Here is a 199006-nt window from a genome sequence, read left to right as displayed (position 1 = left end):
TGCTCATGCCAACGGCCTGCTTGCGGGCCGGCCTGTCGCTCACCCGGTTCAGCGAAGCTGAACCCAATTCCCTCCGCTTCGCTGCGGGAATTGAAAACGTGTCAGCCCTCGCTCCGCTCGGACTGGAGGCCTCACTTCGCTCGAGCCTCGGGACTTGACGCTACGTCACTCCGTCGGCGGAGCAGCTCGATTGAACTCCTCCGCTCCGCTCCGGAGTCAACTAGCAGACTGTGAGGAGCGCCCAGTCAGGCACGAGAGGTCCACGGCGACATGGGCGAGAGATTGCGGGCGATGCTTCAAAAGGAGTAAGAGATAGATACTGGAATGAAATTAGCTCAGTGCTTTAGGGGTAAATGGCACGTGTCCCGTCTCCGTCGATCTGGTCCCAGTCTCAAATGGTCTGGTCCGATTCGCTCGGCGTCTCAGATGATCTGGTCCGCCAGGGCTGCCAGCAGGTGTCAGAATCCGGGCAGTTCCATGGGGTGCGGGTCGCGGGAGTCTCCACGCATGGAGCGTGCAAGCTCGGAGACGTGTCGTGCCTGGGCGGCGGACAGACGCCGCCCCTCCCACAGCAGTGCTGCGGCATCCACGGCCGCCGGGGGCGGAGGCGGTGGCGGCTCACGCAGAATGACGCCCGTCAGCGCGGCCAGGTCGCGGGCGTCGATCGCCAGCAGGGCAGCGAAGTCCGTCACCAAGCGCGGGGTCAGCTCCTTGCGATCAGAGCCGATCACACCGTAAGTGGCTGCCGACAGGTATGTGGGCGTCACGACCGCAAGCGTCATCGCCATTCCCGTCCAGTTCAGGTTGCGGTACTGGAGCATGCGGATGACCCAAGCGCCGGGACCGCCGGCGAGGGGCATGAGCGGCTTCGGGGCGAAGCTGGAACGCCGCATCTCCTGCGGCAGTGAACGGATCAGCTGCAGGAGCTCACGGCGTCCCGCTGCGGGGAGACGCACCGCATCCGTCACCGTGCTCTTCACCCACATCGCGGCCGTGGCGTCCAACGGCGCCATGTCGTCCGGGACCGGCAGCCTCGCGAGGATGAACAGATCGACGGCGTGGAAACCTAGTGCGGGCGCAAGTCGTCGGAGCAGTTCCTCGCCGGGGGTGTCCCCTGCGATCACTGCGCGGACCTCGTCTGCGTTCAGCCCAGCGCGGTCGGCCAACTCCTGCGCGCCGAGCTCTCTGTGCTCTAGCAGCCATGCCAGCATCGCGCCGAACCCGGGGTGCTCTGTCATGCCCGCAGATTAGCCAGAAGCGCGAGTTCGGCGTCGGGGTCGACCGGGATTTGTGCAGGAACGTGCGGACGGGACACCCGTCGGCGGGGGACGGCGTCAAGTCCCTGCTGGCCTGCGTCGACCAGACTGTTTGAGACGGGTTGTCACCTTTTCGAGTGACGGAAACCGGCTCTCTGTCATGGGCGTCCTTGGGGTGCATCACCCTCGCGATGAAGGGGAGATAGCGGCTGGGGTGTCGGTGGACGGTTCGGCGTTGAGGGTCTCTGCCGGGGAGTATGCCTCGGGCGTCGAGGTCGGGTTCGTCGACGCCGACGGTGTCGAGCGTTCCGGGCCGTTGGCGTGCTGGTGGGGGGGAGCCCTTCGAGTTGGCGTCGCCGGTGCGGTCGTTCGGCTCGTTCAAGGGGCAGAAGAACTTCACTGGTGAGTACTGGGCGGCGACCTCGCGGACCCAGGTGGGCTACGAGTCCTGGGTGGAGCGGGACGCGGCGATGGCGCTGGATTTCGATCCCGCTGTCGTACCCAGGCACCTCGCAGAGGACATCGGCCTAGCCTGCCGGACGGTGGAAAACGTCAGGTGGACCGCGGGGGCGATTCTCATCGATCTGTCCACATGGATTCTTATCAGCGTGTCCAGTCCTCGACTGAGAACGGGACAGCTCCCTGAGATTCGAAGGCTGTCCTGTACTAGGTTCGGGCTGAGCACGCTGGGGAGCGTGACAACGATGGGGGTATCGGTGGACTTGCGCAGGTCGTGGTCGCAGATGCCGTCGGCAAGCCGCAAGGTCTGCGCAGCGATGTTCCCGTTGGGCCTGCTGCTGGTCATGGTGGGCGTTCTAGGCGATCTTGCGGGCTGGTGGGGTGATTTCGCCTTCGCCACGAACGTACTGTCGAGTTTGGCCGGTGTATTGCTGGGTGTCCCTTTCGCGCTCTTGTTTATTGACCAGTTGACGGTTGCCCGCACCGAGCTCACCGAGCAGCGGGCAGCGAGCCAACGCGCTGCTCTCGCGGCAGACGGCCTTGGGGAAGCTGTGGCTCTCGCTCTCCGCGAGGAGCACCAGCAATCCGCTTCCGAACATCTGCAGCGTCTTGTGGCCACCACCATGGCAGCCCATCAGGTCCTGAAGACACAGCGCAGGCGGCTTGGCGACGAACTGTGCCAGTTCGTGGAAGACCCAGACCCGTTCATGGTCCTTAGTTTTGAGGCTGGCCTTGTGAGCAGGGGGGTCGTCGAGCGGGCGGAGGAGCGATATCTTGCGAGCGAGCCGGATTTGAGCAGCATCATTAATGCTGTCGTGACAGAATTCGACAAATGCGACAACGAGCTTCGAAGTGCGATTTTTCCTGCGAGCGAGGAAGTCTGGCGGCGCTGGCACGAGCATGTCGAATTCGAGTGGCAGGCTCTTGAGCGGGATAACCGTCCACGCCTGCAAGCGGCGGGCCTCCAATGGCTTCCACTTGGACGGGTTGCCTCTGTGCGTGCTGCGCTGAAGGGCATTGGGGATACAAGATTTATCGTGGCGATCGATTCCACTGACTGGAGCGATGGGGCCGTTTGGGAGGAGCGTCTGGTGGCTGGCCAGGTGTATCGAACCTTTGATCAACTGCTTGCCATCGTAGCCGATGCACGGGATTGGGCGGAGAATGTTGCCAGCCTGGTGGAGAACGCCGAGTGGGCAGCAGGATTCTTCAGGCAACAGACACCAGAAAACGTCTGAGGTGGCCCTTATGTTGCCCGATGCCTCAGGTGATGCGCCGTATTAGCTGCGTCCGTTGAAGTCGCCGCCATAGCCGTAATCTGCACCGGCCGAGCGGAAGAACACCGTTTCCGCTGGCATCACTAGCGAAAGCGGACGCGGTTCTCAATCTTTCTATCCGGGCATGTTTCCTTGGGGTGGAAGTCCGGGTTGGCTTCTCGGTGATTTCTTCGTGATCTTCCTCATTAGCCTCGATCGTTCATGAGTCCTCGTCGGTGTTCTGACGCGGGCTGTGTGCGTGTGGGCTGCCGTTTTGTTGGGGCGGGGCAGGCTGATGGCCCGGTTGTCGCGTCGGGTGTGCGCCGGGTTCCACTTTCCCGGTGTGGTGGTGCGGATCGTTGGGGCGGTTGACGTGGCTGGTCAGCCGGGGCTCGGCAAGGCCTTGAGCTGGTCGATTGCCCGGGTGATCTCGTCGGTCCAGGGCCATCGGGCGGTGAAGCGGAGCCAGCGGCGGCGGCCGGTGTTCACGAGCTGGGCGGCAGCGGAGAACAGCCGCAGGCGGAGCTTCTTGGGCTCCCAACGGCGGGTCTTGCCGGTCAGGGCGAGCATCGGCAGCCAGGCAAGGATGTCGAGCGCGAGGGAGACGATCTCCAGCCAGATCCGGTTCTGGGCGGTGTCGTGCAGGGGCAGGTTGCGCAGGCCGGTGTCGCGGGCGTTTCGGATGCGGTCCTCGCAGCGGGCCCGCCGTCGGTGACGCAGTTCCAGATCGGCGAGCTGGCGGCCTGTTGTGTTGGTCGCGAAGCAGGTCAGCCGCAGTCCGTCGAGGTCGGTGAAGCGCAGCTGGGCGCCGGGGTGCGGGCGTTCCTTGCGGACGATCAGCCGCATTCCCTTCGGCCAGGTGGTCAGGTCGGGCATGTCGGTGATCTCCGCGACCCAGGCGCCGGGCCGCTCGGTGCCGCCTGCGTCGTAGGCCGGCGTCCATGCCTTCTTCGGGATCTTCAGCACGGCCTGGTGGATGGTGTCGGTGATGGTCATTCCGACGGAATACGACAGCCACCGGCCCGGCTTGGAGAGCCAGTCGAGGAAGGCATGGGTGCCGTCGGCGGAGTCGGTGCGGATCAGTGTCCGCCGTCCCCGCCGCAGGTGCTTTGGCAGTTGGGCCAGGGCGAGTTGGGCGGTGGTGATGTGGTCGGCGGCGGTGTTGGAGCCTGCGTTGCCGGGCCGCAGCAGGGCGGCCACCGGCTCCCCGGACCCGGCCGAGCCGTGGTCGACGAACGCGACGAGCGGGTGGTGGCCGAAGGTCTTCTTCCAGGTCGCGGTGGCGTCCTGCTTCTCGGAGTGCGCGAGGACCAGCACCCCGTCGATGTCCACGATCACGCTCGTCGGCGGCCGGACTGTTCGCGCCGGCCATCTCCCAGACCCGTGTCCGCACTTGGGAACGTGCGCCCCGGATCGCCGCAAGGGCCTTCGGTCCGGACGCGGCGAGAGCGTCGATCAGACGGGAGACCGTCGGATCGGAGGCCACCGGGCCGAACACGTCGGGTTCGGCCCGCAGTATGCCGACGTCAGCCAGGCAGTCCCCGCCCAGAGCCGTCGCGAGCGCGATATCCAGCAGGATCTTGCCCGGATCGTGCACCGCCCGCGGCCTGCGCCACGACGTGAGTGCCGCCGATATCGCAGTGTCCAGGCCGGACTTGCGGACCGTCTCGACCAGCAGCACCGCCCCAGCCTGCGAGACCACCCCAACGCCGCCGCCCTCGACACGGACACGTGGATACGACCCGCTACGCTTCTTCACCTGGAGAGTGCTTCTTTCCTTGCAGCTGACAGGACCCTCGACAAGTCCCATCGTTGCAGGTCAGCAGCACTCTCCACTTATTTGATCAAGACCCGGACAGGCCCACTCGCGAAAGCCCGAGGCTAGTGTTGCGGGTCCACTGCGGCCCGGTGGCGCAGAAGCTCTTCCTTGAGGTGCGATGCCAGCCGCTGAGGAGTGTCCTGTTCGAACAGGAGCGCCGCAGGGAGGCGTAGCCCCGTGGTCTCCCGCAGCCGGTTGCGCAGGGCGAAGGCAGTCAGCGAGTTGAGCCCGATCTCCCTGAACGCCCGTGTCATCTCCACCGCGTCGGACGACGGGTACTCCAGTACGGTCGCCACGTCCGCCCGTACGAGGTCCATCAGCAGGGAGTCCCGCTCGGGGTCGGGCAGACCCGCCAGACGTCGCTTGAGGAGGCTGAGAACTCCCGACGGACTGCCCGGCTGCCCCGCGGAGCGCCGGGTCGGCGTCCGCAGCAGACCGCGGAGCAGAGCGGAACCCTCCCCGGTGACCTCCTCCGGGTCGAGGACCGCGAGGTCGAACCGCACGGGCGCGACGGCTGCCGTGTCGAGACGGCAGGCTGTGTCGAACAGGTCCAGGCCCTCCGCCCAGGACAGCTCGGCCAGGCCTGCCTGACGCGCCCTGCGCGGTTCTACGCCCGTCGGCTCCGCTCCGTCCCCCGCGTCCCACGGACCCCAGCCCAGCGAAAGCCCGGCGCGGCCGCCCGCCCGCCGGTGCTGCGCCAGTGCGTCCAGGAAGGCGCTGAGTGCCGCGTGGCCGCCCCGGCCGAGAGCCCCCAGCGTCGCACCCGGGATCTCATCCACGACGCCGGAGTCCTTACGGCACTCCACACCCCGCGTCTGCTCCTCCAGATCCTTCGTCGAGAACCGCCGCTTCGCCGCATTCCGGCTCATCTTCCGACCCGCCCCGTGCGAAGCCGAGTTGAACGACTTCGGGTTACCCAGACCACGGACGATGTACGAGCCAGTGCCCATCGAGCCCGGGATGATCCCCCACTCACCCGACCCCGCACTGATCGCCCCCTTACGCGTGACCAGCAGATCCATCCCCTCGTACCGCTCTTCACTGACATAGTTGTTCCCGCGCGCACGCGAGGGCCAGCTTGCCTGGGCGTACCAATCGGACGTAGTCACGGCCGGTGGCGACGCAGGTGCTTGGCAGCTCTCCGCTGCTGGCCCTTGTCCACGTCCGGGTCAGTCGCAAGGCTCTCCACGATGTCGAGTGCGCGGGGATCGTCGAGGCTGAGGAGGAGTTTCGCTGCGTCAACCCGCGCTTTGCTCCAGTGCCTCGATTCGGTTGCGATGTCCACCAGCGCATCGATGCACAGCGAGTCGGGGTTGACCAGGAGTCGGCAGCAATCACGCGATGCTCGGCAAGGAGGTCGATGTCGGCACCAGTGACGAGGGCGCTCAGCAAGGCAGCGGCGCGAGAGTCACCCAGCATGCCAAGGGTCGCAGCTGCCTCCACCCTCTGCAGGCCGCACACCTGTGATCCGTAGTAGGTAGCGGCCATGCTGTGCCGCTGCGGGTGATCAAAGAAGTACGTAGCCATCATGTGTGCTGTTTTCGTGCGCCGCCTGTCCAGTTTGCCCGTGCTCAGGTTGGCTCGACCCGAGGCGAGCTCGGCCAGGATGTCCAGGCCTCGTGGATCACCCAGGACCGCGAGTCTGCGGGCTGCGTCCACACGGAGGGGGCCCGTAAGCCCGAGACCTGCGGCGAAGTCGGCGAGGTGGTCCCTGCCGCGTGGATCTCCGAGAACCGAGAGCATCTGGGCTGCGTCTACTCGCCGGCGTCGATCCCTCCGTGCCCGGGATGGCTCTGGATCCCAGCGCTCCCAGCTTCGTATCGCTGGTTCCACCGAGCGAAGATCTGCCACTGTTGCCGCTCCAGCGCAAACAGGGCCTCGCTCACGGGCCACACACAGTACTCGTCAGGCGCTCGGGTGATGTCGACGTCGTAACACTGGAAGTAGTGAGCCACTCCATCGATGTCGACGAGTCCGACGCGGGGGCCGTCGTACCAATCCAACTCGACACAAACATGCGCAAATCCATCTGCGATCAGCTGCTGTTCGTCCCAGGTCTCAGCCACGCGGGCAGGCTACTGGCGATACTTACCTCCGAGTAAATGACCACGATCTACAGCTGGGGTACGTACGACCGGCAGGGCAGGCAGACGTAGAAGGTCTTCGCGTGGGCCATGCGGTCATAGGTAGGCTCCCGCACCCGGTCAAGGCCGCGTATCACGCCTGATGCGGGTGTAGCGTCCCAGCATGCCGTGGTTTTCGACCGGTGCGGCCGCTGCACTTCTGGCAGCAGCGCTGGTGTTCTTCATTGCTGCCGGGCTCCTGATGCTGCGCACCGTCGGCAAGCGGCAGTTCCTCGGCACGGCCCAGGAGCAGGCGACGTACGAGACACTGCACACCGCCTCGCTCGCGGCACCCCCGCTGCGGGCCACGCTGAACGCGGACAGCGCGCGACGGGCCGGGCGGCATCTGCGGGCGCTGCTCGATGTACCCGCGCTGGCCATGACGGACGCCTCCGGCACCGTGCTGGCCTGGGACGGGTCCGCGCCGGAGCCGGGGCACGACCACAGGGCAGCCGTGCCCGAGCACGCGGGGCGGGCCCTCGCCGCCGGACGCACCGAGGTCATCGGCCCCGGCGATCCACCCTGCAACAGGGCCGACTGTCCGCTGCGGCAGGGCGTGGTCGTGCCGCTGATCGTGGCCGGCCGACCGGAGGGTGCGCTCGCGGTATACGCGACCAATGCCTCCACCGGCCTGGTCCGAGCCACCACGGAAGTCGCGCGCTGGGTGTCGACCCAGCTGGAGCTGGCCGAGCTCGACCGCTCGCGCGCGGCCGTCGCGGAGGCGGAGGTGCGCGCACTGCGGGCCCAGATCTCGCCTCACTTCATCTACAACTCGCTGTCGGCCATCGCCTCCTTCGTCCGAACCGATCCGGCACGGGCCAGGGAGCTGCTGGTGGAGTTCGCGGAGTTCACCCGGTACTCGTTCCGCCAGCACGGTGACTTCACCTCCCTTGCCGAGGAACTGCGCTGCATCGACCGTTACCTGCTGCTGGAGCGCGCTCGGTTCGGCGGCCGCCTTCAGGTCTCACTGCGCGTGGCACCCGAGGTGCTCTCCGTGGTGGTGCCCTTCCTTTGCCTGCAGCCCCTCGTCGAGAACGCGGTCCGCCACGGCCTGGAGCGCCGCGCTGGCACCGGTCACCTGGTGATCACGGCGGAGGACGTCGGCAGCGAGGCGTGGATCAGCGTGGAGGACGACGGCACGGGGATGGATCCCGAGCAGTTGGCCGAGACCCTGAAGGGCGAGACGCGGGACTCCGCGACGGAGCCGCCCGGCTCCGAGCCTCGGCGTGAGCCGGGGATCGGGCTGCGCAACATCGACGCGCGATTGCGTCAGATCTATGGGGACGCGTACGGGTTGATCGTGGAGACCGCGCCCGGTGCTGGAACAAAGGTGCGGGTGCGGGTGCCGAAGTTTCACCCGCAGGCGGTCCAGAGCGGGCCCGGTCAGGACTGACAGCGATCGTGCACATCCGGTGCGTGTCGGGCGGGAGGAAGGCTCCACCGCATGTTGGGGAGCGTTAGCCTGGCCATATGCTCCACGTTCTCGCGGTGGACGACGAGGTACCGGCTCTGGAGGAGTTGGCGTACTTGCTTCGCCGCGACCCTCGCGTGGGCGAGGTGCGGACCGCAACTGACGGCGCACAGGCGCTTCTCGACATCGACCGGGCGCTGGAGGGGGGACGACCGCTCGACGCCGTCTTCCTCGACATCGGCATGCCCGGCCTGGACGGGGTGGCCCTCGCCCGCGTGGTCTCCCGTTTCGCCCGCCCGCCGGCGGTGGTGTTCGTGACTGCGCACGACGACTACGCGGTGGACGCATTCTCGCTGCATGCCGCCGACTACGTGCTCAAGCCGGTGCATCCGGAGCGGCTGGCTGAGGCGGTGCGCCGCGTCGCCGCCGCGTCGCACGGTGCAGGAGACACGGCGGAGCGGGCCACCGCGAGCCCGCCCGAGGAAGCGTCGCAGGCCGCTTCCGGCCCTCCTGACGAGGTCATCTGCGTGGAGTTGGCGGGGGTGACGCGCTTCGTCCGGCGAAGTGAGGTCCTCTACGCCGAGGCACACGGCGACTACGCGCGCCTGCACACCCTTTCGGCCACCCACCTGGTGCGGACATCCCTGGCCGCTTTGGAGGAGCGCTGGGGCGATGCCGGATTCGTCCGCATCCATCGCACCTATCTCGTCGCCCTGCGCCAGGTCCAGGAGCTGCGTATGGGGGCCGGACAGGCGTGTGTGCGCATTGGGGATGAGCTGCTGCCGATCAGTCGGCGCCACTTCCGTCAGGTCCGGGACCTTCTGGTACGGCACGCCGGGACCCGCCAGTCCGAGGGGCAGCGCCCCGGCGCGGTGCCCGCCACCGCGGCCCCGTCGCTTCCTCGCACCTCCCCCGACCGCCGAGGTGCGAAGTGACCGACGGCCCGGAACAGTCGCGCGGAGATCTGGGTGCGGACAGTGCTCCCATCCGCCGCGTCATCGTGGCCCACCCCCGGACGCTGGCCGCCCTCGGTGGCAGGCAGCTTCCGGCAGGCGGACGCGAACCGGTCACCGACGACCTCGGCCGGCAGACACCACTCGGCGACATCTATCTCCGCTCTCTCATGCGGGCCCAGCTCCGGCTCGGGCTCGCTGTCGTAGGGGTCCTCGTCGCCGTGCTCGGCGGCCTGCCTTTCCTGTTCCTGGCCGCGCCCGCCCTGCGGAACGCGATTGTGGCGGGAGTTCCCGCCCCATGGCTGATCATCGGCGTGGCCGTGCACCCGGTGATCCTCACACTCGCCTTCGTCTGCCTGCGCCACGCCGGGCGGAACGAGCACGACTTCACGGACCTTGTCGAGCGCTCATGAGGGGCATCTGCCGAAAGCGCGTCGTGGAGGCTGGAACCCCGTGAGCACCGCACCGCCCGTGGCAGCCGTGGCCGTGGTGTGCGTCGCTACCGCCCTGTTCAGCGTCTACGGCCTGCGCCCGGGCCGTGCCACATCGGACTTCTACGTCGCCTCGCGTGCCGTCTCGCCGCTGCGCAACGCTTCCGCGATCGGCGGCGAGTACCTTTCCGCGGCCTCGTTCCTGGGTATCGCGGGGCTCGTGCTGGCCTTCGGCGCCGACATGCTGTGGTACGGCGTCGGCTACACCGCCGGGTACCTGGTGCTCCTGGCGTTCGTCGCGGCCCCACTGCGCCGCTCCGGGGCGTACACCGTGCCGGACTTCGCCGAGGCGCGCCTCGAGTCCACCCGGGTGCGCCGCCTGACCGCCCTGCTGGTGGTGTTCACCGGCTGGCTGTATCTGCTGCCGCAACTGCAGGGCGCGGGCCTGACGCTGCGTACCGTGACCGCGGCCCCCCTGTGGGTGGGGCCGGTTGTCGTCACCGCCGTCGTGATGGTCACGGTTGCCTCCGGCGGAATGCGCAGCGTCACCTTCGTCCAGGCGTTCCAGTACTGGCTGAAGTTGACGGCACTCGCCGTGCCTGTGATCTTCCTGCTGTTGGCCTGGCGCGCGGACGGTGCGCCCTGGCCGGGTGGCGACACCCCGCCGCGGTTTCGCGAGGCGACGACCGTCTCCGTGCAGCAGAGCATGCGGGTACAGGTCGAGGAGCCCGTGACCGTCGCGGTGAGCGGCAGTCTCGACGCGCATCGCGTGGACGGCACACGGGTACGCCTCGAGCCGGGCGAGCACCGGATCGGCGAGGGCACACGCGTGGTGTTCCCGGCCGGGGCCGACGTTCCGCACCCGCAGGGGCAGCCCCCGCTCGACGGCCGGGACTGGTCACGCCCGCTGTCGGGCACCGACCACCCGGTGTACGGGACGTACTCGCTGCTCGTCGCCACCCTGCTGGGCACCATGGGGCTGCCTCATGTGATCGTGCGCTTCTACACCAACCCCGATGGAGTGGCCGCCCGCCGCACCACGTGGGCCGTGCTGTGGCTCCTCGCCGCGTTCTACATGCTACCCCCGGTGTACGGGGCGCTCAGCCGCCTGTACACCCCCGAACTGCTCATGACCGGCCGTACCGATGCGGCCGTACTGCTGCTACCCGACCGGCTGGTGGGCGGAACGGGCGGAGTACTGCTGGGCACGCTGCTGACCGCGGGCGCGTTCGCGGCGTTCCTGTCGACGGCATGCGGACTGACCGTCTCGGTGGCTGGAGTGCTCGGGCAGGAACTGGAGCGCATGTGGTCGGCTGCCAGGGCACGAGTGATACGGCGGCGCGGGCTGGTGAGCAGGCCGCGCCGCGCCGGGTCCGAGCGGCGGATCGAGGCCCGCGACGTGCTGCGCCTGCGTCTCGCGGGCGTGGCTGCGGCCATCGTGCCCTGCGTGCTGTCTCTCGTCGTCGTGCACCGGGCAGCGGCGGACGTCGTCGGGCTGGCGTTCGCGGTTGCCGCGTCATCGTTCTCCCCGTTGCTGCTCCTGGGCATCTGGTGGCGGCGACTCACCCCGCAGGGCGCGATGGCGGGCCTGCTGGTCGGCGGGGGAACGACCATCGGCGCGGTGGTCGTGACCATCGCCGGAGACCCGCCGGGAGGGTGGACCGGGACGTTGCTGAGCCGACCGGCGGCCTGGAGCGTGCCCCTGGCGTTCGCGGTGATGATCGGGACATCTTGGCTGACCCGTCGCAGCATCCCTCCCGGAACCGCACGTGCGCTGGCCCGGCTTCATGCCCCTGAGTCACTGGCCCCGTCGCGCCGACCGCGCTGAGTGGCCGTGCACCGTCGCCTACGGACGCCAGGCAGCTCCGGGCGTCAGCAGCTAAGGGCGTCAGGCAAGGGCCGGTGCCCATTGCGAGCCGGCGCAGCACGGTGATGGTGACAGCTCGGTTTCGTGCCCGTGATCAGGGGTTTTGACGGCGAGGGTGGCCCAGACGAGTTTCCCGCCGCGAGGCTTGGCCACGACACCCCAGCAGCTGGCCACGCACTGGAGGATGAGCAGGCCGCGGCCGTGTTCTTCCGCAGCTGCCGGGGAACAGGGGGCGGGCACGGCGGCAGGGGACTGGTCGGTGACGGCGATCAGCAGCTGCGGCTCCGCCAACGTGCCGCACTTGGCCAGGTGCACCGTGACGGTCTCGGTACGGCCGTAGAGCACCGCGTTGGTCACCAGCTCGGAGGTGATCAGGGCTGCGTCCGCTGCCAAGTGGCCCAGGTTCCAGCACCGCAGATGGGCGGTGACCTCCCGGCGTGCGGTGGCGATGTGCGCCGGGTCGGCGGCCAGGGCCAGGTCGACGCGGTTGCGGTGGGGGTTGGACGGCTCGCAACTGGAACTCGGAGCCCTGGCGGCCAGGCCCGATACCGGTGCGCGGGCGACGGTGGTAATCATGACCGGGTGCTTCCCTTCGGGCGCCACTGGACCGGGAGAAGTCCGTCGCGCCTCTGTTGGTGTCGCGGCCCTGCAAGGTCGGAGCCGCTGTCGCCCGTGTGGACGACGGTTCCTGCTGGTAGCGGCAGTCCCTGCATTTCCTGTCTACGCCGTCCGAGGCATGCCGTGTGCCCATCCGGACTCCAGACATGCCGAGCGGGCGGCCCGTTGCGACGGACGGATCGGTGAGCGCGGTGAGCGGCCGTGATGGCACGACGAACGGCACAAGGCACAGCCGCACGGGCCCGTTCGCGCTGATCAGCGGCCCGTGACACTGCCGTCTGCGCACTAGGACCTCTCGTGGGCCGTCGGGGGAGAAGCCAGGCCGGGCCATTGGGCGAGACCATCCAGCTCGGTACGGACCGTCTCCGACGCATCGACGGGTCGGCCGCGCTCGGCGGCCAGCGGTCGGAAGTTGGCGCAGTTGCGCATCCCGAGCAGACAGCCGAACGCGTCATAGTTCCGGGTGATGTTGAGGAAGAACCGGGCGATTGCAGCGCGCCAGACTGCGTCTTCCTCTTCCTCATGGAGGTGCCACGCTCGGCACTCGACGAATTGATATCGGTACCCGCGCGAAAACTCCCTGCCGGACAGTCGGTTCAGCGAGGAGGGGCCGCAGACCTCGCACAATGTGCGGAGTCCACGGCCCCTCGACGGTAGACGCCCTCAGCCCTTGACGCAGATGACCTGCTTGAGCTTGGCCACGACCTGCACCAGGTCCCGCTGCTGCTCCATCACCTTCTCGATCGGCTTGTACGCACCCGGGATCTCATCCACGACGCCGGAGTCCTTACGGCACTCCACACCCCGCGTCTGCTCCTCCAGGTCCTTCGTCGTGAACCGCGCGGGCGCGGACCTCGTGAGCGGCTGCGGGTGCTGGCTCACGCGCATCGACGCGATGGGCAAGCTGCTCTATCTGGCAGCGGCGGTCCCTCGCAACCCCGTTCAGCTCAAACTCCAGTCTGTTGGCTCGGTTGACCCCGGACTCCGGGCAGCATGTCGGACGGAGGATCGCGTGGAGCTGCGCCACGCGCCTGTCGATCTCCCCTTCGCCGGCGTCCCAGTCGGGGAGCGGGCCGTCCGCGATGACGGCTTGCCCTTCGGGTTCCATCCTCACGGGCTCAGTGCCTCGCCGCGTAGCGGCCGTACCGGTGCAGGCGCCGATCGAGTATCGCCCGCAGCCGGTCGATTCCGACTGGCGCGGACAGTGCCCGCTTCGGCAGGTAGAGCACCACCAGGCTGTGCGGGGCCGGGGCTAGCAGCACGAACCCTGCCGCCGTCTCCACGTAGCCGCCGAGGCTGCCCCAGCCCCGGCGGACTTCCATGTCGGTGCCCGCGAACCGTATCCCGTCGCCGGAGTCGGCGACGGTCGCTGTCCACGGCCCGAGCGGGGCGCCCGCCCTGGCCTGCCGAGCGGCCACAATGCCTCGCCTGAGCGGCAGGCCCAGCAACAGGCCGCAGAACGTGGCACCTGCGACCAGGCCGTTGCCGCTGAGGATGAACACCGCCGCCACGAGGAGCAGCGGGCCCAGGAGCCCGAGCAGCCGGGCCTTCGCTCCCTGCGGCACCTGAGCCCGGCCGCGGAACGCGTCCTGCCAGTCCGGCTGCCGCAGCTCAAATCTCAGCTCGACGACGCCGTTGGCATCCAAATCGTGCACCACGCCCGAACTCTCGGTCATGGCCCCTCCCAGTCCTCGGTGACGAACCGTGATCGTAACGCTGAGGTCAGACAGCAGGGCCGGTGGTGTCTCGGTGAGCACCGGAAGGATGGTGATCATCGGCGTTGGCGACTGAACCTAGAACCATTGCCCGCTTCGAGGGAGCAGCCGTCTTGGAGCCGACGCCTGGGGCCTGCCGGTGCGGCAGGCCCCAGGGCGCGCGGTGGGTCAGTGCTGTGTGACGGCGTCGAGCGCGTTGACGATGCCGTAACCGTAGAAGCCGTTGACCCGCTTGGAGCCCTTGCATGTGGAGTCTTCGATGCCGTTGCCGTCGGGGTCGTACAGGCCCGTCGGGCAACCCGGGTTGTCCGCCTGGGCCTTGAGCAGTGCCTGCAGGGCCAGCGGGCCGGCCCACGGGTGGGTGCTCTTGAGAAGCGCCGCGACACCGGCCACGTGCGGGCTTGCCATCGAGGTGCCCTGAAGGAAGGCGTACCCGTTGTTGGGCATGGTTGCAAGGATCCGCCCGTTCTTCGACGGGGTGTCCGGAATCTGGTACTTGTCGCCGCCCGGGGCCGCGACATCAACGACGCCGACTCCGTAGCTGGAGTAGTACGACTTCAGGTTCTGCACGCCGGTCGCGGAGACCGTGACGACACCCGGCAGCTGGGTCGGGATGTCGAAGCACTCGTGCGGGTCGATGGTCCGCGGGACCGGGGTGGTGTCGTCGGGGCTGGAGTCGTCGACGATCGCGTCGGAGTCCAGGTCGTCGTTGGAGTTGCCCGCGGACGCGACGTGCAGCGTGCCCTTGCTCTGCGCATACAGGGAGGCCCGGTTGACCGCGTCGACGATGGCCTTCTGGTCCGGGTCGTCCATGCAGTTGTAGAGCCACGGGTCGATGTAGTAGCTGTTGTTGGTTATCTCGACACCGTGGTCGGCGGCGAAGACGAACGCACAGACCACGCTCTCCGGGAAGAAGAGGCTGGTCGTCGGGTCGCTCACCTTGATCGAGGCGACCTTCACGCCCGGGGCGACACCGGCGACGCCGATGCCGTTACGGGCGGCGGCTATCTCACCCGCGACGTGCGTGCCGTGGTAGTCGTTCGCGGGGTCGTACGGACGCCAGGCGCCCTCGCTCGTGTCCGCGACGCCGCCCACACAGTTGGCGGACTGGCTCTTGGAGAAGTTCGCGGCGAGGTCGGGGTGGGTGTCGTCGACGCCGGTGTCGATCACGGCGACGGTGACCTTCCCGCTGCCCGGGTTGATCTTGGCGGCCTTGTCCGCGCCGATGGCGCGCAGGTCCCACTGGTCGGCCTCGAGCGGCTCGGCACCATCAGTGGAGGCCGTACCGGCCTGCGCCTTGGCGCTGTCCACGTACTCCGGGGCGCCGATCTCGGTGGTGCTCGCAGGGGCGAGTGCGGCGGTACGCGTGGCACCCGCGCTCTGTACGCCCTTGACCGTGCGCATCTGCTTGGCGAAGTCGGGGTTCGTCGAGTGGACGACGATGACGCCGATCTTCTCGTGGGTGATGACAATGGTGCCGCCGGCCGCGGCTATGGCCTTCTCAACGGCCTTGATGGTGCCGAGGTTCGCCCTGGTGTTGACCACGTACGAGAGCTTGGGACCCTCCGTGGCAGCCGTGGCAGGGGTGTCCTGAACGGCGGCCTGGGCGGTGCCCGGCAGAAAGCCGAGCGACGCGGTCAGCGCCAGACCGGCCGGCACCGCGAGGGCGGCGCGCAGGCGTCTGGAGCGCAGCTGAGCCATGAAGTACTCCACATCATGAGTGGGACCGCCCGAAGCGTGTACGCAGGGGCGGGGGTACGTGACGAAGAAAGCTAGCGTCGATCAACTGTGCGTATCAATGGCCAGCGACAACAGGCTTCTTCGTTTACTCCCGTCTCACCCGTAGACATTGCGCCCACGGTCTGGTGCGGAGCCGTCCATCTCTCGTCGGCCCGTCGCGCGGTCAGAGCTGTTCCGGCTCTGCCGCGGCCGGCCCCGGTGGTGTCCCGAGTTCGCGCAACAGTGTGCGGACCTGGTCCACGTCCTCTTCGGGAGGGTCGATTTCGAGGTAGATGGCGAGGGCCTGGTGCAGGGCCCTGTTGGCCTGTTCGAGAGATCCCGTCGCCCTTGGGTCTGGCTCAGGTGGACTGGGGTCTCGGCCTCGTTGTAGCGGTGGCCCAGCGCGCGGTTGAGGTTCAGGCCGCGCTCGTAGCAGTCAACGTCGGCCTGGGCGGCCGGGTCCCCGAGGCGGACCGCGGCGGCGAGGGCCGTGGTGTGGAAGGCGGCGACGTCGGCCCAACGTCCGTGCCGGGCAAGGAAGGTGGTGATCGCCCAGGCCAACTGCCATGCGTGGGAGTCCCGTCCGGTGCCTACGGCATGGTCGACGGTCGCGGCGAGCACCGTGTCCACAACGGCGAGTCGGTCAGCGCGCTTTTCGATGCCCCGTGACCGGCTGGAGGCCAGTGCCGTCGGACGGGCGGTGCCTCTGCGTGCTGCGTTCGTCGGCGGCGGAACCACACCGCGCTTGTCAACGTCCGTCCCAGCGTACGCAAGATCATGAACGCTGACGGAGGACTCGCCCATGACGGGAACAGCTGCCCGCTACCTCTACCTCGCTCGGCACGGTGAGGCCTCACCGGATGAGAGCAGGCTGACGGACAACGGCCGCCGACAAGCCGTACTGCTTGGGGAGCGGCTCCAGCGCAGCCCTCTCAAGGCTGTCCACCACGGCCCGCTCCCACGAGCGGAGCAGACTGCCCAGCTGGTCTGCGACCAGCTCGACGGCGTTCCCTTGCAGGTGTCGGAACCGGCCGGGGACTACATCCCCTACCTGCCTCAGCGAGGAGAGCTGCCTTCGGAATCGGCCGACGCCATGCTTGCCCGCCTGTCCCAGTTCCCGGCCGAAGAGCGCGAGCGGGGCCCGGAGTTGGCTCAGGCAGCTCTCGCGCAGTTCACCGGACCGGTCGACGGTGACGAGCCTCGCCACGAACTGATCGTCACCCACAACTTCCTCATTGGCTGGCTCGTCCGAGCGGCCCTCGACGCTCCGAAGTGGCGCTGGATGGGCCTCAGCCACGCAAACGCCGCGCTGACCGTCATCCGATACGCACCCGGCCGGCCCGCTTCGGTGCTCTTCTACAACGACACGGGGCACCTTCCCGCAGAGCTTCGCTGGACCGGCTTCCCGCCCGACCTCTGCATCTGAGGGCAGTGATCTACCAACGCGATTCGGGGATGCACAAGGCGATCGAAGTGGGCTCTTCGGCCTTGTGCAGTCGTACAGCCAATGGCTCCCCCATCTCAGACACAGGGACGAGCACACGCGCGGACCACGCCTCTAGCGTTCTCACCACCTGAGAGGCGAGGGAGTGCATACACGATGCCCGAGAACGCAGCGCCACAGCAGTACTACGTGGTCATCGGCAGCGACATGGCGCGCAGAGTCTGCGGTCTGCTGCAGTCGGCCGGGCACCTCGTGCGCCACCTCGACCGTCCCACGGACGAGGATCTGCGCCGGGCGCTGCGTCGGGAGGTGGCGGGCGTCGCGGTGCTGCTCGACGACGACGTCGAGTCGTTGCGTTACGCGCTCGCCGTCGAGCACATCCGCCCCAGCCTCAAGCTGGTCGTGACCGTCTTCGACCGGACGGTCGGCGAGCAACTCCTGCGCGTACTCCCGAACTGCCAGGTCACCTCGCCGGCCGATGTCGCCGCACCCGTGCTCCTGGCCGCCTGCCTCCAGCCGGGTCTGCTGAGCCTCAACCGGACACCCGCGGGCCACATAGGCGCCCGCTGGCAGGACGACGCCGTGCACGAGGAGCCGTGGCAGCCGCCTCGCTCGCTGCGGTGCCGGGCCAGGCTGGGCAGGATCCGCGGGCAGCTGCGACCGCACGACGGCAGTTCGCGGATCATGCTGACGGGTCTGGCCGGGCTGCTCACGGTGCTGCTGGCCGACTGGGCCTGGGCCGTGGCTTTCCTCCACCGCCCGCCGGTCCAGGCGCTGTTCGAGGCGGCGCGCACCGTGTCCGCCGTCGGCCCGGCAGCCGCCCATGGCTCGGACGGCTATCTGGCGTTCTCCGCCGTCGCGATGCTTGTCACCATTGTCTTCACCGCGGTCTTCACAGCGGGCATGGTCGATCGTCTGCTGGGACCGCGCGCGGTCGGCATCGTAGGGTCCCGGGCCCTGCCGCGGGCGGGGCATGTGGTGGTCGTCGGGCTCGGACAGGTCGGCCTGCGTCTGTGCACCCAGCTGCAGGCTCTGGGCATCGGCGTGATCGCGGTCGAGCGGAATCCGGCGGCGCCGAACCTGCGGCTGGCCAGGGCACTTGGTGTGCCCGTGGTCGTAGCCGATGCGACCGACCGGTTCGTGCTGAGCACGCTCGGTCTGCGGCAGGCGCAGGCGCTGGCCGCCGTGGCCTCCGACGACCTGGACAACATCGCCGTATCGGTGACGGCCCTGGCAGTCGCGCCCGAGTTGCGTGTGATCATGCGCGCGGGCGAGCACGAGGCCATCGCCGAGACCCGCTCCCTGTTCCGGATCGGTGACGTCCACGATCTCAACAGCCTGACCGCCGCGTATACGACCGCGAGTCTGAGCGGGCTGCGACCGCGGGGCGTCGTGGCACACGGCAAGCAGCTGCTGGTGCAGTGCGGGGACGGGGCCTTCGTACCGTGGCCCGTGGCGGACCGCTGCGATCACCCGCAGGAAGGCGACGCCCGCACGGAGATCGCCGCCGCGCATCTCCCGGGCTGACTCCGCTGCACACCTACGACCGCGTTTGAGCATTTGTACGAACCGGGCTCCGGCGCGCGTGACATCTGTCCATGGTGGCGCGGTCGCGTTCGCTCCTACCTTCTGCGTACCCCGATTCCGCGCGCCGGGTCACCCCTGGCGTTCCATACGGTCACGTGTCCTCGCCCCCGGCGGCTCGAAGTACGCGAGCCCGATGCGCCGGGCGGCCGTCCTCACCCGACCCGTGGGCACCGGCAACGGCGAGCAGGCCGCGAACAGGCAGCCCTGCTCCAGCGAATCGGCATTCCGGCCTCCCCCTGTGGTCGTACACACCGTTGTCCCACCCCTGCTCGGCATGTGGACGACCCACAGGCCGGTCCCCCGTTCCCCCCTGTAAGGACTGAGCATGAGCGCGCAACCCTCGAACACCGACGTGGCTTCGCCACCCCGTGAGAGCGGGCAGACGCCTTCCGCGGACGGCCTCCAGGCCGGGCTCAAGAACCGTCATCTGTCGATGATCGCGATCGGCGGTGTGATCGGCGCGGGCCTGTTCGTCGGTTCCGCCTCCGGCATCGCGGCCGCCGGACCCGGCATCCTGCTCTCGTACGCCCTGGTCGGCGCGATGGTCGTCTTTGTCATGCGGATGCTCGGCGAGATGGCCGCGGCCCACCCCACCTCCGGCTCCTTCTCCGCCTACGCCGACCGGGCACTCGGCCGCTGGGCCGGCTTCTCCATCGGCTGGCTGTACTGGTTCTTCTGGGTCGTGGTCCTGGCCGTCGAGGCCACCGCCGGCGGGAAGATCCTCGAGGGATGGATCCCGGCGGTCCCGCAGTGGGGCTGGGCCCTCATCGTCATGGTGGTCCTCACGGCGACCAACCTGGTCTCGGTCGGCTCCTACGGCGAGTTCGAGTTCTGGTTCGCCGGGATCAAGGTCGTCGCCATCGCCGCGTTCATCGTGATCGGCGGGCTCGCGGTGTTCGGCGTACTGCCCGGCTCCGGCCACGAAGCCGTGGGCCTGGCCAATCTGACCGGCCACGGTGGGTTCCTGCCCAACGGGCCCGGAGCGATCCTCACCGGCATCCTGATGGTCGTCTTCTCCTTCATGGGAAGCGAGATCGTCACCCTCGCCGCCGGCGAGTCCGAGGACCCGCGACGTGCTGTCACCAAGGCCACCAACAGCGTGATCTGGCGGATCGGCGTCTTCTACCTCGGCTCGATCCTGGTCGTGGTGTCCCTGCTCCGGTGGGACGATCCTGCGATCAAGGAGAACGGCTCGTACGTAGCGGCGCTGGAGACGATCGGCATCCCGCACGCCGGCCAGATCATGAACGTCATCGTCCTCACCGCAGTGCTCTCCTGCCTCAACTCCGGCCTGTACACCGCCTCCCGTATGGCTTTCTCGCTCGGCGAGCGCGGCGACGCGCCCAAGCCGTTCGCCCGCACGAACAGCCGCGGCGTGCCTCAGGCTGCCATTCTGGGGTCGGTCGTCTTCGGCTTCGTCGCGGTGTTCTTCAACTACCAGTGGCCCGACACGGTGTTCCTCTTCCTGCTGAACTCCTCAGGTGCGGTTGCCCTGCTCGTCTGGCTGGTCATCTGCTTCACCCAGCTGAAGATGCGCGCCATCCTGCTGCGCGAGTCGCCGGACAAGCTCGTCGTACGGATGTGGCTCTTCCCGTACCTGACGTGGGCGACGATCGCGATGATCTCGTTCGTCCTGGTCTACATGCTGACCGACGACGCCGGACGGGATCAGGTGATCCTCTCCGTACTGGTGGCGGCGCTGGTCGTGGCGATCTCGGTGGTCCGGGACCGACTGCGCGCGGACACCGGGGACGCGCTCACGAGGCGGTAGTTCGCCCACTGCACCGCTCGGGCTGGTGCGGACCGGACCTGCCCGGGCGGTATGCGGACTGCGGTCGCCCGCCGGTAAGTTGATCAGATGCAGTTCGCCGCCGAGGGCGCGCACGATGAAGCACTATGGCGGTTCCCTGCGAGGCGGATCAGGGAGGCTCAGCCGTCCACCGGCAGACCGTGAGGCTCCTTGATCCGCTTCATGATGATCTGCGAGTTGACCTCAGTAACGCCGGACAGCGAGGTCAGCTTCTCGATCCACAGCCGCTCGTACGCACGCAGGTCCTCGACCGCGATACGCAGCAGGCATCCCGGGCTGCCGAAGAGCCGGTACGACGTTGCTGTCTTGTCTCTCACCGGGTGACCGCAGGCAGTGCACACGCGTGAGCAGGTGATGCACCGGCCGGTGTCCGCCTGGAGGACGCGCTGCTGGCCGCAGCGGGGGCAAGCGGCCCTGGCCGCTGCTTCCTTCTGCCGGGCCGTGCAGCGACAGCAGTACTGCCGGTCGATGAAGCCGACCGGGGCCCCGCAGCCGATGCAGTCGCTCTGTTTGACGCCCACGATGCCACCCGGGTCAGAGCGGCGGCATCGAACGGCCGCGGGCGGAGGCCGTCTTGGGCAGGTCAGCGACGGGCCGCGGTGGGGCGGCAGGACGCCCGACGGGGGTGGTGTCGACCTCGAACAGGTCGTTGGGAGTGCATTCCAGCGCGGTGCACAACGCGATCAGGGTGGACATCTTCACCTGGGAGGGCTCTTTGGTGAACAGCGCGGACACCGACGCGGAGGACATCTGCAAGCCGGCGCGTTCGGCCAGAAGGCGCTGCAGCTGGGTGCCAGTCCAGACCTCACGCTGGGCGGCGGCCATCCGCAGGCGCCATCGGATCTTCATGCGGGACCGCCTTCCTCGGCGGTGAGTTCGCCCAGCGTGGTGGTCACCGCGCGGCGATACGCGTCCTCGATGAACGTCGCGGACGGCCGGACGTATCTCATGGTCGAGCTGACCGTCCAGTGACCGAGGAGCTGCTGGATCGCCACGAGGTCCACGCCGCGTTCGTAGTTGTGGGTCGCGCAGGCCCGCCGCAGGGCATGCGGGCTGAACCTGTCGGTGGCCGGGCGTCCTTCGAGTTCCATGAGATAGCGCAGGCGGTTGCGGATCGTCCCGCGGTGCAGGCTGCCGCCGGATTCGTCCGCGAACAGCGCCGGTGAGTTGGGGAACTTGCCCCGCACGTCGTCGAGGAACCAGTGGAGGACGAGGTCGAGGCCGTCCAGCATGGGCACCCAGCGCGGCCTGGGGCCGGAAGTGCGGGCGCCTTTGCCGAATCGCACGTGGAGTTTTCCGAACGGGCCGCGCGAGAAGTGGGCGTCGGGACGGTCCAGCAGGGAGGCCTCTTCCGAGCGCAGGCCAGCGTGATAGAGGGTCCGGAACATTGCATAGTCCCTGGCGGCGGGTCCGTACTTGCGAGCGGTGGCGATCCGGGCCTTGAGGAAGTCGAAGAACTCCGCGACTCGTTCCGGGGTCGGTGGCGGCAGCTGGGCCGGAGAGTCGTCCCCGACATGCCGTGAGGAGTTGAACTCGTCCACCGGGCAGACCAGACGGACACCGAACCCCGCTTCAATCTCAACAGCCTTGCGGACCTGCAGGAACCGGTGGAAGCCCTTGAAGATCTGCACATACTCGCGCCGGGTCGATGCCGCCCGCCCGGCGAGGGCCAGGTCGCCGACGACTCGGTCGATGTCCTCCGGGGTGACGTCCCATGCAGGTCGGCCCAGCGCAGTGAGCGTTCGTTCCAGCAGGCCAATGTCGTTCTCGACCGTCACCGGGCTGAACCCGCGGGCCCGCCACGAGGCGACGAACGCCTCGACACACTCGGCCTGGAACTCCCACGGATCGGCGGTCACCGGCTCCAGCGGGACGGCACCACCCTCGATCACCCGCAACTGGGATGTCACCGGCACACCTTCCTCGCACCTGACCGATCAAGGCAGCACCTGGAGAATCCGAGTGCCACCGTGAAGACCAACGAGGACCGCGGGAGATAGATACGGGCCGGTGGTGGCAGCGATCCTCGAAAAGGAACATGTGCCAGCCCCAGATGATTGGGCAGGCGCCTTCGGCGACGCGACCGTCGCCGCCGCGATGCTCGACCGGCTCCTTCACCGAGCCGCCGTAGTCGGCATCGACGGACCGTCCTACCGCCTCCGCTCGCACCAGTCCCACTCCGACAACCTCCGCAAAGGGGTGACCGGACGTGCTGGTTGAACTCCGGGCCTGCCCCATCTGCTGGACCCAGTTCCAGGTCAACCCCCAGGCAACCCGCCATACCTACTGCACCCCCCGCTGCAAAGCCGAAGCAGCCAGGCGACGACGCCGTGAACGCGACGAAGCCATCAACACAGCGGAAACCGACGTGGTCACGCGGCAGTCGCCGGCACCCACACCCCTGACGCCCACAGCTATCCGCAACTGCCCGCACTGCGACAAACCCGTCACCATCGTCGCGCTTCTCGCCACCCCCGAGGCCGCGCGGCCCACCATCCCCGCAGCAAGTCCGACGTCATCCCAATGCGCCGCAGCTGAGCGACCGCACGTCACTGACCTTGTCGGCCCCAGGCGGCGGCAGGGTCAGCCGGCGTTTCCGAACGAGGCGCCGTTGTTGTTCCACATGAAGGCGTCCTTCCAATCCGGGCGCCCGTTGGCCCAGCCGCTCAGGGCGACGATCACCTTTTCCTGGGAGATCGTCCGGGTCTGGTAGTGCTCTGCCGCCGTCCCGTCACGGAACTCCAGCTGATAGGTGTTGTCGTCCCTCAGCCACACCTGCACATACCAATCACCGGCCGCCTCATCGTCGACTCGCTCGACGATCACGAAGGCGTTGCCCCGGCCGAGGTTCGCCACCATCCGACTCAAGGCCGTGGGCCCCGGATTCCTCACCTGACGACCGTGCTCGTCTCTCGCTTGAAGCATGGCCCGATCATCCCCCACAGCTCTGACACCCGTCGAAGAGTAGCCACGTCACGCCCGCGCTCGCTCCCCACGTTCCCCAGTTGGTTCACTCCGTGAACCAACTGGGGCGAAGAGTAGCTCTGAGGAAAATTCGGGATCGGCATCACTCCCAGGTGACCGAGCTGGACTGTACGGCCATCGGCACGGAAGACTGCTGCATCAGGGCCTCCTGCTGCTCGGTGATTCGACACCAACGAGCTGTTCAGGAGGCCCTGTCCGTATGCACCAAGCGCCCCACGATCACCCAATCGGGACTCCCGTTCGACGCGCATCTCTCAAGATCGGAAAGACAACAACTACTCACAGTCCCCTACTTGCCGTAGACCTGGAGTTCGTAGAGGGAGATTCCATAGGGGGTGGCGCGGGTCTGGCCGAGGATTCGGACGTAGCGGCCCTGGCCGTTGACGTCGAGGGTCTGGGTGCCCCCGGTGCCGTTGGAGGTGGTGTAGAGGTCCTTCCAGGTTCCGAAGTCGGGGTCGTCGGAGACCTGGACCTTGAAGCCCTTGGCGTAGGCCCCTTCCCACTTCAGGACCACCTTGGAAAGGGTCTTGGAGGAGCCGAGGTCGACGTTGATCCACTGGTTGTCCTGGAAGGCACTGCTCCAGCGGGTGTCGCCCTTGCCGTCGACCGCGAGCTCAGGACCTGAGCCGCCGTTCTCCGTGGAGGAGGCCCAGGCGCGCTTGCCCTGCGAGAGCGGGGTCTCTCCGGGGTTGCCGGTCTCGGTGGTGGCCGAGACGGGTGCGGAAGCGGCCGAGATGTTCCCGGCCACGTCACGGGCCTTCACCGTGTAGGTGTAGGTGGTGCCCGCGCTCAGGCCTGTGTCGGTGTACGTCGTGCCGGTCGGGGTGGCGACCTGCACTCCATTTCGGAAGACCTGGTAGCCCGCGATTCCGCTGCCGCCGGTGTTGTCGCTGGAGGCGGTCCAGGACAGCGTGACCGAGGAGGTGGTCTTGCCGGTCGTGTTCAGCCCGCCCGGTACCGAGGGCGCGGTGGTGTCCGATCCGCCGCCGGTCTCGGTGGTCGCCGAGAGCGGTGCGGAGCCTGCGGAGATGTTGCCGGCGGCGTCTCGGGCCTTGACGGTGTAGGTGTAGGTGGTGCCCGCGCTCAGCCCGGTATCGGTGAAGGAGGCGGAGACCGAGGTGCCAGCCTTCACACCGCCACGGTAGATGTCGTACCCCGTCACAGCGGTGTCGTCCGACGAAGCCGTCCAGCTCAGAGCGACAGTGGTCGACGTCTTCGCGGACACCTTCACACCCGACGGCGCACTCGGAGCCTGCGTGTCCTGGCCCGGTCCCTCGCCGCCGTACAGGTCGGCGAGGCTGAGCCCGGTGGTGCTGGCGGCTCCGCCGAGCTTGACCTGGTGGTCGAGGCTGACGAACTTGCCGCCGCTCTGCCACAGGGCCGGCTTCAGGAGGGAGTACTTGGCCTCGTCCCAGGTCTTCCAGTCGTTGTTGAGAAGGCCGCCGGTGTCGCCGGAGTTAGGGTTGATGCACCAGAAGGTCTGGTGGATCTTGTTCTCCACGATGAGGTCGCGCAGCGCCGTCATCCACTTCTGGTTGGGGCCGTTGTCGAGCATGCCGCCCCATTCACCGATGAGCAGCGGTGCGGTGTTCGACTTGTGGAGGTAGAGCCAGTTGGGGTCCCAGACGTCCCGCTCCAGCGTGGTGCGGTTCCAGTCGCCCTCGAACCAGGGCTGCTGGTAGACCAGCGGTCCGTAGTCGTGCGGGGAGTACACGAGCTGGTCCTGCTGGTCACCGAGGTCGACCGGGTGGTCCTTGGCGCCGCGGAGGTTTCCGCCCCACCAGTTGAAGTCGTAGTCGGCCTCAGTCGTCGAGGTCCAGTTGATTCCGTCCTTGGGGTAGATCTCGATTCCCTCGCACATGACGAGGACGTTGGGGTTGATGGCGAGGATCCGCCGGCCCGCCGTCTGGCAGGCGTACTTGAAGTTGTCCTGGTCGGTGGAACCGTCCCACTTCGCCCGGGGACTTTCGGTCTGCTTGCCGTGGGGCTCGTTCTTGACGTCCATCGCCACGATCGTGTCGTTGGTCTTGTAGCGGTCGGTGACCCATTCCCAGGCCGAGTAGAACTGCTCGCTGGTGATGGAACCCTTCCACCAGACGGGGTAGATGTGACCGGAGTTGTCGGCCTCGGCGCTGTGGACGTCGAGCATGACCTTCATGCCGTACTTCTCCGCCATGGCGAGGAAGGCGTCGAAGATCTGCAGGCTCGTCTTGTCCTTCAGCTCGGGGTTCTCGTAGTAGTTGACCCCGTTGGGGACCGCGGCCCTGCCCTCCTTCCACTCCAGCAGCAGCTGGGTGGATATCGGCACGCGCAGGGTGTTGATGCCCCGCTGGGACATCTCCTTGGTGATGGTCTCCATGTTGGCCGACCACAGACCGTGGAAGACCCGCTCGCTGGCGTTGAAGCCGAACCAGTTGGCCCCGGTCAGCCAGACCTTGTTGCCGTTCTCGTCCACGATCTGGTTGCCCGCGGTGTGGAGCCAGTCCTTGCCCGAGCCGGATGCGACCGGCTTCGTCCGGGCGGTGATCTGCGTCGAGGCGCCGGAGACGTTGCCCGCGGCGTCACGTGCCTTGACCGTATAGGTGTAGTCCTTGTCGGCCTGCAGCCCGGTGTCGGTGTATCCCGTCGTCGTCACCGGAGCGGCGTTGACCTTCGTGGCACCGCGGTAGACGTCGTATCCGGTCACGCCGGTATCGTCGCTGGAGGCCGTCCACGCCAGGGATGCCGTGCTGGTCGTCGTGGCTGTGGACGTCACACCCGTCGGCACGGTGGGTGCCTGGGTGTCCTGGCCACCGCCGCCGGCGTCCGTGGTGACGGCGAGACCCGATGACGCGGCGGAGGAATTGCCCGCCTTGTCGCGTGCTTTGACGGTGTAGGTGTACGCCGTGGAGGCCTTCAGACCGCTGTCGGTGTACACCGTGCCGGTGACCGCCGCCGAGTTGACCTTCGTACCGTTGCGGTAGACGTCGTATCCGGTCACGCCGATGTTGTCCGTGGCAGCGGCCCATGAGAGGGACACGCTGGTGGCCGTCTTGCCCGTGGAGGTCACTCCCGCGGGCGCCGAGGGAGCCTCGCTGTCGCCCGCGCCCGCCTCGGGGATGGCCGGGTAGGCGTTCTTCACGAGCATCTCGAACTGGTCGTGGAACCAGTGCCCCGCGAGCGGGGCGTTCGGCAGCGCGCCCGTCTTGTTGTTGCCGCCCGCCGGCGCCGAGAACGTCGGATCACACATCGGGTCCTGGCGCTTGCCCTCGTCGTTCTCGATGTCCTCGCTAGCCCCGTCCGACTCGCCCGGCGGCTTCACCCACAGGAAGGCGTCAATGTACGAGTCGGGGTTGCCCACAGGACTCGACTGCGGGGGCGCACCGATCCCCGCACCGCTGACGTTGCACCACAAGCCGCGGTGCGCACGCCGGTCGACCTTGGACTCACTGACCCAGGTGTCGAGCGTGGTACTGGTACTCGCGACCGACGGGCGCGCCGCTCCTCCCCATCCGTTGCGCGAGGTGTCGATTACCATGCCCGTCGAGGTGGGCCACCCCTGCGTCACCAGCTCCTTGTGAACGTTCTTCGTGAAGTCCGCCTCGTCGAAGTTCGGGTTCCACTCGTAATATTTGCTGCCCTTGACCTGCGCCCCTCCGATCATCTTGTCCGGATCGGTGACGAACGGTTCCGTCAGCGGCGTGTAGTTCGCGACATTGGTGATCAGACCGTCAACGCTGGCCAGACCCGCCGGGGTGCCCTTGGCCACGTCGGTGTAGAGCTGGACCGTCTGCTTGAGGTTGTTGTCCCAGCCGAGCCAGCCCGAGTGAGCGAAGTCCATGTAGGTGTAGACGTTCGCAATACCGTGCAGCTTCTCCAGGGCGTACTGCACCGCCTTGACCTGTATGCCACTGGACTTGGCCTGCTGGCACTCGGGGTCACTGGCGGCGTTCGTCACCAGGTTCGGGAGGCCGTCGGGCTCAATCACCGTCGTGATGCGGATGTCCGCGTACTTCGCGTCCTTGAAGACGTCCGAGATCGCGTCGATGTACTCGGACTTGTACCGGTTAAGGCCGGCCTGCGTCAGGGGCAGCTCTCCGTTGGACGCCAGCGCCGCGCAGTCCCGGCCGGGGAGGTCGTAGACGACGAACGTCGCGGTGAGGGGCTGTCCCTGCTTCTTCTGGGCCAAGGCCAGGTCCAGATGATCGCGCAGGCTCTTGCGCCCAGCGTTGGCGTCACCCCCGTGGACGGCCGCTATCCGGTCCAGCCACACCGCGGTGGGGTAGGTCTGGACCGTCTCCATCTTCGCCTTTACGGACGCGTCGTCCGTCTGACTGATCGAGTCGTCGACGAGTTCGGCGTAATCCGGATTCACGTACGCCGAAGCGCGGGCGAACGGATTGTCCACATGCGCTTCGGCCGCTACCGCTGCTGCCGGCGCCGAAGGCACCGCCGCCGAAATCGCAGCCAATAAACCCGTCGCAGCTACGGCAGCGACTGCTGCCGTAGCTGCACGAGCCCTTCTGACGTACTGCATGAACCTTCTCCTTCCGATACATGGGAGCGCTCCCACGTTGCGCAAAGCGCCGGCATGTCAGTGATCCGGAGATGGGAGCGCTCCCAAATTGCACACGAGTGGGACCGAAGGGACAACCCTCCGACCCGATGTGTGACGTCGGAGCGTGAAAGCCACTTCTGCCAACGTGGCGCCGCGACCAATGAAGCGGCGATCGGGCCATGTCGTCAAGAGCCACGGCAAGAGTTTCCTTAAACCCCCTCGTCACCCAGAGGAAACGTGTAGACAACACTTTCCAGGCGCGGGTTGCCTTGGCCGATGGAAAGCAACGTCTGGGATCTGCACGGCACTTGACGGGTGCGCTCGTCCGTGGTCCGCTCGTTGCCACGCGGCCTGCGGGGTCGAAGCCGCACGTCTGAGCCGAGCTCCCCCGTCGGCCTACGAGTGCTGGCGGGTGCGTTCATCCTGTCTGTAAACGGGTCGAACCGTCGCGTGGCCGCGTCAAAGTTCGCCGGCCTTCATGGCCAGTCGTTGAGGAACGGGCGAAACCAGTACCGGCGTCCACCCACCGACCTCGGACAGACACGCGGGGCTCACGGAACCAAGGGGTTCCGTGAGGCCCCGGGCCGAGCGGGCGGTTCAGGAGGAACCGCGCGCGATCAGCTCGGTCGGGAGGATCCGGCGCACCTCCTGAGCCGGCGCGGGACCGGCTTCGGACGGTCCCATCACCCTCTGGAGCAGCAGCCGGGTCATGGTGCGGCCCATCTCCTCGATCGGCTGACGCACACTCGTCAGAGGAGGGTCCATCAGGTGGGCCACCGCCGAGTCGTCGACCCCCACGAGAGCCACGTCATCGGGGACCCGCCGCCCGGCCTCACGCAGCACACCGCGCGCACCGGCGGCCATCACGTCGGAGGCCGCGAAGACCGCGTCCAGGTCCGGGCTGCGCTCCAGGATCTCCAGCATGGCCCGTCGGCCTCCGCCCTCGGTGAAGTCCCCGGTCGCCACCAGCGAGTCGTCTAGGGCCTGTGTGGAGTTGTGATCTCGTGGGCCCCCGGCCCGGGAGGGTCGGGGGCCTTGGAGTACAACGGTGGGGTGTCTCGACCTCAACTTTCGGATGCCGAGTGGGAGTTCGTCTCCCCATTTCTGCCGGTCGGTGAGTACGGGCCGTACCCGGAGAACCTGCGGGCGCACTTCGAGGGCGTCGTGTGGCGGTTCAGGAACGGGGCGAAATGGCGGGAGTTGCCCGAACGATTCGGGCACTGGTCCACCATTTACGGCCGGTTTCGGCAGTGGCGGGATGCTGGGGTGTTCACCGCGGTGTTCCAGGGTGCGATCGCCGAGGCGGCGAAGCGGGGCCTGGTGGACTTGTCGCTGGTCAGCGTGGACTCGACCACAGTCCGGGCCCGTCATGATGCTGCCGGGATGATCGTGGAGCCCGAGACCCTGGACGCGTTGGAGAAGGCCGCCGCAGAAGAAGGGGCGCCAGCCAGGAACAAGACGGGCAACTGGACCCGGAGCGGGAAGAACGACGACGCGTGAGGCGTCGCCGCAAGGCCCGACTCGCCGCCGCCGGCCTGGGACGTTCCCGCGGCGGACTGACCACCAAGACGCACCTGTCCTGTGTGCCGCAATGCCTGCCCCTCTCGCTCAAGATCACTGCGGGGCAAGCCGGGGACAGTCCGCAGTTCATCCCCGTCCTGAACAAGATCCGCGTCCCCGGCCCGGTCGGCCGGCCCCGCACCCGGCCCGACGCAGTCACGGGCGATAAGGCGTACTCGTCCCGCCAGAACCGGTCCCACCTGCGCAAACGTGGGATCAAGGCGGTCATCCCCGAGAAGAAGGATCAGGCCGCCCACCGCAAGAACCGCGGCTCACGCGGCGGACGGCCCGTCACCTGGGACAAGCAGCTGTACAAGCTCCGCAACAGTGTCGAACGCACCATCAACAAGATCAAGGACTGGCGCGGCCTCGCCGTCCGCTACGACAAAAAGCCTGAGAGCTACCAGGCCGGACTCGAATTATGCGCCGGCCTCCTCTGGATCCAACACCTCGGATCACAGCCTTGATCACAACTCCACACAGGCCCTTACTCCAGCAGGATTTCGCTGCCTGGCCTGGAGTTTCGCCGGGCGGCTGGAGTGTAGCGGGACACGGAACGGTCAGGGGCGGTCTCACGGAGACCGCCCCTCGAACGTGCGACTACGCCGCAGGTAATGGCAGCGACGGGGAAGTCTCCCCAAGTGATCACCGAGCATGCTGCCGAGCAGTGGGACCTGGAACTTGACGACCTCTTCGTGACCATCGGGCACCGTTTCGGCCGTGTGGAACTTCGCCGCCGCATGCGTGACTACGTACGCGGGCTGCTCGCCCCGGTGGCCCGCAAGAACAGCTGGCAGCTGGCCGAGCAAGCCGGCCACGCCACCCCCGACGGTCTGCAGCACCTGCTCGCCGGCGCAAAGTGGCAGCCCGACGACATCCGCGACGACCTGCAGGAATACGTCGCCGACAAGCTCGGCATGGACGGCGGGGTCCTTATCCTCGACGACACCGGCTTCATCAAGAAGGGCACCACTTCGGCCGGGGTCCAGCGCCAGTACTCGGGGACCGCCGGCCGCACCGAGAACTGCCAGATCGGTGTCTTCGCCGCCTACGCCACCGCCCGTGGCCGCGCCCTGGTCGACCGCGAGCTGTATCTCCCCAAGTCCTGGACCGAGGACCGTGAACGCTGCCGCGCGGCCAAAGTCCCCGACGATCGGGAGTTCGCCACCAAGGGCGAACTGGCCCGGCGCATGGTGCTGCGGGCCCTCGCCTCGCCACTGCCTATCGCCTGGGTCACCGCGGATTCCGCCTACGGACAGGACAGCCGCTTTCGCCGGCTGCTGGAGCAGTCGGGCGTCGGCTACGTGCTCGCCGTGCCCAAGTCCCAGTTCAGCGTGGGGTGTTCCCGCATCGAGGGCCTGTTCGCACAGGCCCCGGACGAGGCGTGGGAGAAGATTTCATGCGGCGAAGGCGCGAAGGGACCACGCGTCTACCACTGGGCGGCGGTGCGACTGCCCGCCGTCGCCGAGTTCGACTACCAGGGCGAGGTCCCCCACCGGATGCGGTGGGCGCTGGCCCGGCGCAGCATCCGCAGGCCCGACGAGATCGCCTACTACCTCGCCTACGCCCCCTTGGAGACCACCGCCCAGGAGCTGGTGCGGATCGCCGGGACGCGCTGGGCGATCGAGGAGTGCTTCCAGGCCGCGAAGAACGAGTGCGGCCTGGACCAGTACGAAGTCCGCCGCTACGTGGGCTGGTACCGGCACATCACCCTCGCCATGCTCGCGCACGCCTTCCTGGCCGCCACGGCACACCAGGCCAGGGAAAGGGGGGCGGAACCGTTGAGGCAGCCGGGGCCATCGAGGTCACAGTGGCGGAGGTTCGGCGACTCCTGGCAGCTTGTCGTCCCCGGCCCCCGCACCTGCGCGGACGCCGGGGCCGACACCACGCGATGAGCTGGTCGAACTGGCGACGCCGACGCCAGGCAGTTGCCCGTCGCTGCCATTACCTGCGGCGTAGTCGCACGTTCGAGGGGCGGTCTCCGTGAGACCGCCCCTGACCGTTCCGTGTCCCGCTACACTCCAGCCGCCCGGCGAAACCCCAGGCCAGGCAGCGAAATCCTGCTGGAGTACTAGCACGGCCCGACGGGTGAACAGCGACGTCTGGAAGGCAACGACGATCGCACCGAAGGTCACCACAGCGGCACTTCTGCGAGCACTCAATGCAACAACGCTAAGCTGCCGAGGAGTTGACCATGAACGGGGAAAGATTTCCATGCGAGTCGCGTACCGATCTGTCATGTGCCTGACGTTCGCAGTCGTCTTGAGCGGCCTCGCCGGGTGCTCCGACGGCAATTCCGGGGCAGGCGGCAAGGCACCGGATGCAGGCCCTAAGGCCAAGCCCGAATCCAGTGCGAAGGCGTTCGACCCTCCGCTGAAGTTCGGCAAGGCCGTGAAGCTGGCGCATGACGAGGACGTCAAGACCTGGGGATTCGCACCGCTGGGCCCCAAGGTCTTCGTGCGGACGGACAAGGGCCTCGACGCCTACGACACCACGTCCGGGCGCAAGCTCTGGTCGTCGGCACTGGACCGGAAGGACCGGTACACCGGTACAGAGGGAGTCCCGAATGACGACCGGAGTATCCCCCCGGTGTTCGCGCAGCAGGGAGAGCGTACGGAAGCGCTCTTCGCGTACACCGATTACGCGAAGGGCTCCGGCACAGGCGGCGACCGGACCGATGTCTATCTGCGTGCTGTGGACGCGGGCAGCGGCAAGGTGTCCTGGACGACCCGGTTGCCGGCGCCGGCCGGGATGGGAATCAGCGACATGGAGCCGGCCGTCGTCGGGGCGGAGAACGGAACAGCGGTCGTCACAGCCCTTGCCAGCACCAACGACTCAAGCGAGGACAGCGAAAGTGCCGTCACCTACGCCGTTGACCTGAGCACTCATCAGGTGACGTGGAAGCAGGAGCGCTTCGCGGCCGCCGCGGTCGACAGCGGCACCGTTGCCGGTGCGCAGGTGCCTGACCGGGCGACATTCGGGCAACTGGGTGCCTGGCACGCCGAGGAGGGTGACCTCGCTCTCACAGGCCGGGCAATCGCCGATGGGACGGTGCGCTGGAAGGACGAGGGCCACTCGTCGTTGGAGGTCAATCGCGTGGGAGGCGGCTTGTTCGCTACGGAATCCCGTTTGCATGACATCCGAACGGGCAAGGCCGTGGCTGGGGTCGACGGCGCCTACATCACGTGCTACTACGACCAGCAGTCGGTGGTCGTGTGCGGCAGCGACGAGACAGTGCGGGGAGTGGACACCCGCAGCCGCAAGGTGCTGTGGACCATCTCCAAGGAAGACCCCTCTCGTAAGATGCCGACAATTCAGGCCGCTTGGCACGGTGCCGTCTACGCCAATGCTGCCCCCGACTACGTCGTCCTCGATGCCAAGACAGGGAAGGACCGCACGACCTTCAGCGGCCCGCATCTGTTCCTGGTCAACGAGTACGCCGGAATGGACCTTGACATGGTCGCCTATCCAGCCACCGGCTGATCAGTCGGAATCAAGAACCGCCTGAATATTGATTGGAAGCGGAATACCAGGTCAGCGGGCCGGATGTCCGGCCCCAGTCGGCCGCATCGGGGAGGGTGTCTCGAGCCCCCTGGCCGCCCATGCGCGTGGGCGGCACCCGAGGACACCCGCCTCGGGGCGGAACAGATCAGACCGTCACGGAACGGCCACACACCCTTCATAGTCGCCCGGATGGGCCCATCATGGCCCCCTCTCATCACCGCGGAAGGGGCCGATCATGTTCAAGCGCGACCCGGAGAAAGCCGCCGCACGACAGGCTGAGCGCGAGGAGAAGCGCAAAGGGCGCGCGGAGGCAGCCGCCCAGCGCCAGGCCGAGAAGGACGCCCTTAAAGGGTGGCGGCGCACCCACCCCGCCGAGACGACCATGAACTTCGCAGCCATGCTGCACCTGTGGCCGACATCAAAGTACGGCGAGACTGGCATCGGCTCCGTGCTCGGCGGTCAGGCAGAGTTCGTGAACGCGGGTGCGCACAAATCGTGGACGGCCACGCGCCTCGTAGGTGGCGTCGCCACCCTCGGCACGTCGGCGGTCCTCGCTGGCCGTAAGAACAAAGGCGCCGCCGTTATCAACCTGACCTTTGGTAACGGTGCCGCGCAGACCTACAGCGTCACTCCGGAGTCGGGCACCCTGCGTGCTGCCAATCAGTACGTGACCGCGTTCAACGCCCTGGCGGCGCAGCTGGCAGCTGAGGCTGGGCAGCAGTAGCCCAGCGCACAGGAGGTGAGCGCCCGTGGCCGGCAACCCGCCCAGCGGGCGCCCTTTTCGTGCGAATTACACCAAACCCAAGAGGACGACGGGGGGGCGGCCGCGTAAACGGGCGTGAGCTTTCATCATGGTGCGTGCACCGCCCCGATCACAGCCGACTGTCGTCTACGTTGTGTCAGCTGGCGGTGGGCCAGGATCGCAGCACCGCAGCGATCTTCGCGGCCGTGCAGGTGGGTTCGAGAAGCAGGTCTCGCAACGCCATGGCGTCGTCGCGGGTGGGTTTGAGCGGGATGCTGGCGGCTTCCAGGTACATGACGCCGGTCGCCGCCGCGACGGCCATGTTGGAGCGCTCGAGCCAACGGCACCGCCCCAGAGTGTGCACCAGTGCAGCCGCCTTGGCGTACGGGCCGTTGTAGACCGGCTGCTCGAAGAGCTCGGCCCGGTGGCGCGCGCAGGCGGCGACAGGGACTCCGTAATCGTCCGGGGCTGGATCGCCTGCCCCAGCCACCTCTGCGACCTGCAGGATCCAGGGAACGTCGATGTGCAGTTCCATCAGGCGGCGCGCACTCCCGCAGGGGCCTGCTGCGCGTCCTCGGCCTCGTCGAAGACCACCTGGTGCTCGGCAAGGAACCGGGCAGCCGCATCCACCCCACGTGCGCGCAGGCCGCTGGCATCGTCCTGCACGAGGCGGGCCAGGTAGTCCCCGACACTCAGGCCCAGGTCCGCGGCACGCTGTTTCGCGAGGTCCGCGACGTCCTGATCCACGCGTGCACCGAGCTGTGTCTTCGCCATCCCCACATGGTAACAGTTGTTACCAAGCAGGCAGATGCCTTCCTGAAGCGCGTCGGGGGTCAGCTAGCCGTACCGCCGCCGCGAGTCCGACTCTCCACCGCAGCGGAGAGTCTCGTGTCGCGTGAAGCTGCACAGAGCTTCCATATGACTACGTTGAGTACATGCCGCCTGCTCAGGAGCAAATCAGGAGACGTCAGGATCCATGGCTGGCCCCGTGGCTGTGCTGGGGCGGGCTGATCATCGGCCTAGCACTAGTGCTGTCGTACCTGATCAACCCGCCGTTCAATCCGTCGTTCCTGGACCGAAAGCGGCCCGGTGGGCGGGACGAGCTGCGGCTGCAGTTCGCGGGGTACGGGGCGTTCGCCCGCGGGATCGTGGGCGACCGCATCGAGTTGTTCAGAGACGGGCTGTTGCTCGACTTCATGTTCATCGCTGGCTACACGCTGGTGCTGCTTGCGGTGTTCGGGTTCGGCGCCCTCTACTTCTACCGCTCCGTGTCGCGGAGGTTCGCTGTCCGTGCCCTGTATGTCACCGGGGTGATGGCTGTAGCGGACATCTGCGAGAACAGATTCCTCCTCTGGGCTCTCAACGGGCTCGATGACTCGCCTGACCGGCACCTCGAGTGGGCGGCGCACTGCGCCCTCATCAAGTGGGCGCTGGCCGGGCCGGTCGCTGCCAGCGCCGTGTGGGTCACCGCCACACTCCTCTCCCGTGGGCTCCTGTTCTGGCGCGCGGCAGAGGTGAAGGGTGCGCTGCCGCCGCATCCGCGTGCCCTCGTTCGAAGCGCCTACAGACTCGCCAAAGGAACCGAAAGCCCTTGGGACGACCCGGACATCATCGCTCCGCCCGCCGCGCCGCACGCCTCCAAACCCGTGCCCGACTGGTCCGCACCACCCACGCCACAGAGACCGAAGGACAGCGCCCGGGCCCGCTGGCGTACCAGGGCGCTCCAACTGCCGGGCCGGGACCCGGCGGAGGTCGGCATCTGCGTCTCCGGCGGCGGAATCCGCTCCGCCTCGGTCACCCTCGGTGCCCTTCAGGCGCTGCGCGAAGCGAAACTGCTGGCCCAAGCGCGGTATCTGGTCTCCGTATCGGGCGGCGGCTACATGGCGGGGGCCTTCCAGCTGGCGCTCACCCACGAACAGCCCAAGGACAAAAAGGGACAGCCCCTCGCGCAGGCCGATCTCGCAAAGCCCGAGGACGCGTTCGCCCCCGGTAGCCCCGAAGAGGACCACATCCGCAGGCATGCGAAATACCTCGCGGACAGCCCGAGGGAAATGCTGCTCGCCCTGGGCACCGTGCTGCGTGGGGTGCTCATCTCCCTAGGTGTGCTGGCGCTGGCGTTCGCCGTGACCGGCATGTACCTGGGCCTCTTCTACAGGACCTTCCCCGTGATCGACCTCGGGCGGTTCCGGCCGGTCGTGGAAGTTTTCAAGCAGTCGTGCGGCCACCTGGAACGTCCAGCGCCGCTGTGCGAGGAAAAGATCATTCCGAGTCTGCAGCTGTATGCGCATGCGTGGAATCCCATCCTCGGCCTCCTCGGCCTTGCCGCCGCGGTGTCCTTGGTGGCCTCCTTCGTCAGAATGCGCAACGGAAAGTCACGCCCAGCCTGGGTGCGGAGCACGGTGAAGGGAATCGTGGGCCTGGCGCTGGCGATCACGGCGTACACGGTTGTCTTTCCGGCCGTGATCTGGTTCTTCGCCTGGCTGGCCCAAGTACAGCAGGTCATCCCCGGTACCGAGGATGACTCTGGGGTGCCTGGTGTGTCCCTGCTCGGTGCCATCACTGCGGCGGCGACCTGGGTGGCAGCGCTGTTCACCGCAGCCTACAAGTCGGTGAAGAAGCTGAAACCGGACGGCGAGAAGGCGGGCCTGTTCGGCGGGGGCGACAAGTCGATCGCCACACAGGTCGGCACCAGTTGGGTGAAGGTAGTCGTCTGCTGGCTCGTGCTGCTCCTGGTCGCCTTCTTCGGTCTCGCCGTCCTGTCCTGGGCCGCCGTCTACGTCAACGACTGGGACTGGGGGTGGTGGTTGGCACTCCCGATCGCCCTGCTCATCCTGCCGTTCGCGATCGACCAAACCACGTTCAGCCTGCACCCCTTCTACCGGCAGCGGCTGGCCGGCGCCTTCGCCGTACGCCGCGCGGTCATGAAAGACGGCTCGGTAGGCGCGCTTCCGTACGACTACAACGCCGAGCCAACCAGCCTGAGCACCCATGCCCAGAAGGTGGACGGCTTCCCGCAGGTCATCTTCGCCGCCTCCGCAGCCGTCTCGCTGCGCAACCGCACCGCGCCGGGCCGGCCCGCAGTCCCCTTTTCCTTCGCCTCCGACTACATCGGCGGCCCCGACACCGGCTGGGTGCGGACCACCACGATGGAGCAGACCGCGCGCCCGCTGATCCGCCGCGACCTCACCGTGCAGTCCGCCGTCGCGGTGTCCGGAGCTGCCTTCGCCTCCGCGATGGGCACGCAGACGTTGTACCTCGAGCGGCTGCTCGCGCTGTCCAACCTCCGCCTGGGTACCTGGGTGCCCAACCCCTCGTATCTTGCTGAGATCGCGACGTACGGACCCGACTGGACCATGCCCCGGCTGCCGAGGGTGCGGCGGCTGCGGTACCAACTGCAGGAATTGGTGGGCCGGTACTCGGATACGAGTCCCTTGCTGCTGTGCACCGACGGCGGGCACTTCGACAATCTGGGGCTGGTTGAAATGCTCCGGCTTCGCTGCCGGACCATCTACGTCATCGACTCCAGCGGAGACTCGCCTCCGCTGGCCACCACCTTGGCCCAAGCGGTGACCCTGGCGTACGAAGACCTCGGCGTAGTGATCAAGTTCAAGCAGGAGGAGATCCTGAAGCTGGTGCCGGGCAGCGCCGAACCGATCGAACCGAAGGAGCCGATGGCGGCCCTCAACGCCCGGTTCTCCGCCAGCTGTGTAGTTGTCGGGGACATCATCTACCCGGAGCCCGTCATGTTCCCAGGCGGCAAGCTTTCCACCCACGGGACGATCATCTTCGTCAAGGCGAGCCTGACCCCGGACATGCCTTATGAGCTGCTGAGCTACGCCCTGAAGGAAAAGGTCTTCCCCCGGCAGAGCACCTTCGACCAGTGGTTCGACCACGCCCAATTCAACGCCTACCGGGCTCTCGGCCACCACCTCGGTGAGGCAGCGGTAAAGGCGGAGGCGGCAGACGTGGCCGCTTCGGCGAGGAAGTGCTTTAGGCGGCGGAAGGATGCCCCCTAGTAGCCCGTCGCCTGCTCTCGTCCGTATGCCCCCAGGGGGCTCCCACAATCCGGGTGAATTGCCGGTTGAGATGCGGCTGATCATTGAAGCCGACCGCGGCCGCTTCGACGGGCGGCGTGCCCGCGTCCAGCGGCAACCGGGCGCGCCTGGCCGGGCGACCGGGCGGGTAAGGTCTGTTCGGTTTCGAACTTCGAGATGAGGCCATCCGAGTTCGTCGCCGGCTTCCTTCGCTGCCAGCGAGATGGCCGGCCAGTCGGCGGGGTATCGGTCCTTGTTCTCCGGCCGGATCGGCATCGGTCATTCCTCCTTCGCGGCAACGGCGACCAGGTGGCCGATGCGGGCGGCGGTGTGGCCGGCGTATCCGGTCGGCCACTTCCTGCTGACGAGCTCGATGTGGTGCTCGGTGGTCATCTCCCAGGCGGCGAGCGGGAGATCGACCGCACGGGGCGGCGGGTTGATCCGCGTGTTGTGGCCGATGCGGACCAGGTCGACGGCCAGGCGCACGCGGTAATCGGCCGCGGCATCGGCCTTGAGCTGCTCGTCCAGGGCGGCGGCCCACCGCATTAGCGGCCGGGTGTCACTGGCCTGCGGCCCCGTACGGCCGGGGGTGTTGGAGTCTCCAGGCCAGGTCGGTGTCCTCGGGGCGGGCGGCGGCGATGATCGCCTCCACTCCCCCGCCGGGCACCAGTCGGGTGGTGTAGAGAGCAGCGCGTACGCGCCGAAGCCGGCGCCGCCGCCGGTACGGGACAGGGTGACCCGTACCGTACCGGCGAACAGCTGGCCGCGGTCCTTACCGGTAAGACGGCCATCGCACTACCCGGCCCGCTGAGCGGGAACGGCCGCCTTGCTGTCCCGGTTGTTCCAGGCGTCCATGACCTTCGCGGAGATGGAGCCGACCGGGGAGACGACCATTCCCTGGGCGCGGGCCCAGGCCCAGGCCCGGATCTCGTCGCGCTGGCGCCTGTCGTCCAGCGTCGGGGCGCCGGCGGGGGCGGCCCTCGTAGTCTTGCCGCCGTTCTTGAGCCGACGCAGCTTGGCCTGACTAGGTATTTTTGTCAGATGATCTGGGGCATGAGGGTTGGCGCGCGCGGTGACCGCTGCCGCCGACAATGGCGGGGTGGCGGAATTCTGCTCGGGGTCGGTGCAGGACCGTGGTGAAGGCGTCAGCGGACCCGGCAACGGTCATCGCCATGCAGCAGGGCGAGCACGCTGAGCGCTCGTCATGCCGAACGCGTGGTAGGAGGATGGGCGCACCGCCCGGGACAACGCTTGCGTTGCCTTGCAGGGAGCCATCGTCAGACAGGATGGTGTCATGATGGCTAATGTCGCTCGTCTTCCCGAACCTCCGGCCCATGAGCCCGATTTCGAGGATGATTTCACCGCTCCGCGGCTCAGGGAAGATTGCTGGATCGATCACTATCTGCCGCACTGGACGTCGCCCGAGCGGTCTCAGGCACGCTACGACATTGACGATTCCGGGCTGCGGTTGCGTATCGACGCTGACCAGCTGGATTGGCGAGAGGAAGACGCCCCACTCCGCGTGTCCAACCTGCAGACCGGGGTCTTTTCCGGCCCAGCGGGCTCTCGGCGAGGAACACACCGGCATCGTTCGGATGGGCTCGTCGTCCGCACGGAGACACCAGAACGTTTGCTGTGGGCGCCCACCGCTGGACGTGTGGATGTGACCGTGAGCGCGAGCGTGAATGAGGGGTGCATGCTCGCGGCGTGGTTTGTGGGGACGGAGCATCTGTCCGAGAAAGACAGCGGCGAGGTCTGCATCTTCGAGATTGACGCTGACGCTGTCGGCGAGCGGATGAGCCACGCCCGATGCGGGGTGAAAGCGCATTCAGACGGGCGGTTGACAACCGACATGACGGAAGTCGGCCTTCCCCTGGACGCGTCGAAGCCGCACACCTGGACGGCTATCTGGGGACCGTCGGGCACGATCATCGGTTGCGAGGGCGTTATCGTGAAACGGATGCCTCAGTCTCCCAGCTACCCGCTTTTCTTGATGATCGACCTCTTTGAGATCGGTCCTCGCTCGGGGACCGACACCTCCTACCCGAAGACTGCTCACATCCACTGCGTGCGTGGGTGGGATGCCGTCTCAGCGTCTGATAGGCAGTAGGTCGGCGAGGAGGAAGGCTCGGAGCCCACCGAGTAGGAGTTCCGCAGGTCAGCGGGTGGGTTGGGCCTTCTTCGTCCAGCGGTCGGTGCGGGGGCTCCTGCGGGTGAGGCGGCGGGTCATCATGGTGATGAGTGCCCAGTTCAGGTGGGCTTCGGAGTGCTGGGGCAGGCGTTCGTAGTCGCGTGCGTTGCGGCGGGCGTTCATGCACCAGCCGATCGTTCGCTCGACTTTCCAGCGGCGGGTTCTGTGGAATCTGATTTGTCAAGTAGTTCAGCCTTTGCCCTGGTTGACGGCGACGATGGGCAGGAGCGTCGCGGTCGCCGGAACACCGACCTGGCGAGGTGTCGCGCCAGCTGGCGTAGGAACGTCGACCAGCCGCTCCAGAAGTTGGTCGAGTGCGGCCTGCCCGTCGTCGACGGCGGCGCGTTCTTCGTCGTTGAGCGGAACGCTCGCCAACATGCGCTGGAGGTTGTCCTTGGCCTCCAGGAGCTGGCCCTTGCTGGAAGCCTTGGGCGTGCAGAAGTCGCAGCGAGCGCAGGCCATGCGGTGTGGGCACTGCTCGAAGAACGTGTAGGTGCAGAATCCGTGACCGAGGTCGTAGTACTGCCACGGCTCGCCCGACGCGGCAGCTCCGGAGGTGACCGCGTCCCGGTCGACCAAGACCTCGATGGTGCGGACGTTGCGCTCGAAGTACCCGGCGTCGTTGTAGGCCCTGGCCAGCGTGTTCGGTGTGATCTTGGCGTAATGCTGAGTGGACTCCGGGCTCCGGTGACCGAGCCAGGCTTGGAGCTCGAACAGCGTCATCGGCTCCTTGGCGTTGTAGAGCTGGCTGGCGATCGTGGACCGGGCCCGATGGCTGGTGATGTTGCCCCGGACATCGACGGTCGGGACGCCCGCCTTCCGGCAGAGCGCCGGGATGATCGTCTTGTTGACGTAGGTCTTGGCGACCCGGCGGGCCCTCATCGCGAAGAGGAGATCGACGTGCTCGCCGGTCTTGCGGTCCAGCATCTTCGGCTGCTGCGGCCGGAGGTCCTGCCATGCCTCGATCGCCTTGCCCAACAGAGGATCGACGGGCTTGGTGAACGCGGTGCCGGTCTTGTGGGTGGGGACGTCCAGCAGACAGACGGCGTCTCGTGCCAGTACCTCGTCGGAGTCGCCGGGGATCGGGAAGCCGTCGTGCTGCCAGCGGATGCAGCCGACGCGGAGGCGGGCGATCTCATCGCTGCGCAGACCGCTGAACAGCCAGGTCAGCGATAGCGCCCGCAGGAGTTCGAGCGGATAGCGCAGGCTGTTGAGGGCTGTTGGCAGGTCTTCGGGCGCAATGTTGAGTCCGGCCCACAGCAGCTTCGCCCAGATGTCGTCGGCTATGACCCGCGGGTCGGGTCCGAGCATCGCCTGGACTGTTCTGGGCGTGGCCAGGGCGCGGACGGGGTCGAACCGTCTGGGGATCCACTCCCATTCCTGCAGGTCGCGGAAGAACGCCCGGGTCGTGGTGAGGTAGCCCGACTTGGTGTGCGGTGTGACCGGCTGGCCTGTCCGTTTCTCGTGACTGGCGAGTCTCTGGGCGTAGTCCCCGACGCGGAGCTTGTCCACTGCTGCGACCCAGGCCGCGCAGGTCTGACGGGTCCACTGGTCCGGCTCCGTGATCTCCGGGTGTTCAGCGGCGAGCCAGCGTCCGATCTTCGACAGCAGGGAGCGGTTGTTGTCGCGGACCTTGCGCGACAACGTGGAGGTGGAGTGCCAGCGTTCGACCCATTCGGCCCACTGACACGAGGTCCCCTCGATCTCGGGCATCCGCCCGCGATACGGAGTTGGCGGCAAGGAACAATGCCCGAGAGCGGCCACTGCCCGCTGGATCCCGTAGAGGGCGCCGATGTAGCGATCCGGCAGGTCAGGATGCTGACGGATCCGGTCGAACGCTTCTGTCGTCAGGTCTTCGAGGATCGGGCTGCGGTTGAGCAGGAGCGCCTGACACAGGACCGGGGAGATCCGGGAGTCGACGCCGGCCTCAATCTGATAGCCCCAGCCGCGAAGCACCTGCGCGATCTGCTGCTGTGCTTCATCGACGTCACGCTTGCCGAACACGCGCCAGGCCAGCGGCAGGCGCTGAAAGCCTCCCAGCCGGTCGAACTCGGTGAAGCCGCTGAGCAGGTAGGCGTATGCGGCCAGATACGGACGCGCGGTCCCCTCGGCCTATCCTGGGGCGTTCGCTGTGAACTGCCTGGCGCTGGTGCCGATCAGCGCGATCCAGTCCTTGACCGACGAGGACCAGACCTGTTCGCCGTCATTCAATCGAGGCGTTTGACAGCGAATCCAGTCGTTCAGGCTTCCTTGTCAGCGAACCTGGTCGCTCTTCGGCCCGATGCCTTTGATCCTGGTCGGAGTTCCCTCCGGGGCGAACGAGTGGTGGAAGGTGAAGGCGTGCGGCGCGGAGCCGTGGTCGTGGAGGTGTTCCAGCCTGGAAACCCCGTCCTGCCAGGTGGGTATCACGCCGTCGGAGACCCACCAGAACACGTAATTTGGGTGTCCTGTCCTCTCGAACCAGTCGTAACGCCTGTTCAGCGCCTCACGGTGCAGACCGGTGTAGATGGCGTCGAAGGCGGGGCGCAGGTCGGTCCAGAGTGAGAGGGTCGCGGCCAGGGCGGTGGTTTCCACCGTATGACCCTTGCCGTACCAGGTCGGTACGGCGAACTCTCCCCATGCACCCCAGTCCGCCTCGAAGAGCGCACCCCGGTCACCGTCTGCCGCTTCAGCACGCGCGAGGTATCCGGGGTGCTGACTGATCTTCCGGTAGACGGCCTCACCAATGTCGTAGAACTCGCGCGTGAGAGGTGCGGGATCGGCGAGAGGTGACTTCAGGACGCCGAATGTGTACAGAGCAAGATGGGGCATGCGTCTCTCCCTGGTTGGGGCTGCCTGGCGTGGACCCGGTTCGGTGGCTTACGCATGGGGCGAGGATTCGTGGGGCGTGACCAACTCATCCCGTCGCGGCTGGCCCAGCCTGAAGGAACTCCTGTGCGACCGTGGGCGATCGCCGAAGACCAGGTGAAGGTAGCTGCCTCTGCGAGCCATGTCGAAGTTGCGTTTTCCCTGTCCAAGTGGCCTCTTGCACCGGTCATTGCGGGAACTGGGGCGGTGACGGGCGGGGCAGGCTGCGGGGTCCCAGTGATCCACTTCGGCCGATCGGTTCGCCCGCCATGCCCGTCCGCACCCCCTGTCCGATAGCCCCGAGTGCCGCCGAACGCGTGCGGTTGAAGAAGATGGCCTACGGCCACAAGACCGAGCACCGGCTGCGGGTGCGTGCACAGGTGGTGCTGCACGCCGCGCATGGACGCTCCAACGCATGCATCGCCCGGGAGACGGGGCTGCATTTGAACACCGTGCGCCGCTGGCGTGGCCGGTTCGCCCAGGCGGGCCTGCCCGGGCTCAAAGACCGTCAACGCTGCGGCCGTCCCGCCTCGTTCACACCGCTGCAGGCCGCCGAGGTCAAGGCGCTGGCCTGCCGGCTGCCTGCCGAGAGTGAAGTACCGCTCTCACGCTGGTCGTGCCCGGAACTGGCCCGCGAGGCCGCCCGGCGGGGCATCGCCCCGTTCATGTCGGCGTCGACCGTGCGTCGCTGGCTGGCCCAGGACGCGCTCAAGCCCTGGCAGCACCGCTCCTGGATCTTCACCACCAGCCCCGGCTTCCGGCTGAAGGCCGCCTGGGTGCTGGACCTGTACGCCCGCACCTGGCAGGGCGAACAGCTCGGCGATGACGAGTACGTGATCAGCGCGGACGAGAAGACCTCCATCCAGGCCCGGTGCCGCTGCCACCCCACCCTCGCCCCCGGCAAGGCCAGGGCGATGCGCGTCAATCACACCTACGGACGCGGCGGTGCCCTGGCCTACCTCGCCGCCTACGACGTCCACGACGCGTGGGTGTTCGGCCGCACCGAAGAACGCACCGGCATCGTCCCGTTCATGAACCTGGCTACCCAGGTCATGAGCCAGGAACCCTACGCAAGCGCCAAGCGCGTGTTCTGGATCGTCGGCAACGGCTCCTCCCATCGCGGTCAGAAGGCGGCCGACCGGCTCACCGCGGCGTTCCCGAACACGGTCATGGTCCACACCCCGTGCACGCCTCCTGGCTCAACCAAGTCGTGCGACACGAAGTCGCTTGAGAAGAGTGGGAATCACCAAGGAGGTTCGACTGATGATGTCGAAGGTGTAGGACCCGAGCCAGTGCGCAGGGCTCGTTCCCGCCTCAGCGTGCGTCGTGAGCAATCGCGGGGTGCGAAGCCTGGGGAATTGCCCAAGGATCCTCGTTCCATCCGGGGGTTACAGGCTGGGAAATGCCGGACGGGTGAATGTGAATGAACCCTTGATGATGCCTCGTCATGAGCACTCTCGCCGATGGGTTGTTTCAGCGGGAGATAGGGACTGGCCGTTGGAAAGCGGCAGGCGCCGACTGGAGAAATCTGGCCGGTCGGGAGTGCACCGCCGTCCCCGGGGTGCAGAGGGCGCCCTCCCCGGCAGCATCTCTCTCATGCGGAACGTGACAACCCCGATGGAGTCCAGGCAATGCAATCCTGGCCTGGTAAGCCAACCGCGAGGAAGGCCCAACTCTCCAGCGGGCGCAGGAAGACCCAGCAAGCGAATGCCGGTCGCCGAAAGGCAGCAGGAAACCGGGAACCGTGCGCCGACACCTCCGTCGGTGGTTCCCGCATAACTGGCCGGATAAGGGACGATGCCCCGGCCTGAAAGGGTGCTGACGTGGGTCTGGTGAGCCTGTGAAGAATCGATGACCGAAGACACCGGAACCGAAGGGCAAGTTGGGCGCCATGACGACACATCCGGCTGAGGCGGCGCACGCCGCAGCAACCGCCGCCGGCATGGCGAACGGACCGGAGGACGAGATCACCGACTGGCCGTCGATCGACTGGCGGAAGGTCGAAGACGACGTACGGCGGCTTCGGCAGCGCATCTTCACGGCATCGCAGGCAGGAGACCTGGCCAAGGTCAGGAATCTGCAGAAGTTGATGCTCCGCTCCCGCGCGAACACACTCGCGAGTGTGCGGCGGGTCACGGAGCTCAACGCTGGCCGCAAGACGGCGGGGATCGACGGGAAAGTTGCCCTGCTGCCCCAGGAAAAGGCCGAGTTGGCCGACTGGATGCAGCATCGCGCGGCTCCGTGGAAGCCCAGGCCCGTCAAGCGGGTGTATATAGCCAAAGCGAACGGTAAACGGCGCCCACTCGGAATTCCCGTGATCGCCGACAGATGCCTTCAGGCTCTGACGCTGAATGCACTGGAGCCCGAGTGGGAGGCACGGCTGGAACCGAAGGTCTACGGCTTTCGTCCCGGTCGTGGCTGCCATGACGCGATCGTAGCCATCCACACGACGGCGAGCGGCAAGAACGCCAAACGCCTGTGGGTGCTCGACGCCGACTTGAAAGCGGCATTCGACCGAATCGACCACGATCACCTGCTCGCGTCATTGGGTACCTTCCCCGGGAGGGGAATGATTGCCGGATGGTTGAAGGCGGGTGTGGTCGAGAAAGGTTGGTTCACCCCCACGGTGGAGGGAACTCCCCAGGGCGGGGTGATCAGTCCCGCGTTGTTGAACATCGCCTTGCACGGAATGGGAAAGGCCGCTGGAGTCCGGCACCAGACTCTCGGCAGTGATGCCACGATTCTGGCGCGCGATTCCCCGGTTCTGGTCGTCTACGCCGATGACCTGCTCGCCCTGTGTCATTCTCGGGACCAGGCCGAAGAGGTCAAGGCACAGCTGGCTGCGTGGCTCGCGCCCCGGGGACTGGCTTTCAACGAGGACAAGACGCGCATTGTCCACTTCGATGAGGGCTGCGACTTTCTGGGGTTCAACATCCGACGCTATCGCGGCAAGTTGCTGACCAAGCCGAGCAACGCGGCCCTGCGGCGGATCCGGGAACGGCTCGCCACCGAGGTGCTGGCCCTGCGAGGGACCAACGCCGACGCGGTGATCGCCAAGCTCAACCCGATCATCAAGGGCTGGGCCGCCTACTACCGGATCGGGGTGTCCAAGCGGGCGTTCAACTCGCTGGACGCCTATGTGTGGAGACTGGTCTACAAGTGGGCCAAGTTCTCCCACCCGAACAAGCCGATGCGCTGGTTGACCGCCCGGTACTTCGGCATGTTCAACCCGTTCAGGAAGGACACGTGGGTGTTCGGGGACCGCGCCAGCGGTTTCTACCTCTACAAGTTCGCCTGGACGCCGATCGTCCGGCACCGGATGGTGCCAGGGAGGGCGTCAACCGACGATCCCGCCCTGGCCGACTTCTGGGCCAAGCGGCGCCGCCGCGGCAAACCCCCGCTGGGCAAAGGCACCTTGCATCTGTTGCAGATGCAAGACGGCCGATGTCCTCTCTGCGGAGGGCTGCTGCTGCACGCCGACCACGAGCCGCAAACCCCCAACCAGTGGGAGCAGTGGCTCAAGGTCACCCGCACCGCGATCCGCAAACACGCGGTCACCGCCGACGCGGGCAACGGCAAGCCGGACAAAACCGCCGCCCCACGCCTGATACACACCCACTGCCACCGTCGGCTGGTCTCCGGCCCCGGCCAGAGACCAGCACTTCTGTCCGCCTGCGAGCCCAAGGGGCTTGCTTGAGCCGGTTGCTCGGAAAGCGGGCACGGCCGGTTCTGAGGGGGGACCGCTGCAGCAATGCAGCGGTCCTACCCGACGAGATCTACATTCTCTGCCGTCCAGCGCAAGGCCCTCTCGCCCAACGACTTCACCGACCTCACCGAGGTCAGGGACCGGCTCCGAGCCTTCGAAGACCGCTACAACGCCACGGCACAGCCGTTCCAGTGGAGGTTCACCACCTCCGACCTGGACGATCTGCTGGCCAGGCTCGACCGGCACACCGCCGATCACCACGAAGAATCCTCTGTCGCACCGGCAGCGTGAACAACCCCCGAAGGATTTACGGCGCCGACCACTAAGGCGAGCGTTGATACCGCGATGAAGGTGGCACCGGCGGATCCGACAGCCCCGAGCGGCGGCGCATGCAGGTGTCCCGCGATGATGTAGGCGCTCTGTGCGCCGATCACCCCGAACATCAGCGCCATGCCAATCGACAGTCGGCGGATTGTGGCTGTGGCCTGCTCAAGGCGGGCTTCGAGCCGCTGTCGGACCTCTCCTGTACGGTCGATCTCAGTCAAGGGTCTCCTTCTCCCCTAGCAGTGGATGGGCGTACCCGACGACGGGCAAGGGGAGACCTAGGGCGCGGCGAGCCTGCCAGCAAAGTCCGCAGCCCAAGGTCTCCCTTCGTCATGCCGAAGAGCGACGAGCGCAACGCTACGACATGGCGTTTGCACGAGTGCTCGAGCACAGGACAGTGCCGCGCCGACAACCGACCGAACAGTGCTCCCGCCTGGCGTGACTCACGACTCGCCCTTGTCAGGCACGGATCAGCACAGAAGGCGTCGTCCGGCGCCACTGGTCGGAGAAGAACTCTGTTGATCTCGCTGGCGAGTCGCCCCTCTGAATCGTCCGTCCCTACTAGGAGTTAGGGCTCTGGCGGTCCTCCAGGAACTGCGCGGGCCGACGTCACCAGCGGCCAGCTCGCGTGCGGGTTGATTGAGGTCGGGACATGGCGGCCGGAACTCCAGTGTGTACCTCGGCGAAGTCGCCGAACTTCCCCTGCACGTAGGTGTGCAGGGGGTCTGCCTCCAGGTGCCAGTCGCCGATCTGTACCCGGTCTCTTCTAGATCGGCGTACCCGGGCTCACCCGCCGACGTTCTTGTTCATCTCATTGATGATGACCTCGCGGTTGTCGCACATCCACGTCGCGGGCGAGTCCTGACAGTGCGCGCACGGCCGTACAGGTGGCAGGCGCCCCAGCCCCGGTGATTGACCGAGTCTTCTCAACGCTCATCGACCTCTGCCGAGCAGCCAATTCGTCAGCGCTGTAGGGACCGCAGCTTCGTGAGCACGGACTCCTGCGGAAACGTCGAAATCCGCGCGTGATGAGCACTGCTTGTGGTGACGGATCATGAGCAGAACGTCCCGCCGGGACTTCCTCGGCGTTCACTCCGGGTAGCGCCTGCCGTCCTTGGCCTTCCGGATGTGGGGCAACAGGGTGTCGTGGATGGTGCGTTGTGGATGGGGCCTCCGTGGGTGTCGTGGGGCGGGGTGGTGCATCAATGGTCGCGACGGATGTCAACGGATCCCCGGTTTCGGTAACGGGGGATCCGCGGCTATAGATAGCCATGCGTACGTCAGGGGCGGCCCAGGGGGCTCGCGCGGATTACCTCCCCATGGGCGCATGGGGCATGGGCCTGCCCGGGACGGTGTCCCGTTGTCAGAGGCAGGGGCTTGAATGAAGGATGACGGACGTAGCGCGGTCGTTAAGGCATGACCGATGAAGATCGATGAAGCGTGGCCGCTGCGCACGCGAGAGCGTGACAGGCAGAATGAGGTGGAGCAGCCATGGGGCTTGTGACCCTGGATCTTCCCAGACCGGCGCAGTTGCGCGGGCGCTGGGCGGCATACGCGGCGATCTGCGCGTCCCGGCGCCGGGGTGGCACTGCTGGGCTGACGGGCCTGTATGGCACTTTGACGACAGCGGCGGCAACCGGGCGGAGTTGCACCACCTCGCCGCGGGCCGTGCGGTACTGATCGGCCACGACCACGAATACTCGGAAACCTACTACAGCCCAGCCGCCGAGGAGTTCGGTGAGGACGAGACCGATGTGCTCGCCGAGTCACCCGACTGGTGGCGACCTGTGGTGGAGCGGATCCTGGCCGCGAAGGATTACGTGGGCTTTGTGTACGGCTTCGACGGCAGCGCATGGAAGCGCGCCGACTACAGCACCGAAGACGGATTCCACAGCGTGGGCCTGCCCGCTCTGAGCTTCGAGAAGAGCCGGGAGAGCATCATCTCGTTCGCCCAGGATGCGCCGGGACTCGGCGGGTCGGCGCCAAGCCCGGCCGCGGTCGAAGCGCTCATCGCCGCCGACGGTGACGTCACGGAGGCACACGTGAGCGCGGTCATCGGAACAAGTGGCTGGGATCCCGCGGCGGGCGCTGCCGCGGCCAGGAAATTCCTGGCCGTCTGACCGCGCGCGGAGACGACCGTGCCGGCGAGTGCTGGGCGCCGGAATCGCCTTGATCGTCAGTGCCAGTTTTCGGCGGCGTACATGTACACCACCAGAGCGCGGCCTTCGGTTCGCGAAGCGGTGCGGGCCAGGGCGATTGAGGCGGCGTAGTCGTAGGCATCCTCCGGAGCGGTCATCGCGGTCGGAGAGGTCAGGACGTGATACCCGCAAACGCTGCGCCGCCAGCTGTTCACGGACTGCGCGACGCTGGCAGGCAGGAACTCCGATTCGAAGTGAGCGATGCGGTGCAGCACCGGCCATTCCCGTACGACGTCGCCGTTCCGGAGGATGGCCACCTTCTGGGCTCGCCTGAGGATCTTGTAGCCCATCGGGATCCACTGGTGCAGATCGCGGTGGTCGAACAGGGTGGGATCGGTGAACGCGGAGGTGGGTCGGTGGCCACCGAAGAGTATGTACTGCGTCTCGGTGCGCTCGCTGTCAAAGGGGTCGACACGGTCCGCTTCCGCCGGCGGGTACGGCCAGTAGTCCATGTTCCCGATCCTGCCAGGCCCCTCTGACAGCGTCCGGGTACAAGAACCTCGCCACCTGGTGGGCACCACGCCTGTAACGAGATGCTTGCGGCCTTGGGCGCATGAACCCTCTGGGCGCCGCGCCATGTCTGGCAGGAACGATGCGAAGGGGATGCCCAGCCCAAACCGGAAGATCGCTAACACACGACAAGTGACAACTACTGAACGTTACCGCTGCCCATGATCACGCGGAAATGCTCGAACGGTGCTCATGATCACGCGGAAGTGCTCGCGAAACCGCGGAACCTAGAAGCGGGCGCGGATGATCGGACGGGGCAACAGATTCCGGAGGAGCTCGGCGGTCTCGGCTTCCATGTCGACTCCGCCGAGAAGCTGTTCGTTGACTCGTGCGAGTCGGGCGGCGGCTTCGCGTAGAGCTTCGATGTCGCCAGCGGCATGGTGGGCAAGGAAGATCTGTCGGTGCAGCATTTCGCTTTCCTCTGCGGCGAGCAAGCCTCGCTGGGCTGCCCACAGCGCGCCGGGGATGTCGTCAGACTCGCGGCGGCGCGTGGACAGTTCATACGCTGCGTCCACGACCGACGAGACCATTTCCTGGATCGCCGGTTCGGCCCACGCGTAGCGCTGGGGGTCGATGCCGGTGAAGGGGCGGCCCCGGACGAGGGCGAGAGCGCGGCGCAAGGCGAGGTCGCCGTCTTCGTCGTGGCGGGCCATGCCGATGCGGGCGAGGCGCTGGAAGCGGGGCCAGTCGCAGGTGACGTCCGGACCGAGGCGGTACCGGCTGTCGCCGGTGTCCTGGACGCGGGGGAAGTGGGCGTTGCCGTCGGCGTCCTTGCCCAGCCAGGAACGGGTGCGCGAGATGACGGCGTTGCGCATGGTCTTGTTGACGACGCGCCCAGGCCACAGGGCGTCGTCGATCGCGTGGTGGTCGACACCGGGATTGAGGGCGAGATAGGCGACCAGCTCGATGGCGATGCTCAGGCGGTTGGAGTCGATCCTGCCGGTGGCGCCCTCAATGCTGATGGGACCAAGGAGCAAAGCGGATGGAGCGGCCGGGTCTGAGTCCGCGGCCGGGTCCGGGGCCTCGGGAGCGGCCGGCACTGCCGCGGACGCCCGCTCTGTTGCAACGACTGGCCCTGATTCGGCGGCCGGTGCGGGCGCGGGAATGGTGACGTGGACGGCCGGGCGGGTGGGGGTTGCCAGGGCGAGCACAACGTCCCCCGGGCCTGCTGCCGGGGCATGCTCTTCCTCGTGCTCTGCCTCCTCGCTGTGGCTGACGCCGGGGGGCTGCGGGTCGGGCTCGGAGTCGCCCCCGGCGGCGAGCACGTCGGCGAGCGACGGCCCGGCCGCAGGCGCTTCGTCCCTTGTTACGGCGTCGTCATGAGCGTCCGTCTTGGCGAAGTCGATGACCCAGGCGGGGATTTCGGCGCCAGCCTCCGGAGCTTCAGCAGCCTCGGTTTCGCCGGCGTCCATGTCCTTGTCTGCCAGGGCGTCCTCCTCGAGCTGAGCGTATTCGGCAGGCAAACCGTCCTCGCCCAGGTCTTGGTCGCCACCACGCTCGTCCTGGCCAGGGCCGAATTCCTCGGCGAGCTCGGCGTCCTCTTCGTCGGCCGGGTCGGTACGGTTCCAGTCAGGGGCGGGTACGTCGGTGTCGCTCGCGGCGAGGGTGAGCAGTTCGATGGCGTCGGCGAAGTGGGCATCGCTCAGGCCCTGCAGATGGATGGGCAGATGGGAGCCGGGCAGCACGATCGTGGTGTCCGGGCTCTGGCACTCCAGCGTCCATGCCTCGGCCGGTGCCTGGGTGGTCGCGCTGGATGTGATGACGGCGCCGGCGGCGCGGGGTTTCTCGGCGAGTTGGTCGAAGAGCTCGGTGACGGTGTCATCGTCGGGTAGTTCCTGAGCCAGGAGGATGTGCGGCGTCCATGCGCCGCCGGCGTCATCCATGAGCCGGGCGGCCCGCAGACTGCTCGCGCCGACGGCGGCCAGGGCTCGGCGCTGATCGGCGGTGTGGCTGGCGAGCTCGGCGGTCGCCTCGGTGATGTCTTCGATGCGGGCGACCCGTTCGGGGGCTGCGTCGTCCAGTCCGGGCGCGGTGTCTGCGAGGGCGGTGACTTCGAGGTGGCCGGGCAGCGGCGTGCTGGCGAGCTCCACGGCGATGGCTTGCAGGACGTGACGGGCGAAGTCGGCGTCTCCGGCCAGGTGCAGGACGCCAACGTGCTCGAGGTCGACCAGGACCAGGCGGCCCGATGCGTCCCAGCCGATGGAGACCAGCGCCGGGTACGGCGTGTCCGCTTCCTTCAGTGCTTCCTCGTCCGCCAGGTCCGGGCTGCTCGCGGCACAGGTCCACAGATCCTGTCGGCCGGCTGCCGCGGTGAACGGCTTCATCGGCGCGGTGTCCTGGTCCAGGTGCAGTTCGACCTTCGAATCGTGCAGGACGACCGCCTCCAGGACAGGCAACTCCCGGCCGGCGGCGGTGAGGTTGAGGGCCAGGGAGCGCAGCGCGGCGCCCAGTAGGTCGAAGCCTGTCGGGTGCTGGGCGGCCCGCAGACCCTGCTCGGTGGCGGCCGCGCGTCCCTCCGGCATGGGGATGCGTCGGCCCGGGCGGCGCCGGCGCTGCTGCAGGATCCGGCGAGTGGAGAGCGTGCCCACCAGCGCAGCCGCCAGTACGCCGGCCCCCGTCCATACCGCGGCCGGCGCGAGTGCCTGCTCTGCCTCCTCCCTCTGTTGCGCGGCGAGCGCCTGGTCGCGGCCGGTGTCCTGGGTGCTTGGCGTGGGGGGCGGGCGTCGCGCACGGATCGTGCGGCCCGCCCGCGCCCGCCAGCTAGGGAGGCGACTGCAAGCCCGCCGCGTTGTCCCGCGAACCGAGTGGGGGCGATTTCGCGAACAGGAAGAAACCCGGCGGAGTTACCTGTCCCACTTTTCAGCCGCAGATTGAACAACTGACACGCCGCGACCCGTAGACCTCGACAACAGGTGCCCAACCTGCAGTCCGGCGAGTGAATGAGGTTCGCACATGCCAAGGATCCTGCTACACAATGCCCAGCGCCGCCTTGCGACTCAGGACTGTTGCCCGGCCGGGTCGGGGAACCGGGCTTCCTTCCGGCGACTGTCCCACTGAGCGGTCGATCCCATGGACTACTGCGTACCTTGCCGCCGCACCCTCAACGGCGCGGTGACGTGCCCGGAATGCGGGGCCTACGACAACGGCATGGCACCGCTCGGCGACTGGGGCGGCGGCGCTGCGGAGGTCGACACGGCGGCGATGGAGGTCCTCTTCAGCGAGGGGTGGGACTCTGCCGAGCCCCGCGGTGTTCCCTCCTCCCACACCCCCTCGGTCCCCGGCGCCTCAGTCACCGCCGACGTGCCCGAGGACCGGCGCCACGGCTCGCCGCGCTGGAAGAAGCACGGCGTTCGCACTCTTGCCGCGGCCACCTTCGCCGTGCTCGGCGGCCTGGCCTCCGCATCGCTGCTGCCCCACCACTCCGCAGGGCTCCCACAAGCGGCACCGAACCCGAAGCTGGCATCCCCGGACGAGCCCCAGGGGCACGACACCAGCAAACCGCCGACTGCCACGCCTACACCGGAACGTCCGGCCACACACCCGGGCAGAGGAACGGCCCGCAACCGGAACGGCGGTGTCACTCGGCGCCCCGACGCGACGCCCACGCAGCGGGAATCACCCGCCCCACAGGCGTCCCCGGCCCCGCCAGTCCGCCCCGTCAAGGCCAGGCCGACCCCCAGCCCGTCCTCCGGCCGCCCGAGCCAGGCGCCCTTGCCGCCGCCGACGCCAGCCCCGAGTCCTACGACAAGTGCCAGCGCCTCGCCGACAGGCGGCCCCACACCCATCACCCCTGGTGAGCCAGCGGGATGAGCGAAAAGAACCACTCGTGTTCCATGTGTTGTGCGACGCGTGCGTGGGGGTGTCGGTTGCGAGTGGGGCGGCTGTCGCAGCCTGCCTGCCACTACTGTTCCGCGCGCTCGGCGACACATTCCGCTCTCGCTATCGTGGAGAGCAGCCGTGCGTCGAAGCGGCTCCGAGTGCGGCTCAGCTTGACTCTGTCGGGGATCTTGGAGTTTCGCGATGCGGCAGCATGGTCAACGGGCATGCTCGGGTAGTTCCGATGACCGATGCAGCTGTCGAGGTGCCCGTTGTCTCTCCGCCCACGTTCCGGTGAGCAAGTCCCGCCTCTGACTGCGCAGGTCACGCGGTCGAGCAACCCGGGCGGCACGACGGCGATATGGGTGAGAGACCGCCTCGACGGGCTGTGGCACGACGAGGACTTCGCCGACTGGTACCCGCGGGACGGTCGTCCAGGTCTCTCGCCTGCTCAACTGGCCACCGTCTGTGTGCTGCAGTTCCTGCTCGGTCTGTCGGACCGGCAGGCAGCCGAGGCGGTCCGCTGCCGCATCGACTTCAAGTACGCGATGGCCATGCAGCTGGATGACCCCGGGTTCCACCACAGCGTGCTGGCCGATTTCCGCGACCGTCTCGCCGAAGGCGACCGTGCTGACCGCCTCCTCGACCTAGCGCTGGCCCGCCTCAAGGAGGCCGGCCTGGTGCACGAGCGCACCACGCAGCGCACCGACTCCACCCATGTTCTGGCCGCGGTGCGCGACCTGACCCGCCTGGAGCTGATCACCGAGGCGGTCCGCGCCGCACTGGAAGAAGTCGCCAGCACCGCCCCTCACCTGCTGGACGAGCTGGTCGATGAGGACTGGGGGCGCCGCTACGGCCGACCGGTCCGCCTGGGCAAGAACCCCACCAAGCCCAAGACCAGGATCCTTGCCACCGGAAACGACGCCGTCCGGCTCCTGGAACACCTCTACCGGTACGGAGCAGACTGCACATCCGGCCCTCGTATCCAGGCCCTGCGCCAGATCATGGTGCAGAACTACCACCGTGACGCCGCAGGACACCTGCGCTGGCGCACCGCCGAGAACGAAGGCGGGCCCGGGCTGCCGCCCTCGTCCCGGGCGGTCGTCTCTCCCTACGACACCTCGGCCCGCTACGCGCGGCACGGACACATCATCAGCTGGAAGGGGTTCTCCGCTCACCTGACCGAGACCTGTGCTCCCGACGGCCCCAACGTGATCACGGACGTGGCGACCACCGCGGCCACCACCCACGACAGCAAGGTCCTGCCCGGCATCCACACCCGCCTCTCCCGCCGCGGACTCCTGCCCGCCGAGCACCTGGTCGACGCCGGCTACACCTCCCTGCCCCACCTGGAACAAGCCACCCGTGAACACCAGGTCACCGTCTCCGGACCACTCCGGAGCAACCCCACCCGGCAACACCGCCGGGACGAGGGCTTCGCCCGGGACGACTTCCACATCGACTACGACCGCCAGCAGGTCACCTGTCCCCAGGGCCAGGTCAGCAAGGGCTGGCACGGCCCCTACCCGACCTCCTCACCCACCGCGGCCCCGCTGATCGTGGCCAGGTTCACCAAAAGCCAGTGCCAGCCCTGCCCGGCCCGCACCCAGTGCACCACCTCCCGTGAAAGCACCCGCACCGTGGGCTTTCCCCCACGAGAACTCCGCGACCTGCAACTTCGCGTCCGCACCGAGCAACAGACGCCCGAGTGGAAGACCCGCTACGCGGTCCGCTCCGGAGTGGAGGGCACGGTTAATGAGTTCGTCCACGGATACGGCATGCGGCGCTGCCGCTACCGAGGGCAGGGAAAGGCCCACATCCAGCACGTCCTGACGGCCATCGCCGTCAACATTGAGCGCCTCAGCGGACTGCCTCCAACCGAGGAAGCCCCCACGCCCCGCCGACCGACTGCCTTCCAGAACTACCTCGACCAGCGCGAGATACCCCGGCCGAAGTCCTGGCGAACCCTGGGCAGCTGACCTCGGCGGCTCCAAGATCCCCGACAGAGTCAAGCTGAGACATCTTCCAAGGACACCGCAAAAGCGGGATGGCCAGGCGTCCGCCAGGACGGCTGGCCATCGAGGAACGTAGGCTGCGGTCAGCCGGCCTTTGCAGGATCCTCGGCTCGGGCTCGGGTGCTGGCGAGGCGGAAGTAGCCGATCATCCCTTCGACGCCGCCCTTCTCGTGGGCGCCTTCGATGCCGGGTCGGCAGTAGAAGCTCTCGATGCCGATCTTCCGTGGGTTCAGGAAATCTGAAGGCTCCAAATCGCGAACTCAGGGGCACGAAGGCCGCTCTGTCGCGTGAGAAAGGTCGGTTGAGACGGCGGAGAACGGGTTGTGGAGGCGGATCCGCACGGTGCTCAGGCGGTGGGTTTCCGTGGTAGCTGCCACAGTGCCACCGTGTCACCGTCACTTGCCGTGGTCAGCGTGGTGCCGTCCGGACTGTACGCGACATGCGTGACGTCGCCGTCGTGCTGGAGGGGTTCACCGATCTGCTTACCGGTCTTCGGGTTCCACAGCCGCACCGTGTCATCCACGCTCGCGGTGGCCAGCATGTCGCCGTCCGGACTGAAGGCCAGGTCGGACACGGAATTGCTGTGGGCGGTGACGGGGTCACCGATCTCCCCTTTGGTTTTCGAATCCCAAAGCCGCACGGTGCCATCCGCGCTCGCGGTGGCCAGCGTGGTGCCGTCCCGGCTGAACTCCACGTCAGTGATGTCATCGTCGTGCTGGAGGGGTTCACCGATCTGCTCACCGGTGTTCGGGTTCCACAGCCGCACAGCACCTTCGTCATCCCCGGTGGCCAGCGTGGTGCCGTCCGGACTGAACGCCAGGGACGAAACGTCGTCGCCTTCTTCGGTGGTGTCGCCTTCGCTGATGACTCTGATCTGGTCTCCGGTCTTCGGATCCCACAGGGTCACCTTTTCAGTGGCCTGGTTCACGGTGGCCAGCATGGTGCTCTTCGGGTGGAACGCCACCGCGACGACTTCGGCGTCGTAGCACTCGCTGATCAGCTCACCGGTCTTCGGGTTCCACAGCCGCACGGTGCCGTTGTACTGCAGCGTCGAGGCCGCCAGCAGGGTGCCGTCGGGGCTGAACGCCACGTTGTACACGTTGCCGACCTGCCTGAGAGGTCCGCCGATGCGCTCGCCGGTCTCTGGGTCCCACCGGAGGATCGGGGCACTGCCGCCACCGGCGGCCAGCATGCTGCCGTCGGGACTGAACGCCACCTCCAAGGCGCCATCGGTGCGAACACTCCAGTCAGGGGGTTTCGGGTCGGAGTCATTGCGTAGGACTGCGATGCCCAGGACTAGGACAATCGCGCTGAGTACTGGGGTTCCGATCAGGAAAGTGCGGGTGCGCGTCCAGCGGGCGGGCAGTAGCCCGCTGTTCTGCCGGGGGGCCTCGTCGTCGCCGCCGTCGGCTGACAGAGGCAGGGTCAGTCTTGCGGTCTGCCGGGGTTCCCGCTCCCCGGATTCTTCCGAACGTGTCGTGGAGTCGGCCGTGAGGTCGGCCAGGGCACGGGCCAAGGCGGTCGCGTCGGGCCGGTCGTTGGGGTCCTTGGCCAACATTTGCGCCACCAGTTCCGCCAGTTCCTGGGGGATGTCCGGCCGTATCGCGCCCAGGAGGGGAGGGGAGTCCTCGACGTGCTGGCGTATGAGGGCGTAGGGCGATTGGTCAGCGGGGAACGGGGTGTGCCCGGTGAGGAGTTGGAATAGGACGGCGCCGAGGGCGTAGATGTCGGAGGGCGCTTCCACAGGCCGTCCCTGGCACTGCTCGGGCGACATATAGAGCGGGGTGCCCAGGACCACGCCGCTGGTGGTCAGTGCGTCGGAGGCGTCGGGGCTGCGGGCGATACCGAAGTCGCAGATCTTGATCCGGTCGCCCGGTTGCACAAACAGGTTGGCCGGCTTCAGATCGCGGTGCACGACACCATCGCGGTGAGCCGTGGCGAGGGCGTCGGCGATCTGGTGGAAGAAGTCCAGCACACGCTCGACGGGTAAGCCATCGGGATGGTCGGCCATGACCCGGGCCAGGTCCTGGCCTTGGAGGAGTTCCATGACGATGTAGAGGTAGCCGTCGTGGCGGCCGGCGTCGTGCACCACGGTGATCCCCGGATGCTGGAGCCTGGCAAGCATCGCCGCTTCCCTGTCGAAGCGCCGTACTGACGTCGTGCCGGAGACGGCGGGCAGGACCTTGACCGCGACCTCGCGTTGCAAGACGGATATGTCCTCGCCGTGCCAGACCTCCCCCATACCGCCGCGGCCGATCAACCGCCGCAACTCGTACCGGCCACCGAGCACCACTCCGGCCAGATCCATCCCGCCCATACCCCGTATTTCTCCCGCATGACTGCTACTCAGTCGTCAAATCCGCTCCGTAGTCTGCCAGTTGACCATTGGTGACGCGACAACCTCAGCGGGCGGACGGCCCCCGACACGCCTCTCACCGCCGCTGCGGTGGAGAACGGCTGGGCGTCAGCCCACTCCCAAAATGCGCCGGCCTCTGTGACCTCGCGTTCCATGACCTCGAATAGCTTCCAGGGGTTCTCACCTGGGAGTGTTTGGTGCCTGCTCTGCATCCGAAGGGCTCACTGCGCTGGTGTAGCGGAGGCTGGCCTTGGCGCCGAGGGAGAAGACGTGTGCGAGGTGGAGGGGGTCGGCGCCGCTGGCGAGGGCTTCTTCGAGGATGCGGTCCTGTCGTAGTCGGTCGACGCCCACAGGGAGGTCCTTGACCAGCCTGTCCATCCAGAACGTGCCCACCGCTGTTGTGGTGGTGGCTGTGTTCCGGCTGATCAGCAGGTGTGGGTTGGTGCTGTTCGGCCAGCGGCGGTGGCGATAGGCGACGTAGTCGGCGATCGCCTCTGCGGTGTAGTCGTCCAGCGGACGGTTCAGGCCCTCGGGATCAAGTCGGTGTCCGGCTAGGTCCGCCTGCTCCAGCAGCATCGCGCGGATCTGGCGGGCGGGCAGTGCATGGAAGCTCCGCCATCTTGAAGTGGCTGGTCAGCGGGGTGGCGTGACCTCGTTTCGGGGTGCTCGTGCTGGTCGTGGGCGGCAGTCTGTGTTGTAGATCGTCCGGCGGGGTGGTTTTGCCGATGAGTTCACCGTCCTCAAACGGTCTACCCAGCGACACGACCGTTCTCGACAGGAGTGCCATGTCCACCATCCAGCCAGTGATCGTGACTGCCGACCACGACGTTCTGCTCGGCTTCTATACGAAATTGTTCGGCGCTGAGGAGATCTTCCGGGTACCGGCGGAAGGCCCGGCCTTCTACCTCGGCCTGCGCATCGGCGACACCGACCTCGGGCTGGTGGCCAAGGCGAACCCAGGGACTGGGGCGGCGTCGCGGATCCTGCTCAGCATCGGTGTCGACAACGTCGACGAGACGCTCGGCCGGGTGACGGCGCTGGGCGGCTCGGTCCGCAGCGGCCCCAACGACATGCCGTGGGGACAGCGCGTCGCCCACATCCAGGACCCCGACGGCAACCCGGTGAACCTCACTCAGCCGATCCCGGCCCGGTGACGCTGTTCCGGGGGCATGTGCTGATCGTGGGCTACCTGCGGTAGAGATCAATTGTCGGTAGTGGCCTCGATGTTCGTCAGGACGAGCAGCGCGCGAAACAGGTGGGTGACGCGGGCGGGGTCAGTACGGAGCTTGGTGAGGATCCGCCAGTTCTTCAGGTGGGCAAAGCCGCGTTCGACGGGGACGCGTCCGGCGGCCAGGACCCGGTTGGCCTCCTTCTCGGCGGATGCGAGCCTGCGGGCGCGGGTGGCCTTGAAGCCGGTGACGACCACGGGATCGTCCCCGTCGTCGTCCAGGCCGAGGAATCCCAGGTCGGCCAGGGCGCCGAGGCCGGCAGCACGCAGGTGGGCCAGGATGCGGTCGCGTCGGGCGGCGGTGATGTCGTGGGTGCGGCCGGGCCGGGCGGCCGATATCCACACCAGACGGCCCCGCTCGTCGGTCAGCGCGAGGACGTGCAGGCCGTGGCGGCGATGCTTGCCGGAGTAATTCGGGCGGTTCGCCTCTCCGGTACGGCGCTGGGTGGGGATGAGGGTGCCGTCGATCAGGACGACCTCGCAGCCCCGCCGGGCGATCTTCTTCAGGGCGCGGTCCAGACGAGGGGCCTTCGCGGCCAGCAGGTGGATCAGCTCGTCGCGCCAGCGCCGGATGGTGGTGGCGGAGATATCGTTGCCGCCGGCCACGTCGGCCAGGCGCTGATCGTGCCGCAGCACAGCCAAGACGATCACCGCGATCCTCCCGGGCGGCAGCGCCCGCCACCTCGACCGTATCGCTTTCAGATGCCGTCGCAGCAGGTCGGAGAGGTAGTTCAGGGTGTGCGTGGACAGCGGCAGGCGGCACTGGTAGACCAGGGACACGGTGTCCCCGGCGTGCTCTTTGGTTTTCGTCACACAATTCCAACAGCCGCCGGGGGCACCTTGGTTACGCCCCGATCGCCGCGCGGACCGGTCACGGGCGGGTGGTGAACTTCCCGTCGGGTCGTTTGTGCAGCCAGCCGCGGTCGGCCAGCTTCGTGAGCTTCCCGCGCAACGGCTCCAGCTTGCCCCGTACCCCGGTGTCCAAGCCCAGCACCTCGCCGATCTGCCGGGTGGAGACCGGGCCGGCGGCCTGCCGCACCGCGGTCAGGATGCGCTGGTACTCCGCCGGCAGTGCGGACTCAGCCACCCCCGGCCCACGGTCCGGGACCAGCCGCACCGCCCGACCTGCCACCTGGACCACCGGCGACCCGGCCTCCGTGCGCTCGTCGGCGAGCTGCTCGCTCATCCGCTGCCACACCCGCTCGGCCACGGCCAGCTCATCGCGCTCAGCTCGTACCTCCGACAGCTGCTTGACCAGCTGCTCTTCGAGTCCGTCCAGCTCCGCACGCCGCGCGGCGATCCGCTCCAACACCTCGGGATCCATCATGGGCCGGAGCGTAGGAGCGGCACCCGCGACGACGGACGGGAATCCACAAACCCACTCCTGCCAGACGATCTACACCCCAGACTGCCGCCCACGACCAGCACGAGCACCCGGAAACGACATCACACCAGCACCCTGACCAGCCACTTCAAGATGGCGCAGCTTCATAGAAGCCGAGCAGAACGTCCTGGTCGGCAGTCACGATCACTGGCTGGATGGTGGACATGGCACTCCTGTCGAGAACGGTCGTGTCGCTGGGTAGACCGTTTGAGGACGGTGAACTCATCGGCAAAACCACCCCGCCGGACGATCTACAACACAGACTGCCGCCCACGACCAGCACGAGCACCCCGAAACGAGGTCACGCCACCCCGCTGACCAGCCACTTCAAGATGGCGGAGCTTCACTGACCAGCCTCACCCGCAAGCCCCCTTGTCCGCAGCCTGTTCGTCCCGCTTGCAACTCGTGGTCAAAGGAGAATCGCCAAGACTGCCCGCAGCCGGACAAGGGGCCGCCAGCCGACCCAAGCACGGAGGAGGAGTAGGAGAGGTCTCCGTCCCCAATTCCTGAGCGACCGCGCGGTGCGGTGCGCACCGCCTGCCGCCTGGATGCGCACCCAGTGCGGTCGGTGCGCAACGTATGCGCACTCCGGCCAGGCAATGCGCACCGATTGCCAGCGCTGACGGGTGCCCGGCTGGTGTCCGGTATGCGGGCTAGTTGGGCTGGTCACCGTACTCCCGCCGTCACGAATGCAGGCGCGTGAGGAGACCGGTCTGCCCATCCGCGGCTGGCGGGAGCAGCTGCTGCCGCGATGTGGCCTGGGCCGATGGGACGCTCCGCTCAGCGCACGCATCGTCGTGGCCGACCATCCGGCTCTCGGCCGGTCGTGTGCTGTTCTCGGCACCGTGCAACCGAACTTCCCAAGCGTGCGCCCCCGGATGACTCCGCCTACCGACCAAAGTCGTAGTTCGCCGGAGTCCTGCGCGTAATGCTGGACTCCGACCCGGTCCCATCAGGCCGTGAGGTCTTCCAGCCCTGCGCCCGGCCCTGGTTCCGTGCGCACAAAAAACAGGAGCCGCGATGCCCGACAGAGACCGCACCGCCGTTGCCACCGCCGCACTCGGTGCGGTTCTCGCCGGCCTGGTGGCGTACGCGCACCCGGTACTCATCCCGGCCCTCACGATCGCCTTCGCGGCGTGGGTGGCCCTGTACGCCTACCTGAAGCTCTGACCATCGCCCATCGCGGCAAGCGCGTCACTCTGCAGGCTTGTCCTTCTGCAGTGGCCGCCCTGGAGCAGAGCGTGAAGTCCGCGATGAAGAAGAGGCTGCGCAGGGGTGATCCTTCGGGAGGGTGACGGGCGCGCCTTCGGTGAACCGGCCTGGTACCGGGCGCGTCGTGTGGGTCATGGACCGTATCGACGAACAGCATGTGTGCGAGCCGGGTTTGGTGGTCCTGGACATCACCTCCCACGATGAGGCGACCGCGCTCGCCGTGATGAGCGAGCTGGAGAAGTGATGGGCCACCTCCGGCATCGGCACCCTGCGGCGGGTGCCCGCGGAGCCCGGGGTGAAGGCCCGCGTCTATGCGGACATCCGACGCCCCGGCAGCCAGGCGTAGCGCGGCGGCCGACGGCGTCCTGAACCGGTCGCGCCGCCGGGCTCGTGCTGGGAGAGCGCTGCAGGGAAGCAGTTGGCGGCTTCAGTCTTGCTCGCCGCAGTGCGTGTACGTGTATGTGGCGGTGTAGTCCTCCACGGGCATGGCGCTGTCCGCGGCGTAGTCGGCGCGCGGAGTACGAGGCTCTGTGTCGCACGCTGCCGTGGTCGGTAACGCCGGAGCCGGGCTGGACGAGCGAGAAGTACGTGCTCAACTACCGGGTGGTGTCCTTTCCGGACAGTCCCGGCTACACCGCTGAGCAGCTGGCGGAGGAGAAGCGGTTGCGACAGCGCCTGCTCGCCCTGTCGATCGCAGTGAGCACGCATCCCTACTGGGAGACGTCGACGCTGCAGGGGAAGGTGGTCGATGCCCGAATGGCGTTGAAGCACGTCCACGAGCGGGCCGAGGACGAGGCGGCATAACCTGTCATGGACAAGGGTCAGCCGCTCGCGGACGGGGAGGTGCCGTCTCGCTTTGTCGTCGCTGAGGTCGAAGGTGAGCTGCCAGGCGGCGTGTTCGGCGTTCTGGAGGTCTCCGGCGCGTAACGAGATGCCGCGGACGCGGGCCCGCTGGAGGCCGAGGACGGTGTAGATGGAAGCGCGCGGGTTCGTAGATTCTGGGGTGCGTTCGAGCCGGAACTTGGCGCGCCGTCCCGAACAGGCTGGGATCGGCTGCGGGTTCGGTCTTGCTTGGCCAAACGCAGGCCAGCAGGGATCGACGACCTCTGCCAACCTCGTGCCGACGCGTCGCCGACAGCGGGTCAAGGCCCGCACCCGCAAGAGCCCGACCAGCAAGTACAGCAAGAACTCAACCCAGCACCCCAGCACGGCACAGCGCTACACCCTCGGAGTCGAAATCATGGTGATGGAGCAAGGCTGGAAAGCCAGGTCAAAGCGCTAACTCAACAGTGTTGCGGCTGGAGTATTAGGCGCTACCAGTCGGCCGGAAAGGATACATGGATATCGATGTGAGCACCGGCCGAGAACGTCCCAGGACTCGGGCACCACATAGAGCATTCCCGAACCATCCGACCATCGCATGGTGCGACATGAGCTTTCACCGGATCGGGCGATGCCTCGCGCGGGGCACACGTCTGCGCCTCGCCGCCGCCCCTCTTGCGGAGGCGCTCACCCGCCACTCGCCACCGCCGAAACGGAAATGGGGAGATATCCCGATGCGTGGCGGAGCAGACCTGCGCACGATCGAGGCTACCGTGGTCATTACAGGCCCCTGCCAAGAAACCTGACGGCCGGCGACGGAAACGAGGGTGAGAATGAAGTACATGATCAGCTGGTTCGAGCGGGCGCAAGGTTCACCGGCAGAGTATGAGAATGCCCAAAAGCGGATCCTTGAAGTGTTCGGCCAGTGGAAGGAACCTGAGGGCTTCAACGTCGAATCATTTGTGATCCGGGTGGGTGAATGGGGTGGACACATGCTGGTGGAGTGCGATGATCCACTCAGTGTGCACAAGTTCTGCTCGACCTTCCCCGCCTTCGAGTTTCAGGCTCGACCGGTCATTGCGGTGCAAGATGCTGTCCGAGCCGAGCTCGAGGTAATCGCATGGCGCGACGGACTCGACTGATTTGACTGCGGACCTCGGGTCGGACGGCCGAGAGCTGCCCGACCCGAGGGCCCGTGAAATCTGTATCCCCGCTGATCCAGTTTCAGATTTTCGTCTCGACCTGCCACCTCTCGTGGTAAAGATCAACCAGCTCACGGGCGGGATACCGGGTATGGTCCGTCAGGCTGGTCGCCAGGCGCCACTGCTCCCGGCATACGGTGCCGTCCTGGTACGTCACAGTGATCCACGCCTCGATAATCCGTACTGGCAGCTTCTCCATGCCGAATGTCGACAGGTATGAGCCGTCCGGTAGACGCTTGATGATCAGCGGGATGTGTCGGGCACCGGACCGGCACAGGAACTCAGCCCCTCCGGCTACCGCGATCTCGCGGGTGATGACAGACTTCTCCTGCAACGGAACCCCTTGGTCAACTCTCTTGGTCGAAAGTTGATCTACCGGGGTTCCGTTATGTTCGACCCCCTTGACTTGCCGCCTTCAGCGCAAACTCAACGGTGTTGCAGCTGGAGTACTAGTTAGCGCGGTACTGAGTCAGGGGTGAACGCGTCCGGTCTTCTCGGGGTGCGCCGCGTGCACATATTTCATGGCGGTGGAGTCGGAGATTGCGAACAGGCGCATGAGATGGACGGGGTCGGCGCTGTGGCGGGCTTCGTTGAGGACGCGGTCCTGCCACAGGGCTCGGGCGGTGAGGCCAGTGCGGTCGAACGGCGTACTGAGCAGCATCTTGCTGACGGGTGGGCCGGAAGGGTCGAGGGCCGTCTGGCTGCTGACGAGCAGGTGGGGGTTGCTGCAGGCGGGCCATGTCTGCTGCCGCATGCGGAGCCACTGGGTGAGCAGCTCCGTGGTGAGGGTTTCGAGGTAGATGGTGCGCCTGGGCAGCCGTAGGGCGCCGTGAGCGAGGTCGAGTTCATCGAGCTGGATCTCAGCAGCTTGGGAGGGCAGCAGGGCGTGGACAGCGACGAGGGCGACAAGGAGGCGGGCAAGCGGAGTGTGGGCTTGCTGGAGCAGGCCAGTCAGACGGTCGCTGGGAACGGGACTGGGCAGGCGGACCTGGGCGGGAAGGGTGATGCCGCGGGTCGGATCGTGGAAGACGAGCCGTTCCTGCTTCAGGGCGCGGAAGATGCTCCGCAGATACTGCTGGGCGGTGCGGGCCGGGCGGCCGGGGGCCAGGTCCAGGACGTCCCTGATGTCCTGGCGGGTGATCGCGGCCAGGGTGGTGGTGTGCTCGGTCCACATCCGCAGTGTGGGAGCGGCGCACTGGAGGTAGCTGCGGATCGTCGCGGTTGGCAGGGCGGGATGCCTGCGCCGGCCCTGGCCTTGAAGGACCGTGACCCAGCGGCGCAGTTCACTGTCCATGGGGGCGGGGAAGCTGGCGATCAGACGGTCGACGGCGGCGAGATGGCGGTCCGCCGTGCGGGCGGGATCGGGGATGAGCATTCCACGCTGGGCGAGGAAGCCGATGACGCGCGGGGCATTGATGTTGCGGTCCAGCACGGCCAGGGCCCGCAGGTCACGTTCATGGACAGGCGCGGCGGCACCCAGGTGGGCCAGCACGATGCGCAGGGCGCGCAGGGCTCCGGCATGGCCGTGCGGGTCGGGGTTGACCCGCCGCATCTGCGCGCGGCAGAACTGGGTGAACTCCTCCAGCAGCTGCTGGGCGTTGGTGGTCATGGCGGGCAGCTCGTCCACGTTGCGTGCCGCGACGCGGCTCCAGTCACGGTCCAGGGTGAACAGCGCGGGCTGGTGGGGGTCGGTCAGGTGCGCGGAGACGGTACGCGGCACAGGCCGGCGCCGCGCCCGCGCGGTGTGCCGCTTTCCCCACGAGCGGTCGGTGGTGTCGTAGCCGAGCCGGTCGGCGCGGTGCTTCAGCTGGCGGACGGGATGCTTGCCGAGGGCGAGCTGGAGCTGGGTGAAGGGCGCCCGGTCGTGTTCACCGTGCTCGCGTACGTGGATCAGACAGCCCCGGCACAGCCTCTCCTGCGCGGACAGTGGCAGCTCCCTTCGGCACCGCCCGCAGGATCCGGTCGGGTAGCGGCCGGTGTCGTGCTTCCAGCACTCGCAGCCCCGGCACAGTCTCTGGGTGACGCCCCAGCAGCCGCAGTGCCCGCAGCTGCCCGTCGGCCACCTGACGGGCCGGGGGCGTTTGCGGGGCAGCAGCAGCCCGGCTCGGCGCAGGACCTCAAGGACGCCCGCGGTCGCAGAACCGGGGACCTGGTCGAGGTATTCCGGTGCCACGCTCAGCTCGCCGTCGGCATCGCGCATCGACAGCACGGCTCGTAGCCGCCGTGCGGCCAGGCGCTGCCAGGTTTCGCTGACGCCGCGCTCGGTGGCAACCTCTGCCACCAGGCTGGCGAGGAGGTCCCCTTCGGGCCAGCGCCGGTCACTGATGCCGCTGAGGTGGTCGCTGGTGATGGTGCGGTGGGCGGGGAAGAGCACGCACTGGCCCGGGACAGCGGGCGGGATGACCTGCGGATCGTCGAGCCGGGCCTTGGGCCGGCGGCGGGCCACGGTGTTGCGCGGATACTTCCGCGAGCCCTTGGCTGTCCGTGACAGGGGGTGGGCCATGCCACCGCGTGACCGGACGAGTTGGAGCATGAGCTGTGTGTCCTGCGGCATCAGATCCTCGTCGCGTCCGGGGCGAGCCCTTGGCGGCGCAGGGAGATCAGGCAGTTGCGGCAGAGCCCGTCAATGCTCAGGCATTGTTGATGTCGGCACAGCCGGCAGGTGTCCCGCCCGGGGCGGGCGTTTTCCCAGTGCTGGCACCCGGGACACACCCGGTCGCGCAACAACCCCCAGGCCAGACACTCCTCACACCGCTGTGCCCTCTTCATCCGCGCTGCCTCAGTTCGGGGGCATCAGCCTGCGTGGACCGTCCCGGCGCGGGAGTGGCCGCACCGGCCCCGACCGCGGCGAAGGCACCTCGCCCGCGGCCTGGGCCACCTCGCCCTCGCTCGACTCCACATGCGTGGCGACGGGTTCGGCCCGCATCAGGTCCTCCACGGTGCATTCCAAGGCCGCGCAGATCATGTCGAGATCATCGAGCCGGACCGTCACCGGGTTCCCGCCCCACAGAGCCGAGGTCTTGCTGAGCGACGGCGAGAAGCCCACCGCCCGGAAAGCGGCCAGAAGCTCGGTGGGCCGCCAGATGTCCCGCTGGGCCGCGACCATGCGCAGGTTCCACTTCACCGCAGATTCCCCTGGTCCAGGAGCAACCGCTGCGCGGCCCGCTCCGACGATTGTCTCATCGCGTGTTCAGGATCGGCATGCACGGACGCCACGTACCGGACCGTCGTGGTCGCCCAGATGTGCCCCAACAATTTCTGGACCTCCCACAAGGACATGCCGCTCTCATAGTTGTGTGCCGCGCACGCGTGACGCAGCAGGTGCGGGAACAAATTGGTGACCGGCCCGCTGAGATAGTTCGCCCCGGCCGCCTTCAGCGCCCGGCGGAACGTGGAGGGCACCACCGCCGGGGCCACCGGCATGTTCAGCAGCGCCACTTGGTGCGGAACGCGTTCCGACGGCCACAGGGGCGCTGCCGGATGTTCCGGATCGTCGCGGAACATTCCGCGGACCTCTTCGACGAACCACCACAGGAGTTCCCGGCCTTCTTCGAACAGGTATGCCTCACGTTGCCGCGGTCCCGAACCTCGAGCCCCTTTGCCGTCGACCAGGAACCGGCCCCACTGTCCGGCTTCCCAGTGCACATCGGTGATCTTCGTGGTGCACAGCTCGGCGGCCCGCACCCCTGAGAGGTAGGCGTTCTTCGCCATCACGTAGTTCCGGCACGCCACCGCCTCCTTGCGCGCGGACGGCAAATCTGTGCGCCACCGGCGGAAGAACTCCTTCATCGCCGCCCGGGACGGCGGGAGCCGCAGCCCGAAGTCCCCGCGGTGACGCGGACGGTTGAACAGATCGACCGGCGACTCCACCAGCACCCCGAACCGGCGGCCGATCTCGCCCGCGTAGCGCTGCTCCAGGAAGGCGAAGTAGCCGTCGATCTGGTTCATCTTGGTGCGGATCGTGGAGCGGGCTCGTTTACCGGGGCCGGAGAAGTAGTGGTCCACATGGCGGGGCTGGAGTTGCCAGGGCACAAGCTGGAAGTACTCGCAGACCTCGATGACAGGCTTGATCAGCTGGTCGATTGTCCCCGGCATCAGTCCCGCAGCATCACGGGCCCACTGATACTCCGCCAGGGTGTCCACGAAGAAACCCTGCGGATCATCCGCGTCTATCTCGGCGGCACGTCGGTTTTGCAGCGCGACCACATCCGCGAGTCCCGGCTCCCCGCCGGACAGTCCTCGCGTTCCTTCGTGCTCCGTCGTGGACACCACGGTCAGGTGACGGGTACCGAAATCTGCCACGAGAACGCAGATTAGGGAACTTGCGCGTGGATTCTGCGAGTTACTGCGGGAATCCCACACAGACGAGGGAAGGCTCGAACAACTATCTCCTGCCTGCTGAAATGCATAGACACTGACTCAAGCGACCGCGCGGGAACCCGTTCCTACTCCATTTTCGTAGGCGGTGCGGGCCAGGGCTGCGGTGTGGCTGGTGGGTTCGGGCAGGCGGCGGGTGCGCACGGTGGTGGAACGGTCCGCGTACCGCACGGTCATGCTCAGCCTGCCGGACACCTGACGTTCCTTGCGCAGGCGCGCGCCGAGCTGTTCGGCGAGGGCGAGCACGGCCTGGCGGTGGCGGGCGGGGTCGAGTTCGTCGCGTGGAAGGCATGGTCGGCGCTGCAGGAGCGGGCAGGCGCCTGCGGGACAACGGGGCGATCATCCCGGCCGCGTGTTCCGTCGCTCGTTCGGAGGTGTTGCATTGACAACACCGCCGCCGACGGCGCCGTCGTCAGGTCGGGCGGTCCTTGGTGGTCCTGCGGGGTCGGCGGCCTTGACGGTGGTGTTGAGCTCACCGAGGTCGCCGACGAGTGCTCGGCGGCGTAGCCGATGTTGCGCCAGCACCACCAGGTGCCGAGCGCGTTGGCGGGCGTAGTGGCAACAGCGGGGCAGACCATGACAGTGTCCGCTCACAGGCGGGGGTGCGTTTCGTACATGCGGACCGCTACCACGAGGCCTGATGCGGCTGTGAGGGCGGCGATGGCCCAGATTGCGGTGGTCAGGCTGAAGGCGTCGGCGAGGACTCCGGCAAGGAGGGCGCCGACGGCGAATCCGCCGTCGCGCCACAGGCGGTAGACACCGACAGCGCGGGCGCGCCATGCGGGGTGGGCGACGTCGCCGATGACGGCGAGCAGGGTGGGGTAGACCAGGGCGGTGCCGACGCCGAGGAGGACTTGGGCGGTGGCCCACACGCCGAACGTTGTCCCGGCGGCGACGAGGGCGATGGCTGCGGCCTGCAGCAGCATCCCGGCGGTGATCAGGTGTTTGCGTCCGATGTGGTCGGACCACCAGCCGGTGAGCATCTGCCCGGCGCCCCAGACAGCGGGGTAGAGGGCGGCGAGGATGCCGATCTCGGCGATGGACAGGCCGTGGGCTGCGAAGAGCAGGGGGAAGATGCCCCAGGCGAGGGCATCGTTCAGGTTGTTGACCATACCGGCCTGGCTGGCGGCGGACAGGGCCTTGTCGCTCAGGCTGGTGAGGCGCGTGATCTGGCCGGTGGTCAGTTCCCCGTCGTGCTCGCTGCCGACAGGGGTGACGTGACGGGCGGCTTCGAAGCGGGCGTGGTCGCGGGTCTCGCGCACCGCCAGGGTGGACAGACCCAGGGCCAGGACGACGTAAGCGGCACCGAGCAGGAACGGCTCGGGGCGCAGTCCGGCGTGATCGGCGATGGCGCCGGTGGCCATGGCGGTTGCGGCGACGGCGACATAGCCGGCGGCCTCGTTGAAGCCCATGGCCAGGCCGCGTCGTTCGGGGCCGACGAGGTCGATTTTCATGATGACGGTGGTGGACCAGGTCAGGCCCTGGTTGATGCCGAGCAGGATGTTGGCGGCGATGATCCAGCCCCAGGTCGGCCCCCAGGCGAGCATGGCGGGTATTGGCAGGGCAATCAGCCAGCCGGCGATCAGAACCGGCTTGCGGCCGAAACGGTCCGACCAGGTGCCGGCGAAGAAGTTGGTGACGGCCTTGGTGGCGCCGAAGGCCAGGATGTAGGTCAGCGCGGAGGTGTAGGCGGACAAGTGGAAGACGTCGTCGGCGAGCAGCGGCAGGACGGTGCGCTCCTGGCCGAGCATGCCGCCGACCAGGGCGTTGACGGCGACGAGCAGGCTGAACTGGGCCAGATTGGCACGCAGTCCGAGACGTATGCCGGAGCTGGTCTCGTCGGTGGCGCGGGTGGTCACGTGGTCTCCTCCAGAGGACGGCCGGTGACCTTGGACCAGTCGCCCGGTCCGCCGTCGAGGACAGCGAGATCCCGGTGCCCGGCACGCTGCAGGAGGCTGGCAGCGGTCATGGCGCGTTCGCCGTGCCCGCAGTGGACCACCGCGCCGTCCGGCGCTTCATCGGTGCGTGCGACGAGTTCTCCGAGTTCGATGTGGACCGCGTCGGCGATGTGGCCGGTGGTGTGCTCGGCCCGCTGGCGTACGTCGAGGACCGGGCGACCGACAATCCGTTCGGCGGTGACCAGCGCGATGGTCTGCTGCGGTCCGCCGTCGGCGGTCCAGGCGGCCATGCCGCCGTCGAGGTGCCCGGCCAGCCGCTCGTATCCGATCTTCAGGGACTGCCAGGTGAGTTCGGCGAGGTCCTGTCCTGGGGCGGTGACGAAGACGAGCGGGACGTCGTCGGGGAGCAACCAGCCCAGCCAGGTGGCGAACTGGTCGCGCAACGGGATGGAGATGGCGCCGGGGATGTGGCCGGCGGCGAAGTCCGCGACGGGGCGTACGTCGACGAGCTGTGCGCCCTGGTCCAGCAGTTGGCGTGTCTCGGCCGTTGTGAGCGCGGCGAGCGTGGGAGCGGAGCCGATCACCGCGGGCCCGCGCCGGTTGATCTCGCCCAGGCGGTCGAAGTACGCCGGATAGGAGCCGAGGCTGCCGAGCAACTCCCGTACGAAGGCGTCCTCGTCGGGCGCGGCCAGCAGCAGGTTGGCCTGCTTCTGCGCGGCAATGGTGGTGGTGCGTTCCGCGCCTGGTGGGGCGGAGCAGAAGGATCCGGCGCCGTGCGTGGGCCACACCGCGGTCGCATCCGGCAGCTTGGCCAGGCGCTGCAGCGAGCGGTACTGGGCACGGGCCAGCTCCTCCGCTCGGTCTGCGCCGAGCAAGTCGGTGCGAGCGGCCGAGCCGACGATCAGCGAGCCGCCGGTGAAGACTCCGAGCTCGCGTGCTCCGTCCAGGAGCAGGAAGGACAGGTGCTCGTCGGTGTGGCCGGGGGTGGCCAGCGCGCGCAGGGTCAGTCCGCCGAGGTCGGTCTCGTCGCCGTCGCCGAGCGGGGTGTGCGGGAAGGCCCGGTTCCCGGCGGCGGAGGCGAGTACGGCCGCGCCGTCGTCAGCGGCCAGCTGCACCGCACCGGACAGGAAGTCGGCGTGCAGATGGGTGTCGGCGGCGAAGGCGACCGTGAGCCCGCGCCGCGCGGCAGCCGCGCGCAGGGCGCGCAGATCTCGGCTCGCGTCCACGGCCAGGGCCCGTCCGTCGCCGAGGTCGACGAGGTAGGCGCTGTTGCCCAGACCCTCATCGACCAGCGGTGTCAAGTGATCGTCGGCGAAGCCCATCGGATCCTCCAGGTGTCACGGCAGGTACAGGTCGCTTCAGCACCCACCCTTAGCTACAATATTCCATGGAACGATGGAGGATGCCATGGGAGACCCCGCACGCAAAGCCGCGCTGTACGACGCATTCGCGCGCACCGGCAAGGCGCTGAGCAGTGGAAAGCGCCTGGAACTGCTCGATCTGCTGGCCCAGGGCGAACGCACCGTCGATGCGCTCGCCAAGACCGCGGGGCTGAACCTGACCACCGCCTCGGCGCACCTGCAGACCCTCAAGCAGGCCGGACTCGTGGCCACCCGCCGCGAAGGCGTACGCATTCACTATCGGCTGGCCGGAGACGATGTCGCCGCCCTCTACGCGCTGCTGCGCCAGGTCGCCCAAGCCCACCAGACCGCCGTCGAACCCGCCCGCAGCGCCTACCTCGGCACGGACGACGCGGCCGAGGTCGACCGGGAAGACCTGCTCGCCCGCACGGCGGCAGGCGAGGTCGTCATCCTCGATGTGCGTCCGGCCGAGGAGTACGCGGCCGGGCACATCCCCGGCGCGCGCTCCATCCCGGTCGAGGAACTCGCCGAGCGCATCGCCGAGTTGCCGGAGGAGACCGAGGTGGTGACCTACTGCCGGGGCGCCTACTGCGTGCTGGCCTACGACGCGGTACGTCTGCTCCGTGAGAGCGGACGCGGGGCGGTGCGGCTCACCGACGGGATGCTGGAGTGGCGGCTGGCCGAGCTGCCCGTGGAGAGGGAGAGTGCCGCGTGATCCCCGCTCACCCGGGCCTGGCCGGCGGGGCGGTATACCTCGACTACAACTCCACCACCCCTGTCGACCCGCGGGTGGTCGAAGCGATGCGGCCGTACCTGGCGGACTGGTTCGGCAACCCCTCCAGCGACCATGCCTATGCGGCAGAGCCGAAGGCGGCCCTCCACCGCGCCCGGACCCGGGTGGCCGAGCTCATCGGCGTGGAGACGGGCGAGATCGTGTTCACCGGCCCCGGCTCGGAAGGGAACAACCTCGCCCTGCGCGGTGCCGTCCTGGCGGCGAAGGTTAAGCGCCCGCATGTGATCACGCAGGTCACCGAGCACCCGGCCGTCCGGGAGACCTGTCACGCCCTCGAACGACTGCATGGCACCGAGGTGACGTACCTGCCCGTCGACGGGGAGGGCCTGCTCGACCCGGCGGCGCTGGCCGCCGCACTCACTGAGCGAACCGTCCTGGTCTCGGTGATGGCCGCCAACAACGAGACCGGCGCCCTCCAGCCCATCGCCGACCTGGCCCGCATCACCCGCGCCCACGGGGCGCTCTTCCACTGCGACGCAGCCCAGGCCGCCGGAAAGATCCCGCTGGAAGTACGGGACTTGGGCGTCGACCTCATGACGATCGTCGGGCACAAGATGTACGCGCCCAAAGGCGTCAGCGCCCTGTACGTACGGCACGGCGTCACGCTCGAACCGCTGCTCTACGGCGGGGGCCAAGAGCACGGCCTGCGCGCGGGCACCGAGAACGTGGCGCTCGCCGTCGCGCTAGGCACCGCCGCACAGCTCGCCGCCACGGACCTGGCAAGCGGCGGCCCCGAACGCGTCGCCGGGCTGCGAGACCGCCTCCACGCCAGCCTGGTCGAGGCGCTGCCGGGCCGGGTGCACCTCAACGGCCCCGTGGAACCGCGTCTGCCCAACACCCTTAACATCAGCATCGACGGCGTCCGAGGCCACGAACTCCTCGCCGCTGTACCGGAGATCGCCGCCTCCACCGGCTCAGCCTGTCACAGCGGCACCCACACCCCCTCACCCGTCCTGCACGCGATGGGCCTGGACGACGCCCGCAGCCTGGGCGCTCTACGGCTGTCGATCGGCCGCTGGACCACGGCGCACGACATCGACCGCGCCGCCGAAGCTCTGATCACCGCCGCCCGCGAAGGTCTCGCATGACCGCCTCCGTCCGTCCAGGTCCGCCTCTGGTCGTCGACGGCTCGGGCCTGCTCTGCGTCACCCTGCTCCTGCGGCTCCGCAGCGAGATCGACGGCGCACTGCCGGGCACCGTCGTGCATGTGAAGGCCACCGATCCGGCCGCCCCGTTGGACCTGGCCGCCTGGTCCCACCTGACCGGCCACACCTACCTCGGCCCCGTTCCCGGGGACGGGATCGCCGCGACGTACGCGTTTGTCGTCGCCGAGTCCGCGCAGCGCACGGATCCAGGATCGCCATGGCGCCTGGACACCGTTGCGGGCGCAGGCGGGGACGGTGCAGGTCCGGCCATCGAGCAGACGCCAGTCCCCTGACCTGGCTTGGCCTGGCCTCCCGTCGTGGTGCAGAGGACGGTGGAGTCAGGACGGCATGTCGGGCAGGAGCCCCAGTTGCCCGAGGAATTCCATCTGGTCGAAGTAGAGCCGATAGCTGACGATCAATCCGCCCTCGACCGTGGCGAAGTCGCAGCCGCGCAACCTGACCTGTTTCTGGGTGGCAGGCAGTTTCTCTCCGGAGGGCAAGGCCAGCGGACCGGTGTTGCGACCGCTGAAGAATCCCTCGTCGATGGCCGTGTTGCCGACCTCCCAGGCGTAGACCGGCTCGTATCTGCCGTCCGGTATGGCCTCGGTGAACTGACGGAAGTACTCGCCGATGTTGTCCCGGCCGCGGATCTCGCCCTCGTCGGGCACGACAACAACCGCGTCGGCCGCGAAGAGCGCTGCGACCGCTGCGGGATCCTGGCCTGTGGTGAGTGCCTCGGTGAACCTATCCATGACCTCGCGCGCTTCTCCCATGAGCCACCTCCAGCATGGACACCGACATCTCCATCGTTGCCCCGTACTGGGAAGAGTGCGACCGCGAGAAGGCCGTCCCCCTGCCACGCTGGTGTCCCGCCCCACAAATCCGGGTATGCACGGCGATGACCGTCGCCACCGCTGGCTTGCTCAACCGTGATGGCCACAGATCCGGCTGCCCCGTGGGACCTGCCCGCCTGGCCCTTGACCGGCCACACCTACCTCGGCCCGTACCGGGCCACGACCAACCGGTGTTCGCACTGCGGCTCACCGCCGGCGCCCGCCTCACCCGGGGCAGACGCGCCGCGGCACCCGGTCACTGCGCATGACGGGCTGGCCAGTGTGTTCGTTGTGCCAGATCCTGGCCGTGAGTGCGAGGACGCGCTGCAGGACGCCGACCATGACACCGCCGGGGGTGCCGCCCTGGTGGCGTTCGAGCCGGTCTGAGCTGCGTGGCCAGGAATGACCATCCCAGTCCACAATGGATTTGGTGAACATGCGCGACGCGGCGTCCACCTCCGCACGCCCAGCGTCGAATCGTCGAACGACACGACACCAAACGAGGAGGGTCCCATGACTGCTCGGGTAAGAGGTCGCCGTCGCCCGTGCGGGTGTCGCCGCGATCGGGGGCGCCGGTGCCGGCGACGTCCTGTGACTTGACGGCCTGCACCTGGCGGTCCGGGACGACGTAGGCCACGTCCGGATCGGCCCGGAATCGGTCCATGAGAACGGCGACGTCCTTGGCCGGCTGTACTCCGCCGAGGTCCACCAGCGCCGCTCCCGTGCCCAGACGGCGGTCGTACGACAGCTTCTCGCCGGCCTGTGCGGCAATGGCCTGGGTGTCCTCGCGCACCGCCTTGTCCGAATGCGCTTGGGGCGCCTTCGGCTTGTAGCCGACGATCAGGCCGCCGGTCTGCTGAGCCGCCGTCGCCGCGGACTTCGGCGAAGCGAGGGCGGCGCCGGCCCGGGACTCGGAGGATTCCTCCCCGGCCATGGCGGTGGCCACGGCGCCGATGCCGAGGAGCGTGCTGCCCAGTGCAGCGGCGACGAGTATTCGTGCCCGCCTGGGTTTTCGGTGTTGGTTCACTGCGTGCCTCTCGCGTGGACCGGATTCGGGCAGGCCGAACGCCGGGTCGTGTGAAGGTGATGTCCGCCTGAGCCGGCTGCCGGCCGCCCGGTGCGGTCGGGCCTCCGCCGTTACCGACGGACAGGGGATGGCCGCGACCGCACTGGGTGGGTGTGTCCCGCCCTGCGTCGACAGGGGCCGTGAACACACGCGCCGCGCCCTGTCTTCCGTGGCGCACACTGCCCGCTGGATCCTGCAGGCACCGTGCGGCCCCCGGGGACAGCGAGTCCGGCGGTGCTTCGAACTTAGTGCCTGCGCACGGGAGTTACCTATGCGCAGCGGCAAAACACGGGTACGTACTTAACTGCGCGGACTGCGGGGCGGAGAGCTCTCCGGGGCAGGTCGCGTGCGCCCTGGCAGGGCGTCGACCCGTCGCCCGACCAGGATCTTTGAGGGGCCACCTGCGGGAGATCCTTCTTCGCCGGAGCACCCACCGTGAAGGCGATCCGCCACGGATCGCTGTCGCGGCCCCGGTGGTACAGGCTCCAGCGCATACTCACCTGGTTGGTGAACTCGCCCCCGATGTTGTGGCTGGAGGTCTGCTGGGCTCCCAAGATCCAGTCGCCTGAACTCCCAGCAGGCTTGGTCCAGGCGTGCACGGCCGGATCGACGTCCGGACGGTTCGTCGGGTCTTGACTCGGATCGTCCTTGCCGCGCTCCTTGATGTTGTCGATCGTTGCGAGTGTCCGGTCCAGCCATGGGCCTTCATGGACCTTCCGCCAGTAGGCCGGGCTGAGACTGTCGCTGTCGTCCTTCGCGTCCAGGTCCTTCAGGACCCTGCGTGCCTCGTCGGTCGACATCGGTGGCTTCGCTTTCGCGGATGGGGTGCTGTTCGCGTTCTTCCTGTCGCCTGAGTTGGCGTCGCATGCGACGGCCCCGAGCAGCAGGGTCGCTATGACCAGCGCAGAACGCTTCATCCCAAACCTCTGTCAGCCGTCAGCAGGTACGTCCTTGATCCTGCCGCAGAGGCCAAGCCCAGGGTGGGGGGTTTCCGAAAGTCAATTCCGTTGCTCGGCAGCAGGGGACCCAACCCGGCGAGTCGCCTCCGGCGAGACGACCCATGGGGTCGGCTGTGCCGGCACGCTGCAATCGCCCAGCTGCGGGCCGAGGGCCACGAGATCAGCGATGAGGATGTCGCCCGCCTGTCCCCGCTGAAGTTCAAGAACCTCAACGTCCTGGGCCGCTATAGCTTCACGCCCTCCACCCCGCCCCAGGGCCTGCGCCCGCTGCGCGACCCGGACGCCCCCGAGCTCGACGAGGACGACGACGGCAGCGGGGACGAGTGGACAGCCCCGGAAGCCGGATCGGCCCCGGTGCCGTCCCACGGGGGGAGGGCGGCACCGGGGCCGACGGTTCAATCACCCTAGCTGGATTGCTCACCGGTCCTGGGAGAGTTTGTACAGCTCGGCGAAGATTCCGCCCGCGTCCAGGAGCGCCTCGAAGGTGTCGGACTCGGCGACTTCCGCCGACTGCGTATCCGGTGGGAAATCCGCGCCGCCATCCACCAGGCCTTCCTCACCCTCGGCTGCGCAATCATCTGCTGGCGAGGCCTCAAAGAATCAGTGCTGATCTGAGCCCTCAGCCCGAACCGGCGACCAGTGCCTCGCCGAGCGGGGTGCGCCGGTAGAGCACCGACCGTCCGGACCGGGCGCGGACGAGCAGCCCCGCGCCTCGCAGGATGGCGAGGTGGTCGCCTACCGCGCCGGGTGCCATGGCGAGGCTTCGGGCGAGGTGGCTGGTACTGGCCGGGGCGTCCAGCGCCAACAGCAGCCGGGCTCGGGCCCGGCCGACCAGAGCGGTCAGCGCGTCCGGTTGGGGGACGGTCTCCTGTTCGCCCCACAGGGCGGCGGTGCCGCGGGCTGGATAGACCAAGGTCCTGGGCCAGGGGTCTTCCAGGTGGGCGGCGATATGCCCGACGAAGACCGAAGGGATCAGCAGGAGCCCGTCGCCGGCGAGGCGGACTGTTCCGCCTCGGAAGAAGCCGATCTCGATACCGCCGGCGCGCCAGGCGACGCCCGGGTGCAGGCTCTCGATGGTCGTGGCCCATCCGTGTTCGCCGATCACCCCCACCCGGTGCACGACATCGCGCTCACAGATCGCGCGCAGTTGCGGCCAGTCCGCGGCGAGCAGCTCGTGCCACGCCTGGTCCATCGCCTCGGCGATCCTGGAGACGGCGTCCGTCGAGTCCAGCACTGCGCGTACGCGGGGATCACGGGCGGACGGGCCGGTCGCAGTGGTGGCGAATTCGTGGCGGGCCGCTTCCAGCGGTGTGGCCCGGATCATGGCCAGGTCGTCAGCCCAGGTCTGGTTGAGGCCGCGCGGGGGCGGGGCGACGAAGTTCGGTCCGCCTTGCGGGGTCTGCAGGGCGAGGACGGCGTTCAGTTCGGTCTCGCGGCGAAGCCGTTCAAAGGCCGGCATGAGCCGGGTGGCCCAGGCTCGCGGCAGCGGCTGGCCTTGGCCGGCGAGCGAGCGCAGCAGTAGGCAGAGGTCCAGCGCGGGCGACAGCGCGAAGCGGCTGCGCAGCAGGTCCTCGACGGAGACTTCGAAGCGCAGCACCCTGCCATGCTACCGCGCGACGTCTGTTCCGATTCGTCCAGCGACGAATCATTGGTGAGTGGCGTGGGCACACGGCGAGGCTGGGCGTCATGACCCCACCCGCCGAACCCGCGCAGGTCAACCACCGTGCCACCTACCGGGAGGTGCTGGCCGAGCCGCGATTCCGGCTGCTCTTCTCAACCCGCACCGTCGCGATCACTGCGGACGCGATGCGGATCACCACGTTCTCGGTGCTGGTCTTCTCGGCTACCGGCTCCGCGCTGCTGAGCGCACTGGCCTTCGGCATCGGCTTCATCCCGCAGCTGTTCGGCTCGCTGCTGCTGGGCTCACTGGCCGACCAACTGCCGCCCCGCGCGCTCATCACCGGCGGCTACGCCTTGACGTGCGCCGCCGCCCTGCTGATCGCCCTGGTGCGGATGCCGGTCGCGGCAAGCCTCGGTGTCGTGGCGCTGGTCGCCCTCGCCACACCGGTGTTCAGCGGCGCGTCGAGTCGGCTGGTCGCGCAGTGCCTGGAGGGCGATGCCTATGTACTGGGCCGTTCACTGAACAACATCGCCTCCTCCGGCGCGCAATTGTTCGGTCTGGCGCTGGGAGGTGCGGTCGTCGCGGTACTCGGCCCGCACCGGGCGCTCGCGGTAAGCGCCGCCCTTTACCTCGGCTGCGCGCTCGCTATCCGCATCCGGCTACCCCGGCTGCAGCTGGAAGAGTCCGGCGGCACACCCGGCGGCGCTCGGGGCGATGGCGGGGCCGTCCGGGCAAGCCTGCACGGTGCCGGCCTGCTGCTGCGCGGACGCACGGTGCGACGACTGATGCTGGCCCAGTGGCTCCCGCCAGCGTTCATAGCGGGCGCGGAAGGCCTGGTCGTCGCCTACGCCGGAGGACGCCACTTCGCGCCCGGCTGGTACGCGGTGCTGATGGGCTGCCTGCCGGTCGGCATGCTCGTCGGTGACCTGCTGGTGGGCCGACTCCTCCAGCCACCCACCCGGGAGCGACTGGTAGTCCCGTTGATCGCGCTGATGGGACTGCCGCTGCTCGGCTTCGCCGCCGAACCCGGAGTGGGCGTCTCGTCCTGTCTGCTGCTGCTCTGCGGCTTCGGATTCGCCTACGGTCTCGGCCTGCAACGGCCGTTCCTGGACGCCCTGCCGCAGGATGGCCAGGGCCAGGCCTTCGGTCTGCTCGGCTCCGGCGGCATGACGCTGCAAGGCGTCGGGCCGGCCTGCTTCGGCTCGGTGGCCGCAGGCATCGGAACAGGCGGCGCAATCGCCCTGGCAGGCGGCGCGGCGGCACTTACCGCCGGCTGGCTTCTCACCTGGCACCAGCCCACCTCCCCGGTCCCCGTCCCGAACTACTCAACTGCATCAGAGAACCGCACCGAACAGCATGCGTGTAGCTCTCCTGCGCAGTAACCGTCGCAGCTCAGGTCGGCCGCGAGCCGTCACGCACCCCACCCCCACCACCATGCCTCTCTGACTGACAGTCATTCCACCAATCGGAATCAGCCGGAGAGCCGGCCCGGGGAATCGGTTCTCACAAACGGTCGTTTATGAGAATGACTCAATGCCTCATCCCCGGCGTAGATCGCGCTGGATCTGGTGAGCGATGGAGCGTGTACCGATGCTGACGCGGTGGTGGTCTTCGCGCGGGAAGGGCGGGGCCGCGGCTGATCTCGTCGTACGCCGATTGTCAGAGGCTGCTGGCAGTATCGCCGCCGTGAACGTCATCCGTACCACCCCACCACGGCCGTTCGACGTGGCCGCGGTCTTCCCTCAACTGGCCCCGCTGGCACGCACGACGACCCGGCTGCATCCCCGCCCCGGTTCTCCGTCGCCGTACGACAGTTCGGTCGGCGGGCCGCTGCTGTGGCCCGCCAGGCAGCCATGGCTGTACTGCGACAAGTGGCACGAGGGTCCGGTCTCCCCCCTTCTGCCAGTGGCCCAGCTGTACGCGCGCGACGTGCCCCTGCTGCGGCCGCCCGGACGGACCGATCTGCTCCAGGTGCTGTGGTGTCCCTCTGAGCACCCGCCGGAGCACAAGCCTACGACCGAGCTGTTCTGGCGAACCGCCGCCGACGTCACCCACGTCCTCGCCTCGCCGCCCAAACCGACCGAGGCGCAGTACGGCTACACGCCGGAGCCGTGCGTGCTCGCACCGGAGCAAGTCACCGAGTACCCCAACTTTCTGGAGTTGGGCAAGGAGTTGCAGCAGCAGCTGAGTGACTGGAGCGCGTGGCAGGCGGCCGGCGTCGAGATAGATGATTCCTATGAGGCCGCTCCGGAGGAGTTCTACTCCGACGAGCTGTCCGTCGCCCCCGGATGGAAGGTCGGTGGCTGGCCGCCGTGGGGCCTCACCGATCCCATCGCCCGGTTCTGCATCAACTGTGGCGCCGCGATGAGCCCGTTGCTGACCATCGCCTCGGATGAATGTCGTGACTACAGAAGGGGTTGGGTCCCGTACGAGGACCAGGCCATCGCCGTGATCGACAACGACAACGTGTCGAACCCGCCCGGTATCCAGGTCTCCGACGCGAATAATCTGCAGCTCTACTCCTGCCCGAAGTGCTATACGCATACCGACCTGATCCAATAGGCCATTGCTGGAGTCCCCGCGACGGCTGGGGCGTGCGGCTCTTCCAATAGCCCGGCCACTCAGCATGTTGCCCGGGACGCTGAAGCGTCCCGGCAACATCGTCTTGACCACGGCTCCGGCCAGGATCGGTAGTCCGGGTGTCACGCTGGGGTCGCGGCTGCCTCATCGTGCGGGGTGCGTGGGCCGGGCACCGTCGCCCGGATGGACAGGTCCAGGTCGAGGCGGCTGTTCATGTCCAGCTCGAACCGGCCGTAGATCTCCTTATCTGGACACCTTCGAGTGACGCCTGAACCGGCGCCGTGGCCGTGGAGGTACAGGTCTCGTTGGGCCATCCGAGTGCAGGCTGGGGGAGGCCGGAGTGCGGGTGGTCAAGGAACGCGATGGCGGTGTCGTACGGCGAGTCCGGTTGGTCGACGTCGACGGCGAACACGTCACGGCGGCCTGCCGGTTCCTGGATCACCTGGTTGACCGGGGCTTCTCGCCGCACACGATCTGCGCGTACGCGTACGACCTGCGGCGCCTGTTCACCTTCTTCGCCGCCGAGGGCATGGACTGGCGCGAGTTCCGGGGTCCGGATGCCTTGCGGCTGCTGGCGTTCCTGCGGCGGGCGCCCTCGCGCCGACCGGCCCAGCGGCTCGGCCTGACGGTCGTGGTCGGCGGTCCGGAGGCGCCGGGCAGTCTGCTCGCGCCGGCGACGGTGAACCGGATCTTGGCGGCAGTTGCCAGCTTCTACGACTGGGCGGTGGTCGCCGAGGAGTACAACGGCGACTCCCCGATGCAGAAGCGCCTTGACCCGGCACTTGCCCGCGTGCCGGACCGGCATCAGCCGTTCATGGGCCGCGCGAGTCGTCAGCAGCCGATGCGCCGCACGGCGACGGTCAAGCAGCCGCGGCGGCTGCCGCGCCCCGTGGACGAAGCGGTGCTGGAGCAGTTCATCGGCAGCTTGAAGCGGTTGCGGGACCTGGCGGTGTTTTTGCTGATGTTGGATGGCGGGCTGCGGCCGGGCGAGGTGCTGTCACTGCACGTGGACGACATCTCTTATGGCCGACGTCGGGTGACGGTCCGCAAGCGCGACGACCATCCGCGCGGGGTCCGCGGCAAGTCCCGCACCGAGCGGGTCGTGGACCTGCACGAGCCTCGCACCCTGGACGCGGTCAGCCGCTACGTGATGCACGAGCGCCCGCTCGACGCGACCAGCCCGTTCGTGTTCCTCGTTGGAGGGAAGGGCACCCGCCGCCTGGAGCCGCTGGGCTACGACGCGGTGGTGCGGCTGTTCGCACGGCGGCTGGACAAGCTCGGCCTGCGCACGCCGGAGACCACTCCCCACGCGCTGCGGCACACCCACGCCACTGCGATGTGGGAGGGCGGGATGCGGGAGCTGTCGCTGCAGAAGCGATTGGGGCACGCATCGCCGGAGTCGACGAAGGTTTACACCCGTGTCTCCGACGAGGCCGTACTGGCCGACTACACCCGCGCCCTGGAGGGCAACCGGTGACCGCGCTGGCCCTGGCGCCGGCCTCGGAACCGGACCGCCGCCGGTGCCATGCGTCGAGGGAGGAGTACTTCGCCTGGGTCCGGGCGACGTTCGCGGATGCTCCGGCGTCGATCAAGTCGCGTCGCTACTTCTATAACCGCTTCCTCAAGCACTGGCCGGACTTGGAGGACTGGTTCGCCGAGCCCCTGCTGGTCCGCCTGGACCTGCACGGACGCCTCGCGCATGAGCCCGGCAAACGCACCGGGCCGTCCCACGACGCAGGCCCCTACCTCGCCTACCTCTCGCTGGTGCACGGCCTCCGACTGGACGCCGACTACGTCCTCAGCCGGAACTTCGACAGCCTGTTCGTCCCCAAAGTCGCCGTCGGTCTCGGGCTGGACCTGGATCTGCTCGATTCGCTCTCTGCCCGCATGCTCCAGCTCGGCTATGCGCCTGTCAGCGGCCGGTCCGTCCTCACCTGGACCTTCACCCGCCTTGTCCTGATGCGAGGAGACCCCAATCTGCGCGCGATCCGGCTCGACGACCTCACCGCGCTTGCCGAAGAGATCAAGCGCTACTGCGCCCGGCCGGAGGCCGGGTTCGTGCGAGCCAGCCACGTCTCCAACGCACGCCGCCGCATGCCCATGGACCAGCTCGCCACGATTTACCAGAAGGCGTGCCTAACCAGGCTGCACGGCGTCCATGTGCTGCTGTTCAACATCGGGCAGGTCCCCGAGCCGCCGTTCCACGGCCTTAAGACCGCCGAACTCTGGCGAACCGAACTCACCCCTCCCGAGACGCCGTCGGCGCTCGCCGTCCCGGTGACGCGCTGGCTGTCGGGACGGTTGCAAACCAGCGACCGCGCGGAGTCGGTCCGCCACTCACGCGACGCCTTCCGCTACTTCCTGCGCTGGCTCGCCCAGAGCCACCCCGACATCGATGCGATGACCGAGCTGGAGCGCCGGCACGTCGAGGGCTTCATGGCCCATCTGCACGAGCACGTCAACGCCCGGACCGGACGGCCGCTGACCGCGCGGTCCCGCTACACCTACCTCAGCCCGCTGCTTCAGTTCTTCCGTGAGACCAGCCAATGGGGCTGGAGCGACGTCCCGGGCCGGCCCCTGCTTGGCCGCTCGGACATGCCTAAACTCCCGTCCGCGCTGCCGCGGTTCATCCCCCGGGCCGAGCTGGACCGCCTCATGCAGGCGGTTGAGGGACTCGAAGACCCGCACCAACGAGCTGCTCTGCTTCTGCTGCGCTGGAGCGGTGCCCGGCGCGGGGAGATCGCACGGCTGACTCTGGACTGCCTGGACGCCTACCCCGACGGCTACCCGCGGCTGCGAGTCCCGGTCGGCAAGACCTACACCGAGCGCATGGTCCCGCTGCATCCCCAGGCGGCGGACGCGCTGCGCGAACTGATCGACGCGGCCAAGGCCGCGAACGCCGCAGCCCGCCACGACGCATGGGCCCAGCGGTCGGTCCGCTACGTGTTCATGCGGCGGGGCAAGCCCATGGGCCGTCACTTCCTTTACGAGGACGCCCTGGAGATCGCCTGTCACAAGGCCGGTCTCGTCGACGGCGACGGCAATCCCACCGTGACCGCCCACCGGTTTCGCCACACGGTCGGCACCCAGCTCGCCGAGGGCGGAGCCCAGATTCAGACGATCATGGCGATCCTCGGGCACCGCAACGCGCAGATGTCGGCGACGTACTCCCACATCAGCGACCCCGTCCTGAAGGAGCAGTACGAGAAGGTCATCGCCGCTGGCGGACGGATCGCGGGCCCGGCCGCGGAGGAACTGCTGACCAGCAGGATCGGTGAGGACACCCTGAACTGGCTCAAGACCAACTTCTTCAAGACCGAGCTCGAACTCGGCCACTGCCTGCGGGCACCCGCCGAAGGGCCATGCGTTTGCGACCTCTACCTCCGCTGTTCGAAGTTCCTCACCACGAGCGAGTACGCACCGCGCCTGCGAGCCCGGCTCGCGCGTGAACAGCAGCTCGCCCAGGACGCCGTCGGACGCGGCTGGCCCCGCGAGGTCGAACGGCACAACGCCATCGCCGAACGGATCCGAAGCCTCCCCCGCCGATCTCGGAGAGAGCGCCGAGTCCGGCCCTGACGATCACTGCTGAGCGGTTGATTTCGGCAGCCTGAACGAGATCCCCGACGGATACTTGTCGGATGGATGGATCAAGGGCTTCTTGGGTCAACACCACGCATGATTGGGCCGGCATCGTGGACGCGGACCATCTCGGTCAGATCCGCCAGGAGTCTGCAGAGAGTTCGCTCCGGGCGGGCCGGGACACCTTGTTCTTGAGATCGTTGCTTATGCCGCTGACGAGGCAGCGAGCCGGGGCGGCGGACGGTGTGTGGTCACGCTGCATACCGACGGCTCCGTGTCGGTGAAGGATGACGGACGGGGCACCGACACTCGGGCCGACGAACATGGCCGGGTGGTGAAGAAGCCGGTCATGGCCACGAAGGACCTTCGGTTCTTCGACCTCCCGGAGGCGGAACGGCTTCCGGATGGACATCCGCGTCGCGGCATGTCCGTCGTCGCAGCGCTCAGCGAGTGGCTGATTCATACCAACCGCCGTCTCAACGGATCCTGGAGCCAGCGCTATGAGCACGGCGTCCCGGTGACCGACCTGGAGCCCGTCGAGGCCGACGGGACCACGGGGACCTGCGTCCGCTTCCTGCCGGACGAAGCCCTGCGTTCGCGGTGGTCGTTGACCGCGGGTCATCTGGCGCGGTGGTCCGAGCACTGGCCCGACCTGACTGTCCGCCTCAAGGATCAGCGCGACGGCGGGGACCGGTCAGGTCGGTGACCACGGGGCGTCACGACCGAGCTGCACCGGGGAGAGCGGCCCGGTCGGCTCCCGACCCGCGGTCCTGGTGCTCGGCCTCGGCGGCCTGGAGGCGGTAGGAGTCGGAGCCAGTCTCGATCAGGGTGCATCTGAAGTTGAGCCGGTCCCGCGCACGGAAATTCGTCCAGATAAGGGTTCAGGTGGGACCAGAACAGCGCGGTGAGCCCGCGCCGGTCCTCGTCCGAGAGCTTCTTCGCCCAGGCCGGTTCGGCGAGGACCTGCTGAAGCAGCAGCGTGTTTACGTGCACGAGCGCGGACTGGAGCAGGTGCAGGGCGAGCATCGAGGTCTCGGTGTGCTCCTTGTCCGGGCCGGTGAGCGCGCCGTCCTTGCCGTAGTGGAGCACGATGTTCGCGCTGTTCCAGTTCTCCACGACCTGGAGCCCGCCGTGGATCTCCCGGCGCAGGCCGGGGGTGGCGAGGTAGTCGCAGGCGAAGACCGTACGGACCGCGCGGCCGAGTTCTTCGAGCGCGGCGTAGGTGGGGTGCTTGGGCCCGCCGCGGGTGAAGCGCCGCAGCACCTGCTCCGCCTCCGCCGTCCCCAGGCGGAGCGCGGTGGCGTACTTGACCATCTGGTCGTACTGCTGCTCGATCAGGTCCCACTTGATGGCCCTGGTCAGCGAACCACCGAGCGCCGGCCAGCCGGGCGGGGAGTCGTCAGGCCGGTACAGGCGGATGCTGCCGATGTTCTTCAACCGGGGCAGCAGACGGAAGTTGAGTAGCTCGGTGAAGGCGAACCCGACGACGGACGCGCCGTGGGTGTCGACGTAGTTCGACTCGATCTCGGCGTCCGTGCAGTGCCGCAGCAGGCCCTCGATCATCGCCGCGACCTCGGACGACGAACAGGACTTCAGCTGCGAGTAGATGCAGACGTTCTTCCGCTCCACGTGCCAGTAGATCATCACGCCGTTGCCGCCATAGCGGGCGTGGTACTCGGTCATGAAGTTCGAGGACCAGGACCCGAACTTCTTCGAGTCCGAGGCACACGCGTTTCCCTGCCCCCACCAGTCGGTGTCGCGGGCGGAGAAGGTGGCGTTGACCAGCCGGGTGACGGCGGCGCGGAGGTTGTCGACGGTGATGAAGTGCCGACGGATATGGCGCAGAGCGGCCTCACTCTCGCCGTGCTCGCCGGTCGCGACGATCGCGCGGATGCCCATGTTGGTGCCCTCGCTTATCTTGAGTTCTGACACGCCTCGACCGGATGACCTGCGACGATGCGATGAGGCCAGCGTCCGAGAGGCAGCTGACAAGGCTGTCCTGCGGCCGTGTCAGCACGGGCCGATCGTTGCCGAACCGCGATCTCGGCGGCCGGCTGCCGGGACGTGGCGGGCTCTGGTATCTCGGGTTGGACGGAGGTGGGAGGCATGTGTGGCAACGTGCAGGAATCACGCATGTGCCTCACAGGTATCTGAGGGTTCGTCAGGCAAAATTGGGGGGGCCATGGTCATTGCGAGTGGTTGCCGATGGCATTGGGCGAGCACGTGTCGGTGCCAGCCGTTCTGGGTAGACCGGGCACATGCGTGGGGGGCAGATCCGAATAAGACAGTTTCTGTTGGCCGTCGGCGTCCTTATCGCGGTGGCATTCCTATGGTGGGTGGCGCTCGGACCTCTGACATGGCTGATTGCTGGCGATACCGTACGGGAGATCACCAACACCAAGGATCGGGCCGCAGCGGTAAGCGACGTTCGGCAGTCCATCATCCAGTCAGCCGCAGGCATTGGGGCTGTGGGGGCACTGGTGTTCGCCGCCCGTAATTTTCTTTTGGCGCGTGAGGGACAGGTCACCGACCGCTACACGAAAGCGATCGGGCAACTGGCCTCGGAAAAAGGAGACGAACGCATAGGCGGCATCTATGCGCTAGAAAGGATCATGACTGACTCTGCTCGCGATCATTATACGATCGTGGAAGTCCTCGCTGCGTTTGTGCGAGAACACGCGCAACCACCCACCGGCGCAGACGAAGCCGACCCACGTGTGCCAGCGGACGTGCAGGCGGCATTGACGGTGCTGGGCAGGCGGCCGAGGCGGCCAGAGCTGGAATTGAGACCGATCAACCTCATCGGTACCTGGCTTCGTAAGGCGGACCTTCGTGGCGCGGATCTTGAGGGAAGTGTTCTCTGCCGGGCCAATCTCCATGGAGCAGACCTGATCAGGACAAGATTGCAAGGAGCGCATCTCGATGGCGCTGATCTCAGAGATGTGAAAGGTCTAACAAGGGGGCAGTTGACGAATGTGAGGGGCCTCGAAGACCCTCGCACATTCTTGCCCTCCTATCTGTAGTACTGATCTCAGCCAGCATGGGTTCATGATCCAGCGGAGCCTCTTTTTCAACACTGCGTGAGATCAGATAGTTTCGTTTGGATCACGGTCGATGCTGGTACGTAGTGCGCCAGTTTCGGCAGGGGGCTCGAACGGGAGTCCAGGAAGTGGTTGGGTTGAACCGTTCCTGGACTGCCGATTCGATCGGCGTGCCTCACATATCTGCACCTTGGTCAACGCTCTAACTTGCTGGAAGTCCCACCAACTGCAGATAACCTCTGCAGCCGGGCGGCTCGCAGGTCGCCGAGTGCGCGGGCGAGTTGCCGCCGGAGCTGGCGGTTCTCCTCAGCGAGGCGGCGGTTGCGCTCGTTGGCAGCCTCCAGCCGTCGAAGGAGTGAGGCGTCGGAGGCCCGCGGTTGGACCGGAACCGGGGCGGCGGAAGCGCATCGCTGCTCGGTCCGCAGCCGTTCGATCTCGGCCCGCAGGTCGGGCTGGGTGTAGAGCCAGGACCGCGAGACGCCGGCCGCACGGGCGACGGCGTCGAAGGTGACGGCCATGCCCGCGGCCTCGATCTCGCGCAGGGCCTGGATCGCTCTGGCCCGGGTGTGCTCGTGGCGGTTGCGAGCCGCGGCGACGATGTGGCGGGAGTTGTCAGCCCGCATCGGCCACCTCCGTGCCGCCGGGTGCCTCGTCGGCCTCCAGCGCGGTGATGATCCGGTCGAGGTTGCCCAGGACCTGCTGGTTCATTTCGACGACGCGGAGCTGGCCGCGGGCCTCGGCCGCCGAGACGATCTGCAGCAACTGTCCGCGCTGCTGCCGGTGCTGAGGCAGGAACTCCGGGGTCGTCACGAACATCGGACAAGTCAGACAGGCTTCTCTGAACTACTTCAGACCCCGCCCCTACTACCTCTCCTGATGGCTTTGACAGTGTGGGTCAGCCGAGCAAGGTGAAGAGCACCTCGTCGACTTCCTCGCCTCGCCCGTTCGCGTAATCCCGCTCGCTGCCGGTGACCACGAATCCGTACTTCTTCAGGACCTGGATGGAGCCGACGTTGTCCGCAGCCACGCGGGCGTGCAGTGGACGCTCCGGTGCGACGCCGAGCAGCTCTCGCAGCGCGGCGGTAGCAGCTCCTCGGCCCCAGTATTGCCGCCCGATCCAGTACGTGACCTCGCGTTCCTCGGGCGGGCCGAACACGGCAGCGTGACCGACGACTTCACCGCTATCGCCGACGATGGTGCGCGCTATGACCGCTGGATCTTGGCGGATCCGTGCCCAGTGGGCCTGGAAGTGGGCGCGATCTGATGGGTCCTTGGCGGTGAACGCCGCCATCCGGATCCCCTCCGGATCGTTCATCTGAGCGAAGAAGACGGGCAGGTCAGAGTCGCTTACTTCCCGCAGCATGACCTTCATTGGAGCCTCCTGACTACCAAGTTTGGACGATTCAGCGTTCATGGGGCGGTCATCCTGCCAGGCGCCAGTGACAGAGCACCGTCAGAGATCAGGTCGGTTGGGTGGGCGGACGGATGCTCCACGGTGCGACCGGCGATCTCGCGGAATTCCGGCATGCCAAGGTGGATGACCCGGTTGCGGGACGCTTCCGCGTCGAGCTGGGCCGGCTACATGGAGCTGGACCGCAGGGGCGCTGAGCTGCTGTTCCAGGTTCTGACCGAGCGGGAGGAGAAGAACAGCGTCGCGATCGCCTCCAACGAATCGTTCGGTAAAGCGCACATGTTCCGGCGAACCTGTGCCAGGCCGCACCGAACCATCCAGGTTCGGTCAGGCTCAGGTGTTCTCCAGGCGGCGGCTCTTGTGCCATGCCTCTGTGAGGGGTCTGACCGAGATACGGGTCGGAGGGGCGCTGAGTTGATCTTGAAGCTCTGAGAGCCCCCGTCCCGTCACCCGTTCGGCTCAGTGTCGTTGGTCGTGATGTTGTTGTCGTCTGGGCACTGGGCGGGATTGTGACCTCGATCGAGCGGGCATCACGCATTCAAGTTCAGCAGGGACTTAATTCTCCGTTTCGTATTATTGATCAGAAACTCATTGGGTTCACTCGTCGAGGACGTAGCGGACATGTCGACCGCCGAAGTATCCGCTCTCCGGCGCCTCCCGCCTCAGCGGCAAGGAACTCCCCGAGGTCGGCAGCTGGACGTTCTTCGCCCTGGGCCTTGGAGGCCGTCGTCGTCCACGAGTGAGACGGCCCCCCTCCCCGAGTCTGGGCGAGAGGCTCGCTCAGCGCGTGAGTGCGCCCCACGTCTGAGGGCCGACGATGCCGTCGACGGTGATGGCGAGGCGGGTTTGGAACTTGCGGACGTGCTGCTCCGTGACGGGGCCGAACCTCCCGTCGACCGCGAGGGCCTGGAGGTCCGGCACGTGGGCGTTCAGGAGGCGTTGGAGCTTGCGGACCGCGGGGCCGCGCGAGCCGTTGCTCAGGGTCGGTGTCCCGGACGCGTCCTCCTCCGCTCGCTCACCGCCCGTCAGCATGCCCCAGGTCTCAGGACCACGACACCGTCGATCTCGATGTCGACACGACGCTGGTACTCGCGGACGCGTTCGTCCGTGACGGGGCCGAAGTCGCCGTCGACGTCCAGGGGTCCGAGGTCCGGCACGTGGGCGTTCAGGAGGCGCTGGAGCTTCTCCACCGCCACTCCTGCGAGCCCGTGCTCAGTGTGGGCGTGCCGATGCCGTCGCCCGCGGGCGTGACGCCGCCTCCGCCCGGGGCGCCAGACGGCTGTACGTCCAGGTACAGCGCGTACACCCCCAGGTCTCCGTCACCGTCCGTACCGCTGCAGATGACCATGTCCGTGAACTGCAGTGTGTGCGGATCGTTGGGGCGCTGCCGTATCTGGCGCCGGCTGTTCGCATCCAGCAGCTTGTCCTTCGGGATGAAGACAGCCGCCGGGTTGAACGGGTCGTCGGCGAGGCCGAGGAGGTCGCTCGCGATATCGACCAGGCCTACGACCAGGAAGTCGATGAAGGGTTTGGCGAGGGCGGCGCCCGCCGGACTCGTGGCGGCGGCGACGGCCGCCGTCGCCGCGGTGGAGATGGCCTGGGCGACGGCCTGCTTCCCCTGCTCGATGTCACCGGAGTCGTGCTGCACGAGCGCGAGGGACACGCTGAGGTCCTGTGCCGGTCCGGAGTACAGCAGGCGCTGGGCGCTGAAGATCCTCAGCTCTGGAGGCCCGAACGTCAGCGTGCCAGCGTCGGGGAACTTCACCGCCGGCTGCGGCGTCATTCCGGCGATCAGCTGAACGCTGCCGAAGATGTCGTCTTTCTTCTCTTGCCTGACACGGCATTCAAGCCCTGTCCACACGACCTTCACGTCAGCCATGGCTCATCAGGTCCCTGAACTCGGGGCCGGACGGCGAGGCTGTCCCCGTGGGCCGCGGCCGGCCGGCCGGGCGAAGTCCCGCACCCCGCGCCCTGCCCGGGTCCGATGAGTGGGGTGGAACGCCTCTTACTCACGACTGTAAGCCTGCGCACGCGAGGTGTCCTGCGTTGGCGGGGCTGTCCGGACGTGGGGCCGTTCGGATCAGCCCGGGGCCGCGGGGTGTGGCACGAAGCCTCGTTGACCAAGGTCTCGAAGTCCGAGTGGCCGCAGTAGGTGGCTGCCCGGTGATCCGCGTGGGGGTCGCTGCCGACCGCCGTCACAGTGACGTCGCCTATTGATCCAAAACGCTTTGGGTTCGTGCTCGTTGACGGTGTGTGAGTGATCTGGTGGGGAATGCGAGGACCTGGTCGCCGGCCGCGCAGGAGGCTGTGCGGTTGCTGGCGGTGTCCGCGCTGGTGGAGGGGCGGGACCGGGCTGAGGTCGCGGCTCTGTTCAAGGTGTCGGTCAGGGCCGTAGACAACTGGTGGACGAGGTGGCAGACCGGTGGCCGGGACGCGCTGCTGTCGCGTGCGCGGGGCCGCCGGGTGGGCGAGCATCAGGTTCTGTCCGAGGCCGAGCAGGCCGCCATCCGACAGGCCGTCCTCGATCACACCCCCTCCGTCCTGGGGCTTTCCGGTCAGCTGTGGACACGGGCCCCGATAGGCGAGCTGATCTTCAAGCTCTACCGGGTCCGCTTCACCGAGCCCGGTGTGGGCAAGTACCTCAAACGCTGGGGACTGACGTTCCAGCGTCCGGACAAGCGGGCCGTCGAGCAGGACGCGGAAGCGGTCCGCGTCTGGCACGAGGAGACCTGGCCGGCGATCCGGGCTCGGGCGAAGGCGGAGAGGAGTGAAGTCCTCTTCGCCGACCAGGTCGGGATCCGCTCGGACCAGGGCACCGGCCGCACCTGGGGCGCCAGAGGAAGCACTCCGATCGTCCGTCGCACCGGGAACCGGTTCTCCGTGAACGCGATGTCCGCGATCAGCACGAAGGGCCGGATACACTTCATGGTCTTCACCGAGTCGTTCGACGCGAAGGTCATGTGCCGCTTCCTGGACCGGCTCGTCGGTCACTTCGACCGCAAGGTCCATCTGATCGTCGACCGGCACTCGGCCCACCGCTCGAAGACCGTCCGGACCTGGCTCGCCGACCACGAGGCCCAGATCGAGCTGCACTTCCTGCCGTCGTACTCACCGGAGCTGAACCCCGACGAGCTCGTCAACGCCGACCTCAAACGCAGCCTGCCCCACACCCACCGGCCAGGAACCAGGCCGACCTCGCCACCGAAACCCGCAGGTTCTTCCACCGCCGACAACGCCAGCCCCACATCTTGCGCGGATACTTCGGCGGTCGACATGTCCGCTACGTCCTCGACGAGTGAACCCAATGAGTTTCTGATCAATACAGTGCGCGATACCGTCCGGCGGATACCGTGTGCCGATACGCAGGTGGTGATACCACAAGTGGCGATCTTCCTTCACCCGGATCTACCCTTGATTCATCGCCTCTCGTGAAGTGAAAGCCGAGAGCGGGGCACCCATCCAGAGCCTTCCAGGAGGCTGTCGTGCCAAGAATCAGTCAGCCTCCACCTGATGATTTCGCGCAATCCGGCGAGAACGTGGAGATCAGACAACCCGAGGTGACGTCCGATCACATCGGATTCGACCCCGACCAGTTCCCCACGGAGCTGGTCGACGCGCGAGCCGCGATCGAAGGGATCCTCAGCGGTCAGGGGGAGCAGCGCAGCGGACTCCGATCCGTGGACGATCTGACCGAACTGACCAACGTGCAGGGCGTCGGCATCGGCAGGGCCACACCATCCGAATATGGGCCCCGCAGCAGCGCCATCGAGCCGGGGCAACCCACCTTGAACGTCTATCTGGCCCAGCCGAGAAACGCCGACGACGTGGAGGCGTTGATCGTCGAGCAGATGGACGTGCGCGTCGCCGCATCGTCAAGGGTTCCGATCATTCCGGTGGTCACCGGCGAGATAGAGGCGCAGGGGTTCACCTTCCACAGCAGGCCGGCACCGGGTGGCATATCGATCAGCAGCCCCGTCAGCCCGGCGAGCAGCGGCACGCTGGGATGCCTATCCACGGGCCGATCGTTCCCGCGCGACCAGAGAACGCTCCTCATCAGCTGTAACCACGTCATCGCGGACGCCAATGCCGGACAGCTGGGGAATTGCATCGCCCAGCCCGGCCGCGCCGACGCGGGGGTCTGTCCGCAACATCTCATCGCGGTGCTCGAGCGTTTCACCAAAATAGAGTTCGGCGGCGTCATCAACAGCGTCGACTGCGCGACAGCATGGGCGGATCCGGCGCAAGTCAACCCCAACATCCTGATCAACGGAGTCCTGGGGCCGGTAGAGGTGCCCATCAGCACCACGACAGGGGCGGCCACCATAGGGATGCTCGTCTTCAAGAGTGGCCGGACGACCGAGGTGACAGCGGGAACCGTCAAGGAGGTCGGTGCCTCTCACTGGGTCGGCTACGGAGGACAGAACGCCTATTTCTCAGGCTCCCTTGCGATCGAGGGGACCGGAACCTTCGGTCCTCTTCCCTTCAGCAAGCCGGGAGACTCCGGCGCGATCGTGACGACTTTCGATCTCGTCCAGACTCCGGTCGGCATGGTCTATTCCTCGTCCAGCACGGTGAGCACCAGGTCGTTCGCGAACCTGATCGACATCGTCACGCAGTCTCGACGTCTTCATCGTCGACACGATCTGACATCGCCACGACCCGACCGCCGGGTCGTCGACGAGCGGAGTGGGTGGACGAGCTCGGCGATACCGCGGTGGTCAGTAGGTCCTCGGGGGCTGTGGAGATGTATGAGGCTGTGACCTCGGCTTCCGCCTGATGATCGGCGATGGTGCAGTCGGCCCATCCCGCCCGCTGAGAGTCCAAACGAGCTGCATGTCACCCACGATGACCGGCCTCCTGGCCGAGGAAGTGCCGGACATCGGCTGCGAGAGTGGACATCTGCTCGCCGGATTCCAGCCAGGTGGTGACGGATACCTACCAGCTGCCAACGAATATTTGCCACGGACGGAGGGTCCAGGTCAGCCCAACATGGCCGCCCGAGCGGAAGACCGCTCTGACAGTGAGATCACGGTCGTTGGTCTGCCAGACACGCTCTCCCTCCCAGCCCTGGAAGCCCTCAGAGGTCCTCCAGGAAAGGAGCCAGGTCTGCGCCCCAGTTCCAGGCTGCCACGCCGTCCAGCCGAGCGTTCAGACTGGCCGCCCAAGCCTCGATGGCGTAGTGCACGCATTCTTCGTCCTCATCGAAGAGGTCACAGAACTTCACAGAGACGGCCGGTCGTCCTGGCAGCGGACGGTCAATTCTGCTGGTTCGTCGGGGACAGCGTCTCGAGAGCTCATCCCAGGAACACCAGGTCAAGGAGGTGCCTGTCGTCACCGTGATTGCAGGTCAGGCAGGCGGCCGGGGTCGATGTGGTCAGCGAGATAGATCATGGTGGCCTCGGGGTCCATGCCGAACGTGGCGGCAACGAGCTTGGGGTCCATGGTGTTGACCAGGTCGAGCAGTCGAGTGCAGCGGATCATACGGGGTGGGAACCCGCAGGCGTCGAGGACGTGACTGACATAGGCGGTGGACGCCGGTCCCCGGCCCGACTTCGTCTGGCGGGTGACCATCACATGCGGGTTGTCAGTCTTCTGGTCTTCGCGGTGGCCCAGGCAGCCTTCCACTGCCGCCCAAGACGGCGGATCCAAAGGAACCGGATGCGGGCGGTCTCCGAGCCGGGCGGTCCGGGCACGAAAGTCGAGGTCAACGGCCTGCAGCATCTTGACCTCGCGGCTTGAGGCACCGTGCAACAAGGCGAGCATGCCCAGCAGGGCTTCGTGCGGGTGGACGGCCGGATCCGTTGTCCAGCGGCGGAACAGCACACGTTGCTGGTCAGGTGTCAGCGTCGCACCCGTGAAGCCGCTCGGTCCTCGGGCAGTCAGACCGCGGGCAGGATCGACGAGGACGATCTTCCGGGACCGCGCGAAGCGGAAGAACTGTCCGAGCACCACCAGCCGACGCTTTCGGGCCTTGGGCGACCTGGCCAGGAAAGCTTCGAGATCGTGCACGTCGGTCAGTGCCCAGTCCTGCTTTCCGCGCTCGCCGGCGAGGAACAGGGCGAGGTCACGCACGATGGCGAGTGCGGCTTCGATGGTGGCATCGGTGCGGGGCAGCGTTCCGGCACGCCGGGATCGCTCGCGTGAGCGGATCATGAAGTCGGAGAAGGCCTCCACCGAAGGTCGCAGGAGGCCTGGGACCGCGAGGACGCGGCGTTGTCGGCGGCCGGCCGCGAGCCGTTCGGCCTGGTCGGTGGCCATGGCCAGACCGTGACTGGTGAAGAAGGTCTCAAGGCACGGGCGAGGAACCCATCGAACGGCCCGGGCGGCGGATCGTTCGAGTACAGACTGGGGGAGGTTGGGCTGGTCATCCCGAAGGAGCCACCCGAGCGAAGTGATCATCGTGCAGGCCCGGCCGACGGAATACTTGGCAGCGAGATCTGTGGTGAAGTCCTGCAGCCAGGCGGGGGGATTGTCGAGTTCGGCGATGAGGTGCTCGGCCCGGACGAAGGGGCGGTCGGGGTGACGCTGCCAGCAGGCCGAGCACAGTCCCAGCCCTGCATGCTTCCGTACTCTGCCGCATTGCTCGCAGGCCCGGGGCGGCTGTTTGGCCTGCCGGGGACGCGAGCAGTGCCCGCACCAGCCGGTGTCCTCGCGCAGATATCCGGGCCGGCTGCAGCGAGGGCATGGATCCTTGGCGGCGTCGCGTTCGGACTCCCGCATGCAAGTGCGGCAGAGAGCCGAGGATTTACTCCGCACCGGGTTGCCGCATCCGGTGCATACGCGAGAGCAGGTGATGCACCGGCCGGTGTCCGCCCGGAGGACACGCTGCTGGCTGCACCGGGGACAAGCGGCCCGGGTCGCGGCCTCTTTCTGTTGGGCAGTGCAGCGGCAGCAGTAGTGCCGGTCGATGAAGCCGACCGGGGCTCCGCAACCGGTGCAGTCGCTCTGTTTGACGCCCACGATGCCGCCCTCTCCAGGTCACAGCGGAGGCATCGAACGGCCCCGCGCGGAGACTGCCTTCGGCAGGTCGGCGACCGGCCGAAGCGGGGCTGCGGGACGTTCGACGGGGGTGGTGTCGACCTCGAACAGGTCATTGGGGGTGCAGTCCAGCGCGGTGCACAACGCGATCAGAGTGGACATCTTCACCTGAGAAGGTTCCTTGCTGAACAGCGCAGACACCGAGGCGGACGACATCTGCAGCCCGGCGCGTTCGGCCAGCAGCCGCTGCAGCTGGGTGCCGGTCCAGACCTCGCGCTGGGCGGCGGCCATCCGCAAACGCCATCGGATCTTCATGCGGAGCTGTCCCCCTCGGCGGTGAGTTCGCCGAGCGTGGCGGTCACCGCGCGGCGATAGGCATCCTCGATGAATGTCGCGGAGGACGGACGTATCTCATGGTCGAGCTGACCGTCCAGTGACCAGAAGCTGCTGGATGGCCACCAAGTCCACACCGCGCTCGTAGTTGTGGGTGGCGCAGGCCCTCCGCAGGGCATGCGGACTGAACCGGTCGGTCGCCGGCCTGCCTTCGAGTTCCATCAGATAGCGCAAACGGTTGCGGATCGTCCCCCGGTGCAGACTGCCACCGGACTCGTCCGCGAACAGCACCGGTGAGTCGGGGAACTTCCCGCGGACGTCGTCGAGGAACCAGCGCAGGACAAGGTCGAGCCCGTCCAGCATCGGCACCCAACGCGGCCGCGGCCCGGACGTGCGAGCCCCTTTGCCGAACCGGATATGGAGTTTCCCGAACGGTCCCCGCGTGAAGTGGAGGTCCGGGCGATCCAGAAGCGACGCCTCTTCCGAGCGCAGGCCGGCGTGATAGAGCGTTCGGAACATCGCATAGTCACGGGCGGCGGGCGCGTACTTGCGGGCCGTGGCAATCCGGGCCTTGAGGAATTCGAAGAACTCCGCGACCCGCTCTGGGGTCGGCGGAGGCAGCTGGGCCGGGGAGTCATCGCCGACATGCCGGGACGCGTTGAACTCATCGACCGGGCAGACCAGACGGACGCCGAAACCGGCTTCGATCTCGACGGCCTTGCGGACCTGCAGAAACCGGTGGAAGCCCTTGAAGATCTGCACGTACTCGCGGCGGGTCGAGGCGGCCCGCCCGGCAAGGGCCAGGTCACCGACGACACGGTCGATGTCTTCGGGAGTGACGTCCCAGGCGGGCCGGCCCAGCGCGGTGAGCGTCCGTTCCAGCAGTCCGATGTCGTTATCGACCGTCACTGGACTGAACCCGCGGGCCCGCCACGAGGCGACGAACGCCTCAACGCAGTCGGCCTGAAACTCCCACGGATCGGCGGTCACCGGCTCCAGCAGGACGGCACCACCCTGGACCACCCTCAACTGGGATGCCACCGGCACACCTTCCTCGCACCTGACCGATCAAGGCAGCACCTGGAGAATCCGGGCACCACCACGAAGACCAACGAGGACAGCAGAAGATGGATACGGGCCGGTGGCAGCGGCGATCCACGAAAAGGAACATGTGCCAGCCCCAGATGGCTGGACAAAAACGTTCACCGACCCGAGGCTCTGCGCGGCCATCGTCGACCGCCTCACCTTCGGCGGCAACATCATCCAGACCGGCACCGACTCCTACCGGCTCGCCAGCACCAAAGCCCAGACCGGCCCGCGCAACGCCACCGCGACATGAGCTCGCTGGGCCTTCCCCGAACAGGTGCCGAACTCGCCGGCCACAGGACCGAGGTCAAGGTGCAGGCGCCCAGTGGAGGCCGCGTCAGCTCTGGTCTGGGGAGTCTGTTGAGACGGCCCAGAACCGAAGGAACAACGCGAGTGCCCCGAAGACAGCGAGCAGCCATACGTTCCAGCCGACCTGACGGCGGTAATCGGAGTCGTTCAAGATGAAGGTGGCGTTGGTGGCGATGATGCCGAGCGCGACGTAGAACGCGATCCGGATGGCCTTCGCGGACCGGCGGCGGAACCGGTAGAGCAACAGCAGTCTGCTGACCGAGACATACGGATCCTCACCCGTGCGTGGCTGCTCAGCCGCGGTCACACGGGCGGACGCCTCGTCCAGCCAGCCGTTCGCCACAGCGGTGGGTTCCCGCAACGCCTCCGGTGTGTCAGCGGTCAGTTGTTTCGCCCCCCACCATTCGGCCGCGAAGGCCACCTGCCGAGTCGCATCCTCGAAGACCAGGCGACGGCGGCCGTCTCGCGACCGGCGCACCCGCCGGTCCTGCACCAGCAGGCTCACCACACCGGCGACTGCCGTGACTACCGGGACTAACACCGCGGCGGTGATCGTCACCACATCTTGCGTGCTCATCAAACAGCCCCCCAACTGCCCCTACCTGTGGGCCAGCATCCCACCCCGAGGCTGGCAATCAGTTCTCATCTACATATCTGGCCTCAGTGATCGCGAAGTGCTGCCCAAACCCGGGTTCTGGTCCAACTTCTGTGGATCTCTCACGCTCAGTAACCTGTCGGGACTGGATGGCCCTTCGTGGCTCGTTGACAGATCCGTTTGGGATCATGCCCGTATGGACTTCGACCTCGCCCCACCGACCGGTGTTGGCCCGTTGCGGATCGGTATGACTCGACACGCGGCCAATACGACGCTGGACGCGCTCCGCGATCTCTCTGCGATCTCGGAGTCTGATCGGCCGGGGCAGCACATCTTCCGTCCCAGTGGGCTGATGATCAGCATTCACTGCGTGCGCGACATGCTTGAAGCCACCGAGCTGGGAAGGCCGTCGTCCCAGACGGACCGAGTCTTGTTCCAGGGTGTGGACGTGTTCGCGCTTCCGGCCCGCGAGGTTGTCCGGCGCGTCGGTGAGTTCACCTCGATCGAGGAAGATCCTGACGACGATGCTTCATTCATCGCCCCGGACTTGCTGCTGAGCTTCTGGCGTCCGTTCGCAGCCGACGATGAGCCGGAGGAAGAACAGGGCTACTACTTCAACTCGGTCCTGCTGGCACGGCCTGGCTACTACGACACCCCTGCTCAGGCTGCGGAGCGACTCAAGCAGAGCTCGTGACTGTCCCGTCAGGATGCCAGCAGGACTCGTTTCCGCAAGTGGCCGAAGCCGGCCCGGCCGTACATCTGGCGCTTGATCATTTTAAAAGTTACGTGGAATCTGCCGGGGTGATCATGTCTCTCCGGTGCAACCACGGACTTGGGAGATGTGTTGAGCGGCACGACTGTGCTGACGGAGAAGTGGCCGGTGCTCGGCAGGCACGAGCAGGCGGCGACCTGGCTGATGATCTGGACGGATCTCGGACGTGCACCCCGCACGATCGATGCCTACGCCCGCGGGCTGGCCGAGTACCTGCTGACGTGCGAACAGGGGAACGTCGACCCGGTCACCGCGAACCGCGCACATATAGCCATATACGTAAGGGAATTGACCTCACGGCCTCACCATCGAGGGGCCAATGTGGTCTCGATCGACTCGGGGGCAGGACTGGCCAACTCCACCATCCAGCAGCGCCTGGTGCCGGTCCGTCTGTTCTACGACTTCCTCATGGAGGAGGGCCTGCGGGACTCGAACCCGGTCGGCCGGGGACGCTACACCCCGGGGCGCCAGAGGGGCGGGCAGCAGCGCGGGCTGGTGCCACGGCTGACGAAGCTGCCGTGGATCCCCAGTGAACAGCAGTGGCTGGGAATCCTGCAGGTCGCACGGGAGGAGCCGGTCCGCAACCGGGTGATGCTGGCCCTGGCCTACGACGCCGCGCTGCGGCGAGAGGAGCTGTGCTCACTTCGGACCGACGACCTCGATCCGGCCCACCGGACACTAAGGGTACGGGCGGAGACGACGAAGAACCGCTTGGAGCGGGTGGTGCCGTACTCGGCGTCGACCGGCGTGCTGATGTCGGCCTACATCGCCCACCGGGCCATGATCAGCCGGGCCAGGGGGCCGCTGTTCCTGTCGGAGTCCCGGCGCAACCACGGACAACCGCTGACCCTGTGGACCTGGTCGAAGGTGGTCCGCCGGATCGCTCTGGAGGCCGGTGTCCCGCGGTTCTCGACCCACACCACCCGGCACCTATGTCTGACCGATCTGGCCCGGATGGGCTGGGAGTTGCACGCGATCGCGACCTTCGCCGGCCACCGCAACACCGATTCCACGCTCCAGTACATCCACCTGTCCGGCCGGGACCTGGCCGACAAGCTGGCCCGCGGCATGGAGCACATCCATGCCTGGCGAATACAGATGCTCACGTCTGCGGACGGCACGACGGCGGAGGTGTCGCGATGACCGCATCACTGTCGGCCATCGCCGCGAACGGGGCCGGACGCTGGTCCCGGCCGATCTCCCCGCCCCGCGACAACGCCGCGGTGGCAGTGCGACCTACTGAGGCCAGGGCCGTGGCCGACCTGGGCGTGCGCAATCTGCGGCGACTGCAGTACCACGACCCGTCCGCGCCGGGCTGGCGCGTGATCGCGCGGCTGCTGGTTCCGCTGGAGGCGGTCAACGCCGCACTGGACTCCCCGCCCACCCCGCACCGCCGACGGGCCATGCTCGACGTGGTCGCGGTGCTGCTGACGCGGTGCGCAGAGACCGGCAGGACCTTCTGGGGCTGGACCGAGGAGGAATGGTTCCACCTGCTCGGCCGCACTCAGGCCGAGTTCCGCCAGCACGCGCCCGCCTGGGCCGGCGACGAGGTCCGCCCCTATCTCGCGGCGCACGCCTACCTGCTCGGATCCTTCAACGAGTTCCACCGGCTCGGCAGCTTCCAGCGGCTCACCCTGGCCTGGCGGATCTTCGGACGTGACCGCGTCGACGGCGAGGTCGCACGGCTTCGCACGGTCCTGGCCGCCTGGGGCTACCGGCTCGGCCGGGACGAGGACACCCTGCTGCCGATGGTGGCCTGCCAGCTGTTCCTGCTCAACCGCAGCCCGCATCTTGAAGACCTGGACACCGCACCGTTCGACCGGGTCCGCCGCGACCGGTTGCTGGAGGGCAGCCGGCTGAACACCCTGCACGCGATGCAGCGGGCGGTCGCCGAACTCGGATTCTGTGATCCTCCGCGTCCCGGCACCGGCCGCCACTCGGCCCGGGCCAGCGGCGGCGCGCGGATCTGGGAACAGTGGGCCGACCGCTGGGACGCCACCTCGACGCTGACCCCGCGCGTTCGCGGCGGCGTCCGCTCGAACCTGCTCAAGGTCGGCCGGTGGATCGCCGCCGAACAGCCCGACGCCGCCGACCCGGCCTACTGGACCCGGCAGACCTGCGCTTCGTGGATCGCCGCGCTGGACCGGATGAAGGTCGGCGACTACGTCCAGCGCACGACCGGGCTGGGCGATCGTCTCGGCAAACCGCTGGAAGCGCCCAGCAAGGCCGGGCAGATCACCGCGCTGCGGACGTTCTTCCGGGACTGCCAGGAATGGGAGTGGCTGCCCCGCCGCTTCGACCCCCAGCGCGCGCTGGCGATGGTCCGCAGCATCACCGCCCTCCTCGGCCCCGACCCCAGGGTGATCGCCGACGAGGTCTGGGCGAAGCTGCTTTGGGCCGGCCTGAACCTCGAACCCGCCGACCTCCCCCAGACCCGCTCCGGGCACTTCTACCCCTTCGAACTGGTCCGCGCGGTCACACTGACCTGGCTGTTCTCCGGACAACGCAGCAACGAGATCGCCCGGCTGAAGGTGGGCTGCATCCGCTGGCAACACGACGGGGCACCGATCGCCGGCGACTCGCAGCAGGTCCTGGCCCGCGACGCGGTCTGCCTGCTCGACGTCCCCACCCACAAGACCGGCACCGCCTTCACCAAGCCCGTCGACCCGATCCTCGGCCAGGCCGTCGACGCCTGGCAGGCCGCCCGCCCCGACCAGCCGAAGTTCACCGACCGCCGCACCGGCGAGCTGGTCGACCCGCTGTTCGCCGTCCGGGCCCGCCGCGTCTCCACCAGCTACATCAACAACACCGTCATCCCGATGCTCTGCCGCAAGGCCGGAGTCCCGGCCGCCGACGTCCGCGGCAACATCACCAGCCACCGCGCCCGGTCCACCATCGCCAGCCAGCTCTACAACGCCAAAGAACCGATGACCCTGTTCGAGCTGCAAGCCTGGCTCGGACACCGCTCCCCGCAATCCACCCAGTACTACGCGAAGATCACACCCAACACCCTGTCCAAGGCCTACTCCGAAGCCGGCTACTTCGAGCGCAACGTCCGAACCATCGAGGTCCTCGTCGACCGCGACGCCGTCGCGTCCGGCGCCGCCGCGGCCGGTGAGCCCTGGCAGCACTATGACCTCGGACACGGCTACTGCAGCTACACCTTCTTCGAGCAGTGCCAGCACCGCATGGCCTGCGCACGCTGCGACTTCTACACCCCCAAAGCGTCCAGCAAGGGTCAACTCCTGGAGGCCAAGGAGAACCTGCAGAGGATGCTCGCGGCCATCCCGCTGACAGACGACGAACGCGCCGCAGTGGACGACGGACAAGCCACCCTCGACCAGCTACTCACCCGACTCTCCGACGTCCCCACGCCGGCCGGGCCGACCCCACGGCAGATTGGCATCCCAGCGCAGGCCACCCTGCTGCCTGTCATTGAGATCAACCAGAAGCTGACCAAGTAGTGGCGATCAGCGGCCCAGCCTGTGTCGGATGTATGCCGGCTGGGCCGCACCGATCTCGATGCGGTTCTCGTCGAGGCCGTTGACGATCCGCAGACAGCCCTTGGCGAAAGCGAACTCCACCGCCACCGTTCCGGCTGCCAGGTCACGGTCTGCTGGCCACCACTCAAGCAGCGCGACCTCGCGCAGTTCCTGGCCGACGAAGGGGTCGAGGCGTTCATCGCCGTGGGACCACTGGGGCGTGAGCTCGAACCACTCCCACCCAGCGATGGTCGCTGCGGTGTCGATCGTGTTCCAGCCGATCGAGAGTTCGTCGAGCTTCGAGTGGCAAACCTCCACCTGGAAGCCATCGAAGTCCAGCACCACCGGGCAGTCGGCGAACCAGTCTCCGTCCTCGACGAAGCGCACCAGGGCGCACCCCGTCAGCCGCCTACCAACAAGCGCCGCCAGACGTGATCCGTGAGCCTGCCGAACCGCCTCGATCCCGACCAGGAAGGACGGCTTGAAACCAGAGATCCCCATGTCCACAGCAGCTGAGTCTTCCGGCCCGCTGCCCAACCGGCCAGCAGATATTCGAAGCGGCAGGCTTCTCGGTGCCACTTGACAGCTTGGATTCCACAGAATGATCCGGTTGACGTGGCCTTCGACGATGCCGGAACTCCACGGCAGTGTCAGGCCGGCGGTGACAGCGGCGAGATCGCGTTCGAGGCCGTTGACAAAGGCGTGGAGGCTGGGCAGGTCGTCGGCGCGGACCGCCTTGATCCATTGCGGGAGCTGGTCACCCTGGAGCTGGGTGAGCATCTTCCCGAACGCGCGGACGTGCCCGGTGAGGGCATCGAGTTCAGGGCAGCCGGCTAGAACGGATTTGAGCTTCAGACGCTCGCTCTCCGGCAGGGTGTCGGGGTGAGTCAGGATCCAGCCGGTGACCGTGCGTGGGGACGGCGGACGGGCCGCAGGTGCGGTCGGGGATGTGCGGAACGGCTGGACGTGGGCACGGACGGCTCCGTAGCCGCCGGTGTAGCCGTGCGTCTTGATCTCTTCCCAGAGGGTCCAGGCGTTCGTGCAGCCCTCGGCCCATCGCTCGTGCAGGTAGGGCTTGAAGTCGTCGAGCTTGGTCCTGCGGTTCTGCCACTGTCCCTGGAACAGGTCTTCCGGCCTTGCGGCGTCGGCCAGCCGTTGGACGGTGCGGTAGGTCATGCCGAGCTGTCGCTGGATCGAGCGTCGGCTGTGGCCGGTGGCCAGCAGCGCGTGGACGGTGGCGTGCTTGGCGCGGGTGCGGTCGGCGAACCGGTGCCCGGTGGGCCATAGCGACCCACTCTCGGCCGGTTCCGGAGCCGGAGCCTTCTCCGGCGCCGACTCGGCGAAGGTCGCACGGAGGCACGGGCGGTGGCGGGAGACGCACCGCTCGGCCGCTTCGCCGAGGTTGCGCCAGAGGTGGAATCGGTCGGCGACCTGGACCGCGGTGGGTGCCCCGATCCTGGCACCCTCGGCGAAGTACGGGGCGCGGTCGCGGCAGACGATCTCGATCCCCGGGTGATCGGCCAACCAGGCCGCGACAGTGCCTGCCTCGCGATCCGGCAGCAGGTCAACCGGCTTGCGGGTCTCGACGTCGACCAGCACGGTCCCGTAGACACGGCCCTTGCGCATCGCGTACTCGTCGACGCCGACCACACGCGGGACCTGTGGCTGGGGCTCCGGGAGAGCCTCGACCAACCGCAGGACCGTGTTCCGGCTGACCCTCGCCCCCAAGACATCGGCCAGCCGGGCACCGGCGCGACCGGCCAGGGCGAGGCCGACCTCGGCCAGCACCGACCGCATTCGTTCGGTCTGCGGGCTGTACCGCCGGGTCAGGCCCGCAACCTGCTCGACGAACGTCCGCCGTCCGCAGGAGATGTCTTCGCACGTGAAGCGCCGGACACGAAGCCGCAGCACCACCCGCCGTCCCGCCACGGGGAGGTCAGCGGGAAACCGCAGGTAAGAGCCGTGCACCCGCCCCGACCAGCTTCCGCAGCCTGGGCACCGAGCCCCGGCCGTCCGGCATTTGACACCGACTCGGATCACCTCGCCATCATCCTCCACCGACTCCACCATGACCCCCGGATCCGCCAGGAAGAGCAGCTCTTCCAGCCGGAGCAGTACCTCGCGCACAGCTCAGAACCATCAGGCCGAACGCGGTTGGCACCGGCAGTTTCTAGACGATCTCGCGAGACCTACCAGCAAGGCCAACGGTCACAGGGAGTAGGCAAACCACAGAAGTTGGACCAGAACCCAAACCCGTCGACAAACGTTGCCCACTCCCGCCGACGAAACCAAGTGGGAGTTCCCAAACCGGTCCAGGCGGCACGCCCGCCGAGGCCGGCGAGGACCTCTGGCCGGACATCGTCCCGCTCGTCGACGATGCAAGCCTGCTGCGCCGTACGCCCACACTGCGTTGAGCAGCGCTGTCAGGAAGCAGATGCTAAGGAGACAGTCTCGTCGCGCTCTGATCAGCCTGCCATTGAGGAATCAGCTGGCCGATGAACCTGCGGAGCGGACTGCCGGGGCGCGTGAACACGCGCCGACGCGCAGTCTTCACCTGCAGCACGTTCATCCTGTCGACCCAGGCTCGCGGGACGGAGCCAGCCCCATCGGCAGCCCCAAGAGCAAGGGTGTGCCGGGGCCCCAGCGGCAGAACCGCAGTGTGCGCGTCTCCGAGCGCCATGCCATAGATCAGCTGCTCGTCCTCGGTGCGCAGCGTCATGGCCGGGTTGTCGCCGATGAGAAACTCGCCTTCCTCCGCCTGAAGGATCTCCAGGCCAACCCCCGCTACCCACTCGCGTGCCGTGCGGAACGAATCCTCGATGCGCACCCGCAGCAGGGAACCATTGCCATAGGACTCGACCATCGTGCTCAGCAGCTCGTCTGCGCGCACAGCAAGGGCCTGCCGCCCGGGAGTGTCCAGTCCGGTTCTTTGCAGCGTGGCAGCCCGCAGGAGCTGCTGTCCTTCCGCCAGCAGCCAGCGCCGTTGCTCAGCGTGGGCTTCCTTGAAGATCCGGTGGAAGGTATCGCGGTAGTGCTGGGAGCGGACGTAGTGCAGCGCGATCAGATCGCGCAGGACCGCCAGGGCGTGCGGATCTCCCAGTGCGGTTCCTTGCGGCACGGCGTGGAAGACTGGCGGCAGCTTCTGTTCAACCTCCGCCCACAGGGCCTCGAGTGAGGCGGAGGCATACGGCACGAAGTCCTTGATCCAGCCCACGGCACGCGTCGGCTTCGTCCGGCAGTGCCGCTCGGGATACAGAAGGTCGTAGGGCTGGACCTGCAGGCCGCTCGCGTGCCTGACAGGAGTAGCGAACTGCCGCAGCAGGACCTGAGAGACGACATGCTGCCGCGCCACCTGGTTGCCAGCCTCGGACGCCAACTCAGCCAGCCTCGACAGGTCTTCACTGCCAGGTCGGCTCGATCCAGCGCTGCGCACACTCATGGGACCATGCTCCCAGCGGCCCCACTTCCAGCGCATTCGGATTACCCATGCCGTCTGGTGTCGGGGCACGAGCTCTCCGCCACACGATCCGCCAGGTAATGCCAATCCACTGAGGCACATTCCGCAATGATCAGTTCATGCGGGACGAAACGGGCGAAGATCCCCTTCTGGATACGCGAGTACCAACCCGCGCCCAACGAAGGCATGGTCCGATGGCTTGAGGTCAGCGCGGGCATTGCCACGATCATTGGGCTTGTCGTGGCCATTGTTCAATGGACGTCGGACCCGCCCAAGGAGCGAAGTCCCACAGAAGTTAACCTGCTCCGTCCCTTCCGGGATGACGGAGCACTTCTTCCGCCCTACCGCGAAGGCGGTCATGGAACGGCCCGCTGCCAGAACAGCCTCGTGAGCAGTGACCCTGACGCGCTGCGCTGCTTCCCCAGCGATGGGGACGAAGTAAGGGATCCATGCTGGCCGTTCGTCCATCCAGCATCAGGGCTCCCGCGAAGAGCGGCCTGTCTGACGTCGCCTTGGGAGAAGGAGGTGTGGATGGCCGACGATCCCGCCATCGACCGCGAGCCCCGCCCAACCGACGTGCCCCCTAGGAAGCGGTGCCAGCGCCGTTGATCTCACTGACCGACGTGGGAAGCCCCTTGGACGGGGACGCGCCGTAGGCGGCGGCGTCGTAGCTGACCCGTACCGAACCCTTCAGCTCGGTGGCCGGGTCGGCCGCGTCATGACCTGCACATGGAGTGGCCGTGGTGCGCTGCTCCTTGGGCAAGCCGATTAGCCAAGCGGTGATGTTGTGGACGTACGACGTCCGGGTGCAGCTCTGCTCGGCCAGGGACTCGCCGGTACCGTTGGGCTTGACAACCGCGGTCTCAACCTCAACGGGAAGGCCATAGGAGTCGTCAACTGTGCTCAGAGTCCGCACAGCCTGCCAGCTGGAGCCGACCGTTTGTATGGCATCGGTGCGCTTGACCCCGCCGCGGTGGGCAAGGAGCGGGGCTAGGTCGGTGCCCTCTTCGGCCTCGCGGGGGCGGGAGGCGGTCGGCTTGGACCAGGGATAGTTCAGGGTGCGCTTGAGGACACGGCCATCGGAATTGGCGTACGTAATGGTCTCGGCAGTCATGCCGGCGTACTGGCGTGGATCGTCGTCAAGAAGGGTGCTCAGCCGTCACACGGCTCGCACACCGTCCCCTCCAACCACGGTCGAGCTCCTCGCGACCCATCGGCCACGGATTGCGGATCGTGCACAACCGGAACACGCAGTGAAACGGTATGCGAAGGTGCAGACAGCGACTCCATGGCCCAACTCCAGCCCCGGGGCTGGCATGCCGGCCGCGTCAAGCACCACCGCGCAGCCGCGACCGGAAAGCACCAGACGCCCCGTCGGAAGCCGAACACCCCGGGCGGCACATACATCTTCGTGAGAAGGCTGAGGTCGAGGTGGCCGACTTTCACGGGCCGGCCCATGATTGCCATCTTCGCGCTCCTGGAGTCTTCCGCTCGTTCCCAGGCGTACCGGCCGTACTGCCGCGACGAGCTCCGGCGACAGAGGCATGCACCCCGATCCCGTCGCATCATGTCCGCGGGCGGCAACCGCCCTTTCCCGTACGGGGTGAGGGCTCCTGTCCACCCCTGAGTCCGGGTGGCCAGGCCCTCTTGAGGTTTAGCGGCGCACGGGCCGAAAAGTGTGCGCTCCTCCCACTCCTGCGAACGCCTCTGTGCGCCGCCCCGTCGAACGGATATTGCCTCCGCCGAAGGGGAATTGCGAGCGACAGTTGTCCTAAACGGGGGACGTAGAGGGGAACCAGTGGGCACCTACGGGGAAGACCTCAAGGAGCGCGGGCAGCAGCTGCGGCAGTGCGTGAGGGACCGCGAGTTCATGGAGGCCGCCGAGACCACGTTGGATACGGCGAAGGAATTGGGCTACGGCGCGGCAGGGCTGGCCGCCGAGGTGGTGGCCGTGGCGTCCGGCGCGCTCGTCGGGGCAGCGACGGGAACAATTGCCGGCGCGGTGATCGCCGGCCCGGTCGGCGTCACGGTCGGCTCGATCGGCGGCGGCTACGCCGGGGCCACTGCGGGTTGGACCGCGGCAGAGGCGATCCATCGGAACTACTTCGACGCGAGCACCGAGGAGCGCGAGCGGGTCAATGTCCTGGGCGGCCGGGTACGGAGCGCCGTCTTCGCGGTCAAGGGCATACACAAGTGGGCCCACTCCGAGACGGCCAGACGGATGGTCAGGGCTTGCTTGACGCAGGGGAAGGCGGGGGTGCGGTGACCCGGCTCGTCGTTCCGCGTCCGCCCGCTCCCGAGCCGAGAACGGGGAGGACGCCATGGAACCGCTGTCGTTGATCGTCGCAGCCCTGGTGGCAGGTGCCGCGGCGGGCGCCACCGACGCCACCAAGGAGGCCGTCGTCGCCGTGTACCGGCGGTTGCTGGTGGCGGTACGAGCACGCCTCGCCGATCGTCCGGACGGCCTGCTGACGCTGGACCGCTTTGAGGAGGAACCGGCGACATGGGAGCCGTCGCTGCGGGCCGAGCTCGCCGCGGCCGGTGCAGACCGCGACGAGGCGCTGATGGCCCTGGCGCGGCAGATGCTGGCGGGAACGGCGCAGGACGGCCCCGGCCCGAAGTACCGGACCGAGTTCCACGGCCAGGTGGGCAGCGCCGTCGTCGGCGATTCCACGCACGTGGAGGTGACCGTCCACAAGCCCGGTCCGGCGACCGACCGGGCCTGAGACACCGACGCCATGAAGCGGGCCGGGCCGGAGCACGTGGAATTCCACGAATCCGTCGAAGTCGCCATGATCGGCGACCACAACACCGTCACCGTCCTCCGGCACGCGCCGCGGCTCCCCGCCCCCTTTCTCGCGCCGAGCCGACCGTCCAGTCTGCTGGTGGGCCGGGACGAACTGCGCGGACGGATCCGCGAACTGCTCTCCGACGGTGTGGTCGCGCTCCATGGGCTGCCCGGGGTCGGCAAGACCGCGCTCGCGCTGGACATCGCCTATGACGACGAAGTCCGGACCCGTTTCCCCGACGGCGTGCTGTGGGCGGGACTCGGCGCCCAAGGCAATGTGCTGCGGCACCTGGCCGACTGGGGAGAGCACATCGGAGTGGGATCCCAGGACCTACGTGCGCACACCGCCTCCGGCTGGGCCGAGGCCCTCCACCGGAAGATCGGCGCACGCCGCTTCCTTCTCATCGTCGATGACGCCTGGGATGCGAGCGACGCTCTGGCACTGCAAATGGGTGGGCCGAACTGCGCCCAGCTGCTGACCACCCGGTCTCCCGGTGTCGCCCTGGAGTTCGGCGGGGCTGTACTGCGCGTGGACGAACTGACGCCCCCGGACGGCTTGTGCCTGCTCGAAACACTCGCCGAAGAGGCCATGGGATCGAACCGCGAGGCAGCGGCCCAACTGGTGTCCCTCGTCGGCGGACTGCCACTGGCACTCACGCTGATGGGGCACCACCTCAGGGGAGCGGCGTTCGACGGGCAGCCCGGCGTCACCGAAGCACTTGAGCGGCTGCGGCTGGCCGAGGAGCGTCTGCGGCTCGAACGCCGCCAGGCCCCGAGTGCTGCGCATCCCAGCCTTCCGGTCGGCCTGCCGATCTCCCTGTTGTCCGTGCTGGAGATCGGCCACGCCCAGCTGCCCGCCTCCGCCCAGGAAGCCCTCCGCGACCTGGCGGCGTTCCCGCCCAAACCCAACAGCTTCGCGACGACCGCCGCACAGGCCGTCACCCAAGCCGCGGCGGAGACGCTGCGCGCCATCGTACGAGCCGGGCTCATCGAGTCCGCCGGCGCGGATCGCCATGTCATGCACCAGGTGGTCCACGATTTCGTACGCGTCAAAGGCCCACCGGCCGCTGCCGAGCGCCGCATGGCCCAGCTTTACGTGGGCATGGTCGGCAAGAGGGCCGATGGAGCCGAGGAGGGCGCCATGACCAGCGAACAGTTCCAGCAAGAACTCGGCAACGTCCTGCAGGCGCTCGACCACGCACACCGGCACGGCATGCACGAGGCCCTGCTCACCGGGGTCGATGCCGCCTACCCCCTGCTGGTGCACCGAGGCCTGTACGCCGTGGCCGAGCCCCACCTCCAGCACGCCCTGCACGCCGCGCGCGCGGTTGGCGACGCCCAGGCGGAGGCCCGCACCTTGCTTCGCCTGGGCAGCGTGATCCTGGAACGGGGCGACCTGCGTCAAGGCGGCAGATATCTCGACGAAGGCATGCAACGCGCCCAGCAGGCCGACTCCGTGGGAGAGATCGTCGACCTCCTGCTGAAGATGGGCTGGAGCACCGGCATGCGCGGCGACCTGGAACGCGCCAGGCGGCACTTCGCCGACACGCTCATTGGGACGCAGGGCGCGGAGGCCGTACCGGCGCTACAGGGCCTGGGCTGGGTGGCGGGACTGCAGGGCAGGCACGACGAGTCGGCCGCCCATCTTTACCGCGGCCTGGAGCTCGCTCGCGAGAGCGGCGATCCGTCCCGGATCGCGGGACTGCTGCAGGTCGGCGGGTGGATGCGGGCCCTGGCAGGCGACTACAGCGGGTCGGCGGAGCTCTTCGAGGAGTGCCTCGAGCTGTCACGTACCGAGCACTTGGGCACCGAAGAGGTGGATGCGCTGCACGGCCTCGGCTGGCTCGCCACCGAACGCGGCCACGGCGACCAAGCCCGCACCCAACTCACCGAGGCGCTGCGGCTAGCCCGCGAGCTGGACTACCACGAGCGCGTCCCCATCCTGGTCAACTTGGGGCGGGTCATGATCAGGACAGGCGACTTCGACGGCGGCGGCCGACTGCTGCGGGAGGCCGAACAATTGGTCCGCGAACAAGACCGCCCGGAGAAGCTGAGCGATGTGCTGCGGGAACTGGGCAGGTACGAACTGGCTGCCGGGGCCCACGAGCCAGCCGAACGCCACCTCCGGGAGAGCCTGCAGATCGCCGAACGGATCGCAATGCGCGCGCCCCTGGCAGCAGCTCTGGAAGCCCTGGCCGAGTCCGAACTGGCGCACGGCCATACACCCGCCGCACGCGAACTGCTGCTGCGCGCCATGCGGTTGGAGCGGGGCAACGCAGCCGTACTGGCCCGCCTGCGGCTGGCTCTGGCGGCGGTCCACGAGGCGGAGGGCGATCTCGTCACGGCGGAGGAGCTCTTCCGGGCGGCCCTCGCCGGTGCCGAGCGAACAGGCCAGGAGGAACGCGCCGCCTTGAGCTTGGCCGGAGCGGCTCGCGCGGTCGCAGCAGCCGGAAACCCACAGGGCGCTCGCGCACTGGGCATCGACGCCCTCGAACGGCTCCGCAACCTCGCCAGCCCCCACACGGCAGAGGTCCAGGAGTGGCTAAGAGCGTCCGCCAGTAGGTGCTGAACTGAGTGGCGGTAGCAGGGCAGACACGGTTCGCCCGATCATGGAGTTCTCTACGCTTCATGATCATCGGGGGATCTGTGCCTGCCGTCCCATCATGCATTCTCGACCCGATCCGTGACCAGTTCCTCGCGCTGCTGCCCACACATGAGGACCGCCATCCGTGGGGCTGCCACAACCCGCGCATCAGTGACGCGGTGGTCTTCGACCGCGAGACCCTGAGGCTGCTCGTGCTGGCCGCCTACGACCGGATGATCGGCCTCGAACTCGACCAGCTGTCCGCCGACGGCTGCATCACCGAGGCTCCCTCCGGCGGCGAGTGCGCCGGCAAGAGCCCCGTCGACCGAGCCAAACGCGGTCTCAAACGCTCGCAGTTGACGGATGGGCGCGGCATACCGCTGGTCACCGATCCGGCGCCGGCCAACACCCGCGACCACACGCTCCTGCCCGCCACCCTCGACCGCTTCGCCGACCTGGAAGCAGTCCTGGGACCGCTGCCCGAGCACCCGAGCCTGAGCCTGGACGCCGGGTACGACTACAGCATGGTCCACCTCGATCTGAAGGCCCGAGGGATCTTTGGCCAGATCGCCGAGCGCGGCGCGAAGACCTCCATCCAGGCCGGCGGACGGTGGGTGGTGGAGTGCACGAACTCCTGGATGAACAACTTCGGCAAGCTCCGCCGCTGTACCGAGCGACGAAGAGCCCCAGTCGAGTTCTTCATCGCCCTGGCCAGCACCATCATCACCGTCCGCTGCCTGCTCCGACGCGCCTGGACCCTCTACCGCTGGGGCACCCGCCCACGAAACCCCCGCATCCGATGACCTGCTGGCGGACGCCCTGATGTGCATCATCCAGAGGCGCGAGGCTTTTCTTGATCAACTGCGCGTGCGAAGCGGGAAGGCACAGGCAGCTGCCTACCGATCTCGCGCAGTTCCTCGCCTTTTAGGGTTTCCCGCAAGCCCCGTTCCTCGCGCCCCTGCCTGTGGTTGCTCAACTGCCTGACCTACTGATGACCGGATCGGTCCGCTGCCGGACCCGATGCGGCCTGTCGCCGCCCCGCCCGCGCGGGTCAGGCTTAAGGACATGACCCGAGCACTGATCGTCATTGATGTCCAGGAGTCCTTCCGCGCCCGTCCCCTGTGGGAAACCACCTCCGACCTGAAGATCGCCGACCAGGTGAACCGCCTGGTCCGGCTCTCCCGTCAGGCCGGGGACCTGGTGGTGTGGGTACTGCACTCCGAGCCCGGCGCCGGCGATGTCTTCGACCCGGCCCTCGGCCATGTCCGGCTGATGGAGGAGCTGGAGCGAGCGGATGGGGAGCCGCTGATCCACAAGACCTCGCACAACGCCTTCACCACCACCAACCTGCAGCAACTCCTCACTGCGCGCGGTATCCGCGAGCTCACCGTCTGCGGCATCCGCACCGAGCAGTGCGTGGAGACGACAACCCGCGTCGCAAGCGACCTCGGCTACCAGGTCACCTTTGTCATCGACGCGACCGCGACCAATCCCATCCCCCACCGCGACGCTCCCGCCGACCAGAGCGTCGCCGATCTGCTGGCCGACCCCCGCACACTGCCTGCCGAAGAGGTCATCAGGCGCACCGAGTACGCCCTCGCCGGACGCTTCGCCACCATCTCGACGATCGACCAGCTGGAGGCCGCAGCAGGACTTCAGGCATGATGACCGAATCGTGAGCCACATCGTCTTCTTCCTGGTGCCCGGAGTCCACTTGCTGGACCTGGCCGGCCCCGCACAGGTCTTCTCCACGGCCGCCGACTTCGGGCACCCCTACACGCTCGCCTACATCGCCGAGCAGCCACAGGTCTCCACCGCCCAGGGGCTGCCGCTGGTGGCCGGGCTCGACTGGCCCGAGCTCGGGCCAGAGGATCTGATCGTGGTGCCCGGCTGGCGGACAGGCACCCTGGCCGGCGGCCCCGCCATCGGCGCCGCCTCCCTCCAGGTCCTCCGGGACCACCACGCCAGGGGCGGGACGGTGGCCAGCGTCTGCGCCGGAGCCGAGGCGCTCGGCCAGGCCGGCCTGCTCGACGGCCGCCACTGCACCACCCACCACGACGTGCAGGACGAGCTGGCCCTGCGCCACCCCAGGGCGGTGGTCTTCCGCGACGTCCTGTTCACCGCCGACGACCGGGTGATCACCTCGGCCGGCATCGCCAGCGGCATCGATCTGGCCCTGCACCTGGTCGCGACCCGGCACGGCCCGGCCGTCGCCGCCCAAGTGGCCCGGGAAATGGTCGTCTACGCTCGCCGCAACGGCCATGAACCGCAGTCCAGCGCGATGCTCCGGCATCGGTCCCACCTCGACGACACCGTGCACCGCGCCCAGGACCTCATCGACGCCCGCTTCGACCAACCACTCCCCCTGCCCACCCTGGCCGCGGCCATCGGCGTGAGCGAACGCACCCTCACCCGCCTCTTCAGCCGCGCCACCGGGCTCACCCCACTGCGCTACCAGCAGACCCTCCGCCTCGAACGCGCCCAACACTTCATCAGCCACGGCGCGACGATCGACGCCGCCGCCCGCTCAGTCGGTTTCGTGGACCCGCGCATGCTGCGCCGCCTCCGCGCCCGGACGGCCTGACTGCGTCAGGTAACCGAACGCCCCTGGGTAGTGCAACTGACTCCCGTGCCCACCTACTGGTGGAGCCTCTAAGAAGGCTTCCGCATACCGTTCGGTGGGGTTGATCAGTCGAACTGGGTTCTGGATCGGGTGATCGCTGGGGTGCCGGCATATGAAGGCAGGGCCCCCTCGGCAGCTCGGAGTTGCGAAGCTCAAGCACCGAGGAGGCCCCGTTGTGGCAGTCTTGCGTGACCATGCCCGCCGCGTTCAACTGCCGCGTGTCGCCATGGGATTGCCTCACGCACAGGTTCGGCAATGCCAGAAGCGGCAGTCGTTCTTCTTGGCCGCTCGACCGCTCCCCACCCCGGGCCGGGATGCCCTACACGCCCGTGATCTGCCTGATCCAGGTGCGGTAGTTGGCGATGTTGGTGTAGCCGCTCCAGCCTCCGGACGGCTTCGGGCCGACCGCGCTGACGCCTGCCTGCACCCAGCTGCCGGTCTGAGGGCTCCACACCATCAGCGGTCCGCCGGAGTCGCCGCCGGCCGTGGTGCCGTTGCCCGCCCCGAAGCACAGCACGGCAGGGTTGGCGGGGGTGCACCGGGTACCGATCATGTAGCCCCTAGCGTACTTGAGCCGGGTGGGCAGGAGGCCGCCCCAGTCGGCCTGCTCGGAGCCCCAGCCGTACACCTCGGCCGCCTGGTTCTGGGCGATGTCGCCGGCGCTCGCCAGCGGGGAGTACGTGGTGCGGACATCCCGGTCCAGCTGCACCAGCGCGATGTCGTTGCTGGGCCAGTTGTAGTAGGGGTGCTGGATTACTCTGACGGCCCATGCGGTGTAGCCGCCCTGGGTGCGGTCCAGCGAACCGATCCGCACGAAGGGGCGGTCGCCGGGGCCGACGCAGTGGGCGGCGGTGAGCACCCAGCGCGGGGCGATGATGGTGGAGGTGCAGCGGTGGTTCGCGCCCCCGAGCGAGGCGATGGAGGGCTTTTGCTCAGTGACGAACCGGCCGCCGACGATGCGCGTACCGACAGAGCCGGGGGCGGTGTCCTGGCCGGTGCTGCCGTGGGCGGTTGCCGGCACAACAAGCGCGCTGGTCGCCAGTGCGGTGAGCGCCGCGCTCAGCAGCGACCGCCGACGTATGACGGATCGTATGCCCATAACTGTCCTGCCTTTCCGGGTAGTTGATGGTGCGGTTCGTTCTGACTGGGGACATGCAGTTGCCCCACGTGGGTCGCACAGCATCGGCCGGCACGGGCGGCTGCGGCCGGATCGCCGCCCACTCCGCCTGCCCGAGGCGGCGCGGCAGGTGCTTGCTCGCGCCGCCGGTGCCGGCACCACCAGATCGCCGTCATCGACTGCGCGGCCGGTGACGGCATGACGCTGCCCGGCAGCTGGACGGCCGCGGACCCGTGGGCGACCGCCGCCGCGGTTAGGAAGCCCGCGAGAGAGGCATCCGCCGCGCCGACGTTGCTGCGCAGGGCAGCGGCGGTTGCGTGGCCGAACCAGGTGCCGGTGGCATCCACAGCAGCCGGCCGTCCGCCCTCCGGCCGCAGGACCGCGTGGGCGCCTCGTTCGCGCAGCTCCTCCTCCGCCGCCTTGACCGCGTCGCCGCTCGTGGCCAGCGGGCGGCAGCGTGTAAGAGGGCACTTAGGACCATCGAGTTCCCCAGATGTGCGTGGTGTTTTACGGCGGTCACTAGGGAGGACTGTGTTCGGTGGCGACCATCCCGCTACTTTGTCTACGCTTTACCAAGTCGACCCACACGGCACCGAGTTGACGGGTGCTTGTAGCACGTCCGCCCTGCCTGTCCGAGACCGGCGATGAGCAAGCGCGGCAGCCGGTTCCGATGACCGGCTCTCCCCGGGGCTGATGGAGACGGGTTGCTGGACCATTGACGATCCAGCAGCCTCCGGAGGCCGTGATGCCCCGTAGTTATCCGCCCGAGTTCCGCCGTAAAGTCCTCGATCTCGTCGCATCCGGAACGAAAGTCGCCGAGGTCGCCCAGCTCCTCGGCATCAGCCGATGCACTCGCCCGTGGCGGCGTTGCGCAGTCGGCTGTAGTCCTTGCTGTTCTTAGACGACACGGTCTGTCAGACCTGGCCCTTGCTGCCGTCGCATGTGTTCTGGAATCTGCCATGCCGGCGGGTTTGACGCATTTCATGTTGATTCCCGCGTTGCGGAGGGTGCCCGACCATGTGACGGTCCCGAGATCGACCCCGGTGGGAGACGGCTTGGCCGGCTTCCCGGATGCCGTACCCGATGCGTGGACGGGCCGGCTTGGCCTGGCCCGGAGGGGTCTGCTGGGAGGGGGTGGCCGTGACCGTGACGGGCCCACGGATGCTCGACGTCCGTCGCGGTTCGGCGCCACCTGCTCCTCGCCCGTGAACAGGCCGAACCAGAGGCCGTCGCCGTTGGCGATCTGCTCCCCAACCACCTTTCCGCAAGCTCTCCTGACTGGCTGTTCTCTATCCGTTTCGCGTGGTCGGCCCGCTTCGAACGGGGTCCTGGATCGGGTGAGTTGGACGATGCGGAGGCATGTAGACAGGGCCTCTTCGTAGCTCGCGTTTGTCGAATCCAGCGAGTGGCAAGAGGCCCAGGTGTCGACGTGTTGCGTGATGGTGGTCAGGGAGTCCAGCCGGGTCACCCGTGGGTGTGACGGCAACCGATGGGCGAGACGATGCCACCGACGCCGGGTGGCGCGCGGCCAGGAACAGCGCCGCGCCGGTGCCGACGTCCGGGCCCAGCACGTGCGGGGTGCCCAGACCCCATTCGCCGATCAGGGCATACAGGAAGTCGCCATCGCCGAGGGGGTGAAGAGCTCGGTGCGCCCCTCCGAGTGGCCGAACCCGGGCAGGTCTACGGCCACCAGCCGACCCATGGGCGCCAGGTGCGGCCAGATGCGGCGGAACGCGAGGAGGCTCTCCGGCCACGGGCTCGTCATGAGGAGCGTCGGCCCCGACTGTTCGCCGGTATTCACGTGGCGGATCGCCAGGCCGTCGACGATTCGCGTTCGCAGGACACTCCCGGTCAGCGCTGCGCTGGTCATGATCTCTCCTGTCGGGTGTCGCCGAGGGCGAAGTCGGGGACGGGTGCGAAGTCCGTCACGTCACACCGTCCGACTCCAGGCGGCCTCTTGGACCTGCTTGATGAGTTCCTCGGTCGCCGGGGGCCAGACGTTCCGGTACTTTCCCTGCTTGGCGCCGATGATTTCGACCATCTTGTCGATCACGTCTTGCGGGTCGTACTGGTCGGCGAGGATCTCCGCGAAGCGGGCCTTCACGTCCTTGGTCCGGTTGAAGTTGACGGCGTCGTCCAGCCACCGGAAGGTCGTGTCCGCGATGCGGTCGTTGAACCCGGTCAGGTACGCCCCGGGGTTGATGGTCTGCACGGTGATGCCGGTCGGCGTGAGCTCGTCGCGCAGGGTCGCCGCGATCGCTTCGAGCGCGTGTTTGGTCGCGCAATAGGGGCCCAGGCCGAATGCGGTCAGCATGCCGCCCATCGAGCTGACGATGACGATGCGGCCCGACGTGCCGGCGTCCACCCAGGTGCGGATCACCCGCTGGGTGAGTTCCAGGTTCGCGAAGACGTTCGTCTCGAACGTGCGCCGGACCAGCTCGACGGGGATCTCCGCAAGCGGCCCGCAGTCGCCGATCGCGGCGTTGCTGACGAAGGTGTCGAAGTCCCAGCCGGAGACAGCCGCGATGTCGCGGGCGTCCAGGACGTCGAGCTTGTCGACCGTGACGCGGTCCTGCAGGCCGAGTTCCTCGATGTGCTTGCGCAGTTCGGTCACCTGCGACCAGATCTCCGTGGTGGCGATGACCTGGTGCCCGGCCCGGGCCAGGCCGATGGCGGTGCCTCGGCCCAGGCCGGTGCCGGCGCCGGCGATCAGGATCTTCTTCATCGTGCTTCCTTTCCGAGCGCGATGCGGGCGACCTCGCCGTCCTGGACGGGCATGCCGCCCGAGATGCCGATGGCGCCGATCAGAGTGCCGTTGTCGTCGTGCACAGGGAGGCCGCCGGCGTAGGGGATCAGGCCGCCGTTGGTGTACTCGGTCGCGGGAGCCGGGCCGCCGGGCTTACAGAACTCCCACAGGTTCTCGCTCGGGCCGTTGAACAGAACCGAGGTCTTCGCCTTGGCCAGCGCGATCTCGATCGAGCCGAGGATCGACCCGTCCATGCGGGCGAACGCGACCAGGTGTCCGCCGCCGTCGACGACGGCGATGTTCATCGGGACGCCGATCGCCACAGCGTGGGCGCGGGCCTTCTCGATCATGGCTTGGGCCGCCTCCAGCTTGATACTCATGGCGTTTGCCCCTGTCGCCAGCGGTGCGAGGTCGTGGTGCTTCTGGCGGGAGCGTCGATCTGTTCGGCGATCCAGGAGGCTGCGAACGTGGTCCAGGCCACCGCATCGCCAGCCCCTCGGGCAAGCCCGAGACTGTGGGGACCGTGCGCGAAGACATGGACTGTGTGCGGTACGTCGTGCGCGGCCAAGGCCCCGGCGAGGCGGTAGGTGTGCTCCGGAGGGACGTAGACGTCCTCGGCGGTGTGCCACAGGAAGAACGGTGGTGACTGGGCGGTCACGAGCTTGTCCAGCGATGTCTCACGCCGCAGGTCCAGTGAGGCGTCCTCGCCGAGCAGGATGATCCGCGAGGGCCGGTAGGTCTCGGTCTCCATCGACGTGATCGCGTAGCCGAGTACGGCGAACTGGACCGACTCACGCGGGTCGGCGGTCGATGCGAGCGCGGCGTGCCCGGCCAGGTGCCCTCCCGCTGAGAACCCGATCAGACCTATGCGCTCGGCGCCCTGTTCGCGGCGGCTCCGGATCTCGGCCCGCAGCGCCAGCAGCGGCTCGGGATGGCGCGCATGGAGCGGGTACCGGAACACGCTCGCCGAGATGCCGAGCCCACCGAGCCAGCCGGCGATAGGCTCCGCTTCGTGAGCCGAGTGCGCCGCGTACGCGCCGCCGGGGAGCACGATCATGTGGATTGCCGCAGCCCGGGCCGCGCCGACGTCTGCGCGGCGGGACCGCCTCGGTTCGGGCTGACTCCTCATCACTGACCTCCGTATTCGTCCATGGACGGCGTCGCCGGCCTGCTCCCATGGGACCGCACCCCGGTCATCAGCCAGCCGGACGCCCCGGCATCACGCGAGGATGTGAGCGCGCAGATCTGGTGCACGGCGGCCCGTCGGGAGTGCCCGGTGGCGACGCTCAGCCCTGCGGCGCGGTGTCGGCGTCAGGAGCCCCAGCGGGAGGCCCGCGCCGCGAGTTCGAGGGCGGTAACGGCGCCGGGTTCGCCGCGCTCGCGGAGGAATTCGCCTGGGACGGTGTAGCGGGCGCCGGCCTGCGGGGAGCGGGCGGCCTGCCGCACGACGTCGTCGACCAGCACGGTGGCCATGTCCAGCCGCGGGTAGCAGCCGTGGAGCGCCTCGCCCTGGGCGTCGGTGACGAACTCGGTTCCGAAGCCGATGTCGACTCCGATGCCCCGGCGGGTGAGGTAGGCCAGCACGCCACGGCGTTCGGCGATGCCGTCCGAGGTGTGCAGGGCGATCGCCTCCCACACCGGGTCGGTCTTGTCGGCGCCATAGCCGTGCTCGGCGAGGAACCGGGCGGCCATGTCGGCGCCTTCGACCTCGAAGCGCGCCTGGCCCGGCGCCGACGGCGAGGCCCCGAGGTCGTGCAGGACGCAGGCGTGGAAGAGGAGCTCGGCGTCGAAGTCGATGCCCGGCTTCAGCCCTTCGTGTTCGGCCAGCAGCGCGGCGAACACGTAGCTGCGGATGCTGTGGTTGGCGACGGGCTCGCTCTCGCGCGACCGAACCAGCTCGACGGCGGCGCGGGCGACGGGGGTGTCCGGGAGCGCCGGCAGGAGGCGGGCTTCAGTGTCCATGAGACGACCGTAGGCGCGTACCGGACCAAACCGTCAGTGGCACTCGTGCCATGAAGCGATAGAATCATGCCATGACGGGTCGGGCATCAGGCGGGGCACACCACGTGGTCGTGGTGGCCCTCGAAAACGTCCTCGCGCTGGACATCGGGATCCCCTGGCAGGTCTTCGGGAGCTGGCGGGACGGCCCGTACACGCTCACGGTCTGCGCCGAACGGCCCGGCCCCGTCCCGATGCACGGCGGCCCGCCGCTGTCCGTCGCGCACGGTCTGGACTGCCTGGCATCCGCCGACACCGTGATCGTCCCGGGCTACCTGGAGCCGGACGTGCCCGGCGCCGAGGTGACCGCCGCACTGGCGGGGGCGGCAGTCCGCGGCACCCGCATGGCGTCCATCTGCACCGGCGCGTTCGCCCTCGCCGCCGCCGGCCTCCTCGACGGCCGCCGGGCCACCACGCACTGGCTGTACGCGCAGGCGCTGGCCCGGCGGTACCCCCGGGTGACGGTCGTGCCCGAAGATCTGTACATCGACGAGGGCCAGGTGCTCACTTCAGGCGGCGTGTCCTCCGGCCTGGACCTGTGCCTCCACCTCATCCGCCGCGACCACGGCCCCCGCCTGGCGAACCAGCAGGCCCGCCTGCTGGTGGCCGCCCCTCACCGCACCGGCGGCCAGGCCCCGTTCATCGACCTGCCGGTGCGACCCGAGCCGTCCGACAGTCCTGCGCTGTACGACTGGGCCCTGCGCAACCTGCACCAGCCGCTCACTGTCGACCAGTTGGCGCGCCGGGCCGGCATGTCCCGCCGGACCCTGATCCGCCGCTTCCACACCGACACCGGCCTGCCGCCCATGCGGTGGCTGCTCGACGCCCGGCTTGCCCGCGCACGCGAACTCCTCGAATCCGGCGACCTCACGGTCGAAGCCGTCGCACGCCACTGCGGCCTGGGCACCCCGGCCAACTTCCGGACGCTGTTCAAGGCGCACGTCGGAGTGCCGCCCAGTGTCTACCGCGAGACGTTCGTCGGCTGACGGGCGCCAGGGCGCATTGTCCTCCTCGGCCACGACCGCTACGGGCGGTCAGCGTCCAAGGCTCCGAGGCGGGCCAGTTCGACGTGGGACCTGATGCCGAGCTTGGCGAAGACACTCTCGCAGCTGGCGGGCGGTGAACGCGCCGATGCCCGTGCCGCCGCCGGTGACGATCAGAACTCAACGGTCCCTCATGGTCGTTCAGCCCCCGTGATCGCGAACAGTGCTCGTGAACATTCACATGGACCTCTTGCCGCACACAAAAGTCGGCGTTCAGCTCCCCGACATCGCCAAGCCATGGCGGGCCAGCAGTGTGCGAACCAACCCGAGCGTCCCGTCATTGGAGTGCACATGAGTACGGCAGGAAAGCAGACAGGAACGCAGAACCGGCTCGACAGACGCGCCTTGTTGCAGGCCGCGGTCGCCATACCGGCCGCCGGTGCGGTGGCCACCGCCCTCGACGCGGCGCCGGCCCAGGCCCGCCGCGTCACACAGAGGACGGTTCGACACCGACAGCCCGCGCTTCGCACTCGCCGTCCTACCCGACACGCAGTACCTCTTCGACGCCGACAGCTCCGACCCTGAGCCCTTGCGTGCGACGTTCCGCCATCTCGCCGCCGAGCGCGAGGAAGCGAACATCGCCTTCATGACGCACCTCGGTGACGTCACCGAGCACGGCACCCAGGAGGAGATCGAGCTCGCCGCCAACACCTTCCGGACCATCCACGGCAAGGTGCCGTACAGCGTCCTCGCGGGCAACCACGACATCCGTTCGTCCACCGACGACCAGCGCGGCGACTCCCCCTATCTCGATGCGTTCGGGCCCAAGCGCTACGCCACAATGCCGACCTTCCGCGGCGCCTCGCCCGACGGCTACAACAGCTACCACGTGCTGAGCGCCGCCGGCCGGGAGTGGCTGGTACTCGCCCTGGACTGGCGGGTGTCGGACAAGGGGCTGGGCTGGGCGCAGGGAGTGCTCGACGCACACCCGACGCTGCCCGCCGTCCTCACCACGCATGACATCGCCTGGTCGGACGACCACGGCAAGGCGCAACTGTCCGGCAACGGCCAGCGGTTGTGGGACGGGCTCATCCGCGGCAATGACCAGATCTTTCTCGCGCTGGGCGGCCACTACTGGCCGCCGGGGCGCACCGTTCTCACCAACGACGCTGACAACGATGTCCACGTCCACATCACCAACTACCAGGACCGCTACTACGGCGGCGCCGGGATGATCCGGCTGTACGGATTCGACCTGGCCCGCAAGGTCGTCGACGTCGAGACCTTCTCGCCGTGGTTCCTGGACCGCGACCCGGAGAAACGGACACCGCTGGAGGCCGAGACCATCGAACTGACCGGCCCCACCGACCGGTTCAGCCTCAGCATCGACTTCGCCGACCGCTTCAAGGGCTTCGCCCCGGTCGTACCACCGAAGCCTCGTCCCGCCTCCGCCGTGATGCCGCGCGGCACCGTCGCGTACTGGCGCTTCGACGAGGCCGGGACGACCACCGGCGTCCCTGTCGCGGACGGCGCGGTCGTACGCGATCTGACCGGCAACGGCAACGATCTGACCGTCAGCCGACTGCACTCCAGCGGACCCGAGGCGCTCACCTGGTCCTCGGACCACCACTCGGGCCAGCCCGCGCACGCCAGTCTCCGTTTCGACGGCGGCAAGAGCCCGGACCGCGCTGCGGTGCTGAGGACCGCGGCCCGTGCCGCGCTCAACAGCGAGAAGTTCCCGTACGGCTACACCATCGAGACCTTCGTCAGGCTGCCGGAGCCGTTCGAGGGCGATCACAACTGGATGGGCATCCTCAGCTGGGAGGGGCGCAACGGCGACGCGGGCAAGACGACTGGCTGGTCGCCGCTGGAGCCGACGTGCAGCCTCAATTTGTCGCCGGAGAGGTTTCTGCAGTTCGTGGTCTATCCGGACAAGCAGGACGCCGATCCCACGTCGTGGAGCCACGCCGTTCCCGTCGGCCGCTGGATGCACATCGCGGTCGTCAACAACGGCCGCCGGACGGTGATGTACGTGGACGGCTCGAAGATCGCGCGTAATCCGTCGCAGCCGTCCACCGGCATCGAGACGCTGGGCAAGCCGTTCGTCATCGGCGGCACGCAGTTCGACGAGCGCTTCGGGCAGGGCTTCTACGGGTGGATCGGCGACACCCGCATCGTCAACCGGGCGCTGTCGCCGAGGGACTTCCTCGCCCCGCCCGCGTGACTCGTCCTTCCGGAAGCGGATCCGGTACGTCCGGGGCGCCCGCGAGGGCGTCCGGGACGTACGCGCGGCCCGGGTCGGGTCAGTTTCCGTCGTCGGCCGCGGCGGATTCTGCTTCCGTGGCGGCCGATTCGGCGGCATCCACGAGCTTCTACATCTCGGCGAGGTCCGACGAACTCGTGGTCGTCGGCCCCGTCCCGCTGCCCGTACCACTGTCCGTCCCCTCGCCGCCCTGTCCGCAGCCCGTGGACCGGCCTTCTTCGCGTTCTCGACCCGCTTCTCCAGACGCTTGGTGGACCCCACTTGGGTCGCGTCGCCGCCCAGCCGGCCCAGTACGCCCTCCAGGCGCTTCTCGGTCTTCGGCACCCTCTTGCACAGCGCCTGCGCGCCGTCGCCGGTCGGTGTGGCGCCCGGCGACGGCTTCCCGGTGTCGGCCAAGGCTGTGCCGGTCGCGGCCAGCAGGCCGACGGCGGCGGTGAGAGCCAGGGCGGCGGTCTTGGCGGTCCTCATAACGGTGTACCTCCTGGAGCGGTGACCGTGCTCCACCGCAGGGGGCAACGTGCTCGGCGTGAGCGGGCCCACCAGATCGATGCCGGTCAGCACAGATGTGTCCGGCAGCCTTGCAGCTGCCTCCCGCAGGGCACGGCCCTCTCCGCTGCAGACATCAAGCCAGGACGGCGCCGCGGACTGGGCCACAAGATGGCGGATCGGATCGAAGCCGAGCTCGCGGGCGTAGCTGTTGACGCCGGCCAGGCCACGTTCACGGTTCATGGTGTTGTTGGACCACGGCGGATTGCTCCAACTCGTGATCCGAGAACAGCCGAGGCGCTGTCATCGCGACCGCTCCGGCGTAGTGGTAACAAGCATTCGATCATTGTCGCAGGACTGGACTAATGCCACTCCGCCGCCCATGATGACGCCGCCATGACAATGCAGCCCCCCAGGACGGTGGCCGTGCGCGGATCCTTGGTCAGGGCCACTCTGGCCGCCGTACTCCTGCTGGTGGCCTTGGCGCCCGTACTTGCGGCCGCAGCCGCATCAGCACTCGGGGCCGCTGGATCGTCGACGCGAACGGCGACCGCTTCAAACTGCGGTCGGGCAACTGGCACGGAGCCAGCGGCACCTGGAACGGCTCGGGCAGCACCGGCGAGGACGCCAACCACCACGCGGGCGAGAACTCCGGCCGGATCCCGCTCGGCCTGGACCGCGCGCCCATGGCCGAGATCATCGCCGGTTTCCAGGAGATCGGGATCAACAGCATCCGACTGCCCTTCTCCAATGAGATGATCCACGACACCGTTCCCGTGACCGACGATGCCGTCGCCGCCAACCCCTCCCTGCGTGCGAAGACCCCGCTTGAGGTGTACGACGCCGTGGTGCGCGAACTCACCGCCGCCGGCCTCGCGGTGATCCTCAACAACCACACCAACACCACGCGCTGGTGCTGCGGAGTCGACGGCAACGAACGCTGGAACGCGAGCCAGTCCACCGGGACCTGGGAGAACGACTGGCTCTTCATGGCCCGTCGCTACAAGGACAACCAACGCGTCGTCGGTGCCGACCTCTACAACGAGGTGCGCCGCAACGTCTGGGACGACCCCAACTGGGGCCTCGGCGACAACCACGACTGGTTCGCCGCCTCGCAGCGCGTCGGTGACCGCATCCTGACGGAGGCCGACCCCGATCTGCTGATCATCGTCGAGGGCATCAACTGGACCGGCATCCCCGTCGACGGCCTCCCGCACGAACGCCCCACCCTGGAGCCCGTAGGCCGCCTCTCGCACACCCTCGTCGACTCCGGCAAGCTCGTGTACTCCGCCCACTTCTACGACTACACCGGCCCCAACCACAGCGGCGCCACCGGAACGGGCGAGACCAGCGACCCCCGCTACCGCGACCTGACCTCGGCCGAACTGATCGACGTACTGAACCGCCAGGCCTTCTTCGTCACCGCGGAACAGGACCAGCACTTCACGTCACCCGTCTGGATCAGCGAGTTCGGCGTCGGGGGCCGCGACGAGACCGGCGGAAAGCAGCGCGCCTGGTTCCAGAACTTCGTGGACCAACTGATCCGTACGGACGCCGACTTCGCGTACTGGCCGCTCGTCGGCTGGCACGAGGGCCGCAAGGGCAACGGCTGGGCGCTGCTGCACTGGGACGCGGCAGGCGACCGCATGGGCCTTTACGACGGCGACGACTGGCGAGCCGCCGCCTGGACCCGGCTCATCGGGGCCCAGGGCCGCACCGGCCGCGTGGACCCTGTGACCAACTGGTCGATGCTCAGCCCCGACCACGGGGACTTCGTCGCCTCCCGGCGGATGCGGGCCCTGCCCGACTGGGACTTGGGCGCCCGCAAGGCCGTCTGCCCCGACGGGCAGCGCCTCCTCGGCCTCAGTCACACGGGCAACCGGGGCCTCTGCTCCGACGTGTCCACCGTGCTGGACGCGGTGGGCGGCCACGAGGTTGTCGTCGACGAGCGGCACGTCACGCCGGGCCAGGACTGGGCGTCCGGCTACACCAAACTCCAGTGCCCGGCCGGCCACTTCCTGACCGGCCACAGTGTCCGCGGTTCCGCTGTCTCCGCCGCCCTCTGTGCCGAGGCTCCCAGCGGCTCGATCCCCGGCACGACCGGTCGTACGGTCTGGTTCGACCGGGGCGACAACAGGGGTTCCGCCCCCAAGGGTGGCGACTTCGCGCACGGCCACTACAAGGGCCAGTGCGCGGACGACGAGTACGCGGCCGGGATCGCCTTCACGGGCCGCGTGGGCTCGGCCCGGACCCCGGACGCGCTGTACTGCCGAACATTGCGCTGACCCGAGGCCCTGATGTTCGCCCCCGAGCACACCGCTGGCGCCATCGTGGTCGGGCGTCGATCCCAGACGTCCAGAACTCGGGTGCGTTCCACGAGTTCCCGGCGCCGTCGTGGCGTCTGCTGGACGATGACGGGGTCTTTGTCAGCAACCCCGGCTTCAAGCACTGCGCGAATGCTGACACCGTCTGCACCTGGCGCAAGGTCTGATAGCACTACCTGAACGCGCGTGGGGGACCAGCCTTGGGCTGGTCCCCATCTGCTTTACGGCCGGGCTGTCACCCGGTGTACGGCACCCACGGATTCTGCGGGTCGGGATGGGTCGGCGGTCCCCACACCTAGGGCTCCGCCCGCCAGTCCCGGCTTGGAACCCGACGCGAGGGACGGCGCGTCAAGGGCGTCGGCGATCTCTTCCAGGTAGACGGTCAGCGACGCGTACTTGGGCCAGCGTTCCGCGTACCGGCTGAAGTGGCACAGCTGCCCGGTGTCGGTATCCAGGTACAGGCCGTAGCTGCGGTCATCGACCCAGAACGAACAGAACGGAATCCACGATGGCCGCCATGTCGGGAACTCGTCATCCCTGTTCCGCTGCTGAAGCAGCATCTGCTGCCGGTGGAACGCGGCCACTGCGTCCAAGTCCATCAGCGTCTGATCGTCCAGCAGGAACCCCGCGCCGCGCATGTCGTGGACACCGGCGCGCAGGGACCACAGTGCCTTGAGTCCCGCCGGGACCCGGACGCCCAGCGTGTCCTCCAGCGCGGAGATCTCGCCCTCGGACGCGCCGGCCTTAAGTGACGCGTACGAAGCGGGAGCGTGGGCACACAGCCACGCCTCGATCCGCTGCCACGCGGCAGTGACCTGGCGTGCTTCCAGGTGGGGGTCCGGCGCCTGGTCGTCGCCCTGCACGTCGGGCTCGACGGTGGGCATTTGTATTGCGTCGACGCTGCGGATCTGTACCTGTCCCTCCCCCAGCTGAGGAGGGCCGTAGGCGTAATGCACGTTCAGTTCCGGGCAGTCTTCGAAGGTTTCGCCGTCGATCTGCGCGACGTAGAGGGACGGGCCCCCAGGGGACTGCCCAGCAGCGGGTTGTCCTCAAGCTGCCTGCACAGCACCTTCAGGGAATCGCAGGCCCATGATGCCCGTACCAACTATGTCGCTTCGCCGCACTCTGGTTCTGGGCTCGTCGGCTGGTCGCTCATGGCCTTCGGCGGCTTCGAGCTGAGCGGTAGCCCGAAGTGTGGGTCGGTGGGCGGCGCGGCGAGGTAGGAGGGGAGATTCAGCAGCATGCGCCCCAACAGGCATGCCATGATAGGGAGTTATGACAGAGGGGGAGCCTGTGGCGAATCCGGCTATCCGCGTACGTCTGAAGCAGGGCGCGAGCGAGAGCGACGTCGGCGCCCTGAAGGCGTGGCTCGAACGGGAGCACCGGCTCGAACAGCTCAGGACCAACGGCGACCTCGAGATCAAGCAGCGCGCGGGCACCGAGGAGCACGGCGCCCCGATGAGTGCTGCGTGGGAGATCCTGCTGGTGCTGATCGGCGCCGTAGGCTCCACGGTCTTCGTAGAGGTGCTCGCCCAGGTGAAGAGCGGGGTGCGGGCCTGGCAGGACAACCGCCGTTCCGTGGAGCACGGCGAACCCCCCGAGGTCGAGGTCATCCCGGACCGCGACGCGAGGTAGCCCGATGGCGCGCCCCGAACCGCGCAGGAAGGCGAACCGGGCACTGCTCGTCGGCGTGCCGGAATACGACTACAAGCAGCCCGACCGGCCCAACGGAGTGCCCGGCGATCTCAAGGCGGTCGCCCACAACCTCACCGCGCTCCGCGATGCCCTGGGCAGGGGTGGGGTGTTCGGCGAGGACGAGATCGTCGAGTCCCAGCCGGCCAACGTGGACGACTTCGACCGTCAGCTGGACGCGGCCGTCGACGCGGCCGAGGGCGTGCTCCTGCTCTACTTCTCCGGGCACGGCGCCGTGCCCAGCACGGGGGCCGAACTCTGGTTCCTGATGCGCACGGCGACGATCGAGGCGGGCACCGAGTCGGTGTTCCGCGGCGCCGCCCCGTGGAAGAGCGTGCTCACCGTGCTCGGCCGCACCGGGGCGGAGCACGTGGTCGTCGTCCTCGACTGCTGTTACGCGGGCAACGCCGCGGCGGCGTGGGACGCGCTCGGCGCCGCCCAGCGCAGGCGGACCTCGCTGCTGATGAGCGTGCAGGCCAACAACAGGATCGACGCGGGGAACGGCGACACCCCGACGCCGTTCACCGCCCGACTGGTGCACATCCTGAACGAGGGCGTCGGGCCCGGCGGACTCGGCCGACCCTCTGCCGAAGCGGGCGGCGAAACAGGCGAAACAGGCTTCCCGGTGGGCTTCGGCAAGCTGGCGGAGGCGCTCAGGGCGTACATGTCCAGGCACGAGGTGACGCTGCGCGAGCCCCCGGAGCCGTGGGAACCGCAGAGCCGCTCGGCCACCTCGGGCGAGGACGTGCTGCTCGCGCTCGGCGCGGCCCCACCCCCCCCCGCCGCCTCCGATTCCGCCGCCTGTGGTTCCACCGCCGCTCCCCTCATGGCGGCGGGTCCGGAACGCCTTGAAGGCCCTTGGTGCCGGTCTGCCCAAGCCGCCCGCCAGGACGCTCGCCGTGGTCGCGGCCGTGCTCGTGGCGCTGGCCGGCCTGACCGCCGTCGGCCTCGTCCTCTTCCGCGAGTCCTCCTGCAAGCCCCCTCTCGAACTCCGCCTGCTCACCGACCCCGACATCGAGCCCACCGTCCGCAAGGCGGCCGAGGACTATCTGACGTCGGACGCCAACACGACGGACGACGGCTGCCGGCGCAGCGGCATCACCGTCTACAGCGCCGGAGCCGCCGACGTCGTCGCCGCGTTCCGCGACCAGTCCGATCCCTGGCAGCGGCCCACGAGCGACGACATCAACCCGCAGCGCGACATCGGGCCCCAGCCGGACATCTGGATCCCGGCGTCCTCGGCGAACGTCGCCCGGGCCCGTGCCACGACGGACCAGCGGCGCTGGGCGGAACTGGTCGCCGACCCCGCCGCGTTCGCGTACTCCCCGATCGTGCTCGCCGTCCCGCAGGCACTGGCGACCGAGGGCTCCGGCCGGACCAGCGGTCTTGGGGAACTGATGGCAGGCCTGAAGGGCAAGGCCGAGGTGCGGCGTACGGACCCGGAGTACACCGACGCCGGTCTGCTGGCGACCGTTGGCCTGTACGGCGCGCACGGCACGGGGAACGCCGGCGCCGAGAAGGCGGGTGCGGCCGGTGCGGCCGCCGCCGAGCGCAGCGTCGCGCAGCTCGGTCCGCCCTCGCCGACCGGCGCGGACCTCCTGTGCGTGCTGCCCGACGACGACGCCGTGGACGACCGCACCGCCGCCCTCGTACCGGAGTTCCTGATGAAGACCGGAGTGAGCTGCGACCGGACGACACGGGCCCGGCGGATGGCCGAGTACCCCGACGACGTCCCGGGCCTGGACCCTACCTTCGTCCGTGTGCGCTGGGACGACGCCGACCGTGACACGTCGGCGCGGAGCGCCGAGGTCGAGAGGTTCCACGACTGGCTGACCGGCGCCGGCGCGGGCGGAAAGGACGGGGCGGACGCCGCCCAGGGCGGGCTCGCCGAGTTCGGGAAGGACGGCTTTCGCAGCGCTTCGGGGGACCATCCGCCCCTCGGCTCCGGCTTCGCCTTCAGTGACTTCGGGGCCCTCAGTGCCCCCGGGCGCCTCACCGACTCCGTCCACCAGGACGCGATGAGTGCGACGCTGACGGACTACCGGGACGCACACGGCCCGGGCCGAGTGCTGTTCCTGCTGGACAGCTCGGGCTCGATGGGTGACCTGTGGGAAGGGCCCGGCGGTGCGCCCGGCATCGTCAAGCAGTCGCTGGGCGGGCTCGGCACCCAGGACGAGTACGGGGTCTGGGCCGTGGCGTCGGAGGCCGGTGCCAAGCGCCCGTACAGCGAACTGCTGGCCTTCGGACAGTACGGGCGCGGGGTCGCGGAGCGCGCCATCGACCGAACGGCCAGAGTGAGGAACGCGGAGGCCGATCCGTACGGGGCGCTCATCGCCGCGCTGAACACCATGGCGCAGCGCGGCGTCGACGACGACCGCCCCCAGTTGATCGTCTACCTCACGGATGACGAGGACAACAACCGGCTGACCGAGGGCGGACGGCTCGACAATCTGCTCAGGTCCGCGCAGAGCAGGATGGTCCCCGTGGTCATGGCGTCGCTCGACAGCGGCGGATGCGACGAGGGAAAGGCGGACGCGGCAATCTCCGAGGCGAGCGGCGGGCGTTGCCTGGACACGAGGACCGATCTCGTGGCGGCCCTGCGGGACGAGGTCGCCAGGACCGGAACGGGAGAGGAATGAACGGGGGATCAATGACGATGCGTTCGAGGCGCGTGAGCGGAAGGCGCCATGCCATCGGCGCGTTCACCCTCGCCCTCCTCCTCGCCATCGGCGCCTGTACCGGCGGCGACGGGACCGGCGCCCCCGGTGCCACGGGTGCCGCCGAGCCCCCTGGCGACATCGTCGTGGCCAGCGGCCGTGACGTCACCGGCAGGGGCGGCATCCGCCAGCAGCTCATCGACGAGTGGAACCGGCGACAGGCTGGGAAGGGCCACCAGGCCCGTCTGGTCGAACTGTCGGGCTCCGCGGACGAGCAGCGCAGTCAGTTGCTGGGCGCGCTCCAGTCCGGCAGCGCGGAGTACGACGTGGTCAACCTCGACGTGACGTGGGTGCCGGAATTCGCCGAGGCGGATCTGGTCCAGCCGCTGCCCGACGAGCTGGTCGACGGGGACGTCATCGAGTCCGTGGCCGCCACGGCCCGCTGGGACGGCAGGGTGTACGCCGTGCCGTTCAACAGCGACGTCGGGCTGCTCTACTACCGGCACGACTACCTCAAGAAGGCGGGCGTGACGGACACCGACCTCAGCAAGGTCACCCGGTGGTCCGAGATCCAGCAGCTGATCGACACGCTCGACGACGCGGGCGGGAAAGTGCCGGAGAGCTACGAGAAGGGCTGGACGACACAGCTCGACGCCTCGTACGAGGGCCTCACCGTCAACGGCATCGAGGCGTTCGCCTCCGCCGGCGACGACTTCTCCCTCACCGATGCCAACGGCCGGTACGCGGGTTCTGCGGCGGACCTGGAGGCGGGGCTGGACGAGCTGCGCAACCGCGCCCAGGCCCCGTACACCCTCGGGGACGCCGTCCACTCCGACGAGGCCCGGTCGCTCACCGACTTCGCCGACGGCCGCACCGCCTTCCTGCGCCACTGGCCATACGCCTACGGCTCCCTGCACCAGACTCTCTCCGACCAGCAGCTCGGGGTGGCCCCGCTGCCGGGCAGGGCGGTGCTGGGCGGTCAGAACCTGGCCGTGACCCGGGCCTCGAAGCGCAGCGCCACCGCACAGCGGCTGATCGAGTTCCTCACCAGCACGGAGAGCGAACGCTGCCTGCTCGACGCGGGGTTCGCGGCGACGAGGGTGTCCGCGTACGAGGACGACGGCCTGGCCTGCGAGTCGGTGAAGCCTCCGGGGGCGGCGGGCCCGACCCCCTCCGCGTCCGGCGAGACCACCGACCGGATGCCGCGGGACGCGAACGGCCGTCCCGCGTACGCACGCACCATCCTGCTGCCCGCGCTGCGGAACGCCGTCCAGCGGCCCCGCACCCCGCTCTACGGTGCCTTCACCCAGACCTTCGCCGCCGAACTGGGAAAGCTCTTCGGCGACGGCCCGCCCTCCGACGCCCAGCTCGCCAAGTCCCTGAACGAGAAACTGGCGAAGGCGCTGCCCCACGGGTGACGCCAGCGCGGCCCGTCACCCCTCCGCGATTACCACCGCCGACGCCACGCCCGCGTCATGGCTGAGCGAGACGTGCCAGGATCGCACCCCCGCGCCTCCGCGGCCGCCGCCACCGTTCCCTGCATCCGCAGCCGTGGCTGCCCTGACTCCTCGACGTACACCTCGCAGTCCGTCCACAGCAGCCCGGCCTGCGCGCCCAGCGCCTTCGCGGCGAAGCGGACCGCGAGGGAGGCGACTCCTCGCCGCTCCCCGCTGGGAACGTGCAGCTCGCTCTCGAGGAACAGCCGGTCCGCAAGACCCGGCGTCCGCCGCAGCGCGTCGTCGACCGGTCGATCTCGGCGACGTCGATCCCCACCCCGGTCCGCAAAGCCTTGGGGGGAGCTGGACGGCGACCACCCCCAGCTGGAAGCCTCATCCAACGCTCAGAGAGTGAGAGACACAAAGACGCTGAAGCCCCTGCGGGAGCACCAGGCCGAGGCTGTCGTCGCCGCGGTTCGCGAGCTCGAGCTGCCGGCGGGCGCACCGCTGCCGCCGGTCGGCCAGCGCACCCAGGTCATCATGGCCACCGGCAGCGGCAAGACCCTCGTGGCCGTCCACACCTCCGAAGAGCTCACCGCCGACCGCGTCCTGGTCCTCGTCCCCTCGCTGGACCTGCTGGAGCAGACTGCCCGAGCCTGGCGCGACGGCGGCCGGCCCGGGCCGTTCTTCGGTGTCTCCTCCCTGAAGTCGGACGAGGTCGGCTTCCCAACACCACCGACGCCGACGAGCTGCCCGCGGCCCGGGCCGCATCACCGTTTTCGCGACCTACGCCTCGCTCGGCCTGGGGTTCCTGGAGGCCGCTCACACCGAGGGCATGCCGCCGTGGAACTTGATCACCGTGGCCGAGGCGCACCGTACGAGCGGCCGGATCGGTAAGCCCTGGGGGCCGTCGTCCACGACAACTCCCGCATCCCCGCCGAACGCCGTCTCTACATGACCGCAACTCCTCGGATGTGGCAGGCCGGAGAGGCCGACGAGGACAAGCCCGGCGGCCGCCGCGCCCAGGGCGAGCTGGTCGCCCCGATGCTGGACGACCCGGACGGCCTCTTCGGCAGCGTCGCCCATCACCTCCCGCTGGAGGAGGTGATCGAGCGGGGCATCGTCGCCCCGTACCAGGTCCTGGTCGTCGACGTGCAGGACCCGGCGCTGAACACGGCGCTGCGCACCTCCGGCGACGGCAGCGGCTGCTGTCGGTGTGGCTCTCATCTGTGGTGGCGTTGAACCGTACGGTGGCGGTGTCGATGGTCTCCGGGCCGGCGCAGGCACTGGCGGAGGTTGTGGAGTTGGAGAAGGACGGCCGGCTCGCGCGATACCAGTACCTACCGGCGATCAAGGCGGACCTGCTGCATCGGCTGGGCCGCTCGGCGGAGGCCTCGATCGCCTACCGCCAGGCGCTGGAGTTGACCGGGAACGATGCCGAGCGCGAGTTCCTGGCCGAGCGGCTCTCCGGTCCGCACCGGGCATAGGTACCGGGCTCTCGGCCGTCAGTCCTCGCCCGAAGCTGCAGCGGGATCCGGCCTCAGCAGGTCGGCCGCCTCGACTTCGTCCTCCTCCGAGCTCAGGGCGGCCACGACTCCGGCGACCAGTCGCCGCCCGGTGCTCAGATCGGAGCGCCTGACTGATCTGCGTCGCCCTGCTGACCAAGTCCCATCAGTTGCTGGGAGGCTCCGACGCCGTGAGCCCCGGCCGGACCTGAGAACTCCGGGTCCGGCCAGGGCCGGGGCACAGACGGCATCATCAACGCCCGGCGGGCTCACGTCGGTTGCGGGTGCGCAGGAGCACGATGCCCACGATCAGCAGCACGGCTCCGGCTGCGGAGGGCCACAGCTGAGCGCCGGTGGCGGCGAGCCCGCCCCGGCTGCCCTGGGGCTCGCCGACGGCTTGGGTTTCGCTGCCGGTCTGCGGCTCGCCGACCGTGCCGGGAGCCGGGGTGTTCCCACCGGTCTCCGGCGTGGACTGCGTACCGGAAGTGCCCTTGCCCGACCCGGTGAGCACCTCGGGCTGTTGCGCACCGCCCGCCGTGTCCGGCTTGGCCTGACCGCCAGTTGTGCCCGCACCCGAGCCGGTCGAGCCCTCCGGGTTCTGCACATCGCCTGGGGCACCTGCCTCGTCCTGACCACCGGACGTCCCGGCATCCTCACCGCCGGCCCCGGGCTTCTCTCCGTTGCCGGCCGACGGGTCCGCGGGCTTGCCAGGCTCAACCGGATCACTGGGCTCAGCAGGCTGGCCGGGGCTCCCGGGGGTTTCGGGCTCGCCGGGATCGGCCGGATCGCCAGGGTCTGCGGGGTTCCCGGGCTCAGCGGGGTCCTCAGGGTCACCGGGGTTTGCGGGTTCGCTGGGTTCACCGGGTTCCGCCGGACCGTCGGGCCCGCACTCGCGGCCCTCGTTGATGCAGTCCACCAGCTCCCGCATGAGGCTGTCGTCGAAGACGTTGATGAAATCGCCGTGGTCGGTGACCGGCTTGTGCAGCTGCTCCGGGAAGGAGTCGACCGCGAACGCGGCCCGGTTGTCCCCGTCGAAGACCGGGGGCGGAACGTCGTAGACGATGCGCTGCACCAGCTGCGGAATTGCCCGGAACCCATTCCGGCAGCCGCCGTTCTCGTCCGCGAAGGCGACATGGGTGCGGTGATTGGCGCTGTCGGTGTTCTGGCCGTCCCAGCAGTTCTGGAACTTGAACGTCCGGACGACCTTGCTGCCCTGCGGGCAGAGCGGGTACTTGTCCTTCAGCTGACGGTCCTCGAATCCCGTGCAGCTCCAGGACGCGTTGGCGTTCGCGTTGCCGTTGACGAAAGCCTTGGCGTCACCGGTGATGATCCGCAGGAATCGCGGCATCGCCGTGACCTTGGAGACCGGGCTTCCCGCGAAGTTCAGCGTGACCTGGGCCGGCGTCAGGATCTTTCCGACGTTCTTGTCCTTGCCGCCACCATCGGCCCCGGCATCGTTCTCGTCCTGACCGTTCTGCAGCCGCAAGACCGGCCAGTAGTACGTCGACCTGTCGCCCTGGTCACGGCAGGTGGTGGCGCCGCTCGCGAGATCGTCGTCGCTCGCGAACGCGTCGTTCGCCTGGTTGCCCACATAGTCGTGCATGTGGTGCGCACCGTTGCTCACACCGGGGGCGACGATCACATTGTCCGGGTTGAACTTGCCGTTCTCGTTGCGGCCGCACTCCGTGGCGAAAGTGCCGCGCGAGGCGTCGCCGAGTTCGCGGGGGCTTCGCGCATTCGGCTGGACGGACGCGATGTCGACGAAGTCGGACGCCTCGGGCCCATTGCCGGCCTGACCGCCGCTGCCCTGGTCGCCGTTGGCGTTTCCGTTGGCGTTTCCGTTGCCGTCGTTCTGGCCACCGTCGCCGCTGTTCTGCCCGTCGCCCTGGTCCTGGTCCTGATCGTTGCCCTCGCCGCCGCCGGCGCCGTCCGCGTCATCCACCTGCAAGGTGCACGGGGCCATCGCCTCCAGCCCCTGCGGGCGCTCCCCGGCCACACGGCCGATGGCTGTGGCGATCCGGTCGATGCTCGCCGTGCGCTTGCTCTTCAGCGGTTCGAGGACGGCCTTCCGGGCGAACTCCGGATCCCGCTCTATCTGTTCCTTCTGGTCGACGAACCGCTCGTACGCCTCTGTGATCTGGCTGTCCAGCGTGGCCAGTTCGCGGTCGACCTCCGGCCTCGCCGCATCCGGCACCTCGGGGAGCCCGTTCGCCACCTCGGGGCACTTGATGGTGGAAGGTCCGGCACCGAGGGTCTGCGTCTCCCCGCTGCGGCCGTCGGACCGGATCCCCCAACCCTCGCCTGCGGCGGCATAGGAGTTGACCGCGATCAGTCCACCCCCGCCCAGCATCAGCGCGATCGCGGCAGCGAGGACTCTGCCGCCGCTCCTCGAGCGTCTTCGTGAGGTACGTGTCACGGGAACTCCTGTGCGTCGTTGCCGATCGGCAGTGGGGGCTGCGCCGTGTTACATACGGAAGCGGCCCCCGGCGTGTTCAACGCACACCGCAATTCACAGGAACTTCCCCGTCATGCACGGCTGAGGAGGCGTCAGAAGACAGCTTGGAGCGATCGGCGGCGGGGAGGCAGGGCGGGCCGCGACGCCTGTACCGCGCACTCCGCTCGCACCGATGACGAGGCCGGGACTGATGGCGATGCGCAGCGCCGGAGAGGGCGATGCCGACGCCCTGTACAGTTATGAGACCGCTGCCCCGAAGCGTGAACAGACGGCCCCGGTTATTGAGTTCGGCCGCGGCGAGGATCAGTGCGTCACTTGTTGAGCCGGGCATGGAGCCTTCGGACAGGTAGCGGCGGTCGCTGACCGGGCTCAGCCCGAGCGCCTTCGCGACCGTCTCCCACCACAGCTCATCGGCTTCCGCCGCATCGGCGGCTTCCCGACCCACATGATCGGCGAGGCGTCCAGCACGGCCACCGCTTTCAGCGCGGCCACCGGCCCGCACGTGGCCGCGCGGCGTCCGCGAGTGCAGGTGAGCCGGGCCGAGCAGGTGGCCGTCGTGGAGCGGTTGCTGGCCACGGTCGGCGGTGGCCACCTGGGCCTGGTGGACGTGCTCGCGCGGGACGTGATCGCAGTGTCCGACGGTGGCAGCATTGTGGCCGCGGCCGGGCGACCGATCGAGGGCGCGGACCGGGTGGGCCCACTCCTTGGCCCGTGAGCAAGGTTGGACTACGCCTTCGAGGCAATGCCGATGTGGTTCCCAAGAACGGCTCGACGGCGGAGATCGCCGACCACATCGCCACCGTCCTGCGCGGATCGGGTCTCGACGCCGATGTGCGGCCGGCAGCCGAGGTCAGCGATGTCCGCCCGCACGGCCTCGTCCGGCTCGGGGTCGCGCTTTACGTAGGGGGCTGGCACCGCGACGCACGGCGTTTCGCCCGGCGCGCCGAGCAGCGGCTGAATGCCGAGGGACACATCGCTTCCGGCGGCCGGCTCAAGGCCAGAGCGCGAGGACGGGTCGCCCGCGCGATCCTGGAGGAAGGGCGCGGAGGAGACCTCCGCGATTTCGACTGTATCGCCGCCTGGGCCACAGGCATCGCAGCCGGTCTGGCGGCCGAAGCAGAACGGCGCTGAGCCGATGAGCCCCACACGACGAGGAAGGCAACGGCGGGCCAACCCGCTGTGCCGCCGGGCGGATGTCGTCAGGGCCTGGACCACGCTTGTCCTCGGAGTTTGCCTCGTCCTCGGAGCTCCGGCAGCGGGCCTGGCCGCGGGCTGGTCGGCGTACGCGTACAACAAGGCGGCGGCCGTCGAGCAGGCGGCGTCGAAACATCGCGTACGCGCCGAACTCACGCAGGACGCCCCGAAGGCAGTCCCGTCCGAGGAAGGATTCGGGGGCGTCGAGAAGTACCGGGTTCCAGTCCGTTGGGTCACCGCCGGCGCCGGCTTCTGCAGCGGCGTCGCGCTGGTGGACGCGGGCCTGGAGCGCGGCGACCGTACGGATGTCTGGCTGGACTCCCAGGGCCGGGTCACCTCGCCTCCGAAGCCGGATGCCGACATCTGGCTGGCCGCCTTCGCCATCGGCTCGGGGGCCGCAGCGGTGAGCGCCGCCGCCGCTCTCATCATGCGGCTGGCCGTCCGCCGGGCGGCCGACCGGCGCCGGATGGCCGAGTGGGAGCAGGAGTGGGCGCTCGTCGGACCCAAGTGGAGCGGCCATCGGGCCTGACGGGCCTCAGGCAGGGCCACTCGGCCCCTCCCCCGCGACCGACGGCCCGTCGGACTCTGAGAACAGATGGCCACGTCGCAACCGCCTCCGAGCACCCGGCGTACTTCAGCCCCAGGAGGCCCGCCATGTCCGATTCCCCGTACATCGTGAGCGATGTCATGACCCACACTGCCGTCGCCGTGGGCCACCAGACCGGTTATCCGCGGGACTCCAGGAAGTCCGCGGCTCTGTCCAGCCGTGACTTTCCGTCGACGTACCGCAGATAGTCCTCCCGTCGTCGAAACGGCCGCCGCCGTGTGACATCTGCGGGCGGGTGGTCGCTCATGAAGTCGTCGAAGGCGGTCTGCCAGGCGGCGGCGTGGACCCGGGCCGAGTCGGTGATGGCGCCGTAGGTGTCGAGGACCACGGCCGCTGTGCCCCCGCAGTGCCCGGGACACAGCGGCCGGTCGGCGCTGCGCCGCGCTCATCGGCCGCCCGCCACCAGGGTGGCGGCGCTGCGTACGGTCATGGATTACCAAGACCGGTTTCGACCCGCGCGAGCTCGACGAGCCCTACCAGTACTTCCTGATCCGGCCGCGGCGCATCCAGGCCTGGCGTGAGGCGAAGGAGCTGCGGGGACGCGACCTCATGCGCGACAGCCGCTGGCTCGGCTGACCGCCGCACGGGAGGAGGAGAAGCATTGGCGGGCGAGGCGGTGGTGGTCGTGCATGAGCCGACCGATGCTCCGCTCGATGGTCCACCTTCTCGGGATGACTTTGAAGCCGCGGGTCCCCGGGAGCCGTTGGACGGGGTGAACGTCGATGCCGAGACGGGCGCCGTGGTCGACTGCCTTACCGCAGCGGAACTGGAGCCGGTCTCATCGAACGCGGACAGCTCCTGACCGCGGGCGGACAGCGGGCAGCAGCGTCCGTCTGCACGTCATGACGGGGAGGGGTCGGCGTTCCAGTGCTGGTCGCCGGCCGCGCCGGCCGGGGCGAAGCCGAGCAGGCTGCCTTCGGAGCCTGCCAGGGGTTCAAGGGCGAAGTCCGGTGCGATTCGGGGGTGTATGGCTCCTGCGCCGTCGACGGTGAAGAGCAGGTTCAGGCCGTTCTTGCCGTTGACGGAGGCGCAGGACCAGATGCCGGCGCCGCGGTCGGTGTCGCCGCGTGAGTCGAGGCAGTAGGCGGGGTCGGCGCTGCTGTGCAGAAGGCCTGTGGAGTCCAGTGTCCAGCGCTGGGTTTCGGCGCCGCTGCAGGTGACGGTGACGACGTCGGTACGGTTGGCCATCACGCCGTTGTCGATGTCCAGGCACAGCCCGGACGCCGCGTTGACTACCTGGGTGTAGGCGGCTCCGAGGGCGATCGGCGCCGGTGGGCGCGGGAGGCTCTTCGACGGGGCGACTGCCGGCGGCTTGGGGTGGGCGGGTGGTGGGGCTCGGCGTGGGTGAGGGCTTCTTCGACACTTCCCGGGTGGGGCTCGGCGACGGAGCGGCGGGGCGGGCAGGGCGGCGGTGGGCCAGGCCTGCTGGGAGGGGCTTCCGGGCGTGGTCGCGGGCCGGGGCGGTGTCCTCGGAGGCGGTCGCCAGCAACGTGCCGACGGCGGCCGCGCCCGCGGCCGCCACGGCGATGCGGACGAGATTCCGCGACGGCCGTCTCGCGCCCCTTGCACCCATCGCGCTGCCGCGCGCTGTCACGTTGGTGGGCGGCGGCTGCGGGAAGGCGGTGAACGCCGGCAGGCCGGCCGCGGCCTGGGAGCGGTCGGGCTGGTCCGGTACGGCATCGAGGACTCCGCGTGCGGGACCGTGGGCTGCGTAGGCCGCTCCGCCCCATCCGAGCAGACCCTCGGCAAACACGGTCCGGGGGTCCTCGGCCATCCGCGTCAGCTGGGCCATCAGCCGGGTACAGCTGGGGCACTGGGTGAGGTGGAGCGCCAGGTCCTCGCTGCGCCGCCGGTCCCCCGGCCGGGCCGCCACCTCGATGATGCGACGGAATCCCAGGCATTTGGCGTCCGCGCCGCGTTCCAAGTAGGCCCGGAGATATGCCTCGCGCAGGGCGTCCTGCGCCTTGCTCCGCAGCTCGGGAACGAGTTCGGGGCGCACGTTGAGGAAGGTGGCGACCGTGGCGTCCGGCTCCTGGTCCACCACCGCGTACCAGAGCATGCCCCGAGTCAGCTCGGGCAGCCGGTAGAAGCCGGTGAGCATGGCGGAGGCGCCTTCGGAGGGCAGGCTGGGGGGCTCGGCCAGGCCCGGCAGCGTGACCGCGGCCGTGTCGTCGGCCGTCTCGTCGGTCCATGCGGCGAAGTCCGGTGCGAGCCGATCGCGGCGGCTGCCGAGGGCCCAGCCGGCACCGGTCCGCTGAACAAGCGTCAGCACATGGTGACGCCAGTTGCCGCGGGGCTCGATGCCCCGGCAGGCCTCCTGAGCGGCGAGGCCGAAGGCCTGGACGGCCAGTTGAGGGCCGGCGGCCCGATCGCGTGCGCAGATCCGGGCGTAGGTCAGTACGGCAGGCAGGTGGCGGCGTTTGAGTTCCTGGACGGCCGGATGGGCGGCGGGGGCACCGGAGCGGATGCGTTCGGTGAGCTTCGCGTCCGACAGGGCGGCGTAGAGCGATTGTTCGTCCGAGGGATCCGGACCTGCCTGGCGGAGCTGTTGCAACCGTTTTACTCCTCGTTCGCTGCGGCGCGACCGACCCGCAGGCCCAGACGGAACACGCCGGTGTTACCAGCGGGAAGCAAGAGCCCATAGTGATGCAGCAGGATCCGCAGGGAAAGGTGTTTCCGTGGGTAAGTCGTCCCGAATGCCACCCCCGCGGTACCGGTATGTCGCGGCGGGCTTGTGCGCCTGCTTCCTCCGTACTTGCGGAACTCGACTCCCTCGTCCCCGCCACGGGCGAGCTATCTGGGCCGATCTCAAGGTCTACTTCTGCGAACCGTCCAGCCCGTGGCAACGGGGCAGCAACGAGAACACCAACCGCCTGTTACGGCAGTGCCTCCCCAAACGCACAGATCTCCGGGACTTCTCACTACGCGACCTCGACGACATCGCCGACAAGATCAACGTCGGCCCCCGCCGCGTCCTCAACTGCGCCACCGCAGCCGAGCTCTGCTGGCTCAACGTCCGGTCCGGGACTGTCACGTAAGGGGATCCCTCTGCGGGCCTCTGGTATCTGATCGCATTTCGGACGCCAGGCTGGACTTGCTGTTCGAACAGATCCCGCAGAGGCTCCTGACACGATTTGCGGCGGACTTCGCCATCAACCTGAAGGTCGTGAGCGTGTCGGTCCGCACCGCTCAGTCGGAGGCCACCAGGTTCGGCAAGCTGCAGTTGGTCGAGCGGCACATCGATGAAGACCACGAGGTCGGCTGGGTCACCGAGCCGACGCCGTGGTTTCGTGGGGATCTCGGCCTGCGGTCGGGGATCCACCGCGACGGGCTCGTGCTGTCCACCGGGCTGGAACACGACACGCTGGTCGCCTTGATCGGGTCCGCGCACCACCTCGCCCCAGCGCCAGGCACAGCGCAAAGACGGCGACTTTGTGAAGGCCGGGTTAAACACCGTTCCTCCTTCAGAGCCGGGTCAAGTCACCGTGGGGGAAGGAGCACGCCGGGATTGAGGATTCCGGCGGGGTCAAGTGCTGCCTTGGCGGCAGTCAGCGCGGCGGCGAACGGGTCCGGGCGCTGAACGTCGTACCAGGGGCGGTGGTCGCGGCCGACCGCATGGTGATGGGTGATCGTCCCACCGTTGTGGGCGATCGCCTCGGAAACGGCTGCCTTGATCTCGTCCCACTGGGCTACGGTGCTGCCCCAGCGGCCCGGCGCATAGACCCCGAAATACGGTGCCGGCCCGTCCGGGTAGACGTGGGTGAACCTGCAGGTCACCACACCGTCTGCACCGGTGACCTTACGGACGGCCTCCCGGGCCGCCTGCATGACGGCATGGTGAAGACTTTCGAACCGGTCCCAGGTACACGCTGTCTCGAAAGTCTCGACGATCACCGAGTGCCGGGCCAGTGCATCGCGTTGATAGGGCATCCGCAGGAAGGAAGAACGCCACGTGTCGCCAGCGCTCTCCTCCCCGGCGATGATCTCGCCGCCCTGGTCTCGGCACAGCTCCCCGGCCCGGTCCAGTGACGTGCTCACCGGATGGTCCGCCGACTCGAACCCCAGCATCAGCACGCCGCCCTCGACGGCGACACCCGCGTTGATCAGCGCCTCGGCGGTATCGAGCAGCCGGCAGTTCGCCGGGTGCAGCCCGCTCTGCGCAATCGCCCTTGTGGCCCTCACCGCCGCGGCGTAGTCGGCGAAGTGCACAGAGGCGCGTGCGCGCCACCGGGGCCGTTCCTCCAGGCGCATCCACGCCTCGGTGATGACGCCCAGCGTGCCTTCGCTACCGAGGAAGAGGCGGTCGGGCGACGGACCCGCCCCGGAGCCCGGTAGCCGCCGCGATTCGCTGGTCCCACTCGGCGTGACCACACGCATCGACTCGACCATGTCGTCGATATGGGTACGCAGCGTCGCGTAGTGGCCGCCTGCCCGGGTGGCCAGCCAGCCGCCCAGGGTGGAGAACTCGAACGACTGCGGGAAGTGCCGCAGCGTCAGGCCGTACGGCCTGAGTTGGTCCTCCAGATGCGGGCCGAACACCCCCGCCTGGATACGCGCTGCCCGGCTCACCGGGTCGATCTCCAGTACCCGGTCCAGACGCCCGAGGTCGATGGTGACCGCGGCGCGGTCGTCGTCGAACCGGGGCTCAATTCCGCCGACGACCGAACTGCCGCCGCCGTAGGCGATCGCGGCGATCCCGTCGCGGGCACACCAGTCGAGCAGGTCGACCAGGTCCCGCTCCCGTCGCGGCCGGGCCACCAGATCGGGTACCTGGCGAAGATCCCCGTGCAGATTGCGCACCACGTCCCGAAACGCCTTGCCATGTGCGTGCCCGGCCCGGTCAGCCGGGTCGGCGGAGCAGAGACCCGCGAGTGCAGCGGGGGCGGACACCCGGGGAGCGGGCAGCCCGAGCGCGGGGATGTCCGGCGGTTCATGGCCCGTCAGGTCGCCGGGCGCCAGCATCCGGACCCTGGCCAGCAGGGCACCCAACTCCGCGCCGGCCACCGTCTCCTCGACGTTGCCCCAGCCCCACCATGACCGTGTCATCGCCACCCCTTCACAATTGACTGCGGGGTAATTTACTCACTAGTCACACAGAGCGCTAGAGTGGGCATGTGAACAAGGCCGGAACCAAGGGCGTTGCCCGCGCCGAACGGGAACAGCAGATCATCGGCATCGCGATCGAAGAGTTGGGCAAACGAGGCCACGCCCTCGCCTCCGTCGTCGACATCGCCCGGCGCGCAGGCATTTCCAAGCCGCTGATCTACGGCTACTTCGGCTCCAGGGACGGCCTGTATCTGGCCTGCCTGCGCCATGTCGGTGACCTGCTGGTCGAAGCCGTCAACGCCGCTCAAACCCGCAGCGGCTCGTCCGATCACGCCGTGGACACCCTCTCCGCGATCTTCGACGCAGTCGACCCGTGCCGCTACGCCTGGTCCGTGCTCTACGACCCGACTCTTCCGCCCGTCGGCGAGATCCACGACGCCGCGATGCACTACCGGACCCGGCTCGCCGGTATTGGTGCATCGGGCAGCACACAGCTCCTCACCCGCGCGGGACACCACGACCCGCTCGACCACGCTTTCCTCAACCACATCTGGCAGTACGCCGTTACCGCCGTCATGCGTTGGTGGATCGACCACCCCGAGCAGTCACCTGCAGACATGACGGCCCGCTGTGCACGAATCCTGTCCGCACTGGACCCGGACTGACAGAGAGAGGACCGGACTGACAGAGAGGTGCGGGGCGCAGCCAACGGCTGCGCCCCAGGGCACGTTGACAGGCGTCTACCGACATGTTGCTATGAGGCGCTGCTCGTCCGGACCTGCGCCGCGCCCCTTGCCGCTCGACGGAAGCGGCGCCGGATCGACGGCCACACGACCGGGCGGCTTCTTGATGCCGCCCCCGGAGCGGCGCCCCCGAACCAGAGCGAGGACCCATGCCGCAACGCGCCGCGACCATTGTCGGCGGCGGGATCGGCGGCCTCGCGGCGGCCATCGCCCTGCACCGCCGGGGCTGGCGCGTCGAAGTGCTGGAACGGGCCCCGGAGTTCACTGAGCTCGGCGCCGGCATCTCCTTGTGGCCGAACGCGCTCCACGCACTCGAGGTCCTCGGCCTGGCCGGCTCCGTCCGGGCACTCGGCGCCGTCGAGGCCACAGGCGGGGTGCGCGACCGCCGGGGCCGCTGGCTGTCCCGTACGGACAACGCGGAGCTGGCACGCCGCTTCGGCCATCCCCTGGTGGTCCTGCACCGCGCGGACCTGTTGCGGACGCTCACCGAGGCGCTGCCCGCGGGCAGCCTGCGGTCGGGCAGCGAGGTGTCCGCGGTCCGCGAGGACCGCCGCTGCCTGGTTGTCGATCACCGGAGGGGCGAGTCCCGGCCCGACCTCGTGGTCGGCGCCGACGGGCTGCGCAGCGCGGTCCGCCGCGCCCTGTGGCCCGACGCGGCCGGCCCCCGGTACGCCGGTTACACCGCCTGGCGCATGGTCACCGAGCCCCTCGCCGAGCCACCCTCCGAGGGCGCCGCGACCTGGGGACGCGGGGCGAGGCTCGGCTACACGGCGCTGCCGGGCGGGCGGATGTACTGCTTCGCGACCGCGTCGCTGCCGGCGGGAGCAGCCTCCGGCTCGTCCGAATACGCCGAACTGCTGCGCCGGTTCGGGTCCTGGCCGGATCCCATCCCCGCCCTACTGGCCGCTGTCCCCGCGGACGCGGTGCTCCGACACGACCTGTACGACCTGCCGCCGCTGCCCTCCTTCGTCCGCGGCCGGGTCGCACTGCTGGGCGACGCAGCCCATGCCATGACCCCTAATCTCGGCCAAGGCGCGTGCCAGGCGCTGGAGGACGCGGTAACCCTCGCCCACTGCCTCGACGGCACCCCGGACGTGGCCGCCGCGCTCCGCTCGTACGACCTGCTGCGCCGCCCGCGGACCCAGGCCATCACGCGCCGCTCCGCCCGCCTCGGCGCAGTCGGCCAGCTGTCGTGGCCGCCCGCGGTGCTGCTGCGCGACACGGCCGCCCGGCTCACGCCGACGCGGGCGACGCTGCGTTCCATGACGCCAGTACTCGGCTGGACCGCGCCCGGTGACCCGGTGACCGCAACAGAGAGCGAGAGCCACTGATGCCGGACTGGACATATCACCCGCTGCGCGGCGCGGCCGCTGCCGTCCTGGGCCGGCGCCGTTCGCAGCGCACCGCACTGCGGCTGCTGGCCTCGATCGGCTCCCGTCGCGCCGGCGCGCGGCTGATCGCCCGCGGGTTCGGCCACCGTCATCCGCCCGAGCGGCTCGCCGGCGAGATCGCCGGGGTGCCCGTGACCGTCCGCGTCGGCATATCCGTGCCGCCCTCACTCGCCCGCGAGGCGGTACGCGCCATGCCCCCGCTCGGGGCCGGTGTCGTCGAGGTGTCGCCCGTCTCGGTGGCCGACGCGGAGACCGTACGCGAAGCTGCTGCCGGCCGCTCGATCCCGCTGGTTGTCCGCGCCTGCGACCCGGAGGCCGAGGCCGCCCTCAAGCCCCATGTCGACGGCTTCACCAGCAGCGACGACCCGCACGTGGTCCGTGTGTCCGACCCGTCCGTCACCGCCGCGGCCGCTGCGCTCGAGGAGCCGGGCGTCGTCGTGCTCGCCCGGCCCGGGGTGCTTGTCGCGGCCGGACCCGGCTGGTTCGCACGGGTCACCGAGGCAGCCACGCCCACCGCGCCCGCTCCGGTGCTACGGGACGTCGGCCGCGATCCCCGCCGCTGGCCCGCCTGGTGGTGGGCGCTGCTCGTCGGGCTCGGTATGACGGGCGCCGGACTCGGCGCCGCGGCGATCACGCTCGGGCCGGTGCTGCTCTGGTACGACCGTGACTACCTCGGCATGACGCTGCACGAACTGCATGCCGCCAACCACCACCTCGTGCACTTCCTCCAGCACGACAGGATCACCATGGCCGGCACGATGGTGGCGATCGGCGCCCTCTACACCGGCCTCGCCGTGGGCGGGATCAGACGCGGCTGGCCCTGGGCGCGCGAGGTGTATCTGCTCTCGGGGTCGATCGGCTTCCCCACCTTGTTCTACTTCCTGGCCACCGGATTCGTGGAACCCCTGCACACGGCCACCACCATCGTGCTGTTCCCGATGTTCGTGGCCGCGGTCCGTCGGACCCCGCACGCACCGCGGTGGCGCCTGGCGCCCGAGGGTCCAGAGCCGGAGCGCCGACGGGCGCTGGCCGGCCAGCTGTTGCTGATCGTCACAGGAGCGGGGCTGTTTGCCGGCGGAGCGGTGATCTCGGTGGTCGGTCTTACCGGTGTCTTCGTGCCGACCGATCTGGTCTTCCTGGGCACCAGCACGCAGACGCTGGAAGCCGTGAATCCCTGGCTTGTGCCGTTCGTCGCCCACGACCGCGCGGGGTTCGGCGGCGCCCTGATGTCCGCCGCGGTGGCGATCACGCTGCTCAGCGCGTGGGGCTGGCGGCGGGGTGAGGCCTGGGTGTTCTGGACCCTGGCCGCGGCGGCGGCCGCCGGCTTCCTGCCGGCTGTCGTGGTGCACGGCGCGATTCACTACACGGACTTCATCCACCTCGCGCCGGTCTACTTCGGCATCGCCATGACCGGCACCGGCCTGCTGCTCGCGCGTCCGTACCTCTGCGCCAAGGCGTCGGCGAGGCCGAAGGACTGACGGGCCGCCCCGGCGAGCGCTCCACCATGAGCGCATGGACGACTCGCCCCCCCCGATCCACCGGACTGGTCAAGAGCCGCAAGCACGGCCCTGGCTGAGCGCCTCCCGAAGTGCTGAGGATCCGTTGTCGGAAGTCGGATCAGCCCTCGGTGTTCGAGTACGACTCATAGGAGTAGCGGGTGTTGCGGTCCCAGCTCTCGCTGGTGATGCGTTCGTATGCATGGTCCGGTGTGTAGAGCAGGCTCTCGGCCCAGATCTGGCCGGTGGCGTACGGGACAAAGTTCGCAGGGTCTTGCATGACGCTTTCGAACGCGGTGCGGCCGGCGGCAACGACCGCGCAGCGTGTGTAGAGGAAGGCGTCGCCGGACAGGCCCTCTCCGTGTTCCTTGCGTTCCAGACGGTAGAGCGTCCATGACAGCTGTTCGGCGAAGCCGGTGACCACGAACATCGGGGACTGGGCAAGGCGGTCGGTCAATTCACCTGCAAGCCGTTCGGCGTCAGGGTCCGGTCCCGTGGGCCTGCACTCTTCGATGAGCTGCCAGAAGGCGTCTTCGTTCATGCCGGTGAGCATGACGCACCGGTCTGACACTACGGCTGCGGTGTCCCCCTGTTCCTGCTGCCGTCAGGAGGACGCGCTTGCGGAGCAAGAGGAGCTTGGCTCGTCCGAACATCTGGCGTTTGATCATCTTGATGTGTCCGATCCCGGCATCCTCCCCGCGTTCCGGCAGGCGGCCACCCGCCTCGGCCTCGACCTGCCGGACGACCCGGGCGACCCGGGCGACGTACTCGAAGCGGACATGGAGAAAGTCCACGGCCTGTGGCGCCACCGGTAGTAAGGAACGCTGCTTCCGTCAGACCCAACTGGCCTCAGATGGGCGGCAGTTGTGCCGCACCGATCCGGAGTCGCTCATTCCCTGTCACGACCGCCGTACGGTGCCGTGGCCCCGCGGGCCGAACTATGCGAGGGGCAGCTGTCCGAGGGGACGCCCGGCATCGGCGCGGTGCCGCCAGGGCGGCGAGGTCCGGGCCGGTGAACGACGGTCCCGTCCAGGAGGCGGGGACCGCCACGGGCTCGAGATACACCCTGGCCGAAGCGCCGGGTAGCGTCGTACAGGCACTGCAGGGTGTGCAGGGCCCGGGCGTCGAAGATGCCGAGGAACGAGCCGGGCCAGCGGGCGCTGAGGCGATCGTGACCTGCAGAAGCCAGGCGGAGTCCGAACTGTCAGAGGTGGTTGTGGTCATACGACGACCGTAGCGGCGCCCACTGACAGTTCCCTGCCCGCCAGCATCAGGCACGGTCCGGTGCGGGACCGCGCGTCCCTGATCACCGCCCGGCAGCTGGCCGATCGTCTCGCTGACACAGCGCCAACCCGCATGGCAGTCCCGTACTCAGACGCCGGTGAGTACACGGGGCGCTCGCACCGGTCTGCCACGACCTGACGGAGTGAGCGGAAGGCTGCGTCACATCCACCACCGGGAAGCAACAAGCGGGCTTTCGTCGGTCAAAGTGCGCCGAGCACCTCATGCGGGCTGTCCGGAAGCCTCGGCCGTCTGTCATGGCCGGGCCCAGTTCAAGCCGCCCTCCGCAACCGCAGCCGGGTAAGCCGGCGCACGACGAGGACCGCCAGCACGCCGACGGCGATGTCGAGGACGTCGGCGACCATCAACAGTCCCACTGCATACCTGCAGCCCAGGAGGAATGCCCATCTCGCAGACCACGCATACCTCGTGAGGCGACGCACCGGGCGCCGGAGGAGGCGGAGCCAGCGATCATGGGCGGCACCCGTTTTTCGGTCACGATGAGCTCAGTCCGACAACTGACTATTCTTCACATACGGAGGAACGGTATTGATTGTGGAGTTCGCGCATAGAGATCGATGAATCTGGAGGTACCACCATGGTCCGTCTCCGTTCGGCCTTGCTGGCCCTGCTGACCGCTGCCGCATGCGTCGCGCTCCCCGGGTCATGGGCCTCGGCCTCCCCCGGCGACACCGCGACCATGTGCTCGAGCTCCTTGACGCCGTCCGGCTGGGTCGATGTGCAGTGGTGGAACAGCTGGGCGTGCGGCACCACGTTCAACCCCAATATGAAGAAAATCCAGCAGGTCTCCGGCATGCCGATCGGCTCCACCGTGAACGCCTGCGCCTCCACACTGCCCCCGGCGGGCTGGGTGCAGGTGAACCGCTTCTACAGCGGCGCCTGCCAGTACTCAGCAGTGCCCAGCCATGACCCCAACACCTGGACGATCAAACGGGTTTCCTGAAGCCGAAAATCTCCCCTCGAGGGGGAGAAGGAAGCTGTGGAAGGTGAAGGCGGACCTTCGCTCTGGCCTGGACGAGCGGCGCAAGCTCTACCGCGAGGAAGTCGCCGTCGTCATCGACCAATCTCAATCGGACAGCCGCAGGTACCGACGGATCCACAACAGCCTGCAGGGCCTCATCATGGTTGGCCCTGCCGCCACGACCACGATCGCTGCCCTGGATACCGGCAAGGAACTGACCCTGGCAGTCGCTCACCCTCACCTTGATCAGCTTCGCGATCACCGTGGCCGCGATGTTCACCGGCTACTACCCGGGACCGATGGGCGATTTCCACACGGCTACGGGGCTCAGTTCGAGTTCACCGAGGACTGTCTCACCGCGGTGTTGGCCTTCCGTGACCGCCGCGTTCGGGCACGTCTCAGCGCTTCCGTACACATGATCGTCGGAGCCTCCATGGCCCGTGGGATGCACGGGGATGAGAGCGTGACAGCCGTTCACCATCTCTCCCACAACGACATCCGGCAGTGTCTGGAAGCACGTCTGGACCGAACGAGGCTGCCCAAGCCGAAGGCCGACTGGACCGAGGCGAGCGAGTCGCCCCACGAATACATGTACCGCGCTCAGCAGGAGATGGAAGCGGCCTTGGAGGCCTTTGACTTGGAGAACGAGGCAGCCGAACCGCCCGGCGTGTAGGCGCCAGGTCTTTGCCCTACCGGCCGAGGTGCAGGCCCTGATGAACCAGCCCCGGGCCAGCGGGAGTTCCCGGCACGGTCCCGACGCCACAAGGCCATGTCCAAAGCATCGAGGACGAGCTTCGCCCGTTTGCTGGCGGACGCGGACCAGCCGACGATCGCCCGGGAGAACACGTCGACGACAAACGCGACGTAGACGATCCCGGACCAGGTGGCCACGTAAGTGAAGTCGGCCACCCACCGCTCTTTCGAGTAAGCCACGTCTGGGTCGGCCCGGAACCGGTCCATCACGTCGGCGACGTCCTTGGCGGGCTGCGTTGACGTGACGCGGCGCTGCCGGCGACCGCGGCTGACGGCTGCCGGTCCGGCGGGACCGTCCGGCCGCAGGATCACCACACCGTCGCGTGCGTAGACCGTGCGCCAGCCGCGCGCTTCGGCGTCGCGCAGGGCGGCGGGGACTCCGCCCGGCGGCCAGGGCTCGTTCGTGTCGGCGATCAGCCAGCCGAGGTCGGGGCGCCGGTCGAATACGCCGTGGGTCGCCAGATGGACCGTGGCACGGTTGGTCAGATGCGGCGCGAGGTGGTTGCTCGCGGCGACCCGCGCGCCGTCCGGGATCAGGGCGAGCGCCGCCCGGGTGGCCGACCGGCGGGGGCTGTCCCGCCAGAAACCGGGGTCGGCCAGGTCCCGGAACGGAAGAGCAGGCAGCAGGAGTACGGCGACAAGCGCGGGAACGGCCAGCCCGCGGCGGACAAGCGAGCTTCCCGCCTTGCCGTTCCCCCGGTCCGGCAGTCGGCGCACCGCGTCGATCAGGGCGAGGAAGACGATCGGCATCAGGACCGCCGAGTAGTGGTGTTCTGGGCCCCAGTAGGCGGTGTTGGGCGACAGGAAGCGCCAGGCCAGCGTGGGGACGGCCAGCAGGACGAGGGGACTGAGCAGGGACAGTCCGGCGGTGATGCCCAGCAGCAGGACGATCGTGGCGGCTTTGATGCCCCAGCCGTCGAGGGCCGCAAGAGGGTCGTCGCCGAACGTGGCATAGGCGTACGCGCCGTCCGGCGCGAAGGCCGGGATCACCAGCAGGACGGCCAGCGCTGAACTCACCGGCCCGAGGACGCAGAGCGCCGCCCCGGCCCGGCGGTGGTGTCGCCACAGCAGCAGACCGAGGACAAGCAGCGTGGCGCCCAGGTCTTCCTTGATCAGGATCAGTCCGCCGGCCCACCAAGCGGCCGCCGCCCAGCGTCCGTTCAGGTAGGCGGCGCCTGCCAGGGCCAGCAGCGGTACGGCGAATGCGACCTCGTGGAAATCGAAGCCGATCAGCTGCTGCAGCCCCCAGGAGAAGGCGTACGCCGCGCCGAGCACCGGTCCCGCCGCCGGGTGCGGGACATGGCGGGCCGCGGCGCGCGAGACGGCGTATGCGGAGACCGCGATCAGGGCGGCCTGGACGACGAGGAGCAGTTCGGGGTGCGGGAGGAGCCGGTAGAGCGGCGCAAGGACCGCCAGGACGGGGTGGAAGTGATCGGCGAACAGCGGGAATGCGTCGTCCGTGAAGCCGACCGGAGCGCTCGCGGTGCGTATCTCGGAGTCGGGCAGGTCACCGGCGGCGTACGACCGGACGGCTTGTTCGAAGATGCCCAGGTCGTAACCGGTGGTGCCGAAGACAGCGTGCAGGCGGAGCGCGAAGACGGTGTACACGGCGAAGACCGCCGCGGCGACGAGCACAGGCGTACGGCGATCGTGGCGCGGGCGGGCGGACGCGGTGCGCAGGGGCGGTGGTGCGGCCGGAAGCATGCGCGGAGCCTGGCCGACCGGCGCTGAGGATCCGCTGAAGGAGGCTGAGGATTTCTTCAGAGCGCCGCTGTTCCTGCCACCCATACTGGGGCCTGTGCGAGTACTGGTGATCGAGGACGAGGTGCGGCTCGCCCAGTCCCTGCGCAGGGGGCTGACGGCCGCCGGCTACGCCGTCGATCTCGCGCACGACGGAGTGAGCGGACTGCATCTGGCGCGGGAGCACCGCTACGCCGCGATCTTGCTCGACATCATGCTGCCCGGCCTCAACGGCTACCAGGTGTGCTCCCGGCTGCGGGCCGAGCGCCACGACGTGCCGATCCTGATGCTGACCGCCAAGAACGGCGAGTACGACGAGACGGAGGGGCTCGACTGCGGCGCGGACGACTATCTCGCCAAGCCGTTCTCGTACGTGGTTCTGGAGGCCCGGCTGCGTGCACTGCTGCGGCGCGGCGGGGCCCGGACCGTCGCGGCTCAGCTGACGTGCGGCGACCTCTGGCTCGACCCGGCGCGGCGGACGTGCGGGCGGCGCAGCGAGACGATCGCGCTGACGCCGAAGGAGTTCGGCGTGCTGTGGTGCCTGATGGAGCGCATGGACGAAGTGGTCGCCAAGTACGACGTGCTGGACGAGGTGTGGTCGGCGGACTTCACGGGCGACCCGAACATCGTCCAGGTGTATGTCAGCGCGGTGCGGCGGAAAATCGACGCGCCGTTCGGCCGGGACACCATCGAGACGGTGCGCGGCGGCGGCTACCGGATCGCCGGTGACGGCCGTGCGTGACCGGCACGCGGTGCGTACGGCCGCGCGTGACCGGCACACCTGGCTGCCGCCGCGCCCGGCATGGGCCGCAGCTGTCGCGGCCGCGGTGCCCGTAACCACGGCGGCGGCCTGGCTGCAGTACCTCAGCGACGGGGCCGCGGGGCCGCTTGCCGCGTGGCCCCCGGACCGTCTGAGCGGCCGGACCGGGCCTCAGACGCAGTTGCTCGAGGCCGGGTACGCGCTCGGCGCGGTGTTCGTCGGGGCCGTCTGCTGGCTCGCGAGCCGCGGCGAGCTGCACGTCGTCCGGCTCCGCACCGCCGGCGCCGCCACCGGCATGGCATTCGTCCTGCTCTTCACCAACACCCAGTGGCTGCACAGCTACAACGGGCCTGACGTATCCGCCCCCTGGGGCCTGACCATCGGCGCCCCGACCGCCGCCCTTCTCGTCGGAGCGGTCGCGTGGGCGGCGTTCGGCCGCGGTCAACGCCGCATCCCGCTGCGCGGACGACTCGCCCTGACATCGGGTGCCGTCGCGTCCCTGCTTCTGATCCTCGTGATCTACGCGCAGGACCGGGCGATGTACATTCCCGCCCTTCAGGACCTGAACTGGTTCTGGATCATGGCCACCAACGGCGTTCCCACCATCGGGCTGCTGACCGGAGCCCTCACCCAGATCGCCGCCGGGCGCGCGCTGCGGCCCGTCGAGGCGATCCGCCGGCGCCTTGAGGAGATCACCGCCAGCTCCCTCGACCAGCGTGTGCCTGCGCCGGACGCCGACCAGGACGACGAGATCGCCCGGCTGGCCCGCACCACCAATGCCACCCTCGACCGCCTCGAACAATCCTCCGCGCTGCAACGGCAGTTCGTCGCAGACACCGCCCACGAACTGCGCAGCCCGCTCGCCGGGCTGCGCGCACAGCTGGAGTCGGCGTCGCGTCGCCCGCAGGGCGTGGACTGGCCATCGGTCGTCGAGGACGCCACTCCCGATGTCATACGCCTCCAGGCGCTGGCTGAGGATCTGCTGCTGCTCGCCCGACTGGATGCCACCGACGCCAACGCCGTCGGTGGCGCCGCAGTTCCGGCCGCCGACGCTCCTGCGGTGGATCTCGCCGCGCTCGCCGAGGACCTGGTGCGCGAATACCGGCATCTGCCCTCCGCCGACGGCCTGGAGCTCACCCTGCGCCGCGACGCTGGAACAGGCGCCCCCGCCGTGGTGCCGGGCGACGCGCTCCAGTTGGAACGCCTGCTGCGCAACCTGCTGGACAACGCCTGCCGGCACGCCGCCGTCGCGGTCATGCTCAGGCTCACCACCGACGACGCCACCGACAGGGTGGTGATCGACATCTCGGACGACGGTCCAGGCATCCCACCCGCCGAACGAGACCGTGTGTTCGAGCGCTTCATCCGCCTCGACGACGCCCGCGCCCGCGCCACCGGCGGCACCGGCCTCGGCCTGCCCATAGCCCGCGAGATCGCGCTGCGCCACGGTGGCATCCTCACCATCACCGACCGCACGCCGGGTGCGACGCTGCGGACCCAGCTGCCGCGAGCCCGGGCGCCGAGGGCCGGCGGGCAGGGCTCAGCCCCGTAGGCGCCTTCATCGACTCGCTGCGGTAACAGGCGCGTAGTACAGCGCCACCGCACCGAAGTAGCCGAGCAATAGTCAAGAGCCGTGGGTCAGTTGAGATGGGATTCAGAGCAAAGCTCAGAGCCTTGGGAACGGCCACAGGATCGCCATCGGCGGCGGGGTCGCGGCAGCTGTTACTCGGACCTCCCCCGCGGCGATGTCGGCCTGGTTGGCCGTCTTGATGGGAGCCACGGCACCCATCGTGCTGGAGCGGGTGACGATGTTCGTACCGCTGGTCGTTCGAGTGGGAAAGGAAGGCATCGCGGCGACCGGGTCGTACACAGCGGTGCCTTCTGCAGCCGCAGCAACGCCGTGTAGATACCAGGCAGTTCCCCAGCAAGTCCTCGGAAACGACGAACCCGGCGTGGATCGCACCGACTTCGACCCGTGCGATCAACTCGGCAAGCTCGTCCGGAGTCGGCAGCAGCCCCGCTTCGTGCTCGCCGAGCGCGATCGCGAGGACCTGCGGGTCTACGGTGCGGTCCACACCAGCTCCTGAACGTGAGTGGCGAAGTCGGAGAAGTCGTCGACAGCGATGATCAGGCCCTCCAGCTGCCCGGCGTGCGCCAGGTGAGGTATGTGTGTGCGGTGCTGAATGCTCTCCTGGGGGCGGCGGAGCTGTTGGTGGCCACGCTCACCCCGGCACCGCTGCTGACGTCTCCAGTCAGCCGTAGCTCGGGCAGCTGACTGACGAACGCGCCCACGTCCCCTGAGACATGCTTGTCCGCCCACGCCACCTGGGAGATCACACACCGGGTTCCGTGCTTCGACAACTGCTGCCAGGCCCCGGTAACCGTGCCGGAGATCGACTCCTGCCCACCGGTGTACTTCCTCATCTCCCAGAGCCGAAATAGCAGTTCCGGGCCAGTTCCGTTGTTTGATCTGTAGATGACCAAGCCGTCCGCCCCGGCGTCAATCACGTAGTCCTTCGGTACCGCCTGGTACTCCTTCACCCGCGTCGGCACATCCGCGCTCTCCAGCGCCAGCAGGTACCACAGCCACTCCCCCACGTGCCCCGGAACACCTTGGGGCACCTCTGTCGCCTTACTCGGCTTGAAGACTGGTTCAGCGAACGCGGTGACCCACTGCTGTCCCACGTCGCTGAGCGCCGTACCGGACAACTTGAAAGACCGCCAAGCCGCGAAGGCTTTGACCACGGGCCCGCACCGCTGCCGCATCACCGCCTCGGCGACGATCCACGCCACCGCCGCGCGTTCCTCTTCGGACAGGTCCTTCAGGGATGCAAGCGCCCACGGGCAGGGCTGCTCTCCACCACGGCGTTCCATAGTGACGAAGTCACTCACTCGGCCTCCGCGGTCCGCTGCCACCCTCTGCGCCGAGACCTTCCCGCGCTGGACGACCAGTTGACAGGGCTGCGAGACCCGGTGGTGTGCAGGTGGCCGGAGGACCTCCGGCACAGTTTATTGCGTATGCGTGATGTGGCGCTACGGATGGTCAAACCCTGGCCGGCGCCCGTAAGTTTGTCGACGGCTGGGCGGACTGCCCGAGCTTCGCGCAGTGCCGTCAGGGGCCAGCCGGGCACCGCGCACTCAAGGCATCGCGGCGCGTGTCCTGCGTGTTGACCGCCCTTCGTGGACCAGGTGCGGGGGACACCTGCTCGACGCGGTCACGGTCATCTCCCGATGTGGCGGCAATGGCGGCGACCGTGACCCTTCGAGCGGCCGGCCGTCGGCCCGACCTGGACACCCGGACACCCTTCTACGCGGGGCTACCGCTTCCCTGGGATCGGGTCTGATCGAAGGCACTTTCGTGAACAAGGGCACTGCCGTGAACAGCGGACACCGAAAATCCCGGTGGAGACGAATACCCGTCGCCACGGCGCTGCCCCCGCACCCTTTCGGTCGCTGATTCGAGTCGTGCTGGGGACAAAACGAGTTCACCAACGGAATGCTGGTCGCGGGAATCGCGACCAGCATTTCCGCGTTGTCCGGATCACGACGTGCTGCTGCAGGAGTAACACTCCGCCAGAAGAAAGAAGAATGTTTTGAGTTCCGATTGAGTGCCTCTGGCTTCATGTCCGTACTATCAGGTGACGGTCGCCGGTTTAACCAACCCATGGTGGTCAATCGAGGCGGCCGGTAGGTGGGGTCTGAGGGCCCCTGAAATCCAACACCGAAAGGAAGTATGAGTCATGGAATTTGGTTTCTTCGGGCTTCGCCAGCAAGGTGCCGGGCGTGGCCAGCAGGGTGCCGGGCGTGGCCAGCAGGGCGCCGGGCGTGGCCAGCAGGGCGTCGGGCGTGGCGGGTGTGGCGGTGGCCAGCGCCGCTCGGCCGGCGGCAGGGGTGCCTGCCGCCGGTAACGGTCCTGCGGATTCGAGAGATTCCGGCGGTGTCGATGGCTGGCCCCACGGATGACAGCGCCGGAGGTCTCTCCGTCCGCTGAACGGGGAATCGGAGATTGATACCGTCACCGCTCCTCACGGCCATCAACTCCGATCTCCTGGATGAAGAGCCGTGGCCGCAGCATGAATTGCTGCGGCCACGGTTTGCCGGGGGACGGCTCGACATTTACCAACGCAGCACTCCAACCCAGCATCGGTGATACGCGCCAGATGAACCAGTCAGCCATGCCAGCAGCCGCAAGCACGCGCGGACAGCGAATCCGTCATGCGAGAACATCGCCTGTTGCCAGCTTCAAGGAATTCTGGCCATTGGCCCGGAAGAACAGACCCGCCATGGCGGCAACCTTGTTGCTGCTCATACTCTCCGCGGGCTTCCAGACAGCCTCCATCGGGCTGGTCTCCTACCTCATTGACAATGTGCTTGTCACCGGCAGGGTCTCTGCGTTCTGGCTGCCCGCCGCGGCATGGCTCGCCCTGGCGGTTCTCGGTGGACTGGCCGGATTCGCGGGGTCCTATCTGGCCGACTGGGTGAGTGAGCACTTTCTGCTCCAGTTGCGTGACCGCACGTTTCAGCATCTGCAGAAGCTGCCCCCGGACTATTTCGGAAAGCGTGGCATCGGAGACCTGGTGGCAAGGCTCACCGGCGACATCGAGGCAGTGGAGTCCCTGGTCACCTCCGCGCCGGTAGCAGCAGTCACCGCCGTGTTCGAGATCGTGTTCTTCACCGCCGCCGCCTTCTGGATCAGCTGGCCCCTCGCCCTGGTGACAGTCGTCGCCGCTCCCGTGTTCTGGCTGGTCGCCCGTGCATTCTCCAAGCGCATGCGGACCGCGACCCGGCAGGAGCGGGACAGCAACGGACAGCTCGCCTCCCTTCTGGAAGAGAACCTGGTCAACATGCCCGTCGTCCAGGCGTACAACCGGCAGGAGGCGGAGCGTGCGAGGGTGCACCGCGAAGGGCGGACATGGATGCGTGCGAATCTGCGCCAAGCGCTCCTGGACGGTGCCTATCGGCCCCTCAGCGGGTTCGTCGAAACCTTCAGCGTCCTGCTCATCATGGGCATCGGAGCCTGGCAGATCTCCGCCGATCGGCTCACCATCGGCGGCCTCCTGGCCTTCTCGGCATACATCGGGCGCGTGTATCCCCAGTTGGAGCAGGTCAGCGCACTTCTGATCCAGATGTCGTCTGCGACGGCCGCGGCGGAACGCGTCCTTGAGGTGCTCGCAGCCCGCCCCGTCGACACACCCGCTGACGGGCTCGTCACCGTCCAGGACGGTCCTGCGGAACGCATGCCCCGTGACAAGACTGCGAGGGGCCCGCACTTTCGGGAGACCGTCCGACTGCGACGCACGACCGTTGGGTCCCGCCGCGGCTCCGGCAGGCATCCGAAGACTCCACACGCGCTGAGCCCCGACCAGCCGACCCCGTCCGACACCTTCCCATCAGCCCGCGGCTCGATCGCCTTCGAAAGCGTCGACTTCTTCTATCCCGGTGCGGCCCGGCCATCGCTGTGGGAGGCCTCGCTCACTGCCGCACCCGGTCACCTCGTTGTGATCACGGGACCGAGCGGCGCCGGCAAGTCCACGATCGGCAAGCTCCTTCTACGCTTCTACGCTCCATCGGCCGGCCGCATTCTTCTCGACGGTCTGGACATAGCCCACATGACGGCCGCATCACTGCGCCAGAACGTGTGCCTCCTGCCGCAGGAAAGCATGCTCTTCGAAGGGACAATCCGAGAGAACATCGCCTACGGCCGCCCTGACGCCGACGATGCGCAGATCACCGCGGCCGCCAAGGCCGCCGACGCGCACGATTTCATCAGCGTCTTACCCGACGGGTACGCCGCGTCGGTCGGTCGGCAGGGACTGCTCCTCTCCGGAGGGGAACGCCGCCGACTCGCCATCGCGCGTGCCATGATCCGTGACGCACCGGTCCTCGTCCTTGATGAACCCACATCGGGTCTGGACGACGAATCCGCGGAGCGAATCACGGAACCCCTTCGCCGCCTGACCACCGAGCGCACCACGTTCCTCATCACTCACGACCTGCGACTGGCCTCTTACGCCGACACCATCATCGAGGTCGACTCGGGAACGCTGACGACGATCACTCCCTCACGTGATCTCTGACCTGTGGGCCGGGCCGTCGGGTGGCTGCCGCCATGTCCGGCCCGGCCGTCCTCAGCCGACGTGGACGCGGGGGCGGTTCACCGACTCACTCTTCGCCGACCGGGGCTACAACCATGACATCCACCGTGACCGGGTCCGTGCCCACGGCATCGTGCCGGCCCTCGCACGCCGAGTCATGCGGCACGGCACCGGACTGGGCATCTACCGCTGGATGGTCGAGCGCGCCTCCGCCTGGCTCCACGGCTTCCGACGCCTGCGCATCCGCTGGGAACGCCGACCCGACATTGACGAAGCGTTCCTGAAACTGGCCTGCTGTCACATCACCCACCGGCAACTCGGCTCACTGCGTTACTCAGCTTTCCGTCGAGTATTCGGGGGTGACATCACTTGATCCCTGCGGTAGTTCGTGGCCATGAGGTATGCGCAGGGTGGTGGTCTCACTCCGCAGGGTCAGGCTGCGCGGGAGCGGGTGCGCATGCTCGCCGTCGGCGGCTTTGAGCGGGATGAGCAGAACTCGGTGATAGCCAAAGGGCTGCGGGTCAGTGTGCGGTCGGTGGAAAGGTGGCGCCGGTCCTGGCGGGACAGAGGGCGAGCGACACTGCGGACTTCGGGGCCTGCGAAGCGGCCGAAGGTCGATGACGGCGACTTCGCCATGCTCGAACTGCTCCTGCTGGAAGGTGCGATGGCCCAGGGCTGGGCGGAAGAGCGGTGGACGCTCTCGCGGGTGCGGCTGCTGGTCGCGGACCAGCAGGGGGTGTCGTTGTCGGTCCACAGTGTGTGGGAGCTGCTGCAGCGGCATGGCTGGTCGTGTCAGCAGCCTGCGCGGCGGGCGGCCGAACCTGACGATGCGGCGGTGGCCGGCTGGGTGAAGGAGACCTGGCCCCGGGCAAGCCACCGCGGAGGCGCTCGGGGCATGGCTGGTCTTCGAGGACGAAGCCGCCGTCTCGATGACGTCGCACCAAGGACGCACCCGGGCACCCAGAGGGGGCACACCCGTGGTTCGGTTCAATGGCGCCTCCCGCGGCCGCATCACGATGGCCGCGCTGGCCTGCTTCAAGTCCGGCGAACGCAGCCGGCTCCATTCGGTACGTCAAAAGACAAGCACGCCTGAGCGCGAGTTGCCGTCATCGCGACATGGTTCAGGACGACGGTAAGCCGTTCCTATCGGCACCACGTGCGAAAGCCGGGAGTGCCCATGGCATCGACAGGGGATCTCGCGCAGGAGTGGAATGGCTGCAACCGGCTGCCCCGTCCTGCCTGTTCCGTCAGTTGAGGGTGAGGAGTGCCGCCTTACTAGGGACCCCTCGCATGTCGAGTGCGAAGAGCATGTAGGTGCCGGGCAGTGCGACGCCGGGGTCGGTGGGAATGGCGAGCTCGTAGGCGTGGGTGCCTGTCTGACGGTAGGTCAGGGGAACGCGTCGCTGGTCGTTGTCAGTGGAGTGGGTCGCGGCTCCGGCTCGTACCAGGGCGAAGGAGGCGATGGCTGTGTCGGTCCTGACCGGCAGCCTCGCCCCGTGGGCCGTCCTGGTGGGGATGGTGCTGATCAGGCGGGGCCGGGTCCTTTCGGTGCCGTCGGGGTTGAGTAGATAGGGGGGAGTGAAGATCGCTCCATTGGGGTGGTTGGTGGTGCAGCCGCCGCACAGGCCACCGCCGCCGGTGAAGATGCGCCCGTCGGGGAGCAGGTTGGCGACGCTGTGGTAATTGCGGGGTACGGCCATGGACGCCATCGGAGTGAAGCGGCCGGTTGCGGGGTCCCAGATCTCGGGGGTCAGGACGGAACGGTCGTCGCTGAAGGGCACCGGGGTGAACTGTCCTCCGAAGACGGCGACTTTTCCGTCCGGCATGACGACGCTGTTGCTGAAGGCCCGAGCGTGAGACATGTCGCCGGTGCGGGCGCTGATGGGCTTCTTCCCCCCGTTCAGGTCGACGGTGTAGGCGCGGTTGGTGGCTGGGGCCTTCTCGTAGGCAGTGGCGCCCCCCAGGGTGAGGAGCTTGCCGATGTCGTAGGCGACGGCGTTGCCATTCATCGCGTCGGTGCTGTCCGCGCGGGTGCCGGCCGGGGTGATGCTGCCGTCTCCCCGGGTGGAGATCCAGTTGAGCTGCTTGCTGGGACCAAGGTGCAGGACCCGTCCGCCGGAGATGGCGTGCAGCCATTGGTGGTTGTCAGCCCGGTAGGGACCCGCAGGGTCGTCTGTCATGGTGGTTTTGACCGGCACGCCGGGCAGTCTGCGCCACGTGCCGCTGGCAGCCGACCAGACCTCGCCGTCCTTGCCGCCTATGCCACCGTTCCAGGACCCGCCGAGAACGAACGCGTCGCCGTTGGAGAGCAGCGTCATGGCCTGGTAGCCGCGCGGGATGTTCATACCGGTCGTCGAGGTCCACTCGTTGGTGACCGGGTCGTAGATGCTGGCGCGCCGGTCGTTGCTGCCGCCGGTCACCAGGACACGCCCGTCTTTGAGTACCGCTGTGCCGGGACAGAACATGTCGTGGCCCGTGTTGTCGACGCGCCGCCTGGTGATCTCGCCGGTGGTCAGGTCCATGATCGCGGTCTGGGTGTAGCCGTTGCTGCCGCCGAAGCCGTCGGTGGCGAACGCGGACCAGGCCAGTAGCTTGTTGTTGGGCAGTACCGCGGTGGCCACCGGCACCAGCGGGAAGCTGATCGTCCGTCCCCACGCGCCGTGGGCCGCGGGGTTGGCAGGGCCACTCAGGTGCAGTTCAGCGGCCGAGGACCACGGTCCGCGCCCCCCGGCCTCGCTGGTGGCGGTCAACCGCACGAAACGGGCGGTTTCCGGCCGGGCGAACGTGGCGCTCTTGACAAAGCCGTCGTCCTTCCAGGTGCCCGTGGCCACAGGCGCACCGAAGGTTAAGCCGTCGGTGCTGGTGGCAATGGAGTACGCGCCGATCCGGCCGTTGGGGATGTCGGTGGGGCGTGGCTGGTAGGTGAGTCCCGATACGACGGCTGTGCGGTGCATGTCGATGGTGATGCTATGAGGCAATGACGCGGGCCCGTTTGACCACTTGCTGTGCCAGAAGGTGCTGGGGTTGCCGTCCAGGGCGAGGTGGGCACGGCCTTCCTCGGCCGCGGTCTCTTCGTCGCCGGCGGTGGCCGTCCAGCCGCTGCGCGCCAGGTCGACCACGGGTGCGGGTGATTCGGGGTCGCCGATGGGCGCGGCAGGCCCCAACGCCGAAGCGGGAGGAGCCCCGTGATGGTGCGCGCCAGGCGGTGCCGCCTGCCCGAGGGGCGAGTGCAGGTGCGGCGCGGGGGCTGCGTGGCCTGCGTGGCCTGCGTGGCCTGCGTGGCCTGCGTGGCCTGCGTGGCCTGCGACAGAGGGGACCAGCGGAAAAAGCGCGGTCGTGGCCGCCGTCAGGGCCAGGAGCACGAAACCTCTGCCTCTGAGCCGGAACATCCGGGACAACCTTGACGTACGCGTCATGTCATTGTCCTCCGCAAGACGGGGAATAGGGCCGACACCACGCCGCACGGGCGCGGACGACCGTCAGCAGGTGACACCTCGAGGACGGTGCCCGGACGCGATCATCCCGCAGCTTTGCAATCCCTTTACCCTTTCCGGCGCTTCGCCCATGGTCGGCCGCTGATTGTCCGGCTCCTTCCCCGGCGGCTGCCGGGGTTCGGCAGCCCGATCGTGGCTTCGTGCATGTTCAAGGACAGCGTTGGTGCATTGTTCCTGACGGCGGTCGGTGATCTTTGAGGCTGAGTTGTGTGCATGCGAAATGACGGCACTGCGTGGACGGCCCCGCCGCCCGGAGGGCGGCGGGGCCGTCGTGTGTTCGGTGAGGTCAGCTTGCGGCTGCTTGCTGCCCGTGCCGGAGTCGCCGATCAGGCGGAGAGGCTGCCCCTTCTTGATCCATTCGCCTGTGGCGAGGGGGTGGGCGGTGGCAGGGGCGATGTCTGGTTGACTCAAGACTGTCCACGAGGGTGGCTTCTCACGCACGCAGCATCCTCGCTGCGGTGTGGCGGTACTTCAGGTCAGGTTGAACGTCGTGACCACGGCGCGGTGATCGCTGACCCATTCGTTGTTCTGATTGTCGGGAACCGGCTGTGGCGTGCCACGAACCTCGGCCGCCGAACTGACCGGCGTCGCTGAGCCGGCGTAGTGCACGAAGTCGATGCGGTCCTGCGGTTCGTCTGGCCCGGTGGAGCCGTTGTTCTTGGGGTACACGGGGGACCACGTGTCGCCCGGCATGGTTGCAGAAAGGGGGTTGACGACCCGGTACGAGTCGTTGAGTCCGGCGTCGGAGACGGCCCTGGAGGTCGGCCAGTTGACGGAGCTGTAACCGCAGTTCTGGCTCGCGGCCGCAGGCACCCAGTCCAGATGCGACGGTGCGTTGAAGTCACCGGCCAGGAAAACCGGCGGGCCGCCGCTCTTAGCGGCGTTGATCTCGGGTGCCGCCCTGGTGAGGATGTCGTTGATCTGCACAACCCGCCGGGAAGAGTCCCGTTCGGCGTCCTCGATCTGTGCCGGCGTCATGCCTTCGTAGCACGCGTTGTAAGGCCCGTAGGGGTAAGCGTCCAGGTGGACCGACCACACCACGGCTTGCTTACCGCCACCCAGGTTGAGCCGGGCGCCGAGCCCGGTGTTGTCCAGCGCGGGCCCGAAGGTCTGCGTGATCGCGTACCTGCTGATGATCGCCACGCTGCCGGGGCCTTGGTAGTAATACCAGCCCAGGTCTCGTGCCAGATCCTTGGCGAGGTACCCGCCACTTTCCTGCAGGGCCACCACGTCCGCGCCGCTGGAGGTGATGAAGTTGGTGGCCTTGGTGAGGCCGTCGGTCACCTGGCTGGCGGCCATCCAGGTGTTGAAGGAAACCACCTTGAGTGTGGTGGCCGCGGTGGAGGGCACGACGCGGAACTTCAGCGGGCTGGCCACCCGGCTGTAGCCGTCGTTGTACAGGTAGTAGGCGACGTAGTGGCCGGGGCTGAGACCGGCGGTCGGGATCGAGATCTGGCCGGAGGAACCAGGGGCATAGAGCCACTTGGTCGAGGGCCTGACGTACTGGTCATTGACCGGGCCGTTGCCTGGATCGGCGTAGATGCCGACCCAGTTGAGGGAACTGGGCTGGCTCGTGCTGTACGTAACCGAGACCGGGTCACCCGCCGGGTAGTCCAGCCCGTCCAGGCTCATCGAACCGGTACGTGCCCGCGCGGAGTCCGTGATGCGGAACTTCACCGGGTTGGCCAGCCAGGTGTAGCCGTCGTTGTACAGGTAGTAGGCCACATAGGCCCCGGCGCTGAGGCCGGAGGCCGGGATGGAGATGGTGCCGGCGGAGCCGGGGGCGTACTCCCACTTCGTCGATGCCCCGAGCTGCTGGCCGTTGACCGGGCCGTTGCCGGGATCGGCATAGATGCCGACCCAGTTGGTGGAACTGGGCCGGCTCGTTGTGTAGGTGACCGTGACCTGCTGGGTTGTTTGATAGTCGAGCTGGTTCAAGCTCATCGTGCCGGTGGGGGCCGCCGCGGAGGCCGACAGCGGAGAAGCCATGCCCAGCAGCACGGCGATCGTGATGACCAATGCTCGCAGACCCATCCACATGCCGCGGCTCGGATAGTGACGTCTTATTCCCATACGAGGCTCTCCCTTTATTCCCATACGAGGCTCTCCCTCATAGCGACAAAAGCCCTAACGGCCCGTCAGGCAACGTGGCAACTCGCCTGCCGTTATTGACCTATTACAGAGAATGATCTTGCTGGTTGCGGCCTTTGACGGCGCCGGAAATATAGCGCGGGCTGAGCCAGGCGATCATTAAGGAGATGCGGACCACCTATACTCAATAAATATTCGAAAGTCTTCCGTTTTCAGCGGCGGGCGGCACGGACGAGCGCCGCGGTGCCAGTCGGTCGGGACCGTTGTGGCCATTCGATCGCCGCATTCGCGGGGGCGGTGGTCGCAAAGGTCTGCAACCTCAGCCTTCCGGCTCCCCGTTGCGGACCTTACGCGCCAGGTCATGCCGGGAGAGTGCACCCACCTTTCGCATGGCGCGGGCCACATGCTGCTCCACCGTCCGCGGGGACAGGTACAGGGTCGCCGCGATCTCGCGGTTGCTCAGGCCGTCACCGGCGAGTTGTGCCACCTCCTGCTCGCGCGGCGACAGCCGCTCGTCGTAGCCGGGGCGGCCGGGAGGGCGAGGCAGCTGGGTACTGTGATGGGCCCGTAGTTCCGCTCGTACTCGGGCGGCGTCCCAGGTCGCGCCGAGCGCCTCGAGTTCGTGTGTCGCGGCGGACAGTTCCTGAAGGCCCGTGGTGGTCTCCAGTCCGCCTCTCAGAGCACATCGTCCACCGGCCTCCGCGACGAGGGCCGCCTCATAGGGCCGGGGAAGCGCCTGGTAGCACTTGCGGGCTCGACGGAAGTAATCGGCTGCTTCCAAGAGCTTGCCGTGTGCGGCGGCCAGAAGCGCCCGGCACCACATCAGTGCCGCTGCGGCGGCGGGAGCCTGTCGGCTCTCGATGCCTGCCGCGAACTCGTCCACCATCTCCTGCGCCGTGTCCAACCCCCCGAACCGGACGGTCGCTTCCACAGCCCATGGGGCCAATTCGGCCGCCCATACCCACACGGACGCGGCCTGCAGCCTGGCCCATGCCTCAGCCGCCTCCCGGGCTGCTGCCGTCAGGTCCTCGCGGGCCAGGGCGAGCCTGATGCGACCGCCGGAGGCCGCCGCCACCCGCGGTACGGGGCTCCCGTCCCCGGACAGGCCGGCACCGGAGAGCCAGGTGTCCACCTGGTCCAATTCACCTTTCGCCAGGGCCAGCAGGCCGAGCACCAGCATGGCTTCGCCCGTTGCACCCAGCACCTCGCCCGCCTCCGCCACATACAACCGGGCCCAGGTTGCCAGCCCCGCCCAGTGACCGGTCTCCATGTCCAAAAGCAGCGACGTACCTCGTGACACCTGTTCCGCGAACGGCACCTCGCTCCGGGCGTACAGCTTCATGCCCTCGGCCTGCAGCTCGCGCGCTTTCGCATACTCGCCCAGCCAGATCGCCGCATTGGCGGCGCAGCACAGACCCCATGCCGAGTGCTGGAGAATCCGCGGGTCATCGCTTTCCCGTGGAAGTTGCTCCAGGCATCGCCACCCATCCGGATCACCCACGCAGACCATCACGGCCGCGCGGGTCGCCGCGACCGACACTTGGAGCGCGGCATCCCCGCTCCCGGCCGCTGCCGTCTCGGCCCGCTGCAGCCAGGCGAGATTGTCCGCCAGCGGGCCGCTGCCGGGCCAGTAGGGCACCCCAAGGACCGACATGGCCCGCGCCGACAGCGCCGGACGGTTACTCAACTCATCTACAGCCGCCCTGAGTTCGGCTCGCGCCTCGTTGCCCCGCGCGACCACGAGCAGGAGCTTCCCGAGCTCGATCCGGACTTCGCCACGCGTGGCGGCGGGCAGCGCACGGTCATCGACCACTCGGCGCAGGACCTCAAGCGTCTTGTCGGAGTGCAGCCCTCTGGTCGCGCTTTGTGCGAGCATCAGGGCAAGCCGGGCCCGGGTCGGCTGTCGAACGTCAGAATGTGCCAGCGTGCCCTCGAGCAACCCGATCGCCAGCGCATAGTCTCCGGCCTCGACGGCCTCACGTGCGGCGTTTTCCACACTCTCCAGCCAGTCCGCTGTTCGGCCCGACGCTTTTTGCTGGTGGGCCAGCCGCGCCCACGGCACCGGACGCCGGGACGCCAGCGCCTCGGCCGCGCGACCGTGCAGTTCCCGACGCACCGGGCCGGGTATCAGGTGATACACGGCTGCGGCTGCCATCGGTACACGGAACCCGTACCGGCAGGGCCCGGGCTCGTGCAGCACCGCTTCGGACAGTGCGGTCATCAGAGCCGCGCGAATGCTCCCCGTCGGCAGGCCCGCCACCGAGGCCAAGTCGTCCTCGCTCAGGCTCTCGTCGAGCACTGCCGCCGCCCACACCACGCGCCGTGGCTCCTCGTCCAGTGCCGCCAGGCGGCCGACCACCGACTCGGCGAGCCGAACCGGCACGTCGGCCTCGTCCACGTCCCTGGCCGTGAACCGCTTTTGGCCGGCCTTTGCGGTTCCCGAGCGCGGCAGCGGAGCGGCCGCCTTGAGCTCCTCCAACAGATCAGCCACGACCTGCGCGATTCCCCCCGACCGCTCGTGGAGCCGGGCAAGGAACGGGGCCGAGCAGCGGTCCTCGCCCAAGGCCTCCACCGCCATCCGGCGCACCTCGGCCTCACCGAGTGCCCCAAGCCGCAATCGGATGACGGGCAGCTCGGCCGGGTACCCCACCGGCGCGCCCAGCACCAGCCCGGGACGGGCCAGATCCTCGGGGCGGTAGGACAGCACGACCCGCAGTCCGGCCGGCGGATCGGCCAGCAGGGTACGCAGTGCACGGGCGACCTGCTCGTCCGCACGGTGAACGTCCTCGGCCACCAACAGCACCGGAGCACCGGTGCCGAGCGAGGACGCCAGCTCTCCCAAGGAGGAAGCCGCCAGCGGAGCCAGCCACGAGGGCGTAGCCGGAGCACCGGGCCGCAGGGCTCTGGGCTGCAAGGATCCGGAACGACGTACCGCTGTGGCCTCCGGCCCCGCCGACGCCGTGCCTTTCGCAGGAGGGTAGTCATGGACGATGGAAGCGCCCGAGGCCTTGAAGTTCACCGTCAGGCGAGGCGCCCTGCCGAGCTCAGGCAGAGCGAGCAACCACTGGACAAACCTGGTCTTGCCGGTCCCTGCCTCTCCTTCGACCAGCACCAGTACCGGCGCGCCCGAGGCCAGCGGCCCCCGTACTGCCGTATCCCACTCACGCTCACGCATCACGTTCCCCCTACGTGGTTTCCTCGTACTCGAGCTCGATCCGGTGGTCCGCCCGGTCCCGCCCGCCCGTCACATGTCTGCCGTCAGCCGCCGAAGGCATCGCCCTCCCAAAGGAAGTGAAGCGACGGCGAGTTGTCGTAGGTGGCGGTCGTGCCGATGGACCGGGAGTGAGATTCGCCCTCGCCGGGCTTACGCCAGTCATCCAGGGGCAGACGACGCTCGCTGGAACCCTTCTGCGCGAAGACGACCTGTCCGTCTTCGAGCCGGAAGTACGCCCAGCGGGCCGTGGCCGCGATGGAGTTGCAGCCGGCACGTCGCTGACGGACGGGAGCACCGTCCGTCGCCGAGCCGGTGCGGGTGCGGCACGTGCCGGTCGCGTGGTTGCGGATCGTTGCCTCCCGGGCGGCGCGCTGGACAGCCCGTTCCCACTGCTGCGTCCGGCCGCCGTGACACTGGGCCTCGTACGCAGATGTCCATGCACCTACCAGTGGGCGCGATCGGCAGCCGTGTGCGGTCGTCGGGGTCCTGGGACCAGTACAGGAGGGCCAACGGCGTACTGCCGTGCTGCGATGGCGTACGGGACGGTACCGGGGGCTCGTCGGGGCGAGTTCGCTCCGGCGGGCCGTCAGCGACCAGGCGGAGGCAGTGCGGCGAACCGTGGTCAGCGGGTACGGGCGCCAAGCGCCCTCGGGGCCGCTGCCTCCCCGAACGGCCTGCGGCGCACGGGGGAACGCCTGCGAGGTCAGGTTCCGCCGTGTGCCGGTCCCGGACGCAGCTGCGCGCGTACGCGGGCACTGGCGGCAGGTGCCGCCGGTACAGCTTCTCCAGCGCGGTCTGGGCCTCGTGGACCGTGCGCCTGCATAGGTGGGGATCAGGTCGGCGTCGCTGCCGGCGGCACCGGAAGTGGGGGTGCCGGTAGTGCTGTGGGGCATGGCGGTCATTCCGTGGGCCGTGGGCGGGGCGGAAACTTCCTGTTGTGATGGAGAGCGGGTTACGGCCACACCATCCCGCGGCGCAACCGAGTCGTTACAAACCGAGTTGACGGCGCGGTCGTCAACCCACGGCGCGGTGAACGTCTGGAATGTTGCGTATCCGTAGTTCGCCAGTTCTGCTTGTCCTGCCGGTCGGCGGCAGTCACGGTCGGAGTGATCCATCGATCCCTCGATGCCTGTCAGCAGGCGCCCCCACGGAGACCGATATGGCCACCACTGACCACCCTCGCCGAGTGTTCATCGACCGCCCTCGACCGATCCTCGCGAAGCCGCCCGATCGGATACGGCGTCTGGCGTTCCGCCTCACCCGGTCGACGCACGCCGCCGTGCCGGACTTACGGCGATTCGCGCGCGCCACCGCCCGACGGTGGGCGGTTCCCGAGGACCCGTGCGACACGCTGGCGCTCGTCGTCAGTGAACTGGTCACCAATGTCGTGCTCCACAGCGGCAGCCCGAACGTCGCGCTGCTGATCACCTTCGACGGCGTCGCCTTGACCGTCGAAGTCACCGACAACGGACGGTGGCCGGAGAGTGACGCCCGGACCCCGGCATTGGCACAGCGCGCGTCCTTCGGGCGAGGACTGGAACTGGTCAGGGCGTGCACCAGCCGGTGCACGGTCCTGCCCACCATCGCCGGCACCCGGGTGACGACCCGCATCCCCGTCACTTAGCCGCCCGCGAGTCGCGCGGAGGTCCGCGAGCCCAGGGGTTCGAGACGCTTCCGGCAATTTCGCAGGTATGGGTGATCCGGTATCCACTCAGTGCCGATCCCGGACCGTCCGCCGTGAGGTGAGAGTACGTGGAGCCTTACACCGGAGCACTGGCCCTGTGAGCGGTGCTGGTGATTCACCACCTGAGTTCGCCAGCTGCCCGATCGCGGCGCGGACCGGCGACCCCGAACGGCCGGCCGCCCGGGTGAAGGTCCAGCGCGCGGCGCCGCTGCCCTGCCGCCGGCGATCCGCCTCCCAGGATTCTGCGGCGCAAGCGCACACGGGGTATGCCTCCGGCCTCCTCGGGCCCGGCGCATGAGTCACGCATCAGCCTGTTTCAGGCCCTGTTCACCACACCCCGGGCGGCTTCCGGACACTCCGTTCGTACGTCGCCCGTGTCCCCGACCCCTGTCTCATGGAACTTGGAAGGCTTGGCTGCTCCATGGTCGACAAGCAGGACGGACCGTCCATCGGCGCCGAACTCGTCGCTGTTTCGAGGAGCCCTGGATCCGACGCCGCGGTGGAGGAGTTGCACCAGCAGCATCGTGAGCCGGTGCTCTCGTACGCGTACACCTGCTGCCATGATCCGCAGGGCGCCGAGGATCTCACCTCGGAAGTATTCGCCCACGCGCTGCGAGCCGCCCGGTCCGGCAACAGTCCCACGCTCGCCTGGCGCCCGTATCTGCTCGCCGTCGTCCGGCGCACCGCTGCCGGCTGGGCAGGCACAGACCGCCGCGCCGAGTTGTCCCCCGACTTCCGGGAGTGGCTGACCACCTCACACGGCGGCCTGGCCGGCAGCGACGCGGAGCCCGAGAGCATTCGGGAACGGATGCTCCGCCTTGAGGACGACAGCCCCGTCCTCAGGGCGTTTCGCTCCCTGCCCGAGCGCTGGCAGGCCGTCCTGTGGCACACCGAGGTGGAGCGGGATGCGGCCTCGTCGGTCGGCCGCCTGCTCGGTGTGGACGAGAACGGCGTCGATCCGCTCGTGTCGCGAGCCGCGCAAGGGCTCCGGCATGCCTACCTGGCCACCCACGAAGAAAACTCCCCTACGGACGAATGCCGCCGCTACGGCCCGATGCTCGGCGCCGTCGCACGCCGGGCGGGACGCCGCACAACCGAGGACCTGGGCCGGCATCTTTCGCAGTGCTACGACTGCCGCCAGGCGCTGGTCGAGCTCACCGCGATCGACGAGCAGCTCCGCTTCATCCTGCCGGTCGGGGTCCTGCTGTGGGCCGGCGCGGCTTATGCAGGGTCCCGGATGGTAGAGGCCTGTCAGAGCGCCGCCGACGGGACTGCACCGCCCGCTGCACCTGCCGACCGGATTGTGGTGGACGACGCTGGGGACCGGTGGCCATGGGCCCCGGGCTCACGGCTTCGCTCCGGGGTGATCGCCGGTGGCATCGTCACCGCCGTCGGGCTCGCGATCCTCATCCTGTTGATGGTCCCGCAAGGTCAGGACGAAGCACCCTCGGCCTCGCGGGTGGAGGCAGAATGGACGCCACCGGGGTTCGTCGCCCCTGCGCCGACTGTCAGCCCCACGCTACAGCCGTCCCCCACCGCATCATCGCGCCGAGCCACACCGCCCCCCGTGGCATCGGCCACGGCATCCTCCAGACCAGGCGCCGCCCACAGACCTCCGCTCGGGCCGGTCACATGGTCGGGCGCTCTGCGCAACGCGGGAGTCACCGCCCAGTGCGTCGAGCCCGACGGCACGGCCGTGGTCCAAAACCCGTGCAAGGGCAGCAGGACCCAGGTCTGGCAGACCGTGTCGTTCAAGGAGAAGCCGGGCTACAGCCCCCTGCGCAACGCCGCCAGCGGTGAGTGCATCGACTATCACAGAGGCGTCCAGCGGTTGCAGGACAACGCCCTCCACATCGCCGTCGGAATGCGCCCCTGCCGCACCGACGGCGAAGGGCAACTGTTCCGCTTCGACCCGTGGTGGGGCGAGAACGACGGCAGCTACCTGGTACGCGCCGAACGCAAGGCCGGCAAGCCCTGGCACGAAATGCAATTCGGCATGCTCGACTGGTGGGAAGGAAACGACCCGCCGCCCGACGCGGACGCCCCCATCGTGCTCACCTACCACTACTACAGCTCCCCACGGCTCCGCTACCGGCTCTGGGGTCCGTGACCCACAGGCAGCCGCACCCTTTGGCGGGTCGCGTTCGAGGGGTAGTGCATGGCCTCCGGGGGTGTGAGGACGGTCAGGTCGCCGAACACGTAGTACAGGGGCACCGGTGCGTACAGGCCCAGGAACTGAAGTCCCGCAAGGAGGCACTTGCAGGAAATGGCGTAGCGGTTGGTGGTGGTGCTGGGCATGCGGGTCTTGGCGTCGATGGCGATGGGGTCCGGGCCGCGGGCTGCGATCAGGTCGGGAAACTGGCGCAGTGCGGAGCTGGTTAGCCTGAGCGCGTTCTGGATCGCGGTGGGATAGGTGCCCCGGCCGCACAACTGCACGGTCCATCCGCGGCGTTCGAGCTCTCGGGAGATGCGCTGCTCGTGCTGGTCGCCGATCTCTTTGCGTAAAGGTCAGTTGGCCACGTGCCCTTCCCTCTCATCTGGGCGTGGGTACCAAGTCTCGCTATTCCGGGAACGCCGGCGCCAACACGGCCGCCGATCACATCGCGGTGCTCGACGGGGCCCTCGCCCAGATCCCTGACGCCCCTCCGCTACAGCTTCAAGGACCTGTGACAGCACGGCACCTGCCGCACGTAACGAGGCCCTGGGCAAAGCGGCTCTTCACAATCCAGGGTGTAGTCGTGGCCTGAAGCCGCCGGTTTCCAGCAGGGATCTGGCGATGTAGTTGGTGAGGTTGCGGAATCCGAGGGCGGAGCCGCGGAGGTGTTCGAGCCGTCCGTTGATGGCCTCGGTCGGTCCGTTGGACGTGCCCGGGCGTTCGAAGTAGGCCAGCACGTCGGTGGCTCGCTTCTTCAGTGTCCGGCCGAGCGTGATGATCTCGCTCAACGCGCTCGGGACGCCCTGGCTGACCGACTCGATCAACTTCACCATCAGCTCTCGGCCCTTGCTCCGATCGGGTTCGCGGTAGGCGGCGTTCATCCGCTGGTAGACCCCCCACGTGGCTTCGACCTCAACGTGAGCGTCGCTGGCAAACAGCGCGGCCAGTCGGTCCTTCTGCTTGTCGGTGAGCAGGTCAGCGCCGGTGTGGAGGGTTCGCCGTGCGGTATAGAGCGGGTCGCTCTTGCGTCCGCGGTGCCCGTGGATGGCCAGTTGGACACGTCGGCGGCATCGGTCGAGTGCGTCGCCGGCCAGACGCACGACGTGGAATGGGTCCATGACCGCGACCGCGTCGGGTAGTTCCTCGCTGACGGCGGTCTTGAACCCTGTGAAACCGTCCATCGCGACGACCTCGACGCGGTTGCGCCAGGACTCTTCGCGTTCGGCGAGCCAGGCCTTGAAAGCCTGCTTGGAGCGGCCTTCGACCATGCCGAGCAGCCGGGCAGGGCCGGTACCGTCGCGGTTGCCGGTCAGGTCAATGATCACGGTGACGTACTTGTCGCCACGCCTGGTGTGGCGCCACACATGCTCGTCGACGCCGATCGCGGTGACGTCGTCGAACCGACCGGTGTCGTCGATGAGGACACGCTTGCCCTCGGCCAGAACGGCATCGTTGGCGGTGTTCCAGGCGACCCCGAGCCCTTCGGCGACACGAGCGATGGTGAGGTGCTGGCAGACGATGGCTTCAAGCGCCCACCGCAGCCCGCGGCGCGAGAGCTTCGCCCACGGCTCAGCCGCCTTGGTGGTGTCTTGCCGCCACACGTGCCCACAGTCGATGCAGCGGTAGCGGCGGATCGTGACGTGAAGGATCGTGGGCCGCCAGCCGAGTGGCTCGTGCGCCAGCCGCCGGGTCACGGTGTCACGCGGTGTGCCTTCGCAACCGCAGCGGCGGCACCACTGATCGGACTCGACGACCCGGCACGCGAGAACCGCACGATCCGGGGCGAGTCGCTGACCGGTGACTTCGAGCCCGAGCTCGTCAAGGCGGCAGAACGTAGTCATGTCAGCGCGGGCGAAGCCCGCCTCAGGGGTAGCGTCGTGCAACGGCGAGGTCTTCCGGATGGGCTTGGTGTAGGAAACCCCTTCCTCGGGAGACCTCGACACCTACCCGGCCACCGACGCGGGGTGAGCTGCCACCGCCGGTGGACACAAGTTCCTGACGGTTGATGATCTGAAGTCAACCAGGTGAGGGCGAATCGTCCTGCTTCGGCCCCGGTCGCGCGAAGGTGACCGGGGCCGAAACTTGAACGGTGGCTTCGGTCGTGGCTTGTGGGCCGTTCAGCTACGGGGCATTCAGCGGCCGATGTCGTCCAGCTCGGTCAAGTCCTCATGAGAGAGGGAGAGTCCCGCGCCGGCGATGTTCTCGCGCAGGTGCGCTGTCGATGACGTGCCGGGGATGAGCAGGATGTTCGGTGATCGCTGCAGCAGCCAGGCCAGTGCGACGGACATCTGTGTCGCCTCCAGTCGAGCGGCGACCGCCGAGAGCGCCGAGGACTGAAGCGGGGTAAAGCCCCCGAGGGGGAAGAAGGGCACGTACGCGACGCCGTCGGTGGCGAGCCGGTCGATGAGCTTGTCGTCGTGGCGGTGGGCGAGGTTGTACATGTTCTGCACGCACACGATCGGCGCGATGCTCTGTGCCTCGATGACCTGCTCCTCGGTGGCGTTGCTGACCCCGAGGTGGCGGATCAGGCCCTGCTGCTGGAGTTCCACGAGCGTCTCGAACGCCTCGGCGAGCGAGCCGGGCTGGGGACCTTCGGCGTTGCCGAGTCGGAGGTTGACCAGGTCGAGTACGTCGAGCCGGAGGGACTTGAGATTGTCGTGGACCTGGCGACGCAGATCTTCGGGTCGCCGGGCCGTGGGCCAGCCACCCTGTTCGTCGCGGGTCGCGCCCACCTTGGTCACGATGTGCAGCGACTCGGGATAGGGGTGCAGTGCCTCGCAGATCAACTCGTTGGTGACCCGCGGCCCGTAGGCGTCGCTGGTGTCAATGTGGGTGATACCAAGGTCGACCGCTTCACGCAGCACGGCCAGGGCACCCTCGCGATCGGCGGGCGGCCCCATAACCCACGGGCCGGCCAGTTGCATGGCGCCGTAGCCGAACCGGGTGACGGTCAGGTCACCCAGAGTCCAGATGCCGCCGGGAAGAGAGAGGGAGGGTGTGCTCATCCTGTTGCCTTTCGTCGTGCACTTGGGGGGTGGCGCCTGCTGCCTCCCTGCATCAGCATTGGAGAGAAACTTCCTGTCGGGAAGTAGGCACTTGGGAGTGCGTAACCCACCCATTGGTGAGAGGTGCGATCAGTGACGACGATGAAGGCGGCCCAGAAGAGGGCTCAGGCCAAGGTGGAGTACAACGCGTTCCTGGCAGCATGCCCCAGCCGGCAGCTGCTCGACCGAATCTCGGACAAGTGGGTCGTCCTGATCCTGTGTGCGCTGGGCGGCGACAACAGCCCCGGCCAGCCCGGTGCAGCACACGCAGACGCTCCGAAGGCGATGCGTTACTCCGAGATCTCTCGTCTTCTGGCCGGGGTCAGCCAGAAGATGCTGACCCAGACGCTGCGGTCGCTGGAGCACGATGGTCTGCTCACCCGTACCGTGACGCCAACCGTCCCTGTCACCGTCTCCTACGAGCTGACCGACCTCGGCCTCTCGCTCCACCACATGACGCGCGGGCTCAGAAACTGGGCGCAGACACACATGGCCGAGGTCCTCGCAAACCGCGAGAACTACGACGCTCGCACCTCCTGACGACTCACATCCAACCGTCCAACAGCTCTATGTTCTCAGCGCTACACCCTCAACTGCGAAGAGCCGGCAAAGCGTTGGCAAAGCAGCGGGATGGCCGCCCCCGGACACCGTCTTCATCAGTAACCGGTGGTGGACCGTTGTGGTACGCGCTAGCTCGTCTTCGAAGTCAACGCACGGCATACGGGAATTCATTCGGTACGCAGCGTGCGTCAGTTTCGCATACCCTTTTGTGATTCAAACGACCCTCGTCGGCGGATGTGATGTGGCATTCGAGAAAATTGACCAAGGATGCTGAACAGAAACCGGGCGTGGAGCGTACTCCCTGGCACACGGATCGAAATCCGACCGTGTTTCGCCATCGAGGACGGAGTTACCCGTGTCCCGAAAGAAAATGACCAGCAAGAAGAAGAAGATCGTTCTGCTCGTCAGTACCGCCGCACTGGTGGGTGGTACTGCATTCGCGATGACAGGAACCGGGAACGCCAGCCAGGAGAGCGACAACCGAGTGTCGCAGTTCTGCCTTGCAGCGGAGAATTTCTTGTCGGACAGCGACGTGTTCATCATCAACGAAGAACGCAACAACTTCCCCAACAAGGAGGCCAGGATCGCCAGGCAGCAAGAATTAGTGCGCCAGACCATTGCAAACCAAGAGCGCCTGGGCTGCTAGGCCGTCAGGAGTGAGTGAGCGGGGCGCGAAGCTGATCCGAAACGCACGGGTCGAACGCGTCGGACAGCCCAACGCCGCCCCCGGTACTCCCGCTTCCGCCTCGTTGTCCCCGAGGCGGGAGCGGGTCACCCACCTCCCCGCGAATTCACCGATCTGCAGGGCAACTACCGGCCGACATCTGAAAAGAGGTCCGGCACTCACCTGCCCCGGCAGTAGGACGGCCCATGGAACGAATCCAGGGGCCGCTCGACTCCGGATTTCCGGACTCCTTCACTTCGTCACGGAGTTGATGTGTGCGACGCCCTCATTGATGGTGAGGAGTGCGGCTTTGCTGGGGACGCCCTGCTTGTTGAGCGCGAAAGGCATGTATGGGCCTGGCAGCGTGACTCCGGGGTCGGCCGGGATCTGGAGTTCGTATGCGTTGGCGCCAGGCGCGGAAGGTCGGAAGCCGGTGATATCGGACCGGGGTCGGGGACGATCATGCTTCCAGTTTCGATGAACCAGTTCGAGCCGCAGCTGGCCGAGACCCCCACCACCCGGGCGGCAACCGCACCCTTGTAGCCCTCCCTGAGCAGCTCGAAGTACCGCTTCTTCAGGCAGTGGGCATCTTGTTGGGGGCGTACTTGGGCGTCCGAACGCTCTTCTTCCGAGGCGTTCGCAACCACCGATGGATCTGAAGCGCGATCCAGTAGGGTCGGCGACTGGCGCGGTGGCTGATACTCCGTTTCCAGTCCCCGCCCCTCACGCAGCGGGCGGTGACCTGGCTCGACACACAGCTCAAGGCCATGTGACGCCCTCCAGCAAGACCGGCCCCAAGTGCGGGGCGCCGCTGGGCGCCCCGCGCGTCCGTGGTGAGGGACCGTGGAACCAGCAATGGCGCCGCGGCCTGTCCGAACAGCAGCAGTTCGTTCCCCGCGGCGGACTCGAAGCCGATGTGAGATGCCCCTGCGGAACCATTGTGGAACTGCAGTACGGCCCCCTCTCCTGCATCCACATCGAACAGCGAGAAAGCGTCTACGGCGCTATGGTCTGGCTGTTTTACACCGTTGACGCTCATCGCAAGGGACGACTCCGGCTCGCTCTCACACCAGGCAAAGAACACGTGAACTTCAACTGGAGCAGCCCCCGCGAAACCCTCGACGCCTGCCAGCGCCCTGTCCACCTGGACCTTGGAGTTCGGACCAGGCAGGCGGCCGCCACCTAGTCCTCAAACTGAACAGGAACTTCCGCCAGCCAGGCCGGCTCCTCGGCAGCTGCACTCTCTACACCGCCGAGGCCTTCCACAACTGGATGGCCCACGGCATTCCCCTCACCCCATGGACCCCGGACAACGGCGAAGGCACCACCAGCGATGCCCGAGCAGCATGAGCTCGCCTCACAGTGAATCGTTTTGCTGGCCTCGTCTCGCTCCTTCAGCGCCGTCCCGTATGAGGGGGTGTGTGACGGCGGTGGACACTTTGTTCACCGCTGTTGGCGGAGGTCCTCGGTCGTTGTCGGTCGCCAACTACCGGGCTGCGGGGAGCGGGATCGTTTGTTTTCGTACATCGCCTCGTCTGCTGCGCGGAGTGTGTCTTCGACGGGGTTTTCGCAGCTGGCCCAGGCGATCCCGATGCTGATGCCGACCCGTACACCGTGTCCGTCGATCCTGTAGGGCAGGATGACGGCGTTGCGCAGTCTGGCGGCGTAGTCGGCGGCTTTGGCGGGGGTGATGTGGTGCGCGAGGATGACGAAGACGTCGCCGCCGAGCCGTGCAACGGTGTCGCCGTCAGATACTGACGTGTTCAGTCTCCACCATCGACAGCTGGTGGCCCCCTCTTCCCCTCACTGGAAGTTGCTGGCCCAGTTGGCGAGTGGGCGGGGTCCGAGGATTCGCTTGTCGGCGTGCTGGCCGTCACTGACCTCGATAAGGACGTACTGATCCCCGGAGAACACCCAATACTGATTCCTGTCATCAGGCGTCTGCATCACAGCATCATTCACCGACGGTTGCTTGGCGTGCGCCGGGCCAGGCTCACCACGGGACTGATTGGGCCCATGCCTCACCAGAAATGCGGTGGCACCACCAGCCGTCAGCAGCAGAGCGGCGATCAGCGGCACCGCCCAGCGTATCCACCGACGGGGACGGCGCGGGTGGATGGTGGGAGCCCGCAGGGTCTTCTGAGGCGTATCCGGCTCCAGGGCGTGTACCGATCGCAGCGCGTGGGCCGCCTCCGCTATCGAGGGACGCTTGCTGGGATCCTTGTGCAATAGGCTCTCGATGAGCGGTTGCAGGCTGCCCGTACTCTCCGGAATCTCACGTCGCTCGTTGGCCACGGCGTGCAGGACGGCGGCGGGCTCCGGTCGGACGAACGGGGAGCGGCCGGAGACCAGCACGCACAATGTGGTGCCCACCGAGAACAGGTCGCTGGGTGGGCCCACCGGCTGGCCGTGCAGCCGTTCGGGGGCGATGAACTCGAAGGAACCGACCAGCCCGCCGGCGGTGGTCAGCGGTTCACCGTCGGCCAAGGCCGCGATGCCGAAATCGCATAGCACAACGCTGCCGTCGCGGCGCAGGAGGACGTTGGCCGGCTTCACATCCCTGTGCAGGGCGCCGACCGCGTGCACTGCCTCCAAGGCGTCGAGGAGTTGCAGACCAACCCCGGCGGCCTGGGACGGAGACATCGGGCCGACAGAGGCAAGGTGATGGGCGAGCGACGGGCCGTCCACGAGTTCCATCACGATCCACAGCCGGTTCTCGAAGTCGACCAGGTCGTAGATGTCCACCACGTTGGGGTGGGAGACGCGGGCGATCGTACGGGCCTCCCGCAACACCCGGCGCAGCTGGGCGGCGGGCTCCTCGCCCTCGCCCCCGAGAAGAAGCTCCTTGACCGCGACCGTGCGCTCCAGCAGCCGGTCCGTGGCGCGCCAGACCGTGCCCATGCCGCCGCTGCCCAGCCGTTCAGTGAGAAGGTACCGGCCGGCGATCAGCCGCTGCTCATCACTGGGAAGCACACCCCACCCCTCTCGTGTTCGACCCAATGCCTTCCACCCACACCCACACCCACAGCCCAGACCAACAGCCGATTACCGCCCACCCCAGTCAGGAACGGCACCACAGCCGCCTCCGGTGACCTCAGGTTACCGCTCGACGCTCATGCTGCGGATTGCTACGCCTGCCTCGGGTAGGGCTTCTCATCCAGGGTCCGCAGTGGCCCGCGAGAGGGCGGCGGCGCCCTGGCAGGCGACGGTGGCGACGTCGTCCGCGAACTGGGCAATGTCGTCGGGCCAGCTTGAGGTCGGCTGGAGGATCAGCAGGGACACCGCGCCGTGCAGGCAGGCGCAGATGCCCCGGGTCAGCGCGTGACGTCGCCGTGGAGGATGCCGACGTCAACGCATTGCTGCACTGTGTCCCGAAGGAATCGGAAGCAGGCGTCGGCGACCTGTTGGGTGGCGGCGGTCGCAGGTCCGGTGGCGACCAGGCGGTAGCGCAGAGGGTGGTCGAGCCCGAACCTGATGTAGGCGGCACCGCGCTGGTGGAGTTCGGCGAACGGGTCGGTGGTCTCGAGATACCCGGACAGCCGCATCCGCGCCGTATCCACCGAGTCGACGATGAACAGCTCCGCCCGCCTCGCCCACAAGGCGCGCCCGCTGCGGGCCACCACGGCGGCCCGCTCGGTGCGCCGGTACAGATCCAGCGACCGCAGCACCGGATGCTGGGCGGCCGTCTGGCGGGCGAACCCGTATTTCGCGATCGCCTGCAGCTCGACCGTGGCGGGCTGCCGGTCCGGGCGCGGGGCGGCCACCTCGATGTTCAGCGGGCAGCTGAACTCCCGCAGCCTCATCCCGCTGGTGACCGCGAGCTCGCCGGCGGCCATGTTGCGCAGCCGGTCCCCGCCCCGCTATGGGAGAGGCTTGAGCCGCTTCTGCCTCGCGGTGGGACTCGTGGTGGTCGCTGGAGTGATCACCGCAAGGTGATCGACGGTGTCCTGTTCCGGGTCCGAACGGGGGTTCAGTGGCGTGACCTGCCGGAACGGTTCGGGCCGTGGGAGACGGTGTACAAGCGGCATCGCCGCTGGTCGGCCGATGGAACCTGGGAGCGCCTGCTGGCGCAGGTCCAAGCGGCTGAGGACGCTGTCGGCGGGATCGACTGGGACGTGTCGGTGGACTCCACCACCGCACGGGCCCACCAGCACGCGGCCGGGGCGCCCCACGCCGCCCCACCGGAGTTTCCCCCTTCAAAGGGGGCCCACGGCAGGACGAACCGGGGCGATCCGGTGTGGCGGAGTCTGTCCGTCCGGCTGGCGGAGGTGGTCAGACAGGCGAGTGCTTAGGCCGCTCACGGGGCGGCTTCAGCACCAAGATCCACCTGTCGGCCGAGGGCTGGTGCCGCCCGCTGTCGACGCTGCTGACACCCGGACAGTACGGCGACAGCACGCAGTTCGAGGCTGTACTGGAGAAGATCCGCGTACCCCGTATCGGGCCGGGCCGGCTTACAGCTCCCGCAGGAACCGCTCCTACCTGCGACAGCGCAAGATCCGGCACACGATCCCCGAACCCCGTGACCAGCGGGCAAACCGTCGAAGGCGCGGCTCAACTGGCGGGCGGCCGACCGGATTCGACAAACAACGGTACAAGAAGCGCAACGTCGTTGAGCGGGCGATCAATCGCCTCAAGAACCACCGGGCCGTGGCCACTCGATACGACAAGCGCGCCTACATCTACCTCGGGACCGTCACCGTCACATCTCTGGTCATCTGGCTCCGCACATGATCCGAGAAACAGAACCTAGTCGTCTTCTGCCGGCGGCGACGCCGGATCCTCCGCGGGAGCGGCGCCCCCCGCGGCGCTGGCGACGGTCCTGGCGGCGTCGGCGAGCCCGCTGCCGCAACCGCCCGCACACGCGCCGGGCAGGGGGCGCGCGTTGTCCTTGATGGCCCTCTCGATCTCGGCTGGCGCGAGCGCGGGCCTGGCAGCCTTCAGCAGGGCGGCCAGGCCGGCGATGTGCGGGGCGGCCATGCTGGTGCCCTGGTAGAACGCGAAGCTCTCGGCGGCGGGCGCGTCGGTGCCGGAGTTCAGGGTAGACAGGATGCCGTCGGCGGAGTTCGGCGACGTCTCACCGCCGGGTGCCGAGATGTCCACGGCATTGCCGAAGTTGGAGTATCCGGCCTTGTCACCGGCGCGGTTGGTGGCAGCGACGGTGATGACGTTGTTGCAGCTGGCGGGGGAGGAATTGGCGGCATCGCTGGATTCGTTGCCGGCGGCAACGACGACGGTGGTGCCGCGCTGGACGGCGCCGTCGATGGCGCCCTGCGTCGCCGGGTCGCAGGCTCCCCCGCCGCCCAGACTCATGTTGATGACCTGTGCCGGGGTCCCGTTGGCGGGTACGCCAGGGACGGCTCCGCCGGAGGCCCAGGTGATGGCGTCGATGATGTCGGAGGTCGACCCGCCGCAGCGGCCCAGCACCCGCACCGGCTGCACCCTCGCGCCGTGGGCGACGCCTACGACACCCTTGCCGTTGTCGGCCACGGCGGCCACGGTGCCTGCGACATGAGTGCCGTGCCAGGAGGAGGGCGCCGCCGGCAAGGGGTTCCCCAGGGGGTCTTTGCACTCACCCTGTTTGCTGGCGTCACCCGGGTCGGAGGCGTCGTTGTCGCGGCCGCCGCCGTCCTTCGCCGTGAACGCGTCGGTGATGAAGTCGTACCCGGCGACGGTGTTGGCGGCCAAGTCGGAGTGCGCGGCGATACCCGTGTCAAGGACCGCGACCGTCACCCCCCGGCCGGTGGACGTACGCCACGCGTCACGCACATTCATGCCCGCTTGGGCCTCGGTCAGTTCCCACTGCTCGCCCAGGCGCGGGTCGTTGGGGTTGCTGGGTGCGGCGATCGCCGCGGCCTGCACTGTGCGGTCCGGGACGACGAAAGCCACGTCCGGGTCGGCCCGGAACTGGTCCATCACCTCGGCGACGTCCTTGGCCGGCTGTTTTTCACCTAGGTCCACCAGCACCGTACCGGTGCCCAGACGGCGGTCGAACGACAGCTTCTCGTCGGTCTGTGCGGCCACCGCCTGGGTGTCCTCGCGTACCGCCGTGTCCGAACGCGCCCCGGCCGCCTTCGACTTGTAGCCGACGATCAGAGCGTCGGACTGCCCAGCCGACGGCGCGGCCTGCGGTGAGGCGGGCGCCATGGGAACTGCCGAAGGGGACTCGTCTCCCGCCATGGCGTTGGCCACGGCCGCGCCGCCGAGAAGCGCGACGCCCAGGGCGGAGGCCACAAGTATTCGCCCGTGGCGAGTTTTTCGGTGTGTGCCGTTCACGTGGTTCCCTTTCGAGTGGACCGGATTCCCGGGGTATGCCGAAAGCCGGGTCGTGTGGGGGGGGTGATGTCCCACCGATCGACGACCGCCCCGTGGGTCGCGGCTGGCTGCCCATGACGACCGCGGGGATGACCGTCGACGGCACCGAGCGGGTGTGTGTCCGCACCCGGACGGGATGGGGGTGCCGTGCGGCCGGTGCAGTTGCGAAGGTCGGAACCCGGCCGGTGCCTGCTGATTGAGCCACCAAATTGCGGAAGAGCGCGTCCCGGTTGTGTCACAGCAGGGGTGTTGCCCCTGGCGGCGGTCCTACGGAGGGTTTTCCGGTCCGGACCGGTCCGGACCGTGTTCGGGCAGGGGTGGTTATGGGACATGGGGAGTCGACGCCGCGGCAGTTGTTCGCCGAGCGGTCAGAACCCGTCTTTGAATCTGTTTCAGGCAAAGCGTTGGCGACGCTGTATCAGGCACATCTCAGTCAACACGCCCCGAAGGATGATGAAACGCCCTCTTAGTCCGGCTTCTCCTTGAACGACACGGCCTCCCAGATTTGGTCCTTGCTTCCGTCGCACGTGTTCTGGACGGTTGCCGTGCCAGCAGGCTCGACGCACTGGGTGGTGCTTCCCGCGTTGCGGAAGGTGCCCGACCAGGTGACGACCCCTGGTAGAGCTCTTCGGCCGGCGCCCGGTTTCTCGACTGTCGTGACCGCGGCAGGCGGCGGCTACTCGGTGAACGTCTGAGGCGACTTGGATGCCTGCAAGGGCCGGGAACCCTTGCCGTGGTCACGGAACGGTGTCGCCAGGATAAGGAGGGCAATCCCGATGGTGGCGATCACGCCACCGGCGACGGCGCACATGTGGGTTGGGGAGCCCGACCGATGGCCACTACCCGGTACCGCGGTGCGGTGTGCCGGGTGCCGTCGCCGCCTCAGCGGCGCTCGCGCGGGCGTCGGCCATTGGGCCGCCACGTACGCTGAGCCGCCCCGCAGCAGGACCCGGCCGACAGTGCCGAGCCCAGTCGTTGGTTGAGGTCGGTGAGGTCGATCAGCGCGCTGCGGCAGTGCGTGCACTGCGCGAGGTGCCGGTCGAGGTCCTTGTTCGGCCGGCAGCCGGTGCGGCGCACGACGGCCCCGAGCAGGGAGCCGTAGTGGCGGCACTCCTCGCTCACGGAGGCGCTTTCGGCATGCGCGGCCAGGTAGGCCTCGCGCAGCCCTTCCCTGGCCCGGGACGCCAGCGAGCCGACACCGCTCGCGCCCACGCCCAGCAGCGGGCCGACCTGCGTGGCGGGTTCCTCCTCGACGACGGTGTGCCATAAGACGGCCTGCCACCGCTCGGGCAGCGAGCGGAACGCGCGCAGGACAATAGAGGTGTCCTCCAAGCGCAGTATCCGCTCCTCGCCGCCCTCCGTCTGGGGGGTGTCGGGCAGGTTGGCGAGCCAGTGCTCGAAGTCGGCCGACAGCTCGGTACGGCGGGCCGTGCCCGCCCAGTCGACGGCGATACGGCGGACGACGGTGCGCAGGTACGGGAGCCAGGCGGCTTCCGGACCGCCGCCGGACCGCACCGCCTGCAGCGTGCGGGCGAAGGCTTCCGAAACCAGGTCCTCGGCAGTGTGCGGATCACGGCAGCACCTACGAGCGTAGGAGAGAACCGCCGTACGGTGTCGCCGGTACAGCTCCTCCACCGGGGCATCGGACGCTAACTCCCTGAGTGCAGCGGTGAGTTCGGCGTCGGACTGGGAGACAGCATTATCAACGGGCATGCGTCACCAAGGCCTTTCGAATAGGCGGAAGTGGGTGGGGGCACCAGGCCAGGTCGGCGGGCGGGTCCTTGGGCCGGCAGCCGGTGTTCACCAGGGCGATGAGCGCGGCGGCCAGGACGGCCACAAAGCGCGGGTGCGGAGGAGCGTGCATGACGGTTCTCTCCCGTGGCTGGTGTCGCTGTGGCGGCTGGATGGGGTGTGTTGCGGTGCCGTTGCGGCGGTCGGTGCGCGCCGGGGCCATGCGGAGGCTGCAGCCGGTGCCTGCACATTGAGCCATCGATCGCGTAACAGCGCGCATCAGTTTGGTCACAGTGGGGGCGTAGGTCCTGGTGGTGTTCCTACGGTGGCTTTCCGGTCCGGACCGGTCCGGAAAGCGTTCTGCCAGGGGTGGTTATGGAGCAAGCGGAGCCGACGCCGCGGCGGTTGTTCGCCGAGCGATTAGAGGAGCTGCTGGAGCTGACGGCGGATCTTCCGCTGAAGAGTGCGGTGGCCGAGGCCAACCGGCGTCGGCCGGCCGGCCGGGGCCGGCCGGTCTCGGGGCGCAGGCTCAGCGACTGGAAGCGGGGCCGGCATCTGCCCGATTCGGAGGTGGCGTTCCTCGTTCTGATACGGGTCCTGATCGAGCACTGCCGCGGCCGGCGGGTGCCCCAGGAAGGGGGCATTGCGGGTCTGCTGGATGAGGAGCAGTGGCGGCAGTGGCTGCGGGCCGCCCGCAGCTCCCCGCCCGACACCGACCCGTCGGCACCGCAGCAGCCTGCACCGCACTCGGCAGAGCAGCAGGAGCGGGCCGGGCAGACGGCTGAGGAGACGGCGGCTGACGGCCGGCGGGCGGATCAGTGTCCTTACTTGGGACTGGCGCCGTTCGGGCAGGGGCAGGCGAAGGTGTTCTACGGGCGGGAGAAGCTGACCGCACAGCTGGTGCACACCCTCGCCGACCGGTTGGACCGGCCCGGGATCTTGATGGTCAGCGGCGCCTCGGGGGCAGGTAAGTCCTCACTGGTGCGCGCGGGGCTGCTGCCCGCGCTCGCTGACGGCGCGCTGAGCGCGGAGTCGGCCCGGTGGCCGGTTGCGGTGATGCATCCCACCTCCCAGCCCCGCGACGAGCTGGCGCGGGCGCTGGCCAAAGTCGCCGGGCGCGACCCCGGGTCAATCCGTAAAGTGCTGGAGAGCGCCCCGGAGCGGGCGCACACGGTGGTACGGGACGTGGTGGACGCCCACGCGGCCACGGCACAGACGACCGCGGGCAGCACGGGCGACCGGCTGGTGCTGGTGGTCGACCCGTTCGAGCAGCTGTTCACCCTCCCCGGCGCCCCCCAACCCGACTCCAGCCCTGGCTCCGGTCCCAGCTCCGGCCCCGGTTCTGTTGATTCGGCGGAGCGGCAGCGCGCGGATGTGATCGCGGCTCTGCACGCGGCGGCCACCTTGCCGTGCGGGCCGGACGGGGAGCCGGCCGCGTTGGTCATCGCGGTGATCCGCTCCGATTTCCTGCCCGCCTGCGCGGCCTACCCCGAGCTGGCCGAGGCGGCAACCGACGGGCTGTTCCTGGTCGGGCCGATGACCGCGCCTCAGCTGCGGCTGACCATCACCGGACCTGCGGAACGTGCGGGCCTGCAGATCGCGCCCTCTCTGGTCGACGCCATTCTCGCCGACCTGCCGACCTCCCTAACCGACGGCGGGTACGAGGTGGGGGCGCTGCCGCTGCTGTCGGAAGCGATGCGCGTCACCTGGCAGCACCGCGAAGGCAACGAGCTGACCAGCCGCGGCTACGAGCTGTCCGGCGGTGTCGCCCACGCCATCCAGACCAGCGCCGAAGCCGTCTACAGCGACCTCACCCCCGCTCAGCAGGCCGCCGCCCGCAAAGTGTTCCTCCGCCTCACCAGGATCACCTCTGACGGGCAGGCCGTCCGCCGCCCCATGCCCTACCGGCACGACGACGCCGCCTCCGAGGTTCAGGACGTCGTGGAGGCCTTCGCCGCCCAACGCCTGATCGTGGTGGGCGAGAACACCGCGCAGATCACCCACGACACCCTGCTGCACGCCTGGGGACGCTTACGCGGCTGGCTCGAGGACGACCCGGCCAACCGTGCCCTGTACAGCCAGCTGGCCGAGGACGCCGCCGACTGGGCCGGCAACCACCACGACGCCTCCTACCTCTACCGGGGACAACGCCTCACCGCGGTCACCAACGCCCGACAGCACTGGAACACCGACCCCGACCGCTACCCCACCCTCGCCCGGCAGGAAGAGGACTTCCTCGACGCAAGCGTCAAAGCCGAGGCCCGCACCACCCGTCGACGACAAGCCTTCACCACAGCCCTCACCATCCTGCTCGTCCTCGCCATGGCCGCCGCCTCACTGGCCTACCGACAACGCGGAACCGCACTTACCGCCCAAGAACAGGCGCTGTCCAAGCAACTCGCCGCCCGGTCCGACGCGCTCATCGACACCAACCCCGACCTGGCTTCCCTACTGGCCGTCCACGCCTACCGGACCAGCGCCACCACCGAAGCAACCGCCAGCCTCTATGCGGCAGCAGAACTCCCCCTGCACCGCCGCCTCACCGGCCACGAGGACATCGTGTTTTCGGTGGCGTTCAGTCGTGATGGGCGCACTATCGCGACCGCCGGCGAAGACGGCACGGCGCGGCTGTGGGACACCACCACCGGCCGCACCCGCAAAACCCTCACCGGCCACAAGGACACCGTGTATTCGGTGGCGTTCAGCCCCGATGGGCGCACCCTCGCCACCGCCGGCGAAGACGGCACGGCGCGGCTGTGGGACACCACCACCGGCCGCACCCGCAAAACCCTCACCGGCCACAAGGACACCGTGTATTCGGTGGCGTTCAGCCCCGATGGGCGCACCCTCGCCACCAGCAGCGAAGACCAAACGGTACGGCTGTGGGACATCACCACCGGCCGCACCCGCACCACCCTCACCGGCCACAAGGACGCCGTGGGGGCGGTGGCGTTCAGCCCTGATGGACGCACCCTCGCCACCGCCAGCAAGGACACTACGGTGCGGCTGTGGGACGCCAACACTGGCCGCACCCACACCACCCTCACCCGCCACAAAGACTGGGTGAATTATGTGGCGTTCAGCCCCGATGGGCGCACCCTCGCCACCGCCAGCTTCGACGACACAGCGCAGTTGTGGGACGCCTCCACCGGCCGCACCCGCACCACCCTCACCGGCCACACAGACGTGAGGTTGGTGGCGTTCAGCCCCGATGGGCGCACCCTCGCCACCGCCGGCGAAGACGGCACGGCGCGGCTGTGGGACACCACCACCGGCCGCACCCGCAAAACCCTCACCGGCCACAAGGACACCGTGTATTCGGTGGCGTTCAGCCCCGATGGGCGCACCCTCGCCACCGCCGGCGAAGACGGCACGGCCCGGCTGTGGGACACTGCTGGCCGCACCCGCACCTCCCTCACCGGCCACACAGACGCCGTGGGGGCGGTGGCGTTCAGCCCCGATGGGCGCACCCTCGCCACCGCCGGCGAAGACGGCACGGCCCGGCTGTGGGACACTGCTGGCCGCACCCGCACCACCCTCACCGGCCACACAGACGCCGTGGGGGCGGTGGCGTTCAGCCCCGATGGGCACACCCTCGCCACCGCCAGCAAGGACAGTACGGTGCGGCTGTGGGACACCACCACCGGCCGCACCCGCAAAACCCTCACCGGCCACACAGACGCTGTCTGGTCCGTGGCGTTCAGCCCCGATGGGCGCACCCTCGCCACCGCCAGCTCAGATGAAACGGTGCGGTTGTGGGACGCCACCACCGGCCGCACCCGCAAAACCCTCACCGGCCACACAGACGCTGTCTGGTCCGTGGCGTTCAGCCCCGATGGGCGCACCCTCGCCACCGCCAGCTCAGATGAAACGGTGCGGTTGTGGGACGCCACCACCGGCCGCACCCGCACCACCCTCACCGGCCACAACGCCTGGGTGAATTATGTGGCGTTCAGCGCCGATGGGCACACCCTCGCCACCAGCAGCGAAGACGGCACGGCGCGGCTGTGGGACACCACCACCGGCCGCACCCGCACCACCCTCACCGGCCACACAGACGCCGTGGGGGCGGTGGCGTTCAGCCCCGATGGGCACACCCTCGCCACCGCCAGCTTCGACGGCACGGCCCGGCTGTGGGACACCACCACCGGCCGCACCCGCACCACCCTCACCGGCCACACAGACGCTGTCTTGTCGGTGGCGTTCAGCCCCGATGGGCACACCCTCGCCACCAGCAGCGAAGACGGCACGGCGCGGCTGTGGAATGCAGACATGCCTGACCAGGCCGCAGCGATCAGAAGGATCTGCCAGGTCGTCGGCCGAGATTTCACCGCGAATGAACGCTCCGAGTACCTCGCCGGACAGTCACCTGACCGCGTGTGCCTCACCTGAGCTCCGCCTGAACGCGCAGCTGGCATTCGTCTTCAAAGAGCCGTACTTCCCCGACAACGCTCGGATCGACAGCTTCAACGGCCAGCTGTCCCGGCGGATACGTAAGCAACTCATGCCTGCATAAAGGCCAAGACCGGGAAGTTGGAAGCCGTTGTCCTTCTGGATGTGGCCGGTGAGTCTTCGCTGGTCAGGCATGGTTCCGGTGTCGTTGCGGGAGGGATCGGGCGATCAGTTCGTTCTCGGCGATGCGGAGGTGGCCGGTGGCATCGGTGATGGGCTTGCTGGAGGTCCGGGAGGCGGCTGCCCGGGTACGTGCGGAGGAGCTTCGTGCGGAGGCGGACCGGGTTCTGGCTGAACTCGGCGAGGCGGAGGCGGTGTTGGAGCGTCGGGTGATCGCTCGGGTGGAGCTCGCCGAGGCCCAGGCCGCTCCGGTCGAGGCCGGGGATGCGCCGGTTGTCGGCTCGCGGGAGGTGGCGGTCCGGGGGCCGCTGGGGGGATAAGGCACCGGTCGCGGGGTCGATCGTGCCGCGGTGGCGGGAAGGGGCGGGGGTGGAGGCACTCGCGTCGGACTACCGGCGGATTGTGGAAGCCCTTCAGAACGAACCGGCGGCCGGTGCGGAGGGGATGTCGGCGAAGGAGCTGGCGGCCCGGCTGGAGTTGGTGCCGGCGAAGATCGAGAGGGTGCGGTCCAAGACGAAGCGCCTGGTCGAGCGGGGCCGGCTGACTGGCTGTGTCGCCGTCGGACCGGTTTATGCCGCGGCAGCCCATCGGGACCGCTCCTGCCGCGTCTCGGGCTGCCGGGCACGGCGGGCGAGGCGGCGGCTCATGAGCATGGACGCCGACCACCAGATGAACGCTTCGCTGCTGTCGGGCCGCGTCTCGTAGTCGCGGGCCATGCGCCGTGAACGCATCAGCCATCCCAGGCTTCGTTCCACCACCCACCGTCTCGGCAGCACCACGAACCCCCAATCTCGGCTAGGACCGGCATGATCCGGCCGGGAAGAACGGCGGCAACTCCCGCAACGGCACACGTTCCAAGACGGTGCTGACCGAGGTCGGGCCGGTGGAGATAGCCATGCCCCGCGACCGCGACGGCTCCTTCGAGCCGAAGATCGTGCGAAAAGGCAGAAGCGCCTGACCGGCGTCGATGAGATGGTCATCTCGCTCGCTGCGAAGGGCTTGACGACTGGTGAGGTGCAGGCTCACCTGGCCGAGGTCTATGGCACTGACGTCTCCCGCCAGACGATTTCGACCATCACCGACAAGGTCCTCGATGCCATGGCCGAGTGGCAGAACCGGCCCCTCGACCCGGTTTACCCCGTCGTCTTCATCGATGCCATCCACGTGAAGATCAGGGATGGCGCCGTGGCGAACCGCCCGGTCTACGTCGCCCTCGCAGTCACCACCGAGGGCCGACGCGAGATTCTCGGGCTGTGGGCCGGCAGACAGCGCCTCAAGTAACCCCGCTCAGCCACCCAGCAGCCCCAACTGAAACGGCGAGCTCAGGGTCCGTCCGACGACCCCCATGCCGTCACAGCAGCCTCCCGGCGGAGTCGGGACGACGTCACGCCGCACCAGCCCAGCGATCACCTCGGTTGAGAGTCGCGCGAACTCAGCGCTTTCGTACGACTTCCGGTTCGTGGCGGCGCAGGAACCGGATCGTGAGCAGCGAGCAGACGATCGCCGCGCCGAGCAGCACTCCTGTGTCGGTCAGCCACTGGCCGAAGGTGTGACGCCACAGAGGGTCGGTGGCGGAGGGAGCCGTCTTGTCCTGGGGACCGAGCACCTGCCCAAGATCGAGTGTTACGCCTTCCGCTGCGACGGCCCACCGTGATGGCATCAGCCTGGCCACGTGTTCAACACCGGGATTGTCGAAGAGTTTGAAGACGATGCCTGAGAACATGTACTGGGCAACAGAAAAGACAACCAGCAGAGGCATAGTTTTCTCGGCAGTCTTCACCAGTGCCGAGATGACCAGACCGCACATCATGGAGGTGAACCCGAGCAGCGTGATGACGAATGTCATCTCTAAGACCGGGGTGCTTTTCACGACTACGCCTTCTGCCGGCAGTTCGCGCGGTGCAAAGCTGAGCGCGCACAGGACGATCCCCTGCAAGCCCGTGATCAGTCCCAGCACCGTGATCTTCGACATCAGGTAGGCGGATCTGGACAGGCCCGCCGCCCGTTCCCTCGCGTAGATCGCCCGTTCCTTGACCAGCTCCCGGACAGAGTTCGTGGTGCCGATGAAGCACATGCTAATGACCAGGGATACGAGGACGGTGCCGGCCTCGACGTTCGCCTTGCCGTGGGGTGCTTTTCGAAGGCCGAAGTCAGCAGGTATCACGGTGTTGGCCAGGCCCAGGACGACAGGCAGGAGGACCATCATGCCGACGAACCCCTTGTCGGAGGCCACGACCGCCAGGTACCGGCGGACGAGCGTGAAGAGCTGAGCTGTCCAGAGAGGTGGCTTCGGCGGATGAACGCCCTCGTGGGCCGCATGCCCCGCAGGCGTGCCCGTCTGATGCGGGGTAACCAAGGAGGCCAGGTGCTGCCCCGACTCGCGCCACCGTCCGGACCAGTCGTACCCGTGTTCCTTCTCGAAGGCGGAGAAGACGTCGGCCCACTGCTCGTACCCGAAGAATTCCAGTGCCGCCTCCGGCGGACCGTAGTACGCCACGGATCCGCGCGGGGCCAGGACCAGCACCTTGTCGCACAACTCCAACTCCCGGACCGAGTGGGTCACCACAATGATGGTCCTGCCGTCGTCAGCGAGTCGTCGCAGCAGTTGCATGACATCGCGGTCCATGCCGGGGTCCAAGCCGGAGGTCGGCTCGTCCAGGAACATGAGCGAGGGTCTGGTCAGCAGTTCCATGGCGACAGAGACGCGCTTCTGCTGCCCACCGGAGAGCGCGGCGATGCGTTTGCCGGCGTGGGCGTCGAGTTTGAGCTCACTCAGCACCTTCTCGACCCGACGGTCGCGCTCCGCAGCGTCGGTGTCGCGGGGAAAGCGCAGTCTGGCGGCGTACCGGAGCGCGGTCCGTACAGTGAGCTGCAGATGGAGAATGTCGTGCTGTGGGACGATGCCGATGCGCTGACGCAGTGCAGCGAACCGCTCGTGAAGGTTCTGGTTCTCATAGAGCACCTCGCCTCTGACGTCGCGCTGGTGACCGGTCAGGGCGCGCAGCAAGGTGGACTTCCCAGAACCGGACGGTCCGATCACCGCGATCAGAGCCTTCGGCGGCACCGCGAAGCTCACCTTGTTCAGCAACGTTCTCTTGCTCTTGCCGCACTTGACCTTGACGGTCAGCCGACGGGCGGTCAGCGTGGCGACGCGGACGGCCTGCCCATGGGAGCGGGGGGCGGTGGGTTGACTGTCCCGGTGTGCCTCTGGTGGCGCGCCGCCGCCCTTCAAGTGACCGTTCTGCTGGTGCGTCGGCGCATTGAAGCGAAGCTGCGGACCATCGGCTTCACTGCCGAGGCTGGATACAGCACCGTGGGTGATGTCTGCCAGACGCATGCACCGACCGTTGGTGTATGTGCCGTTGGTGCTGCCCAGATCCTGCAAGACCCAGCTCTTTCCGTTCCAGTAGATTCGGGCGTGCCGCCACGAAACGACGGCCTCCTGGAATTCCATGTCCGACTGAGGATCACGACCCAGCACGTACGTTCTGGCAGGATCGAGTCTCCTGGCGATCCCGTTGAATTCCATCAAGAGCTCTATTCCATGCTCCACGATTATTGTCTCCTGACAGTCTTGTACTCCTGCTGAGCACGTCGGCGACGATCGCGGCATCGGCCGGCACGGGCGGCTGCGGCCGGATCGCCGCCCACGCCGCCTGCCCGAGGCGGCGCGGCAGGTGCTCGCTCGCGCCGCCGGTGCGGACGCGGGTCGGCACCGCCCAGAGTGCCGTCATCGACTGCGCCGGCCGCCGTCCGTTGGAATGCAGGGACGGCTGTCACGCCCGGCGGTTATCCACCCGCTGCCCGCGGGCTAGCGCGTCCGGCCGCTGTCTCCCAGCAATGGACGGAGGCGAACACTCCAACCATCCGTGCCGACCTCACTGGTCGCGGTATCAGTCATCCTTGACCGCCTGGATCTCCAGCTCCAGCAGGACGGTGTCACCAATCAGCGCGCGTCCTCCAGCCACGGGCCCATTGCCCGTCACACCGAACTTGGATCGGCTGATCCGGGTGTAGGCCCGGAATCCGGCCCTGGTCCCGCCCGACGCATCGGTGTCCACACCGAGCAAGAACAGGTCGAAGGTCACCCGTCGGACCTGGCCCCGGATGGTCAGCGCCCCTTCGACGAGGTATCGACCGTCCTTTGTGCTGATGCGAGCAGACTTGAAGTACGCCGTCGGGTGGTTGTCACTGTCGAGGAAATCGGTGGCGCGCAGGTGCTTGTCCCGTTCGGAGTTGCGGGTGTCGACCGACGTGGTGTCGATCTCCGCCCGCACGCTGGACCGCAGAGGCTCGTCCCCGACCGTGATGGTCCCGGAGAACCGCGTGAATGCGCCGCGCACCCGGGTCATGAGGTGGCGTACGCAGAAGCCCACCTCGGAGTGGTCAGGGTCGATCTGCCAGACGCCGGTGAGCTGGTCAATCTCGACTGAGGTTGCGAGCATGTTGCTCTCCATGGGGTGCGTTGGTCGAGGAGCGTGGCAGCAACGAGTCGGCAAGTCACCCGACTCGGCACCATGTCCGACGGGGAAGCAGCCAACGGCCATGTCAGGGGCCAGGCTCTGACCTGCGGGTCTTGCCGTCCCAGGCCCAGCATCCACGCGGTGATCCCATCCAGCTCGGCGACGGTGTGTCACCGGAGCGTCGGCGAGCACCCGGGCAGGCAACGGCGGGACGGGAACGCACAGGCGGAGGCCACGCCCCTCCGGCCGCAGGCCGGTTGCCGGCCCTGTACGTGGAGTCCGGCGCCATCGGCGCTCGGTTCCACGCATGCAGCGCCGGCACGCCGCGCGCTGATCAGCACAGGCGCCCACCACGAGCCTGCGGACGGGCCATCGCAGACCGCGGCGGCCTTGATACACGCCACACGGCCCGGAAGGCCACGGCTGCGCTGTCGCACGAGCGTTCCGATCTCCGCGTCACTGAGGCGCAGGTGGACGTGGTGTGTGAGGACACTTCGGACCATAGAGTTCCCCGGATGTGCGTCGTGTTCTCGGCGGTCACCAAGGAGGACTGTGTCCGACGGCAGCCATCCTGTCGCTTTGCCAACGTTTTACCAAGTCGAGCCCTGCGGGGTTGAGTTGATGGGTTGGGTGCGGGTCCGGCCTGTCCTCCATGGGCAAGACTTTCGGCGGACTCGGCAGGGCCGTGCAGGGCAAGTCGGATCGGAATTCGACTGCAGTAATTCCGCATCTCGCACGACAACTCCGGGCCGGCGGATTCGGATCGGATGACTCTGCACTCACTTCAGGGTCGCCATATTGCGCAGAGTGGGGCGCGTCGAGAAGACCCGCCTTCAGACGTCGTGCAGTTGCTTCCATGCAGATGAGGTGAATTCGCGACGCAGCAGGGGGGTGAGTGACCCGCTCCCGCCTCGGGGACGACGAGGCGGGAGCGGGAGTACCCGGTGCTGATTCGAGCTATCCGACGCGCTCGATCTGCGCGTTCCGGATGAGGTTCTTGCCCGGCTCTCGGACCTGCTCGAACGCCGCATTGTTCAGCAGCGCACAGCTACCGGAGGCCGAATTCACCTCCACAATGGTCGACCTGTTGTTGTCTAGGTTCGTCACCCTCAGTCTGGTCCCGACGGGGAACCGGTCACTGGACGCCGCCGGCGCACCGCCCTCTCCGGAGAGCGTCACCGTCGACCCCTGGCAGACCACCTGGCCCGAAGCAGCCCCACCCCGCTGGCGTCCTCCTGGTTGAGCACCCTGGCCGCCGCCCGACTGGTTACAGCCTTCATCCTGCTGCTGCACCCTGATGAGATCGACTACTTCTTGCCGGTTGGCGATCCTCGCCCAGGAGTTGGGCCCGGGGTTGTCCCGCTCATTGGCGATGAACTGCTGGTTGCTCGCCAGAGCCCCAGCCAGCTCGTCACACTGCCGTGACGACGACTGGTTGAACCTCCCCTGGCCGGCATTGCCGGTTCCTGTCATCGCGAATGCCGTCCCACCGACCAGTGCGATGGTACCGGCCAGCAGGACGATCTTCTTCTTCTTGCTGACCATTCTCTTTCGGGACACTTTCAACTCCGTTCTCGATCGCGGAACACGGTCGGATTTCGATCCGTGTGCCATGGAGTACGTCCCGATTCAATATTCTGTTCAGCGCGGCATTCAATCCTTTTCGCCTGCCGATCACACCCGGAAAGGGAGATCATTCAAGTCCAGAAGGTCACATCGGTAATCGACGGAAGGCGCCGTCGCAGGGCAAAGCCACTGAGCCAGGCGTTACTTCGAGAATTAGCCAAGAGCGCGTCTGACGAGAAATCGCCATTCCCCTGACACGGTGCAGCCCACCGACAAGCAACCTGCCTCGGCACAATTCCGGAAACATGAAAGCAGCCACCGGCGACGTCAAGGTGACGTGTCATCTCAACGTCTGCGCAGCCGCCTACATCTGACAGCCCACATGACGCGTACTTATCTCCCGCCCAGAAGCGCGAGGACACCCGCCAACCAGTTGCCGGGCCCGTACGTGGTGTACGAAGCACGGTTCCACACGCGCAGCGCCGACATGCGCGCGCCTGTCAACGCAGCCACCCGCCATGAGCCTGCGGACGTGCCATCGCGGACCGCGGCCCTGTTACGCACTACAACAGCTCGGAAGGCTGCCGCTCGGCTCTGTCGCACAAGCTGTCCGATCTCCGCGTAGCCGAGCCGCTGGTGGACGTGGTGTGTAAGAAGACACTTGAGACCATCGAGTTCCCCAGATGTGCGCGGTGCTTACGGCGGTCACTAGGGAGGACTGCGTTCGGTGGCGACCATCCCGCTACTTTGCCAATGCTTTACCAGTGACTCGACTCCACTCAACTCGGGACACTCCCGGTCGTGGTCCGGGACGGGAACGGTCATCGGCGCGGGCTTCCGGGCGGGGCGGCTGCTTTCCGGCCGGCCGTCGCCGGGCCCGGAAGCCGGTCCGGGAGTTCGACGATCCGGCAGCCGAGGCTCTGGAGTGCGTCGCCGATCGCCCTGGCGTCGCGGTCCCTCTGAGCGGGGCTGGGAACATGCGGAGCGAAGAGCGCGCGCGGGCCCGCAGATCAGTGACGTTCAGCGTCCAGTCATGGCGTTCGTCGCATGGGGATGGCGTCCGGCGGCCCAGTGGGCACCGATGGGGAGGGTGGCCTCCGGGATGGCTAACAGTGCGACAGTCGTGACGGGTTGGTGGCAATGCGAGCAGTCACGAGTGGCTGTGGGCTCGAGCGGGTCCCGGTCCCTGGGGTGTCGGGCGGCGGGCCGTAGCGTTGGCGGCCGACTCTTAGGGGCGGTTCAACTGGATTGAGCGCCTTGGGTTCAGTGGCGGGCGTTGGCATGTGGCCCAGGCGACGAGCGCGGTCCTGGTCCCGTGCGTCGTCACGTTGACGTTCTGCGGCCCTGCGGCAGATGGAAGCGCAACGCCGGACGGTTTTGGGTGCCGCTGGGTCCCGCCGCCCTGCGGCCGCACCCGGTCCTCCGGAATCAACGGCCTGGCGATCTCCCGCAAGCTGTCCGGAACAATCCAACTCCACGCGCCCCGCCCCATGAACAGCCCAACGACCGAGCACCACATAGGACACCGCCCTATTTCGGCGCCGCGGAGGATGCGTTACCGGAGCAGCAACGATCCTCTTCCCGCATCTGCACTTCACACCAAGTATGCGCCTTCGTTACGTTCAGCCGGGCAGGGGTCGTTGTACAGGTTTGACAGATCCGCCCCTGACCGGATGCTTCAAGATTCAATCGCCTTGCAGCCTCGTTGACGATTGACGAAGGCGGCTCAAAGCGAATTACCCAAAACGCTCCCACTGGCAATCGAGCATCGGCCACAATGTGTCGCTTCCGCCCCATCGAAAGGCTTTGATGACGCATGCCTGTTGACAGCACCGTCCCGCTGACCGACGCCGAACTCACCGCAGCAGTCAGAGAGTTAGTCTCCGATGCTCCGGTGGAGGAGGTGTATCGGCGGCACCGTTCGGCGGTTCTTTCCTATGCGCGTACGTGTTGCCGTGATCCGCACACTGCCGAGGACCTGGTCTCGGAAGCCTTCGCCCGCACTCTGCAAGCGGTGCGGGCCGGGGGCGGTCCGGAAGCTGCCTGGCGCCCGTATCTGCTCACCGTTGTCCGCCGCATCGCCGCCGACTGGGCGGGCACAGCCCGGCGCACCGAGCTGTCAGCCGATTTCGAGCAGTGGCTCAGCAACCTGCCCGACACTCCCGAGGCGGAGAGCAGCGAGGAGCGGATTCTCCGTCTGGAGGACACCAGCCTCGTCATCCGCGCGTTCCGCTCGCTGCCCGAGCGCTGGCAGGCCGTCCTGTGGCACACCGCCGTCGAGGAGGAACCCGCCTCGACGGTCGCCGCCCTGCTCGGCATGGGCGCGAGCGGGGTCGGCTCGCTGGCCTCCCGGGCCCGGGAAGGGCTGCGCGAGGCCTACCTGGCCGTGCATGTCGAAAGTACCTCCAGCAGCGAGGAGTGCCGCCGCTACAGCTCCCTGCTCGGAGCCGCAGTGCGCCGCACCGGCCGTCGCCCGAACAAGGACCTCGACCGGCACCTCGCGCAGTGCGCGCACTGCCGTCACGCGCTGGTCGAACTCACCGACCTCAACGAGCGGCTGGGCTCGGCGCTGCCGACCGCGGTGCTGCTGTGGGGCGGCTCGGGGTATGTGGCGGCCCGGATGGCCGAAGCCGGCGCGAGCGCCGCTGGTGCGGCCATAGCACCCGGCACACCGGACGGCACGGGGTGGTGGCCACCGGCCGCGGGCTCCCCACTCCGCTCGCCCGCGCTCGCCGGCGGCGTCGTCACCGCCATCGCGATCGCCCTCCTCATCATGCCGATGCCGTTCGGTGATCACAACGACGGGGCCTCGCCCTCGCGGGTGGCGCCGACCGTGACGGACGTCGAGCCTCCGCAGCCCGTCACGGTCACGGTCACACCCTCCCAGCAGACCCCTTCGGGCCAGGCCAAGCCGTCCGTCAAAGCATCGGGTACGGCATCCGGGAAGCCAGCCAAGCCGTCTCCCACCGGGGCCGACCTCGGGACCGTCACATGGTCGGGCACCCTCCGCAACGCGGGAATCAACACAAAGTGCGTCGAGCCCGCCGGCACAGCAATCGTCCAGAACACATGCAACGGCAGCAAGGATCAGGTCTGGCAGACCGTGTCGTCCAAGAACGACAAGGACTACCGCTGGCTGCGCAACGCCGCCACCGGCGAGTGCATCGACTACGGTGCGGCAACCTACCACCACGGAACCACCGACAAGAACGTCATCGACGTCGGAATGTGCCCCTGCCGCACCGACCGCGAAGGGCAACTGTTCCGCTTCGACCCATGGTGGGGCGAGAACGACGGCAGCTACCTCGTGCGCGCCGAACTCAAGGACGGCAAGCCCTGGGACGAGATGCAACTCGGCATGCTGGACTGGTGGGAAGGGGGCGACCCGCCGCCCGAGACGAACGCCCCAGTCGTGCTCATCTACAACTACTACAACGCCCCACGGCTCCGCTACCGCCTCGGGGGTCCGTGACGGACAGGCCGCACCCCTGCCGTCAACCCGACGCCGCATGGGCAGACTTAGCAAAGCGTTAGCAAAGTGGCGGGATGGACGCTGTCGACCTCCCTCCTCCCTCATGACCAGCCAAACACGAATATCGAGGGGGGACTCGGTGGCCCGAAGCGACCTCGCGTACCACGTCCACCAGCGCTTCAGCGATGCGCCCTGCGTCCGGTGGGCGCGGAGATCACTGTCCGTTGCGACCAGACCGACGCCGCGTCGGGGCCACGGCAATGGCGGTTCCCGAAGCGGGTTCAGCAAGTTGGGTATATGCGGTCATGAGGCCCGCCGTTGGCGTCCACACGGTGTAAGTCACGGCCGGTACCGTAGGCGTTCCCGTGTCAGCGCCACCGAATTCACGTGCAGCTGAGCGTCACCGCAATTCCCTGTCGGCTGGGCAGCGCCTCAGCCGGCAGGGACGGTGGTGCCATGACGGAATTCGCCCATGGCGCCGCCGGAGTTGAGTGGAAGGATCCTCAATGCAATTACTCTTGGGCTTGCGGCCGTCACAGCGGCCTCTCTCTGACGCTGCTGTGATGATTGCGTTGCGCAAAGGACAGACCGAATTCTTTCAGCATTTCTACCGCCGCCACTACGCCGCAGTGCAGGCATACGCCTCCCAATGCGTGAGAGGTCCGCTGCATGCGCAGGAGGTGACGTCAGAAGTCTTTGCGCACCTGATCCAACAGATTCTGTCCGGGGAATCGTTCATCGAGCGTCGTCATCCGGGATGCCTGCGATCCCAGTTACTGGGGAAGGTCCGCACCGCCGCGATCAATCGCTGGCACCGGGAGCGCGACACGCTGTCGCCGGACTTCCGGGCCTGGGTCGCGGCAGGATCACGGTGGCCCTGGGGCGAAGACGGCCAGCTGGCTCTCGCGTACGAGCGCCTCCCGGCCACCACCCAGTGCCTGCTGTGGCACTCGGTGGTGGAACGGGACGATCCCGCGTTCACGGCGCGCATCACGGGCCTGGATCACCATGCGGTTCCGGCCGCGTGCGACCAGGCCATGACCGCGCTGCGCCAGGCCCGTGCGGACCTGTACCTCGAGCGGCTGGGGCGTCCGGACTGCAGGGATGTGATCAAGCGGCTGACCCAGCGACCTGAGACGCACCCGGCCGAAGGAATCAGGGACCATCTCCGCGCGTGTCCGGCCTGTGTGTCTGTCTACAAAGACCTTTCCCAGCTCGACGAGCGGCTCGAAGCGCAACTGCCGGTACGGCTGTTGGGATGGTGGACCGGACAGCCATACCTGCGTGCGAAGGCCGCCATCCCCGTACCACTGGGCGATCCGCCGTTCCTGGCAAGGTTGCTGGAGCGAGGTCGGGCCGATGCCCCCGCAGAGCGTTCGCGTGTACGCCGAGCCACGGTGGCCACCCCGCGAAGCCGAGGGAGCCGAGGAAGAAGGAGGGCAGCCTCCCCGCTGTTTCCTCGTCGCTCCGCTGTCGCGGTGGCGGGCTTCCTGGTCGGCGTTGGCGCGGGCGTGCTCCTGCTGACCGCTTGTGACCAGCAGCTCGGACCGCAGAGACAACCGCCGCCTACGTCCGGACCTTCACCTGCCCCGGACGACCCGCCGTCACAGCAAGCAACACCTCCTCCTCCTGCGCTTTCGGCCCGATTCCCCGTCCAGGCCAATGCGTACACATCGCAGCAGGGGACAAGCGCCGACTCCGACCCCGGCGCCCGTGCCCTCGGAAGCTCTTCTGTCCTGCATTACGACCGAGTCGATTTCTCCACCGTCCGAGACACCGTCGCCGTGGCGAGGCTCGCGGGGCCGCCGGGCGGCGGTGCCTGGATAGAGCTCAGGCTCGATTCCCCTGCCCGACCACCGCTGGCCCGGATCATTCCAAGTGCCGACGGTTCCGTGGACGACATCTCGGTGCCCATCACCCCCGTCGACGGCATGCACCGTGTCTACGTCACCGCGCACTGCCCGACGACCACCGATCGATGCGTCGAACTCTTCGCGTTCGGTGCCGCACCGTCGCTGTCTGGGGCTCTACTCGCCCTTCACCGTCCATAGGGAGCGTCATGCCAAGCATCCGTGGCCACCACCGAGCAGCCACGACTTCCTTGTTGCGTGCGAAGCGACCGACCTGGTGGAAGTCGAAGGGACTGATCCTTCTCGGGCTCGCGTCGGTGTCGGCCGCGCTGCTGCCACTGACCACCCCGGTGGGGGGAACCGCGAACGCCGGTACGGTGAGCGCGTCGCGTGCCGCTCCGGCGGTGGGCGCCGTGGCAGTTCCTCATCATCACGCGGCGCCGGCGGCGGCGATGGAGCCCGCCGCGCCGGTGCTGCCGCGTGAGGGCTGGACCGCGACGGCGAGCGACGAGGAGACGACCACCGACAATGGCGCCGCCCTCGGCCTGGATGGCGACCCCGACAACCTGTGGCACCGCACGTGGTACGGCACCGCCGCGTCGTTCCCGCACAGCATCACCATCGACAAGCACCGCACCGCGGTCGTCTCGGCCCTCGTGTACCGGCCGCGCACCGGCAGCACGAACGGACGGATCGGCAAGTACACCGTTCACCTCAAACCGGAGGGAGGCGACTGGGGCCCGGCACTGGCCAACACGCTCCTCGGTATCACTGCCGTGGCGACTGCCATGTCGGGGGAGGAATCTGCCGCACCCTCGGCTTCCAGCGCCCCTGCAGCACCGTCGGCTGAACGGACCGAGCGTTTGACCGAGCGTTTGATCGTCGGCTACAAGCCGAAAGCGCCCGAAGCGCGTTCGGACGAGGCGGTAGGCGAGGAGGCCACGACCAAGGCAGCCCAGGCTGGTGAGAAGCTGTTGTTCGATCGCCGTCTGGGCACTGGCGCGGCGCTGGTGGACCTGGGTGGAGTACAGCCCGCCACGGATGTCGCCGCGCCCATTCGTTTCCGGGCCG

153 protein-coding genes and 30 pseudogenes (1 of these 183 running past the window's edge) are annotated in these 199006 nt (G+C 68.2%); 89 read left to right on the top strand and 94 right to left on the bottom strand.

The window, feature by feature from the left end; all coding sequences use genetic code 11:
* Nucleotides 1–458: 458 nt before the first annotated feature.
* Entirely contained in the window at nt 459–1238 is a 780-nt protein-coding gene (locus SLUN_RS38385) for a hypothetical protein (RefSeq protein ID WP_254709898.1), read from the bottom strand.
* 365 nt (nt 1239–1603) lie between these two features.
* Here SLUN_RS38385 and SLUN_RS40425 point away from each other — a divergent pair, with 365 nt between their 5' ends.
* Nucleotides 1604–2953, top strand: a complete 1350-nt coding sequence (locus tag SLUN_RS40425; RefSeq protein ID WP_175313288.1) for a hypothetical protein — start codon at nt 1604–1606, stop codon at nt 2951–2953.
* 399 nt (nt 2954–3352) lie between these two features.
* Here SLUN_RS40425 and SLUN_RS38375 read toward each other — a convergent pair.
* The 4 genes and pseudogenes from SLUN_RS38375 to SLUN_RS38365 all read right to left on the bottom strand — a co-directional run bounded on the left by SLUN_RS38375 (nt 3353) and on the right by SLUN_RS38365 (nt 6856).
* Nucleotides 3353–4730, bottom strand: a pseudogene (locus SLUN_RS38375) (IS1380 family transposase).
* A 122-nt stretch (nt 4731–4852) separates the two neighbouring features.
* Nucleotides 4853–5569 (bottom strand): beta-ketoacyl reductase, encoded by a 717-nt coding sequence (locus tag SLUN_RS38370; RefSeq protein ID WP_257153961.1) that lies wholly within the window; start codon nt 5567–5569, stop codon nt 4853–4855.
* A pseudogene (locus SLUN_RS41950) lies at nt 5549–5845 on the bottom strand (RtcB family protein); the annotation flags it as partial. The pseudogene SLUN_RS41950 and the gene SLUN_RS38370, both read right to left, overlap by 21 nt.
* 699 nt (nt 5846–6544) lie before the next feature.
* The gene (locus SLUN_RS38365) at nt 6545–6856 is read right to left on the bottom strand and encodes a hypothetical protein (RefSeq protein WP_108154419.1); all 312 of its coding nucleotides are present in this window, start codon (nt 6854–6856) and stop codon (nt 6545–6547) included.
* Nucleotides 6857–7037: 181 nt separating this feature from the next.
* Here SLUN_RS38365 and SLUN_RS38360 point away from each other — a divergent pair, with 181 nt between their 5' ends.
* The 4 genes from SLUN_RS38360 to SLUN_RS38345 all read left to right on the top strand — a co-directional run bounded on the left by SLUN_RS38360 (nt 7038) and on the right by SLUN_RS38345 (nt 11536).
* Nucleotides 7038–8306, top strand: a complete 1269-nt coding sequence (locus tag SLUN_RS38360) for a sensor histidine kinase (protein WP_108154418.1) — start codon at nt 7038–7040, stop codon at nt 8304–8306.
* A 77-nt stretch (nt 8307–8383) separates the two neighbouring features.
* Nucleotides 8384–9259 carry a LytR/AlgR family response regulator transcription factor gene (locus SLUN_RS38355; protein WP_108154417.1) on the top strand — a complete coding sequence of 292 codons (876 nt, stop codon included), beginning with the start codon at nt 8384–8386 and terminating at the stop codon, nt 9257–9259.
* Nucleotides 9256–9690 (top strand): hypothetical protein, encoded by a 435-nt coding sequence (locus tag SLUN_RS38350; protein ID WP_108154416.1) that lies wholly within the window; start codon nt 9256–9258, stop codon nt 9688–9690. Before SLUN_RS38355 ends, SLUN_RS38350 begins: the two co-directional genes overlap by 4 nt.
* Nucleotides 9691–9730: 40 nt before the next feature.
* Nucleotides 9731–11536 carry a sodium/solute symporter gene (locus SLUN_RS38345; protein WP_108154415.1) on the top strand — a complete coding sequence of 602 codons (1806 nt, stop codon included), beginning with the start codon at nt 9731–9733 and terminating at the stop codon, nt 11534–11536.
* Between the two features lie 60 nt (nt 11537–11596).
* Here the strand turns inward: SLUN_RS38345 and SLUN_RS38340 are convergent, their stop codons facing one another.
* The 4 genes and pseudogenes from SLUN_RS38340 to SLUN_RS38315 all read right to left on the bottom strand — a co-directional run bounded on the left by SLUN_RS38340 (nt 11597) and on the right by SLUN_RS38315 (nt 15609).
* A complete protein-coding gene (locus SLUN_RS38340; RefSeq protein ID WP_108154414.1) occupies nt 11597–12151 on the bottom strand; it encodes an ATP-binding protein in 555 nt (184 codons plus the stop codon).
* A gap of 705 nt (nt 12152–12856) precedes the next feature.
* Nucleotides 12857–13045: pseudogene (locus SLUN_RS38330) on the bottom strand (RtcB family protein); the annotation flags it as partial.
* Between the two features lie 266 nt (nt 13046–13311).
* Nucleotides 13312–13869, bottom strand: a complete 558-nt coding sequence (locus SLUN_RS38320) for a hypothetical protein (protein ID WP_108154412.1) — start codon at nt 13867–13869, stop codon at nt 13312–13314.
* Nucleotides 13870–14076: 207 nt separating this feature from the next.
* A complete protein-coding gene (locus tag SLUN_RS38315; RefSeq protein WP_108155182.1) occupies nt 14077–15609 on the bottom strand; it encodes a S8 family serine peptidase in 1533 nt (510 codons plus the stop codon).
* A gap of 366 nt (nt 15610–15975) precedes the next feature.
* Between SLUN_RS38315 and SLUN_RS38310 the strand changes: the two genes are divergently transcribed.
* The 4 genes from SLUN_RS38310 (at nt 15976) to SLUN_RS38295 (ending at nt 20429) form a co-directional block, all read left to right on the top strand.
* Entirely contained in the window at nt 15976–16296 is a 321-nt protein-coding gene (locus SLUN_RS38310; protein ID WP_159100447.1) for a hypothetical protein, read from the top strand.
* Nucleotides 16297–16429: 133 nt separating this feature from the next.
* Entirely contained in the window at nt 16430–17053 is a 624-nt protein-coding gene (locus SLUN_RS38305) for a histidine phosphatase family protein (RefSeq protein ID WP_108154410.1), read from the top strand.
* 174 nt (nt 17054–17227) lie between these two features.
* Nucleotides 17228–18598 (top strand): NAD-binding protein, encoded by a 1371-nt coding sequence (locus SLUN_RS38300; protein ID WP_108154409.1) that lies wholly within the window; start codon nt 17228–17230, stop codon nt 18596–18598.
* 385 nt (nt 18599–18983) lie between these two features.
* Complete coding sequence (locus SLUN_RS38295; protein ID WP_108154408.1) at nt 18984–20429, top strand: amino acid permease; 1446 nt, start codon at nt 18984–18986, stop codon at nt 20427–20429.
* A 158-nt stretch (nt 20430–20587) separates the two neighbouring features.
* Here the strand turns inward: SLUN_RS38295 and SLUN_RS38290 are convergent.
* The 3 genes and pseudogenes from SLUN_RS38290 to SLUN_RS38280 form a co-directional block, all read right to left on the bottom strand.
* Nucleotides 20588–20764 (bottom strand): annotated as a pseudogene (locus SLUN_RS38290) (Lrp/AsnC ligand binding domain-containing protein); the annotation flags it as partial.
* A gap of 238 nt (nt 20765–21002) precedes the next feature.
* The gene (locus SLUN_RS38285) at nt 21003–21317 is read right to left on the bottom strand and encodes a helix-turn-helix domain-containing protein (protein ID WP_108154407.1); all 315 of its coding nucleotides are present in this window, start codon (nt 21315–21317) and stop codon (nt 21003–21005) included.
* On the bottom strand, nt 21314–22378 hold the full coding sequence (locus tag SLUN_RS38280) for a tyrosine-type recombinase/integrase (protein ID WP_108154406.1): 1065 nt from the start codon (nt 22376–22378) through the stop codon (nt 21314–21316). Before SLUN_RS38280 ends, SLUN_RS38285 begins: the two co-directional genes overlap by 4 nt.
* Nucleotides 22379–22526: 148 nt before the next feature.
* On the opposite strand from SLUN_RS38280, the pseudogene SLUN_RS38275 reads away from it, so the two are divergent.
* Nucleotides 22527–22688 (top strand): annotated as a pseudogene (locus tag SLUN_RS38275) (ATP-binding protein); the annotation flags it as partial.
* A gap of 363 nt (nt 22689–23051) precedes the next feature.
* Here SLUN_RS38275 and SLUN_RS38270 read toward each other — a convergent pair.
* The 3 genes and pseudogenes from SLUN_RS38270 to SLUN_RS38250 all read right to left on the bottom strand — a co-directional run.
* A complete protein-coding gene (locus SLUN_RS38270) occupies nt 23052–23327 on the bottom strand; it encodes a hypothetical protein (protein ID WP_108154405.1) in 276 nt (91 codons plus the stop codon).
* A gap of 415 nt (nt 23328–23742) precedes the next feature.
* Entirely contained in the window at nt 23743–27969 is a 4227-nt protein-coding gene (locus tag SLUN_RS41945) for a glycoside hydrolase family 6 protein (protein WP_254709899.1), read from the bottom strand.
* Nucleotides 27970–28587: 618 nt separating this feature from the next.
* Nucleotides 28588–28974, bottom strand: a pseudogene (locus tag SLUN_RS38250) (LacI family DNA-binding transcriptional regulator); the annotation flags it as partial.
* A 69-nt stretch (nt 28975–29043) separates the two neighbouring features.
* Here SLUN_RS38250 and SLUN_RS38245 point away from each other — a divergent pair.
* The 4 genes and pseudogenes from SLUN_RS38245 to SLUN_RS38230 all read left to right on the top strand — a co-directional run bounded on the left by SLUN_RS38245 (nt 29044) and on the right by SLUN_RS38230 (nt 33778).
* A pseudogene (locus SLUN_RS38245) lies at nt 29044–30017 on the top strand (IS5 family transposase).
* A 147-nt stretch (nt 30018–30164) separates the two neighbouring features.
* Nucleotides 30165–31445, top strand: coding sequence for an IS701 family transposase (locus SLUN_RS38240; RefSeq protein WP_217505158.1), 1281 nt, complete (start codon nt 30165–30167; stop codon nt 31443–31445).
* 193 nt (nt 31446–31638) lie between these two features.
* A complete protein-coding gene (locus SLUN_RS38235; protein WP_159100446.1) occupies nt 31639–33033 on the top strand; it encodes a hypothetical protein in 1395 nt (464 codons plus the stop codon).
* Between the two features lie 256 nt (nt 33034–33289).
* A complete protein-coding gene (locus SLUN_RS38230; RefSeq protein WP_108154402.1) occupies nt 33290–33778 on the top strand; it encodes a hypothetical protein in 489 nt (162 codons plus the stop codon).
* Between the two features lie 175 nt (nt 33779–33953).
* Here SLUN_RS38230 and SLUN_RS38225 read toward each other — a convergent pair whose 3' ends face one another.
* On the bottom strand, nt 33954–34331 hold the full coding sequence (locus SLUN_RS38225) for a fic family toxin-antitoxin system, toxin component (protein WP_108154401.1): 378 nt from the start codon (nt 34329–34331) through the stop codon (nt 33954–33956).
* Nucleotides 34331–34570, bottom strand: a complete 240-nt coding sequence (locus SLUN_RS38220; RefSeq protein ID WP_108155179.1) for a hypothetical protein — start codon at nt 34568–34570, stop codon at nt 34331–34333. The genes SLUN_RS38225 and SLUN_RS38220 overlap by 1 nt, the downstream gene beginning before the upstream one ends.
* Before the next feature lie 254 nt (nt 34571–34824).
* On the opposite strand from SLUN_RS38220, the gene SLUN_RS38215 reads away from it, so the two are divergent.
* Nucleotides 34825–37812: a patatin-like phospholipase family protein gene (locus SLUN_RS38215; protein WP_159100445.1), complete on the top strand. Its 2988-nt coding sequence runs from the start codon at nt 34825–34827 to the stop codon at nt 37810–37812.
* Between the two features lie 297 nt (nt 37813–38109).
* Here the strand turns inward: SLUN_RS38215 and SLUN_RS38205 are convergent, their stop codons facing one another.
* Both SLUN_RS38205 and SLUN_RS38200 read right to left on the bottom strand, forming a co-directional pair.
* The gene (locus tag SLUN_RS38205; protein ID WP_108154399.1) at nt 38110–38376 is read right to left on the bottom strand and encodes a hypothetical protein; all 267 of its coding nucleotides are present in this window, start codon (nt 38374–38376) and stop codon (nt 38110–38112) included.
* A 249-nt stretch (nt 38377–38625) separates the two neighbouring features.
* Nucleotides 38626–38991, bottom strand: coding sequence for an Lsr2 family protein (locus tag SLUN_RS38200; protein ID WP_108154398.1), 366 nt, complete (start codon nt 38989–38991; stop codon nt 38626–38628).
* A gap of 133 nt (nt 38992–39124) precedes the next feature.
* Here SLUN_RS38200 and SLUN_RS38195 point away from each other — a divergent pair, with 133 nt between their 5' ends.
* Nucleotides 39125–39940: a LamG domain-containing protein gene (locus SLUN_RS38195; protein ID WP_108154397.1), complete on the top strand. Its 816-nt coding sequence runs from the start codon at nt 39125–39127 to the stop codon at nt 39938–39940.
* A 54-nt stretch (nt 39941–39994) separates the two neighbouring features.
* Here the strand turns inward: SLUN_RS38195 and SLUN_RS38190 are convergent.
* The 3 genes and pseudogenes from SLUN_RS38190 to SLUN_RS38180 form a co-directional block, all read right to left on the bottom strand.
* A pseudogene (locus SLUN_RS38190) lies at nt 39995–40180 on the bottom strand (IS5-like element IS4811 family transposase); the annotation flags it as partial.
* Nucleotides 40181–40210: 30 nt separating this feature from the next.
* Entirely contained in the window at nt 40211–42025 is a 1815-nt protein-coding gene (locus tag SLUN_RS38185) for a tyrosine-type recombinase/integrase (protein ID WP_257153887.1), read from the bottom strand.
* 249 nt (nt 42026–42274) lie between these two features.
* Nucleotides 42275–42832, bottom strand: coding sequence for a DUF3291 domain-containing protein (locus SLUN_RS38180; RefSeq protein WP_108154395.1), 558 nt, complete (start codon nt 42830–42832; stop codon nt 42275–42277).
* 368 nt (nt 42833–43200) lie between these two features.
* Between SLUN_RS38180 and SLUN_RS38175 the strand changes: the two genes are divergently transcribed.
* The 3 genes from SLUN_RS38175 (at nt 43201) to SLUN_RS38165 (ending at nt 46865) form a co-directional block, all read left to right on the top strand.
* The gene (locus tag SLUN_RS38175) at nt 43201–44295 is read left to right on the top strand and encodes an IS630 family transposase (protein WP_217505161.1); all 1095 of its coding nucleotides are present in this window, start codon (nt 43201–43203) and stop codon (nt 44293–44295) included.
* Between the two features lie 464 nt (nt 44296–44759).
* Nucleotides 44760–46565 carry a group II intron reverse transcriptase/maturase gene (gene ltrA / locus SLUN_RS38170; RefSeq protein WP_108154394.1) on the top strand — a complete coding sequence of 602 codons (1806 nt, stop codon included), beginning with the start codon at nt 44760–44762 and terminating at the stop codon, nt 46563–46565.
* A gap of 54 nt (nt 46566–46619) precedes the next feature.
* Complete coding sequence (locus SLUN_RS38165; RefSeq protein WP_254709900.1) at nt 46620–46865, top strand: hypothetical protein; 246 nt, start codon at nt 46620–46622, stop codon at nt 46863–46865.
* On the opposite strand, the gene SLUN_RS39800 is transcribed toward SLUN_RS38165, so the two are convergent.
* Entirely contained in the window at nt 46829–47119 is a 291-nt protein-coding gene (locus SLUN_RS39800; protein ID WP_159100444.1) for a hypothetical protein, read from the bottom strand. The two genes, SLUN_RS38165 and SLUN_RS39800, sit on opposite strands and share 37 nt — an antisense overlap.
* 1425 nt (nt 47120–48544) lie before the next feature.
* Here SLUN_RS39800 and SLUN_RS38160 point away from each other — a divergent pair.
* Nucleotides 48545–49018, top strand: coding sequence for a proteophosphoglycan 5 (locus SLUN_RS38160; protein WP_254709901.1), 474 nt, complete (start codon nt 48545–48547; stop codon nt 49016–49018).
* Between the two features lie 56 nt (nt 49019–49074).
* Here the strand turns inward: SLUN_RS38160 and SLUN_RS38155 are convergent, their stop codons facing one another.
* Together SLUN_RS38155 and SLUN_RS38150 are read right to left on the bottom strand one after the other, a co-directional pair.
* A complete protein-coding gene (locus SLUN_RS38155) occupies nt 49075–49548 on the bottom strand; it encodes a hypothetical protein (RefSeq protein ID WP_108154393.1) in 474 nt (157 codons plus the stop codon).
* A 285-nt stretch (nt 49549–49833) separates the two neighbouring features.
* Nucleotides 49834–52194 carry an AfsR/SARP family transcriptional regulator gene (locus SLUN_RS38150; RefSeq protein WP_159100443.1) on the bottom strand — a complete coding sequence of 787 codons (2361 nt, stop codon included), beginning with the start codon at nt 52192–52194 and terminating at the stop codon, nt 49834–49836.
* Nucleotides 52195–52675: 481 nt separating this feature from the next.
* Here SLUN_RS38150 and SLUN_RS42660 point away from each other — a divergent pair, with 481 nt between their 5' ends.
* Entirely contained in the window at nt 52676–53416 is a 741-nt protein-coding gene (locus tag SLUN_RS42660) for an SCO2400 family protein (RefSeq protein ID WP_442759041.1), read from the top strand.
* Nucleotides 53417–53787: 371 nt separating this feature from the next.
* Complete coding sequence (locus SLUN_RS38145) at nt 53788–55401, top strand: IS1182 family transposase (protein WP_257153886.1); 1614 nt, start codon at nt 53788–53790, stop codon at nt 55399–55401.
* A 119-nt stretch (nt 55402–55520) separates the two neighbouring features.
* Here SLUN_RS38145 and SLUN_RS39795 read toward each other — a convergent pair whose 3' ends face one another.
* The 3 genes from SLUN_RS39795 to SLUN_RS38135 form a co-directional block, all read right to left on the bottom strand.
* Nucleotides 55521–55688, bottom strand: coding sequence for a hypothetical protein (locus SLUN_RS39795; protein ID WP_159100442.1), 168 nt, complete (start codon nt 55686–55688; stop codon nt 55521–55523).
* Nucleotides 55689–55783: 95 nt separating this feature from the next.
* The gene (locus tag SLUN_RS38140; protein ID WP_108154390.1) at nt 55784–57754 is read right to left on the bottom strand and encodes a WD40 repeat domain-containing serine/threonine protein kinase; all 1971 of its coding nucleotides are present in this window, start codon (nt 57752–57754) and stop codon (nt 55784–55786) included.
* Between the two features lie 219 nt (nt 57755–57973).
* Nucleotides 57974–58369: a hypothetical protein gene (locus tag SLUN_RS38135; protein WP_108154389.1), complete on the bottom strand. Its 396-nt coding sequence runs from the start codon at nt 58367–58369 to the stop codon at nt 57974–57976.
* Nucleotides 58370–58578: 209 nt separating this feature from the next.
* On the opposite strand from SLUN_RS38135, the gene SLUN_RS38130 reads away from it, so the two are divergent.
* On the top strand, nt 58579–58947 hold the full coding sequence (locus SLUN_RS38130; protein WP_108154388.1) for a VOC family protein: 369 nt from the start codon (nt 58579–58581) through the stop codon (nt 58945–58947).
* Nucleotides 58948–58994: 47 nt separating this feature from the next.
* Here the strand turns inward: SLUN_RS38130 and SLUN_RS38125 are convergent, their stop codons facing one another.
* The gene (locus SLUN_RS38125) at nt 58995–59834 is read right to left on the bottom strand and encodes a transposase family protein (RefSeq protein ID WP_170146642.1); all 840 of its coding nucleotides are present in this window, start codon (nt 59832–59834) and stop codon (nt 58995–58997) included.
* 58 nt (nt 59835–59892) lie between these two features.
* Nucleotides 59893–60348 (bottom strand): hypothetical protein, encoded by a 456-nt coding sequence (locus SLUN_RS38120; RefSeq protein WP_175313542.1) that lies wholly within the window; start codon nt 60346–60348, stop codon nt 59893–59895.
* 1077 nt (nt 60349–61425) lie between these two features.
* On the opposite strand from SLUN_RS38120, the gene SLUN_RS39790 reads away from it, so the two are divergent.
* The 4 genes and pseudogenes from SLUN_RS39790 to SLUN_RS38100 all read left to right on the top strand — a co-directional run bounded on the left by SLUN_RS39790 (nt 61426) and on the right by SLUN_RS38100 (nt 63581).
* Nucleotides 61426–61575, top strand: a complete 150-nt coding sequence (locus SLUN_RS39790) for a hypothetical protein (protein ID WP_159100441.1) — start codon at nt 61426–61428, stop codon at nt 61573–61575.
* Nucleotides 61576–61750: 175 nt separating this feature from the next.
* Nucleotides 61751–61963 (top strand): annotated as a pseudogene (locus tag SLUN_RS38110) (DUF6207 family protein).
* A gap of 113 nt (nt 61964–62076) precedes the next feature.
* A complete protein-coding gene (locus SLUN_RS42720; protein ID WP_108154387.1) occupies nt 62077–62421 on the top strand; it encodes a DUF8825 domain-containing protein in 345 nt (114 codons plus the stop codon).
* A gap of 860 nt (nt 62422–63281) precedes the next feature.
* Complete coding sequence (locus tag SLUN_RS38100; protein WP_218929507.1) at nt 63282–63581, top strand: DUF3303 domain-containing protein; 300 nt, start codon at nt 63282–63284, stop codon at nt 63579–63581.
* 82 nt (nt 63582–63663) lie between these two features.
* On the opposite strand, the gene SLUN_RS38095 is transcribed toward SLUN_RS38100, so the two are convergent.
* The 7 genes from SLUN_RS38095 to SLUN_RS38065 all read right to left on the bottom strand — a co-directional run bounded on the left by SLUN_RS38095 (nt 63664) and on the right by SLUN_RS38065 (nt 71238).
* A complete protein-coding gene (locus tag SLUN_RS38095; RefSeq protein WP_108154385.1) occupies nt 63664–63975 on the bottom strand; it encodes a transposase in 312 nt (103 codons plus the stop codon).
* Between the two features lie 135 nt (nt 63976–64110).
* The gene (locus SLUN_RS38090) at nt 64111–66195 is read right to left on the bottom strand and encodes a hypothetical protein (RefSeq protein ID WP_108154384.1); all 2085 of its coding nucleotides are present in this window, start codon (nt 66193–66195) and stop codon (nt 64111–64113) included.
* 225 nt (nt 66196–66420) lie between these two features.
* Complete coding sequence (locus SLUN_RS38085; RefSeq protein WP_108154383.1) at nt 66421–66765, bottom strand: helix-turn-helix domain-containing protein; 345 nt, start codon at nt 66763–66765, stop codon at nt 66421–66423.
* Entirely contained in the window at nt 66762–67919 is a 1158-nt protein-coding gene (locus SLUN_RS38080) for a tyrosine-type recombinase/integrase (protein ID WP_175313548.1), read from the bottom strand. Before SLUN_RS38080 ends, SLUN_RS38085 begins: the two co-directional genes overlap by 4 nt.
* A gap of 141 nt (nt 67920–68060) precedes the next feature.
* Nucleotides 68061–68264 carry a DinB/UmuC family translesion DNA polymerase gene (locus tag SLUN_RS42535; protein ID WP_371413894.1) on the bottom strand — a complete coding sequence of 68 codons (204 nt, stop codon included), beginning with the start codon at nt 68262–68264 and terminating at the stop codon, nt 68061–68063.
* A 344-nt stretch (nt 68265–68608) separates the two neighbouring features.
* Nucleotides 68609–69877, bottom strand: coding sequence for an MFS transporter (locus SLUN_RS38070; protein WP_108154382.1), 1269 nt, complete (start codon nt 69875–69877; stop codon nt 68609–68611).
* A complete protein-coding gene (locus SLUN_RS38065; protein WP_108154381.1) occupies nt 69874–71238 on the bottom strand; it encodes an MBL fold metallo-hydrolase in 1365 nt (454 codons plus the stop codon). Before SLUN_RS38065 ends, SLUN_RS38070 begins: the two co-directional genes overlap by 4 nt.
* An 85-nt stretch (nt 71239–71323) precedes the next feature.
* Between SLUN_RS38065 and SLUN_RS38060 the strand changes: the two genes are divergently transcribed.
* Genes SLUN_RS38060 through SLUN_RS38050 form a run of 3 tightly spaced genes read left to right on the top strand, consistent with a single transcriptional unit; the run spans nt 71324 to nt 73508 of the window.
* On the top strand, nt 71324–71992 hold the full coding sequence (locus SLUN_RS38060) for an ArsR/SmtB family transcription factor (RefSeq protein ID WP_108154380.1): 669 nt from the start codon (nt 71324–71326) through the stop codon (nt 71990–71992).
* A complete protein-coding gene (locus SLUN_RS38055) occupies nt 71989–73158 on the top strand; it encodes a cysteine desulfurase family protein (RefSeq protein ID WP_257153885.1) in 1170 nt (389 codons plus the stop codon). Before SLUN_RS38060 ends, SLUN_RS38055 begins: the two co-directional genes overlap by 4 nt.
* Nucleotides 73155–73508 carry a sulfurtransferase TusA family protein gene (locus tag SLUN_RS38050; protein WP_108154379.1) on the top strand — a complete coding sequence of 118 codons (354 nt, stop codon included), beginning with the start codon at nt 73155–73157 and terminating at the stop codon, nt 73506–73508. Before SLUN_RS38055 ends, SLUN_RS38050 begins: the two co-directional genes overlap by 4 nt.
* 45 nt (nt 73509–73553) lie before the next feature.
* Here the strand turns inward: SLUN_RS38050 and SLUN_RS38045 are convergent, their stop codons facing one another.
* From SLUN_RS38045 to SLUN_RS38030, 3 genes are all read right to left on the bottom strand, one after another.
* On the bottom strand, nt 73554–73988 hold the full coding sequence (locus SLUN_RS38045) for an ester cyclase (protein ID WP_108154378.1): 435 nt from the start codon (nt 73986–73988) through the stop codon (nt 73554–73556).
* A 316-nt stretch (nt 73989–74304) separates the two neighbouring features.
* Entirely contained in the window at nt 74305–74994 is a 690-nt protein-coding gene (locus tag SLUN_RS39785) for a hypothetical protein (RefSeq protein ID WP_159100440.1), read from the bottom strand.
* Nucleotides 74995–75383: 389 nt separating this feature from the next.
* Nucleotides 75384–76031: a hypothetical protein gene (locus SLUN_RS38030; RefSeq protein ID WP_108154376.1), complete on the bottom strand. Its 648-nt coding sequence runs from the start codon at nt 76029–76031 to the stop codon at nt 75384–75386.
* Between the two features lie 165 nt (nt 76032–76196).
* Here SLUN_RS38030 and SLUN_RS42530 point away from each other — a divergent pair.
* A pseudogene (locus SLUN_RS42530) lies at nt 76197–76388 on the top strand (Tn3 family transposase); the annotation flags it as partial.
* A 102-nt stretch (nt 76389–76490) separates the two neighbouring features.
* Here the strand turns inward: SLUN_RS42530 and SLUN_RS41920 are convergent.
* Nucleotides 76491–76619, bottom strand: coding sequence for an ABC transporter ATP-binding protein (locus SLUN_RS41920; RefSeq protein ID WP_170146641.1), 129 nt, complete (start codon nt 76617–76619; stop codon nt 76491–76493).
* Between SLUN_RS41920 and SLUN_RS41915 the strand changes: the two are divergent.
* Nucleotides 76566–76688: pseudogene (locus tag SLUN_RS41915) on the top strand (IS5/IS1182 family transposase); the annotation flags it as partial. The gene SLUN_RS41920 and the pseudogene SLUN_RS41915 overlap by 54 nt on opposite strands.
* 4 nt (nt 76689–76692) lie before the next feature.
* On the opposite strand, the gene SLUN_RS38020 reads toward SLUN_RS41915, so the two are convergent.
* The gene (locus SLUN_RS38020) at nt 76693–77670 is read right to left on the bottom strand and encodes a winged helix-turn-helix domain-containing protein (protein WP_108154375.1); all 978 of its coding nucleotides are present in this window, start codon (nt 77668–77670) and stop codon (nt 76693–76695) included.
* 89 nt (nt 77671–77759) lie between these two features.
* Here SLUN_RS38020 and SLUN_RS38015 point away from each other — a divergent pair, with 89 nt between their 5' ends.
* The 5 genes from SLUN_RS38015 to SLUN_RS37995 all read left to right on the top strand — a co-directional run bounded on the left by SLUN_RS38015 (nt 77760) and on the right by SLUN_RS37995 (nt 84559).
* On the top strand, nt 77760–79076 hold the full coding sequence (locus tag SLUN_RS38015; RefSeq protein ID WP_108154374.1) for an MFS transporter: 1317 nt from the start codon (nt 77760–77762) through the stop codon (nt 79074–79076).
* A 304-nt stretch (nt 79077–79380) separates the two neighbouring features.
* Nucleotides 79381–80256 carry a hypothetical protein gene (locus SLUN_RS38010; protein ID WP_108154373.1) on the top strand — a complete coding sequence of 292 codons (876 nt, stop codon included), beginning with the start codon at nt 79381–79383 and terminating at the stop codon, nt 80254–80256.
* A gap of 358 nt (nt 80257–80614) precedes the next feature.
* Nucleotides 80615–81751 (top strand): tyrosine-type recombinase/integrase, encoded by a 1137-nt coding sequence (locus SLUN_RS38005; RefSeq protein ID WP_257153884.1) that lies wholly within the window; start codon nt 80615–80617, stop codon nt 81749–81751.
* Nucleotides 81748–83850: a tyrosine-type recombinase/integrase gene (locus tag SLUN_RS38000; RefSeq protein ID WP_218929506.1), complete on the top strand. Its 2103-nt coding sequence runs from the start codon at nt 81748–81750 to the stop codon at nt 83848–83850. The genes SLUN_RS38005 and SLUN_RS38000 overlap by 4 nt, the downstream gene beginning before the upstream one ends.
* Nucleotides 83851–84127: 277 nt before the next feature.
* Complete coding sequence (locus SLUN_RS37995) at nt 84128–84559, top strand: hypothetical protein (RefSeq protein WP_371413893.1); 432 nt, start codon at nt 84128–84130, stop codon at nt 84557–84559.
* Here the strand turns inward: SLUN_RS37995 and SLUN_RS37990 are convergent.
* Nucleotides 84526–85785, bottom strand: a complete 1260-nt coding sequence (locus SLUN_RS37990) for a Tn3 family transposase (RefSeq protein WP_257153883.1) — start codon at nt 85783–85785, stop codon at nt 84526–84528. The genes SLUN_RS37995 and SLUN_RS37990 overlap by 34 nt on opposite strands.
* 326 nt (nt 85786–86111) lie before the next feature.
* Here SLUN_RS37990 and SLUN_RS37985 point away from each other — a divergent pair, with 326 nt between their 5' ends.
* A complete protein-coding gene (locus SLUN_RS37985; protein ID WP_108154372.1) occupies nt 86112–86876 on the top strand; it encodes a pentapeptide repeat-containing protein in 765 nt (254 codons plus the stop codon).
* Between the two features lie 212 nt (nt 86877–87088).
* Here SLUN_RS37985 and SLUN_RS37980 read toward each other — a convergent pair whose 3' ends face one another.
* The 3 genes from SLUN_RS37980 to SLUN_RS37970 form a co-directional block, all read right to left on the bottom strand.
* Nucleotides 87089–87517: a DUF6262 family protein gene (locus tag SLUN_RS37980; protein WP_108154371.1), complete on the bottom strand. Its 429-nt coding sequence runs from the start codon at nt 87515–87517 to the stop codon at nt 87089–87091.
* On the bottom strand, nt 87507–87710 hold the full coding sequence (locus tag SLUN_RS37975) for an integrase (protein ID WP_108154370.1): 204 nt from the start codon (nt 87708–87710) through the stop codon (nt 87507–87509). The genes SLUN_RS37980 and SLUN_RS37975 overlap by 11 nt, the downstream gene beginning before the upstream one ends.
* Nucleotides 87711–87789: 79 nt before the next feature.
* A complete protein-coding gene (locus tag SLUN_RS37970) occupies nt 87790–88266 on the bottom strand; it encodes a GNAT family N-acetyltransferase (protein ID WP_108154369.1) in 477 nt (158 codons plus the stop codon).
* 204 nt (nt 88267–88470) lie between these two features.
* Between SLUN_RS37970 and SLUN_RS40585 the strand changes: the two are divergent.
* Nucleotides 88471–88572: pseudogene (locus SLUN_RS40585) on the top strand (ATP-binding protein); the annotation flags it as partial.
* A 513-nt stretch (nt 88573–89085) separates the two neighbouring features.
* On the opposite strand, the gene SLUN_RS37960 reads toward SLUN_RS40585, so the two are convergent.
* The 3 genes from SLUN_RS37960 to SLUN_RS37950 are packed head-to-tail and all read right to left on the bottom strand — an operon-like array spanning nt 89086 to nt 90184.
* The gene (locus SLUN_RS37960; RefSeq protein WP_108154368.1) at nt 89086–89337 is read right to left on the bottom strand and encodes a peptidoglycan-binding domain-containing protein; all 252 of its coding nucleotides are present in this window, start codon (nt 89335–89337) and stop codon (nt 89086–89088) included.
* On the bottom strand, nt 89331–89495 hold the full coding sequence (locus SLUN_RS37955; RefSeq protein WP_159100439.1) for a peptidoglycan-binding domain-containing protein: 165 nt from the start codon (nt 89493–89495) through the stop codon (nt 89331–89333). The genes SLUN_RS37960 and SLUN_RS37955 overlap by 7 nt, the downstream gene beginning before the upstream one ends.
* Nucleotides 89471–90184 (bottom strand): hypothetical protein, encoded by a 714-nt coding sequence (locus SLUN_RS37950; RefSeq protein ID WP_108154366.1) that lies wholly within the window; start codon nt 90182–90184, stop codon nt 89471–89473. Before SLUN_RS37950 ends, SLUN_RS37955 begins: the two co-directional genes overlap by 25 nt.
* Nucleotides 90185–90558: 374 nt before the next feature.
* Between SLUN_RS37950 and SLUN_RS37940 the strand changes: the two genes are divergently transcribed.
* Both SLUN_RS37940 and SLUN_RS37935 read left to right on the top strand, forming a co-directional pair.
* Nucleotides 90559–91737: an IS630 family transposase gene (locus SLUN_RS37940; protein WP_257153626.1), complete on the top strand. Its 1179-nt coding sequence runs from the start codon at nt 90559–90561 to the stop codon at nt 91735–91737.
* 50 nt (nt 91738–91787) lie between these two features.
* Entirely contained in the window at nt 91788–93065 is a 1278-nt protein-coding gene (locus SLUN_RS37935; protein ID WP_159100438.1) for a chymotrypsin family serine protease, read from the top strand.
* A gap of 76 nt (nt 93066–93141) precedes the next feature.
* On the opposite strand, the pseudogene SLUN_RS41910 reads toward SLUN_RS37935, so the two are convergent.
* The 4 genes and pseudogenes from SLUN_RS41910 to SLUN_RS37915 all read right to left on the bottom strand — a co-directional run bounded on the left by SLUN_RS41910 (nt 93142) and on the right by SLUN_RS37915 (nt 96657).
* A pseudogene (locus SLUN_RS41910) lies at nt 93142–93490 on the bottom strand (DUF6228 family protein).
* Nucleotides 93491–93636: 146 nt separating this feature from the next.
* Nucleotides 93637–94563, bottom strand: coding sequence for a site-specific integrase (locus tag SLUN_RS41905; RefSeq protein WP_254710340.1), 927 nt, complete (start codon nt 94561–94563; stop codon nt 93637–93639).
* 720 nt (nt 94564–95283) lie between these two features.
* Nucleotides 95284–95598 (bottom strand): helix-turn-helix domain-containing protein, encoded by a 315-nt coding sequence (locus SLUN_RS37920; RefSeq protein ID WP_108146858.1) that lies wholly within the window; start codon nt 95596–95598, stop codon nt 95284–95286.
* A 96-nt stretch (nt 95599–95694) separates the two neighbouring features.
* The gene (locus SLUN_RS37915) at nt 95695–96657 is read right to left on the bottom strand and encodes a tyrosine-type recombinase/integrase (RefSeq protein WP_257153882.1); all 963 of its coding nucleotides are present in this window, start codon (nt 96655–96657) and stop codon (nt 95695–95697) included.
* 145 nt (nt 96658–96802) lie between these two features.
* Here SLUN_RS37915 and SLUN_RS37910 point away from each other — a divergent pair.
* Nucleotides 96803–96955: pseudogene (locus SLUN_RS37910) on the top strand (ATP-binding protein); the annotation flags it as partial.
* An 84-nt stretch (nt 96956–97039) separates the two neighbouring features.
* Here the strand turns inward: SLUN_RS37910 and SLUN_RS37905 are convergent.
* Nucleotides 97040–97588, bottom strand: coding sequence for a hypothetical protein (locus SLUN_RS37905; protein ID WP_217505467.1), 549 nt, complete (start codon nt 97586–97588; stop codon nt 97040–97042).
* A gap of 214 nt (nt 97589–97802) precedes the next feature.
* On the opposite strand from SLUN_RS37905, the gene SLUN_RS37900 reads away from it, so the two are divergent.
* The 3 genes from SLUN_RS37900 to SLUN_RS37890 all read left to right on the top strand — a co-directional run bounded on the left by SLUN_RS37900 (nt 97803) and on the right by SLUN_RS37890 (nt 101842).
* On the top strand, nt 97803–98300 hold the full coding sequence (locus tag SLUN_RS37900; RefSeq protein ID WP_108154363.1) for a hypothetical protein: 498 nt from the start codon (nt 97803–97805) through the stop codon (nt 98298–98300).
* A 150-nt stretch (nt 98301–98450) separates the two neighbouring features.
* Nucleotides 98451–99521, top strand: coding sequence for a tyrosine-type recombinase/integrase (locus tag SLUN_RS37895; RefSeq protein ID WP_175313632.1), 1071 nt, complete (start codon nt 98451–98453; stop codon nt 99519–99521).
* Nucleotides 99518–101842, top strand: a complete 2325-nt coding sequence (locus tag SLUN_RS37890; RefSeq protein WP_159100437.1) for a tyrosine-type recombinase/integrase — start codon at nt 99518–99520, stop codon at nt 101840–101842. Before SLUN_RS37895 ends, SLUN_RS37890 begins: the two co-directional genes overlap by 4 nt.
* 6 nt (nt 101843–101848) lie before the next feature.
* Here the strand turns inward: SLUN_RS37890 and SLUN_RS37885 are convergent, their stop codons facing one another.
* From SLUN_RS37885 to SLUN_RS37875, 3 genes and pseudogenes are all read right to left on the bottom strand, one after another.
* Nucleotides 101849–103987, bottom strand: coding sequence for an ISL3 family transposase (locus SLUN_RS37885; protein ID WP_108154362.1), 2139 nt, complete (start codon nt 103985–103987; stop codon nt 101849–101851).
* 310 nt (nt 103988–104297) lie between these two features.
* Complete coding sequence (locus tag SLUN_RS37880) at nt 104298–105299, bottom strand: DUF4238 domain-containing protein (protein ID WP_159100436.1); 1002 nt, start codon at nt 105297–105299, stop codon at nt 104298–104300.
* Between the two features lie 607 nt (nt 105300–105906).
* Nucleotides 105907–106467 (bottom strand): annotated as a pseudogene (locus SLUN_RS37875) (hypothetical protein); the annotation flags it as partial.
* Nucleotides 106468–107115: 648 nt separating this feature from the next.
* Between SLUN_RS37875 and SLUN_RS37870 the strand changes: the two are divergent.
* The 6 genes from SLUN_RS37870 (at nt 107116) to SLUN_RS37845 (ending at nt 113273) form a co-directional block, all read left to right on the top strand.
* Complete coding sequence (locus SLUN_RS37870) at nt 107116–107583, top strand: hypothetical protein (RefSeq protein ID WP_108154360.1); 468 nt, start codon at nt 107116–107118, stop codon at nt 107581–107583.
* 55 nt (nt 107584–107638) lie between these two features.
* Entirely contained in the window at nt 107639–108043 is a 405-nt protein-coding gene (locus SLUN_RS37865; protein ID WP_108154359.1) for a hypothetical protein, read from the top strand.
* A 12-nt stretch (nt 108044–108055) separates the two neighbouring features.
* Nucleotides 108056–110674, top strand: a complete 2619-nt coding sequence (locus SLUN_RS37860; protein WP_108154358.1) for a tetratricopeptide repeat protein — start codon at nt 108056–108058, stop codon at nt 110672–110674.
* Nucleotides 110675–110751: 77 nt separating this feature from the next.
* On the top strand, nt 110752–111492 hold the full coding sequence (locus SLUN_RS37855) for a transposase (protein WP_108155169.1): 741 nt from the start codon (nt 110752–110754) through the stop codon (nt 111490–111492).
* A 262-nt stretch (nt 111493–111754) separates the two neighbouring features.
* Nucleotides 111755–112354: an isochorismatase family protein gene (locus SLUN_RS37850; RefSeq protein WP_108154357.1), complete on the top strand. Its 600-nt coding sequence runs from the start codon at nt 111755–111757 to the stop codon at nt 112352–112354.
* A 10-nt stretch (nt 112355–112364) separates the two neighbouring features.
* Nucleotides 112365–113273, top strand: a complete 909-nt coding sequence (locus SLUN_RS37845; protein ID WP_108154356.1) for a GlxA family transcriptional regulator — start codon at nt 112365–112367, stop codon at nt 113271–113273.
* A gap of 358 nt (nt 113274–113631) precedes the next feature.
* On the opposite strand, the gene SLUN_RS37840 is transcribed toward SLUN_RS37845, so the two are convergent.
* The 7 genes and pseudogenes from SLUN_RS37840 to SLUN_RS37805 form a co-directional block, all read right to left on the bottom strand.
* Nucleotides 113632–114411: a S1 family peptidase gene (locus SLUN_RS37840; RefSeq protein WP_159100435.1), complete on the bottom strand. Its 780-nt coding sequence runs from the start codon at nt 114409–114411 to the stop codon at nt 113632–113634.
* 182 nt (nt 114412–114593) lie between these two features.
* A pseudogene (locus tag SLUN_RS41900) lies at nt 114594–114881 on the bottom strand (1-phosphofructokinase); the annotation flags it as partial.
* Between the two features lie 1148 nt (nt 114882–116029).
* Entirely contained in the window at nt 116030–116299 is a 270-nt protein-coding gene (locus SLUN_RS37825; RefSeq protein WP_108154354.1) for an alpha/beta fold hydrolase, read from the bottom strand.
* A gap of 60 nt (nt 116300–116359) precedes the next feature.
* Nucleotides 116360–117154, bottom strand: a complete 795-nt coding sequence (locus SLUN_RS37820; RefSeq protein ID WP_108154353.1) for an SDR family oxidoreductase — start codon at nt 117152–117154, stop codon at nt 116360–116362.
* Entirely contained in the window at nt 117151–117555 is a 405-nt protein-coding gene (locus SLUN_RS37815; RefSeq protein WP_108154352.1) for a GlcG/HbpS family heme-binding protein, read from the bottom strand. Before SLUN_RS37815 ends, SLUN_RS37820 begins: the two co-directional genes overlap by 4 nt.
* Entirely contained in the window at nt 117552–118232 is a 681-nt protein-coding gene (locus SLUN_RS37810; protein WP_217505456.1) for an alpha/beta hydrolase, read from the bottom strand. The genes SLUN_RS37815 and SLUN_RS37810 overlap by 4 nt, the downstream gene beginning before the upstream one ends.
* A 254-nt stretch (nt 118233–118486) precedes the next feature.
* The gene (locus tag SLUN_RS37805; protein WP_108154350.1) at nt 118487–119137 is read right to left on the bottom strand and encodes an HD domain-containing protein; all 651 of its coding nucleotides are present in this window, start codon (nt 119135–119137) and stop codon (nt 118487–118489) included.
* 71 nt (nt 119138–119208) lie between these two features.
* Here SLUN_RS37805 and SLUN_RS37800 point away from each other — a divergent pair, with 71 nt between their 5' ends.
* The 3 genes and pseudogenes from SLUN_RS37800 to SLUN_RS37785 all read left to right on the top strand — a co-directional run bounded on the left by SLUN_RS37800 (nt 119209) and on the right by SLUN_RS37785 (nt 125190).
* Nucleotides 119209–120159 carry a GlxA family transcriptional regulator gene (locus tag SLUN_RS37800; RefSeq protein WP_108154349.1) on the top strand — a complete coding sequence of 317 codons (951 nt, stop codon included), beginning with the start codon at nt 119209–119211 and terminating at the stop codon, nt 120157–120159.
* Between the two features lie 348 nt (nt 120160–120507).
* Nucleotides 120508–122380: pseudogene (locus SLUN_RS37795) on the top strand (LamG-like jellyroll fold domain-containing protein).
* A 927-nt stretch (nt 122381–123307) separates the two neighbouring features.
* Nucleotides 123308–125190, top strand: a pseudogene (locus SLUN_RS37785) (glycoside hydrolase family 5 protein).
* Nucleotides 125191–125450: 260 nt separating this feature from the next.
* On the opposite strand, the gene SLUN_RS37780 reads toward SLUN_RS37785, so the two are convergent.
* Nucleotides 125451–126113: an SMI1/KNR4 family protein gene (locus SLUN_RS37780; RefSeq protein ID WP_254710072.1), complete on the bottom strand. Its 663-nt coding sequence runs from the start codon at nt 126111–126113 to the stop codon at nt 125451–125453.
* A 409-nt stretch (nt 126114–126522) separates the two neighbouring features.
* Here SLUN_RS37780 and SLUN_RS37770 point away from each other — a divergent pair, with 409 nt between their 5' ends.
* Entirely contained in the window at nt 126523–126864 is a 342-nt protein-coding gene (locus tag SLUN_RS37770; RefSeq protein WP_108154345.1) for a hypothetical protein, read from the top strand.
* On the opposite strand, the gene SLUN_RS42525 is transcribed toward SLUN_RS37770, so the two are convergent.
* On the bottom strand, nt 126839–127150 hold the full coding sequence (locus tag SLUN_RS42525) for a hypothetical protein (protein ID WP_371413892.1): 312 nt from the start codon (nt 127148–127150) through the stop codon (nt 126839–126841). The two genes, SLUN_RS37770 and SLUN_RS42525, sit on opposite strands and share 26 nt — an antisense overlap.
* A gap of 619 nt (nt 127151–127769) precedes the next feature.
* Here SLUN_RS42525 and SLUN_RS37765 point away from each other — a divergent pair.
* Both SLUN_RS37765 and SLUN_RS37760 read left to right on the top strand, forming a co-directional pair.
* Nucleotides 127770–129560 carry a vWA domain-containing protein gene (locus SLUN_RS37765; protein WP_175314257.1) on the top strand — a complete coding sequence of 597 codons (1791 nt, stop codon included), beginning with the start codon at nt 127770–127772 and terminating at the stop codon, nt 129558–129560.
* An 11-nt stretch (nt 129561–129571) separates the two neighbouring features.
* Nucleotides 129572–130996, top strand: a complete 1425-nt coding sequence (locus SLUN_RS37760) for an extracellular solute-binding protein (protein ID WP_371413891.1) — start codon at nt 129572–129574, stop codon at nt 130994–130996.
* 15 nt (nt 130997–131011) lie between these two features.
* Here the strand turns inward: SLUN_RS37760 and SLUN_RS37755 are convergent.
* Nucleotides 131012–131363: pseudogene (locus SLUN_RS37755) on the bottom strand (holo-ACP synthase).
* Nucleotides 131364–131425: 62 nt separating this feature from the next.
* Between SLUN_RS37755 and SLUN_RS42190 the strand changes: the two are divergent.
* The 3 genes from SLUN_RS42190 to SLUN_RS37745 are packed head-to-tail and all read left to right on the top strand — an operon-like array spanning nt 131426 to nt 132501.
* Complete coding sequence (locus tag SLUN_RS42190) at nt 131426–131911, top strand: DEAD/DEAH box helicase family protein (RefSeq protein WP_306610743.1); 486 nt, start codon at nt 131426–131428, stop codon at nt 131909–131911.
* Nucleotides 131912–131968: 57 nt separating this feature from the next.
* Nucleotides 131969–132256 carry a hypothetical protein gene (locus SLUN_RS42185; protein ID WP_306610742.1) on the top strand — a complete coding sequence of 96 codons (288 nt, stop codon included), beginning with the start codon at nt 131969–131971 and terminating at the stop codon, nt 132254–132256.
* Nucleotides 132253–132501, top strand: a complete 249-nt coding sequence (locus SLUN_RS37745) for a hypothetical protein (RefSeq protein ID WP_175314258.1) — start codon at nt 132253–132255, stop codon at nt 132499–132501. The genes SLUN_RS42185 and SLUN_RS37745 overlap by 4 nt, the downstream gene beginning before the upstream one ends.
* A 271-nt stretch (nt 132502–132772) precedes the next feature.
* Here SLUN_RS37745 and SLUN_RS37740 read toward each other — a convergent pair whose 3' ends face one another.
* A complete protein-coding gene (locus tag SLUN_RS37740; RefSeq protein ID WP_257153880.1) occupies nt 132773–134935 on the bottom strand; it encodes a DUF1996 domain-containing protein in 2163 nt (720 codons plus the stop codon).
* A gap of 484 nt (nt 134936–135419) precedes the next feature.
* On the opposite strand from SLUN_RS37740, the gene SLUN_RS37735 reads away from it, so the two are divergent.
* From SLUN_RS37735 to SLUN_RS37725, 3 genes are read left to right on the top strand one after another with little or no spacing between them, the layout of a single operon-like run.
* On the top strand, nt 135420–135689 hold the full coding sequence (locus tag SLUN_RS37735; RefSeq protein ID WP_108154343.1) for a sigma-70 family RNA polymerase sigma factor family protein: 270 nt from the start codon (nt 135420–135422) through the stop codon (nt 135687–135689).
* Nucleotides 135686–136105: a flavodoxin domain-containing protein gene (locus SLUN_RS37730; protein ID WP_257153879.1), complete on the top strand. Its 420-nt coding sequence runs from the start codon at nt 135686–135688 to the stop codon at nt 136103–136105. Before SLUN_RS37735 ends, SLUN_RS37730 begins: the two co-directional genes overlap by 4 nt.
* 4 nt (nt 136106–136109) lie before the next feature.
* Complete coding sequence (locus tag SLUN_RS37725; RefSeq protein ID WP_108154341.1) at nt 136110–136697, top strand: Rv1733c family protein; 588 nt, start codon at nt 136110–136112, stop codon at nt 136695–136697.
* A 199-nt stretch (nt 136698–136896) separates the two neighbouring features.
* On the opposite strand, the pseudogene SLUN_RS37720 reads toward SLUN_RS37725, so the two are convergent.
* Nucleotides 136897–137136 (bottom strand): annotated as a pseudogene (locus SLUN_RS37720) (hydrolase); the annotation flags it as partial.
* Nucleotides 137137–137210: 74 nt separating this feature from the next.
* Between SLUN_RS37720 and SLUN_RS41890 the strand changes: the two are divergent.
* Nucleotides 137211–137351, top strand: a pseudogene (locus SLUN_RS41890) (pyridoxamine 5'-phosphate oxidase family protein); the annotation flags it as partial.
* Between the two features lie 28 nt (nt 137352–137379).
* Here the strand turns inward: SLUN_RS41890 and SLUN_RS41885 are convergent.
* Nucleotides 137380–137529: pseudogene (locus SLUN_RS41885) on the bottom strand (IS5 family transposase); the annotation flags it as partial.
* Between the two features lie 86 nt (nt 137530–137615).
* A complete protein-coding gene (locus tag SLUN_RS42520; RefSeq protein ID WP_503461805.1) occupies nt 137616–137966 on the bottom strand; it encodes a ricin-type beta-trefoil lectin domain protein in 351 nt (116 codons plus the stop codon).
* 1616 nt (nt 137967–139582) lie between these two features.
* Between SLUN_RS42520 and SLUN_RS41880 the strand changes: the two are divergent.
* Both SLUN_RS41880 and SLUN_RS42515 read left to right on the top strand, forming a co-directional pair.
* A pseudogene (locus SLUN_RS41880) lies at nt 139583–139753 on the top strand (IS30 family transposase); the annotation flags it as partial.
* A gap of 2 nt (nt 139754–139755) precedes the next feature.
* A complete protein-coding gene (locus SLUN_RS42515; RefSeq protein WP_371413931.1) occupies nt 139756–140355 on the top strand; it encodes a DUF7019 family protein in 600 nt (199 codons plus the stop codon).
* Here SLUN_RS42515 and SLUN_RS37690 read toward each other — a convergent pair.
* Complete coding sequence (locus SLUN_RS37690; protein ID WP_108154338.1) at nt 140256–141821, bottom strand: FAD-binding oxidoreductase; 1566 nt, start codon at nt 141819–141821, stop codon at nt 140256–140258. The two genes, SLUN_RS42515 and SLUN_RS37690, sit on opposite strands and share 100 nt — an antisense overlap.
* A 68-nt stretch (nt 141822–141889) precedes the next feature.
* Here SLUN_RS37690 and SLUN_RS37685 point away from each other — a divergent pair, with 68 nt between their 5' ends.
* The 3 genes from SLUN_RS37685 (at nt 141890) to SLUN_RS37675 (ending at nt 145433) form a co-directional block, all read left to right on the top strand.
* Nucleotides 141890–142486 carry a TetR/AcrR family transcriptional regulator gene (locus SLUN_RS37685; RefSeq protein WP_108154337.1) on the top strand — a complete coding sequence of 199 codons (597 nt, stop codon included), beginning with the start codon at nt 141890–141892 and terminating at the stop codon, nt 142484–142486.
* Nucleotides 142487–142713: 227 nt separating this feature from the next.
* Entirely contained in the window at nt 142714–143895 is a 1182-nt protein-coding gene (locus SLUN_RS37680) for an FAD-dependent monooxygenase (RefSeq protein ID WP_108154336.1), read from the top strand.
* A complete protein-coding gene (locus SLUN_RS37675) occupies nt 143895–145433 on the top strand; it encodes a hypothetical protein (RefSeq protein WP_108154335.1) in 1539 nt (512 codons plus the stop codon). Before SLUN_RS37680 ends, SLUN_RS37675 begins: the two co-directional genes overlap by 1 nt.
* 139 nt (nt 145434–145572) lie before the next feature.
* On the opposite strand, the gene SLUN_RS37670 is transcribed toward SLUN_RS37675, so the two are convergent.
* Nucleotides 145573–145992 carry a DUF4240 domain-containing protein gene (locus SLUN_RS37670; RefSeq protein WP_108155167.1) on the bottom strand — a complete coding sequence of 140 codons (420 nt, stop codon included), beginning with the start codon at nt 145990–145992 and terminating at the stop codon, nt 145573–145575.
* Between the two features lie 133 nt (nt 145993–146125).
* Between SLUN_RS37670 and SLUN_RS39780 the strand changes: the two genes are divergently transcribed.
* The 3 genes from SLUN_RS39780 (at nt 146126) to SLUN_RS39775 (ending at nt 148387) form a co-directional block, all read left to right on the top strand.
* Entirely contained in the window at nt 146126–146266 is a 141-nt protein-coding gene (locus SLUN_RS39780; protein ID WP_159100434.1) for a hypothetical protein, read from the top strand.
* Between the two features lie 1064 nt (nt 146267–147330).
* Nucleotides 147331–147696 (top strand): hypothetical protein, encoded by a 366-nt coding sequence (locus SLUN_RS37665; protein ID WP_108154334.1) that lies wholly within the window; start codon nt 147331–147333, stop codon nt 147694–147696.
* 43 nt (nt 147697–147739) lie between these two features.
* Nucleotides 147740–148387: a hypothetical protein gene (locus SLUN_RS39775; protein ID WP_159100433.1), complete on the top strand. Its 648-nt coding sequence runs from the start codon at nt 147740–147742 to the stop codon at nt 148385–148387.
* On the opposite strand, the gene SLUN_RS37660 is transcribed toward SLUN_RS39775, so the two are convergent.
* Nucleotides 148315–150171 (bottom strand): DUF2079 domain-containing protein, encoded by a 1857-nt coding sequence (locus tag SLUN_RS37660; RefSeq protein WP_159100432.1) that lies wholly within the window; start codon nt 150169–150171, stop codon nt 148315–148317. The genes SLUN_RS39775 and SLUN_RS37660 overlap by 73 nt on opposite strands.
* Nucleotides 150172–150265: 94 nt before the next feature.
* Here SLUN_RS37660 and SLUN_RS37655 point away from each other — a divergent pair, with 94 nt between their 5' ends.
* The 3 genes from SLUN_RS37655 to SLUN_RS41870 all read left to right on the top strand — a co-directional run bounded on the left by SLUN_RS37655 (nt 150266) and on the right by SLUN_RS41870 (nt 153054).
* Nucleotides 150266–150949 carry a response regulator transcription factor gene (locus tag SLUN_RS37655; protein WP_108154332.1) on the top strand — a complete coding sequence of 228 codons (684 nt, stop codon included), beginning with the start codon at nt 150266–150268 and terminating at the stop codon, nt 150947–150949.
* Nucleotides 150933–152519, top strand: coding sequence for a sensor histidine kinase (locus tag SLUN_RS37650; protein WP_108154331.1), 1587 nt, complete (start codon nt 150933–150935; stop codon nt 152517–152519). Before SLUN_RS37655 ends, SLUN_RS37650 begins: the two co-directional genes overlap by 17 nt.
* 400 nt (nt 152520–152919) lie before the next feature.
* Nucleotides 152920–153054 (top strand): hypothetical protein, encoded by a 135-nt coding sequence (locus tag SLUN_RS41870; RefSeq protein ID WP_257153878.1) that lies wholly within the window; start codon nt 152920–152922, stop codon nt 153052–153054.
* A 40-nt stretch (nt 153055–153094) separates the two neighbouring features.
* Here SLUN_RS41870 and SLUN_RS37645 read toward each other — a convergent pair whose 3' ends face one another.
* A complete protein-coding gene (locus SLUN_RS37645) occupies nt 153095–153859 on the bottom strand; it encodes a hypothetical protein (RefSeq protein WP_108154330.1) in 765 nt (254 codons plus the stop codon).
* A 1160-nt stretch (nt 153860–155019) separates the two neighbouring features.
* Between SLUN_RS37645 and SLUN_RS40575 the strand changes: the two genes are divergently transcribed.
* The 3 genes and pseudogenes from SLUN_RS40575 to SLUN_RS42175 all read left to right on the top strand — a co-directional run bounded on the left by SLUN_RS40575 (nt 155020) and on the right by SLUN_RS42175 (nt 158155).
* Nucleotides 155020–157044 (top strand): ABC transporter ATP-binding protein, encoded by a 2025-nt coding sequence (locus SLUN_RS40575; RefSeq protein WP_217505591.1) that lies wholly within the window; start codon nt 155020–155022, stop codon nt 157042–157044.
* An 88-nt stretch (nt 157045–157132) separates the two neighbouring features.
* Nucleotides 157133–157435 (top strand): annotated as a pseudogene (locus SLUN_RS37635) (hypothetical protein); the annotation flags it as partial.
* A gap of 21 nt (nt 157436–157456) precedes the next feature.
* Complete coding sequence (locus tag SLUN_RS42175) at nt 157457–158155, top strand: winged helix-turn-helix domain-containing protein (protein WP_306610741.1); 699 nt, start codon at nt 157457–157459, stop codon at nt 158153–158155.
* Between the two features lie 154 nt (nt 158156–158309).
* Here SLUN_RS42175 and SLUN_RS37625 read toward each other — a convergent pair whose 3' ends face one another.
* The 3 genes from SLUN_RS37625 to SLUN_RS37610 all read right to left on the bottom strand — a co-directional run bounded on the left by SLUN_RS37625 (nt 158310) and on the right by SLUN_RS37610 (nt 165822).
* Nucleotides 158310–160226: a galactose oxidase family protein gene (locus SLUN_RS37625; protein ID WP_257153877.1), complete on the bottom strand. Its 1917-nt coding sequence runs from the start codon at nt 160224–160226 to the stop codon at nt 158310–158312.
* An 801-nt stretch (nt 160227–161027) separates the two neighbouring features.
* On the bottom strand, nt 161028–162629 hold the full coding sequence (locus tag SLUN_RS37615) for an endonuclease/exonuclease/phosphatase family protein (protein ID WP_159100431.1): 1602 nt from the start codon (nt 162627–162629) through the stop codon (nt 161028–161030).
* Nucleotides 162630–162966: 337 nt separating this feature from the next.
* Nucleotides 162967–165822 (bottom strand): helix-turn-helix transcriptional regulator, encoded by a 2856-nt coding sequence (locus tag SLUN_RS37610; RefSeq protein WP_108154327.1) that lies wholly within the window; start codon nt 165820–165822, stop codon nt 162967–162969.
* Nucleotides 165823–167020: 1198 nt separating this feature from the next.
* On the opposite strand from SLUN_RS37610, the gene SLUN_RS37605 reads away from it, so the two are divergent.
* Nucleotides 167021–167485 (top strand): ATP-binding protein, encoded by a 465-nt coding sequence (locus SLUN_RS37605; protein ID WP_108154326.1) that lies wholly within the window; start codon nt 167021–167023, stop codon nt 167483–167485.
* Nucleotides 167486–167939: 454 nt separating this feature from the next.
* Complete coding sequence (locus SLUN_RS37600) at nt 167940–169655, top strand: sigma factor (RefSeq protein ID WP_108154325.1); 1716 nt, start codon at nt 167940–167942, stop codon at nt 169653–169655.
* On the opposite strand, the gene SLUN_RS37595 is transcribed toward SLUN_RS37600, so the two are convergent.
* The 3 genes from SLUN_RS37595 to SLUN_RS37585 form a co-directional block, all read right to left on the bottom strand.
* Complete coding sequence (locus SLUN_RS37595) at nt 169634–169981, bottom strand: hypothetical protein (RefSeq protein WP_159100430.1); 348 nt, start codon at nt 169979–169981, stop codon at nt 169634–169636. The two genes, SLUN_RS37600 and SLUN_RS37595, sit on opposite strands and share 22 nt — an antisense overlap.
* A gap of 282 nt (nt 169982–170263) precedes the next feature.
* The gene (locus SLUN_RS37590) at nt 170264–171541 is read right to left on the bottom strand and encodes an ISL3 family transposase (protein ID WP_108154323.1); all 1278 of its coding nucleotides are present in this window, start codon (nt 171539–171541) and stop codon (nt 170264–170266) included.
* Between the two features lie 291 nt (nt 171542–171832).
* A complete protein-coding gene (locus SLUN_RS37585) occupies nt 171833–172705 on the bottom strand; it encodes an aldo/keto reductase family oxidoreductase (protein WP_108154322.1) in 873 nt (290 codons plus the stop codon).
* A 141-nt stretch (nt 172706–172846) separates the two neighbouring features.
* Here SLUN_RS37585 and SLUN_RS37580 point away from each other — a divergent pair, with 141 nt between their 5' ends.
* Both SLUN_RS37580 and SLUN_RS37575 read left to right on the top strand, forming a co-directional pair.
* Nucleotides 172847–173284 (top strand): winged helix-turn-helix transcriptional regulator, encoded by a 438-nt coding sequence (locus SLUN_RS37580; RefSeq protein ID WP_217505261.1) that lies wholly within the window; start codon nt 172847–172849, stop codon nt 173282–173284.
* Between the two features lie 391 nt (nt 173285–173675).
* Complete coding sequence (locus tag SLUN_RS37575; RefSeq protein ID WP_108154320.1) at nt 173676–173951, top strand: hypothetical protein; 276 nt, start codon at nt 173676–173678, stop codon at nt 173949–173951.
* A 270-nt stretch (nt 173952–174221) separates the two neighbouring features.
* Here the strand turns inward: SLUN_RS37575 and SLUN_RS41860 are convergent, their stop codons facing one another.
* The 6 genes and pseudogenes from SLUN_RS41860 to SLUN_RS37550 all read right to left on the bottom strand — a co-directional run bounded on the left by SLUN_RS41860 (nt 174222) and on the right by SLUN_RS37550 (nt 177805).
* A complete protein-coding gene (locus SLUN_RS41860) occupies nt 174222–174407 on the bottom strand; it encodes a galactose oxidase-like domain-containing protein (RefSeq protein ID WP_257153959.1) in 186 nt (61 codons plus the stop codon).
* Nucleotides 174401–174558 (bottom strand): annotated as a pseudogene (locus SLUN_RS42655) (IS30 family transposase); the annotation flags it as partial. The pseudogene SLUN_RS42655 and the gene SLUN_RS41860, both read right to left, overlap by 7 nt.
* Nucleotides 174559–175412: 854 nt before the next feature.
* A pseudogene (locus SLUN_RS37560) lies at nt 175413–175739 on the bottom strand (GGDEF domain-containing protein); the annotation flags it as partial.
* A 33-nt stretch (nt 175740–175772) separates the two neighbouring features.
* Complete coding sequence (locus SLUN_RS37555) at nt 175773–176942, bottom strand: serine/threonine-protein kinase (RefSeq protein WP_108154317.1); 1170 nt, start codon at nt 176940–176942, stop codon at nt 175773–175775.
* A 180-nt stretch (nt 176943–177122) separates the two neighbouring features.
* On the bottom strand, nt 177123–177251 hold the full coding sequence (locus SLUN_RS41855) for a hypothetical protein (RefSeq protein WP_257153876.1): 129 nt from the start codon (nt 177249–177251) through the stop codon (nt 177123–177125).
* 32 nt (nt 177252–177283) lie between these two features.
* Nucleotides 177284–177805, bottom strand: a complete 522-nt coding sequence (locus SLUN_RS37550) for a TetR-like C-terminal domain-containing protein (RefSeq protein ID WP_170146533.1) — start codon at nt 177803–177805, stop codon at nt 177284–177286.
* Nucleotides 177806–177853: 48 nt separating this feature from the next.
* Between SLUN_RS37550 and SLUN_RS37545 the strand changes: the two are divergent.
* A pseudogene (locus tag SLUN_RS37545) lies at nt 177854–178700 on the top strand (IS5 family transposase).
* Between the two features lie 15 nt (nt 178701–178715).
* Here SLUN_RS37545 and SLUN_RS37540 read toward each other — a convergent pair.
* Entirely contained in the window at nt 178716–180200 is a 1485-nt protein-coding gene (locus SLUN_RS37540; protein ID WP_306610740.1) for a S8 family peptidase, read from the bottom strand.
* A gap of 963 nt (nt 180201–181163) precedes the next feature.
* Entirely contained in the window at nt 181164–181994 is an 831-nt protein-coding gene (locus SLUN_RS37535; RefSeq protein ID WP_108154315.1) for an RNA polymerase sigma factor, read from the bottom strand.
* A gap of 393 nt (nt 181995–182387) precedes the next feature.
* On the opposite strand from SLUN_RS37535, the gene SLUN_RS37530 reads away from it, so the two are divergent.
* Together SLUN_RS37530 and SLUN_RS40410 are read left to right on the top strand one after the other, a co-directional pair.
* A complete protein-coding gene (locus SLUN_RS37530; RefSeq protein ID WP_108154314.1) occupies nt 182388–186404 on the top strand; it encodes a WD40 repeat domain-containing protein in 4017 nt (1338 codons plus the stop codon).
* A 260-nt stretch (nt 186405–186664) separates the two neighbouring features.
* Complete coding sequence (locus tag SLUN_RS40410; RefSeq protein WP_175313449.1) at nt 186665–186904, top strand: hypothetical protein; 240 nt, start codon at nt 186665–186667, stop codon at nt 186902–186904.
* Nucleotides 186905–187153: 249 nt separating this feature from the next.
* Here SLUN_RS40410 and SLUN_RS37520 read toward each other — a convergent pair.
* Nucleotides 187154–187369 (bottom strand): annotated as a pseudogene (locus tag SLUN_RS37520) (IS5 family transposase); the annotation flags it as partial.
* Between the two features lie 14 nt (nt 187370–187383).
* On the opposite strand from SLUN_RS37520, the pseudogene SLUN_RS37515 reads away from it, so the two are divergent.
* A pseudogene (locus SLUN_RS37515) lies at nt 187384–187847 on the top strand (IS256 family transposase); the annotation flags it as partial.
* 169 nt (nt 187848–188016) lie between these two features.
* Here SLUN_RS37515 and SLUN_RS37510 read toward each other — a convergent pair.
* The 4 genes and pseudogenes from SLUN_RS37510 to SLUN_RS40405 form a co-directional block, all read right to left on the bottom strand.
* Entirely contained in the window at nt 188017–190113 is a 2097-nt protein-coding gene (locus SLUN_RS37510) for an ATP-binding cassette domain-containing protein (RefSeq protein WP_254709983.1), read from the bottom strand.
* 364 nt (nt 190114–190477) lie between these two features.
* Entirely contained in the window at nt 190478–191029 is a 552-nt protein-coding gene (locus SLUN_RS39770) for a YceI family protein (protein WP_159100429.1), read from the bottom strand.
* Nucleotides 191030–192004: 975 nt separating this feature from the next.
* Nucleotides 192005–192607: a hypothetical protein gene (locus SLUN_RS37500; RefSeq protein WP_108154311.1), complete on the bottom strand. Its 603-nt coding sequence runs from the start codon at nt 192605–192607 to the stop codon at nt 192005–192007.
* Nucleotides 192608–193991: 1384 nt separating this feature from the next.
* Nucleotides 193992–194105: pseudogene (locus SLUN_RS40405) on the bottom strand (IS5/IS1182 family transposase); the annotation flags it as partial.
* 324 nt (nt 194106–194429) lie between these two features.
* Here SLUN_RS40405 and SLUN_RS37490 point away from each other — a divergent pair.
* The 3 genes from SLUN_RS37490 to SLUN_RS37480 form a co-directional block, all read left to right on the top strand.
* Nucleotides 194430–196085, top strand: a complete 1656-nt coding sequence (locus SLUN_RS37490) for a sigma-70 family RNA polymerase sigma factor (RefSeq protein ID WP_108154310.1) — start codon at nt 194430–194432, stop codon at nt 196083–196085.
* Between the two features lie 563 nt (nt 196086–196648).
* Nucleotides 196649–198136 (top strand): carbohydrate-binding protein, encoded by a 1488-nt coding sequence (locus SLUN_RS37485; protein WP_159100428.1) that lies wholly within the window; start codon nt 196649–196651, stop codon nt 198134–198136.
* An 8-nt stretch (nt 198137–198144) separates the two neighbouring features.
* Nucleotides 198145–199006 carry the 5' portion of a discoidin domain-containing protein gene (locus SLUN_RS37480; protein ID WP_254709981.1) on the top strand. The gene runs 410 nt beyond the window's last position, so the window shows 862 of its 1272 coding nt (coding positions 1–862); its start codon is at nt 198145–198147; the stop codon falls past the right edge of the window.

The sequence above is a fragment of the Streptomyces lunaelactis genome, from assembly GCF_003054555.1.
Classification (GTDB): domain Bacteria; phylum Actinomycetota; class Actinomycetes; order Streptomycetales; family Streptomycetaceae; genus Streptomyces; species Streptomyces lunaelactis.
This window is presented reverse-complemented; position numbering and strand designations above follow the sequence as displayed.

Excerpts from the sequence above, each read along its gene's own strand:
- SLUN_RS37725 (WP_108154341.1), top strand. The coding sequence starts at position 136,110 with ATGAGCCCCACACGACGAGGAAGGCAACGGCGGGCCAACCCGCTGTGC.
- SLUN_RS37780 (WP_254710072.1), bottom strand. The coding sequence starts at position 126,113 with ATGCCCACCGTCGAGCCCGACGTGCAGGGCGACGACCAGGCGCCGGAC.
- SLUN_RS38305 (WP_108154410.1), top strand. The coding sequence starts at position 16,430 with ATGACGGGAACAGCTGCCCGCTACCTCTACCTCGCTCGGCACGGTGAG.
- SLUN_RS37900 (WP_108154363.1), top strand. The coding sequence starts at position 97,803 with ATGGACTTCGACCTCGCCCCACCGACCGGTGTTGGCCCGTTGCGGATC.
- SLUN_RS37805 (WP_108154350.1), bottom strand. The coding sequence starts at position 119,137 with ATGGACACTGAAGCCCGCCTCCTGCCGGCGCTCCCGGACACCCCCGTC.
- SLUN_RS38175 (WP_217505161.1), top strand. The coding sequence starts at position 43,201 with ATGGCCTACGGCCACAAGACCGAGCACCGGCTGCGGGTGCGTGCACAG.
- SLUN_RS37970 (WP_108154369.1), bottom strand. The coding sequence starts at position 88,266 with ATGAAGGTCATGCTGCGGGAAGTAAGCGACTCTGACCTGCCCGTCTTC.
- SLUN_RS37575 (WP_108154320.1), top strand. The coding sequence starts at position 173,676 with ATGACCAGCAAGAAGAAGAAGATCGTTCTGCTCGTCAGTACCGCCGCA.
- SLUN_RS41905 (WP_254710340.1), bottom strand. The coding sequence starts at position 94,563 with ATGGCCACCGACCAGGCCGAACGGCTCGCGGCCGGCCGCCGACAACGC.
- SLUN_RS38270 (WP_108154405.1), bottom strand. The coding sequence starts at position 23,327 with ATGGTGGCGAACCTCGGCCGGGGCAACGCCTTCGTGATCGTCGAGCGA.
- SLUN_RS38165 (WP_254709900.1), top strand. The coding sequence starts at position 46,620 with ATGCAGCGGTCCTACCCGACGAGATCTACATTCTCTGCCGTCCAGCGC.
- SLUN_RS38090 (WP_108154384.1), bottom strand. The coding sequence starts at position 66,195 with ATGCCGCAGGACACACAGCTCATGCTCCAACTCGTCCGGTCACGCGGT.
- SLUN_RS37810 (WP_217505456.1), bottom strand. The coding sequence starts at position 118,232 with ATGATCGTGCTCCCCGGCGGCGCGTACGCGGCGCACTCGGCTCACGAA.
- SLUN_RS37660 (WP_159100432.1), bottom strand. The coding sequence starts at position 150,171 with ATGCTTCCGGCCGCACCACCGCCCCTGCGCACCGCGTCCGCCCGCCCG.
- SLUN_RS37490 (WP_108154310.1), top strand. The coding sequence starts at position 194,430 with ATGCCTGTTGACAGCACCGTCCCGCTGACCGACGCCGAACTCACCGCA.
- SLUN_RS40575 (WP_217505591.1), top strand. The coding sequence starts at position 155,020 with ATGAAGAGCCGTGGCCGCAGCATGAATTGCTGCGGCCACGGTTTGCCG.
- SLUN_RS42660 (WP_442759041.1), top strand. The coding sequence starts at position 52,676 with ATGGACTACTGCGTACCTTGCCGCCGCACCCTCAACGGCGCGGTGACG.
- SLUN_RS37615 (WP_159100431.1), bottom strand. The coding sequence starts at position 162,629 with ATGGGAATAAGACGTCACTATCCGAGCCGCGGCATGTGGATGGGTCTG.
- SLUN_RS37485 (WP_159100428.1), top strand. The coding sequence starts at position 196,649 with ATGATTGCGTTGCGCAAAGGACAGACCGAATTCTTTCAGCATTTCTAC.
- SLUN_RS37950 (WP_108154366.1), bottom strand. The coding sequence starts at position 90,184 with ATGGCTGACGTGAAGGTCGTGTGGACAGGGCTTGAATGCCGTGTCAGG.
- SLUN_RS37670 (WP_108155167.1), bottom strand. The coding sequence starts at position 145,992 with ATGAACGAAGACGCCTTCTGGCAGCTCATCGAAGAGTGCAGGCCCACG.
- SLUN_RS37550 (WP_170146533.1), bottom strand. The coding sequence starts at position 177,805 with ATGGCCGCCGGCGAGCTCGCGGTCACCAGCGGGATGAGGCTGCGGGAG.
- SLUN_RS37690 (WP_108154338.1), bottom strand. The coding sequence starts at position 141,821 with ATGACACGGTCATGGTGGGGCTGGGGCAACGTCGAGGAGACGGTGGCC.
- SLUN_RS37980 (WP_108154371.1), bottom strand. The coding sequence starts at position 87,517 with ATGCGGGCTGACAACTCCCGCCACATCGTCGCCGCGGCTCGCAACCGC.
- SLUN_RS37840 (WP_159100435.1), bottom strand. The coding sequence starts at position 114,411 with ATGGGCATACGATCCGTCATACGTCGGCGGTCGCTGCTGAGCGCGGCG.
- SLUN_RS37905 (WP_217505467.1), bottom strand. The coding sequence starts at position 97,588 with ATGAGCACGCAAGATGTGGTGACGATCACCGCCGCGGTGTTAGTCCCG.
- SLUN_RS37590 (WP_108154323.1), bottom strand. The coding sequence starts at position 171,541 with ATGACTACGTTCTGCCGCCTTGACGAGCTCGGGCTCGAAGTCACCGGT.
- SLUN_RS37960 (WP_108154368.1), bottom strand. The coding sequence starts at position 89,337 with ATGCTGACGGGCGGTGAGCGAGCGGAGGAGGACGCGTCCGGGACACCG.
- SLUN_RS39770 (WP_159100429.1), bottom strand. The coding sequence starts at position 191,029 with ATGCTCGCAACCTCAGTCGAGATTGACCAGCTCACCGGCGTCTGGCAG.
- ltrA (WP_108154394.1), top strand. The coding sequence starts at position 44,760 with ATGACGACACATCCGGCTGAGGCGGCGCACGCCGCAGCAACCGCCGCC.
- SLUN_RS37865 (WP_108154359.1), top strand. The coding sequence starts at position 107,639 with ATGGAACCGCTGTCGTTGATCGTCGCAGCCCTGGTGGCAGGTGCCGCG.
- SLUN_RS42720 (WP_108154387.1), top strand. The coding sequence starts at position 62,077 with ATGTGGCGGTGTAGTCCTCCACGGGCATGGCGCTGTCCGCGGCGTAGT.
- SLUN_RS38130 (WP_108154388.1), top strand. The coding sequence starts at position 58,579 with ATGTCCACCATCCAGCCAGTGATCGTGACTGCCGACCACGACGTTCTG.
- SLUN_RS38300 (WP_108154409.1), top strand. The coding sequence starts at position 17,228 with ATGCCCGAGAACGCAGCGCCACAGCAGTACTACGTGGTCATCGGCAGC.
- SLUN_RS37815 (WP_108154352.1), bottom strand. The coding sequence starts at position 117,555 with ATGAGTATCAAGCTGGAGGCGGCCCAAGCCATGATCGAGAAGGCCCGC.
- SLUN_RS38135 (WP_108154389.1), bottom strand. The coding sequence starts at position 58,369 with ATGCTGCTGGAGCAGGCGGACCTAGCCGGACACCGACTTGATCCCGAG.
- SLUN_RS37610 (WP_108154327.1), bottom strand. The coding sequence starts at position 165,822 with ATGCGTGAGCGTGAGTGGGATACGGCAGTACGGGGGCCGCTGGCCTCG.
- SLUN_RS38225 (WP_108154401.1), bottom strand. The coding sequence starts at position 34,331 with ATGGAACTGCACATCGACGTTCCCTGGATCCTGCAGGTCGCAGAGGTG.
- SLUN_RS37735 (WP_108154343.1), top strand. The coding sequence starts at position 135,420 with ATGATCGGCGAGGCGTCCAGCACGGCCACCGCTTTCAGCGCGGCCACC.
- SLUN_RS38100 (WP_218929507.1), top strand. The coding sequence starts at position 63,282 with ATGATCAGCTGGTTCGAGCGGGCGCAAGGTTCACCGGCAGAGTATGAG.
- SLUN_RS37680 (WP_108154336.1), top strand. The coding sequence starts at position 142,714 with ATGCCGCAACGCGCCGCGACCATTGTCGGCGGCGGGATCGGCGGCCTC.
- SLUN_RS37535 (WP_108154315.1), bottom strand. The coding sequence starts at position 181,994 with ATGCCCGTTGATAATGCTGTCTCCCAGTCCGACGCCGAACTCACCGCT.
- SLUN_RS38065 (WP_108154381.1), bottom strand. The coding sequence starts at position 71,238 with ATGGGCTTCGCCGACGATCACTTGACACCGCTGGTCGATGAGGGTCTG.
- SLUN_RS38360 (WP_108154418.1), top strand. The coding sequence starts at position 7,038 with ATGCCGTGGTTTTCGACCGGTGCGGCCGCTGCACTTCTGGCAGCAGCG.
- SLUN_RS37920 (WP_108146858.1), bottom strand. The coding sequence starts at position 95,598 with ATGAAGATCCGATGGCGTTTGCGGATGGCCGCCGCCCAGCGCGAGGTC.
- SLUN_RS37860 (WP_108154358.1), top strand. The coding sequence starts at position 108,056 with ATGAAGCGGGCCGGGCCGGAGCACGTGGAATTCCACGAATCCGTCGAA.
- SLUN_RS37820 (WP_108154353.1), bottom strand. The coding sequence starts at position 117,154 with ATGAAGAAGATCCTGATCGCCGGCGCCGGCACCGGCCTGGGCCGAGGC.
- SLUN_RS38030 (WP_108154376.1), bottom strand. The coding sequence starts at position 76,031 with ATGAAGCGTTCTGCGCTGGTCATAGCGACCCTGCTGCTCGGGGCCGTC.
- SLUN_RS38180 (WP_108154395.1), bottom strand. The coding sequence starts at position 42,832 with ATGCCCCATCTTGCTCTGTACACATTCGGCGTCCTGAAGTCACCTCTC.
- SLUN_RS38285 (WP_108154407.1), bottom strand. The coding sequence starts at position 21,317 with ATGAAGATCCGATGGCGCCTGCGGATGGCCGCCGCCCAGCGTGAGGTC.
- SLUN_RS37675 (WP_108154335.1), top strand. The coding sequence starts at position 143,895 with ATGCCGGACTGGACATATCACCCGCTGCGCGGCGCGGCCGCTGCCGTC.
- SLUN_RS37605 (WP_108154326.1), top strand. The coding sequence starts at position 167,021 with ATGGCCACCACTGACCACCCTCGCCGAGTGTTCATCGACCGCCCTCGA.
- SLUN_RS37800 (WP_108154349.1), top strand. The coding sequence starts at position 119,209 with ATGACGGGTCGGGCATCAGGCGGGGCACACCACGTGGTCGTGGTGGCC.
- SLUN_RS37825 (WP_108154354.1), bottom strand. The coding sequence starts at position 116,299 with ATGACCAGCGCAGCGCTGACCGGGAGTGTCCTGCGAACGCGAATCGTC.
- SLUN_RS37665 (WP_108154334.1), top strand. The coding sequence starts at position 147,331 with ATGGTCCGTCTCCGTTCGGCCTTGCTGGCCCTGCTGACCGCTGCCGCA.
- SLUN_RS38355 (WP_108154417.1), top strand. The coding sequence starts at position 8,384 with ATGCTCCACGTTCTCGCGGTGGACGACGAGGTACCGGCTCTGGAGGAG.
- SLUN_RS37580 (WP_217505261.1), top strand. The coding sequence starts at position 172,847 with ATGAAGGCGGCCCAGAAGAGGGCTCAGGCCAAGGTGGAGTACAACGCG.
- SLUN_RS38155 (WP_108154393.1), bottom strand. The coding sequence starts at position 49,548 with ATGGACTACTGGCCGTACCCGCCGGCGGAAGCGGACCGTGTCGACCCC.
- SLUN_RS37985 (WP_108154372.1), top strand. The coding sequence starts at position 86,112 with ATGCGTGGGGGGCAGATCCGAATAAGACAGTTTCTGTTGGCCGTCGGC.
- SLUN_RS38320 (WP_108154412.1), bottom strand. The coding sequence starts at position 13,869 with ATGACCGAGAGTTCGGGCGTGGTGCACGATTTGGATGCCAACGGCGTC.
- SLUN_RS41945 (WP_254709899.1), bottom strand. The coding sequence starts at position 27,969 with ATGCAGTACGTCAGAAGGGCTCGTGCAGCTACGGCAGCAGTCGCTGCC.
- SLUN_RS38140 (WP_108154390.1), bottom strand. The coding sequence starts at position 57,754 with ATGGGCGGGATGGATCTGGCCGGAGTGGTGCTCGGTGGCCGGTACGAG.
- SLUN_RS37890 (WP_159100437.1), top strand. The coding sequence starts at position 99,518 with ATGACCGCATCACTGTCGGCCATCGCCGCGAACGGGGCCGGACGCTGG.
- SLUN_RS38195 (WP_108154397.1), top strand. The coding sequence starts at position 39,125 with ATGATGGCTAATGTCGCTCGTCTTCCCGAACCTCCGGCCCATGAGCCC.
- SLUN_RS38045 (WP_108154378.1), bottom strand. The coding sequence starts at position 73,988 with ATGGGAGAAGCGCGCGAGGTCATGGATAGGTTCACCGAGGCACTCACC.
- SLUN_RS38120 (WP_175313542.1), bottom strand. The coding sequence starts at position 60,348 with ATGATGGATCCCGAGGTGTTGGAGCGGATCGCCGCGCGGCGTGCGGAG.
- SLUN_RS39790 (WP_159100441.1), top strand. The coding sequence starts at position 61,426 with ATGCCCGACAGAGACCGCACCGCCGTTGCCACCGCCGCACTCGGTGCG.
- SLUN_RS38230 (WP_108154402.1), top strand. The coding sequence starts at position 33,290 with ATGTTCAAGCGCGACCCGGAGAAAGCCGCCGCACGACAGGCTGAGCGC.
- SLUN_RS42185 (WP_306610742.1), top strand. The coding sequence starts at position 131,969 with ATGACCGCAACTCCTCGGATGTGGCAGGCCGGAGAGGCCGACGAGGAC.
- SLUN_RS37510 (WP_254709983.1), bottom strand. The coding sequence starts at position 190,113 with ATGGAATTCAACGGGATCGCCAGGAGACTCGATCCTGCCAGAACGTAC.
- SLUN_RS38050 (WP_108154379.1), top strand. The coding sequence starts at position 73,155 with ATGACCGCCTCCGTCCGTCCAGGTCCGCCTCTGGTCGTCGACGGCTCG.
- SLUN_RS37585 (WP_108154322.1), bottom strand. The coding sequence starts at position 172,705 with ATGAGCACACCCTCCCTCTCTCTTCCCGGCGGCATCTGGACTCTGGGT.
- SLUN_RS37975 (WP_108154370.1), bottom strand. The coding sequence starts at position 87,710 with ATGTTCGTGACGACCCCGGAGTTCCTGCCTCAGCACCGGCAGCAGCGC.
- SLUN_RS38015 (WP_108154374.1), top strand. The coding sequence starts at position 77,760 with ATGACCCCACCCGCCGAACCCGCGCAGGTCAACCACCGTGCCACCTAC.
- SLUN_RS38295 (WP_108154408.1), top strand. The coding sequence starts at position 18,984 with ATGAGCGCGCAACCCTCGAACACCGACGTGGCTTCGCCACCCCGTGAG.
- SLUN_RS37850 (WP_108154357.1), top strand. The coding sequence starts at position 111,755 with ATGACCCGAGCACTGATCGTCATTGATGTCCAGGAGTCCTTCCGCGCC.
- SLUN_RS37600 (WP_108154325.1), top strand. The coding sequence starts at position 167,940 with ATGGAACTTGGAAGGCTTGGCTGCTCCATGGTCGACAAGCAGGACGGA.
- SLUN_RS42175 (WP_306610741.1), top strand. The coding sequence starts at position 157,457 with ATGAGGTATGCGCAGGGTGGTGGTCTCACTCCGCAGGGTCAGGCTGCG.
- SLUN_RS37880 (WP_159100436.1), bottom strand. The coding sequence starts at position 105,299 with ATGAGTGTGCGCAGCGCTGGATCGAGCCGACCTGGCAGTGAAGACCTG.
- SLUN_RS38340 (WP_108154414.1), bottom strand. The coding sequence starts at position 12,151 with ATGATTACCACCGTCGCCCGCGCACCGGTATCGGGCCTGGCCGCCAGG.
- SLUN_RS38315 (WP_108155182.1), bottom strand. The coding sequence starts at position 15,609 with ATGGCTCAGCTGCGCTCCAGACGCCTGCGCGCCGCCCTCGCGGTGCCG.
- SLUN_RS38060 (WP_108154380.1), top strand. The coding sequence starts at position 71,324 with ATGGGAGACCCCGCACGCAAAGCCGCGCTGTACGACGCATTCGCGCGC.
- SLUN_RS38385 (WP_254709898.1), bottom strand. The coding sequence starts at position 1,238 with ATGACAGAGCACCCCGGGTTCGGCGCGATGCTGGCATGGCTGCTAGAG.
- SLUN_RS38205 (WP_108154399.1), bottom strand. The coding sequence starts at position 38,376 with ATGCGGTGGGCCGCCGCCCTGGACGAGCAGCTCAAGGCCGATGCCGCG.
- SLUN_RS37530 (WP_108154314.1), top strand. The coding sequence starts at position 182,388 with ATGGAGCAAGCGGAGCCGACGCCGCGGCGGTTGTTCGCCGAGCGATTA.
- SLUN_RS38220 (WP_108155179.1), bottom strand. The coding sequence starts at position 34,570 with ATGGCGAAGACACAGCTCGGTGCACGCGTGGATCAGGACGTCGCGGAC.
- SLUN_RS38240 (WP_217505158.1), top strand. The coding sequence starts at position 30,165 with ATGGCAGCGACGGGGAAGTCTCCCCAAGTGATCACCGAGCATGCTGCC.
- SLUN_RS37760 (WP_371413891.1), top strand. The coding sequence starts at position 129,572 with ATGACGATGCGTTCGAGGCGCGTGAGCGGAAGGCGCCATGCCATCGGC.